General features: G+C 73.1%; 217 protein-coding genes (1 of these 217 only partly in view). 113 read left to right on the top strand and 104 right to left on the bottom strand.

Features of this window, described 5'->3' with window-relative positions; all coding sequences use genetic code 11:
* The 7 genes from ACIBST_RS29630 to ACIBST_RS29600 form a co-directional block, all read left to right on the top strand.
* Nucleotides 1-887 carry the 3' portion of a hypothetical protein gene (locus ACIBST_RS29630; RefSeq protein WP_397176376.1) on the top strand. Its footprint begins 130 nt before the window's first position, so only the last 887 of its 1,017 coding nucleotides appear in the window; the start codon falls outside the window, past its left edge; it ends in the stop codon at nt 885-887.
* A 124-nt stretch (nt 888-1,011) separates the two neighbouring features.
* Complete coding sequence (locus ACIBST_RS29625) at nt 1,012-2,013, top strand: LacI family DNA-binding transcriptional regulator (RefSeq protein WP_397176374.1); 1,002 nt, start codon at nt 1,012-1,014, stop codon at nt 2,011-2,013.
* A gap of 31 nt (nt 2,014-2,044) precedes the next feature.
* A complete protein-coding gene (locus tag ACIBST_RS29620; RefSeq protein WP_397176372.1) occupies nt 2,045-2,818 on the top strand; it encodes a sugar phosphate isomerase/epimerase family protein in 774 nt (257 codons plus the stop codon).
* An 8-nt stretch (nt 2,819-2,826) separates the two neighbouring features.
* Nucleotides 2,827-3,741: an alkaline phosphatase family protein gene (locus ACIBST_RS29615; RefSeq protein ID WP_397176371.1), complete on the top strand. Its 915-nt coding sequence runs from the start codon at nt 2,827-2,829 to the stop codon at nt 3,739-3,741.
* A gap of 37 nt (nt 3,742-3,778) precedes the next feature.
* Nucleotides 3,779-6,349, top strand: coding sequence for a PEP/pyruvate-binding domain-containing protein (locus tag ACIBST_RS29610; RefSeq protein ID WP_397176369.1), 2,571 nt, complete (start codon nt 3,779-3,781; stop codon nt 6,347-6,349).
* A gap of 17 nt (nt 6,350-6,366) precedes the next feature.
* The gene (locus ACIBST_RS29605) at nt 6,367-6,585 is read left to right on the top strand and encodes a hypothetical protein (protein ID WP_397176367.1); all 219 of its coding nucleotides are present in this window, start codon (nt 6,367-6,369) and stop codon (nt 6,583-6,585) included.
* A 57-nt stretch (nt 6,586-6,642) separates the two neighbouring features.
* Complete coding sequence (locus ACIBST_RS29600; protein WP_397176366.1) at nt 6,643-7,686, top strand: glycoside hydrolase family 88 protein; 1,044 nt, start codon at nt 6,643-6,645, stop codon at nt 7,684-7,686.
* Here ACIBST_RS29600 and ACIBST_RS29595 read toward each other — a convergent pair.
* The 5 genes from ACIBST_RS29595 to ACIBST_RS29575 form a co-directional block, all read right to left on the bottom strand.
* Nucleotides 7,683-8,543, bottom strand: coding sequence for a sugar phosphate isomerase/epimerase family protein (locus tag ACIBST_RS29595; RefSeq protein WP_397176364.1), 861 nt, complete (start codon nt 8,541-8,543; stop codon nt 7,683-7,685). The genes ACIBST_RS29600 and ACIBST_RS29595 overlap by 4 nt on opposite strands.
* The gene (locus tag ACIBST_RS29590) at nt 8,540-9,700 is read right to left on the bottom strand and encodes a dihydrodipicolinate synthase family protein (protein WP_397176363.1); all 1,161 of its coding nucleotides are present in this window, start codon (nt 9,698-9,700) and stop codon (nt 8,540-8,542) included. The genes ACIBST_RS29595 and ACIBST_RS29590 overlap by 4 nt, the downstream gene beginning before the upstream one ends.
* A complete protein-coding gene (locus tag ACIBST_RS29585; RefSeq protein ID WP_397176361.1) occupies nt 9,697-10,842 on the bottom strand; it encodes a Gfo/Idh/MocA family protein in 1,146 nt (381 codons plus the stop codon). The genes ACIBST_RS29590 and ACIBST_RS29585 overlap by 4 nt, the downstream gene beginning before the upstream one ends.
* A gap of 131 nt (nt 10,843-10,973) precedes the next feature.
* Nucleotides 10,974-12,188, bottom strand: coding sequence for an HRDC domain-containing protein (locus tag ACIBST_RS29580; RefSeq protein WP_397176360.1), 1,215 nt, complete (start codon nt 12,186-12,188; stop codon nt 10,974-10,976).
* 45 nt (nt 12,189-12,233) lie between these two features.
* A complete protein-coding gene (locus tag ACIBST_RS29575; RefSeq protein ID WP_352365603.1) occupies nt 12,234-12,830 on the bottom strand; it encodes a DUF3000 domain-containing protein in 597 nt (198 codons plus the stop codon).
* Nucleotides 12,831-13,500: 670 nt separating this feature from the next.
* Between ACIBST_RS29575 and hemE the strand changes: the two genes are divergently transcribed.
* On the top strand, nt 13,501-14,451 hold the full coding sequence (hemE, locus tag ACIBST_RS29570) for a uroporphyrinogen decarboxylase (protein ID WP_397176607.1): 951 nt from the start codon (nt 13,501-13,503) through the stop codon (nt 14,449-14,451).
* 3 nt (nt 14,452-14,454) lie between these two features.
* Here the strand turns inward: hemE and ACIBST_RS29565 are convergent, their stop codons facing one another.
* Nucleotides 14,455-15,450, bottom strand: coding sequence for a DUF4349 domain-containing protein (locus tag ACIBST_RS29565; RefSeq protein ID WP_397176358.1), 996 nt, complete (start codon nt 15,448-15,450; stop codon nt 14,455-14,457).
* A 107-nt stretch (nt 15,451-15,557) separates the two neighbouring features.
* Between ACIBST_RS29565 and hemG the strand changes: the two genes are divergently transcribed.
* The 3 genes from hemG (at nt 15,558) to ACIBST_RS29550 (ending at nt 18,917) form a co-directional block, all read left to right on the top strand.
* Nucleotides 15,558-16,961: a protoporphyrinogen oxidase gene (gene hemG, locus ACIBST_RS29560; protein WP_397176356.1), complete on the top strand. Its 1,404-nt coding sequence runs from the start codon at nt 15,558-15,560 to the stop codon at nt 16,959-16,961.
* Nucleotides 16,962-16,966: 5 nt separating this feature from the next.
* Nucleotides 16,967-17,668, top strand: coding sequence for a hydrogen peroxide-dependent heme synthase (gene hemQ, locus ACIBST_RS29555; protein WP_352365611.1), 702 nt, complete (start codon nt 16,967-16,969; stop codon nt 17,666-17,668).
* A 499-nt stretch (nt 17,669-18,167) separates the two neighbouring features.
* Nucleotides 18,168-18,917, top strand: coding sequence for a hypothetical protein (locus tag ACIBST_RS29550; RefSeq protein WP_397176354.1), 750 nt, complete (start codon nt 18,168-18,170; stop codon nt 18,915-18,917).
* Between the two features lie 187 nt (nt 18,918-19,104).
* On the opposite strand, the gene msrB is transcribed toward ACIBST_RS29550, so the two are convergent.
* A complete protein-coding gene (msrB, locus tag ACIBST_RS29545; RefSeq protein WP_352325044.1) occupies nt 19,105-19,506 on the bottom strand; it encodes a peptide-methionine (R)-S-oxide reductase MsrB in 402 nt (133 codons plus the stop codon).
* 382 nt (nt 19,507-19,888) lie between these two features.
* Between msrB and ligD the strand changes: the two genes are divergently transcribed.
* Entirely contained in the window at nt 19,889-20,899 is a 1,011-nt protein-coding gene (gene ligD / locus ACIBST_RS29540) for a non-homologous end-joining DNA ligase (RefSeq protein WP_397176352.1), read from the top strand.
* A gap of 205 nt (nt 20,900-21,104) precedes the next feature.
* On the opposite strand, the gene ACIBST_RS29535 is transcribed toward ligD, so the two are convergent.
* Nucleotides 21,105-21,404 (bottom strand): hypothetical protein, encoded by a 300-nt coding sequence (locus ACIBST_RS29535; protein WP_397176350.1) that lies wholly within the window; start codon nt 21,402-21,404, stop codon nt 21,105-21,107.
* Nucleotides 21,405-21,759: 355 nt separating this feature from the next.
* Here ACIBST_RS29535 and ACIBST_RS29530 point away from each other — a divergent pair, with 355 nt between their 5' ends.
* A complete protein-coding gene (locus tag ACIBST_RS29530) occupies nt 21,760-22,299 on the top strand; it encodes a hypothetical protein (protein ID WP_397176349.1) in 540 nt (179 codons plus the stop codon).
* A gap of 205 nt (nt 22,300-22,504) precedes the next feature.
* Here the strand turns inward: ACIBST_RS29530 and ACIBST_RS29525 are convergent, their stop codons facing one another.
* The 4 genes from ACIBST_RS29525 to ACIBST_RS29510 form a co-directional block, all read right to left on the bottom strand.
* The gene (locus ACIBST_RS29525; protein WP_397176347.1) at nt 22,505-23,317 is read right to left on the bottom strand and encodes an MBL fold metallo-hydrolase; all 813 of its coding nucleotides are present in this window, start codon (nt 23,315-23,317) and stop codon (nt 22,505-22,507) included.
* Nucleotides 23,318-23,322: 5 nt separating this feature from the next.
* Nucleotides 23,323-23,517: a hypothetical protein gene (locus tag ACIBST_RS29520; RefSeq protein WP_352325673.1), complete on the bottom strand. Its 195-nt coding sequence runs from the start codon at nt 23,515-23,517 to the stop codon at nt 23,323-23,325.
* A gap of 142 nt (nt 23,518-23,659) precedes the next feature.
* Nucleotides 23,660-24,307, bottom strand: coding sequence for a response regulator (locus tag ACIBST_RS29515; protein WP_397176345.1), 648 nt, complete (start codon nt 24,305-24,307; stop codon nt 23,660-23,662).
* A complete protein-coding gene (locus tag ACIBST_RS29510; RefSeq protein WP_397176343.1) occupies nt 24,304-25,479 on the bottom strand; it encodes a sensor histidine kinase in 1,176 nt (391 codons plus the stop codon). Before ACIBST_RS29510 ends, ACIBST_RS29515 begins: the two co-directional genes overlap by 4 nt.
* Nucleotides 25,480-25,627: 148 nt before the next feature.
* Between ACIBST_RS29510 and ACIBST_RS29505 the strand changes: the two genes are divergently transcribed.
* Nucleotides 25,628-26,164, top strand: a complete 537-nt coding sequence (locus ACIBST_RS29505) for a YceI family protein (RefSeq protein WP_397176341.1) — start codon at nt 25,628-25,630, stop codon at nt 26,162-26,164.
* Here the strand turns inward: ACIBST_RS29505 and ACIBST_RS29500 are convergent.
* The gene (locus ACIBST_RS29500) at nt 26,124-28,190 is read right to left on the bottom strand and encodes an acyl-CoA dehydrogenase (protein WP_397176339.1); all 2,067 of its coding nucleotides are present in this window, start codon (nt 28,188-28,190) and stop codon (nt 26,124-26,126) included. The genes ACIBST_RS29505 and ACIBST_RS29500 overlap by 41 nt on opposite strands.
* Nucleotides 28,191-28,507: 317 nt before the next feature.
* Between ACIBST_RS29500 and ACIBST_RS29495 the strand changes: the two genes are divergently transcribed.
* The gene (locus ACIBST_RS29495) at nt 28,508-28,876 is read left to right on the top strand and encodes an RNHCP domain-containing protein (RefSeq protein WP_352325680.1); all 369 of its coding nucleotides are present in this window, start codon (nt 28,508-28,510) and stop codon (nt 28,874-28,876) included.
* A 1-nt stretch (nt 28,877) separates the two neighbouring features.
* Entirely contained in the window at nt 28,878-29,279 is a 402-nt protein-coding gene (locus ACIBST_RS29490) for an RNHCP domain-containing protein (protein ID WP_397176337.1), read from the top strand.
* Nucleotides 29,280-29,414: 135 nt separating this feature from the next.
* Here the strand turns inward: ACIBST_RS29490 and ACIBST_RS29485 are convergent, their stop codons facing one another.
* Both ACIBST_RS29485 and ACIBST_RS29480 read right to left on the bottom strand, forming a co-directional pair.
* Nucleotides 29,415-30,302 carry a tetratricopeptide repeat protein gene (locus ACIBST_RS29485; protein WP_397176335.1) on the bottom strand — a complete coding sequence of 296 codons (888 nt, stop codon included), beginning with the start codon at nt 30,300-30,302 and terminating at the stop codon, nt 29,415-29,417.
* A gap of 17 nt (nt 30,303-30,319) precedes the next feature.
* Nucleotides 30,320-31,765 carry an aldehyde dehydrogenase family protein gene (locus ACIBST_RS29480; RefSeq protein ID WP_397176333.1) on the bottom strand — a complete coding sequence of 482 codons (1,446 nt, stop codon included), beginning with the start codon at nt 31,763-31,765 and terminating at the stop codon, nt 30,320-30,322.
* A 57-nt stretch (nt 31,766-31,822) separates the two neighbouring features.
* Between ACIBST_RS29480 and ACIBST_RS29475 the strand changes: the two genes are divergently transcribed.
* Nucleotides 31,823-32,485, top strand: a complete 663-nt coding sequence (locus ACIBST_RS29475; protein ID WP_397176330.1) for a GNAT family N-acetyltransferase — start codon at nt 31,823-31,825, stop codon at nt 32,483-32,485.
* 9 nt (nt 32,486-32,494) lie between these two features.
* Nucleotides 32,495-33,202 (top strand): peptidoglycan editing factor PgeF, encoded by a 708-nt coding sequence (gene pgeF / locus ACIBST_RS29470; RefSeq protein ID WP_397176329.1) that lies wholly within the window; start codon nt 32,495-32,497, stop codon nt 33,200-33,202.
* Nucleotides 33,203-33,226: 24 nt separating this feature from the next.
* Here pgeF and ACIBST_RS29465 read toward each other — a convergent pair whose 3' ends face one another.
* The 3 genes from ACIBST_RS29465 to ACIBST_RS29455 are packed head-to-tail and all read right to left on the bottom strand — an operon-like array spanning nt 33,227 to nt 35,448.
* A complete protein-coding gene (locus tag ACIBST_RS29465; RefSeq protein ID WP_397176327.1) occupies nt 33,227-33,565 on the bottom strand; it encodes a hypothetical protein in 339 nt (112 codons plus the stop codon).
* A gap of 27 nt (nt 33,566-33,592) precedes the next feature.
* Nucleotides 33,593-34,729, bottom strand: coding sequence for an ATP-dependent DNA ligase (locus ACIBST_RS29460; RefSeq protein ID WP_397176325.1), 1,137 nt, complete (start codon nt 34,727-34,729; stop codon nt 33,593-33,595).
* Nucleotides 34,726-35,448, bottom strand: a complete 723-nt coding sequence (locus ACIBST_RS29455) for a pyrimidine reductase family protein (RefSeq protein WP_397176323.1) — start codon at nt 35,446-35,448, stop codon at nt 34,726-34,728. The genes ACIBST_RS29460 and ACIBST_RS29455 overlap by 4 nt, the downstream gene beginning before the upstream one ends.
* Before the next feature lie 132 nt (nt 35,449-35,580).
* Between ACIBST_RS29455 and ACIBST_RS29450 the strand changes: the two genes are divergently transcribed.
* Nucleotides 35,581-35,982: a hypothetical protein gene (locus ACIBST_RS29450; RefSeq protein WP_397176321.1), complete on the top strand. Its 402-nt coding sequence runs from the start codon at nt 35,581-35,583 to the stop codon at nt 35,980-35,982.
* Between the two features lie 38 nt (nt 35,983-36,020).
* Here the strand turns inward: ACIBST_RS29450 and glgX are convergent, their stop codons facing one another.
* A complete protein-coding gene (gene glgX / locus ACIBST_RS29445; protein WP_397176319.1) occupies nt 36,021-38,150 on the bottom strand; it encodes a glycogen debranching protein GlgX in 2,130 nt (709 codons plus the stop codon).
* Nucleotides 38,151-38,183: 33 nt separating this feature from the next.
* Nucleotides 38,184-38,609, bottom strand: a complete 426-nt coding sequence (locus ACIBST_RS29440; RefSeq protein ID WP_397176317.1) for an OsmC family protein — start codon at nt 38,607-38,609, stop codon at nt 38,184-38,186.
* 158 nt (nt 38,610-38,767) lie between these two features.
* Between ACIBST_RS29440 and ACIBST_RS29435 the strand changes: the two genes are divergently transcribed.
* The 3 genes from ACIBST_RS29435 to ACIBST_RS29425 all read left to right on the top strand — a co-directional run bounded on the left by ACIBST_RS29435 (nt 38,768) and on the right by ACIBST_RS29425 (nt 41,154).
* Nucleotides 38,768-39,319, top strand: coding sequence for a sigma-70 family RNA polymerase sigma factor (locus tag ACIBST_RS29435; protein ID WP_397176316.1), 552 nt, complete (start codon nt 38,768-38,770; stop codon nt 39,317-39,319).
* Complete coding sequence (locus tag ACIBST_RS29430; protein WP_397176314.1) at nt 39,319-40,209, top strand: maleylpyruvate isomerase family mycothiol-dependent enzyme; 891 nt, start codon at nt 39,319-39,321, stop codon at nt 40,207-40,209. Before ACIBST_RS29435 ends, ACIBST_RS29430 begins: the two co-directional genes overlap by 1 nt.
* Nucleotides 40,210-40,440: 231 nt before the next feature.
* Complete coding sequence (locus ACIBST_RS29425; RefSeq protein WP_397176313.1) at nt 40,441-41,154, top strand: SigB/SigF/SigG family RNA polymerase sigma factor; 714 nt, start codon at nt 40,441-40,443, stop codon at nt 41,152-41,154.
* 88 nt (nt 41,155-41,242) lie between these two features.
* Here the strand turns inward: ACIBST_RS29425 and ACIBST_RS29420 are convergent, their stop codons facing one another.
* The gene (locus ACIBST_RS29420; protein ID WP_397176311.1) at nt 41,243-42,589 is read right to left on the bottom strand and encodes an ankyrin repeat domain-containing protein; all 1,347 of its coding nucleotides are present in this window, start codon (nt 42,587-42,589) and stop codon (nt 41,243-41,245) included.
* Nucleotides 42,590-42,733: 144 nt separating this feature from the next.
* Here ACIBST_RS29420 and ACIBST_RS29415 point away from each other — a divergent pair, with 144 nt between their 5' ends.
* From ACIBST_RS29415 to ACIBST_RS29405, 3 genes are all read left to right on the top strand, one after another.
* The gene (locus ACIBST_RS29415) at nt 42,734-43,477 is read left to right on the top strand and encodes a DUF1707 domain-containing protein (RefSeq protein ID WP_397176309.1); all 744 of its coding nucleotides are present in this window, start codon (nt 42,734-42,736) and stop codon (nt 43,475-43,477) included.
* A gap of 71 nt (nt 43,478-43,548) precedes the next feature.
* Nucleotides 43,549-44,049: a SigE family RNA polymerase sigma factor gene (locus tag ACIBST_RS29410; protein ID WP_397176307.1), complete on the top strand. Its 501-nt coding sequence runs from the start codon at nt 43,549-43,551 to the stop codon at nt 44,047-44,049.
* Nucleotides 44,050-44,051: 2 nt separating this feature from the next.
* Nucleotides 44,052-44,744 carry a hypothetical protein gene (locus ACIBST_RS29405; protein WP_397176306.1) on the top strand — a complete coding sequence of 231 codons (693 nt, stop codon included), beginning with the start codon at nt 44,052-44,054 and terminating at the stop codon, nt 44,742-44,744.
* A 4-nt stretch (nt 44,745-44,748) separates the two neighbouring features.
* Here ACIBST_RS29405 and ACIBST_RS29400 read toward each other — a convergent pair whose 3' ends face one another.
* The 6 genes from ACIBST_RS29400 to ACIBST_RS29375 all read right to left on the bottom strand — a co-directional run bounded on the left by ACIBST_RS29400 (nt 44,749) and on the right by ACIBST_RS29375 (nt 48,431).
* A complete protein-coding gene (locus ACIBST_RS29400) occupies nt 44,749-45,453 on the bottom strand; it encodes a sirohydrochlorin chelatase (protein WP_397176606.1) in 705 nt (234 codons plus the stop codon).
* 59 nt (nt 45,454-45,512) lie between these two features.
* Entirely contained in the window at nt 45,513-46,241 is a 729-nt protein-coding gene (locus tag ACIBST_RS29395; protein WP_397176304.1) for a phosphoadenylyl-sulfate reductase, read from the bottom strand.
* Entirely contained in the window at nt 46,238-46,381 is a 144-nt protein-coding gene (locus tag ACIBST_RS29390) for an Insertion element protein (protein WP_103955276.1), read from the bottom strand. Before ACIBST_RS29390 ends, ACIBST_RS29395 begins: the two co-directional genes overlap by 4 nt.
* Nucleotides 46,378-48,051 (bottom strand): nitrite/sulfite reductase, encoded by a 1,674-nt coding sequence (locus tag ACIBST_RS29385; RefSeq protein ID WP_397176302.1) that lies wholly within the window; start codon nt 48,049-48,051, stop codon nt 46,378-46,380. The genes ACIBST_RS29390 and ACIBST_RS29385 overlap by 4 nt, the downstream gene beginning before the upstream one ends.
* 103 nt (nt 48,052-48,154) lie before the next feature.
* Nucleotides 48,155-48,238, bottom strand: a complete 84-nt coding sequence (locus ACIBST_RS29380) for a putative leader peptide (RefSeq protein ID WP_311132608.1) — start codon at nt 48,236-48,238, stop codon at nt 48,155-48,157.
* 67 nt (nt 48,239-48,305) lie between these two features.
* Complete coding sequence (locus tag ACIBST_RS29375; protein ID WP_352328175.1) at nt 48,306-48,431, bottom strand: hypothetical protein; 126 nt, start codon at nt 48,429-48,431, stop codon at nt 48,306-48,308.
* A 55-nt stretch (nt 48,432-48,486) separates the two neighbouring features.
* Here ACIBST_RS29375 and ACIBST_RS29370 point away from each other — a divergent pair, with 55 nt between their 5' ends.
* The 4 genes from ACIBST_RS29370 (at nt 48,487) to glyA (ending at nt 52,073) form a co-directional block, all read left to right on the top strand.
* The gene (locus ACIBST_RS29370) at nt 48,487-49,251 is read left to right on the top strand and encodes a TIGR03084 family metal-binding protein (protein WP_397176604.1); all 765 of its coding nucleotides are present in this window, start codon (nt 48,487-48,489) and stop codon (nt 49,249-49,251) included.
* Nucleotides 49,252-49,305: 54 nt separating this feature from the next.
* Complete coding sequence (locus tag ACIBST_RS29365) at nt 49,306-49,680, top strand: YccF domain-containing protein (RefSeq protein WP_397176300.1); 375 nt, start codon at nt 49,306-49,308, stop codon at nt 49,678-49,680.
* 58 nt (nt 49,681-49,738) lie between these two features.
* A complete protein-coding gene (locus tag ACIBST_RS29360; RefSeq protein ID WP_358284824.1) occupies nt 49,739-50,671 on the top strand; it encodes a YihY/virulence factor BrkB family protein in 933 nt (310 codons plus the stop codon).
* Nucleotides 50,672-50,819: 148 nt separating this feature from the next.
* Nucleotides 50,820-52,073 carry a serine hydroxymethyltransferase gene (glyA, locus tag ACIBST_RS29355; protein WP_352328178.1) on the top strand — a complete coding sequence of 418 codons (1,254 nt, stop codon included), beginning with the start codon at nt 50,820-50,822 and terminating at the stop codon, nt 52,071-52,073.
* 55 nt (nt 52,074-52,128) lie between these two features.
* Here the strand turns inward: glyA and ACIBST_RS29350 are convergent, their stop codons facing one another.
* Nucleotides 52,129-53,127, bottom strand: coding sequence for a zinc-dependent alcohol dehydrogenase family protein (locus tag ACIBST_RS29350; RefSeq protein WP_397176298.1), 999 nt, complete (start codon nt 53,125-53,127; stop codon nt 52,129-52,131).
* An 87-nt stretch (nt 53,128-53,214) separates the two neighbouring features.
* Between ACIBST_RS29350 and ACIBST_RS29345 the strand changes: the two genes are divergently transcribed.
* Nucleotides 53,215-53,538 carry an ArsR/SmtB family transcription factor gene (locus ACIBST_RS29345; RefSeq protein WP_397176297.1) on the top strand — a complete coding sequence of 108 codons (324 nt, stop codon included), beginning with the start codon at nt 53,215-53,217 and terminating at the stop codon, nt 53,536-53,538.
* A 54-nt stretch (nt 53,539-53,592) separates the two neighbouring features.
* On the opposite strand, the gene ACIBST_RS29340 is transcribed toward ACIBST_RS29345, so the two are convergent.
* On the bottom strand, nt 53,593-54,312 hold the full coding sequence (locus tag ACIBST_RS29340; protein WP_397176296.1) for an anti-sigma factor family protein: 720 nt from the start codon (nt 54,310-54,312) through the stop codon (nt 53,593-53,595).
* Nucleotides 54,309-54,797: a sigma-70 family RNA polymerase sigma factor gene (locus ACIBST_RS29335; RefSeq protein WP_352363987.1), complete on the bottom strand. Its 489-nt coding sequence runs from the start codon at nt 54,795-54,797 to the stop codon at nt 54,309-54,311. The genes ACIBST_RS29340 and ACIBST_RS29335 overlap by 4 nt, the downstream gene beginning before the upstream one ends.
* Before the next feature lie 344 nt (nt 54,798-55,141).
* On the opposite strand from ACIBST_RS29335, the gene rsgA reads away from it, so the two are divergent.
* Nucleotides 55,142-56,239 carry a ribosome small subunit-dependent GTPase A gene (rsgA, locus tag ACIBST_RS29330; RefSeq protein WP_397176295.1) on the top strand — a complete coding sequence of 366 codons (1,098 nt, stop codon included), beginning with the start codon at nt 55,142-55,144 and terminating at the stop codon, nt 56,237-56,239.
* An 89-nt stretch (nt 56,240-56,328) separates the two neighbouring features.
* Nucleotides 56,329-56,955, top strand: a complete 627-nt coding sequence (locus ACIBST_RS29325) for a phosphoribosyltransferase (protein WP_397176293.1) — start codon at nt 56,329-56,331, stop codon at nt 56,953-56,955.
* Nucleotides 56,956-56,987: 32 nt separating this feature from the next.
* On the opposite strand, the gene ACIBST_RS29320 is transcribed toward ACIBST_RS29325, so the two are convergent.
* Complete coding sequence (locus tag ACIBST_RS29320) at nt 56,988-57,359, bottom strand: ATP-binding protein (protein WP_397176292.1); 372 nt, start codon at nt 57,357-57,359, stop codon at nt 56,988-56,990.
* 231 nt (nt 57,360-57,590) lie between these two features.
* Between ACIBST_RS29320 and ACIBST_RS29315 the strand changes: the two genes are divergently transcribed.
* The gene (locus ACIBST_RS29315; RefSeq protein ID WP_397176290.1) at nt 57,591-58,472 is read left to right on the top strand and encodes a helix-turn-helix domain-containing protein; all 882 of its coding nucleotides are present in this window, start codon (nt 57,591-57,593) and stop codon (nt 58,470-58,472) included.
* Between the two features lie 133 nt (nt 58,473-58,605).
* A complete protein-coding gene (locus tag ACIBST_RS29310) occupies nt 58,606-58,839 on the top strand; it encodes a DUF397 domain-containing protein (RefSeq protein WP_352327185.1) in 234 nt (77 codons plus the stop codon).
* 11 nt (nt 58,840-58,850) lie between these two features.
* On the opposite strand, the gene ACIBST_RS29305 is transcribed toward ACIBST_RS29310, so the two are convergent.
* The gene (locus ACIBST_RS29305; protein WP_397176289.1) at nt 58,851-59,483 is read right to left on the bottom strand and encodes a maleylpyruvate isomerase N-terminal domain-containing protein; all 633 of its coding nucleotides are present in this window, start codon (nt 59,481-59,483) and stop codon (nt 58,851-58,853) included.
* 82 nt (nt 59,484-59,565) lie between these two features.
* On the opposite strand from ACIBST_RS29305, the gene ACIBST_RS29300 reads away from it, so the two are divergent.
* Entirely contained in the window at nt 59,566-59,781 is a 216-nt protein-coding gene (locus ACIBST_RS29300; protein ID WP_397176287.1) for a hypothetical protein, read from the top strand.
* Between the two features lie 36 nt (nt 59,782-59,817).
* Here the strand turns inward: ACIBST_RS29300 and ACIBST_RS29295 are convergent, their stop codons facing one another.
* The 6 genes from ACIBST_RS29295 to ACIBST_RS29270 all read right to left on the bottom strand — a co-directional run bounded on the left by ACIBST_RS29295 (nt 59,818) and on the right by ACIBST_RS29270 (nt 65,612).
* Nucleotides 59,818-60,615, bottom strand: coding sequence for an alpha/beta fold hydrolase (locus tag ACIBST_RS29295; protein ID WP_397176285.1), 798 nt, complete (start codon nt 60,613-60,615; stop codon nt 59,818-59,820).
* Between the two features lie 67 nt (nt 60,616-60,682).
* Complete coding sequence (locus tag ACIBST_RS29290; RefSeq protein ID WP_397176283.1) at nt 60,683-61,903, bottom strand: esterase-like activity of phytase family protein; 1,221 nt, start codon at nt 61,901-61,903, stop codon at nt 60,683-60,685.
* 327 nt (nt 61,904-62,230) lie between these two features.
* Nucleotides 62,231-62,542: a WhiB family transcriptional regulator gene (locus tag ACIBST_RS29285; RefSeq protein WP_125634885.1), complete on the bottom strand. Its 312-nt coding sequence runs from the start codon at nt 62,540-62,542 to the stop codon at nt 62,231-62,233.
* A 100-nt stretch (nt 62,543-62,642) separates the two neighbouring features.
* Nucleotides 62,643-63,512 carry a sucrase ferredoxin gene (locus tag ACIBST_RS29280; RefSeq protein ID WP_397176281.1) on the bottom strand — a complete coding sequence of 290 codons (870 nt, stop codon included), beginning with the start codon at nt 63,510-63,512 and terminating at the stop codon, nt 62,643-62,645.
* Nucleotides 63,513-63,622: 110 nt separating this feature from the next.
* The gene (locus ACIBST_RS29275) at nt 63,623-65,110 is read right to left on the bottom strand and encodes a glycerol-3-phosphate dehydrogenase/oxidase (protein ID WP_397176279.1); all 1,488 of its coding nucleotides are present in this window, start codon (nt 65,108-65,110) and stop codon (nt 63,623-63,625) included.
* Nucleotides 65,103-65,612, bottom strand: coding sequence for a TetR/AcrR family transcriptional regulator (locus ACIBST_RS29270; RefSeq protein WP_397176278.1), 510 nt, complete (start codon nt 65,610-65,612; stop codon nt 65,103-65,105). Before ACIBST_RS29270 ends, ACIBST_RS29275 begins: the two co-directional genes overlap by 8 nt.
* A gap of 31 nt (nt 65,613-65,643) precedes the next feature.
* Here ACIBST_RS29270 and ACIBST_RS29265 point away from each other — a divergent pair, with 31 nt between their 5' ends.
* On the top strand, nt 65,644-67,218 hold the full coding sequence (locus ACIBST_RS29265) for an FAD-binding oxidoreductase (protein ID WP_397176602.1): 1,575 nt from the start codon (nt 65,644-65,646) through the stop codon (nt 67,216-67,218).
* On the opposite strand, the gene ACIBST_RS29260 is transcribed toward ACIBST_RS29265, so the two are convergent.
* Nucleotides 67,197-67,607 (bottom strand): hypothetical protein, encoded by a 411-nt coding sequence (locus ACIBST_RS29260; RefSeq protein WP_397176276.1) that lies wholly within the window; start codon nt 67,605-67,607, stop codon nt 67,197-67,199. The genes ACIBST_RS29265 and ACIBST_RS29260 overlap by 22 nt on opposite strands.
* 129 nt (nt 67,608-67,736) lie before the next feature.
* On the opposite strand from ACIBST_RS29260, the gene ACIBST_RS29255 reads away from it, so the two are divergent.
* Both ACIBST_RS29255 and ACIBST_RS29250 read left to right on the top strand, forming a co-directional pair.
* Nucleotides 67,737-69,224 (top strand): metallophosphoesterase family protein, encoded by a 1,488-nt coding sequence (locus ACIBST_RS29255; protein ID WP_397176274.1) that lies wholly within the window; start codon nt 67,737-67,739, stop codon nt 69,222-69,224.
* Nucleotides 69,225-69,239: 15 nt separating this feature from the next.
* Nucleotides 69,240-70,814, top strand: coding sequence for a bifunctional 3'-5' exonuclease/DNA polymerase (locus ACIBST_RS29250; protein ID WP_397176272.1), 1,575 nt, complete (start codon nt 69,240-69,242; stop codon nt 70,812-70,814).
* A 4-nt stretch (nt 70,815-70,818) separates the two neighbouring features.
* Here ACIBST_RS29250 and ACIBST_RS29245 read toward each other — a convergent pair whose 3' ends face one another.
* From ACIBST_RS29245 to ACIBST_RS29210, 8 genes are all read right to left on the bottom strand, one after another.
* A complete protein-coding gene (locus ACIBST_RS29245) occupies nt 70,819-72,027 on the bottom strand; it encodes an MFS transporter (protein WP_397176271.1) in 1,209 nt (402 codons plus the stop codon).
* Between the two features lie 142 nt (nt 72,028-72,169).
* On the bottom strand, nt 72,170-72,985 hold the full coding sequence (locus ACIBST_RS29240; protein WP_397176269.1) for an MOSC domain-containing protein: 816 nt from the start codon (nt 72,983-72,985) through the stop codon (nt 72,170-72,172).
* 15 nt (nt 72,986-73,000) lie between these two features.
* Nucleotides 73,001-74,191 (bottom strand): Cmx/CmrA family chloramphenicol efflux MFS transporter, encoded by a 1,191-nt coding sequence (locus tag ACIBST_RS29235; RefSeq protein WP_397176267.1) that lies wholly within the window; start codon nt 74,189-74,191, stop codon nt 73,001-73,003.
* A 70-nt stretch (nt 74,192-74,261) separates the two neighbouring features.
* A complete protein-coding gene (locus ACIBST_RS29230) occupies nt 74,262-74,834 on the bottom strand; it encodes a TetR/AcrR family transcriptional regulator (RefSeq protein ID WP_397176266.1) in 573 nt (190 codons plus the stop codon).
* Nucleotides 74,835-74,878: 44 nt separating this feature from the next.
* Nucleotides 74,879-76,981 carry a serine/threonine-protein kinase gene (locus ACIBST_RS29225; protein ID WP_397176264.1) on the bottom strand — a complete coding sequence of 701 codons (2,103 nt, stop codon included), beginning with the start codon at nt 76,979-76,981 and terminating at the stop codon, nt 74,879-74,881.
* A 202-nt stretch (nt 76,982-77,183) separates the two neighbouring features.
* Entirely contained in the window at nt 77,184-78,575 is a 1,392-nt protein-coding gene (locus ACIBST_RS29220) for a DUF1116 domain-containing protein (protein WP_397176262.1), read from the bottom strand.
* Entirely contained in the window at nt 78,572-79,912 is a 1,341-nt protein-coding gene (locus ACIBST_RS29215; protein ID WP_397176260.1) for an FdrA family protein, read from the bottom strand. Before ACIBST_RS29215 ends, ACIBST_RS29220 begins: the two co-directional genes overlap by 4 nt.
* Complete coding sequence (locus ACIBST_RS29210) at nt 79,909-80,757, bottom strand: DUF2877 domain-containing protein (protein WP_397176258.1); 849 nt, start codon at nt 80,755-80,757, stop codon at nt 79,909-79,911. The genes ACIBST_RS29215 and ACIBST_RS29210 overlap by 4 nt, the downstream gene beginning before the upstream one ends.
* Before the next feature lie 130 nt (nt 80,758-80,887).
* On the opposite strand from ACIBST_RS29210, the gene ACIBST_RS29205 reads away from it, so the two are divergent.
* The 9 genes from ACIBST_RS29205 (at nt 80,888) to ACIBST_RS29165 (ending at nt 90,931) form a co-directional block, all read left to right on the top strand.
* Nucleotides 80,888-82,498: a PucR family transcriptional regulator gene (locus ACIBST_RS29205; protein ID WP_397176256.1), complete on the top strand. Its 1,611-nt coding sequence runs from the start codon at nt 80,888-80,890 to the stop codon at nt 82,496-82,498.
* 11 nt (nt 82,499-82,509) lie between these two features.
* A complete protein-coding gene (locus tag ACIBST_RS29200; protein WP_352363868.1) occupies nt 82,510-82,719 on the top strand; it encodes an RNA-binding S4 domain-containing protein in 210 nt (69 codons plus the stop codon).
* 103 nt (nt 82,720-82,822) lie between these two features.
* On the top strand, nt 82,823-84,151 hold the full coding sequence (locus ACIBST_RS29195; protein WP_397176254.1) for a uracil-xanthine permease family protein: 1,329 nt from the start codon (nt 82,823-82,825) through the stop codon (nt 84,149-84,151).
* 151 nt (nt 84,152-84,302) lie between these two features.
* Nucleotides 84,303-85,727 carry a uracil-xanthine permease family protein gene (locus tag ACIBST_RS29190; RefSeq protein ID WP_397176252.1) on the top strand — a complete coding sequence of 475 codons (1,425 nt, stop codon included), beginning with the start codon at nt 84,303-84,305 and terminating at the stop codon, nt 85,725-85,727.
* Nucleotides 85,724-86,596, top strand: a complete 873-nt coding sequence (locus tag ACIBST_RS29185; protein WP_397176250.1) for an FAD binding domain-containing protein — start codon at nt 85,724-85,726, stop codon at nt 86,594-86,596. Before ACIBST_RS29190 ends, ACIBST_RS29185 begins: the two co-directional genes overlap by 4 nt.
* A complete protein-coding gene (locus ACIBST_RS29180; protein WP_397176248.1) occupies nt 86,586-87,062 on the top strand; it encodes a (2Fe-2S)-binding protein in 477 nt (158 codons plus the stop codon). Before ACIBST_RS29185 ends, ACIBST_RS29180 begins: the two co-directional genes overlap by 11 nt.
* Nucleotides 87,063-87,078: 16 nt before the next feature.
* Entirely contained in the window at nt 87,079-89,430 is a 2,352-nt protein-coding gene (gene cutA, locus ACIBST_RS29175) for an aerobic carbon-monoxide dehydrogenase large subunit (RefSeq protein WP_397176246.1), read from the top strand.
* Nucleotides 89,431-89,438: 8 nt separating this feature from the next.
* Nucleotides 89,439-90,449, top strand: coding sequence for a leucine-rich repeat domain-containing protein (locus tag ACIBST_RS29170; RefSeq protein ID WP_397176244.1), 1,011 nt, complete (start codon nt 89,439-89,441; stop codon nt 90,447-90,449).
* 56 nt (nt 90,450-90,505) lie between these two features.
* Nucleotides 90,506-90,931, top strand: coding sequence for a hypothetical protein (locus ACIBST_RS29165; RefSeq protein WP_397176242.1), 426 nt, complete (start codon nt 90,506-90,508; stop codon nt 90,929-90,931).
* Nucleotides 90,932-90,937: 6 nt separating this feature from the next.
* Here ACIBST_RS29165 and cydB read toward each other — a convergent pair whose 3' ends face one another.
* The 3 genes from cydB to ACIBST_RS29150 form a co-directional block, all read right to left on the bottom strand.
* A complete protein-coding gene (gene cydB, locus ACIBST_RS29160; RefSeq protein WP_397176240.1) occupies nt 90,938-91,819 on the bottom strand; it encodes a cytochrome d ubiquinol oxidase subunit II in 882 nt (293 codons plus the stop codon).
* Between the two features lie 12 nt (nt 91,820-91,831).
* Nucleotides 91,832-93,175: a cytochrome ubiquinol oxidase subunit I gene (locus ACIBST_RS29155; protein WP_397176238.1), complete on the bottom strand. Its 1,344-nt coding sequence runs from the start codon at nt 93,173-93,175 to the stop codon at nt 91,832-91,834.
* A gap of 170 nt (nt 93,176-93,345) precedes the next feature.
* Nucleotides 93,346-94,257, bottom strand: coding sequence for a polysaccharide deacetylase family protein (locus ACIBST_RS29150; RefSeq protein WP_397176236.1), 912 nt, complete (start codon nt 94,255-94,257; stop codon nt 93,346-93,348).
* A gap of 96 nt (nt 94,258-94,353) precedes the next feature.
* On the opposite strand from ACIBST_RS29150, the gene ACIBST_RS29145 reads away from it, so the two are divergent.
* Genes ACIBST_RS29145 through ACIBST_RS29130 form a run of 4 tightly spaced genes read left to right on the top strand, consistent with a single transcriptional unit; the run spans nt 94,354 to nt 97,138 of the window.
* Entirely contained in the window at nt 94,354-95,028 is a 675-nt protein-coding gene (locus ACIBST_RS29145) for a carbon monoxide dehydrogenase subunit G (protein ID WP_397176234.1), read from the top strand.
* Nucleotides 95,029-95,083: 55 nt separating this feature from the next.
* Nucleotides 95,084-95,980, top strand: a complete 897-nt coding sequence (locus tag ACIBST_RS29140) for a hypothetical protein (RefSeq protein ID WP_397176232.1) — start codon at nt 95,084-95,086, stop codon at nt 95,978-95,980.
* 47 nt (nt 95,981-96,027) lie between these two features.
* Nucleotides 96,028-96,699: a DsbA family protein gene (locus tag ACIBST_RS29135; protein WP_397176231.1), complete on the top strand. Its 672-nt coding sequence runs from the start codon at nt 96,028-96,030 to the stop codon at nt 96,697-96,699.
* A 34-nt stretch (nt 96,700-96,733) separates the two neighbouring features.
* Nucleotides 96,734-97,138, top strand: coding sequence for a MarR family winged helix-turn-helix transcriptional regulator (locus ACIBST_RS29130; protein ID WP_397176229.1), 405 nt, complete (start codon nt 96,734-96,736; stop codon nt 97,136-97,138).
* Nucleotides 97,139-97,174: 36 nt separating this feature from the next.
* Here the strand turns inward: ACIBST_RS29130 and ACIBST_RS29125 are convergent, their stop codons facing one another.
* Nucleotides 97,175-97,789, bottom strand: a complete 615-nt coding sequence (locus tag ACIBST_RS29125; protein WP_352322400.1) for a thymidine kinase — start codon at nt 97,787-97,789, stop codon at nt 97,175-97,177.
* Between the two features lie 135 nt (nt 97,790-97,924).
* On the opposite strand from ACIBST_RS29125, the gene ACIBST_RS29120 reads away from it, so the two are divergent.
* From ACIBST_RS29120 to ACIBST_RS29110, 3 genes are read left to right on the top strand one after another with little or no spacing between them, the layout of a single operon-like run.
* Complete coding sequence (locus ACIBST_RS29120) at nt 97,925-98,263, top strand: hypothetical protein (RefSeq protein ID WP_397176228.1); 339 nt, start codon at nt 97,925-97,927, stop codon at nt 98,261-98,263.
* Nucleotides 98,264-98,269: 6 nt separating this feature from the next.
* Nucleotides 98,270-100,270: a hydantoinase/oxoprolinase family protein gene (locus tag ACIBST_RS29115; RefSeq protein WP_397176227.1), complete on the top strand. Its 2,001-nt coding sequence runs from the start codon at nt 98,270-98,272 to the stop codon at nt 100,268-100,270.
* Nucleotides 100,263-102,071 (top strand): hydantoinase B/oxoprolinase family protein, encoded by a 1,809-nt coding sequence (locus tag ACIBST_RS29110; protein WP_397176226.1) that lies wholly within the window; start codon nt 100,263-100,265, stop codon nt 102,069-102,071. Before ACIBST_RS29115 ends, ACIBST_RS29110 begins: the two co-directional genes overlap by 8 nt.
* Nucleotides 102,072-102,085: 14 nt before the next feature.
* Here ACIBST_RS29110 and ACIBST_RS29105 read toward each other — a convergent pair whose 3' ends face one another.
* Nucleotides 102,086-102,955 (bottom strand): NAD(P)-dependent oxidoreductase, encoded by an 870-nt coding sequence (locus ACIBST_RS29105; protein ID WP_397176224.1) that lies wholly within the window; start codon nt 102,953-102,955, stop codon nt 102,086-102,088.
* A 72-nt stretch (nt 102,956-103,027) separates the two neighbouring features.
* On the opposite strand from ACIBST_RS29105, the gene ACIBST_RS29100 reads away from it, so the two are divergent.
* Nucleotides 103,028-103,708, top strand: a complete 681-nt coding sequence (locus tag ACIBST_RS29100; RefSeq protein ID WP_397176223.1) for a histidine phosphatase family protein — start codon at nt 103,028-103,030, stop codon at nt 103,706-103,708.
* Here ACIBST_RS29100 and ACIBST_RS29095 read toward each other — a convergent pair.
* The 3 genes from ACIBST_RS29095 to ACIBST_RS29085 are packed head-to-tail and all read right to left on the bottom strand — an operon-like array spanning nt 103,686 to nt 105,225.
* Nucleotides 103,686-104,135: a hypothetical protein gene (locus tag ACIBST_RS29095; protein ID WP_397176222.1), complete on the bottom strand. Its 450-nt coding sequence runs from the start codon at nt 104,133-104,135 to the stop codon at nt 103,686-103,688. The genes ACIBST_RS29100 and ACIBST_RS29095 overlap by 23 nt on opposite strands.
* Nucleotides 104,132-104,647: an RNA polymerase sigma factor gene (locus tag ACIBST_RS29090; protein WP_397176220.1), complete on the bottom strand. Its 516-nt coding sequence runs from the start codon at nt 104,645-104,647 to the stop codon at nt 104,132-104,134. Before ACIBST_RS29090 ends, ACIBST_RS29095 begins: the two co-directional genes overlap by 4 nt.
* Nucleotides 104,648-104,694: 47 nt before the next feature.
* A complete protein-coding gene (locus ACIBST_RS29085) occupies nt 104,695-105,225 on the bottom strand; it encodes a uridine kinase (protein ID WP_387661300.1) in 531 nt (176 codons plus the stop codon).
* A 75-nt stretch (nt 105,226-105,300) separates the two neighbouring features.
* On the opposite strand from ACIBST_RS29085, the gene ACIBST_RS29080 reads away from it, so the two are divergent.
* Nucleotides 105,301-106,458 (top strand): CaiB/BaiF CoA transferase family protein, encoded by a 1,158-nt coding sequence (locus ACIBST_RS29080; RefSeq protein WP_397176218.1) that lies wholly within the window; start codon nt 105,301-105,303, stop codon nt 106,456-106,458.
* Between the two features lie 73 nt (nt 106,459-106,531).
* Nucleotides 106,532-108,016 carry a carboxyl transferase domain-containing protein gene (locus ACIBST_RS29075; protein WP_397176216.1) on the top strand — a complete coding sequence of 495 codons (1,485 nt, stop codon included), beginning with the start codon at nt 106,532-106,534 and terminating at the stop codon, nt 108,014-108,016.
* 4 nt (nt 108,017-108,020) lie between these two features.
* On the opposite strand, the gene ACIBST_RS29070 is transcribed toward ACIBST_RS29075, so the two are convergent.
* From ACIBST_RS29070 to ACIBST_RS29050, 5 genes are read right to left on the bottom strand one after another with little or no spacing between them, the layout of a single operon-like run.
* Entirely contained in the window at nt 108,021-108,416 is a 396-nt protein-coding gene (locus ACIBST_RS29070; protein WP_397176214.1) for a hypothetical protein, read from the bottom strand.
* Nucleotides 108,413-108,859, bottom strand: coding sequence for a hypothetical protein (locus ACIBST_RS29065; protein ID WP_352322420.1), 447 nt, complete (start codon nt 108,857-108,859; stop codon nt 108,413-108,415). Before ACIBST_RS29065 ends, ACIBST_RS29070 begins: the two co-directional genes overlap by 4 nt.
* 4 nt (nt 108,860-108,863) lie before the next feature.
* Complete coding sequence (locus ACIBST_RS29060) at nt 108,864-109,673, bottom strand: carbon-nitrogen hydrolase family protein (protein WP_397176212.1); 810 nt, start codon at nt 109,671-109,673, stop codon at nt 108,864-108,866.
* Complete coding sequence (locus tag ACIBST_RS29055) at nt 109,633-110,574, bottom strand: DUF418 domain-containing protein (protein ID WP_397176211.1); 942 nt, start codon at nt 110,572-110,574, stop codon at nt 109,633-109,635. The genes ACIBST_RS29060 and ACIBST_RS29055 overlap by 41 nt, the downstream gene beginning before the upstream one ends.
* On the bottom strand, nt 110,571-112,292 hold the full coding sequence (locus ACIBST_RS29050) for an alpha/beta fold hydrolase (RefSeq protein ID WP_397176209.1): 1,722 nt from the start codon (nt 112,290-112,292) through the stop codon (nt 110,571-110,573). Before ACIBST_RS29050 ends, ACIBST_RS29055 begins: the two co-directional genes overlap by 4 nt.
* Nucleotides 112,293-112,317: 25 nt before the next feature.
* Here ACIBST_RS29050 and ACIBST_RS29045 point away from each other — a divergent pair, with 25 nt between their 5' ends.
* Nucleotides 112,318-113,487, top strand: a complete 1,170-nt coding sequence (locus tag ACIBST_RS29045) for a pyridoxal phosphate-dependent aminotransferase (protein WP_397176207.1) — start codon at nt 112,318-112,320, stop codon at nt 113,485-113,487.
* Nucleotides 113,488-113,493: 6 nt separating this feature from the next.
* Here the strand turns inward: ACIBST_RS29045 and ACIBST_RS29040 are convergent, their stop codons facing one another.
* On the bottom strand, nt 113,494-114,048 hold the full coding sequence (locus ACIBST_RS29040; protein WP_397176205.1) for a TetR/AcrR family transcriptional regulator: 555 nt from the start codon (nt 114,046-114,048) through the stop codon (nt 113,494-113,496).
* A gap of 147 nt (nt 114,049-114,195) precedes the next feature.
* On the opposite strand from ACIBST_RS29040, the gene ACIBST_RS29035 reads away from it, so the two are divergent.
* The gene (locus ACIBST_RS29035) at nt 114,196-115,197 is read left to right on the top strand and encodes an aldo/keto reductase (protein WP_397176203.1); all 1,002 of its coding nucleotides are present in this window, start codon (nt 114,196-114,198) and stop codon (nt 115,195-115,197) included.
* A gap of 5 nt (nt 115,198-115,202) precedes the next feature.
* On the opposite strand, the gene ACIBST_RS29030 is transcribed toward ACIBST_RS29035, so the two are convergent.
* Nucleotides 115,203-116,126, bottom strand: a complete 924-nt coding sequence (locus ACIBST_RS29030) for a LysR substrate-binding domain-containing protein (protein WP_397176202.1) — start codon at nt 116,124-116,126, stop codon at nt 115,203-115,205.
* A gap of 116 nt (nt 116,127-116,242) precedes the next feature.
* On the opposite strand from ACIBST_RS29030, the gene ACIBST_RS29025 reads away from it, so the two are divergent.
* A complete protein-coding gene (locus ACIBST_RS29025) occupies nt 116,243-116,794 on the top strand; it encodes a peroxiredoxin (RefSeq protein ID WP_352329929.1) in 552 nt (183 codons plus the stop codon).
* Nucleotides 116,791-117,327 (top strand): carboxymuconolactone decarboxylase family protein, encoded by a 537-nt coding sequence (locus ACIBST_RS29020; protein ID WP_352329931.1) that lies wholly within the window; start codon nt 116,791-116,793, stop codon nt 117,325-117,327. Before ACIBST_RS29025 ends, ACIBST_RS29020 begins: the two co-directional genes overlap by 4 nt.
* 122 nt (nt 117,328-117,449) lie before the next feature.
* Here ACIBST_RS29020 and ACIBST_RS29015 read toward each other — a convergent pair whose 3' ends face one another.
* From ACIBST_RS29015 to ACIBST_RS29005, 3 genes are all read right to left on the bottom strand, one after another.
* Entirely contained in the window at nt 117,450-118,481 is a 1,032-nt protein-coding gene (locus tag ACIBST_RS29015; protein ID WP_397176200.1) for an aromatic acid exporter family protein, read from the bottom strand.
* 88 nt (nt 118,482-118,569) lie between these two features.
* Nucleotides 118,570-119,217, bottom strand: a complete 648-nt coding sequence (locus tag ACIBST_RS29010; protein ID WP_397176198.1) for a TMEM175 family protein — start codon at nt 119,215-119,217, stop codon at nt 118,570-118,572.
* Between the two features lie 92 nt (nt 119,218-119,309).
* Nucleotides 119,310-119,978 carry an alpha/beta fold hydrolase gene (locus ACIBST_RS29005; RefSeq protein ID WP_397176196.1) on the bottom strand — a complete coding sequence of 223 codons (669 nt, stop codon included), beginning with the start codon at nt 119,976-119,978 and terminating at the stop codon, nt 119,310-119,312.
* Between the two features lie 180 nt (nt 119,979-120,158).
* Here ACIBST_RS29005 and ACIBST_RS29000 point away from each other — a divergent pair, with 180 nt between their 5' ends.
* Nucleotides 120,159-121,259: a ring-opening amidohydrolase gene (locus tag ACIBST_RS29000; protein WP_397176195.1), complete on the top strand. Its 1,101-nt coding sequence runs from the start codon at nt 120,159-120,161 to the stop codon at nt 121,257-121,259.
* Here ACIBST_RS29000 and ACIBST_RS28995 read toward each other — a convergent pair.
* A complete protein-coding gene (locus ACIBST_RS28995) occupies nt 121,256-121,864 on the bottom strand; it encodes a nucleotidyltransferase family protein (protein ID WP_397176193.1) in 609 nt (202 codons plus the stop codon). The genes ACIBST_RS29000 and ACIBST_RS28995 overlap by 4 nt on opposite strands.
* Before the next feature lie 122 nt (nt 121,865-121,986).
* Here ACIBST_RS28995 and ACIBST_RS28990 point away from each other — a divergent pair, with 122 nt between their 5' ends.
* Complete coding sequence (locus ACIBST_RS28990; protein ID WP_397176192.1) at nt 121,987-122,523, top strand: SseB family protein; 537 nt, start codon at nt 121,987-121,989, stop codon at nt 122,521-122,523.
* A gap of 160 nt (nt 122,524-122,683) precedes the next feature.
* Here ACIBST_RS28990 and ACIBST_RS28985 read toward each other — a convergent pair whose 3' ends face one another.
* Both ACIBST_RS28985 and ACIBST_RS28980 read right to left on the bottom strand, forming a co-directional pair.
* Nucleotides 122,684-123,064: a hypothetical protein gene (locus ACIBST_RS28985; RefSeq protein ID WP_397176191.1), complete on the bottom strand. Its 381-nt coding sequence runs from the start codon at nt 123,062-123,064 to the stop codon at nt 122,684-122,686.
* A 23-nt stretch (nt 123,065-123,087) separates the two neighbouring features.
* Nucleotides 123,088-123,471, bottom strand: a complete 384-nt coding sequence (locus tag ACIBST_RS28980) for a hypothetical protein (protein ID WP_357992478.1) — start codon at nt 123,469-123,471, stop codon at nt 123,088-123,090.
* Nucleotides 123,472-123,737: 266 nt separating this feature from the next.
* Between ACIBST_RS28980 and ACIBST_RS28975 the strand changes: the two genes are divergently transcribed.
* Genes ACIBST_RS28975 through ACIBST_RS28950 form a run of 6 tightly spaced genes read left to right on the top strand, consistent with a single transcriptional unit; the run spans nt 123,738 to nt 128,329 of the window.
* On the top strand, nt 123,738-124,319 hold the full coding sequence (locus ACIBST_RS28975; protein WP_397176189.1) for a prepilin peptidase: 582 nt from the start codon (nt 123,738-123,740) through the stop codon (nt 124,317-124,319).
* A gap of 43 nt (nt 124,320-124,362) precedes the next feature.
* Nucleotides 124,363-125,544: a chorismate synthase gene (gene aroC / locus ACIBST_RS28970; RefSeq protein ID WP_358284964.1), complete on the top strand. Its 1,182-nt coding sequence runs from the start codon at nt 124,363-124,365 to the stop codon at nt 125,542-125,544.
* Nucleotides 125,545-125,581: 37 nt separating this feature from the next.
* Nucleotides 125,582-126,082, top strand: a complete 501-nt coding sequence (locus tag ACIBST_RS28965; protein WP_397176188.1) for a shikimate kinase — start codon at nt 125,582-125,584, stop codon at nt 126,080-126,082.
* Nucleotides 126,079-127,149: a 3-dehydroquinate synthase gene (gene aroB, locus ACIBST_RS28960; RefSeq protein WP_397176186.1), complete on the top strand. Its 1,071-nt coding sequence runs from the start codon at nt 126,079-126,081 to the stop codon at nt 127,147-127,149. Before ACIBST_RS28965 ends, aroB begins: the two co-directional genes overlap by 4 nt.
* Nucleotides 127,146-127,580 (top strand): type II 3-dehydroquinate dehydratase, encoded by a 435-nt coding sequence (gene aroQ, locus ACIBST_RS28955; RefSeq protein WP_352363963.1) that lies wholly within the window; start codon nt 127,146-127,148, stop codon nt 127,578-127,580. Before aroB ends, aroQ begins: the two co-directional genes overlap by 4 nt.
* Nucleotides 127,577-128,329 (top strand): SGNH/GDSL hydrolase family protein, encoded by a 753-nt coding sequence (locus ACIBST_RS28950; RefSeq protein WP_397176185.1) that lies wholly within the window; start codon nt 127,577-127,579, stop codon nt 128,327-128,329. Before aroQ ends, ACIBST_RS28950 begins: the two co-directional genes overlap by 4 nt.
* A gap of 219 nt (nt 128,330-128,548) precedes the next feature.
* Here ACIBST_RS28950 and ACIBST_RS28945 read toward each other — a convergent pair whose 3' ends face one another.
* Nucleotides 128,549-130,522: an ATP-dependent DNA helicase gene (locus ACIBST_RS28945; RefSeq protein ID WP_397176184.1), complete on the bottom strand. Its 1,974-nt coding sequence runs from the start codon at nt 130,520-130,522 to the stop codon at nt 128,549-128,551.
* A 392-nt stretch (nt 130,523-130,914) separates the two neighbouring features.
* On the opposite strand from ACIBST_RS28945, the gene ACIBST_RS28940 reads away from it, so the two are divergent.
* Both ACIBST_RS28940 and ACIBST_RS28935 read left to right on the top strand, forming a co-directional pair.
* Nucleotides 130,915-131,955, top strand: a complete 1,041-nt coding sequence (locus ACIBST_RS28940) for a hypothetical protein (protein ID WP_397176183.1) — start codon at nt 130,915-130,917, stop codon at nt 131,953-131,955.
* A 63-nt stretch (nt 131,956-132,018) separates the two neighbouring features.
* Entirely contained in the window at nt 132,019-133,623 is a 1,605-nt protein-coding gene (locus ACIBST_RS28935) for a Na+/H+ antiporter (protein WP_397176182.1), read from the top strand.
* 70 nt (nt 133,624-133,693) lie between these two features.
* Here the strand turns inward: ACIBST_RS28935 and ACIBST_RS28930 are convergent, their stop codons facing one another.
* Nucleotides 133,694-133,951 (bottom strand): UBP-type zinc finger domain-containing protein, encoded by a 258-nt coding sequence (locus tag ACIBST_RS28930; protein WP_358284978.1) that lies wholly within the window; start codon nt 133,949-133,951, stop codon nt 133,694-133,696.
* A 173-nt stretch (nt 133,952-134,124) separates the two neighbouring features.
* Here ACIBST_RS28930 and ACIBST_RS28925 point away from each other — a divergent pair, with 173 nt between their 5' ends.
* The 6 genes from ACIBST_RS28925 to ACIBST_RS28900 all read left to right on the top strand — a co-directional run bounded on the left by ACIBST_RS28925 (nt 134,125) and on the right by ACIBST_RS28900 (nt 137,432).
* The gene (locus ACIBST_RS28925) at nt 134,125-135,309 is read left to right on the top strand and encodes an aminotransferase class I/II-fold pyridoxal phosphate-dependent enzyme (protein WP_397176181.1); all 1,185 of its coding nucleotides are present in this window, start codon (nt 134,125-134,127) and stop codon (nt 135,307-135,309) included.
* A gap of 45 nt (nt 135,310-135,354) precedes the next feature.
* Entirely contained in the window at nt 135,355-135,741 is a 387-nt protein-coding gene (locus ACIBST_RS28920; RefSeq protein WP_352324105.1) for a hypothetical protein, read from the top strand.
* 47 nt (nt 135,742-135,788) lie between these two features.
* Nucleotides 135,789-136,115: a DUF202 domain-containing protein gene (locus tag ACIBST_RS28915; RefSeq protein WP_352363977.1), complete on the top strand. Its 327-nt coding sequence runs from the start codon at nt 135,789-135,791 to the stop codon at nt 136,113-136,115.
* Nucleotides 136,116-136,445 (top strand): DUF202 domain-containing protein, encoded by a 330-nt coding sequence (locus ACIBST_RS28910; RefSeq protein ID WP_357964720.1) that lies wholly within the window; start codon nt 136,116-136,118, stop codon nt 136,443-136,445.
* A 74-nt stretch (nt 136,446-136,519) separates the two neighbouring features.
* Nucleotides 136,520-136,825, top strand: coding sequence for a hypothetical protein (locus ACIBST_RS28905; protein WP_358284985.1), 306 nt, complete (start codon nt 136,520-136,522; stop codon nt 136,823-136,825).
* A gap of 166 nt (nt 136,826-136,991) precedes the next feature.
* Nucleotides 136,992-137,432, top strand: a complete 441-nt coding sequence (locus ACIBST_RS28900) for a hypothetical protein (RefSeq protein ID WP_397176180.1) — start codon at nt 136,992-136,994, stop codon at nt 137,430-137,432.
* Between the two features lie 19 nt (nt 137,433-137,451).
* Here the strand turns inward: ACIBST_RS28900 and ACIBST_RS28895 are convergent, their stop codons facing one another.
* Both ACIBST_RS28895 and ACIBST_RS28890 read right to left on the bottom strand, forming a co-directional pair.
* Nucleotides 137,452-139,284, bottom strand: a complete 1,833-nt coding sequence (locus tag ACIBST_RS28895; protein ID WP_397176179.1) for an ABC transporter ATP-binding protein — start codon at nt 139,282-139,284, stop codon at nt 137,452-137,454.
* Nucleotides 139,281-141,062 (bottom strand): ABC transporter ATP-binding protein, encoded by a 1,782-nt coding sequence (locus ACIBST_RS28890; RefSeq protein ID WP_397176177.1) that lies wholly within the window; start codon nt 141,060-141,062, stop codon nt 139,281-139,283. Before ACIBST_RS28890 ends, ACIBST_RS28895 begins: the two co-directional genes overlap by 4 nt.
* A gap of 221 nt (nt 141,063-141,283) precedes the next feature.
* Here ACIBST_RS28890 and ACIBST_RS28885 point away from each other — a divergent pair, with 221 nt between their 5' ends.
* Entirely contained in the window at nt 141,284-141,763 is a 480-nt protein-coding gene (locus ACIBST_RS28885; protein WP_397176175.1) for a nucleoside deaminase, read from the top strand.
* A 34-nt stretch (nt 141,764-141,797) separates the two neighbouring features.
* Here ACIBST_RS28885 and ACIBST_RS28880 read toward each other — a convergent pair whose 3' ends face one another.
* Complete coding sequence (locus ACIBST_RS28880; RefSeq protein WP_397176173.1) at nt 141,798-142,916, bottom strand: ferritin-like domain-containing protein; 1,119 nt, start codon at nt 142,914-142,916, stop codon at nt 141,798-141,800.
* An 89-nt stretch (nt 142,917-143,005) separates the two neighbouring features.
* Here ACIBST_RS28880 and ACIBST_RS28875 point away from each other — a divergent pair, with 89 nt between their 5' ends.
* A complete protein-coding gene (locus tag ACIBST_RS28875; protein WP_397176172.1) occupies nt 143,006-143,638 on the top strand; it encodes a TetR/AcrR family transcriptional regulator in 633 nt (210 codons plus the stop codon).
* Between the two features lie 42 nt (nt 143,639-143,680).
* Here the strand turns inward: ACIBST_RS28875 and ACIBST_RS28870 are convergent, their stop codons facing one another.
* Nucleotides 143,681-144,136, bottom strand: a complete 456-nt coding sequence (locus ACIBST_RS28870; RefSeq protein ID WP_397176170.1) for a transglycosylase SLT domain-containing protein — start codon at nt 144,134-144,136, stop codon at nt 143,681-143,683.
* 334 nt (nt 144,137-144,470) lie between these two features.
* Nucleotides 144,471-144,866 carry a transglycosylase SLT domain-containing protein gene (locus ACIBST_RS28865; RefSeq protein ID WP_352324904.1) on the bottom strand — a complete coding sequence of 132 codons (396 nt, stop codon included), beginning with the start codon at nt 144,864-144,866 and terminating at the stop codon, nt 144,471-144,473.
* Between the two features lie 187 nt (nt 144,867-145,053).
* On the opposite strand from ACIBST_RS28865, the gene ACIBST_RS28860 reads away from it, so the two are divergent.
* Complete coding sequence (locus ACIBST_RS28860; RefSeq protein WP_397176168.1) at nt 145,054-145,539, top strand: glutathione peroxidase; 486 nt, start codon at nt 145,054-145,056, stop codon at nt 145,537-145,539.
* Here ACIBST_RS28860 and ACIBST_RS28855 read toward each other — a convergent pair.
* Both ACIBST_RS28855 and ACIBST_RS28850 read right to left on the bottom strand, forming a co-directional pair.
* Complete coding sequence (locus ACIBST_RS28855; RefSeq protein ID WP_397176167.1) at nt 145,536-146,717, bottom strand: acyltransferase; 1,182 nt, start codon at nt 146,715-146,717, stop codon at nt 145,536-145,538. The genes ACIBST_RS28860 and ACIBST_RS28855 overlap by 4 nt on opposite strands.
* 37 nt (nt 146,718-146,754) lie before the next feature.
* Complete coding sequence (locus ACIBST_RS28850) at nt 146,755-147,705, bottom strand: alpha/beta hydrolase (protein WP_397176165.1); 951 nt, start codon at nt 147,703-147,705, stop codon at nt 146,755-146,757.
* A 156-nt stretch (nt 147,706-147,861) separates the two neighbouring features.
* Between ACIBST_RS28850 and ACIBST_RS28845 the strand changes: the two genes are divergently transcribed.
* Nucleotides 147,862-148,188, top strand: a complete 327-nt coding sequence (locus ACIBST_RS28845; RefSeq protein ID WP_397176164.1) for a hypothetical protein — start codon at nt 147,862-147,864, stop codon at nt 148,186-148,188.
* 5 nt (nt 148,189-148,193) lie between these two features.
* Here the strand turns inward: ACIBST_RS28845 and ACIBST_RS28840 are convergent, their stop codons facing one another.
* Complete coding sequence (locus ACIBST_RS28840; protein ID WP_397176162.1) at nt 148,194-149,276, bottom strand: LacI family DNA-binding transcriptional regulator; 1,083 nt, start codon at nt 149,274-149,276, stop codon at nt 148,194-148,196.
* A gap of 174 nt (nt 149,277-149,450) precedes the next feature.
* On the opposite strand from ACIBST_RS28840, the gene ACIBST_RS28835 reads away from it, so the two are divergent.
* Complete coding sequence (locus ACIBST_RS28835; protein WP_397176160.1) at nt 149,451-150,662, top strand: ABC transporter ATP-binding protein; 1,212 nt, start codon at nt 149,451-149,453, stop codon at nt 150,660-150,662.
* A 114-nt stretch (nt 150,663-150,776) separates the two neighbouring features.
* On the opposite strand, the gene ACIBST_RS28830 is transcribed toward ACIBST_RS28835, so the two are convergent.
* A complete protein-coding gene (locus ACIBST_RS28830) occupies nt 150,777-151,529 on the bottom strand; it encodes an SDR family NAD(P)-dependent oxidoreductase (RefSeq protein WP_397176158.1) in 753 nt (250 codons plus the stop codon).
* Between the two features lie 46 nt (nt 151,530-151,575).
* On the opposite strand from ACIBST_RS28830, the gene ACIBST_RS28825 reads away from it, so the two are divergent.
* Entirely contained in the window at nt 151,576-152,730 is a 1,155-nt protein-coding gene (locus ACIBST_RS28825; RefSeq protein WP_397176157.1) for a PQQ-dependent sugar dehydrogenase, read from the top strand.
* Here ACIBST_RS28825 and ACIBST_RS28820 read toward each other — a convergent pair.
* Nucleotides 152,690-153,025 (bottom strand): carboxymuconolactone decarboxylase family protein, encoded by a 336-nt coding sequence (locus tag ACIBST_RS28820; protein ID WP_397176156.1) that lies wholly within the window; start codon nt 153,023-153,025, stop codon nt 152,690-152,692. The two genes, ACIBST_RS28825 and ACIBST_RS28820, sit on opposite strands and share 41 nt — an antisense overlap.
* A gap of 262 nt (nt 153,026-153,287) precedes the next feature.
* On the opposite strand from ACIBST_RS28820, the gene ACIBST_RS28815 reads away from it, so the two are divergent.
* Genes ACIBST_RS28815 through ACIBST_RS28805 form a run of 3 tightly spaced genes read left to right on the top strand, consistent with a single transcriptional unit; the run spans nt 153,288 to nt 158,546 of the window.
* Nucleotides 153,288-153,965: a lipoprotein gene (locus ACIBST_RS28815; protein ID WP_397176154.1), complete on the top strand. Its 678-nt coding sequence runs from the start codon at nt 153,288-153,290 to the stop codon at nt 153,963-153,965.
* Nucleotides 153,966-153,974: 9 nt separating this feature from the next.
* The gene (locus tag ACIBST_RS28810; RefSeq protein WP_397176152.1) at nt 153,975-157,058 is read left to right on the top strand and encodes an AAA family ATPase; all 3,084 of its coding nucleotides are present in this window, start codon (nt 153,975-153,977) and stop codon (nt 157,056-157,058) included.
* A 27-nt stretch (nt 157,059-157,085) separates the two neighbouring features.
* Nucleotides 157,086-158,546 carry an MFS transporter gene (locus tag ACIBST_RS28805; RefSeq protein WP_397176151.1) on the top strand — a complete coding sequence of 487 codons (1,461 nt, stop codon included), beginning with the start codon at nt 157,086-157,088 and terminating at the stop codon, nt 158,544-158,546.
* Here the strand turns inward: ACIBST_RS28805 and ACIBST_RS28800 are convergent.
* On the bottom strand, nt 158,539-159,723 hold the full coding sequence (locus ACIBST_RS28800; protein ID WP_397176149.1) for a TerC family protein: 1,185 nt from the start codon (nt 159,721-159,723) through the stop codon (nt 158,539-158,541). The genes ACIBST_RS28805 and ACIBST_RS28800 overlap by 8 nt on opposite strands.
* Nucleotides 159,724-159,737: 14 nt before the next feature.
* Nucleotides 159,738-161,192: an LLM class flavin-dependent oxidoreductase gene (locus ACIBST_RS28795; protein WP_397176148.1), complete on the bottom strand. Its 1,455-nt coding sequence runs from the start codon at nt 161,190-161,192 to the stop codon at nt 159,738-159,740.
* A gap of 206 nt (nt 161,193-161,398) precedes the next feature.
* Between ACIBST_RS28795 and glnII the strand changes: the two genes are divergently transcribed.
* Entirely contained in the window at nt 161,399-162,418 is a 1,020-nt protein-coding gene (gene glnII / locus ACIBST_RS28790) for a glutamine synthetase (protein WP_397176146.1), read from the top strand.
* Between the two features lie 52 nt (nt 162,419-162,470).
* Here glnII and ACIBST_RS28785 read toward each other — a convergent pair whose 3' ends face one another.
* The 7 genes from ACIBST_RS28785 to ACIBST_RS28755 form a co-directional block, all read right to left on the bottom strand.
* On the bottom strand, nt 162,471-163,982 hold the full coding sequence (locus tag ACIBST_RS28785) for an aldehyde dehydrogenase family protein (RefSeq protein WP_397176144.1): 1,512 nt from the start codon (nt 163,980-163,982) through the stop codon (nt 162,471-162,473).
* Between the two features lie 113 nt (nt 163,983-164,095).
* The gene (locus ACIBST_RS28780; RefSeq protein WP_397176142.1) at nt 164,096-164,326 is read right to left on the bottom strand and encodes a hypothetical protein; all 231 of its coding nucleotides are present in this window, start codon (nt 164,324-164,326) and stop codon (nt 164,096-164,098) included.
* Nucleotides 164,327-164,407: 81 nt separating this feature from the next.
* A complete protein-coding gene (locus ACIBST_RS28775; RefSeq protein ID WP_397176140.1) occupies nt 164,408-164,671 on the bottom strand; it encodes a DUF1876 domain-containing protein in 264 nt (87 codons plus the stop codon).
* A 59-nt stretch (nt 164,672-164,730) separates the two neighbouring features.
* The gene (locus tag ACIBST_RS28770) at nt 164,731-165,330 is read right to left on the bottom strand and encodes a hypothetical protein (protein ID WP_397176139.1); all 600 of its coding nucleotides are present in this window, start codon (nt 165,328-165,330) and stop codon (nt 164,731-164,733) included.
* A 78-nt stretch (nt 165,331-165,408) separates the two neighbouring features.
* Entirely contained in the window at nt 165,409-166,335 is a 927-nt protein-coding gene (locus ACIBST_RS28765) for a hypothetical protein (RefSeq protein ID WP_397176138.1), read from the bottom strand.
* 247 nt (nt 166,336-166,582) lie between these two features.
* Complete coding sequence (locus ACIBST_RS28760; protein WP_397176136.1) at nt 166,583-169,819, bottom strand: NACHT domain-containing protein; 3,237 nt, start codon at nt 169,817-169,819, stop codon at nt 166,583-166,585.
* A 27-nt stretch (nt 169,820-169,846) separates the two neighbouring features.
* Complete coding sequence (locus ACIBST_RS28755; RefSeq protein ID WP_397176134.1) at nt 169,847-170,398, bottom strand: cupin domain-containing protein; 552 nt, start codon at nt 170,396-170,398, stop codon at nt 169,847-169,849.
* 100 nt (nt 170,399-170,498) lie between these two features.
* Between ACIBST_RS28755 and ACIBST_RS28750 the strand changes: the two genes are divergently transcribed.
* From ACIBST_RS28750 to ACIBST_RS28730, 5 genes are read left to right on the top strand one after another with little or no spacing between them, the layout of a single operon-like run.
* The gene (locus tag ACIBST_RS28750; protein ID WP_397176133.1) at nt 170,499-171,854 is read left to right on the top strand and encodes an SWIM zinc finger family protein; all 1,356 of its coding nucleotides are present in this window, start codon (nt 170,499-170,501) and stop codon (nt 171,852-171,854) included.
* Nucleotides 171,851-173,188, top strand: coding sequence for a DUF5691 domain-containing protein (locus ACIBST_RS28745; RefSeq protein ID WP_397176131.1), 1,338 nt, complete (start codon nt 171,851-171,853; stop codon nt 173,186-173,188). The genes ACIBST_RS28750 and ACIBST_RS28745 overlap by 4 nt, the downstream gene beginning before the upstream one ends.
* Nucleotides 173,185-174,249, top strand: coding sequence for an AAA family ATPase (locus ACIBST_RS28740; RefSeq protein ID WP_397176130.1), 1,065 nt, complete (start codon nt 173,185-173,187; stop codon nt 174,247-174,249). Before ACIBST_RS28745 ends, ACIBST_RS28740 begins: the two co-directional genes overlap by 4 nt.
* Nucleotides 174,246-176,576, top strand: coding sequence for a DUF5682 family protein (locus ACIBST_RS28735; RefSeq protein WP_397176128.1), 2,331 nt, complete (start codon nt 174,246-174,248; stop codon nt 176,574-176,576). Before ACIBST_RS28740 ends, ACIBST_RS28735 begins: the two co-directional genes overlap by 4 nt.
* A gap of 4 nt (nt 176,577-176,580) precedes the next feature.
* A complete protein-coding gene (locus ACIBST_RS28730) occupies nt 176,581-177,720 on the top strand; it encodes a VWA domain-containing protein (protein ID WP_397176600.1) in 1,140 nt (379 codons plus the stop codon).
* A gap of 61 nt (nt 177,721-177,781) precedes the next feature.
* Here the strand turns inward: ACIBST_RS28730 and ACIBST_RS28725 are convergent, their stop codons facing one another.
* Nucleotides 177,782-179,224 (bottom strand): DHA2 family efflux MFS transporter permease subunit, encoded by a 1,443-nt coding sequence (locus ACIBST_RS28725; RefSeq protein ID WP_397176598.1) that lies wholly within the window; start codon nt 179,222-179,224, stop codon nt 177,782-177,784.
* Nucleotides 179,225-179,330: 106 nt separating this feature from the next.
* On the opposite strand from ACIBST_RS28725, the gene ACIBST_RS28720 reads away from it, so the two are divergent.
* The 4 genes from ACIBST_RS28720 to ACIBST_RS28705 all read left to right on the top strand — a co-directional run bounded on the left by ACIBST_RS28720 (nt 179,331) and on the right by ACIBST_RS28705 (nt 182,938).
* Nucleotides 179,331-180,059 carry a TetR/AcrR family transcriptional regulator gene (locus ACIBST_RS28720; protein WP_397176126.1) on the top strand — a complete coding sequence of 243 codons (729 nt, stop codon included), beginning with the start codon at nt 179,331-179,333 and terminating at the stop codon, nt 180,057-180,059.
* A gap of 62 nt (nt 180,060-180,121) precedes the next feature.
* Nucleotides 180,122-181,513: an MFS transporter gene (locus ACIBST_RS28715; RefSeq protein ID WP_397176125.1), complete on the top strand. Its 1,392-nt coding sequence runs from the start codon at nt 180,122-180,124 to the stop codon at nt 181,511-181,513.
* A 100-nt stretch (nt 181,514-181,613) separates the two neighbouring features.
* The gene (locus ACIBST_RS28710) at nt 181,614-182,618 is read left to right on the top strand and encodes an enolase C-terminal domain-like protein (protein WP_397176123.1); all 1,005 of its coding nucleotides are present in this window, start codon (nt 181,614-181,616) and stop codon (nt 182,616-182,618) included.
* Nucleotides 182,615-182,938 (top strand): hypothetical protein, encoded by a 324-nt coding sequence (locus ACIBST_RS28705; protein WP_397176122.1) that lies wholly within the window; start codon nt 182,615-182,617, stop codon nt 182,936-182,938. Before ACIBST_RS28710 ends, ACIBST_RS28705 begins: the two co-directional genes overlap by 4 nt.
* 75 nt (nt 182,939-183,013) lie before the next feature.
* Here the strand turns inward: ACIBST_RS28705 and ACIBST_RS28700 are convergent, their stop codons facing one another.
* The gene (locus ACIBST_RS28700; protein WP_397176121.1) at nt 183,014-183,988 is read right to left on the bottom strand and encodes a BtrH N-terminal domain-containing protein; all 975 of its coding nucleotides are present in this window, start codon (nt 183,986-183,988) and stop codon (nt 183,014-183,016) included.
* A gap of 104 nt (nt 183,989-184,092) precedes the next feature.
* Between ACIBST_RS28700 and ACIBST_RS28695 the strand changes: the two genes are divergently transcribed.
* Nucleotides 184,093-184,974 (top strand): alpha/beta fold hydrolase, encoded by an 882-nt coding sequence (locus ACIBST_RS28695; protein ID WP_397176119.1) that lies wholly within the window; start codon nt 184,093-184,095, stop codon nt 184,972-184,974.
* Here the strand turns inward: ACIBST_RS28695 and ACIBST_RS28690 are convergent.
* Nucleotides 184,960-185,232 (bottom strand): hypothetical protein, encoded by a 273-nt coding sequence (locus ACIBST_RS28690; protein ID WP_397176117.1) that lies wholly within the window; start codon nt 185,230-185,232, stop codon nt 184,960-184,962. The genes ACIBST_RS28695 and ACIBST_RS28690 overlap by 15 nt on opposite strands.
* A gap of 70 nt (nt 185,233-185,302) precedes the next feature.
* On the bottom strand, nt 185,303-186,775 hold the full coding sequence (locus ACIBST_RS28685) for an LCP family protein (RefSeq protein WP_397176115.1): 1,473 nt from the start codon (nt 186,773-186,775) through the stop codon (nt 185,303-185,305).
* 125 nt (nt 186,776-186,900) lie between these two features.
* On the opposite strand from ACIBST_RS28685, the gene ACIBST_RS28680 reads away from it, so the two are divergent.
* Nucleotides 186,901-187,761, top strand: coding sequence for an enoyl-CoA hydratase-related protein (locus tag ACIBST_RS28680; protein ID WP_397176113.1), 861 nt, complete (start codon nt 186,901-186,903; stop codon nt 187,759-187,761).
* Nucleotide 187,762: 1 nt separating this feature from the next.
* On the top strand, nt 187,763-188,671 hold the full coding sequence (locus ACIBST_RS28675) for an alpha/beta hydrolase (protein ID WP_397176111.1): 909 nt from the start codon (nt 187,763-187,765) through the stop codon (nt 188,669-188,671).
* A 24-nt stretch (nt 188,672-188,695) separates the two neighbouring features.
* Here ACIBST_RS28675 and ACIBST_RS28670 read toward each other — a convergent pair whose 3' ends face one another.
* The gene (locus ACIBST_RS28670) at nt 188,696-190,189 is read right to left on the bottom strand and encodes an alpha/beta hydrolase family protein (RefSeq protein ID WP_397176110.1); all 1,494 of its coding nucleotides are present in this window, start codon (nt 190,187-190,189) and stop codon (nt 188,696-188,698) included.
* A 107-nt stretch (nt 190,190-190,296) separates the two neighbouring features.
* On the opposite strand from ACIBST_RS28670, the gene ACIBST_RS28665 reads away from it, so the two are divergent.
* Together ACIBST_RS28665 and ACIBST_RS28660 are read left to right on the top strand one after the other, a co-directional pair.
* Nucleotides 190,297-191,406 carry an exonuclease SbcCD subunit D gene (locus tag ACIBST_RS28665; RefSeq protein ID WP_397176108.1) on the top strand — a complete coding sequence of 370 codons (1,110 nt, stop codon included), beginning with the start codon at nt 190,297-190,299 and terminating at the stop codon, nt 191,404-191,406.
* A complete protein-coding gene (locus ACIBST_RS28660) occupies nt 191,407-195,270 on the top strand; it encodes an AAA family ATPase (protein WP_397176107.1) in 3,864 nt (1,287 codons plus the stop codon). It begins immediately after the preceding gene.
* A gap of 47 nt (nt 195,271-195,317) precedes the next feature.
* On the opposite strand, the gene ACIBST_RS28655 is transcribed toward ACIBST_RS28660, so the two are convergent.
* Nucleotides 195,318-196,367: a LacI family DNA-binding transcriptional regulator gene (locus ACIBST_RS28655; protein ID WP_397176106.1), complete on the bottom strand. Its 1,050-nt coding sequence runs from the start codon at nt 196,365-196,367 to the stop codon at nt 195,318-195,320.
* Between the two features lie 75 nt (nt 196,368-196,442).
* Here ACIBST_RS28655 and ACIBST_RS28650 point away from each other — a divergent pair, with 75 nt between their 5' ends.
* Nucleotides 196,443-196,637 (top strand): hypothetical protein, encoded by a 195-nt coding sequence (locus tag ACIBST_RS28650; protein ID WP_397176104.1) that lies wholly within the window; start codon nt 196,443-196,445, stop codon nt 196,635-196,637.
* Between the two features lie 502 nt (nt 196,638-197,139).
* Here ACIBST_RS28650 and ACIBST_RS28645 read toward each other — a convergent pair.
* Nucleotides 197,140-197,766 carry an HAD family hydrolase gene (locus tag ACIBST_RS28645; protein ID WP_397176597.1) on the bottom strand — a complete coding sequence of 209 codons (627 nt, stop codon included), beginning with the start codon at nt 197,764-197,766 and terminating at the stop codon, nt 197,140-197,142.
* A 129-nt stretch (nt 197,767-197,895) separates the two neighbouring features.
* Here ACIBST_RS28645 and ACIBST_RS28640 point away from each other — a divergent pair, with 129 nt between their 5' ends.
* Nucleotides 197,896-199,185, top strand: a complete 1,290-nt coding sequence (locus tag ACIBST_RS28640; RefSeq protein WP_397176103.1) for an MFS transporter — start codon at nt 197,896-197,898, stop codon at nt 199,183-199,185.
* Between the two features lie 76 nt (nt 199,186-199,261).
* Entirely contained in the window at nt 199,262-200,578 is a 1,317-nt protein-coding gene (locus tag ACIBST_RS28635; RefSeq protein ID WP_397176102.1) for an NAD(P)/FAD-dependent oxidoreductase, read from the top strand.
* A 19-nt stretch (nt 200,579-200,597) separates the two neighbouring features.
* Here ACIBST_RS28635 and ACIBST_RS28630 read toward each other — a convergent pair whose 3' ends face one another.
* Genes ACIBST_RS28630 through ACIBST_RS28620 form a run of 3 tightly spaced genes read right to left on the bottom strand, consistent with a single transcriptional unit; the run spans nt 200,598 to nt 206,202 of the window.
* Entirely contained in the window at nt 200,598-203,636 is a 3,039-nt protein-coding gene (locus tag ACIBST_RS28630; protein WP_397176101.1) for a chromosome partitioning protein ParA, read from the bottom strand.
* A gap of 44 nt (nt 203,637-203,680) precedes the next feature.
* Nucleotides 203,681-205,006: a hypothetical protein gene (locus tag ACIBST_RS28625; protein ID WP_397176099.1), complete on the bottom strand. Its 1,326-nt coding sequence runs from the start codon at nt 205,004-205,006 to the stop codon at nt 203,681-203,683.
* The gene (locus tag ACIBST_RS28620; RefSeq protein WP_397176097.1) at nt 205,003-206,202 is read right to left on the bottom strand and encodes a hypothetical protein; all 1,200 of its coding nucleotides are present in this window, start codon (nt 206,200-206,202) and stop codon (nt 205,003-205,005) included. Before ACIBST_RS28620 ends, ACIBST_RS28625 begins: the two co-directional genes overlap by 4 nt.
* Before the next feature lie 151 nt (nt 206,203-206,353).
* Between ACIBST_RS28620 and ACIBST_RS28615 the strand changes: the two genes are divergently transcribed.
* From ACIBST_RS28615 to ACIBST_RS28580, 8 genes are all read left to right on the top strand, one after another.
* Nucleotides 206,354-208,489, top strand: coding sequence for a fibronectin type III domain-containing protein (locus tag ACIBST_RS28615; protein ID WP_397176095.1), 2,136 nt, complete (start codon nt 206,354-206,356; stop codon nt 208,487-208,489).
* Nucleotides 208,490-208,502: 13 nt separating this feature from the next.
* The gene (locus tag ACIBST_RS28610; protein ID WP_397176093.1) at nt 208,503-209,495 is read left to right on the top strand and encodes an AAA family ATPase; all 993 of its coding nucleotides are present in this window, start codon (nt 208,503-208,505) and stop codon (nt 209,493-209,495) included.
* A complete protein-coding gene (locus ACIBST_RS28605; RefSeq protein WP_397176092.1) occupies nt 209,496-210,608 on the top strand; it encodes a DUF58 domain-containing protein in 1,113 nt (370 codons plus the stop codon).
* Nucleotides 210,605-212,791: a DUF3488 and transglutaminase-like domain-containing protein gene (locus ACIBST_RS28600; RefSeq protein WP_397176090.1), complete on the top strand. Its 2,187-nt coding sequence runs from the start codon at nt 210,605-210,607 to the stop codon at nt 212,789-212,791. Before ACIBST_RS28605 ends, ACIBST_RS28600 begins: the two co-directional genes overlap by 4 nt.
* 8 nt (nt 212,792-212,799) lie before the next feature.
* Nucleotides 212,800-213,750 (top strand): winged helix DNA-binding domain-containing protein, encoded by a 951-nt coding sequence (locus tag ACIBST_RS28595; protein ID WP_397176089.1) that lies wholly within the window; start codon nt 212,800-212,802, stop codon nt 213,748-213,750.
* A gap of 300 nt (nt 213,751-214,050) precedes the next feature.
* The gene (locus ACIBST_RS28590) at nt 214,051-214,635 is read left to right on the top strand and encodes an RNA polymerase sigma factor (RefSeq protein WP_397176087.1); all 585 of its coding nucleotides are present in this window, start codon (nt 214,051-214,053) and stop codon (nt 214,633-214,635) included.
* Entirely contained in the window at nt 214,628-215,578 is a 951-nt protein-coding gene (locus ACIBST_RS28585; protein ID WP_397176085.1) for a hypothetical protein, read from the top strand. The genes ACIBST_RS28590 and ACIBST_RS28585 overlap by 8 nt, the downstream gene beginning before the upstream one ends.
* A 145-nt stretch (nt 215,579-215,723) precedes the next feature.
* Nucleotides 215,724-217,238, top strand: a complete 1,515-nt coding sequence (locus ACIBST_RS28580) for a heparinase II/III family protein (protein ID WP_397176084.1) — start codon at nt 215,724-215,726, stop codon at nt 217,236-217,238.
* Between the two features lie 682 nt (nt 217,239-217,920).
* Here ACIBST_RS28580 and ACIBST_RS28575 read toward each other — a convergent pair.
* Nucleotides 217,921-218,742 carry a fumarylacetoacetate hydrolase family protein gene (locus tag ACIBST_RS28575; RefSeq protein WP_397176082.1) on the bottom strand — a complete coding sequence of 274 codons (822 nt, stop codon included), beginning with the start codon at nt 218,740-218,742 and terminating at the stop codon, nt 217,921-217,923.
* A gap of 401 nt (nt 218,743-219,143) precedes the next feature.
* On the opposite strand from ACIBST_RS28575, the gene ACIBST_RS28570 reads away from it, so the two are divergent.
* Entirely contained in the window at nt 219,144-219,893 is a 750-nt protein-coding gene (locus tag ACIBST_RS28570; RefSeq protein WP_397176080.1) for an IclR family transcriptional regulator, read from the top strand.
* Nucleotides 219,894-219,925: 32 nt separating this feature from the next.
* Here the strand turns inward: ACIBST_RS28570 and ACIBST_RS28565 are convergent, their stop codons facing one another.
* From ACIBST_RS28565 to ACIBST_RS28550, 4 genes are all read right to left on the bottom strand, one after another.
* The gene (locus tag ACIBST_RS28565; RefSeq protein WP_397176078.1) at nt 219,926-220,345 is read right to left on the bottom strand and encodes a hypothetical protein; all 420 of its coding nucleotides are present in this window, start codon (nt 220,343-220,345) and stop codon (nt 219,926-219,928) included.
* A 122-nt stretch (nt 220,346-220,467) separates the two neighbouring features.
* Complete coding sequence (locus ACIBST_RS28560; protein WP_397176076.1) at nt 220,468-222,534, bottom strand: hypothetical protein; 2,067 nt, start codon at nt 222,532-222,534, stop codon at nt 220,468-220,470.
* A complete protein-coding gene (locus tag ACIBST_RS28555) occupies nt 222,531-222,767 on the bottom strand; it encodes a hypothetical protein (protein ID WP_397176075.1) in 237 nt (78 codons plus the stop codon). Before ACIBST_RS28555 ends, ACIBST_RS28560 begins: the two co-directional genes overlap by 4 nt.
* A gap of 400 nt (nt 222,768-223,167) precedes the next feature.
* Nucleotides 223,168-223,464 (bottom strand): transposase (locus ACIBST_RS28550; RefSeq protein WP_397176073.1); only part of this gene is annotated, 297 nt, incomplete at its 5' end.

The following is a 223,464-nucleotide window of genomic DNA, read 5'->3' as shown; positions in this document are numbered from 1 at the left end:
CGGCGGCCCCGGCCGACGCGCCGCACGACGTGCTCGACGCCCCGAGCGGCCCGCACGACGTCCTGGACGCCCCGAGCGGGTCCCACGAGGCCCTGAGCGGTCCGCACGAGACGCCGGCCGGGTCGTACGAGAGCCTGAGCGGGCCGCACGCCGTCGTCGAGGCCGACGCGCCCGACGTTCCCGGCGATGACCGGGCGGCCGACGACGACCTGCCCTACCTGCCGCTGGACCAGGGCTACCGGCCCGAACGCGACGACGACGCGGGTGAGACCAGACGCGGCTTCCTCGGCTCCGGCTGGACCGACGACGCCGACGACCGCCGTGGCGGCGCCGGGCGCGACCGCGAGGTGCGCCGGCGTACCCGGGTGCTGGTGCTGGCGGCCGCCGCGGTGGTGCTGGTCGGCGCCGGGGCGGGCTGGCTGCTCACCGGCACCTCCGCCGACGACCCGTGCGGGGTCGGCACCTGCGCCGGTGCGAGCCAGGTCACCGCCCCGCCGCAGACCGCGCTCCCGGAGGAGACCGAGCCGCCCCCCGAGCCCGAGGAAACGGACACCGCCGAGCCGACCGTGTCCGAGACCGTAACCCCCACCCCCGTGGCCCGCCGCCCCCGTCCCACCCGCGAGCCGTCGGCGCGGCCCACCGCCACCGCCCGCGAGAGCCGCCCGACCGCCACGCCCGACGAGAAGGTCACCCACGGCCCGCGGGACCAGATGAACGAGACCTCCGACGGCACCCCCGAGGACCCGGCCGAGGCCCCCGCGACCAAGGAGCCGGAGCGGCAGGAGACCACCGCCCCCACGCAGGCGCCGCCCGCGCAGCAGGAGCAGCCCGCCCCCTCGCCGAGCGAGAAGAAGGGCCTGTTCGACATCCTGTTCCCCTGGGCGTGAGCGGCCCGTCGCCGTCCCGGTGAGCGCGGCCCCGCGAGTTGTGTCGCCGCCCGGGGCGGGCGTGCGAGGATGCGGAGCCAGGTCGTCGTCTGGCAGACTTGGAAACCGCTTTCCGGGAGGTCTCGTGGTCACGCTTGAGGACGTCGCCAAACAGGCGGGCGTCTCCCTCGCCACCGCCTCGCGGGTGCTCAACGGCAGCACCCGCCAGGTGGGCGCGACCCTGCGGGCCCGCGTCGAACGGGCCGCCGACGAGCTCGGCTACCGCGCCAACATCGCCGCCCAGACGCTGGCCCGCGGGGCGAGCAACGTCATCGGCATCGTCGTCCACGACCTGACCGACCCCTACTTCGCCGCGCTGGCCGACGGCGCGATGCGGGCCGCCGCCACCGAGGGCATGCTGGTCATGGTGGGCACCACCCACCGCGACCCCGAGCAGGAGATCGCCTACGTCGCCACCATGAACGCCCAGCGCGTGCGCGCCGTGCTGCTGGTCGGCTCGCGGGTCGCCGACCCCGTCGTGACCGGGCGGCTGCGCGAGGAGCTGGCCCGCTACCAGGAGGGCGGGGGCCGGGCCGCGTGCGTCGGCCAGGACCTGCTCGGCGTGGACACCGTCGCGCCCGCCAACCGGGCCGGCGCCGCGGCCCTGGCCCGCGCGCTGGCCGGGCTGGGGCACACCCGGTTCGCCGTGCTGGCCGGGCCGCCCCACCTGGTGACCGCCGCCGACCGGTGCGAGGGGTTCACGGCGGCGCTGCGGGAGCTGGGCCTGCCCGAGCCCGTCGTGGTCCACGGGCCGTTCGACCGCGACGGCGGCTACCGGGCCGCGACCGAGATCGGCGAGGCGACCTGCGTGTTCGCGGTCAACGACGTGATGGCGGTGGGGGCGCTGGCCGCCTGCCGGGAGCGCGGGATCCGGGTGCCGGAGGACGTCTCGGTGGCCGGGTTCGACGACATCGTCACGCTGCGTGATCACGTGCCCGCGCTGACGACCGTGCGGCTGCCGCTGACGGACATGGGGGCGCGGGCCCTGGAGCTCGCGCTCGGCCGCGAGGACGCCGCCGCTGCCCCCGTGGTCGAGCACGTCGCGGGCGAGGTCGTGCTGCGGGAGAGCGTCAGGAGGATGGCGTGAGCGGGACGGGCGGGGGAGCAGGGGTGACGGTGTGAAGCCGGCGGTCAGCGCGCTGGGGATGCCCGGGGAGGGGCTGGAGCGGGCGGTCGCGATCGCCGTCGCGCACGGCTGTCAGGGCCTTGAGCTGAGGCTGCATCCCGACACCGGCGTCCACGCCGGGCTCACCGCGCAGGAGCGGCGCGGGGTGCGGGAACGGGTGGAGCGGGCGGGGCTGGAGATCGCCGCCCTGGCCGGATATGTCGGCATCTGTGAGCCGGGACCGGACGCGCCGGTCGCCGACGCGCTCCTCGCCGACCTGCGGCTGGCCGCCGACCTGGGCGCGCCGGGCGTGCGGGTGTTCCCGCGCGGCGACGATCCGGCGGTCGGCGCCCGCAGGCTGAGGGCCGTCGCCGGTACGGCCGCCGCCCTCGGCGTACGCGTCCTGGTCGAGACGCACGACCGGATGCCCACCGGCGCGGCCGTGGCCGGGCTGCTGGCCGAGGCGGGCCGTCCCGAGGTCACCGGCGCGCTGTGGGACCTGCTGCACCCCTGGCGGCACGGCGAGTCCCCGGCCGCCACGCTGGCGGCGCTCGGGCCCTGGCTCGCCTACGTCCAGGTCAAGGACGCCGTCTCGGCCGAGGACACCACCCCGGTCCCGATGGGGACGGGCTCGGTCCCGCTGGCGGAGGCCGGCGACCTGCTGCGCGCGGCCGGGTACGCCGGATGGGTCTCGCTGGAGTGGGAGCGCACCTGGTACCCGGACGTGGCGCCGGTCGAGGAGATCCTGCCGGGCGCGGTCGCCTGGGTGCGGCGGTTCACCGCTTAGATAGGGGAATGCCCCTTAACAAGAACAAAGTCCTCGTGGTCGGCATGGACGGCCTGCGCTTCGACCGGCTCGTCGCCCTGGCCCCGCCGGTCCTGTCATCGTTGATGGCCTCCGGCGCGTACGGCACCAGCAGGCTCCCGTACGGCGAGGCGGCGGCCCCCAGGACGGAGTCGCCCGGCGAGGTCGTGCCCAAGGCTCCGGAGCCGCCGGCGGCGGGCCGCGTGATCAGGTCGCGCACGGACTCGGGCCCCGGATGGTCGTCGATCGCCACGGGCGCCTGGCCCGACAAACACGGCGTCGTGGACAACAGCTTCACCAGCCCCCAGTTCACGAAATTTCCGGACTTTTTGAGTCGTGCGAAGAATGCCCGCCCCGACCTCGTGACCGCCGCCTTCCTGTCCTGGGCCGCCCTCGGCGAGCACGGCGCGTTCGGCCCCGCCATCGACCACCGCATGGTCCTGGACGGCTACGCCCTCACCTGGACCGCCGCCGACCGGCAGATCGCCGACGCCGCCGAGCGCCACCTCGCCGAGGCCGGCCCCGACCTCGCCTTCGTCTATCTCGGCGACACCGACGAGGTGGCCCACGCCCTCGGCCCCCACTGCCCCGAGTACGCCGCCGCCCTGCACGCCCAGGACGCCTACCTGGGCCGCCTGCTCGACGCCGTCCGCGCCCGTCCGGGGGAGAGCTGGACCGTGCTGGTCACCACCGACCACGGCCACGTGGACGAGGGCGGCCACGGCGGCACCTCGGCCGAGGAGCGCACGGTGTTCGTGATCGCGAACCGGCTGGACGCGGACCTCGGCGGCCGCCCGCTGGCCGAGCCCCGCCTGGTGGACGTCGGCCCGACCGCGCTGGCCCTGCTCGGCGTGCCGCTCGACCCGGCCTGGGAACTGGACGGGGAACCGCTGTTCAACAGTTGATGAATTTGTGGCAGACTCGGAAGAGGGGGTGCCTTCCATGAGGATCACAAGCGACCTCTCCGAGGTCGACGCCACGATGCTCGCCGAAGTGGGCGGAAAGGCCGCCAACCTCGGCGAGCTGATCCGCGCCGGCCTGCCCGTCCCGCCCGGCTGGGTCCTGACCACCGACGCCTACCGGCAGGCCGCCGCCGGGCTCGACCTCGCCCCGGGCGACGGGCTTGCCGCGCGGGCCAGGCGCCACCTGCTCGGCGCCGAGCTGCCCGCCCCGGTGCGCGAGGCGATCGTGGCGTCCTACGCGCGGCTCGGCGCGGACGTCCCGGTGGCCGTGCGCTCCTCGGCCACGGCCGAGGACCTGCCGTTCGCCAGCTTCGCCGGCCAGCAGGACACCTTCCTCAACGTGGTGGGCGCGCAGGCGGTGCTCGACGCCGTGCGCCGCTGCTGGGCCTCGCTGTGGAGCGACCGGGCCGTGGCCTACCGGGAGTCCAACGGCATCGGCCACGCCGGCGTCCGGCTCGCGGTGGTCGTCCAGGTGATGGTGGACGCGCGGGTGGCCGGGGTGATGTTCACCGCCAACCCGGTGACCGGCAGGCGGCGCGAGACCGTCCTCGACGCCGCCCCCGGGCTCGGCGAGGCGGTCGTCTCCGGAGCCGTCGATCCCGACCGGTTCGTCGTCTCGGGCGGCCAGGTGCTGGAACGGCGGGCGGGCGGCGCGAGGCTCGCCGTCCGGCCCCGGCCCGGCGGCGGCGTCGACCGCGTGGAGACCGCCGCCGCGGGCCTGTGCCTGACCGACGCGCAGGTGCTCGCCCTTGCCGAGCTCGGCGCGCGGGTCGAGGAGCACTACGGCACGCCCCAGGACACCGAGTGGGCCGTCGGCCCCGACGGCACGCTCTGGCTCACCCAGGCCAGGCCGATCACCACCCTCTACCCGCTGCCCCGGCCGGCCGGGCCCGGCCTGCGCGTCCACCTGTCGCTCAACGTCGCCCAGGGCGTGATGGGGCCGTTCACGCCGATGGGGGCCTCGGTGTTCGACCTGGTCGCCTCGGGGGCGGCGGCGGTGTTCGGGCACCCGCCCGCCGACCGGCTCGCCGGCCCGGCGTTCCTGTCCGAGGCGGGGCAGCGGTTGTGGATCGACCTGACCACGCCGCTGCGCAGCCGTACCGGCCGGGCGGTCCTGACGCGCATGATGCCCCTGGGGGAGGCGCGGGCCGCGGCCGTCGTGCGGGAGCTGGCGGGCGACCCGCGGCTGTCGGTCGTCCAGACCTCGCCGCGCCCGTTCCTGCGCGGGCTGCGCCGCTTCGCGCGCCGCGTGCACGCGCCGGCGCGGGTCCGCGACGCGCTGCTGCGGCCGGACAGGGCGCTCGCCCACGCCGCCCGCGTCGGCGCGGAGCTGGACCGCAGGCTCGAACCGCCGCCCGGCGCCACCCCCGCCCAGCGCCTCGACCACGCCGAACGCCTGCTCGGCGGGACGTTCCCGGCCATCGTCTCGATCATGCCGATCGTGATCACCGGCTACGCCCTGCTCGGCCTGGCCGCCCGGCTCTCCGGCACGCGGGTGGGCGACCTGCAGGACGTCCTGCGCGGCGTCCCGCACAACCCGACCACCGAGATGGACCTCGAACTGTGGGACCTGGCCACCCGCGTCGAGCCCGAGGTGTTCCGCGCGGCGCCCGCGGCCGAGCTGGCCCGCCGGTACCGGGCCGGCGAGCTGCCGCCGCGGGCCCAGAAGGAGATCGCCGCCTTCCTCGGCAGGTACGGCCACCGCGGCGTGGCCGAGATCGACGCCGGCCTGCCCCGCTGGTCCGACGACCCCACCCACATCCTCGGCGTACTGGCCAACTACCTGCGCCTGGACGCCGGCTCCGCGCTCGCCCCCGACGCGCTGTTCGCCAGGGGCGCGCGGGCGGCCCTGGACGAGGTCGAGCGGGTCGCCGCGCTGGCCGCCCGCAGGGGCCGGTGGCGGGCGCCCGTGGTGCGCTTCGCGCTCGGCCGCACCCGGGCGTACGCGGGGCTGCGCGAACTGCCCAAGTACCACGCGGTCAGGGCCATCGCCGCCGTCCGGCGGAGCCTGCGCGCGGTCGGGGAGCACCTGGCCGCCACCGGCGTCCTGGACGACGCCGCCGACGTGTACTTCCTGCGCCTGGAGGAGGCCAGGGCCGCCCTGTCCGGCGGCGACCTGCGCGACCTGGTACGCGAGCGGCGGACGGCGTACGAGCGGGAGTCGCGCCGCAGGCACGTGCCCCGGATCCTGCTCTCCGACGGCACCGAGCCCGAGGCCCTGGCCGGGCCCGCGCCCGACGGCGCGCTGACCGGCACGGCGGCCTCGGCCGGCACGGTCACCGGCGTCGCCAGGGTGGTGCTCGACCCCAACGGCGCCCACCTCGAACCCGGCGAGATCCTGGTCTGCCCCTCGACCGACCCCGGCTGGACCCCGCTGTTCCTCACGGCCGGCGGCCTGGTGATGGAGATGGGCGGCGCCATGTCGCACGGCGCGGTGGTGGCCCGCGAGTACGGCATCCCCGCCGTCGTCGGCGTCCGCGACGCCACCGGCCGCATCGCCACGGGGCAGGAGATCACCGTCGACGGAGCGGCGGGCACGGTGACCCTTTAGCGCACTATGGTGATCAGGTGCCCGATCCGTACTGGAATCACAACGTGCACTACCAGCGGCTGGTGCTGAGCCTGATCCCGCCCGGCTCGGCCCGCGCGCTCGACGTCGGCTGCGGCGACGGCCTCATGGCTCCGCCGCGGACCCAAAGGCGGGCCGCCAGGCGGTCGCTGCCCGGGTGCCGGTTCCGCCGGTTGTCGCCGCGGCGCTGCCTGATCGTCTGGGACGCGCCCCGTTAAGCCCGTGCCGCCCCGGGTAACCGGAGGAGGCATCACGTTTCCGGATGAGGCGGTTCCATGCTGGTCACAGAGCTGGTGCGCAGGGTCGGCGGCACCCTCGCGCAGTCTCAAGGACGCTTCCCTCTCTACGCCGACCCCGTGACGGGCGAATGGACCTGGTCCGAGGACGGGGACTGGTGCGGCGGCTTCTGGGGCGGTCTGCTGTCCCTGGCCGGGGTCGTCACCGGCGAGCCTCGCTACGCCCGTGCCGCCGGCCAGGTCGCCGAGCGGCTGGCCGCCCGCACCGACGCCCCCACCCTGCTGCGCGGCATGCTGTTCTGGTACGGCGCCGCGCTCCCGGCCGTGCTCGCCGGCGACGAGGACCCCGGCGCCACCACCGCCGTGGCCGCCGCCCGGTCGCTGAGCATCGGCTTCGACCCGCTGGCCGGCCTGCTGCCGCCCCAGGAGGAGGACGTCGTCAGGTACGGCTGGCCGCGCCCCGGCGCCTGCGTGGACGGCCTGCCCGGCACCGTCCCGCTGCTGGCCTTCGCCTGCGAACGCACCGGCGCCCGCGAGCTGCTGGTGATGGCCGAGTCGCATGCCCGCACCGGCTACGCGATGTGCGTACGGGCCGACGGCTCGGTCGCCCAGACCTCGGCCGGCGCCGTCAACGGGTCCTCGCCGGGCAGCACCTGGGCCCGCGCGCAGGCGTGGGCCATGCTGGGCCTGGCCCAGGCCGCCCACCTGTCGGCCGAGTTCATCGGCCCGGCCACCGAGGTCGCCGACTGGTACCTGGCCCACGTCCCGTCCGACCTGGTCTGCTACTGGGACTTCGACGACCCCGGCATCCCCGCCGCGCCCCGCGACACCTCGGCCACCGCGATCGCCGCCGCCGCCCTGGCCAAGCTCGCGCCGCTGGCCAAGGACGGCTACCGCGAGCAGGCCGCCCGCACCCTGGACGCGCTGGCCCGCGACCACCTCAACGAGCACGGCGGCCTGGTGGACGGCTGCTACGACCGGCGCAAGGGCCTGGCCACCGCCCACGAGCTGGTCTGGGGCGACTACTTCCTGCTCGAAGCGGCCCTCACCCTCGACGGCACGCTCGACCCCGGCCGCGTCTAGACCACCAGCTCGGCGTAGCGGGCCTTCATCGTGGCCAGCACCTCGTCCGGGTCGGCCGCCCAGACGTCGGCGTTGAAGATCTCGACCTCGATGTCGCCCGCGTACCCGGCGGCCAGCACGGCCCGGGTGATCGGCGCGAAGTCGATCACCCCGTCGCCCATCATGCCCCGCCCGAGCAGCACGTCGGCGGGCAGTGGGTGCAGGTAGTCGCACACCTGGTACGACGCGATGCGCCGCCCGGCCCGCGCGACGTCCTCGGCCAGCCTCGGGTCCCACCACACGTGGAAGGTGTCCACCACCACCCCGACCTGATCCTCCGGGTAGGGCAGGCTGAGGTCGAGCGCCTGGCCCAGCGTGGACAGCACCGCCCGGTCGGGGCAGTAGACCGGATGCAGCGGCTCCAGCGCCAGCCTGACGCCGCGCTCCCCGGCGTAGGGCGCCAGCACCGACAGCGCCTCGGCGACCCGCTCCCGCGCCCCGGCGACGTCCTTGGAGAAACCGGGCGGCAGCGGCTCGCCCGGCCGCACCCCCGGCAGCCCGCCGACCACCATCACCAGGCACGCGGCGGCCAGCTCGGCCGCCTCGTCCACGGCCCGCCGGTTGTCGTCGAGCGCCCGCTCGAACGCGCGCCGCCCCTCCTCGCCGGGCAGCCCGCCCGCCGTCAGGAAGCCGCCCCGGCACAGCGAGGACACCCGCAGCCCGGCCTCGCGCACCAGCTTGGCGCTGCGCGCGAGCCCCTCCTCGGCCACCTTCTCGCGCCACAGCCCGATCGCCTCAAGGCCGTGCCGCGCGCAGCCGTCCACGGCCTCGGCGACGGACCAGCGCCTGGTCGTCCACTGGTTCAGCGACAGGCTCACAGGCCGTTCACCGCCAGCAGCGCCGTCATCCTGCGCACGGCCAGCTCGGGGTCGGCCAGCAGCCCGGCCCGGTCGGCCAGCCTGAACACCTCCGCCAGGTGGCGCAGCGAGCGCGCCGACTGGGCGCCGTTCACCATGGCGAACGCGTCCTGGTGGCCGTTGAGCCAGGCCAGGAAGACGATGCCGGTCTTGTAGTGGTACGTCGGCGCCTCGAAGATCTTCCGCGACAGGGCGACCGTGGGGGCCAGGATCTCGTCGTAGCGGGCCAGGTGGCGGGCCGCCTGCTCGCCGGTGGCGGCCTCGGCGGCGTCCAGCTCGCGCAGGGCCGCGGCGGCGGCCGGGGCGATCGCGTCGAAGATGCCGAGCAGCGCGTGCGAGCCCGACCTGATGAGGGACGGGTAGTTGAAGTCGTCTCCGGTGTAGAGCCGGACGCCCTCGGGCAGCGCGGCGCGCAGCCGCACCTCGTGCTCCTCGTCCAGCAGCGACACCTTGACGCCGTCCACCACGGCGGCGTGGGCGTGGACCAGCTCCAGGAACGACTCCGTCGCGGCGTCCACGCCCGGCGCGCCCCAGTAGCCGGCGAGCTGCGGGTCGAACATCTCGCCCAGCCAGTGCAGGATCACCGGGCGGTCGGCCAGGCCGAGGACCTTGCCGTACACCTGGTGGTAGTCGGCGGGCCCGGCCGCCACCCTGGCGAGCTGGCGGGAGGCCATGACGATCACGCCCGCGCCGGCCGCCTGGACGGTCTCCACCTGCTCGGCGTACGCGGCGGTGATCGTGTGCAGGTCGGCGGCGTCGGGCGCGTGGTCGGTGCCCGCGCCGCAGGCCACCAGGGCCGCCGGGTCGCCGAAGGCGCGCGCCTCCTCGGCGCTGAGCCGGATCAGCTCCTTGGTCGCCGCCCAGTCCAGGCCCATGTTGCGCTGGGCGGTGTCCATGGCGTCGGCCACCCGCAGGCCGTGCGACCACAGGTGGCGGCGGAAGCGCAGCGTGGCCGCCCAGTCGACGGCGGCGGGGGAGCCCGGCGTGTTGTCGCCGAGCGGGTCGGCGACGACGTGCGCGGCCGCGTAGACGACCCGGCTCACGGCCGGGGCGGCCGGCGCCGCCCAGGTCACCGGGTCGCGCAGCTCGTACGCGCCGCCCGGCAGGTCGATCCTCACAGCTGCGGCACCTCGATCCTGCGGCCCTCGGCGTTCGAGCGCAGGCCCAGCTCGGCGAGCTGCACGCCGCGCGCCCCCGAGGCGAAGTCGTTGGGGAACGGCGCGTCCTCCAGCACGTGCCGGACGAACGCCGCCCACTGGACCTTGAACCCGTTGTCGAACTCGGCGTTGTCCGGCACCTCCTGCCAGTCCTCGCGGAAGCGGCCCGTGGCGGGCAGGTCGGGGTTCCAGACCGGTTTGGGGGTGGCGGCCCGGTGCTGGAAGCGGCAGTTGCGCAGGCCCGCGACGGCGCTGCCGTGCGTGCCGTCCACCTGGAACTCGACCAGCTCGTCGCGGTTCACGCGGACCGTCCAGGAGGAGTTGATCTGAGCGATCACGTCCCCTTCGAGCTCGAAGATCCCGTACGCGGCGTCGTCCGCGGTGGCCTCGTACGCGCGGCCCTGCTCGTCCACCCGGGACGGCACGTGCGTCACGGCCTTGGCGTAGACCGACCGGACCCGGCCGAAGAGGTTCTCCAGCACGTAGTGCCAGTGCGGGAACATGTCGAGCACGATCCCGCCGCCGTCCTGCGCCCGGTAGTTCCAGGACGGGCGCTGCGCCTCCTGCCAGTCGCCCTCGAACACCCAGTAGCCGAACTCGCCGCGCACCGACAGGATCCGGCCGAAGAACCCGCCGTCGATCAGCCGCTTCAGCTTGAGCAGGCCCGGCAGGAACAGCTTGTCCTGCACGACGCCGTTCTTCACGCCCCTGGCCGCGGCGGCCTCGGCCAGCGCGACGGCCTCCTGCACCGACTCGGCCGTGGGCTTCTCGGCGTAGACGTGCTTGCCCGCCTCGATGGCCTTGAGCACGGCCTTGACGCGGGCGCTGGTGACCTGGGCGTCGAAGTAGATCAGGTTGTCGTCGTCGGCGAGGGCGGCGTCGAGGTCGGTGGTGAAGTCCGGGATCCCGTGCCGGTCGGCCAGGTCGGCGAGCTTGCCGGCGTTCCGGCCGACCAGGACCGGGCGCAGCCTGACCCGCTCGCCGTCCGAGAGCGTGACGCCGCCCTGCTCGTTGATGGCCAGGACGGATCGGACGAGGTGCTGGCGATAGCCCATTCGTCCGGTGACGCCGTTCATCACGACGCCGATGGTGCGCACGCTCATGGGGATCCCTTCAGGCAACGGATGGGGAAAGCGCTTTCCCGAAACGTACGGCCGTCGCCCTCCGAGCGTCAAGTGGGACGGTGACGCCGGCGGGCGGAGGCGGGCCCTCCGCCCGTACGCCGGCGGGGGAGCTAGCCGTCGAGCCGGGCCAGCGCCTTGGCGATGGGATGGGCCGTGAGCGAGAGCTGCCACTCACGCGCCCCGAGCGCGCGCAGCCGCGCGGTCACGCTCTCGTCGGTGATCTCTGCGGGGGGTTCCCAGGTGAGCCTGCGCACGGCGTCGGGCTGGAGCAGGTTCTCCGTGGGCATGCGGTGCTCCTCGGCCAGCGCGGCCACCACGGCCCGCGCCGCCGCGAGGCGCTTGGCCGCCGCCGGGTCGCGGTCGGCCCAGCGGTTGGGCGGGGGCGGCCCGTCGCCGGGCGTGCTCGGCTGGGGCAGCTCGCCGTCGGGCAGCGTGCGCGCCCGGTTGACGGCGGCCAGCCAGTCGTTCATGTACCGGCGGGCGCTGCGGCCGGTGAAGGCCGAGATCTCGGTCAGGGCCTTCTTCGTGCGGGGCCCCTCAAGGGCCGCGGTGACGATCGCGGCGTCGGGCAGCACCCGGCCGGGGGCCAGGTCGTTCTCCCTGGCGATCGTGTCGCGCATGGTCCACAGCTCGCGCACGATGGCCAGCGCGCGCACGTTGCGCACCTTGTGGATGCCCGACGTGCGCCGCCACGGGTCGGAGCGCGGCACCGGCGGCGGGGTGTTGAGCACGGCCGCGAACTCCTCGCGCGCCCACTCCAGCTTCCCCGACCCGGCCAGCTCCTGGTGGAGCATGTCGCGCAGCTCGACCAGCACCTCGACGTCGAGGGCGGCGTAGCGCAGCCAGTCCTCCGGCAGCGGCCTGGTGGACCAGTCGGCGGCCGAGTGGCCCTTCTCCAGCCGCAGCCCGAGCACGGTCTCGACCATCGTGCCGAGCCCGACGCGTTCGTAACCGAGCAGCCGGCCGGCCAGCTCGGTGTCGAAGATCTCGCGCGGCTTGAAGCCGACCTCCATCAGGCACGGCAGGTCCTGGGACGCGGCGTGCAGCACGACCTCGGTGCCGGTGAGCGCGGCGTCGAGGGCCGACAGGTCGGGGCAGCCGACCGGGTCGATCAGCGCGGTGCCGGCGCCGGCCCGGCGGAGCTGGACCAGGTAGGCCCGGTTGCCGTAGCGGTAGCCGGAGGCGCGCTCGGCGTCGACCGCCACGGGGCCGGTGCCCGCGGCGAAGGCGTCGACGACCCGCGCCAGCCCGTGCGCGTCGGCGATCACCGGGGGGATGCCCTCGCGGGGTTCGAGCAGGGGCTCTACGATGCGTTCTTCTGTCATGAGCTCACCGACCTCATGACGCTGGTGCTGTCTTGACTGGTGCCCTCACTTCGTACGGTCACTCTCCGGATCATCACGTCGGCGCGGCAGCGCGGCCACGTCGGGCGGGAGCGGCGGGATCCCCGCCGCCAGGCACATGAGGTCGCACCAGGCGGCGACGTGGCCGGACAGATCCTCCTCGGCGGGCGACCAGGACGCACGCAGCTCGAGCTCGGTCGTGACCGGGTCTTCCGCCTTGTTGCCGAAGCCCTCGGACACGGCTCTAGTCACGGTACCGCCCGCGGCGGAGTAGTCGGCTTCGTGCGCCTCCAGGGCCTCGGTCAGCCAGCTCCACACGACCGGGCCGAGCAGCGGGTCGGAGGTGATCTCCGGCTCCATGTCGGCCCGGACGTAGGCCACCAGCCGGAACGGGCCCTCCCAGCCGCGCTGGCCGTCGGGGTCGTAGAGCAGGATCAGCCGGCCGACCGCGAGCTCGTCGTCGTCGCGGTAGACCGAGGCGCCGATGGCGGCCGAGTAGGGGGCCAGCCGCTGCGGCGCGGGCAGGTCCTCCAGCTCGATCTCCGGCCTGACCTCGGACAGCCGCAGGCTCTGCGCCGCGCGGGTGAACGCGGCGGGCGGCGGTGGCTGGTCACCGAGGGTCATAGCCGAAGCGTAGGTCGAGGACGGACGGAAGGGGACCACGGGGGTGCTCATCCTTGGTGATCAAGCCGCTGCCGTAACCAGCTGGCGGACCGGTCGGGTGGTCTCGGCCGAGCCGAGCAGGATCGCGTGGCCGCATTCGGCGCAGGCCCATTCCGGGCACTCGCCAGGACCGTGCCCGTCGAAGCAGGGCGGCTGCTCGAACAGCCGCTCGCCGGCGCAGGCAGCACAGCGCTCGCTGCGAACCTCCGGGGAACTCCACAACGCGGTCATCGCACCAGTCATCGAACCGGGGCCTTTCTTCGGGTCGTGGCTCCGACGTTGGCACGAGCCGCTGACAATTCCCCGCAACGCGCTCGGCGTGTCCCGAAAGTGGTCGCTGAATCGGTGCCGCGCGGTGGGTTGGTGAACATTTGGTCCAGTCGAGACCGGCTCTCTGGGCGGGCATGGGGTGTGTTCGACCCGTGTGCGACGCCGCTGCCGGGCAGACCGGTAAACCTTCATCTGGCTATCTGATCATGATTTTGGGTATCCAATGCATGTTTTTCCGACACCTCGCGCCGATGTCTCGGCCGATCCGGTGCCATGGCACCCTTGGAGGGTGAATCTCGCCGACTCAGCCTTCCTGCGCGCCTGCCGCAGGCAGCCCGTCCCGCACACCCCGGTCTGGTACATGCGGCAGGCCGGGCGATCGCTGCCCGAATACCTGAAGGTCCGCGAGGGTGTGCCGATGCTCACCGCCTGCGCGACGCCCGACCTGATCGTCGAGATCACCATGCAGCCCGTGCGCCGTTACGGCGTCGACGCGGCCATCTTCTTCAGCGACATCGTCGTCCCGCTCAAGGCCATCGGCGTCGACCTCGACATCAAGCCGGGCGTCGGCCCGGTCGTCGCCGACCCGATCCGCGACGCGCAAGGCGTGGAGACGCTGCGCCCGCTGGAGCCGGGCGACGTGCCGTACGTGACGGAGGCGATCTCGTCCCTGGTCGGCGAGCTGGGCGGCACCCCGCTGATCGGCTTCGCCGGCGCGCCCTTCACCCTCGGCTCCTACCTCATCGAGGGCGGCCCGTCGAAGAACCACGACCGCACCAAGGCCATGATGTACGGCGAGCCCGCCCTGTGGCACTCCCTCATGGAACGCCTGTCCGACATCGTGCTGGAGCACCTGCGCATCCAGATCGCGGCCGGCGCCTCGGCGATCCAGCTCTTCGACTCGTGGGTGGGCGCGGTGGCCCCGGAGGACTACCGGGAGTTCGTCCTGCCCCACACCCGGCGCATCTTCGAGGGCGTCGCGGGCGTGCCCCGCATCCACTTCGGCGTCGGCACCGGCGAGCTGCTCGGCGTGCTCGGCGAGGCCGGGGCCGACGTCGTGGGCGTCGACTGGCGGGTGCCGCTCGACGAGGCGGCCCGGCGCGTCGGGCCGGGCAAGGCGCTGCAGGGCAACCTCGACCCGGCGATCCTGCTCGCGCCGTGGGAGGTCGTGGAGCGCCGGGCCCGCGAGGTGCTGCGGCGCGGCGCGGCGGCCGAGGGGCACGTGTTCAACCTCGGCCACGGCGTGCTCCCCTCGACCGACCCCGACCAGCTCAAGCGCCTGACCGACCTGGTGCACGAAGCGGGCGCCTGACCGTCACGCGGCCGACGGACCGGGCTCGGCGGGCTCGGGGTCGGGCTCGGGCTTGGGCCCGGCCTCGGACGCGGCAGGGGGCGCGGGGCGGCGCGCGCGGTTGCGCCGCACCAGGAACACCGCCACGGCCACCAGCGGCGCCATGACGACCAGCCACGGCAGCAGCGCGCCCACCACGGTCAGCGCCGTCTTGGTGAACGACACCAGCGCCCCCCACCCGGTCTTCAGCCCGCCGAGGAAGCCCGCCGGCTCCTCGGCCGGGTCCTCGACCACGGTCACCGGCCCGACCAGCCGGAGCGTCAGCGTGGCCATCGCGACCTGGGTGGCCAGCTCCTTCTGCTGGGCCTGCAACGCCTCCAGGTCCGCCTCGCGGGAGTTGATCTCCCGCTCCACCTGCAGCACCTGCCCGATGGTCTCGGCCTTCTCCAGCAGCGTGCGCAGCGACTCCAGCGACTTCTGCGCCGACTTCAGCCGGCTCTCGACGTCGGCGACCTGGAGGGTGACGTCCTGGGTGCCCTGGGTCATCGAGAGCTGCTTGCCCAGCTCCTTGCCCAGCCTGGCGGTCACGTCGGCGTACCGGGCGGGCGGGATCTTGAACTCCAGCAGGGCCGTGTCCTCGGTGTCGCCGGCCGACTCGGCCTCCTCCTTCGACAGGTAGCCGCCCGCCGCCGTGACGAGCTGCTTGGCCTGCTGCGCGGCCGAGGTGACCTGCTTGGCGCGGACGGTCATGCTGCCGGTGTAGATCACCTGCCGGTCCGGCTGCCGTTGCTCCGGCTTGACGCCGGAGACGGCGCTGCCGCCGTCCTGCGGCGCTGGCCGCCGCTGCGACGCGGCCTGCTTCTGCGGCGCGGCCAGGTCCCGCGCCTCGGGGGCGGCCATGCCCTGCGAGACCTTCGCGGGCGAGCCGCCCGACGCCATCTCGACGGTGCCGCCGCCGCAGCCCGCGAGCAGCAGAGTGGCGCAGGCCGAGAGCGCGACGCCTAACCGGGTTCTCCTCATGCCTCTATGACGGAAACCGGATCACCCCGGTTTGGCGACATACATCACGGTAGGGTCACGTGCCCCGAACAGCTGGGCGGTCTGCCGAGGCGGTAGCGTCAGGAGACGTGGAAGGGAATCGGGCGCACGTCGTCGTCATCGGCGGTGGGATCTCCGGCCTGGCGGCCGCGTGGTTCCTCCGTCAGGGTACGAGCGAGCAGGTCAAGGTCACCGTGTTGGAGGGCAGCCCCCGCCTCGGCGGCAAGCTGCACGCCTCCGAGGTCGCGGGGGTGAGCCTCGACGCCGGGGCCGAGGCCATGCTGGCCCGCCGGCCGGAGGGCGTCGAGCTGGCCAAGGCCGTCGGGCTGGAGGACGATCTCGTCCTCCCCGGCACCGTGCGGTCGGCCGTCTACTCCAGGGGCACGCTGCGGCAGATGCCGAAGGGGCACGTCATGGGCGTGCCGGCCGACCTGGCGGAGCTGGCCAGGTCCGGCATCATCTCGCCCGGCGGCCTGCTGCGGGTGCCGCTCGACCAGGTCCTGCCGCCCACGCTGGTGCGCACCGACGTGTCCGTGGCCTCCTACATCCGGGCCAGGATGGGCGGCGAGGTCGTCGAGCGCCTGGTCGAGCCGCTGCTCGGCGGGGTCTACGCCGGCCGTTCCGACATGCTGTCGCTGGAGGCGACGATGCCGCAGGTCGCGGCCGTCGCCAGGGCCGAGCGCTCGTTGCTGAGCGCCGCCCGGCACATCGTCGAGGAGGCGCCCAAGAACGGCGGGCCGGTCTTCACGACGCTGCGCCAGGGCCTGGGCGGCCTGCCCGAGGCGGTGGCCAAGGCGTCCGGGGCCGACGTCCGCACCGGCGTGACCGTGCGCGAGCTCCACCGCACCGAGCAGGGCTGGCGGCTGGTCGCCGGGCCGGTGCCGCGGCCCGAGGTGATCGAGGCCGACGCGGTGATCCTGGCCGCGCCCGCGCCCGCCGCCGCCCGCCTGCTCAAGGCCGAGGTGCCCAAGGCCGCCGCCGAGCTGGCCAGGATCGAGTACGCCAGCATGGCCGTCGTCACGCTCGCCTACCCGATCGACGCGCTGCCGAAGCCGCCGACCGGCAGCGGCTACCTGGTGCCGCCGGTGGAGGGCCGGCCGGTCAAGGCCGTGACGTTCAGCTCGGTGAAGTGGCCCCACCTGGCCCAGGACCTGCTGCTCGTACGCTGCTCGGTCGGCCGGATCGGCGAGGAGCACCTGCTCCAGCGCGACGACGCCGAGCTGGTGTCGCTGGCCACGGCCGAGCTGGCCGACGTGGTGGGCGTGCGCGGCCTGCCGGTCGACAGCCGGGTCACCCGCTGGGGCGGCGGGCTGCCGCAGTACAACGTGGGCCACCTCGACCGGGTGGCCAGGGTGCGCGCCGCGGTCTCCGGCGCCGCCGGGCTCGCCGTGTGCGGCGCGGCCTACGACGGCATCGGCGTCCCCGCCTGCATCGCGACCGCCCGCACGGCCGCGGCCCGGATTCTGGACCACCTGTCGCGAGAAGGAGAATGAAGGACATGACAGAGGGCGCGCCGCGGCCGAAGGCCCGCGATCTCAACCAGGTGATCCGTTACACCATGTGGTCGGTCTTCCAGGTGACCGAGCAGGTCCCGGGCAACCGGGAGAACATGGCCGACGAGGTCGAGGAGCTGCTCGCACAGGCGGCCGGGAAGGACGTCGTGACCAGGGGGGTCTACGACGTCGCCGGCTTCCGTGCCGACGCCGACTACATGTTCTGGTGGCACGCTCCCACGCCCGAGGACCTCCAGGACGTCTACTCCCGCTTCCGCCGCACCGGCCTCGGCCGGCACAGCAGGCCGGTCTGGTCGGCCATGGCGCTCCACCGGCCGGCCGAGTTCAACAAGTCCCACATCCCGGCCTTCCTGGCCGAGGAGGAGCCGCGGGCGTACGTCAGCGTCTACCCGTTCGTGCGCTCCTACGAGTGGTACCTGCTGGAGGACTCCGAGCGGCGGGCGATGCTGGCCGAGCACGGCCGGATGGCCCGCGACTACCCCGACGTGCGGGCCAACACCGTGGCCTGCTTCTCGCTCAACGACTACGAGTGGATGCTGGCGTTCGAGGCCGACGAGCTCCACCGCATCGTCGACCTGATGCGCACGCTGCGCGGCGCGCAGGCCCGCCGGCACACCCGCGTGGAGATCCCGTTCTACACGGGCGCTCGCAAGCCGGTGCAGGAGCTCGTCGCGGCGCTGCCGTAGCGGTCGTGGTGGCCCGGCGAGGAACGTCGAGGCCAACTTGACGATCTCCCTGAAGTGATCTATCCCCTTTGTCACAATCGAGGGTGAATTCCCTTTCGGTGGCGTGACGTCGTGGCACGATCCACGCAGGGGCGAGGAGGGCCGGGTGGAACAGTCCGCGGAAGGTCAGGGCCCCGGACGCTGGCGCGCGCCAGGCCGCCACGCAGCGTTACCGGACACGACCCCGGCCGCCCGGCACCCCGCCGACCGGCCGGACACCCGCACCGGCGGCGCACACGAGACCGCCGGCCGGGCTGAGGCCGGTACGCGTCACGCGCGAGCGACCGACGGGCCGGCTGAGGCCGGTAGGCGTCACGCGCGGGCGACCGGCGGCCCGGCTGAGGCGCGTACGGGGCGCGGGGGTGCGACCGGCGGCCCGGCTGAGGCGCGTACGGGGCGCGGGCGGCGTGGGCGGCGGCGGCGCGCGCGTACGGGAACACGGGCTCTGGCCGCGGGCGCGGTGGCGCTGGCCGGGGGAGTGGCCCTGCTGCTCGGCCTGAACGGCGCGCTCGGCGGTACGGTCGCCGCCTCCGGAGCCCCGGCCGGCGCGGACGGCGCCACGGCCAGGCGGGAACCGGCGGCGGAGGGCGGCGTCCCGGCGAACCCGGGACGGGCGCCGGCCAGCGGCAAGGGCGCCGCCGAGGCGCGCGAGCTGCCGAAGGGCCAGGCCCGGCCGAGCACGCCGGCCGCCGCCGACCCCGCCGGGTCGGGGACGCCCGCAAAGACCGGCACCGCCGACCCCGCCGCGAAGCCGGACGCCGTCCAGGGCAAGCCGGACACCGTCACGGGGCGGACCGAGACCGGCGACGCCCAGGTCAGCCTGCCCGAGGCCGACGCCCCGGGCGACGCCAAGGGCGGCGACTCGGCCGGTTACAAGGCCGACGGCCCGTCGCGGCACACCGACCGGGAGGCCGCCGAGTACTTCCGCGCCCGCTGGGGACGGGGCGACAAGGCGATGAAACACCTCAAAGACATCCGCACCATAGGCGGATATTTGCGCATTTACACGAACTTACCGGACAGCGCCGACAACTCCGCGACGGCGATCACGCTGTGCAAACGCGGCCTGGAGTACCTCAGGGCGAACGGCGTGAAGCGGCCGATCGTGTTCGTGCAGGCGGAGTTCGGCGAGAACGGGAACCCCGTCCTCGCCAACATCCTGGGCCCGTCCGATCACAGTTGCCGCGTCACCTACCCCCGGCCGAACTGACGCGCGCCGGGACGCCCGCCGGGGCGGGCTAGCGCACCCGGACCCTCGTCTTGGAGCACACCTCGCACCGCTGAGTCACGACACGCCCGATCGTCTCAATCGTCACCCAGCGGTGGCGAAGATGGACACGGCCCACAAGCAGGCCCCTACCCCTTGTGGACGATCGGTACGCTCTGTCGCTAATCGATCACCCCTTGGGTTCGAGCCTCAGCGAGACCGAGTTGATGCAGTAACGATCGTCGGTCGGCGTCGGATAGCCCTCGCCGTGGAAGACGTGCCCGAGGTGGGAGTCGCAGCGGGCGCAGCGCACCTCCGTGCGCACCATGCCGTGACTGTTGTCCTCGATCAGCCTCACCGCCTCCGACCCCGACGGCTCGAAGAAGCTCGGCCATCCGCAGTGCGACTCGAACTTCGTGTCGGACCGGAACAGCTCGGCGCCGCAGGCGCGGCACGAGTACACGCCCTCGGTCTTGGTGTCGACGTACTCCCCCGTGAACGGGCGCTCGGTGCCGGCCTCCCTGAGCACGTGGAACTCCTCAGGAGAGAGCCTGGCCCGCCATTCGGCCTCGCTCTTGACCACCTTGTCCATGCGTCCAGACTACGAGATCCGGCAAAAAGAGATCTCCGCAGGGTGAAGCATCCTTTCTCGGCCGAATTCGCGTCTTTGTCGGTAAGGGGGTGTCATCGCCTCCTGCCAAGGGGTGAGATCGTCCGCGGCTCGCCGTAGCGGCACAGCCCACGCCCGTGCTGGCGCCGCTGGCGACCCGAGATGGCCGGCCGGGTGGCGCGCCAGCGCCCGGAACGGCGATGGATGATCTTAGGTCCGTCCCGTCGAGCCCCGGTCCCGCCACCGACGCGGCTCCGGGACGGGCCCACCTCTATTGCCAGATGTCGAGCCGGTCGTCGCGCCGGTCGTCGCGCCGCCCGTCGTGTCGGCTGTTCTGTCGGGGCGGGGGAGTAGGTTCGGTGGCATGGCATCGCCGTTCATAGAGCTCAAGGTGGGGGAGCGGACCGTCAAGGTCACCAATCCCGACAAGGTCTACTTCCCGGAGATCGGGGCGACAAAGCGGGAGCTGGTCGAGTACTACGTGAGCGTCGGCGAAGGGGCCCTGCGCGCGCTCAGAGACCGGCCGACCAACATCAAGCGCCATCCCGACGGCGTCCAGACCGAGGCCATCTACCAGAAGCGCATGCCGCCCAGGCATCCCGAGTGGCTGCAGTCGGTCACGGTCACCTTCCCCAGCGGCCGCACCGCCGACTCGCTCCGGGTGACCGAGGTCGCCGCGATCGCCTACTGCGCCAACCTGGGCACGATCGACTTCCACCCCTGGCAGGTGCGCGCCGCCGACGTCGAGCACCCCGACGAGCTGCGCATCGACCTCGACCCGCAGCCCGGCCTGGAGTTCGACGCCGCGCGGCGGGCCGCCGAGCGCACCCGCGAGGTGCTCGACGAGCTGGGCATGGCGGGGTTCGTCAAGACCTCGGGCAACCGCGGCGTGCACATCGCGGTGCGCATCGAGCCCCGCTGGGACTTCGTCCAGGTGCGCCACGCCGGCATCGCGCTGGCCAGGGCGGTCGAGGCGCGCGATCCCGCCCTGGTGACCACCGCGTGGTGGAAGGAGGAGCGCGGCGACCGCGTCTTCATCGACTTCAACCAGAACGCCAGAGACCGCACCGTCGCCAGCGCCTACTCCGTCCGGGCTCGCCCGCACGCCCCCGTCTCGACCCCGCTGACCTGGGACGAGCTGGCCGACGCCGACCCGCGCGACTTCGACATCCGCACCGTCCCGGCCCGCTTCGCCAAGCTGGGCGACGTGCACGCGGCCATCGACGACCGGGCGTACTCGATCGAGCCCCTGCTGGAGATGTACGCCGCCGACGACCGCGGCGACCTGCCCTACCCGCCCAACTACCCGAAGATGCCGGGCGAGCCCAAGCGCGTCCAGCCCAGCAAGGCCAGGAACGCGCCGGAGGACAAGTGACGCCTCCGGAGATCGCTCTCCCGCCGGGCGGAGCGGAAATCTCGGTCGCCGGCGGTTGACTCCCGGAGCGGGAATCTCGGTCGCCGGCGGTTGACTTCCGGAGCGGGAATCTCGGTCACTGGCCCTTGACCCCCGGTGACGGCGACCCCCGAGAGCCGCGAAAGGCCGGCCCCCGTCGTGGGGCCGGCCTTTTCGCGGGAGCCGGTCAGCAGGTGTCGGCTCCGTCGAAGGTGCGCACGCCGCGCGGCACGCGCGAGTAGATGGTCTCGCCGGGGTCCACGGTCTGGCAGGCGCCGTCCGTCCCGCGCGCCCAGATGATCTTCAGTCGGAGCCGGTAGCCGCAGTCGTTGCGGGCGTAGCCGGTTTTGGTGATGGTCCCGGTGGTCTGCCAGACGGTCACGCACGAGGGCGCGTTCCCGGCCGGCGCCGCCCAGGCAGGCAGCGCGCTGAAGGTGCAGCACGCGACGGCGAGGGTGGCGAGGGCTGCTCGGGTGGCTGGGCGCATGTGAGGTGTCCTTCCGTTCCGGCCTCGGCCAGGCGGCTGCCTGGGCAGGGGGCGAGGTGGAGACATGAGTGAACATCTCAGACCGATAACGGCGGTGGCGATCGTGACCTGGTACAGGATGAGAGCCGCAGGTCTGGGCGTGTCGCGCGTAACGCTGCGCCGACGCTTCCGAAAATGTGGTCGAGTCCCCACAAAGCCCTGCACCCCCTTCCGCGTGGCGAAACGCTCCGGAGGGCAGGACGGCCGAACCCTCCCGAGGCATGACGCCGGAACTCACGCGGCCGGGCCGAACTTGTCAGGCGTTTCCCGCATCGAAACGGTCATGAACTCAAGCGCCACGCACAAGAGCAGCCCGATGGCCCGCCGACTCCGCGTCTGGGCGTCGACCGTCGTCCTGTCGACCTCACTGGCGCCGATCCTCGCCACGGGCGCCGCCTTCGCCGCGACCGGCCCGGCGGCGAAGGACCCGTTCCAGGGCATCGACTGGGCGCCCGTCGTGGAGCGGGCGCTGCACTGCCCCAAGCCGGGGCCGAAGGACAGCTGGTACGTCGTCCGCGCCCGCGTCGCCGCCGTCGGCGACCTCACCCGGGACGGGCGTCCCGACACCGTCGTCACCTCGTCCTGCCCGAGCCCCACGGCGGGCAACCCGGTGATCTCCTTCGTCTACGACGGCGCGTCCCGGCGTTCGGCCCCGCGGCTGATCGGCACACTCGGCAAGAACCGGTACTTCAAGACCCAGACGGTCACCGTCCAGCACGGCGAGGCGCGCCTGAGCGGCAAGGTGGTCAGCGACAAGGCTCCCCGGTGCTGCCCCGACCTGCTCGTCCGCCAGACCTACAAGTGGACCGGCAAGGCGTTCCGGCGGACGTCGGAGAAGCTGGCCAAGCTCTCCTGAGCGGGCCGGCGGCTGTGGGCCGCACGGCCGGACCCGGCGCCTGGGACGGGGCCCGACGGCCCGGCCGTGCGGCGGCACAGGAGGTGCGGCCGAGATCGAAGGTAACTCCCGTACCTCCCACCGGGGCGGAAATCGGATAGGAAAGTTTCCGCCCCCGGTAGGAGATTCCTCCTCCGGGTAGAAAAGAGCTCACCCCGGCGGGAGGTCAGCGGCGCACGAGGTGGTGCGGCGCCAGTTCGCGGGTCTCGCCGCGTTCCAGGTAGACCACCCGATCGGCCAGGCCCACCTGCTCGATGTGGTGCCGGAAGTCGTCCAGCGGTGAGCTGAAGACGCCGTAGTCGTCGAAGTGCACCGGCACCACCGTGTGCGGGTTGATCAGGTCGACCCAGGTCGCGCCCTGCTCGCCGTCCATGGTGACCAGCAGGGTGCCGAGCAGGCGGGTGCCGCCCAGGTGCACGAGCGCGAGGTCGACCTCGGGGAAGCGACGCGGGATCGCCTCCAGGCGGCGGTCGAGCAGGGTGTCGCCGCTGATGTGCAGGCGCAGCTCCACCAGGCCCTCGGGGCCGCGGAACTCCAGCATCGTCCCGATCACCGGCGGCAGCAGCGCCTCGGCGGGACCGGGCGCGTGCCGGGCGGGCAGGGCGGTGACGGTCACGCTGCCCTGCGGGCCGTTCAGCTCGTGCTGCTCCCACACCTCCAGGCCCGTGCTGCGGCCGAAGCCGCGGCGGCGCAGCGTGCGCGCCGCCTGCCGGGTGGTGATGATCTGGGTGCCCTTGTCCAGGCCCTTCTCGGTCACCCGGTCCCAGTGGTCCCCGTGCAGGTGCGACAGGACCACCGCGTCGATGGGCGGCAGGTCCGACACGTCGATGGCCGGGTCCTTCAGCCGGCGCGAGCTCAGGCCGTAGCCCAGGTACGCCCGCTGGCCGCGGTGCAGGAAGTTGGGATCCGTCAGCAGCGTGAAGCCGTTGTAGCGGATCAGCGTGGTCGCGTTGCCGATGAACTGCAGGCTGCCCTTCATCCGGCTCACCCCGGATACGGCGGGTGCTGGCCCGGAGGCACGCCGCCGCCCTTGCCGCCGCCCTTGTGCCCCTTGTCGCTGCCGTGCGGCCGGCCGGCCCGCTTGCCGCCGCTCTTCGACTCCGGCACGGCGTCGGTGGATTTCGAGTTCGCTCCAGACTTGCCCGACCGGCGAAGTTCGGGCTGTTGCGGATTGCTCATGGCTTTTGTCCCCCTTTGCGGCTTATCACCTACCTCGCTGCTCCGCCGCCAAACCCGCCGCCAAACCCGCCGCCAAACCCGCCGCCAAACCCGCCGCCAAACCCGCCGCCAAACCCGCCGCCAAACCCGCCGCCCGCGGCGCCTACCGGGTCAGGCCCGCGTCGTGGGCGATGAGGCCCGCCTGGGTGCGGTTGCGGCAGCCCAGCTTGTCCAGCAGGCGCGAGACGTACCCCTTGACGGTGGGTTCGGCCAAGTGGAGGCGGGCGGCGATCCGCGCGTTCGACAGGCCCTCGCCGAGGCAGGCCAGCACCTCGCGCTCGCGTCCGGTCAGCGACTCCAGCAGCTCGCGGGCGCGGGCGCGGGCCGGGTCCGCGGCGGTCGAGGCCGCCACCAGCCGGCGGGCGGCGACCGGCGACAGCACGGTGTGCCCCTCGGCGGCCACCCGGACGAGCCCGATCAGGTCCCCCGGCGGCGTGGACTTGACCAGGAAGCCGGCGGCCCCCGCGCGCAGGGCGCGCAGCACGTACTCGTCGGCGTCGAACGTCGTCAGCACCACGACGACCGGCGGCCGGGGCAGCTCGGCCAGGCGTTCGATCGCGGTGAGCCCGTCCACGCGGGGCATGCGCAGGTCCATCAGCACGACGTCCGGACGGGCGCGCACGACCGCCTCGACGCCGGCCGCGCCGTCGTGGGCCTCGTCCACGACCTCGATGTCGGGCGCCGAGCCGAGGATGGTGCGCAGGAAGCGGCAGACCATCGGCTCGTCGTCCACGACCACGACCCTGATCATGTGGCCACGTACGCCGGGAGGACGGCCTCGACGGTGAAGCCGCCGTCGGGGGCCGGCCCGGCGCGCAGCGTGCCGTGCACGACCTCGACCCGCCGCCGCAGGTCGGCGATGCCGAGGCCGGAGCCGGTGCCGGCCAGGGGGCCGCCGGGCAGGCCGGTCGGCGGCGTGTTGCGCACCGCGAGCCGGACCCGCGCCTGGCCGTACTCGATCCGCACCTGCACCCGCGCGCCCGGCGCGTGCTTGCGCACGTTGGTCAGCGCCTCGCGCACGATCCGGTACGCCGTGCGCCCCACCACCGGCGAGGCCAGCGCCCGGTCGCCCTCCTCGACCAGCTCGACCGGGGTGCCCACGGAGGCGGACTCGGCGACCAGCGCGGCGAAGTCGGCCGCCGACGGCGGCACGTCCGGCTCCGGCGCGGTGCGCAGGACGCCGATCAGGTCCCGCAGCTCGTCGAGCACCTGGCAGCCCGCGGCCCGCAGCTCCTCGGCGGTCTGCCGGGTGTGCTCGTCGGCCGCGGTGACCCGCAGCGCGCCGGCCTGCAGCACCATGAGGCTCACCCGGTGGGTGACGACGTCGTGCATCTCGCCGGCCAGCCGGGCGCGCTCCTCGGCGCGGGCCTGCTCGGCCAGCAGGTGCCGCTCGCGTTCGGCCCGCTCGGCGCGTTCGACCAGCATCCTGAGCACCCGCCGCCGTCCGTCGAGGTAGAGCGCGAGCAGCGGGCCGACGGCGGTGCGCAGCACCCCGTCGACGAGCACCCCGGCCGATGGGTCCCACACCCGCGCGATCACCATCGTGTACGCGGCCAGCGCGGCGACGGCGATCCGCCGGTCCCTGCGGTCGTAGAGCGGCCCGTACGCCGCCGCGATGGTCGCGAACGGCGCCCACACGTTCCCCTGCCCGGCCGGGACCAGCACCCCGCCCGGCGAGATCAGCAACGTCAGCACCAGCGTGTACGTCCCCAGCACCGCCAGGACCGTCAGCGGCGCCCGGCGGCGGGCCACCAGCGACAGGCAGGCGGCCGCCTGGACCGCCAGCAGCGTCCAGGCGAGCGGACCCGGACGCTCCGGCCACCACGACAGGCCGAGCAGCGTCGAGCCGGTGTCCAGCAGCGCGAAGCCGCCCGCGATGACCACGTCCAGGATGAGGGAACGGCGACACGCCCCTGCACACATGCCGCAAACGCTACGACATCCCCGTATGCCGCAAATATCCGGCAAGTGGGAAACCATACGAAAGTCGCATGCGCTCTCGCCGATCGTCGCCCCCACCACCGACGGCCCGCTCTGCCGGGCGGCCACCCCGCCGCCGTGCAATGGACCCATGACGAACCTGCCCCCGCTGGGCCGCCACGAGATCGACACCGAGAACTCCGCGATCCACTTCACCACCCGGCACCTGTACGGCCTCGCCCGCGCCCGCGGCACCTTCGACGTCAGGGGCGGCACCGTGGACGTCGCAGAACCGCTCGCCGACTCCCGCGTGCGCGTGGAGATCGACGCCGCCGGCTTCCACACCGGCAACCACCGCCGCGACGAGACCGTGCGCTCGCCCCGCTTCCTCGACGTCGCCCGCCATCCCGTGATCACCTTCACCGGCGGCCCCAGCGGCGACGGGACGCTGACCGGCACGCTCACCGTCACCGGCGTCGAGCGCCCGCTCACCCTCACCGTCCAGCGCTGCGACGTGACCGCGAACGGCTTCACCGTCGTGGTCGCCGCGCGGGTGGACCGGACCGCCTTCGGGGTGACCGCCATGCCCGGCATCGCCGCCCGGCACCTGGCGATGTCGGCCGAGGTCAGGTGCGTGCGGGCGGGCGTCACGGATCGCGGGGAAGGCCGAGCGCGCGCTCGGCGATGATGTTGAGCTGCACCTCCGTGGTGCCGCCGCCGATGGTGAAGGCCCGGGTGGTCAGGATCATGCGGTTCCAGTGGCGGTCGGACGGCGCCAGCGACCAGCAGAACTCCGAGACCGCCTGCGCGTGCCGCATGCCGAGCAGCTTGCGCACGCTGGAGGCGGGCCCCGGGCCGGCCCCGGCCAGCCTGGACAGCGTCACGCGCAGCCCGAGCGCCGAGATCGCCTGGCCCTCCGCCCACAGGCGGCCCGCCTGCTCGCGTTGCGACTGCCGCAGCGGCTGCAGGCTCGCGACCAGCCGGATCAGGTCGGTGTGCCGGGAGCCCGGCCCCCAGGAGTCGCCGAGCGCGACCCGCTCGTGGGAGAGCGTGTCGCGGGCCACCCGCCAGCCGCCGTCCACCTCGCCCACCACCAGGTCGTCCGGGACGAAGACGTCGTCGAGGAAGACCTCGTTGAAGATCTCGTCCCCGTTGATCTCCTTGAGCGGCCGGACCGTGACGCCCGGGGCCGACATGTCCACCAGGAAGTACGTGATCCCCTCGTGCTTGGGCCTGCCGGGGGAGGTGCGGGCCAGGCAGATGCCCCAGTGGGCGTACTGGGCGAGGGACGTCCAGATCTTCTGGCCGGTCAGCGACCAGCCGCCCTCGACGCGGGTGGCCCTGGTGGACAGAGCGGCCAGGTCGGACCCGGCGCCGGGCTCGCTGAACAGCTGGCACCACACGAGCTCGCCGGTGAACGTCCTGGGCAGGAAGCGCTCCCGCTGCTCGGGGGTGCCGTACGTGACGATGGACGGGACCGCCCAGGCGGCGATCCCCAGGTTGGGACGCTTGAGGTCGCGGAACTCCTGGTGGATGATCACCTGTTCCAGCGGCGTGGCCGCGCGGCCCCACGGCCTGGGCAGGTAGGGCATGATCCAGCCCTCCCGCGCGAACCGGCCCAGCCGGGCGAGCGGCTCCTCGCGCCGCAACGACTCGGCCTCCGCCCTGATCGCCTCCCTGAGCGGGACGGACTCCTCGGGCAGGTCGGGCTCCATCGCCCGGCGGGCGCCCGCCAGGGCCAGCCCGGCGACCTGCTCGGCCCACGGCCCCGGGTCGCCGGCCAGCATGCGGCCGGACAGGGCGCGGCGGTAGTGGCGGTGGGCGTCGTGCTCGAAGGTGTAGCCGATGCCGCCGAGCACCTGGATGGCGTCGGCCGCGCAGCGCACCGCCGCGTCCGGCCCCAGCACGGCCGCCACCCCGGCGGCCAGCCGCACGTCGTCGCCGAGTGCGCCGGGTCCGCCGGGTCCGCCGGGTCCGCCGGGTCCGTCCGTGGGAGGGGTGTCCAAGGCGCGGGCGGCGTCCCAGACGGCGGCGCGGGCCTGCTCCAGGGCCACCAGGGCGGCCGCCACCCGGTGCTTGACGCCCTGGAACTGGCCGATCGGGCGGCCGAACTGCTCGCGTACCTTGGCGTGGGCGGCGGCCGTGCCGACCGCCCAGGCGGCGGTGCCGCACGCGTCCGCGCCGAGCAGCACCGCGGCCAGCTCCCGCACCGGCACCGGCCCCAGCAGGCGCTCCGGCGGGACGTCGCCGTCCGTGACGGCCGTGACCGTGCACAGGTCCCGGTCCGGGTCGACGCCCTCGGCGGGCTCGGCGCGCACGCCGGCCCGGTCGAGCAGCGCCCACCCGTCACCGTGCGGCACGAGGAACAGGTCGGCCCCGGCCGCCCCGAGGGCGAGCGGCCCGAGCGCGACGGCCGCCGTCAGCGACCCGTCGGCCAGCCCGCGCAGCAGGCCGGGCGCGGGACTCGCGGACCGGGCGAGCGCCGCCGAGGCCAGCACGACCGGCAGGTACGGCCCCGCCACCCGCAACTCGCCCAGCACCTCCAGCGCCACGCACGACTCGACCAGCCCGAACCCCTGACCGCCGTGCGCCTCCGGCAGGTGCAGCCCCAGCAGCCCCTGCCCGGCCAGCGCCCGGTGCTCGACGGTACGCCCCGCCAGCCCGCGCACGGAGGCCGCCAGCGCCTGGTGTTCCTCGGTCAGCCCGATCCCCATGGACGCACACTAGAACGATATTCGGTCGATCTCCAGGGGCCGGGAAAATCGTTGGCGCGCGGCCGGCGGGGATGGTTACCCTGACGACTGTCCCGTTCGGTGCGACTTCTGGAGGTGGGTTGATGACCGGCATGGCGCCCAGCGCGCCTCACCGTGTCACGGGCGTGCCCGCCTCTCCTGTGTTCCAGAGCCTGAGGACGAGCATCTAGTCCTGGCCCCAGCGGCCGGACCGCCTGTGGCACCAGCGTGCCCGTGAGGCCCGCTCGGCGCTCCCTTGCTGCCTTTTTTCACGACAAATCCGGCAAGGAGAACCCAGGTTGTCTGCCAACGGCAAACCTCGTTCCATCATCAGCACCGACACCTTCGCCTGCGTCCGCTGCGGCCTGACCGTCGCCGCGTACGCGCCCGGCGGCGTCCGCCGCAACCACTGCCCGAGCTGCCTGCACTCGCTGCACGTGCTCGACCGGGTGGAGGGCGGCCCGTCGGAGTGCCGGTCGCGGATGAACCCGATCTCCATCGCGGTCCTCCGCACCGGCGACTGGATGATCATCCATCGCTGCTCGCGCTGCGGCGAGCTGACGTCCAACCCCATCTGCGGGGACGACAATCAGCTCATCCTCATGCGCATGGCCGTACGCCCGCTCGCGCAGCCGCCGTTCCCGCTCGAAGCGTTCGGCGACCTGTGACATGCCCAGGAGGAACCCTGGCCGGGCCAGGCCGCAACAGCCCAAGGCCGTACAGCGCGGCGAGCGCGGCGACGCGTTCCGCTGCGTCGGCTGCCGGCTGGACGTACCGATGGACGCGCCCGGCACGGCGCACCGCAACCACTGCCCGCACTGCCTGACCAGCCTGCACGTCGACCACCGGATCCCGGGGGACCGGCGGGCGGGCTGCCGGGGCCTGATGGCGGCGCTCAGCGTCACCGTCAGGCCGGACGGGGAGTGGCTGATCATCCACCACTGCCAGGCGTGCGGCGGGCTCAGCGCCAACCGCATCGCCGGCGACGACAACGCGCTGGCCCTGCTGCGCATCGCCGTACGGCCGCTGTCCGACAGCCGCCTGCCGGTGAACGCCCTGCTGGCGCTCTGACAAGGGGCGCGCTCTGACAAGGGGCGCGCTCTGACAAGGGGCGCGCTCTGACAAGAGGTGCTCACAGAAGGCGCTCGGGAAGCGCCTTGACGACGGCGGGCCGCCCTCCGGGGCGGCCCGCTCCCTCGTGACGGCTCAGTCGTCGCCGAACTCCAGGCGCAGGGCCAGCGTGAAGTCGGTCACCGCCTCCTCGTGCCGCTCCATCTCCTGGAAGATCTCGCCGCGCACCCGGTAGGCCCAGATGTACTCGGGGTCCAGCTCGATGGCCCTGTCCAGGTCGCGCAGCGCGGCCTCGTTGTCGCCCATCTCGCTCAGCACCGCGCCCCGGCTGCCGAACGCGCGGTCGTTGTCGGGGTCGAGCTCGACCGCGCGGTTCAGGTCGGCCAGCGCCTCCTGGTAGCGGTCGATCATGCGCAGCGCCTCGCCGCGCCGGCTGAGCGCCCGCACGTGGTCGGGGTCGGCCTCCAGGGCCCTGGTGTAGTCGGCGATGGCCTCGCTGTAGAGGTGCATGCGCTGGTACAGGTCGCCGCGCGCCACCCACGAGTACGCCAGCTCCTCGTTCAACGCGATGATCTTGGCGTGCTCGTCCAGGGCCTCGTCCAGCCGGTCCATGTCCACCAGGGCGTCGGCCTTGGCCTCCAGGATCCACAGGGACTCGGGGGCGAGGGTGAGCGCGTGGTCGAAGTCGTCCATCGCCTCCTCCAGCCGGCCGAGCGCCGCGTACGCCTGCCCGCGCGAGCCCAGCGCGTACGCGCTGTCGGGTTCCAGTCTCAACGACTCGTCGAAGTCGGCCAGGGCGGCCTCGTACCGCTCGATGACCCGATGGCTCTCGCCGCGCAGCCGCCAGGCGCGGGCGTTGTCCGGGACCAGCGTTATCGACTCGGTCAGATCGGCGATAGCGGCCTCGTGCCGCGACAGCGCGATGTACGATTCGGCTCGGCTGCGCAGCACGGACGCGCGCGACTGGGCGGCTGCCTCGGACAGCTCGGTCAGCTCGGACTGGTCGTTGATCCCCTCGCTCATGGAGGGAATCTATCTAACTAAATCTGGATGATGGCCGCCTTTTCCCGGGTGTACTCCAGGACGGAATCGTGGCCGTACCCGCTGTCCTTCACGCCGCCGAACGGCAGGCCCGGAGGCATCTGGCGGTAGGTGTTCACCCACACGGTGCCGCTCTGCAGATCCCGCACGAACCGGTGCGCCCGTCCGAGGTCCCGCGTCCACACCCCGGCCGCCAGCCCGTACGGCGAGTCGTTGGCGATCTCCAGCGCCTGCTCGTCGCTGTCGAACGGGATGGCCACCGCCACCGGCCCGAAGATCTCCTCCTGGCAGATGCGCAGGCCGTTGTCCTCGGTGGTGTAGAGCGTGGGCGCCACCCAGTAGCCGCCCGGCAGGCCGGGCACCACCTCGGCGCCCGACCGTCCGCCGAAGACCAGCTCGGCGCCCTCCTTCTCGGCCGTCTCCAGGTACGAGCGCACCCGCTCGAACTGCCCGGCCGACACGATCGGGCCCATGGTCGTGGCCAGGTCGAGAGGGTCGTCCAGGACCAGCCCGGCGCAGATGTGCCTGATCCGCCCGAGCAGGTCGTCCCAGATCGACCGGTGGACGAGGATGCGCGAGCCGGCCACGCACACCTGCCCGGCGTTGCCGGTGTAGACCGAGTTCACGGTGACGCCCTGCGCGGCGGCGTCCAGGTCGGCGTCGGGGAAGACGATGTTGGGCGACTTGCCGCCCAGCTCGAACGTCAGCGGCTTCAGCGCGTCCGCCGAGGCCCGGGTGATGGCCTGGCCGGTGGCCGTGGAGCCGGTGAGGCTGATCTTGCCGACGTCCCGGTGCCGGACGAGCGCGTCGCCGACCTCCTCGCCGAGCCCGCTGACGATGTTCAGCACGCCGGGCGGGAACACCTCGGCCAGCAATTCGCCCAGCCGCAGCACCGACGCGCTGGCCTGCTCGGCGGGCTTGACGATCACCGTGTTCCCGGCGGCCAGGGCGTAGGCCGCCTTGGCGGAGAAGGTCGAGACAGGGGAGTTCCAGGGGATGATGCAGACCGCCACCCCGTACGGCTCGCGCCGCGTCAGACCGAGCGTGTCGGGCCCGAGCAGGACGGTGTCGCCCTTGACCGCCTCCAGGCACTGCCCGGCGGCGAGCTGCCACAGGTACGCCATGCCCGGCAGGTCCTTCTTGAGCGTGTCGCGCAGGATGCGGCCGTTGTCGCGGGTCTCCAGCCGGGCCAGCTCCTCGGCGTGCCGGGCGAACAGCTCCGACACCTTGCGCAGGAAATGCGCCCGGCCCAGCGCGGGCATGGCCGACCAGGCGGGGAAGGCCGCCCGCGCCGCCGCCACGGCGGCCTCGGCCTCGCGCGCGCCGCTGGCCGGGATCCGGGCCCACGCCTCGCCCGTGGCGGGGTTGACGGTGTCCATCGTCCGGTCCGCGGGGACCAGCTCGCCGCCGATGAGATTGCGGTAGTCAGGCACGTGCCCAAGCATATGCTTGCTTGTCACGGGCAGGCCAGTCCCGGAGGGATCGGGGCATAATGGTCTTCCGTGAAAATCGAGCTGACCTGGCCGGAAACCGCCGACGAGCCCCTGCTCGCCGCCGTCCACCGCGTGCTGCACGCCGTCGTCGAGCTGGGAGGCGCGGTCGGCTACCTCGCGCCGCCCACCAGGGACGAGACCGACCCCTGGGTGGAGGCCACGCTCGCCATGGCGAGGAAGGGCGAGGGGCGGCTCGCCCTGGCCACCGTCGACGGCACGGTGCAGGCCATGGGCCTGTGGCGGCGCGGCCAGGAGGCGGTCTTCCGGCACTCCGCCGAGGTCGGCAAGGTCATGGCCCACCCGCAGGCGCGCGGGCTCGGGCTCGGCCGGGTGGTCGTGGCCGGCCTCGCCGACGACGCCCGCGCCGCCGGCATCGAGACGCTCACGCTGCGGGCGCGCGGCAACAACCACGGCGCGATCGCGCTCTACCAGAGCCTCGGGTTCCGCGAGTGGGGGCGGCTGCCGAACGTGGTCGAGGTGGGCGAATGGCGCTTCGACGAGGTGAACATGTACCTGGAGCTCGGCCGCCCGCCCGGCGCCGTCCTGCACGGCTCCTCCCCGGGCGGCCCCGGCTCCTCCCCGCAACCGGGCTCCTCCCCGCAACCGACGACCTCCCCGCAGCCCGGCCCCTCCCCGCGGCCGCAGCCCGGCTTCTCGCCCGGACCCGGCTAGGATCGGGGCATGCTGCTGGCCCCCGGAGTGCACGCCGTCGTCACCGACCGCCACGGAGGGGTCAGCGCCCCGCCGTACGGCTCGCGCAACCTCGGCGGCATGGTCGGCGACGACCCGGCGGCCGTCCGGGCCAACCGCGAGGGCCTGGCGGCCGAGCTGGGCGTGCGTGCCGTCGTCTACATGCGCCAGGTCCACAGCGCCGACGTCGCCTACGTGAGCGAGCCGTTCGGCGACGACCCGCCGCCGCTCGACGGCGTGTTCACCACCGAGCCGCGCCTGGCGCTGGCCTCGCTGGGCGCCGACTGCCCGGCCGTGCTGGTGGCCGACCCCGAGGCGCGCATGGTCGGCGCCGCCCACTCCGGACGTCCCGGCACGGAGGCGGGCGTGGCCACCGCCCTGGTCGAGGCCATGGCGGCCAAGGGCGCCCGGCCGGGCCGGATGGTCGCGCTGATCGGCCCCGGCGCCTGCGGCCGCTGCTACGAGGTGCCCGAGGACCTGCGCGAGCAGGTGGCCGCGAAGGTGCCGCCCACGTGGTCGACGACGTCGTGGGGGACCCCGGCGCTCGACCTGCGGGCCGGGATCGAGTCCCAGCTCAGGGCGGTGGGCGTCGCCGACGTGCGGCACGACGCGCGCTGCACCATCGAGTCCGCCGAGCTCTACTCCCACCGCCGCGAGCAGCCCGGCGGCCGCTTCGCCGGTCTCATCTGGCTGACCTGACCCGGAAGCCCGCCCCCGGAGGGGCTACTTCTCGCGGGAGCCGTTGAAGACGACGTTCACGATGATGATCCCGACCCAGATCGGGATCAGCGCCATCGCCCGCCCGCCGCCCACGAAGGCGAGCGCGACCGTGGACAGCGTGCCCAGGGAGAGCGAGACGATCGCCAGGGCCAGCCGCTGGCCGTCCGACCCCCTGGCGGGCGCCTTGGCGCGTGGGGCCGCGCCGGCCAGGCGCTCGTCGACCCGCCGGTCGACCTCCTGGCCCACCTTGTCGAGGAACGACTCCACCAGCGCGTCCTCGAAGTCGGGGCCGAGGTCGCGCCGCGCGGACACGGCCGCCTTGAGCTCATCACCGGTGGTCATAAGGGAGAGACTAGACCGCTTTGCCCCCTAACGGGCGAGGATGTCGTCGAGGTCGTAGCTGACGGGCCGTTCCAGCTGCTCGTACGTGCACGACTCGGGCGTGCGGTCGGGCCGCCAGCGCCGGAAGTGCGCCGTGTGCCGGAACCGGTCGCCCTCCATCTGGTCATAGGCCACCTCGATCACCAGCTCGGGCCGGAGCGGGATGAACGACAGGTCCTTCTTGGCGTTCCACCGCGACACCGCGCCCGGCACCCGCTGCCCGCCGGTCGCGGGCCCCGCCGCCGGCTGCCCGGCGTTGGCCGTGGCCTGCTCGGCCCAGTGGCCCCACGGATGCTCGCTCAGCTCCGCCAGGTACGGCTTGAGCTCCTCCACCAGCTCGGCCCTGCGCGCCATGGGGAAGGAGGCCGCCACGCCCACGTGATGCAGCCGGCCGTCGTCGCCGTAGAGGCCGAGCAGCAGCGAGCCGACGATGGGCCCGGTCTTGTGCTCGCGGTAGCCGCAGATCACCACGTCGGCCGTGCGCTCGTGCTTGACCTTGAACATCGTGCGCTTGTCGGGCACGTACGGCTGGTCGCCCGGCTTGACGATGATGCCGTCGAGCCCCGCCCCCTCGAAGGCGTCGAACCATTCGCGCGCCTGCTCGTCGGCGGTGGTGACCGGTGTGAGCCGGACGGACCCGCCCTTGTGCGGGAACAGCTCCTCCAGCCGCCGCCGCCGCTCGGAGAACGGCTCCTCCATCAGCGACTCGTCGCCCACGGCCAGCAGGTCGAAGGCGATGAACTGGGCCGGCGTCTGCTCCGACAGCAGCTTGACCCGCGAGGCGGCCGGATGGATGCGCTGCTGGAGGGCGTCGAAGTCGAGCTGCGCCCCCCGGGGCAGCACGATCTCGCCGTCGATCACCACCTTGCCGGGCAGCTCGGCCTTGACCGCCTCGACCAGCTCGGGGAAGTAGCGGGTGAACGGGCGCTCGTTGCGGCTGCCGAGGTAGACCTCGTCGCCGTCCCTGAACACGATGCAGCGGAAGCCGTCCCACTTGGGCTCGTAGAACAGGGTGCCGTCCTGCTTGGGCATGGCCTTGACCGGCTTGGCCAGCATCGGCGGCACGGGCGGCCGGACCGGGAGGTTGGGCACCGGCTCCGGCTCTTCGACGGGCTGCTCGGTCATGGGCTCTGCTCCCTCGTGTATCTGCAGAAGAGGACCCCCTCCTCTTCCAGGACCTGGCGGAGGTCAAGCGGGACCTGCGCGGCCACGCCGTTCAGTATGCGGGCCGCGCCGCCCGCGACCAGCATGGGACTCACCGACAGGCACAACTCGTCGATCAGGTCGTCGGCCGACAGCTGCGCGTTGATGCGCGGGCCGCCCTCGCACAGGACGCGGGTCAGGCCGCGCTCGTGCAGCTCGCGCACGGCCAGCCGCATGTCGACGCCGTCGTCGCCGGCGATGATCAGATCGGACCGCCGGCCGGCCAGCTTGCGGCGCTCGGCGGGCGCGGACTCGCAGGTGATCACGATCGTCGGGTTGGTCGCGTCGGTGAACAGCTCGCCGTCGAGGTCGAGGTCGAGGCTGCGGGTGATCACCGCGATCGGCGGCACGTCGGGACGCCCGGCCCGGATCGACGACCAGGACGCGCGCGGCTTGACCGGGCCGTAGCCCTCGGTGCGGACGGTCGCCGCCCCCGCGACGATCACGTCGGACAACCCGCGCAGGATGCCGAAGATGCGCTTGTCGCCCCTGCTCGACAGCCCGCCCGAGCGCCCCTGGAGCCACGCCGCGCCGTCGGCGCTGGACACCATGTTGAGCCGCAGCCAGGGCCGCCCCTCGGGGTAGGCGTACGCCTGCGGGATGTCCGGATTGTCTTGAAAGTCGGGATAGATGCGCCGCACTCCTCTACCTTGGCACACCCCACCGACAAACCGTCCCCGGGGGTTTTGCGACTGACAGCACTTTTGAGTAACTGAAGGACGAAAGGCCCGGAGTCTGCATACGGTGACGGCAGGGACTCGCCGGGAGGTGACATGGGCCTGCTCACCGCCGTCACATGGACGATCGCCGCACTGATCGGCGTCTACCTGCTCTACCGCTGGCTCTCGGCCGGCGGCCTGCGCCGGCAGGAGGCCAAGGTCACCCGCTTCCCGGTGACGCTGCTGCTGTCCCATCCGGCGCTCGCGGCCGCGTCGCTGGCCTGCTGGGTGGCCTACCTGCTGACCGGCCGCGCCCCGCTGGCCTGGATCGCCTTGTGCGGGCTCACCGTGGCCGCGCTGCTGGGCTTCACGATGTTCACCCGCTGGCTCGGCGGCGGACGCCACCAGCGCCGGGCCACCGGCTTCCCGGTGCTCGCCGTGGTCCTGCACGGCGTGGCCGGGGTGACCACGTTCGCGCTGCTCCTCGTCACGGCCGGCATCGCCCGCGTCTTCTGACGGCCCGCCGGGTCGATGCCGCCAGGTGGTCGGCGGAGCTAGGGCGTCTGCGGCTCCCTGGGCAGCCGCAGCACCTGGAAGGACCGGCCGGTCACCGCCACCAGGTCGCCCGCCCGCCACCGCTCGTCGCCGAACGCCTCCTCCACCACGTCGTGACAGGTGTCGAGCACCGGCAGCCACTCGGCACCGAACTCCGGCCCCGGCAGTGTGAACGACAGGTTCTCGTGGTGGGCGTTGATGAGCAGGAGGAAGGAGTCGTCCACGATCCGCTCGCCGCGCGGGCCGGGCTCGGTGATGGCCTCGCCGTTGAGGTAGACCATCAGCGACTTGGCGTAGCCGGTGTGCCAGTCGCCGGCCGTCATCTCCTTGCCGCCCGGGGTCAGCCAGACCAGGTCGCGCTTGCCGTTCTCGGGATGGCGGCCGTGGAAGAAGCGGCGGCGCTGGAAGACCGGGTGCTCGCGGCGCAGCTTCGACAACGCCTTGACGAACTCCAGCAGGTCGGACTCGGCGTGCAGCATCGACCAGTCGATCCAGGCCAGCTCGTTGTCCTGGCAGTAGGCGTTGTTGTTGCCCCGCTGGGTGCGGCCGATCTCGTCGCCGTGGGAGAGCATCGGCACGCCCTGCGACAGGAACAGCGTGGTCAGGAAGTTGCGGCGCTGGCGGCGGCGCAGGGCGACGATGTGCGGGTCCTCCACCGGGCCCTCGGCGCCGCAGTTCCAGGAGCGGTTGTCGTTGGTGCCGTCGCGGTTCTCCTCGGCGTTGGCCTCGTTGTGCTTGTGGTCGTAGGAGACCAGGTCGGTGAGGGTGAAGCCGTCGTGGCAGGTGACGAAGTTGATCGAGGCCACCGGGCGGCGGCCGGAGGACTCGTACAGGTCGGCCGAGCCGGTCAGGCGGGAGGCGAACTCGGGCAGCGCGGAGTTGGTGCCCCGCCAGAAGTCGCGCACGGTGTCGCGGTACTTGCCGTTCCACTCCGTCCAGAGCGGCGGGAAGTTGCCGACCTGGTAGCCGCCCGGCCCGACGTCCCAGGGCTCGGCGATCAGCTTCACCTGCGAGATCACCGGGTCCTGCTGGATGAGGTCGAAGAACGCGCTCAGCCGGTCGACGTCGTGCAGCTCCCTGGCCAGGGCCGAGGCCAGGTCGAAGCGGAAGCCGTCGACGTGCATCTCCAGCACCCAGTAGCGCAGCGAGTCCATGATGAGCTGCAGCGCGTGCGGCGAGCGCACGTTGAGCGAGTTGCCGCACCCGGTGTAGTCGAGGTAGTAACGCCGGTCGCCGTCGTGCAGGCGGTAGTAGTTGACGTTGTCGATGCCCCGGAAGCCCAGCGTGGGGCCCATGTGGTCGCCCTCGGCGGTGTGGTTGTAGACCACGTCGAGGATGACCTCGATGCCCGCCTCGTGCAGCGCCCGCACCATCGCCTTGAACTCCAGCACCTGCTGGCCGCGGGTGCCCGAGCCGGAGTAGCGGCCGTGGGGGGCCAGGTAGGCCATCGTGTTGTAGCCCCAGTAGTTGGTCAGCCCCCGGGCCACCAGGAAGTGCTCGGGCACGTAGTGGTGCACCGGCATGAGCTCGACCGCCGTCACCCCGATGGACAGCAGGTGCTCGATGATCGCCGGGTGCCCGACCCCCGCGTACGTGCCGCGCAGGTCCTGGGGCACGCCCGGGTGGCGCATGGTCAGCCCCCGCACGTGCGCCTCGTAGATCACGGTCTCGTGGTACGGGATGTGCGGCGGCCGGTCGTTGCCCCACTCGAAGAACGGGTTGATCACCACGTTCTTCGGCATGTACGGGGCGCTGTCCTCCCTGTTGCGCACCGACGGATCGGTGAAGTAGTAGGGGAACAGCGCCTCGTTCCAGGTCAGCTCGCCGTCGATGGCCTTGGCGTAGGGGTCGAGCAGCAGCTTGGAGGGGTCGCAGCGACGCCCCTGCGACGGCTCGTACGGCCCGTGGACGCGGTAGCCGTACCGCTGGCCCGGCTGGATCCCCGGCAGGTAGCCGTGCCAGACGAAGCCGTCGACCTCCGGGAGCGGCACCCGCTCCTCGCTGCCGTCGTCGTGAAAAAGGCACAGCTCGACCCGCTCGGCGACCTCGGAGAACACGGCAAAGCTGGTGCCGACGCCGTCCCAGGTGCCGCCGAGTGGATAGGGTTCGCCCGGCCAGACCTCGCGCATGTGACCCAATTGTCGCACGCGAAAGCGTTCCTGTTAGAGGAGTTCGGCTTTCAGGGTGATCGTGGTGCCCGCCAACGCCTTGCTGACCGGGCAGTTCGCCTTGGCGGTCGCGGCGGCCTCCTGGAACTGCTCGGCCGAGATGCCCGGAACGCGCCCCTGCACGGTGAGCACGATGCCCGTGATGCCCTCGCCCGGCTGGAACGTCACGTCGGCGCTCGTGCGCAGCGACTCCGGCGGCGTGCCCGCCCCGGCCAGGCCGTGGGACAGGGCCATGGCGAAGCAGGAGGAGTGGGCGGCGGCGATGAGCTCCTCGGGGGAGGTGCGGCCGCCCGCGGCCTCGGCCCTGGAGGGCCAGGAGACTTCGAACGTGCCCACGCCCGAGGTGTCGAGCGAGACGGTGCCCGAGCCGTCGAGCAGGGCGCCCTTCCATTGCGTGGTGGCGGTGCGGGTGGTGGCCATGGCGGGTGATCCCTCCGGTCGTCGTCCGTTCGACACTATCGCGGGGCCGCGGAGCCGGTGGCGGGGGGCGTCCGCCTCAACATTTCCGGCGAATGGTGACATGCTCGGGTCGCGGCGCACCCGGCCGCCTTGGTCCGGACCACGGGAGTGTGGTGCCAGTGGAGGCACCGTACGACGACCGCCTGCTGCACCAGCGGGTGGTCGGCGGCGACGAGTCGGCGCTGGGGGAGGTCTACGATCGGCTGTCCGCGCTGATCTTCGGGCTCTCCTTACGGGTCACCAGGGACCGCGTGATCGCCGAGGACATCACCCAGGAGGTCTTCCTGGTGTTCTGGGAGCGCCCGCTGGCCTACGACCCCGGACGCGGCACCCTGCGCGCCTGGCTGGCCACGATCGCCCACCGCCGCGCGGTCGACCACGTACGCGCCGAGGAGCGCCGCCGGGTCTCCGCGCTCGGGCCGCGGCTGTTCGAGCGCGAGCCCGCCAGGCTGGAGGAGTCCGTGCTGGCCGCCGAGGAGGCCGAGCGCGTGCGGCAGGCGGTGACGTCGTTGCCCGACGGGCTGCGCCGGCCGGTGGAGCTGGCCTACTACGGCGGCCGGACGTACCGGCAGGTGAGCGAGGAGCTGGGCGTGCCCGAGGGCACGGCCAAGTCGCGCATCCGGCTGGCGCTGCGGCGCCTGGCCGACGCGCTGGCGGAGGAAGAAGCGTGATGGATCCTGTCGAGCGCCTGTATCTGGACGCGTTGATGGAGGACCCGGTGGTGCCGGTCCGTTCCCTGCGCCCGCAGCTCCTGGCCGGGGCCAGGGCCCGCCGCCGCCCCGCGGCGCCGACCGCCGGCTGGGCGCTGCCGTACGCCGGCCGCGTCGCCGCCATGGACGCGCTGCTGGCCTCGGCGGTGGACGACGACTGGGCGCGCGTCATCGTCGAGGGCTGGACGCTCCAGGAACTCGTGGCCCACCTGGCCGCCAAGGACGGCCTGCTGGCCGCCTCCGTCGGCGCGCCCGTGCTCGGCCCGCCGCTGGCCGCCCTGGACGCGGCCGGCCGCACGGCGGACGTGCAGGCCTACGAGCGGGCCCGCAGCCCCGAGCAGACCAGGCGCGACTGGCGGGCCCAGGCCGACGCCCTCTGCCGCCACCTGGGCGGCCTCGACCCGGCCACGCCGGCCACGGTGGACGGCATGGAGACGGTCGTGCGCGACCACGTCCTGGCCAGGAGCCTGGAGACGTGGGTGCACGCCGCCGACGCCGCCACGATGGCCGGGGTCCGCCTGCCCGACCCCGTGCCCGAGCACATCCGCCCCACGGCCGACCTGTGCGCCCGCCTGCTGCCCTGGACGATGCTCCTGTCCGGCCTGGACGGCTCCGGCCGCACCCTGCGCCTCACCCTCACCGGCGCGGGCGGCGGCGACTGGCGGATCCCGCTCGGCGTCGCCGACACCGCCCCCGGCACGCCGGACGCCCACCTGACGGCGGACGTGGTCGCGTTCTGCTTCCTGCTGGGCGGCAGGGGCGAGCCGGACGCCTTTCCCGCCGAGCTGACGGGCGACCTCGCGCTGGCCCGCGACGTCCTGACCACGGCTCCTGCGCTTTCGGGCCCGTGAGCGGATAAGCTGTGATCGATCTGTGACCTAATATAGGGTGATAAATCGGGATCCATAGGGAATCCTTTGATCCGAAGTCCAGCAGAGGGCTTCAACTCACGTTCAAACGTGGCGTGCCTCTGCCTGGGCTTTTTCCATGGACGGGGCCGCCTTCGGGCATATGGAGCTACTCAGATGGCCGTCCTGGATATCGCACTCGACGAAATGACCGCCGAACAGCTTCTGGCTGAGATGAACAGGCCAGAAGCCTCGGACGAGCACAAGGCCCGCATCCGTGAGCGCGTCGTCACCATGTACGACTCCCTCGTCACCGAGGTCACCCGTCGCTACCGCCACCAGCGCGAGCCGATGGAGGACCTGCGCCAGGCCGCGTACGTCGGCCTGATGAAGGCCATCAACGGCTTCGACCCCGAGCTCGGCCACGAGTTCCGCGGCTACGCCATGATCACGATGGTCGGCGAGGTCAAGCGGCACTTCCGCGACCGCACCTGGGCCGTCAAGGTGCCGCGCGTCTACCAGGAGCGCCGGCTGGAGCTCAACAAGGCCACGGCCGACCTCACCCAGACGCTCGGCCACTCGCCCACCGTCGCCGAGCTCGCCGCGCACATGAACATCACCGAGGAGGACGTCCTGCTCACCCTGGACGCCTCGACCGCCTACAGCGCCCTGTCGCTGGACGCCCCCGTCGGCGGCGACAACGACGGCGCCGACCTCGGCGACTTCCTGCCCTCGCAGGACGAGTCGCTGGACACGCTGCTCGGTAAGTACTCCGTCAAGCCGCTCATCGACGCCCTGCCCTCGCGCGAGCGCAACATCCTGCTGATGCGCTTCTACGGCAACATGACCCAGTCGGAGATCGCCGCCGAGTTCGGCATCTCGCAGATGCACGTCTCCCGCATCCTGCGCGCCGTGCTGAACCAGCTCCGCACCGCCCTGTCGGACTGACCGGGTGGGCGGGCGGCCCCTGCTCCAGGGCCAGAACCCCGCGCCCCCGGCGGCCCCGCCCAGCGGGCGGCCGCCGGGGGCGACAGGCTCACTCCCCGCCGATCCCCGTGACGAGGTCTCTGGCGTAGTCGTCGTCGCTCTCCTCCAGCACCCGCCGGACGCCCTGCTCGGCCCGCTCGTCGCCGCGCGCCGCGAGCCCCCGCGCCGCCTCGGCTACCGTGCGCAGGTCGGCGTCGCCCAGCCGGTCGGCCAGCGCCTCCCGGATGCGGGGCGTGTCCGCCGACAGCCCGGCCAGCCCGGCCGTGGCCCAGTCGCGGATCTCGGCCTCCTCGTCCCGGGACATCTCGACGAGCAGCGACAGGCCCTCCTCGTGGTCGGCGGGCAGCACGTCGGCCAGCGCGATGGCGTCCGTCATCGTGCGCTTGTGGCCCGGCCGGCCGATGATGTCGAGCACGGCGGGCAGCGCGCGCGGGTCGCCCTGGTGGCCGAGCGCGGCCAGCACCGAGCGCAGCACCTGCGGGTTGCCCTCGGTGGTCACCATCTTCTGCAGCAGCGCCAGCGTGCGGTCGAGGTAGGGCTTCTCGCCGTCGGCGAACCCGAACTGGGCGATCGCGTCGACCCCGAACTCCCGCTCGCGCGCGTCCTCGCTCACGCACAGCCGGGACAGCGCCTCGTAGGTCTCGTCGTCGGCCCGCCGGCCGAGCGAGTCGGCCACGATCCACCAGGTCTCGGCGTCCTCGTCGACGTCGCGGTGGGCGACGGCCCTGGCGACGAGCTGGTCGACCGGCGTGTAGACGCCCGCCGCGTCCTCCAGGAGGGTCGCCACGGCGGCGTGGCCCCGCTGGGCCTGCACCTGCTCGGTCTGTGAGCCGTCGGGGGAGCGGCCGGCCACGGTGACCAGCTCGGTGCCGTCCTTGGCGTACTGGCGGCCGACGACGTACTCCCAGCCCTCCTGGGCGATCTGGTCGAGCAGCGCCGACTCCAGGTGCACGCCCACCCAGTCGGCCGCGATGTCGAGCGGGCTGTCGCCGTCGCCGTCGAACTTCTCGTGGTCGGCGCCCGCCTCCAGCAGCGTCTGGACCACGCCCAGCGCGCCGCGTCTGGCCGCCAGCGTGAGCGGCGTGTCGCCGTCGTCGTTGGCCGCGTCGACCTCGGCCCCGGCCTCGATCAGCACGCCCGCGGTCGCGGCGTGGCCGTTGGCGGCGGCCCACAGCAGCGCCGTCCAGCCGCCGGCCTCGCGGCCGTTGACGTCGGCCCCGGCCGCCAGCAGCGCCTCGGCCACCTCGACGCGGTCCCAGGCGGCGGCCGCGCAGAGCGGCAGCCCGGCCTCCTCGCCCTCGCTGGCCTTGTTGGGGTCGGCGCCGCCGGTGAGCAGCTTGCCCACGGTCTCGGTCTCGCCGTTCAACGCCGCGCGATAGAGCTGTTCCTCATGCATGACAGGACCCTAGCGTCTTCGCAGCCCGAGGTGGCCGGAGCACGCTGAGCGGCGGCCTCGGGCCCCCGGACCCATCCAAGGGTGTACGGATGTTCCTCCCAGGGGAGGAGCCCCAACCGGCCCAAGACGCGATATGTTGCGTCTATGACAGATCCGGGTGAGGTGCGCGCGTCGGACGCCGAGCGCGAGGCCGTCGTGGAACAGCTCCGTGTCGCCTCGGTCGAGGGCAGGCTCACGCTCGCCGAGCTGACCGACCGCACCGAGGCCGCCTACACCGCGACCACGCACGCCGAGCTCGCCCTGCTCACCCAGGACCTGCCCGTGGGCGGCGGCCCCGCGCCCGCGCCCGTCCCGGCCCGCGAGGGCGGCAAGCGGCGCTGGTTCGTCGGCATCATGGGCGACACCAAGCGGCGCGGCACCTGGCGCATCGACCAGGAGCTCGGCGCGGTCGCCGTCATGGGCGACGTGCTGCTCGACCTGCGCGAGGCCGAGGTGCGCACGGACGTGGTCGACGTCACGGCGGTGTCCGTGATGGGCGACGTCAAGATCATCGTGCCCGACGGCGTGAACGTCGACCTCGACGGCGTCGCCGTGATGGGCGACAAGAAGGTCGACGTGCTGGAGGCGGCCCCCGGCATGAACGTGCCGGTGATCCGGGTGCGCGCCTACGCCGTGATGGGCGACGTCAAGGTGCTCGGCGACTCCCGCGCCCAGCCGCTCAAGCGCGGCCTGGCCGCCTGGCGGGAGCACTGGCGGGCGCTGCACGGCGACGACTGGCGCGAGATCGGCCGCCAGATGCGCGACGACGCCCGCGAGGTCGGCCGGCAGATCCGCGACGAGCACCGCGCCCTGGAGCGCGAGCGCCGCCGCGACTACCGGGATTACTGAGGCCGTGCAACGCCGCCGGGGGTCTTCGGCGTAGTCATCGGTGAACATCACCGGACAGTGAGGACCCCTCGATGCGGGATCGTGCCGACTTCGAGCGATACGTCGAGCAGCGCTCGGCCCGCCTGCTCAGGACGGCGTACCTGCTGTGCCGCGACTGGGCCACGGCGGAAGACCTGACGCAGACCGCGCTGGCCAGGGCCTGGCTGGCCTGGCGGCGGGTCGGCGCGAACCCCGACCCGTACGTCTACCGCATCCTGACCAACACGCACGCCTCCTGGTGGCGGCGGCGCTGGCGGGGCGAGGTGGCCACGGGCGAGCTCCCGGACCGCCCCCAGGACCAGGACGACACGGCCGGGCTCGGCGCCCGGGACGCGCTCAGGGCCGCCCTGGCCGCGCTCCCGGCCAAGCAGCGGGCCGTGGTCGTGCTGCGGTACTTCGAGGACCTGCCCGACGAGGCCATAGCCGAGATCGTGGGCTGTTCGGTGTCCACCGTACGCAGCCAGGCCAGCCGCGCGCTGGCCAAGCTGCGGCTCGACCCCGCGGCCAGGGCCGCGGCGGAGACGGGGAGCTGACGATGACACAACAGCGACTGCGCGACCTGCGCGACCTGCTCGACGACGACAGCGCCGGCGCGCCCCCGGGCGGGGTGCGGCTGGCCGACGTGGACGCCCGCGTCCGCCGCATCCGGCGGCGCAGGGGCCGGGCGGCGGCCTCGGTGGCGGCGGCGGCCCTGACGGTCACGGCCGTCACGGTGCTCACCGTGGACGCCCGGCCCGTCCCCGCGCCCGCCGCCGGGGACGTGTGGGCCGGTGCCCTGGCCCAGCCCGCGCCGGCGCGCGCCCAGCCCCGGCCGCCGCTCTTCCACGGCTACACCCAAGGAGGCAGGCGGGAGACGTTCACCTTCGAGTCGAAGGCCCAGAAGCTGTCCCTGGCGCTCACCTGCCCGCCCGGCGGCTACGGGCTGGTCTGGCTCAACGGCGACCTGGTCGCCTCCGGCGCGTGCGGGCCCACGGTCCGGCAGGATCCCGGCTGGTTCGGCGACGCCCAGGCCCGCGACGGCGTGAACGAGGTGAGCGCCGCCGTGGTGAAGGCCACGGCCGCGGGCACCGGCACGATGACCGCCGAGCGCGCCGACGAGCTGCTGGCCTGGACCGCCTCCTACCCCGCCGAGTGGCGGCTGACGCTGGTGGACGCCCGCACCCGGTCATGCCGGCCCGACCTGGTCAGGGTCGATGCGAGGACCGGCGAGATCACGGCCCGGTGCTGAGGGCTCAGCCGGCCACGGGCAGGCGCTCGCGCAGCGCCGTCTCGTACCGCTCCAGCAGCACGTCCACCAGCTCGGGCGCCGGGCCGAGGACGTCGGCGCAGACGGCCGGGGCGGTGGCCCGGCGGATCCGGTCGGCGAAGAAGCCGGGAGCCAGCAGGTAGGGGGCGACGGCCACCCGGGGCGCGCCCGCGGCCCGCAGCCGCGCGACGGCCTCCCCGGGCGTCGGGCCGGCGGCCGAGGCGTAGGCCGCGGTCACCGTCCACCAGCCGGCGCGCCGCCAGGCGCGGGCCATGCCGGCGATCACCTCGTTGGCCCTGGCGTCGCTCGACCCGGCCGAGACCAGCACGACCGCCGTCTCCGGGTCGCCGGCCGGCACGCCCGCCTCCGCCAGCCGCCGCTCCAGCGCCGGCAGCAGCAGCGGGTGCGGCCCGAGCGTCGTGCCGTAGCGGACCCGCAGGCGCGGATCGCGCGCGCGGGCCTCGTTGAGCGCGGCCGGCAGGTCGACCCGGCTGTGGTAGGCCTCGGTGAGCAGCAGCGGCAGCACCACGGCCTCGCCCAGCCCGTCGAGCGCCTGGCCCAGCGTGGGCGCGCAGTGGTCGAGGTAGGCCACCCGCACCGGCACGTCGGGACGCGCCAGGCGCACCCGCTCCAGCAGCGCGGCCACGGTGGCGGCGGCACGCGGGTCGCGCGACCCGTGCGCCACCGCCACCAGTGGCACGCGCCCGGGGGCCGGCCCGCCTGCCAACGGGACGCGGCCCCTGCCGGGGATCACAGGTGAATGCCGCATTCGACCTTCCCCAGCCCCGCCCAGCGGCCGCTGCGCGGGTCCTCGCCCTCGGCGACCTGGCGCGTGCACGGCGCGCAGCCGATCGAGGGGTAGTTGTCGTAGTGCAGGGGGTTGATCAGCACGCCGTTGTCGGCGATGTAGTTGTCGACCTCCTCCTGCGTCCAGGCGGCGATCGGGTTGACCTTCACCATCTGGCGCTTGGCGTCCCACTCGACGACCTTGGTGTCCGTACGGCTGGACGACTCGTCCCGGCGGATGCCGGAGATCCACGCCAGGTACGGCTCCAGCGCCCGGTTGAGCGGCTCGACCTTGCGCAGGTAGCAGCACAGGTCGGGGTTGCGGCCGAACAGGCGCGGCCCGAGGTCGCGATCCTGCTCCTGGACCGTCCTGGACGGCTTGATGTCGATCACGTTGACGTCATAGACCTGCCGCACGGCGTCACGGGTGCCGATCGTCTCGGCGAAGTGGTAGCCGGTGTCGATGAACAGCACGTCCACGCCTGGTTTGACGCGGCTCACCAGGTCGATGAGCAAGGCGTCGCTCATGGAGGACGTCAGGCACAACCGGTCGCCGAACGTCGCCGCGGCCCACCGGATGATCTCCCGGGCCGGGGCGCCCTCAAGGAACGTGGCGGCGGACTCGACGATGTCCTGCAGGTCGAGCGTGCCACGCTGATCTCGCAAACCCACCTCGATGTCGACGAGCGTCATATCTTCACTCCGATCCCGAGAAACTTCAGCTTGAAGGCGCGGGCGCAGGCGCGGCAGTACCAGCCGCCGTCCCCCTCGTAGGGCTCCAGGTCCTCGTCACCGCAGTACGGGCAGTGGAAGGGGACCGCTCGCGTGGTCATTTCAGGTCCGCCTCGTCCGCGCGCTGCACCCAGTCGGCGAAGGACTCGCCCTCCTTCTTCTGGGCGTCGTAGTTGCTCACCACGCGCTCGACGTAGTCGGGCAGGGCCTTGGCGGTGGTCTTCAGGCCGCGCACCTTGCGGCCGAAGCCGGAGTTCACGCCGAGCGAGCCGCCCAGGTGGATCTGGTAGCCCTCGACCTGGTCGCCGTTCTCGTCCACGACGAGCTGGCCCTTCAGGCCGATGTCGGCGACCTGGATGCGGGCGCAGGAGTTGGGGCAGCCGTTGACGTTGATGGTGAGCGGCTGCTCGAAGTCGGGCAGCCGCCGCTCCAGCTCGTCGATCAGGTGCGCGGCGGTGGCCTTGGTCTCGACGATGGCGAGCTTGCAGTACTCGATGCCGGTGCAGGCCATCGTCTGGCGGCGGAACGTGGAGGGGTTGACCTGCAGGTCGTTGGCCTCCAGCTCGGCCACGATGGACTCCACCCGGTCGGGCGCGACGTCGAGGACGACCATCTTCTGCTCGACGGTGGTGCGCACCCGGCCGGAGCCGTGCCGCTCGGCGATGTCGGCGATCAGGTTGAGCTTGTCGCCGTCGAGGCGGCCCACCTTGGGCGCGAAGCCCACGTAGAAGTTGCCGTCCTTCTGCGGGTACACGCCCACGTGGTCGCGGCGGCTGCCGCGCGGCAGGGCGGGCGCCGGGCCGTCGGGCAGGCTCTCCTTGACGTACTCGGTCTCCAGCACCTCGCGGAACTTCTCCACGCCCCAGTCGTTGACCAGGAACTTCAGCCGGGCCCTGTGCCGCAGCCGCCGGTAGCCGTAGTCGCGGAAGATGCCGATCACGCCCGCGTACACGTCGTCGACGCGGTCGGGGCTGACGAAGACGCCGAGGCGCTTGGCCAGCATCGGGTTGGTGGACAGGCCGCCGCCGACCCACAGGTCGTAGCCCGCCTCGCCGTGCTCGTTGACGACGCCGACGAAGGCGACGTCGTTGATCTCGTGCACCGTGCAGTGGGCCGGGCAGCCGCTCAGCGCGCTCTTGAACTTGCGCGGCAGGTTGGAGTACTCGGGGTTGCCGATGAACTGCCGGTTGATCGCCTGGATGTCGTCGGTGGCGTCGAGCACCTCCTCGGCGTCGATGCCGGCCAGCGGGCAGCCCAGGATCACCCGCGGGGTGTCGCCGCACGCCTCGGTGGTGGACAGGCCGACGGCCTCCAGGCGCTCCCAGATGTCGGGCACCGACTCGATCTCGATCCAGTGGAGCTGGATGTTCTGCCGGTCGGTGAGGTCGGCCGTGCCACGCGCGTACTCGTTGGCGATGTCGGCGATCGTGCGGAGCTGGCGCAGGTCGAGCTGGCCGCCGTCGATGCGCACGCGGAGCATGAAGTAGCGGTCGTCGAGCTCCTCCGGCTCCAGGACCGCGGTCTTGCCGCCGTCGATGCCGGGCTTGCGCTGGGTGTAGAGGCCGTACCAGCGCATCCGGCCGCGCAGGTCGGCGGGGTCGATCGAGTCGAAGCCGCGCTTGGCGTAGACGTCGATGATGCGCTGGCGGACGTTGAGGCCGTCGTCGTTCTTCTTGTTCTCTTCGTTCTTGTTCAGCGGTTCCCGGTAACCGAGGGCCCATTGGCCCTCGCCGCGCGGGCGCTTGTGATGCCGGCTGGCAGGGGTGCTCATTGCGCGTCCTTCGTTTTGTGGGCGCGCGCAGCGTTCCTCCTGCCTCGTCGTCGAGTGCAGGGGTTCAGGTGGGTGCGACGCGCTCTGCGGTGGAGAAGATGAGTTAGCGGGCGTCGCAACAGATGGCACTGCGGACACGCTGAAGGTCGACGTGGCGTCGACCGACGAGCATGGGGTCCGCTGGCATACCTTGAAGATACTCCGGAGATCCCGGATGTCCAAGATGGGGTCCAGAGTCTGGACTCCGCCGGCCCCTAACCCTGGCGCGGCCAGTCGAGCGGCGACTCCTGCGGCCGTTCCTCGCTCTGGTGCTGGCAGTCGCACCAGGAGCCGCCGCGGCAGTCGTCGTGACGCTTGTCCTTGCAGCTCTCGCAGATCACGTCTGCATTATTCTCCCAGAACGTTGTTCGGGTTAGGCTGGCGCGCGTGGATCTCATGGCCGCACTGCTGGCCGACCTCCGGGCCGAGAGCGATTCCCTGGAGGCGCTGCTGGCGCCGCTGCGCCCCGCCGACTGGGAGCGGCCCACGCCCGCCGCGGGCTGGGCGGTGCGCGACCAGGTGAGCCATCTGGCCTGGTTCGACGACGCCGCCGTGGTGTCGGTCACCGACCCGGACGGCTTCCGCGCCCTGGCCGCGCGCTCCGGCTCGGTGGACGACCTCGCGCGGGCCGCGCGCGGCCTGCCGCCGGAGGAGCTGCACGCCTGGTTCCGCACGTCCCGCGCCCGGTCGCTGGAGGCGTTCGCGGCGCTCGGCGCGCGCGTGCGGGTGCCGTGGTTCGGGCCGGCGATGTCGGGCGCGTCCTTCGTCACCGCGCGCCTGATGGAGACCTGGGCCCACGGCCAGGACGTGGCCGACGCGCTCGGCGTCGCCCGGGAGCCCACCGAACGGCTGCGGCACGTGGCCCTGCTCGGCGTCCGCGCCCGGCCCTACAGCTTCGCCGTCCGCGGCCTGCCCGAGCCCGACGGGCCGGTACGCGTCGAGCTCACGACCCCCGGCGGCGACCTGTGGACCGCGGGGCCAGCGGACGCGCCCGCCGCCGTGCGCGGCCCGATGCTCGACTTCTGCCTGCTCGTCACCCAGCGCGTGCACCTGTCGGACACCGCCCTGGAGGCCGCCGGCGAGCCCGCCCGCGTCTGGATGGAGATCGCCCAGGCGTTCGCCGGGCCGCCGGGGCGGGGGCGGCCGCCCCGGTCAGGGTAAGTTCAGGGTCGTACCGGATGACGTCGAGGGCACGGCCGGTGACATGCTGTGAGCATGCGGACCATTCTGAACGTCATCTGGCTCGTGTTCGCCGGCATCTGGCTGGCGATCGGCTACGCCGTGGCCGGGATCATCTGCTGCATCCTCATCGTCACCATCCCGTTCGGCATCGCCTCGTTCAGGATCGCCGCCTACGCTCTGTGGCCGTTCGGCCGTACGGTCGTGCGCGATCCGGACGCCGGCGTCCTCTCCCTCATCGGCAACGTCATCTGGTGCGTGGTCGCGGGCATCTGGCTGGCGATCGGGCACGTGGTCACCTCGATCCCGCTGTTCATCTCCATCATCGGCATCCCCATGGGCATCGCCAACCTCAAGCTGATCCCCGTCTCCCTCCTCCCGCTGGGCGCGCGCATCGTGGACAACGACTAGGGCAGGAGCCGGGACGTAAGCTGTCCCGGAGAGTCACTGCGAAATACCGTTGGGTGCCATGACGTCCACCAATGCGCCTTCCCGGTCCAGGAGGCGGCTCGCCTCGAACGCCCGGGCCAGGCTGAACTGGGTGCTCGACACCAAGTCGTGGGCGATCGTGCGCGCGGCCACGAACGCCGGTGTCAACTACCGGGTCACCGGCCTGGCCGGCGAGGCCGCGTTCTTCGCGCTGCTGTCGCTGCCGCCGTTCGTGCTGGGCCTGATCGGCGTGCTGGGCAAGCTCGGCACCTGGCTCGGCGGCGGCGTCGTCACCGAGGTCAAGAGCTGGGTGATCGAGCAGGCCGGGCTGCTGTTCACCGACGACGCCGTCAAGAAGGTGATCAACCCGCTCATCACCGACGTCCTCAGGGACGACGCCAACAAGGTCTCCATCATCTCGCTGGGCTTCCTGCTGTCGCTGTGGTCGGGCTCGCGGGCGCTCTACGTCTACGTCGACCTCATCTCGGTCGCCTACGGGCTGGGGGAGGAGCGCGGCATCATCCGCACCCGGCTGATGTCGTTCGGCCTCTACGTCGTCGGCCTGATCATCGGCATCATCGTCATGCCGATCCTGGTCATCGGCCCCACCCTGCTCAAGGACGCCCTCCCCGGCGAGTACGGCATCCTCATCGACATCCTCTACTGGCCCGTCGTGATCAGCGGCTCGGTGCTGTTCCTCACCGTGCTCTACCACGTCAGCGTGCCGGTGCGGACGAAGTGGTACCGGGAGCTGCCCGGCGCGATCCTGGCCCTGTTCCTGTGGATCGTGTGCGCCGCCGTGCTGCGGGCGGTGCTGGCGGCCTGGTTCTCGCCGGTGTCCGTCTACGGCTCCCTGGCCGCCCCGATCGCGCTGCTGCTGTGGCTGTACATCACCGCCCTGGCCGTGCTCATCGGGGCCATCCTCAACGCCGAGGTCGACCGGCTCTGGCCGGGTGTGAGCCGGACCAAGTAGCGGGAGGAGCGGCCGGTTGCGCATCCGCTATCGTCTAGGGCGACGCGACTGGCGCATTCGGTGGGATCGACCACCAGGGAGCGAATCAACCGGGAGCGGAGGCCGAGCGCCTGGGTCTTCGCCAATTGTCAATGATGACAGGGGAGTCATGAGTTCTCTTGCTAGCGCCGACCCGCAGCTCGCCGAGCTCATCAAGGCGGAGGAGCGCCGCCAGGCCGACACCGTCAAGCTGATCGCGTCCGAGAACTACGTGTCCAAGGCCGTGCTCGAAGCGACCGGCACGGTGCTGACCAACAAGTACTCCGAGGGCTACGCGGGCAAGCGCTACTACGAGGGCCAGCAGGTCATCGACCAGATCGAGACGCTGGCGATCGAGCGGGCCAAGGCCGTGTTCGGCGTCAACCACGCCAACGTCCAGCCGTACTCGGGCTCGCCCGCCAACCTGGCCGTCTACCTGGCCTTCCTGCAGCCCGGCGACACCGTGCTCGGCATGGGCCTGCCGTTCGGCGGCCACCTGACCCACGGCTGGTCGGTCTCGGCCACCGGCAAGTGGTTCAACCCGGTCCGTTACGGCGTGCGCCGCGACACCGGCCGCGTCGACCTCGACGAGGTCCGCGAGCTGGCCCTGGAGCACCGGCCGAAGCTGATCTTCTGCGGCGGCACCGCGATCCCGCGCACGATCGACTTCGAGGGCTTCGCCTCCATCGCCCGCGAGGTCGGCGCCGTGCTCGCGGCCGACATCGCGCACATCGCCGGCCTGGTCGCGGGCGGCGCCCACCCGTCCCCGGTGGGTCACGCCGACGTGATCTCCACGACCACCCACAAGACGCTGCGCGGCCCGCGCGGCGCGATGCTCATGGCCACCAGCGACGAGCACGCCACCGCGCTCAACAAGGCCGTCTTCCCCGGCCTCCAGGGCGGCCCCCACAACCACACCACCGCCGCCATCGCCGTCGCGCTGCACGAGGCCGCCCAGCCGTCCTTCCGCGACTACGCCCACCAGGTCGTCGCCAACGCCAAGGCCCTGGCCGAGGAGCTGTCCAGCCGGGGCTTCGACCTGGTCTCCGGCGGCACCGACAACCACCTGATCCTGCTCGACCTGACGCCCAAGGGCATCGGCGGCAAGCCCGCCGCCCAGGCGCTCGACCGGGCCGGCCTGGAGACCAACTACAACGCGGTGCCGTTCGACACCCGCAAGCCGTTCGACCCCTCGGGCATCCGCATCGGCACCCCGTCGGTCACCTCGCGCGGCATGGGCGAGGCCGAGATGCGGCAGATCGGCGCCTGGATGGACGAGGTCGTCACGGCCCTGGCCAAGGGCGACGCCGAGGACGTCATCACCCGCGTCCACCACGAGGTCAGCGAGCTGACCGCCCAGTTCCCCGCCCCCGGCCTGTCCTGATCCCGCGGCCCGCCCGTCCGGCCCGTCCCGCCCCTCGCGGCGGGCGGCCGGACGGTCAGTGCCGCACGGTCACCACGATCTTGCCGAACTGCGCGTTCGACTCAAGGTGCCGGTGGGCCGGCACGATCTCCTCCAGGTCGAACGTGCGGTCCACCACCGCCCGGAACGCCCCCGAGCGCAGTCCGGAGGACACGAACGCCGCCGCCCGGCGCAGCCGTTCGGGCACCCGCGTGGTCTCGTGCATGGTGTACGTCCGCATGTTCAGCGCCGGCATGCCGAGGTCGATCCCCGGATAGGGCGTCGGCTCGCCGCTCAGCGCGCCGTACACCAGCAGCAGCCCCTCGGGGGCGACCACCCTGGCCAGGTCCGTCACGCCCGGGCCGGCCACGGCGTCGAAGACGAACTCCGCCCCGCGGCCGCCGGTGGCCGCCAGCACCCGCTCGGTCACGTCCTCCTCCTCGGTGACGATCACCTCGGCCGCGCCCTCCTTCAGCAGGGCCTCCTTCTTGGCCGCGGTGCGGGTGAGCGCGATCGGCGTGGCGCCCATGCGGTCGGCGACCCGGATGGCGGCCAGGCCCACGCTGCTGGAGGCGGCGTTCAGCACCACCGTGTCCCCGGGACGCATCCCGCCCACCTCCACCAGCGCGCCGTAGGCCGTCACGTACGGCATCCACACGGCCGCGCCCTCCACCGGGCCCACCCCCTCGGGGCGGGGCAGCACCGCCGCCGCCGGCACGACCGCCCGCTGGGCGTACACGCCGTAGTCGTTCTGCGAGAACGCCGGCACCGTGCTCACCGGCTGGCCGGTCCGCAATCCGGTGACGCCCGGGCCCACCGCCTCGACCACCCCGGCGGCCTCGGTGCCCAGCCGGGCGGGGAAACTCCGGACGGGCTCGATGTAGTGGCCGCTGCGGAACAGCGCCTCGGCCCGGTTGAGGCCGATCGCGTCCACCCGGATCCGCACCTCGCCCGGCCCCGGCTCGCCGGCCGCAACGTCCGCCGGCTCCAGCACCTCGGGCCCGCCGAGCTCGTGGAACAGCACCGTCCTGGTCATCACATCGTCCTTCCGTGTCAGAGGCCGCCATTCAACCGCCGAAGTACGACTGCCGTCAAACTTCGACGGATGTCGTACTATGGGCCCATGGACGCCGACCGCACCCCGAACCATCCCGACCTGCGCGAAGTCACCCTGCAGCGGGTTCTCGAAGCCCTCGTCGACCCGGTCCGGCGCAGCATCGTCACCCAGCTCGCCACCGCCGCCGAGGACATCAGCTGCGGCGGGTTCGACATCTCGGTGAGCAAGTCCACCGCCACCCACCACTTCCGGGTGCTGCGCGAGGCCGGCCTCATCCGGCAGCACTACGCCGGCACCTCCCGCCTGAACACCCTGCGCAGGGCCGAGTTCGACCAGGCGTTCCCCGGCCTGCTCGACGCCGTCGTCACCGCCGACCGCGCCTCCGGGTGAACGCGGCGAGGCCCTCCCGCCGGCGGCGGAAGGGCCTCGCGCGGGCCGGCGGCCTCAGGTCCTGACGGTGAGCAGGGTCGTGCCCGTCCTGGTGACCACCTCGAAGCGGTCGATGTCGGCCAGGGGCGTCGCGCTGCCGCCGTGCATGTAGAGCGGGGCCGGCGAGCCCGGCACGCCGTAGCCCGGCGCCGGCACCGACCACCCGGTCATCACCCGCCGCTCGCCCGACTTGCCCACCGACACCAGCTCGCACTCCAGCGGCCCCTTCACCCCCGACAGCTTGAGCGCCGCGTGCGTGCCCCAGCCCTTCGACTCCACCACCAGCCCGCCCGACACCCCGCCGACGCCCTTGCCCGCGATCGGCGTGCCGTCGGCGTAGAACTGCTCGGCCGGGCCCATGTGGTCGGCGCGCCCGGCCATCGCCTGCGGCGGCTCGCCGCCGGCGAGCTGCGTGCCGACGGTCAGCCCGCCGGTCACCAGGGCGACCGCCGCGGCCATCCCGAGCAGGAACGTCCCCCTGCGGGCCCGCCGGTCGGCCGCCTTCTTGCGGTGGAGCAGGTCGACCACGCCGGCCTGCCCCTCACGGGGAGGAGGGCCGGCGTCCTCCAGCGGGCCGAGGCCGTGCAGCACGCCGGCGACCGGCGCCAGGTCTGACAGCTCGAAGCGGCAGGACGGGCAGGTGCGCAGGTGGGCCTCGAAGGCCAGCCGGTCGTCCTCCTCCAGCAGGCCGAGGGCGTATGCGCCCACGTCGGTGTGCTCGACTTGCGAGGTCACGCCGTCACCCCCCGCTCCTCCAGCGCGACCCGCAGCGCGCGGACCGCGTAGTAGACCCGCGACTTCACGGTGCCCACCGGGATGCCGAGCGCCGCGGCGGCGTCGTTGACCGACCGGTCCCGCAGGATCGTCTCGTTCAGGATCTCTCGGTGCGCCGGCGACAACGCCTTCAGCGCCTCTGACACGACCACCTGGCGCAGCAGCCCCTCCAGCTCGTCCGGCACCGGCACGCTGTCCAGCGCTGCGTCGCCCGATTCGGGCGGGCGCGCCTCCCTGCGCCGCCGGTCGTCGATCACGATGCGTCTGGCCACCGTGGCGAGCCAGGGCATGAGCGAGACCGAGTCGGGGTCCAGCCGCTCCGCGCTGCGCCAGGCCCGGATCATCGTCTCCTGCACCACGTCTTCCGCCCACTGCCGGTCGCCCGCCGTCAGGCGTACCACGAAGGCCAGCAGCGGCCGGTGGTACTCCCGGTAGAGCGCGGACACGACCACCTCGTCGTCCGGTCGCACCCGCCGGATCAGGTGGCGTAAGCGCGGCCTGCCCGCCGGGGCCGTCCCCTCGGCCGAGGGCGGGGGATACGTGCTGATCCGCATCATTCCCCTTTCTCGCGTCCGTCGGGAGGGAGTACGCTCGGCCGCCCTGGCGGGGTTCAACGGATCGCCGAAACATAATGCGATTGCATCCGCCGGGACAGGGTGGTTAGAGTCGCATGCGTAACCGATCGAGGAGGTGAGGGGCTATGCGGGTCGTTCTGTTCCGCCTGTCGTCCGTCTACCTCCGGGGGCTCGTCTGAGCTGCCCGTTCCTTCTCGATCAAAGGTTTCACCGTCTTGTCTTACGATCTTTCCCTGCTCGGCTGGACCGCACTGCGCGCCGCCGAGCTCCCCGCTGACACCGTTCCGGCGCGGGTGGCCCGCGTCGACCGCGGCGCCGCCGAGGTGATCGCCGCCGACGGTCAGCACCACGTCCGCTACGGCGCCCGCGTGCGCCGTTCCTCCGCCGACGACCCGGTGGCCCTGCCGTGCGTCGGCGACTGGGTCGCGCTCAGATGGCTGCCCGAAGGCCGGTACGAGCTCGACCAGGTCCTGTCCAGGACCACCGCGTTCATCCGGGGCGGCGTGAGCCGCCACTCGACCGGCGGCCTGTCCGGCGACGGCCAGGGCCAGGTGCTGGCGGCCAACGTCGACGTCGTCTTCGTGGCCGAGCCGTCCATGCACTCGACCGACTTCGCCGACCTCGGCCGCATCGAGCGCCTGGTGGCGCTGGCCTGGGAGTCCGGCGGCACGCCGGTCGTGCTGGTCACCAAGTCCGACCTGTTCGAGGCGGGCCTCGACGAGCTGATGGCCGACGTGCGCGCCGCCGCGCCGGGCGTCGACGTGCACGCCGTCTCCTCCGTGCTGGGGGAGGGGGTCTCGCTGGCCGCGAGCTACCTGCACGGCTCCCGTACGGCGGTCGTGCTCGGGCCCTCCGGCGCGGGCAAGTCCACCCTGGTCAACGCGCTGGCCGAGACGGGCGTGATGGACACCCAGCAAGTGCGCGCGGCCGACGGGCGCGGGCGGCACACCACCGTCCACCGGGAGCTGATCCCGCTGCCCGGCGGCGGCCTGATCATCGACACCCCGGGCATCCGCCGGATCGGCCTCTACGACATCGGCGAGGGCGTCGATCTCGTCTTCGCCGACATCGAGCTGCTGGCCGAGCGGTGCCGCTTCGCCGACTGCGGGCACGTGAGCGAGCCGGGCTGCGCCGTCCTCGACGCCATGGAGAACGGCGAGCTGCCCGAACGCCGGCTGCAGAGCTGGCGCAAGCTGCAGCGCGAGGCCGCGTGGATGGCCTCCCGCACGGATGCGCGGCTGCGCAAGGAGCAGCAGAACAAGTGGAAGATCATCCACAAGGAGATGCGCCGCTCCAGCCGCAACCGCCCCTGACCGTCCCGGCGGCGCCGGCTCTCCCGCCTTCCTCCTGCCTGGTGCAGGAGGGAGGCGAGTAGCGCCGGTTGTGCGGGTATGCACAGGTCATGCAGGTGTTCGCGGATCGGGCCGAGGCCGGGGCGTTGCTGGCCGAGCGGCTGCCGGAGGTGCCCGACCCCGTCGTGCTGGCGTTGCCGCGCGGCGGGGTCGCCGTGGCCGTGCCGGTCGTCCGCCGGCTCGGCGGCGAGCTGGACGTGCTCGTCACCCGGAAGATCGGCTACCCGCCCGCTCCCGAGCTGGGCGTGGGGGCGATCGCCGAGGGCGGCGAGCCGGTGTTCGACCTGACGATGCTCGACCGGCTGGGCCTGACGCCCGAGGACGTGGCCGACGTGGTCGAGCGGGAGCGGCACGAGCTGGCCAGGCGCGTACGGGCCTACCGGGGTGACCGGCCCCTGCCCTCGCTGGCCGGACGCGAGGTGATCGTCGTGGACGACGGCCTGGCCACGGGCGTGACGGCGCGGGCCGCCCTGCGCGCGGTGGCCGCGGCCGGCCCCGCCAGGGTGACGCTGGCCGTGCCGGTCGGCGCCGCGGAGACCGTCGAGATGATGCGTGCGGAGGCCGACGAGGTGGTGGTGCTGCTGACCCCGGTCGACTTCAGGGCGGTCGGCCAGTGGTACGAGCACTTCGACCAGCTCGACGACGACGACGTGCTCGACCTCCTGGAGCGGAGGTGACCTTCACCGGACGGCGCCGCTCGTACCGGTGTCTATGCGGACAGGACCGCCCAGACCAGCTTCCGCGAGCCGCCGGGGGCGAACCAGCCCCACGCGCTGCACAGCGCGTCGACCAGCCGAAGCCCGCGCCCGAACTCGGCGAACACGTCGGTCGGCGCCGCCACCGGGACGGTCTCGCTGTGGTCGGTCACCACGCAGGCCAGCTCGGGCCGGCGGAAGAGCAGCCGGAGCTGCACGGCTCCGCCGCCGTGCCGCATCGCGTTCGTGACCAGCTCGGAGACCACCAGTTGCACGTCGTAGGCCAGGTCGGCGGCGGCCCACGAGGTGAGCGTCTGGTCCACGAATCGCCGGGCCATCGCCACGCACGCCGGTTCGACCGCGGTGCGTTCGTGGAAGGGGAACACCGCGTCGCACTCTCCGGCGCGCCCATCCACCAGAATGGTGGCGAGCCACCCTGGTGGCCGGGAACCGATGGCGGCTTGCGGCCGAGCGTCGAAAGTCGTCATTCTGGCCCCCGAAGCGCGGTCTGGTGATCCAGTGCCCATCTTTACGGGGTGTGGGTAGTGATGCAAGACTTTTCGTGTTTTACCGATGCGAATACCATCTGCACGTGCAGATGATCTAGGAGCGGTCGAGTGAGCGCACAGAGCGCGGAGGGAAAGCTTCTCAGCTACACGCCGGGAAGCCCGACGGTGCTGCGGATCCTGCTGGGTACGCAACTGCGCAGGCTCCGTACCGAGAAGGGTATCTCCCGAGAGGATGCCGGGTACTCCATTCGCGCATCTCATGCGAAGATCAGCCGACTTGAGCTGGGTCAGGTCAGTTTCAAGCAGCGCGACGTCGCCGACCTGCTCACCCTCTACGGCGTCACCGCCCCCGAGGACCGCGAGCCGCTGCTGGCCCTGGCCCGCCAGGCCAACGCGCCGGGCTGGTGGCACAAGTACGGCGACCTGCTGCCCGGCTGGTTCGAGGTCTACATCGGGCTGGAGGGGGCCGCCTCGGCCATCCGCACGTTCGAGAACCAGTTCGTCCCCGGCCTGCTGCAGACGCCCGCGTACGCCAAGGCCGTGATCCGGCTCGGCAACGAGAAGGCGCTCGACCCCGAGCTCGACCGCCGCGTCACCCTGCGCACCACCCGGCAGCGGCGGCTGGAGAACGGGCTCAAGCTGTGGGCCGTGATCGACGAGGCCGTCCTGCGGCGGGGGCTCGGCGGGGCCGAGGTCATGCGGGAGCAGATCCGCCACCTGCTCGACGCCACCGAGGAGCGCAACGTCACCGTCCAGGTGATGCCGTTCGAGAGCGGCGGGCACGCGGCGGCCGGCGGTTCGTTCAGCATCCTGCGCTTCCCCGAGCGCGAGCTGCCCGACGTGGTCTACATGGAGCAGCTCACCAGCGCCCTCTATCTGGACAAGCCGGCCGACTCCGACCACTACATGGAGGTCATGGACCGGCTGAGCATCCAGGCCCTGGAGCCGAAGCAGACGCGGCGCTTTCTGGAACAGCTCATTTCCGGATGAGCTGCTGAAACTCCTGTGATCCACTCCATAGTCGGATTTTTGGTCATCCGGTATATGGAGTCTGTCGTGCTGTCGTATGGTCAGCGCAAACGCGGATGCACGTGCATCCGTAAGATCGCTAGGAGCTTCCCCCATGCACGAGTTCCGGAACGGAACCCCCGCCGGTCACCTCCCCGTCGTGTGGCGCAAGAGCAGGCGAAGCAATCCCAACGGCAACTGCGTCGAGGTCGCGGGCCTGCCCACGGGTGAGATCGCCATGCGCAACTCCCGCTTCCCCGACGGCCCCGCGCTGGTCTACACGCAGGCCGAGATCAGCGCGTTCGTCCTGGGGGCCAAGGACGGGGAGTTCGACGACCTGATCGTCTGATCCCCGTCTGATCAGCGGGGTTCGTTGTACCAGCGCCACCGGGTCCGGCGCGGCCGTCCGGGCAGCTCGCCGCGGCCGGTCGCCCACAGCAGCGTGGCCCAGGGGGCGGTGTCCACGGGGGCGTCGGGGAACAGGCGGGCCAGCACCCGCGAGCACAGGTCCGCGGGCGGCTCCCAGGCCAGCCCCAGCCCCTCGGCCACGTCGTGCATATGCACGAGCGTTTCCACCAGGCCCATCGCGGCGGTCGCCGAGGCGTCCGCCATGCCGAAGATGTGATGACCGCGCGCCTGCGGCGGCGCGGTGCGGACCATGGCCGACAGCAGCGCGCCGGAGGCCTGGAGCACCTGCAGCAGCCCGGTGGGCCCGGCCGCGCGGTCGGCGTGGATGGTGTTGTTCGGGCCGCCGGGCCTGCGCCGCTCCAGCGCGAAGGGCACGTACGTGTCCAGCGGCGGCACGTTGAGCCCGAGCTGGGCGGCGTAGGCGAACAGGTCGTCGGCGAGGTGCTCGACGGTCTCCCAGCAGGTCCACTCCAGGGTGCCCGCCTTCGCCTCCCACGCCTGCGGCGGCGCGTCCCGCAGCGTGTCGACGGCGAGGGCGACGGCCTGGTCGAGGTCGTCCGCGGTCACGAGCGCTGCATCCGGCATGCAGGGCACCTTACCGCCGTCCGCTTCGTGCGCCCGCGTGTAGGTCGTCACGGTCCGCACGTCCGGACGGGAGCCGTACCGCATGACCGGCCCCGAGGACCTCACCGGGCGCGCCCGCATCAGGCAGGCGGCGCCGCTGCACTTCGGCGAGCACGGCTTCGGCGTGGACGTGTTCAGCCCCGAGGGCGCCCACCCGCTCGCGCTCACCCTGCTCGACCTCTACTCCCACCCCTTGCTGACCCCGGAAGCGGCGGCGGGGCTCCGGGACGCCCTCGCCAAGCCCCCCGGACACGGATGATCCCGCTCAGGATGGGTTCTTTGCGGACGGATCCGCTCAGGACAGGAAGTCCGTCAGCGTCGGAAGCAGCGCCTCAGGCCGGCCGAGCACGCCGTGGTCCTCGCCCGGCAGCACCACGTGCCGCGCGCCCGGCACGGCGTCGGCGACGGCCCGCACGGCGTCCAGCATCCACTTCGGGGACTGGTCGCCGCCGATCGCCAGGGTGGGCACGGTGACGCGGGACAGCCGCTCGACCGGCAGCGACTGCCCCGGGCCGCACACGGCGGCGTCGTAGGCGAGCGTGTGCGCCAGGCTGGTGAACCAGCCCCACACGGGCTCCGAGCGCATGCCGGCCACCACCTCGGCGGGCACGTCGGCGCCCTCGGTCAGGAACAGCGCCACCGCCTCGTCGCGGCGGTCGCCCTCGACCAGGGCGCGCAGGCGCTCGGCGAAGTCGCCGCCGGGCGCGGTGCGCGCGCCGTCCACGACGTACGGCGGCTCGTAGACGGCCAGGCGGGCGATCGGCAGCCCGTACGCGGCGGCCTCCAGCGCGAGGACGGCGCCGGAGGAGTGGCCGAAGACGCTCGCCGAGCCGCCCGCGTGCTCGATCAGCGCGGCGAGGTCCTCGATCTCGCGCTCCACGGCGTAGGCGGGCGCGTCGCCGCTGCCGCCCCGGCCGCGGCGGTCGTGGGCGATCGCGCGGAAGCCGGGGGCGAGCGCGGCGGCCAGGGCGGCGACGGTGGTGCGGTCGTTGAAGGCACCGCCCACCAGGATCACCGGGTGGCCCTCGCCGCTGCTCTCGAACGCGATGCGGGTGCCGTCGGCCGAGGTGACGGTCTGAACCGTGGACTGCATGTCGAACTCCTTCTGCGGGCTCTTGTCAGCAGGAGGTCGGAGCCGTCCCACGCTTCTCTACATGCTTCTACCGGAAAATTCGCGGATCAGCCTGAAGGCCGCGCGAGAGCCGGACGGTGATGAACTCGTTGTCGTCGGGACGGCCTGGCGTGCGGCCGCTGGAGAAGGGGAAGTTGTTGTCGTCCAGGAGGCCCAGGGTGCGGTCGTCGAGGACGACGACGTCCTCGATGGTCTGGAACGGGAACCTGAACGTGCCGGGCGTGCCGCCGAGGCCGCGCGGGTCGGCCAGGTCGAGCAGGTCGGCCACCTGCGTCTTGTCCAGGGCGCCGTCGTGGTCGCGGTCGCGCGTGTCGGCCAGGTAGACGCGCTTGACCTTGGCCGCGTCGCCCTGGAGGTTGTCCCGCTCGATGATCAGGAAGCGGTCGGCGTCCACGGCGACGGCGTCGCCGATGGAGTGCGACGGGTCCTCCAGCCGGTACGTCCACGTGCGCCCGGTGTATGTGCGCTTGCGCAGGTCGAACTCGTTCATCCGCAGAGTGCCCCCGGGGTCGCCGGTCACCGTGCCTTCGAGCAGCGGGTAGAGCCGGCGGCCGTCCACCGACCTGGCCATGCCCTCGAAGCCCTTGGAACTGGCCAGATTGGGCTGGGCGCCGTTCAGCCAGGGGTTCTCGGGGGCCTTGACGCCGGGCAGCTCGATCGGGGCGTCGAGCAGCCGGCCCTTGCGGTCGAAGTGCAGCAGGAACGGGCCGAACTCGTCGCCGATCCAGTACGTGCCGTCCGTCGCGCGCACGATCGACTCGACGTCGAAGTCGGAGCCCGTCAGCGTACGGTCCTGGCGGGTCAGGGCGAACGGGACGAGCCCCCGCGGGTCGGTCAGGTTGAAGCCGCCGAGCACCTCGACCGTCCTGGCGGCGAAGTCCGGCTTGACGCGGTGCACGCGCAGGAGAAAGTCGGCGCTGTTGGCCTTGTTGCCGAAGCCGTTGTCGGACAGCACGTCGAAGGTGCCGTCGTGGCGGCGGGCGATGCCGCTGAAGCCCTGCACGGGCTGGCCGGGGAAGGGCGGGGTGACGCCGTTGACCGGCGCGGCGCCGAGGAGGGAGCCCGACGGCTCGCTGCCGGGCACGTAGGTCTGCGCGGGCAGCGCGGCGAAGCCGGTCAGCGTGGTGCGGCCGAAGGCGGCGGGACCGCGGTCCTGCGGCCGGGCGGGGTCCGCCGTGGCGGCGGTGGCCGGGGCGGCGAGGGCGAGCGCCATGGCCGCCGCGCACGTCAGGGTGGTGATGCGTCTCATGGCGGGCACGCTAGAGGCGGCACATGACGGCATTCCGAACATGAGACGACCTTTAGGGACGCTCACGGAGGAATCGGACAGGCCCGAACCGGGTGACCTGCGCACATTCCCAGACGAAAAGCGTGCACCGCAGGAAACGCGACGGCCACCCCTGCCCTGGATCGGGCGGGGGTGGCCGGGCGATGCTTTGTGCGGGATGACGATCTCGGGCCTGATCAGGCAGTTGCCCCGACCGGGTTCGCCAGAGCCTGGGCATGGAAGGCCAGGCTCCGGTTCATCGGGACAACTGAGTGATCACGCGATGATCGTTGATGCTGCCGAGGTGTGTCAGGCGGCGGAGATGCCGGCGCTGGCGGCGCGGCGCATGCGACGGCGACGCTCGCTGGCGCGCTCGTCCTCGTTGAGACCGCCCCACGTGCCGTACTTCTCCGGCCGGGACAGCGCGTAGTCTAGGCACTCGTTGCGGACAGGGCACCCGGCGCAGATCGCCTTGGCCTTCCGCTCACGTACGTCACGCTCGGGCTGCCGCTCCCCGTCGGGGCCGAAGAAGAGCACGAGATCCTCACCCCGGCACGCGGCATCATCCTGCCAACCCCAGCTGGGGCGCGGGCGGGCGAGCTGCCGACGTACCTGAGACATGAGAAAACCACCTTCGTGAGAGGTATTTCGGTAATTGAGCCGCATTGGACGCTTTTGGCGTCACTGTTCCAACGCAAGGACGGGCCGTGATGTTCCCTAGTCAGGCGAGGGCGGGCGTGGCGTACCGCACAGGCGTGAGCCTGTCCAGCGAAACCAGCCGGTAGGTGGTGATCGTCTCGGCGCAAGCCGTACCACACGGCGCTGTGAACGCCGATGGCTCAACCACAACCTGGAACCGGACGTCTCCGCAGCGCACGACTGCTTCGGTGACGTCGCCGTCCGACCTGGAGGATTCCACGGCCACTGCGCCGACGGAGCACTCTCCCGTATGGGCTCGGGCAAAATGCTCGACGGCTTGCAATGGCTCAGGGATGCCTGCGCGCCCCCGGAGACGGTCGAGAATGACCTCGCCCGACCGGTACGCGTTAGCCGCTGCCAGTGCAGCAGCCTGAGACATGCTGCCGTAGAAAATTCCGTGTGGCAAGCACACGAGGTTGGCGGCGTAGCGATCGCCGCCAACGTGTGACGTTTCCCACACTCTGTCCGGCAAAGATTCGGCCAGCGACCGAGCGAGGGGTAGTCCAATGCGGGCGCAGCACGCATTGCGCTTGGCGTGCGTGCAGACCAGAAATACCGGCTCGTCTTCAAGTATGCAGGACTCCGGGAGCACTCCGGCCACGAAGGCGTCCAGGTCAAGATCGTCCGGACCTGCGACGACGCCACTGGCCAACCAGGGGCGGTCGCCCGCCGCGTAGGCCAATAGCACACGGATGCCCTGGTCCCGCTGGCGGGTTCGCCTGCCCGGACGCCGGATGAGCTGGGGCCTGATACCGCGTTCGAGCGCTCCGCGCACGAGTTCGGAGATTTCTTCAGGAAGTTGCAAGTTTTCCAGGTGGGACGGCCACGGGCCGGCGTACTCGACGAGCAGCCAGAGCCGGGCTCCCACGGTGGCGCTGGCCAGGGTGGGCATGGCTCCCGTGTGGCAGCCCGCCGGATGCTCGCATCCCCTCGCCAACGCCTCCCCCTTCCCGAAGAATTAGGTAAGGATAACCTAACGCATCGGCGGGTTTGGGGCCGGGGTCACCCGATCCCGAGCACGTCGCGTGTCGGGGGCAGCGCCCGGTCGCGGTCGGCGGCGACCAGGCCGATCCTGGTCCTGCGGTCCAGCAGGTCGGCCTCGTCGAGCGCCCCCTCGTGCCGGACCGACCAGAGCAGGTCGCCCTTGGTCAGGCCGAGCCCGACCTCCTCGGGGTGCGCCTTGACCAGCTCGTACGCCGCCGCGGCCTCGCTGCCGTACCGCTCGGCCAGCCGGGGCGGCACGCCGTCCGGCTGGGGGCTCGCGCCGACCAGGGGGATCTGCCCCGTCCGGCTCGGTCCGGCGCTGAGGTCTTTGAGGGAGATCGCCCGGTCGACGGCGTCCTCGGCCATGCGCCGGTACGTCGTGAGCTTGCCCCCGACGACCGTGACCACGCCGCCGTCCGACAGGACCGCGTGCCGGCGCGAGAGGTCGGCCGTGCGGCCGTCGGCGGCCAGGAGCGGCCTCAGGCCCGCGTACGCGCCCGCGACCGCCTCAGGGGTCACTGGAGTCTCCAGAATGCCGTTCAGCACCTCCAGGAGCGCCGTGACGTCCTCGGCGGGCACCTCGGGGACGTCGGGCACCGGCCCGTCCACCGGCTCGTCGGTCAGCCCGACGTAGACGCGGCCGTCGCCCTGGGGGAGTACGAGCGCGAATCGGTTGCTCTCTCCGGGAATGGGCACGTGCATGCCGGCGATCAGCCCCGGCAGCGTCCCGGCGTCCAGCACCAGGTGGCTGCCCCGGGACGGCCGCAGCCGCACCGCCGGGTCGAGCTGCCCCGCCCACACGCCGGTCGCGTTGACCACCGCCCTGGCCCGGATGGTGAACCGCTCGCCGGTCAGCTCGTCGCGCACCTCGGCGCCCTCGTCCGTGAGCCGCAGGGCGCGGCAGCGGGTCAGGACGCGGGCGCCGTGACCGGCGGCGGTCCTGGCCAGCGCCACGACCAGGCGGGCGTCGTCGAGCAGCCGGCCGTCCCACGACAGCAGGCCGCCGCGCAGGCCGTCGCGGGCCAGGACCGGCGCGAGCGTGTGGGCGCGCGCCGCGCCGAGCCGCGTGGGGCCGGGCAGCAGGCGGCGCGGCGTGCGCGCGGCGGTCCGCAGCCCGTCGCCGAGCCGGTAGCCGGTCATCACCAGGGCGGCCTGGCGCGGGGAGACCGCCGGCGTCAGCGGCAGCAGGTACGGATGGGCCTTGACCAGGTGCGGGGCCGTCGTCCTGAGCAGGATGCCGCGCTCGACCGCGCTCTCGTAGGCCACGTCCACCTGGCCCTTGGCCAGGTAGCGCAGCCCGCCGTGGACCATCTTGGAGCTCCACCTCGACGTGCCGAAAGCCAGGTCGTGCGCGTCGATCGCCGCTACGCTCAGCCCGCGGGAGGCGGCGTCGAGGGCCGCGCCGGCTCCCGTCGCGCCGAGCCCCACCACCAGCACGTCCAGCCGCTCGGCGGCGACCACGCCCAGTTCGTACGACCTTCTGCGGGCGTTCAGCGAGCTATCCAAGGTAGGCCTCCAGCAGGGCGGCGAGTTCGGCGTCCAGGTCGTCGAGCGTCACGGGGTCGAGCATCGTGGGGGCCGACAGCAGGAACGACTGGGCGACCAGCAGCACGGCCCGCGCCCTGGCCGGCCCGCCGACGGCCGGCTCCAGCAGGGCCAGCACCGCCTCGTGGCTCGCTCCCCGCCGGTCCAGCAGATAGGGCAGCAGCAGCTCGGGGTCCGCCTCCACGATCTTGCGCCACAGCGGGTGCCCGCGCAGCCCGCGCACGCCCGCCACGATCGCGGGCACCGGATCGGCCAGGTCGAGCCCCGACACGACCGCGACCCACTCCCGCGTCATCAGGTCGGCGACCAGCGAGCGCACGTCCGGCCAGCGGCGGTAGATCGTCATCCGCGACACGCCCGCCCGCCTGGCCACGTCCGTGAGCGTGGTCCTGCGCACGCCGTAGGCCAGCACGCACGCGCGGGCCGCGTCCAGTACACCCTCGTTGTGACGGTTCGACGTCATGTGTCACAGTGTATGCGTGACCGGTGAACCCATGCTGTGGTGTGGCTGGGGCGACCCCGCCAAGGCCCGCGAGCTGCCCGAACAGATCCGCAAGCTGCTGCACGACCTGCTCGGCGTGCGCGCGCCCGACAGTCCGGCCGCCGCCATCGACGAGGTCCGGCTGCCGCCGGTCGCGCTGCCCGAGCCGGTGCTGGCCGCGCTCGCGGCCGTCACCGGGCCCGCCCACGTGCTGACCTCCCACGAGGCCAGGCTGCGGCACACGCGCGGCAAGTCCACGCCCGACCTGCTGCGGATGCGCGCGGGAGACGGCTCCGACGCCCCCGACGCGGTCGTGCTGCCCGGCTCGCACGAGGAGGTGGCGGAGCTGCTGCGGCTGTGCGCGGCCGAGCGGGTCGCGGTCGTGCCGTTCGGCGGCGGCACCTCCGTCGTCGGCGGGCTGGTGGCCGCGCGGGCCGGCTTCACCGGCGTGATCGCGCTCGACCTGGGCAGGCTCGACCGGCTGCGCTCGGTCGACGCCGAGTCGATGGTGGCCGACTTCGAGCCGGGCGTGCGCGCCCCCGAGGCCGAGCGGCTGCTCGCCGAGCACGGCCTCACGCTGGGGCACTTCCCCCAGTCCTTCGAGTACGCCACGCTCGGCGGCTTCGCCGCGGCCCGCTCCAGCGGCCAGGCCTCGGCCGGGTACGGGCGCTTCGACGACATGGTCGTCGGCCTCACCCTGGCCACGCCGTCCGGGACGCTGGAGCTGGGCCGCGCGCCCAAGTCCGCGGCCGGGCCCGACCTGCGCCAGCTCGTCCTGGGCTCGGAGGGGGCCTTCGGCGTCATCACGTCGCTGCGCCTGCGGGTGCGCAGGCGGCCGGCCGAACGCCGCTACGAGGGCTGGCGGTTCGAGTCGTTCGGAGCGGGGACGGCCGCCGTGCGGGCACTCGCCCAGGAAGGCCCGCTTCCCACCGTGCTGCGGCTCTCCGACGAGACCGAGACCATGATCGGCCTGGCCCGGCCGGACGCGATCGGCGGCGGCGGCTCCGGCTGCCTGGTGATCCTCGGCGTCGAGGGCGACTGGATCGGCCACCGGCACGCCGCGGCGGCCGCGGTCCTGGCCCGGCACGGCGGCGAGCCGCTGGGGCCCGAGCCCGGCCAGGCGTGGGAGCACGGCCGCTTCTCCGCGCCCTACCTGCGCGACTCGCTGCTCGGCGCGGGCGCCACCGTGGAGACCCTGGAGACGGCCGGCTTCTGGTCGAACCTGCCGCGCCTGTACGACGCCGTCCGGCTGGCGCTGCTCGGCGCGCTCGGCTCGCCGCTGGTCATGTGCCACGTCTCGCACGTGTACGAGACCGGCGCCTCGCTGTACTTCACCGTCGTGACCCCGCAGCAGGGCGACCCGGTCGAGCAGTGGCAGCGGGCCAAGGAGGCGGTGAACGCGGCGATCGTCGAGGCCGGCGGGACGATCTCGCACCACCACGGGGTGGGCCGCGACCACCGGGACGCCTACGGCGCGGAGCTGGGCCCGCTGGGCGTGGGCGTGCTCCAGGCCGTCAAGGAGCGGCTGGATCCGGCCGGGATCCTCAACCCGGGGGTGCTCGTCCCTCAGTCGCCGCCGGGGATCTGATCGGCCTCCGCCAGCGTCTCGGCGGCGTCGCTGTAGCGGTGGAGGGCCTCGTACGCCTCGGCCAGCCGGTAGAGGGAGACCGCGAGGTGGCCGCCGCCGAGCCCGCGGCTGAGCGCCACCGCCTCCTGCGCCATGGGCAGCGCCTCGGTGGCGCGGGAGCGGTCGAGCAGCAGCCTGGCCGTGGTGCGCAGGCAGTGGGCCAGCAGGCCGGTGTGCTCGGCGGGGGAGCGGGCGGCCAGCGCCCGGCTCTGGGCGACGGCTTCCAGCGCCCGGTCGACGCCCCGGCCGCCCCGCCGGGGGAGGGTGAGGGCGTAGGCGAGTAACGCCTGCACGGCCGCCGCGTCGGGGCTGCCCATCCGGGTCGCGTCGTCCGGGCCGTTCCGGTTCATGGCAGCCCACCTCCGCGTCCCAAGGGCTTGCTTGGGGACGTGAGGTTACACCATGCCGCACCATCTGTGTTTCCGGGAGTACGGAGCGTGGAGTGTGCGCGAATGGTGGATGCCGGTAAAGATGTGGTCATGGTGGAAGTCGCGGCCGAGCGCGGGAAGCAGCATTCGTCACGGGTGTCGGAGGCGGGGGCCGGCTGGTCCTGTGCGCAACCGGGGACGTTCGCCCAGCTCAGACCGGACAAGGGCGGATTCACCTGGCTGAATTTAGGCACGCTCTGGTTGTCCAGGAACGAGATCCTGGCGAGCTTGTTCGGCGACCCTTCGGGGGAGGTGCGGAAACGGTGGATCGCGGCTCAGGAAGCCCGCGGGATAGATCCGGAATTTCGCATCAAGCCCGGCGTCGGGGGAAATTTCAATTTCCTCATTCTGGGCGACACGGGCGAGGGCGACGCCTCCCAGTACGCCGTCGTCCCCGGGATGCTGAGGCTCGGGCAGGACACCTCGTTCGCGGTCATCGCCAGCGACGTCATCTACCCGACGGGGTCGGGCAACGAGTACGGGGACAAGTTCTTCCGCCCGTACAAGGACTACGACGCGCCGATCTACGCGATCCCCGGCAACCACGACTGGTACGACGGGCTCGGCGGCTTCATGCGGGTCTTCTGCGACGCCCCGCCGCTCAAGCCGAAGCCGGACCGCGGGCTGCGCGGGCTGCTTTGGCGCAGGCCGGAGACGATCGACGAGGGCAGGCTGGCCGAGGCGCGCAGGCTCCGGGGGCGGCCGGCCCAGCAGGCCGCGCAGCCGGCGCCGTACTGGGCGATCGAGAGCGACAGCCTGCTGATCGTGGGCGTGGACACCGGCATCAAGAACGTGATCGACAAGGCCCAGACGGCCTGGCTGCGCCGCGTCTCGCTCGACCCGCGGCCGAAGATCCTGGTGACCGGGAAGCCCATCTACACCGGCAACGTCCACAAGCCGTCACCGCTGGAGGAAGGCGGCACGATCGATGACATCGTGCGCGACCCGGCCCACCGGTACGTCGCGGCCATCGGCGGAGACGTGCACAACTACCAGCGCTATCCGGTCAAGGTGGGCGACCGGGTGATCCAGTACATCGTGACCGGCGGCGGCGGCGCCTTCATGCACGCCACCCACATCATCGGCAGGGTGGACGTCGCCGGCGTGGCCGAGGACGACTTCAAGTGCTACCCGCTGCGCGGCGACTCGCTGTCCTTCTACAGCCAGCTCTACGCCCGCCGCCTGCGGATGAAGTGGCTCTGCCTCACCCCCGACGAGGCGGTGTGCATCATGTCCAGCCAGATCGGCAACCGCCCGGCCCGGCCGGTCGAGGGCGCGGTCACGGTCACCCGGCGGATGCGCTGGGCGGCGCGGCTGCTCGGGGCCTGGCCGTGGCCGTTCCGGCTGCCGGTGGACAAGGTGTTCCACCGCTTCCTGTCGGAGCTGTCCGACTGGGACCAGCCGCCGTTCTTCAAGCAGTTCCTGCACGCGTCGGTCACCCCCGGCCGGCTGACCCTGCGCTGCTTCGCCGCCACCGGCTGCCTGGAGCAGGAGCTCCGGCCGCCGCTGGAGGACGAGGTGCACATCGATTTGTCGTAGTCGTTTGGCACCCTTATGTGCGTGTATGTCGTGGTAGCGGGGGAGACGGTGCTCCCCGTCGGAGGAACGGCCCGGCGCGCGGCCGATCCGGCGTCCGCGGTGCGGGAGCTGGAGGCCGGGGGCGGGCCGCGGTGGGTCTGGGCCGACACGCGGGAGACGTACCCGCCGCTGCTGGAGCAGGGCGTGCGCGTCGCGCGCTGCCACGACCTCGCGCTCACCGAGGGGCTGCTGCTCGCCCACGAGGGCCGCTACGGCGAGCCGCGCTCGGCGCGGGCCGCCCACGCCCGGCTGCACGGCCTGCCGGTGCCCGACGACCAGCCGAGCGTGCCCGGCACGCTGTTCGCGCCGGAGCCGCTGGGGGCCGAGGCGGTGGCCGAGGTGCTGGCCGACCAGCTCCGCCGGATCGAGGAGCTGCCCGAGCCGGGCCGCTTCCGGCTGCTGGTCGCCGCCGAGTCCGCGGGCGCGCTGGTCGCGGCCGAGATGTCGCACGAGGGCATGCCCTGGCGCCGGGACGTGCACGACGCGCTGCTCACGGACATGCTCGGCCCGCGGCCCGTGCACGGCATGCGCCCGGTCAAGCTCCAGGCGCTGGCCGACGAGGTGGCGGCGGCCTTCGAGCGCCCGGTCAACCCCGACTCGGTGCAGCAGCTGGTCAAGGCGTTCAAGGGCGCGGGGGTGGCGCTGAAGACGACCCGGTCGTGGGAGCTGAAGAAGATCGACCATCCCGCCGTCGCGCCGCTGCTGGCCTACAAGGAGCTGGCCCGGCTCTACAGCTTCCACGGCTGGGTCTGGGCCGACCAGTGGGTGCGCGGCGGGCGCTTCCGCCCCGAGTACGTCGTCGGCGGCGTGGTGTCCGGCCGGTGGGCGACCAGCGGCGGCGGCGCGCTGCAGATCCCCAAGGTGATGCGCCGGGTCGTGGTGGCCGACGAGGGATGGACGCTGGTCGTCGCCGACGCGGCCCAGCTGGAGCCGCGGGTGCTGGCCGCGATGGCCGGCGACGGCGGGCTGGCCAGGGCGGCGGGGGAGATCGACCTGTACTCGGCGCTGGCGCAGTCGTTCGGCGGCGAGCGCGACAACGCCAAGATCGCGATGCTGTCCGCCATGTACGGCGGCACCAGCGGCGACGCCTCCAAGCTGCTGGCCGTCATGCGTCAGCGCTTCCCCAAGGCGTACCAGTTCGTGGAGGACGCGGCCAAGGCCGGGGAGGAGGGCCGGCTGGTGCGGTCGTGGCTCGGGCGGACCAGCCCGCCGCCGTCCGGGCGGTGGAAGGAGCTGGTGTCCGGCCCGGAGGGCGGCCGGGCGGCCCGCGACCGGGGCAGGTTCACCAGGAACTTCGTGGTGCAGGGCACGGCCGCCGAATGGGCGCTGGCGTTGCTGGCGGTGCTGCGCGGGCTGCTGCCCGAGCCCGCCAGGCTGGTGTTCTTCCAGCACGACGAGGTCATGGTGCACTGCCCGCTGGAGCAGGCGCAGGAGGTCGGCGCGGCGGTGACGGCGGCGGCGGCCGAGGCGAGCAGGCTGCTGTTCGGCTCGACCCCCGTGCGCTTCCCGATGGAGACGGTCGCCGTGGGGTGCTACGCCGACGCGAAGTGAGCGTTCAGGCCGCGACGGCGCGGTCTCGGTACCGGGCCGAGACCAGCCAGAGCCCGGCCAGGGTGACCATGACGCCGACGACCAGGCCGAGCACGCCGTAGGACAGGATGCCGACGATGGCGCCCGCGATGATCGTCCCGGTGGCGCCGCAGACGTTCATCAGCAGGTCCGACAGGCCCTGCACGGCGGGCCGGCGGTCGATCGGCACCGACTCGGTGACCAGCGCCGACCCGGCGACCAGCCCGCACGACCAGCCGAGCCCGAGCACGACCAGGGCCGTCGTCACCTGCCACACCCGGTGCCCCGCCGTGCCCGCCAGGACGGCGGCGGCCAGCAGCAGCGCCGAGCCGAGCACCAGCACCGGCACCTTGCCCGCCCGGTCGGCCAGCCAGCCCACGACCGGCGAGAACATGTACATGCCGGCGATGTGCAGGCTGATCACCAGGCCGATGACGTTCAGGTTCGAGCCGTCGTGGTGGAGCTTGACGGGGGTCATCGACATGATCGAGACCATCGCGGTGTGGGCCACCGCGATCATGACGAGCGCGCGGCGGGCCATGGGGGTCTCGCGCAGCGTGCGCAGGCCCGTCCTGATCGTGCGCTGGCGGCCGGGGCCGGGCTCGGGGGCGCCGTCCAGCTCGCGGGCCAGCTTGAGCGGGTCCGGGCGCAGGCCGCCGATGATGATCACCAGCGCCACGGCGAACGCCAGCGCGGCGAACGCGAACGGCCCCGCCTTGGCCGCCAGCCCGGCCCCGATCCCCATCCGGTCGGCGGGCTCGGCCAGGTTGGGCCCGGCGACCGAGCCGACGGTCGAGGCCCACACCACCAGCGACAGGTGCCGGGCCGAGTGGCCCTGCGGCGACAGGTCGGTGGCCGAGTAGCGGGCCGCCAGGCTGCCCGCGCTGCCGCCGCCGACCAGCACCAGCCCGGCCAGCAGCAGCGGCCAGTTGCCCAGGCTGATCGCGGCCACCGAGATCGCGCAGCCCGCCAGCGCGGCCAGGTAGGCCAGCGACAGGCCCGCCCGGCGGCCTCCCAGGCTCGACAGCCGCGCGGTCGGCAGCGCGAGCAGCGCCGCCCCGAGCACGGTCGCGGTTCCGGCGAACCCGCTGATCACGGTCGAGCCGGACAGCTCGTCCACGACCACCGAGCTGAGCGCCAGCCCGACGGCCACCCCCACGCCGCCCACGATCTGCGCGGCGGACAGGACGAGCAAGGTTCGACGCTGGACGCTGACGAGGTCAGGCAGGGAGACGGGGGTTTTCGTGGGGGCGCTGGTCACCTGTGAAGTCTCGCATAGCCCCCGACATCCCCCCAAAGAGGACAGGCATCCATTTCTATTGGGAAAGGTGCCTTTTTTAGAGGATGGTGACGGAATCCCCCACGGTGATCGTGCCGGGGGCGTCCGGGATCAGGTTGATGCCGAACCAGACCTTGCCGTCCCACTTGCGGTGGCGGGACAGCGTCCTGATGGGCTCCTTGCCCTTGGTGTAGGTCGCGGTGTCGATCGTGGTCAGCACGCAGCGGTCGCAGCCCTTGGTCACCCGGAAGGCGACCCCGCCGATGCGCAGCCGCTTCCACTCGTCCTCGGCGAACGGCCGCTCCACCCCGTCGATCACCACGCTGGGCCGGAAGCGGTGCATGGGCAGCGGCGCGGGGACCTCCTCGCCGCGTTCGGCCGCCGTCTCGGCGATCCAGTCGTTGAGCCGGTCGAGGGAGGCGGTCGTGGTCAGCAGCAGCGGGTAGCCGTCGGCCAGGCTCACCCGGTCGCCGGGCAGGCCGTACTCGGGGTTGACCGGACGGCGGGTCGGGTCGTCGAGCCAGGCCAGCCGCGCCGGGCGGCCGATCAGCTCCGACAGCCAGCGTGCCGCGTCGTCGCCGCAGTCGGTGAGCTCGACCGGCGTGCGCCAGACGTCCACGACGGTCCTGGTGGTGGTGGGGGTGACCCGCAGCGGGGGCGCGTGCGGGCCGGTCAGCGTGAGGACGTCGCCGTCGAGCTGCGCCACGCAGCTCAGCAGCAAGGGGTGCTCGCGGGCGGTCAGCTGGCCGCCCTGGCCGTCGGTCACCAGGTAACGCCGGTCGCCGGCCAGCCCCCACGGCTGCACCTCGGCCTCATGGACGTCATGCCCGGCGGTGGACTTGACGGGATAGAAGTGGATGCTCGCCAGTTCCATGGCCAGGACCGTACCTCACGCCCTCGGGACGGCTTCGGCCCGGTGGGCCGTGGCGACCGGCTCCCGCCCCGGACGGGCGGACAGGGCCACCACGCCCAGGGCCGCCACGCCGAGCACGGCGCCGATCCAGCCGACGGACGGGTATCCGGCGCCCGCCCCGATGGCCAGCCCGCCGAGCCACGGGCCGACGGTGATGCCGACGTTGAAGGCGCAGACGTTCATCGCGGCGGCCATCGTGGGGGCGTTCTTGGCCAGGGTGAAGACGCGGGTGTTCAGCGTCGGGTTGGTGGCGAAGCCGAACCCGCCGAGCAGCAGGACCAGCGGCACGGCCAGCACCGCGACCGGCGCGGCGAGCGCCAGCAGGACCGAGGTCACGACCAGCCCGGCGATGCCCGCGTACAGGGTCGGGAAGGGGCGCGCGTCGGCGGTGCGCCCGCCGATCGTGATGCCGATCACCGCGCCGACCCCGTACAGCGCCAGGACGGCGGGCACCCAGGCGGCCCGCATGCCGGTCGTGTCCACGAGCATCGCGCTCAGGTAGCTGAAGGAGACCAGCAGGGCGCCGGTCGCCAGGGCGGTGGTGGCGAAGGCGAGCCACAGGCGCGGGCTCAGCATCGAGCGGAGCTGCTCGGCGACGCCCGGCGCGGCCTCCCGCTCGGGCCGGCCGCCGGGGATCGTGGCCAGCACGCCCACGGCCGCCAGCGCCGACAGCGCGGCCACGGCCCAGAACGCGGCGCGCCAGCCGAGGTGCTGGCCGATGACCGTGCCGAGGGACAGCCCGACGACGGTGGCCACGGTCAGCCCGCCCGCCACGATGCTCATCGCCTTCCCCCTGGCGTTCGGCGGCACCAGGCCCACCGCCGTGGACGCCGCGACCGCCCAGAACCCGGCGTAGACGAAGGCGCCCGCCACGCGGGTGGCGAACAGCAGGCCGTAGCTGGTGGTCAGGGCCCCGGCGACGTGGGTCAGCGCGAAGACCGCCATGAACGTCAGCAGCGCGGTCCGGCGCGGCCAGCGCATCGTCACGACGGCCAGGACCGGCGCTCCTGCCAGCATCCCGATCGCGAACGCCGAGATCAGCAGCCCCGCGTCGGGGACGGACACGCCCAGGTCGGCGGCCATCTCCGGCAGCAGTCCCGCCAGCATGAGCTCCGAGGTGCCCTGGGCGAAGATCGCCAGCCCCAGGATGAACACGGCCAATGGCATGAGAACTCCTCCAGTTTTAGAACGCTCAGTACAAAATTCGGACACGAAAAAAAAGGGGGGCCGGGAAGGGTCAGAAAGCGGTCAGCGCCGTCGTCGCGATGGATGCGAGCGCCGCCCGGCCCGCCCCGCCCCGGGCCGCGACGCGCAGGCCGCTGACCGTGGCCACGACGAAGTGCGCGAGCGCCAGGGCGTCCTTGTCCGCGCCGATCTCGCCGAGGGCCTGCCCGCGCTCGATCGCGCCCCGCAGCGCCTCCACCCGCCGCTCGCCGTCGCGGCGCAGCAGGACGGCGATCTCCGCATCGTGCGGAGCCAGCTCCACCAGGGCGTTGACCACCAGGCAGCCGGCCGGGTCGCCGGCCTCGGGGTCGACCGCCTGCCACAGCACGGTCCGGATCTTCTCCATGGCGGGCAGGCCGGAGGCCATGAGCTCGATCAGCGCGGACGTGCGCTCCTCCTGGTAGCGGCGCAGGGCCCGCTCGTAGAGGTCGCGCTTGCTCGCGAAGGTGTTGTAGATGCTGCTGCGGCCGAGGCCGGTGGCCTGGCACAGGTCCTGGGTCGAGGTGCCTTCGTAACCCGCGTCCCAGAACGCGCGCATGGCGGCCTCGACGGCGCGGTCCTCCTCGAACGTCCGTGGTCGTGCCATGACGAGCACGCTAGCATGTTTTGGAATGATCAGTGCAATATGGGTCAGGTGGTCTGGCGGAAGGTGTCCAGGAACGTCTTGCGGGCCCCGGCCTGGTCGTCCCACTTCAGCTCGGGCATGTCGAACGAGATCGTGAAGGCGGTCTTGTCGTCGAGCGTGACGTACCGGGTCAGGGCGTGCATCGGGACGCCGTCCTTGGAGGTGTAGGTGTACTCCCAGTCGGCGGCCTTCCAGCCCCGGTAGTCGGTGGCCTGGAGCTGCACCTGGATGTAGCCCTCCACGCCGCCGTCGGCCTCGCGCCGGCTCAGCTCGGCCAGGGCGTCGGCCTGCGGGGCGGCCTGCTCGACGACGATCCGGGTGCCGGAGTCCTTGGGGCCGGTGAAGGTGGCCGCGTCGCCCGAGGCGGCCAGCTTCCAGCCGTCCGGGACCGCCGCCGCGAAGCCGGGCGGGGTGTGCTCCTTGTAGCCGTCGGGCACCGGCGACGGCCCGCTCTTCCGCGGCGCCTGGCTGGTGGCGGCGGCCGACTGCGTGCCGGGCGAGACCTGCGGCGCGCCGCCGGACAGGATGACCACGATCGCGCCGATCACCACGGCCACGCCCGCGACCGCGCCGGCGATCAGCAACGGCGTGGGCCGGCCGCCGCGCATCCAGGGCCCGTCGCCCTCCTGGACCCTGCGGCGGCTCGTGCCCGCCCGCGAGGGGCCGTTGCGGGAGGGGCCGGTCCGGGTGGAGCCGGTGCCGGACGGGCCGGTGCGCGCCCCGGCGCCGGAGCCGGGCAGGGTCGCCAGACGGCTGTGGCTGATGTCGTGCGACAGGTCGCGCGAGTGCTCGCGCAGCTCGTCGGCCGAGGCCAGCGGCCACGGGGCCGGGACGGCGGCCGCCCTGCTGTCCGTGGTCAGCGGCAGGATCGGCTGCGGCGCGGGCGGGGCGGGGGCGCCGAGGTCGTCGAGGTCGTCGAGGTCCGCGGCGGGCGGTTCCATCCGGTGCGGGCCGGACGGGCCGCCGAAGGCGTCGAAGCCGTCGGCCGGGGACGGGAGCCGCTCGGTGCGATGGCTGCCCGACGGGCTCGACAGGCCGTCGTAGGGCGGCATCGCGTACCCGCCTGCCGGGCCGGCCAGCGGGTCGTACGGCACCCGCACCGGCCCGGACGGGGTCTCCACGATGCGCGACGGCATGGGCCCGGACGGGTGCTCCAGCGGCGGCAGCATCCCGAGCGGCGTCTGCTCCGACTCGGCCGGCAGCGTCTCGGGCGGGCGCGGACGGGCCGAGCCGTGCGCGCGCAGCACCGCTTCCAGCAGGTCGGCGACCTGCTCCGCGGTGAGCCGCTCGGCCGGGTTCTTGCGCAGCAGGCCCTCGATCACCGGCAGCAGCGCCCCGGCCCGCTGCGGCCTGATCGGCTCCTGGGTGAGCACCGCGCCCAGCACCGCGATCGCGTCCGGCCCCTCGTACGGCGGCCGCCCCTCCACGGCCGCGTACAGGGTCGCGCCGAAGGACCACAGGTCGGCCGCCTGCCCGATCGGCTGCCCGGACAGCCGCTCCGGCGGCACGTACGCGGGCGAGCCCATGAGCAGCCCGGTCTGCGTGATGGTCACGTCGCCCTCGATGGCGGCGATGCCGAAGTCGGTCAGCACCACGCGGTCGGAGGTCAGCAGGACGTTGCCCGGCTTGATGTCGCGGTGCAGGATGCCGGCGGCGTGCGCGTGCCGGAGCGCGTCGAGCACGCGGATGCCGATCTCGGCGGCCTGGATCACCGGCAGCGGGCCGCTCTGCCGCACGGCCTGCTCCAGCGACCAGGCGCGGACCAGCTCCATCACGATCCACGGCCGGCCGTCCTCCTCGACGACGTCGTGGACGGTGACGATGCCCGGATGCGTCAGCCGGGCCGCCGACCTGGCCTCGCGCAGCATGCGCCGGTGGGCCATCTGCTTGCCCGCCTGATCCAGCCCGTACGGCAGGATCAGCTCCTTGACCGCGACGTCCCGGTCGAGCAGCACGTCGTGGGCGTGCCACACCATCCCCATGCCGCCCCTGCCGACCGGCGACATCAGCCGGTAACGCCTGCCGACCAGACGCCCCTGGCTCTGCGGGTCACCCCCCGGCGCACCCTGGTCCGGGCCGGGCCCGCCGAGCAAGCGGTCGGCTGCCATCTTGCCGCCCCCATTCAGCCTCATCCGTCACATCAGAGCGTGACCACTTCGTGCGGTGGATCGCCGTACGCGTCACCGTGCGCCATGCGCTACTTGCACATTATGAGGTTCGCCACGATATCGGCGGAAAATCGGTAATGGAAGGCGAAGAGCCTTTACAGCCGCTCTGACCTGCAGATATACGGCTTTTCAAACTGATCACTTACTCAGCGGCGAGTGCGATCAAGGCGCTGGTGAACGCCTGCGCGGGCGGCTCCACCAGGCCCGCGCCGACCTGGCCGGTGCCCGCCACGCGCCCCGCGATGCCGGTGTTGACGACCGGCAGAATGCCCGTCCTGGCGACGAGCGTCACGTCGATGCCGACGGGCGTGCCGCGGAATCCGAGCCCGGGAATCTGGTACGCGGGATGCTCGGCGAGCGTGATCTCGTACATCGAGCGGGTGGCCCGGACCGCGTCGGCCACCTCGCCGCCGACGAAGCGCACGATCGCGGGCGCGGCGGCCATCGCGAAGCCGCCAAGCCCGGAGGTCTCGGTGATCGTGGAGTCGCCGATGTCGGGGTTGGCGTCCTGGGGGCCGTACGCGCCGAGGTAGAGGCCGTCCGGCACCCCGGCGGGGCCGGTGAACCAGCGTCCGCCGAGCCCGGAGACCTGCACGCCGAAGTCGGTGCCGTTCCTGGCCATGGCCACGACCAGCGAGGAGCCGGGGACGTCGCGGGCGGCGTCCGCGCTCACCTTGCCCGCGGCCATGCCCGCGTTGAGGAAGAAGTGGTCGTTGCCGTTGACGAAGCGCAGCACCTGCGCCGCCTGCGCGGGCGCGGCCTCCACGAGGGCCGGGGCCAGCTCGCGCAGCAGCAGCGAGGTGGCCGCGCGGTTGCGGTTGTGCAGCTCGTCGCCCATCTGCAGGGCCTGCGCGATCAGCGAGCGCAGGTCGATCGGGCCGGTACGGGCCAGCGTCGCGGCGAGGACCGGGCCGAGCACCTCCTCCATCCAGCGCAGCCGGTCGAGCACCTCGGGGCCGTACGCGCCGTACCTGAGCACCTTGCCCAGGCCCTCGTTGAGCGAGCAGTAGGCGGTGCCGCCGTGCTCCTCGTCGCGTACCTCGAGCAGCCACATCGACGGGCTCACCACGCCCGCCATCGGGCCCACCGTGGCGTGCTCGTGGCAGGGCCGCAGCGCGACCGCGCCCGCGGCCAGCCGGGCCTCGGCCTCCCGCTCGTCGCCCGCCCGGCCCTCCAGCAGCATCGCGCCGATCAGCGCGCCGCGCATCGGACCCGAGGCGCGCTCCCACTCGATCGGCGGCCCGGCGTGCAGGAACGTCCCCGCGGGCAGCACCTCGGCGGCCCGCCGCAGGCCCACCAGGTACGGCCGCGCGCCGGTCAGCCTGCGCACGGCCAGCTCGTTGGCGGCCGTCCTGCGCGGGTCGGCCAGCACCTTGCCCAGGGCGCCGGCGGTGCCGGGCAGCGGCGGACGCCAGGCCACCGGCGTCGTCGGCACGGCCTGGGCCGCCAGCGCCTCGTCGAGCAGCCCCGCGCCGACGGTGATCACCCGCGGCGGCCCCGACAACAGGCTCGACGCCGGGGCGGGCGGGGTCACAGGAGGCTCCGGGCGTGGCGGGCGGCCTCGGCGTTGGAGACGAACACGGCCGCCCCGGCCCCGCGCAGCGCCGCCGCCTGCCGGTGCAGGTCCTGGGGGTCGCCCGCGCTGCCGACCAGCGCCACCACGACGGTGGCCGGCGTACGGGCGAGCGCCGGCGCGAGCCAGGCCGCCGGGTCGGGGTCGGCGGCGTGGCCGAGCACGACGTCCATGAGCACCACCTCGTCGGCCCGGACCCGTGACAGGGCCTCGAGGCGCAGTGTCGGATCGATCATCGGATGCGCCCTGCCCCTGGTGTAGGCGTCGTCCCCGAAGTCGGTGAACTCGCCGGGCCCGGCCAGGACGGCGGCCTCCGCGCAGAGCGTGCCGCCCGCGTACAGGCCCCTGACGCTCCGCGGCTCCCCGCGCAGCGCGCCCGGCCACGACGGCCATCCGGGCACGCCGCGGCCCAGCGCCCGCAGCGCCCGCCCGGCCGCCTCGGTGAGGTCGGTCTCCGGCAGCACCGCCTCCACCACCGGCGTGCGCAGCCCGGCGGCCACCTCCCGGACGGCCTCCGCCACGCCCGGGCCGGGCGGCTTGCCGACCAGCACGATCAGCTCGGTGGCCGGGTCGTCGTCGAGCAGCCGCAGGGCGCGCGCCGTGGCCAGCCCGCCGACCTCGGCCGACAGGTCCCTGCCGCCCACGCCGAGGATGTGGCTGACCCCGGCCTCGGCCCAGTCGAGCAGGCAGGACACCTGCTGGGCGCCCGTGCCGGAGGCGGCGACCAGGCCGACCGGCCCCGGCCGCAGCACGTTGGCGAAGCCGAGCCCGACGCCGGCGATCGAGGCGGTGCCGCAGTCGGGCCCCATGACCAGGACGCCGCGCTCCTCGGCCAGCTCCTTGAGCCACCGCTCCTGGGCCAGGGGCACGCCGTCGCTGAAGATCATCACCGGCAGCCCGGCCTCGACGGCGTCGTACGCCTCGCAGAAGGCGTGCTCGCCGGGCACGGACACCAGGACCAGGTCGGCCGGCGTCCTGGCGGCCGAGCGGGTGGTGAGCGGCGGCTGCTCGCCGGACCCCGCGGCCGCGGCGGTGGCGGCCCGCGCGGTCAGGCGGGCGTCCAGCTCCTCGACGGCCCGCGCGGGGTCGGCGCCGCGCAGGGCGATGACCAGGTCGCCGGGGCCCGCGGGCGGGGGCTCGAAGCCGAGGTCGCGGACGATGGCGAGGTTGAGCTCGGTGGCCATGGCCACCATCGCCACCTCCACGCCCGGCATTTCGGTCAGCGCCCGACTTATTCGCATCAAGGTGACGGAGTCGTGGTACGTCCCTTTTCTGAGCTGGATCAGGTCGTCGCTCACGGGCGCCCGCTCAACGCCCGGACCGAGGCCAGCCCGATCGAGATGCCCTGGGCGAGGTCGGCGCCCGAGGTGTGGCCGAGCCGGTGCAGGCGCCGCAGCGCCGGTTCGAGCGCCTGCCGGCCGGCGATGCCGCGCAGCACGCCGGTCACCTCCGGGCTGGCCTCGCCCCTGGCCGCGCAGTGCAGCAACGTCGCCGAGATCGGCGTCGTACGGGTGCGCGCGTCGTAGGTGACGGTCGCCGCCAGCCAGTCGGCCAGCCAGACCGCCCGCCGCGTGCCGGTCGCCGTGCCGAGGTGTCTCAACGTCACCAGCAGCCCGGCCAGCACGTCGTCGCCGCTCGGCGTGAGCCCGGGGCCGAGCCCCACGAGCCGTTCCGCCGCCGTCACCGCGCCCAGCAGCCGGGCCTGCGCGCAACTGCGCGCCAGCAGCTCGACCGCGTCGTTCCCGGCCAGGCCGGGCCGTCCGGGGCCGTCCAGGACGACGCCGGCCAGGCTCAGCGGGTCGACCGGGCCCAGCGCCGGAGCCGGGTCCCACCAGCGGCGCACGCCGAGGCTCAGCGAGCCCAGCTCGATGCCGCGGTCGCCGACGGAGGCGTCGTCACCCACGGTGACCTGCGGCAGCGGCGTGGCCAGCAGCACCGAGTTGGGCAGCCGGGCCGCCTCGCCGGTGATGAGGGCGATCACCGAAGGCTCGCAGTCGGTCCTGACCTCCAGATATATCCCCGCCGAGAACGCCGCGAGCACCCGGGCGGGGCTGCGCGGGGCCTCCAGCACGGGACGCACGGCGGTGCTCGCCGCGCCCGTCACGCGGACCCGGGCACGCCGCGCATGAGTACTGACGGTCACCGAACCTCCCATCGGACCCTGGTCCTGACCGTAGAACGGCCGGGGAACCCTCCGTACGGAGAAATTTGCCAACAGTCAGCGGGAAGGTTGGCTCTTCCTGACAGACCACCTGGGGAGTCACAATCACCACATGGAGCCCCCCGTGCGTCTGGCCAGCACCGGAACGATCATCCACGGCGTCTCCGTCGGAGAGGTGCTCGGCGTCTCGACGCTGGCCGAGGCCAGGCTGATCGCGGGGGAGAGCGGGCTCGGGCGCATCGTGCAGCGGCTCAACGTGATGGAGGTGCCCGACATCCTGGCCTGGGTCAAGCCGCACGAGCTGCTGCTGACCACCGGCTACCCGCTGCGCAACACGCCGCAGTCGCTCGGCCGGCTGGTCGCCGACCTGGACGAACGCGGCCTGGCCGCCCTGGCGATCAAGCTCGGCCGGTACGTGGACGAGCTGCCCGCCGAGATGACCGAGCAGGCCGACCGGCTCGGCTTCCCGCTCATCCTGCTGCCCAACGACGTCGGCTTCGACGACATCCTCAACCAGGTGCTCACCGACATACTCAACCGCCAGGCCGCCGTGCTGGCCCGCGCCGAGGAGGCGCACCGGGCGCTGGTCCACGTGGTGCTGGCCGGCGGCGGGCTCGACGAGGTCGCCGCCGAGGTGGCCCAGCTCCTCGACGTGGCCGTGGCCGCCGTGGACGGCTCCGGCCAGGTCCTGGCCACCGCGGGGGCGGCCGAGCAGGTCGCCGCGCTGCGCGAGTCGATCTCCCGCGAGGGCCCGCCGCCCGCGCGGACCGCCGAGACGCCGGGCCGCGGCAGGGCGTTCGCCTCGGCCCCCGTGCTGGCCGGCGGCCACCACCACGGCCGGATCGTCGCCTACAGCGCCACCGGCGCGATCCGGGACAGCGACATCGGCATCCTCGAACGCGCCGCCACCGTCGCCGCGCTGGTCGTGACCCGGCAGGAGGCGGTCAACGCGGTCGAGAGCAAGTACCGGGCCGACTTCCTGCGCGACGTGCTCACCGGCCGGGCCGGCACGCCCGAGCGGGTCGACGCCAGGGCCAGGGCGTTCGGCTGGGACCTGGCGCGGCCGGTGATCGTGCTGGTGGCCGAGCTCGACCCCGACGGCGACGAGCGCAGCGCCCAGGACCGGCTGGTGTCCTGCTGGACGGCGGCCGTGCGGCGGCACGACCCGCGCGGCGCGGTGGCCGGGTTCTCGCACGAGGTCGTCGCCGTCGTGGACGCCTCGCTGGACGCCGCCAGGGTGGCCAAGGACGCCGCCTCGGCGTTCGCCGACATGCCGCCCGCGACGTTCTCGACCGGCACCTCGCGGCCGAGCCCCGGGGCCGGGACGCTGCCGGAGGCGTACGCGCAGGCGCTGAAGGCGGCCCGGGTGGGCCGGCAGCTCCACGGGCCGGGCGCGGTCGCCCACTTCGACCAGCTCGGCGTCTACCGGCTGCTGTCGCTGGTGAACGACACCGGCGAGCTGCACGCGTTCGTCCGCGAGACGCTGGGCCCGCTGGCCTGGGACGAGGACGCCGAGAACGCCGACCTGCGGCGCACGCTCCAGGTGCTCCTGGAGACCAACCTCAACGTCGCCGAGACCGCCCGCCGGCTGCACTTCCACTACAACACGCTGCGCTACCGCATCGGGAAGCTGGAACGCCTGCTCGGCAACTTCACCGACGACCCCCACCTGCGGCTCAACCTCACCCTGGCCCTGCACGTGCTGCGCATGCGCGGCATCTAGGCTTGGGGCTCGTGGATCTGGATTTCGAACTGCGTTCCGAGTACATCCCGCTGTGCGACCTGCTGAAGTACTGCGGGGTCACCGAGACCGGCGGCATGGCCAAACACCTCATCGCCGAGGGCCTGGTCCAGGTCGACGGCGAGGTCGAGCTGCGGAAGACGGCGAAGATCCGTACCGGCCAGGTGGTGAGCGGCGACGGGTTCACGATTCACGTGCAATAACGGCCCGCCGTATCCGGATGGTCGCGACACCCCTTATTGTGCTCTCCGACATGGTTCGGAAGACGTCGCCGCTGCTCAGGCGGAAGATTGAGGTGGGTTCGCGGTGTTCGGGTGGAAGCTGCACGGCGACGGCAAGCATCTGACGCCGGGAGAGGTCGTCAAGCCTGACGAGCGGCTCTCCTGGCCCCGGATGGTCGGCATCGGCGCCCAGCACGTCATCGCCATGTTCGGCGCGACGTTCGTGTTCCCGCTGGTCATGGGGCTCGACGCGAACCTGGCCGTGATGATGTCCGGCGTCGCGACGATCCTGTTCCTGCTCATCGTGAAGGGCAAGATCCCCAGCTACGTCGGGTCGAGCGCGTCCTTCGTGGGGGCCGTGGTGGCGATCAGGGCGGCCGGGGGCGGCGACGCGACCGTCACCGGCGCGCTGCTGGCCGTCGGCGTCGTGCTGGCCGGCTGCGGGCTGGCCATCCACCTGCTCGGCGTGCGGATCATCCACCGCGTCTTCCCACCGATCGTCACCGGCGGCGTGGTGATGCTGATCGGCTTCGGCATGGCCTACGTCGCGGCCGACGTCTACTGGCCCAAGGACCCGTGGGTGGCGCTGCTCACGATGGCGGCCACGTTCGTGTTCATCGGGGTCTTCAAGGGCTTCCTCGGCCGGATCGGCGTGCTGCTCGGCCTGGTCTTCGGGTTCGTCCTGTCGTGGGTCTGGGACGTGGTGGGCGGCAGGATCCTGGCCCCCGACGCCACCGGCAAGGTGACCGAGCACTTCCGCGTCGACCTCCAGGGCGTCGCCAAGGCCGACTGGATCGGCCTGCCGTCGCTGCACGGGCCGGTGTTCGAGGTGTCGGCGATCGTGCTGGTGCTGCCGGTCGTGATCGCGCTCATCGCCGAGAACGTCGGCCACGTCAAGGCGGTCGGCGAGATGACCGGCGCGGACGTCGACGGTTACATGGGCCGCGCCATCATGGCCGACGGCGTCGGCACCGTGGTCGCCACCTCGGTCGGCGGCCCGGCCACCACCACGTACGCCGAGAACATCGGCGTCATGGCGGCCACCAAGGTCTACTCCACGGCCGCCTACTACATCGCCGCGGTCATCGCGATCCTGTTCGGCCTGTGCCCCAAGTTCGGCGCGCTCGTGGCCGCGACCCCCGACGGCGTGCTCGGCGGCGTCACGACCATCCTCTACGGCATGATCGGCCTGCTCGGCGCGCGCATCTGGATCGAGAACAAGGTGAACCTGTCCGACCCGGTCAACCTGGTGCCGGTGGGCGCGGGCATCATCATCGCCATCGGGCCGGTCGCGTTCCCGATCACCAGCACGTTCTCCCTCAGCGGCATCGCGCTCGGCACGATCGTGCTGCTCGTCGGCTACCACCTGCTGCGCGCCACGCGCCGCGAACCGGTGCCCGAAACAGGCCGATAACCCCCTCTCTGACCGGCCGGCGACTTCCTCCGTACGGAGGTTCGCTCTGGTGACCGCGGGATATTTGGCAGATCATGCCCGTGTAGCCGCATCCCAGCGGTCCTAATGTGCCCGCAAAGGCACGGTCGCCGGCCCGGAAGAGAGGGCGCAGATGGTTTTCGGATGGACCAGACACGGTGACGGCAGGCATCTGGCGCCCGGCGAGGTGGTCAGGCCCGACGAGCGGCTGAGCTGGCCGCGCATGGTCGGCTTCGGCGCCCAGCACGTGATCGCGATGTTCGGCGCCACGTTCGTGTTCCCGCTGGTGATGGGGCTCGACCCGAACGTCGCCGTGATGATGTCCGGCGTCGCGACGATCATGTTCCTGCTGATTGTGAAGGGCAAGGTGCCCAGCTACCTGGGCACCAGCGCGTCGTTCGTCGGCGGCGTGTTCGCCATCAGGGCCGCCGTCGGCACCGACCAGAGCATCGCCGACGCCATCGTGACCGGCTCGATCCTGGTGGCCGGGCTCGTGCTGGCGCTGGCGGGGCTGGCCGTGCACGTGCTCGGGGTGCAGATCATCCACCGGGTCTTCCCGCCCGTCGTCACCGGCGCGGTGGTGATGCTCATCGGGTTCGGGCTGGCGTACGTGGTCGCCGACGTCTACTGGGGGCAGGACCAGTGGGTGGCGCTGGTCACGATGCTGGTGACGTTCGTGGTGATCGTGGCGTTCAAGGGGTTCGCCGGGCGCGTCGGCGTGCTCATCGGGCTGGTCACCGGGTTCGCGCTGTCCTGGGTGCTGGACCGGGTGGCGGGGCCGGTCACCTCCGTGCTGCCCGGCCAGAACCTGCGCGACGCGGCCGGCGCCGCCTGCCCGGCCGAGGGCACGTACTGCGTGGCCACGGCCTTCCCGCACGACCGGGTGAGCTTCGACGCCGTCGCCAGGGCCGACTGGTTCGGGCTGCCGGACTTCCACGCGCCCGACTTCCGGTTCTCCGCCGTGCTGCTCGTGCTGCCCGCGGTGATCGCGCTCATCGCCGAGAACGTCGGCCACGTCAAGGCCGTCGGCGAGATGACCGGCACCGACGTCGACCCCTACATCGGCCGGGCGATCATCGCCGACGGCGCCGCCACCGTCGTCACCAGCGCCGTCGGCGGCTCGCCCACCACCACCTACGCCGAGAACATCGGCGTCATGGCGGCCACCAAGGTCTACTCCACGGCCGCCTACTACATCGCCGGCCTGATCGCGATCCTGTTCGGCCTGTGCCCGAAGTTCGGGGCGCTGGTCGCCGCCACGCCGGGCGGCGTGCTCGGCGGCGTCACCGTCATCCTGTACGGCATGATCGGACTACTCGGCGCCAAGATCTGGATCGAGAACCGGGTGGATTTCGCCGACCCGGTGAACATGGTCCCGATCGGCGCGGGCATCATCCTGGCGATCGGACCGGTGACGCACATGATCGGCGGAGACTTCTCCCTGGAGGGCATCGCGCTCGGCACCGTCGTGGTGGTGGGCGGCTACCACCTGCTGCGCGTCATAGCCGGGCGCCCTTCGAGACCCGCCCCGAACCCCGCTCCCGGCGAGGCCGGGTGAAGCCGCCGCCGTTCACCCACCACGCCCCCCGCGACCTGGGCGCGGCGCTGCGGACGCTCGCCGAGGTGCACGGCAAGGTGCTGGCCGGCGGCCAGAGCCTGATCCCCATGCTCAACATGCGGCTGGCCGCGCCCGAGCACATCGTCGACATCAACCGCCTGACCGCCCTGGACACGGTCGAGGCGGGCGGCGACGGGGTGCGGGTGGGGGCGCTGGCCCGGCACTCGCGGGTGGCCAGGTCCGGCGCGCACCCGCTGCTGACGAAGGCGCTGCGGCTGGTCGCCCACCCCGTGATCCGCAACCGGGGCACGGTCGTCGGGAGCCTGGTGCACGCCGATCCCGCCGCCGAGCTGCCCGCGGTGCTGGCCGTCCTGGGCGGCTCGGTGCGGCTGGCCCGCTGGACCCCCGCCGGGATCGCCGAGCGGGACGTGCCGGCGGAGGAGTTCTTCGTCGGGCCCCTGGAGTCCGCCGTCCGGCCGGACGAGCTGGCCGTGTCGGCGTACTTCCCCGCGCTCGGCGGACGGGCCGGGACGGCGTTCGAGGAGGTATCCCGGCGGCACGGCGACTACGCCCTGGCCGGCGTCTGCGCCGTGGTCACGCTCGACGACGAACTGCGCGTCGCCGCGGCCAGGGTCGCCTGCGTCGGCGTGGGCCCGGTCCCCGTCCTGACGGACGTGACGGACGCCTGCGGCCACCGGCCGCCCGACGGCGTCGACTGGCCGGCCGTCGCGCGGGCCGTGCGGGAGGGGACCGACCCCGAGGGGGACATCCACGCCACCGCCGCCTACCGGCGGCACCTGGTGGGCGTGCTGGCCGAACGGGCGCTGCGCCAGGCGGCGCGGGAGGGGACGGCGACCGGTGGAACATGAGATCACGCTGACCGTGAACGGCACGGCCAGACGGGTCAGCGTCCCCGGACGCCGCCTGCTGTCCGACTGCCTGCGCCACGACCTCGGCCTGACCGGCACGCACGTCGGCTGCGAGCACGGCGTCTGCGGCTGCTGCACGGTGCTGCTCGACGGCGAGCCGGTCCGGTCGTGCCTGACCTTCGCGGTCACCGTGGACGGGCACGACATCACCACGGTCGAGGGCCTGGCCGGCCCGGACGGGCTCTCACCGGTGCAGCGGGCCTTCGCCGAGTGCCACGGCCTGCAGTGCGGCTTCTGCACCCCGGGCTTCCTGTGCACGGTGACGGCCCTGCTGGCCGACAACCCGGCGCCCACCCACGAGGAGGTGCTCGAAGGCGTGTCCGGCAACCTGTGCCGGTGCACCGGCTACCAGAACATCGTCAAGGCCGTCCACCGCGCCGCCGAGCTGCTGGCGGAGGAGTCGTGAGCTTGCTGGGGGAGTCATGACGACCAGGATGTTCGGCGAGCCGGTGCGGCGGCGGGAGGACCCGCGGCTGCTCACCGGCCAGGGCCGCTTCCTCGACGACCTGGGCCCCGACGCGCTCGCCGCCGCGTTCGTCCGGTCGCCGCACGCCCACGCGCGCATCGGCGACATCGACGTCTCCGCCGCGCTCGACGTGCCGGGCCTGGTCGCGATCTACACCTGGGAGGACCTGCCCGAGCGGGTGGGCCGGCCGCTGCCGCTGCTGATCCCGCACCCGGCGCTCACCCACGGGCGCACGGCGTACCCGCTGGCCAGGGAGGTCGTCCGGCACGTCGGCGAGCCCGTGGTCATGGTCGTGGCCGCCGACAGGTACGCCGCCGAGGACGCCTGCGCGCTCATCGAGGTCGCCTACGAGCCGCTCAAGCCGGTCGTCGGCCTGGCCGAGGCGGTGCAGGGCGTCCGGCTCGTGCACGAGGACGTGCCGGGGAACGTGGGGGCGCACCTCGTCCAGGAGGTGCGGGGGGCCGACGGCAGGGGCGCGCGCGAGGCCGTCGAGAGCGCGCCGCACACGCTGGCCTTCCGGCTCGACATCGAGCGCAGCGCCAGCATGCCGCTGGAGGGACGCGGCGTGCACGCCCGCTGGGACGGCCGCGACCTGCGCGTCCACTCCAGCACCCAGACCTCCACCAGCGTGCGCATGGCCGTCGCCGCCGCGCTCGGGCTGCCGCTGCCGCAGGTCGAGGTGATCGCCCCGGACGTCGGCGGCGGCTTCGGCGTCAAGATCGTGCACCCGTGGCCGGAGGAGATCCTGGTGCCGTGGGCCGCGATGACGCTCGGCCGCGAGATCAAGTGGACAGAGGACCGCAGGGAACACTTCATCTCCTCCGCGCACGAACGCGCCCAGATCCACCACGTACGCGTCGGCTTCGACGACGACGGCCGCGTCCTGGGCCTGGACGTGACGATCCTGCACGACCACGGCGCCTACACGCCGTACGGGATCATCGTGCCCATCGTCACCTCCACGCAGTTGCTGGGGCCGTACAAGCCGGGGGCCTACCGGGTCGAGTTCACCGCGGTCTACACCAACACCGTGCAGGTCACGCCGTACCGCGGGGCCGGCCGGCCGCAGGGCGTGTTCTGCATGGAGCGGACCATGGACAAGATCGCCCGCTACCTGGGCAAGGACCGCACCGAGGTGCGCGCGGCCAACTTCATCCGGCCCGAGGAGTTCCCCTACGACCAGGGGATGACGTTCCAGGACGGCCGCCCGCTCATCTACGACAGCGGGAACTACCCGGAGATGCTCCGCATGATCAAGGAGCTGATCGGCTGGGACTCCTTCGAGCGGCGTCCCGGCCGGGGGATCGGCATCGGCTGCTACGTCGAGGGCACGGGCGTCGGCCCGTACGAGGGCGGGCACGTGCAGATCACCTCCGACGGCCGGGTGCACGTCTCGACCGGCCTGACCTCGCAGGGGCAGGGCCACGAGACCGCCTTCGCCCAGATCGCCGCCGCCGAGCTGGGCGTGCCCATCGAACGCGTCAGCGTGGTCACCGGCGACACCCGCAGGTTCGGGTACGCGGTGGGCACCTTCGCCTCCCGCGCCGCCGTCGTCAGCGGCAACGCCATCGCCCTGGCCTGCCGGAAGGTCAAGCAGAAGGCGCTGCGCATCGCGGCCGAAGCCCTGGAGGCCGACCCGGCCGACCTGGAGATCGACGACGGCATGGTGCACGTCGTGGGCGCGCCGACCGCCGCGATCCCGCTCTCGACGGTGGCGGTGCTGGCCAACCCGCTGCGCTACGCCTTCGACGAGGAGACGGCCAGGGCGACCCAGTTCTCCGGCGCGGCCGACCCGGCCCGCCCGCCGGTGGCCGAGGGCGACGAGCCGGGCCTGGAGGGGCGCGAGTTCTACTCGCCGATCAGGTCCACCTTCGCCTCCGGCATGCACGCGGCCGTCGTGGAGACCGACCCGGACACCGCCGAGATCAAAGTCGTCCGGTACGCCGTCGTGCACGACTGCGGCCGGCTGATCAACCCGATGATCGTGGAGGGTCAGATCCACGGGGGAGTGGCCCAGGGCATCGGCGGCGCCCTGTACGAGCGCATGGAGTACGACGTCCACGGCCAGCTCGTCAACGCCTCGTTCATGGACTTCCTCATGCCGTACGCCACCGAGATCCCCCCGATCGAGACCGCCCACCTGGAGACGCCCTCGCCGCTCAACCCGCTCGGCATCAAGGGCGCGGGCGAGGCCGGCGTGATCCCGGTGTCGGCGGTCATCGCCTCGGCGATCGAGGACGCCGAGGGCATCGAGATCGACCGCATGCCCATCTCGCCGTCGGACCTGTTCGAGCTGCGTATGCGATGATCGGCGCCATGCTCGCTCCCGGCGCCGGCCTGACCCGCTTCCCCGACGTCCCCGACGACGTGCGCACGATCGACCTGGCCTGGAACGAGCTCACGCACGTGCCCGGCAGGGTGGGCGGGCTGGCCGCGCTGGAGGAGCTGCGGCTCGACGGCAACCGGCTGCGCGAGCTGCCCCGCCTGTCCGGCCTGACCGCGCTGCGCGCCCTGCACCTCGACGGCAACGAGCTGAGCGAGGTCCCCGCCTGCCCGCCCGGCCTGGAGACCCTCTTCCTCTACGGCAACCGGATCGAGCGCCTGCCCGGCGACCTCGCCCCTCGCCTGCGCCACCTCGCGCTCGGCGGCAACCGGCTGACCTCCCTGCCCGCCGCGCTGTGGAAGCTGACCGCGCTGGAGTCCCTCAACCTCGCCGAGAACGCCCTCACCGAGATCCCCGCGGCCGTCGGCGGCCTGACCCGGCTGCGCATGCTCGACCTCGGCCACAACCGGCTCGCCTCGATCCCGCCCGAGGTCGGCGACCTGCCGCTCACCGACTACCTCTACCTGAGCGACAACGGCCTCACCGACGTCCCGGCCGCGCTCGGCCGCCTCGACCGGCTGGCCTACCTCAACCTCACCGACAACCGGCTGACCAGGCTTCCGGACGCGTTCGGGTCGATGGCCTCGCTGGTGGAGCTGCGCCTGTACAACAACCGGCTGGAGACGCTGCCCGAGACCGTCGGCGGGCTCGGCCGGCTGCGCGAGCTGCACCTGCAGGGCAACCGGCTGACCCGGCTGCCCGCCCTCGCGGCGCTGACCGAGCTGCGCGTGCTCGACCTGCGCGACAACCACCTGAGCGAGCTGCCCGCGCTGCCGTCCGGCCTGACCCATCTCGACCTGCGCAACAACCGGCTGCGCGAGCTGCCCGCCGCGGTCGCGGAGCTGACCGGCCTGCGCAAGCTCGACCTGCGCTGGAACAAGCTCTACGACGACCCCCCGGTGTTCGATCTCCTGCGCGCCCGGGGCTGCGCCGTCCTGCGCTGAACCGATGTGCCGAACCGGTGCTGAACCGGCGCGGGCGGCCGTGCGTACCTCCGCACATGACGACACTTCCACGTCTGGCCGTCCTCGCGCTGCTGGCCGGGCTGGTCGCCGCCTGCTCCGCCGGCGGCGGCTCCGGAGCCCCGGCGGCGGCCGGCCGGAACGCCGCGCGGGCGGCGGCGCCCCAGACGGTCGAGCAGCTCGCCGCCAAGGTCGGCTGCAAGCCGCGCATGCAGGTCGACGCCGCCGAGATCCGTACGGGCTACTGCCGGACCGCCGACGGCCAGTTCTTCGTCACGACGTTCGCCAGCCAGGCCGGCAAGGACGCCTGGATGGACGCCGCCCCCGAGTACAACCCGCACCTGGTCGGCAACCTGTGGACCGTGCTGTCCAGCCGCAAGGTGCTGGAGCTGCTGAAGGAGCGGCTCGGCGGCGACCTCCACCTGAAGGACCACCGCACGAACCGGATGCGCACGGTCGGCTGAGACGCCCTACGCCGCCGCCAGCATGACCCGCTTGCGGAACACCCAGTACGTCCAGCCCTGGTAGACCAGCACGAACGGCAGCGTGATCAGCCCGATCCAGCTCAGCATCGTCAGCGTGTACGGCCCCGAGGCGGCCTGCGCCAGGGTCAGTCCGGGCAGCGGCGCGAGGCGCAGCTCCATGAAGACCGCCAGCGTGGCCAGCACGATGCCCGCGGCGGTCGCGCCGAACGCCCAGCCCTCCCTGCGCCGCCAGATCAGCGCCGCCGCGGCGGCCAGCGCGGCCATGGCGGCCAGTGCGGGCGGCGAGCCCAGGTTCGACAGGGCCAGCACGGCCACCGGGATGGCCACCGCCGCCGCGGCCATGGCGGCGGTCCTGGCCCGGCGGCGCACCGGGCCGGTGGTGCGCAGCGCGAGGAAGACCGCGCCGTGCAGCACGCAGAGCGTCAGCGTGAACGCGCCGCCGAGCAGGGCCGCCGGGCCGCTGTCGAACAGCACGTCGGCGAAGATCGCGCCCCACAGGAAGGCCGGGAGGCCGCTGCCGACCAGGATGCCGAGGTCGCACCAGATCGGGTTGGCGACCTTGCCGCGCCATTCCAGCCCGACGCCGCGCACGATCAGGCCGACCAGGATGAGCGTGACGGGCAGGTAGAACGCGCTGAACAGGCCGGAGTACCAGGCGGGGAAGGCGGCGAACATGGCGCCGACCGCCGTGATCAGCCACACCTCGTTGCCGTCCCAGACCGGGCCGATGGTCTGCAGGCTCTGGCGCTGCTCGGCGGCGTTCCTGCTCAGGAGCGGCGCCAGCAGGCCGACGCCGAAGTCGAAGCCTTCGAGGACGAAGTACCCGGTCCAGAGGAAGGCGATGATGACGAACCACAGGTTGATCATGGTCTGGTCCCTCTAGTACATCAGCGACGGTTCGAGCGGCTGCGCCTCGGGAGCGGGCTGCCGCTCCTCGACGCCCTTGCGCACGTGCTTGGCCAGCAGGACGACCTCGGCCACGGCCAGGCCGCCGTACAGGAGCGTGAAGACGGTCAGCGAGATGGCGACCTCGGACAGGCTCACGCCGGGCGAGACGCTGGCGGCGGTCAGCAGCTCGCCGGCGACCGTCCAGGGCTGCCGGCCGATCTCGCTCAGCAGCCAGCCCGCGATCACCGCCGCGAACGGCAGCGGCAGGGCCGGCAGCAGCGCCCGCGCCAGCCAGGACGGCACCTCGCGCCTGCGCCGGGTCAGCCAGAGGCCGAGCAGCGCGAGCCCCGCGGTGGCCATGCCGAACACGATCATCACGCGGAACGACCAGAACACGATCGTCTGGTCGGGCCGGTAGTCGCCGGGGCCGAACTGCCGCTCGAAACGCCGCTGCAGGTCCTCGGTGCCCTGGACGGTGGCGTCGAAGTCGTTGGTGGCCAGGAAGCTGAGCACCTTGGGGATCTCGATGCCGGGCGCGAGGGAGAAGGCCGCGCCCGCGGTGTCGCGCTCCAGGCCCTCGGCCGCGGCCAGCTTCATGGGCTGCTGCTCGTACATCAGCTTGGCCGACATGTCGCCGGTGCCCGCGACGACCGCCCCCGCGATCGCCGTCATGACCAGCGCGCCGCGCGCGGCGCTGCGCCACATCGGCGCGCGCGTCCGCAGCAGCCAGTAGCCGCTCACCGCCAGCACGAACCCGCCCGCCACGATGAACGCGGCCCCGATGACGTGCGGCACCTGCGCGACCGCCGTGGAGTTGGTCAGCACGGCCCACAGGTCGGTCATCCTGGCCTTGCCGTCCACGACCTCGTAGCCGACCGGGTGCTTCATCCAGGCGTTGGCCGCGAGGATGAAGTAGGCCGACAGGTTGGAGCCGATGGCTGCGGCCCAGATGCTGGCCAGGTGCGCCTTCTTCGGCAGCCGGTCCCAGCCGAAGATCCACAGGCCGAGGAACGTGGACTCCATGAAGAAGGCCAGCAGCGCCTCCATGGCCAGCGGGGCGCCGAAGACGTCACCGACGAACGTGGAGTACTCACTCCAGTTCATGCCGAACTGGAACTCCTGCACGATGCCGGTGACCACGCCCATGGCGAAGTTGATCAGAAACAGCTTCCCGAAGAACTTCGTGAGCTTGAGGTAGTGCTCCTTGCCCGTGCGGTGCCAGGCCGTCTGGAGGCCCGCGACGAAGATGCCCAGACCGATGGTCAGGGGCACGAACAAGAAGTGGTACACGGTGGTCACCCCGAACTGCCACCGTGCCAGGTCAAGCGCGTCCATCAATCCCCACCCGCTCATAGCTCTACAAGCTGTAGTACTTCTACCTGTAGTAGTACTACAGGCCGTAGAGCAACGCGATGCGACGTTGGTCACATCCCTCGGTTCTGCCTACTTTTCGAGGATCCCGTACGGGTACGTCCCGGCGCGTCACCCGCCGGGCGGATTGCGGGCTACCCCGCCCGGCGGACCCCGCCCGCGGAGTCGAGGTAGGCCCGCAGATTGCCCAGCTCGAAGCCGCGCCGCTTGATCTTGTCGATCAGCACCCGGAAGTCGGCCGCCAAATCGGGCCGGAAGTGCAGGAGCAGGATGTCGCCCGGACGCAGGCGCTTGTCGGGCACCTGGTAGGCGATCTTGCCGCCCGGCTGCACGGTGGCGGTCCACAGCAGCACGGCCTTCACCCCGCACCGCCGGGCGGCCCGCAGCGTGTCGGTGTTGTAGCTGCCGAACGGCGGCCGGAACAAGGTCGGCCGGGTCCCGATCTCCTTGCCGACCACCTGGGCCGCGCCGCAGATCTCCCGGCGCTGCCCGTCGAGCGGCAGGCGGCGCAGGTCGGGATGGGTCAGGGTGTGGTTCTCGACGGGCACGTGGACGTCGCGGAGCTGCCGGAAATATCCCCACTTGCCGGCACCCACATAGCGTCCGGGTCCGCCCGCCGGGTCGGGGCTGCCCTTGGCCTCGACCGCGTCGCGCATGGCGAAGGCGGTGATGGGGACGCGCCGGTCGCGCACCAGTTTGACGAAGCCGGGGTCCTGCTCCCAGCCGTCGTCGATGGTCAGGAAGACGACCTTGCGCTTGGTGGGGATCGAGCTGATCACCGGGGGCAGGCCGTCCTCCCCGCGGATCGGGCCCACCTCGCCGGCGCGCGGCAGCGCCCCCGGCGGGCCCTGCGGCGTGGGCCGGGACGAGGGGACGCCGGTCGCGGACGGCTTCGCCGACGGCCCGGTCACGACCCCGCCGGTGCCGCCGGCGTCGCCGCCCGTGCCGCATCCGGCGGCCAGCGCCACCAGCACCCCGGCGAGCACGGCCGGCCCCAGCCCGCCACGCCCGGCCCCGCCCCTGACCGTTCCACGCCCCCAGCACATGGAGCACCATCTTGCCAGCCCTGATCCGCACGACGCGTCGCCCGACTGGCAGGTCTTGCCCTTAACCAGCCCGTCACCGGTGCCTAGAGTGGCCGCATGAAGGTGGCGGGCAGCGCCGTGATCGGCGTACAACGTGATCGAGTGTGGGCCGCGCTCCAGGACCCGGCGGTGCTCGTGCGCACCATCCCGGGCTGCGAGCGCCTGGAGGAGACGGGGCCGGACACCTACAGGATGACGGTCAACGCGGGCGTGGCGTCCATCAAGGGCGTCTACCAGGGGGAGGTCGCGCTCGCCGAGCCGCGCGCGCCCGAGAGCTTCACGCTGCGGGCGCGCGGCCAGGGCGCGCCGGGCACGGTCGAGGCCACCGTCCTGGTGCGGCTGAGCGAGATCGACGGCGGCACCCGCGTGGACTACGACGCCGACGCGGTGATCGGCGGGATGATCGGCGGCGTCGGGCAGCGCATGCTCGGCTCGGTCGCCAAGCGCACGGCGGGCGAGTTCTTCTCCGCCGTCGAGGGCCACCTCAGCGCCCCGCCCCCGCTCCCGGCGGCGCAGACCGCGCCGGAGGCCGCCCATGAGGCCGCCCGTGAGGCCGCCCGTGAGGCCGCCCCGGCGGTCTACGAACGGCCGCCCGCGCGGCACGCGGAGCCCCGCCCGTGGGCGCTGCTGGCGGCCTTCGGCATGGGCGCGGCCGCCGCGCTGGCCGGCGTCGCCGTGGGCCGGCTGCTCGGCCGCGAGGCGGGCGGCGGTGGGCGCGGCCGGCGCGGCTGAGGGACGCGCCACGACGACTCTCGCGGAAAAGGATCTCCAGGCGTAGCGTGGCGGTATGCGGCAGGCACACGCTGAAGACGCACGGAACGAAGCCAGGCGCATCGTACGCGACCTGCTGGGGGAGGAGCGCCCCACCGCCGAGTCCCTGGTCGCCGAGGTGCGGCCGGTGTTCGGCGACCAGCGGACCGACCGCGCGCTCGGGCTCGCGCTCGGCGCCTCGCTCACCCGCCGATCGGCCGAACTGGCCGCCATCGCCGCGCTCCTGGTCGGCACCCGCGAGCTGGGCCCCGGCTGGTGGACGCGGCCCAGGGGCGGCAAGCTGCCGCCGCCCGACGAGGTGCTGCGCACGGCCGTCGCGATCGAGCCGTGGACCGACCTGACCGCGCTGGAGATGCTGGCCGCCTGGATCGCCGACGACGCCGCCGACCGGCTCTGGGGCCCGCCCGTCGCCGAGGTCGACCTCAACTCCTGGCAGGCCGAGGACCGCTTCGAGCTGCCGCCGGGGGTCACGCCGGGCCGGCGGCTCGTGGTGCACTTCGACGCGGGCGGCCGGCTCGACGCGGTCGTCGCCCGCCGTCCCGACGACGAGCTGGGGTCCAACCTCGACTTCCAGTCGCTGCGTTACTCCAGGCCCGCCGAGGCCCAGTGGAGCTGGGGGGTGGCCGCCGGGCTCGGGCCCCACCGGCTGCCCGGCGAGAAGCCCGACCCGTACGCCCGCGAGATCCCGGCCGCCGCCGCGGGCGTGCTGCGGGCCTGGGCCGTGCGCCACGGCGTCACCCGCGAGGAGCTGGGCGAGCGCTGGGCGACCGTCGGCGACGTGGTGGCCGCCATCGAGCGGGTCGACTGGATGTGGCGCAGCGGCGAGTGGTTCGGCTGGTGGCGCGGCGCGTCCGCCCTGGTGGACGACTCGGCCTACCTGCCGTACCGGCTGGAGGAGCTGGCCGCCGGCTGACCCGCGGCCGGCGGAATCGTCGTGCGGGCCGCGTGGTTGTCGCTGGGGTGAAAGTCGAGATTTTCTCCGATGTCGTGTGCCCCTGGTGTTATATCGGGCACGTCAGGTTCGCCCGCGCCGCCGAGCGTTTCCGTGCCAAGGGCGGCACGATCGAGGTGACCATGCGCCCGTTCCAGCTCAACCCAGACGCCCCCGTCGAGGGCGAGCCGCTGATCCCGGCCCTTGAGCGCAAGTTCGGGCCGGGCGCGCGGCAGATGACCGAGCGCGTCAGGGCCGTCGCCGTCGAAGAGGGCCTGGAGATGGACTACGAGCGGGCCGTCAACGCCAACACCTTCGAGGCCCACCGGCTCATCGAGGCCGCCACCGCCCAGGGGCTCGGCAAGGAGATGGCCGACCGGCTGTTCCGCGCGTACTTCGGCGAGGGCGCGAACGTCGGCGACCCCGGCGTGCTGAGCCGCCTGGCCGGCGAGGTCGGCGTCCATGACACCGGCGAGGGCGCCGGGCAGGTGCGCGAGCAGCTCGCCAGGGCCGGCGCGCTGGGGATCAGCGGGGTGCCGCTGTTCCTGTTCGAGGGCAAGTTCGCGGTGTCGGGCGCGCAGCCAGAGGACGCCTTCGCGGCGGCGATCGACGAGGTCGCCGAGCGCACCGGCCAGACGCCGATCACCCAGCTCGCCCCGCCCGCCGACGGATGCGACGACGACGGCTACTGCGCGGTCTGAACGGCCTCGCCCGCGGCGGTGGGACAATCGGAAGGTGTCGAGCCGCCGCCTTGGTTACCTGCTCAAGCATGCCGCGCTGCGCCTGGCCGAGTTCACCGGCCCGGCCCTCGCGCCCTACGGGATCGACGGGCGGGAGCTCGGGGTGCTGTCGGTGATCGACGCCCCCGAGCCGCTGTCGCAGCAGGAGGCGGCCCAGCGGCTCGGCATCGACCGCACCACGATGGTCGCCATGGTCGACGCGCTGGAGGGCAAGGGGCTGGTGGCGCGGCGGCCGCATCCGGGCGACCGCCGCAAGAACGCGGTGGAGCTGACCGAGCGCGGCCGCGAGACCATGCGCCTCGCGGTGCCGGCCGTGGAGGAGGCCGAGCGCGCCTTCCTGTCCGCCCTGCCGCAGGACGAGCGACGCCTGTTCCACGACGCCCTCGACCGGCTGGTCTGAGCCACCTGGCTCACGCCAGAGCCCCCGGCACGCGGGTCAGGCCGGGGCGCCGCCCTCGCCGAGCTGGCCGGAGCGGTGGTGGCGGCGGCAGAGCACCTGGTAGCGCACCGGCGAGGCGTCGGTGTCGCCGATCACGACCTGCTCGCCCGTCCGCGCCAGCACCCCGCCCACCACGCGCGCGTTGAGCTGCCCGGGGCGTCCGCACCAGCACAACACCTCGACCTGCAGCCGGCACACCTCGTCGGCCAGCTCGAACAGGCGCTGCGCGCCGGGGAACATGACCGACCGGAAGTCGGAGGCCAGGCCGAAGGCGTAGACGTCGATGCCGTGCTCGTCCACCAGGTCGGCGAGCTGCTCGATCTGCTCGACCGTGTAGAAGCAGGCCTCGTCGCAGATCAGGTAGTCGATGCGCTCGTGCGAGGTGACCAGGCCGACGAGGTCGAGGGAGTCCTCCACCTCGATCGCCTCAAGGCCCAGCCCGATCCGGCTGGTGACCTTCGGGCCGCCGGAGCGGTCGTGCTTGGTCAGGACCAGCCCTCGCCGCCCCTGGCGGCCGTGGTTGTAGTTCATCTGGAGCGCCAGAGTGGACTTCCCGCAGTCCATGGGGCCGAAGTAGAACTTCAGCACGGCGTCCCGGGCTCCGGATGGCACGGCTGACAAGGCAGACAGTTCGGTCACAGGAGGCCAGCTTAGCGGCTTGGCTTGTCCCATGACCTCGTGGGACATTTCTCCCCTGGACTCTCAGGAGGAACTGTGGTCACCGACAATCCACCGACGCTCGACGCGATGCTGACACAGGACGACGTGACGGCCGCCCAGGCCGACGCCACCCGCTGGCGGTACGGCTTCCTGGTCGTCGTGGCGGGCATCGTCGCGATCCTGATCGCCTTCGGCGCCGCCGTGTTCGCCACCCGTGAGTTCGCCGCGCTGTTCGCGGGCGTGGCAGGAGTGGTCGGCACGATCATCGGCGCCTATTTCGGCGTGCAGGCCGGCCAGTCGGGGAAGGCCAGAGTCGAGGCCGAGCTGGCGAAATCCCAAGAGCTGGTGGTGCGCCTGGCGGCCTACGTCGGCACCCAGAACGCGCCCCGGGTCATCGACGAAGTTCTCGGCCGGCGCCGAAGCTGAGGAGCCATGCGTAGCGTCCGAATCGGAGTGGACACCGGGGGCACGTTCACCGACGTCGTGGCGGTGGACGAGCAGACCGGTGAGATCGTCACCACCAAGACCCCCTCGACGCCCGCGAACCCGGCCGACGGGTTCGTCGCGGGCATCGGGAAGCTGGGCGAGCTCGACGTCGCCTCCATCGTCCACGGCACCACCGTCGCAACGAACCAGCTGCTCGAAGACCGCATCGGGAACCTCGGGTTCATCACCACCGAGGGCTTCGAGTTCATCCTGGAGATCGCCAGGCAGAGCGTGCCGGACGGCTACGGCAACTCCTACTTCTGGGTCAAACCGCCGCGGATCGTCCCCGTGCACCTCGTCAGGACGGTCGGCGGCCGGCTCGACCACCTCGGGAACGAGGTGCGGCCCTTCTCCGAGGAGCAGGCCGTGGAGGCGGCGCGCTGGTTCAGGTCGAAGGGCATCACCGCGGTCGGCGTGTGCTTCCTGCACTCCTACGCCAACCCCGAGCACGAGCGCCGCATGCGCGAGATCCTCTGGCGCGAGCACCCGGAGGCGGTGATCTCGCTCTCCAGCGACGTGCTGCGCGAGTACCGCGAGTACGAGCGCTCGATCACCACCCTGGTGGACGCCGCGGTCAAGCCCGCCATGCGCGGCTACATCGCCGGCCTGTCCAACCGGCTCGGCATGCCGTTCTCGGTGATGAAGTCCAACGGCGGCGTGCTGTCGGCGCGCGAGGTCGTCAACCAGCCGATCACCACCGTGCTGTCGGGCCCGGCGGCGGGCGCGCTCGGCGCGGCGCTGATCGCCTCCACCGCCGGGCACCCGTCGGTGATCACCCTCGACGGCGGCGGCACCTCGACCGACGTGGCCGTGGTGATCGACGGCGAGCCGTCCCTGACCACCGAGGGCACGGTCGGCCGGTACCCGTGCAAGATCCCGATGATCGACATCGTCACGGTCGGCGCGGGCGGCGGCTCGGTGGCCTGGATCTCGCCCGAGGGCACGCTGAAGGTCGGCCCCCGCTCCGCCGGCGCCGATCCGGGGCCCCTGTGCTACGGCAAGGGCGGCTCGGAGGTCACGGTCACCGACGCGCACGTGTTCCTCGGCCGCATCCCGCCCCACCTGCTGGGCGGCGAGATCCCGCTCGACGCCGACGCCGCCCGCCAGGGCATCGAGGCGCTGGCCGACAAGCTCGGGCTCACCCCCGAGCGCACCGCGACCGGCATCCTGGAGATCAGCGCGTTCAACCAGAGCAACGCGATCCGGCAGCTCACCGTCAAGCGCGGCCTCGACGTCCGGGACTTCCCGCTGGTGACGTTCGGCGGGTCGGGGCCGCTGCTGGCCTGCCGCCTGATCGACATCCTGGGCCTGCCCGCCGTCGTCGTGCCGCGCGACCCGGGCAACGTCTCGGCGTTCGGGCTGCTCACCGTCGACGTCAAGAACGACTACGTGCGCACGTACGTCACCCGCGACCTCGCGCTGAAGACCGCCGCGCAGATCTTCCAGGAGCTGGAGGGCCAGGCCGCCGAGGCGCTCGACCGCGAGGGCTTCGACGACCCGGTGTACGTGCGCAGCGCCGACCTGCGCTACTACGGGCAGGCGTTCGAGGTGCGCGTCGCGGCCCCGGCGGGCCCGCTCGACGACGACTGGAAGCGCACGGTGATCGACGCCTTCCACGACGCCCACGAGAAGCTCTACGGGTACGCCTACCGCGACGACCCGCGCCACGGCGTCGAGTGGGTTAACCTGCGCGTCTCGGGCATCGGTCCCATCACCCGTCCGGCGATCCGGCGGCTCGACAAGCCGGGGGAGGGGGCCACCGCGGTCCGTTCGGTGCACTTCGAGGAGACCCGCGACACCCCGATCCACCAGCGGGCCGCGCTCGGGCCGGGGGCCACCGTCCAGGGGCCGGCGGTCATCGAGGAGTACGGATCGACGATCCCCGTGCACCCGGGCTTCACCGCGAAGGTGGACGAATACGGAAATGTGGAGATCCGACGTGATTGATCCGATCCTGGTGGAGATCGTCGAGGGCACGCTGGCCTCCGTCGAGCGGGAGGTCGAGACGGCCATCGCCCGTACGGCCCGCTCCCCGATGATCCGCGACGCGCACGACTTCCGCGCCGGCATCCACGACGCCCGGCTGCGCAAGCTCACCGGCCGCTCCTACAGCGCGCTCGTCCAGCCGATCGTGCGCGACTTCCCGATCGAGACGATGAAGCCCGGCGACGTCTACTTCCACAACGACGTCTACCTGTCCGAGGGCGGCATCGGCCACCTGCCCGACCTGTGCGTCACCGTGCCGGTCTTCCACGACGGGGCCGTGGTGGCGTTCGTGCAGGCGTTCGGCCACCACGACGACATCGGCGGCGCGGTGCCCGGCTCGATGCCCTCGCACGCCCGCTCGGTGTACGAGGAGGGCCTGATGATCCCGCCGATCAAGCTGTGGGACCAGGGCGTGCCGAACGAGACCGCGCTGCGCATCATGACCCGCAACTCCCGCATGCCCGACTCGCTGGCCGGCGACCTCGACGCCGAGTGCGCGGCCTGCCTCATGGGCGCCCGCCGCCTCGGCGAGCTGTTCGACCGGTACGGCAGGCAGGCCGTGGAGGAGTGCTTCGACGCGATCGTCTCCAAGACCACCGAGACCTTCCGCAGGGAACTGCTCGCCAAGATCCCCGAAGGCACGTACGTCTGGGAGGACTACGCCGAGCACGACGGCGTCGACGAGCCCCGCCTGCACGCCCAGCGCATCACGCTCACCGTCGACCACGCCGCCGACGCGCCGCTCACGATCGACTTCACCGGCACCTCACCCCAGGCCAAGGGCCCGATCAACCACGCGGGCGACTACGCCGACGGCGTCTTCCTGAAGAAGTGGCTGGCGCCGGTGCTGCGCAACCTCGCCGACACGCCCGAGCGCATGGCCGAGCTCGACGTCAACGAGGGCGTCGTGCCGCTGATCGACATGGTCTTCCCGGAGAAGGGCACGCTGCTCACCCCGGTCTTCCCGGCGCCCACCAACGCCCGCACGTTCGTCATCCTGCGCCTGCTCGGCGTGCTGGCCGGGGTGCTGGCCAAGGCCACCGGCGGACGCATGCCCGCCGACCAGGAGACCATCCGCTACACCGGCGTGTACGGCAGCGACGCGGACGGCACGCCGTACCTGATGCGCGAGGTCCTGGGCGGCGGCTCGGGCGGCCGCTGGTACGCCGACGGCGAGGACACCATCCACGTCGTCCCGGACTCGCGCAACATCCCGGTCGAGTTCGCCGAGGCGCGGTGGCCGTTCCGGGTGGAGCGGCTGGGGCTGGCCTGCGACTCGGGCGGCCCCGGCATGTTCCGCGGCGGCCTGGGCTACGACAAGCACATCAGGATGCTGCGGGACGCGTCGTACATGTCGATCGCCGACCGGTCGATCCTGTCGTGCTGGGGCGTCAACGGCGGCCTGGCCGGACGCCCGTTCCGGGTGGAGATCGCCGGCAAGGAGATGGACGGCCTGGTGGACGACCACCCCGTCCAGGCCGGCGACCTGATCCGCATCCGCACCACGGGCGGCGGCGGCTGGGGATCCCCCTACGACCGCGACCCGCGGGCCGTGGCGGCCGACGTGCGCGACGGCAAGGTCTCGATCGCCGGCGCCCTGGGCGACTACGGCGTGGTCCTGGACGGCGACCGCATCGACGAGCGCGGCACCGCCGAGCTGCGCGCCCGCCTCCGCCCGCCCGCGGACCGCTTCTTCGACCGCGGCCCCGGCTACCCGAGGCTGTCCGGCGGCAGGACGTTCGCGGAGGTGGACGAACTCTAGCGAACCGGCGAGGGCTACTCCCTGTCGAAGCTGGCGAAGTAGGTGGCCACCATGTCCTGGTCGCCGTGCCCCTGCGCCTCGGCGCGGCGCAGGCGCTCGCCGGCCGCCGCCACCATGTCCAGCCGTACCCCGGCCGACTCGCCGGCCTGGGTGATCAGCCGGGTGTCCTTCTCGGCGTTGTGCACGGTGAAGGACGGCTCGAACTCGCCCTCCAGGATGGCCTTCGACTTGGCCTGGAAGTAGACGTTGTCCAGCGGGCCGCCGGTGATCACCTCGCGGACCTGGCCGGGGTCGAGGCCGAGCCCCTTGGCCAGGGCCAGGGCCTCGGCCACGATGCCGGTCATCGAGATCGCGTAGCTGACGGCGGCCATCTTGAGCTTGGTGCCGGTGCCCTGGGCGCCGTCCTCGCCGAGCCACAGGGTGCGCGAGCCGACGGCGTCGAACACCGGGGCGAGCGCCTGCCTGGCCGGCTCGGGGGCGGCCGCCAGGATGAGCAGCGTGCCCTGCTCGGCCGGCTGCTTGGTGCCCTGGACGGGCGCGTCGGCGAAGGTCAGCCCGTGCTCGGCGGCCAGGGCGGCCAGGCGGCCGACCGCCGCCACGCCGACCGTGCTCATCTGCGCCCACACCTGGCCAGGGCGCAGCGCGGGCGCGGCGGCGGTCATCGCGTCGTGCACCGCGTCGCCGTCGCTGAGCATCGTGACGATCACGTCGGCGCCCTCGACCGCCTCGGCGGGGGAGCCGGCGACGACGGCGCCGTCGGCCGCCAGCGGCTCGGCCTTGTCCCGCGTGCGGTTCCACACCCTGACCGGCAGACCGGCCTTGAGCAGGTTGCGGGCCATGGGAGCGCCCATGAGCCCGGTTCCCAGAAGTGCGACTTCAGTCATGAGGATCACCCTACGACGGCCCGGTCCGGCGGCTCCGGCGAGGTACGGCGTCCGGATGCGAGGATGGCGGGCATGGGACCTTCGCGGATCGTCGCCGTACGCCACGGGGAGAGCCAGGCGAACCTGGCGCACGCGCAGGCCGGCGACCGGCCACTGGTCTACGAGCGGGGCGACCACGAGGTGACGCTGACCGACCTCGGCCTGCTCCAGGCGCGGGCGCTCGGCCGGAGGCTGGCCGGGCTGCCCGCCGGCGAGGCGCCCGAGGAGGTGTGGTGCTCCCCCTACCTGCGGGCCCTGGACACCTGGAAGGCCGCCCAGGAGACCTGGGGCGCCGGCGCGCTGCCGGTCACCGTGGACGAGCGGCTCAGAGACCAGGAGTCGGGCGACTTCGCGCGGTTCAACCTGGCCGCCATCGGCGAGCGGTTCCCCGGCGAGGTGCGGCGGATGCGGGCCGAGGGCCCCTACGCCTACCGTCCGCCCGGCGGCGAGTCGCTGGCCGACGTGGTCGTCCGGCTGAAGGACTTCCTGCACGGGCTGCGCGCGGCGGCCGACGGGCGGCGGGTGCTGATCGTCGCCCACGACTCGGTGGTGCTGGGCCTGCGGCACGTCATGGCCGGGCGGGACGACGCCGACCTGGCCGACGTCCTGCGGTTCGCGCCGGTGCTGAACGCGTCGGTGTCGGTCTGGCGGGCCGCGGGCGCGGGGTTCGAGGTGGTGGCGTTCAACGACGTCACCCACCTAGATCCCGCCTGAGCCGCAGCAGCCGCGCCCGCCGCGCGTGGGCCTGCCCGGTCAGCGCGGCGCTCACCGCCACGAACGCCAGCCCCAGCGTCAGCGCGCCCGGGGCCACGGCGGCGACGAGCGCGGTGGTGAGCAGGGCGGCGGCCAGGGCGATCCAGCCGGCGATCACCCGGTCGCGGGCGAACAGCGGCGTCCTGCGGGTGCTCAGCCAGCCGCCGTAGCAGGCCCAGGCCAGGCAGAACGCGGTGAGGGCGGCGAAGGCCAGGTGGGTGCGGCCGGGCAGCGGGCCGGGTTCGGTCCACCACAGGGCGCAGACGAAGACCGTCCCGGCGGCCCCGGCCAGCAGGGCGGTCAGCGCGCGCACGCGCCGCCACGGCGACAGCGACGGTTCGAGACGCTCGATGATCTGGTCGGCGGTCAGGCGCGGCTCATCGGTCATTGGTCGATCTCCTTCAGGTGGTCGCGCAGGAGGCGGCGGGCGCGGCTGAGCCGGGACTTGACGGTCCCCGCCGGGATGCCGCAGATCTGGGCGCACTCCTCGACCGGCAGGTCCTCCAGGTAGTGCAGGACGAGGATCTCCCGCTCGGGAAGGGGCAGGGCGGACAGGGCGGCGACCAGGCCGGCCCGGTCCACGACGGCTTCGGCCGGGTCGCCGATGACCGGCTCCGGCTCGGCCGCGCTCACGGCCCGCGCGTACTCCTCGCGCAGGCGGTCGGTGACCGCCCGGCGGGCGATGGTGAACAACCAGGGCGTGAACCGTCCCGGGGCGCGCAGCCGGGGCAGGCCGCGCACGACGGCCGCCCAGATCTCCTGGGCGACGTCGTCGGCCCGCTCGGCGTCCAGCATGCGCCGGACGTAGGTCCAGACCGGGGTGTGCCAGCGGCGTACGAGTTCGGCGATCGCCGCGCGCTCGCCAAGCTGGGCGCGTACGACGAGCAGCTCATCTGTCATGTCGTCCTTCCGTCACCCTGTCCAGTCGGGCGGCAGGACGACCCGGTTCACGTCTCTACGACGAGATCGGCGCGCTCGCGGGTGCGGTCGGCGGCGAACCAGGCCCGCTCGGCGGCGAACCACTGCCGCCAGCGGGGTTCGAGCTCGGGGCCGTCGCGGTCGAGGACGCGCCGCAGCCGCACCGCCTCGGGGGCCTCCACCCAGACGGTGAAGGCCAGCAGGCGGGCGGCCGACCGGCGGGCGGTGCCGACGCCCTCGACGACCAGCACGGGCGCGGCCGGCACGGCGACCTGGTCGGCGTAGCGCTCGCGCACCCAGTCGTAGCGGCGGAAACCGGCCGGGCGGCCGTGCCGCAGCGGTTGCAGGACCTGCTCGTCCAGCAGACGGAACCAGGCGCCGGGGCCGTCGTCCCAGTGGACGGGGAAGTCGTCGCTGTGGATCACCTGGCAGCCGAGCGCCGCGCCGAGCCGGCCGGCGAACGTGGTCTTGCCCGAGCCCGCCGGGCCGTCGACGGCCACCAGGCGGACGGGCCCGCAGGAGGGCGGCAGGGCCTGGATGCGGCGGGCCAGGGAATTCACCGGACCAGGGTAGGCGATGGTGGACGGCCGCCTGAGAGAATATTCTTCCGGCCCAACGCAAGCTGGAGGTTGACCTTGCCCGGACCCCTCGGCGACGTCGTCGTGCTCGATCTGTCCAGGGCCCTCGCGGGGCCGCACGCCGCGCAGATGCTCGGCGACCTGGGCGCCCGGGTGATCAAGGTGGAGCATCCGGACGGAGGTGACGACTCGCGCGGATGGGGGCCGCCCTTCGTCGGGCCCGATCACGACATCTCGACCTACTTCCTGGCGGCCAACCGCAACAAGCAGTCCATCGCGGTCGATCTCAAGTCCGCCGAGGGCAAGGAGCTCGTCGAGCGGCTCGTCCGCCAGAGCGACGTGCTGATCGAGAACTTCCGCACCGGCGTGCTCGACCGGCTCGGCTTCCCCGTCGAGCGCCTGCACGAGCTCAACCCGCGCCTGGTCGTCCTGTCGATCACCGGGTTCGGCCACGACGGGCCCGAGGGCGGCCGGCCGGGCTACGACGTGATCGCCCAGGGCGAGGCGGGGCTGATGTCGCTGACCGGGCCCTCGCGCGAGGAGCCGTACCGGGTGGGCGCCTCGATCGCCGACCTGCTGGCCGGCATCCACGGCGCGTACGGCGTGGCGGCGGCCCTGTACGAGCGCGAGCGCACCGGCCGGGGCCGGGTGGTGCGCACGTCCCTGCTGGCCGCGGTCACCGGCGTCCACTCCTACCACGGCACGGCCTGGACGGTCGGCGGCCAGGTCCCCGGCGCCAACGGCAACCACCACGCCTCCATCGCCCCCTACGGCGCCTTCCGCTGCGCCGACGGCATGCTGCAGATCGCCGTGGCGAACGACGGCCAGTGGAAGAAGGTGGCCAAACTACTCGACATCGACCCTGATGTGGCGAAATATGCGACCAACAGGCAGAGATTCGCACACCGGGACGAGCTGATCGCCGACATGGAGAAGGCCCTGGCCGACCACGACCGCGCCCACTGGCTGGCCAGGCTGGGCGAGGCCGGCGTGCCCGCGGGCGCGATCAGGTCGATCGACGAGGTCTACGCCTGGGAGCAGACCCGCTCCCAGGGGCTCCTGGTCCAGGTGGACCACCCCGTGCTGGGCCCGATCGAGCTTCCCGGGCCGCCGCTGCGCTTCGACGGCCTGCCCCCGGCCGAGCACACCGCGCCCCCCGCGCTCGGCCAGGACGGCGAGGCCGTGCTCGCCTGGCTCGAAGAGCGGGAGGGATGATCGGCAATTCCCGGCTCCGGCATGTACCCTCGTGCGTCACCATGGCATCATCGGTTGATCGTTAGGAGCGATAGTGAGCCGTCCGGACGCGCGCACACTGATCGAAGCGGTCCTCGACAGGGGGTCGTGGAAGTCGTGGGACGCGCCGCCCGCCGATCCGGCGGAGCCCGGCTCCTCCTATGCCGAGGAGCTGGCCGCGGCCCGCGTGAAGTCCGGCTACGACGAGTCGGTGATCACCGGCGAGGGGCTGCTCGACGGCCGCAGGGTCGCCGTCGTCGTCTGCGAGTTCTCCTTCATGGCGGGGTCGGTCGGGGTCGCCGCGGCCACCCGCATCGCGGCCGCGGTCGAGCGCGCCACGCGTGAGCGGCTGCCGCTGCTGGCCGCCCCGGCCTCGGGCGGCACCCGGATGCAGGAGGGCGCGCTGGCGTTCGTCCAGATGGTCCGGATCACCGTCGCGGTGCAGGAGCACCGCGCGGCCGGGCTGCCGTACGTCGTCTACCTGCGCCACCCGACGACGGGCGGCGTGCTGGCCTCCTGGGGCTCGCTCGGGCACGTCACGGCGGCCGAGCCGGGGGCGCTGATCGGGTTCCTCGGGCCGCGGGTGTTCGAGGCGCTGCACGGCTACCCCTTTCCCGAGGGCGTCCAGGTGGCCGAGAACTTCTACGAGCACGGCCTGGTCGACGCCGTCGTGTCGGCCGACGACGCCCGCCGGGTCGCGATCAGGGCCCTGTCCGTGCTGTGCGCCGGGCCGGCCGGCGTCGTGGCGGGCGAGCCGCCCGCCGAAGACCTGCGGCCGGTGGAGGCGTGGGAGGCGATCACCCGCTCCCGCCGCGACGACCGTCCGGGCGTGCGCACGCTGCTCAAGCTGGCCGCCACCGACGTGACGCCGCTCAGCGGCAGCGGCGCCGGCGAGAACGAGCCGGGGCTCGTGCTGGCGCTGGCCAGGTTCGGGTCGGCGCCCGCCGTGGTGCTCGGCCAGGACCGGCGAAGACAGCGCCGGCGCTCGCCGCTCGGCCCGGCCGGGCTCAGGGTGGCCAGGCGCGGCATGCGCCTGGCGGCCGAGCTGGGGCTGCCGCTGGTCACCGTGGTCGACACGGCGGGGGCCGACCTGTCGAAGTCGGCCGAGGAGGGCGGGCTGGCCGCCGAGATCGCCCGCTGCCTGGCCGAGCTGGTCACCCTCGACGCGCCGACGGTGTGCCTGCTGCTCGGCGAGGGCGCGGGCGGCGCGGCCCTGGCGCTGCTGCCGGCCGACCGGGTGCTGTGCGCGCAGCACGCCTGGCTGTCGCCGCTGCCGCCGGAGGGCGCCTCGGCCATCCTCTACCGGTCGGTCGACTTCGCCCCCGAGATCGCCCAGGCCCAGCACATCCGGGCCACCGACCTGCGGCGCGACGGCATCGTCGACCGGGTGATCCCCGAGTTGCCGGACGCCGCCTACGAGCCCAGGCAGTTCTGTGAGCGCGTCGGGCGGGCGCTGGAGCACGAGATCGCCAAGCTGCTGGCGGTGCCCCCGGCCGACCGCCTGGCGGCCCGCCTGGCCCGCTACCGGGCCCTGGGGTGACCGCCTACGGCACGGGGATGCGTTCGACCCGGATCGAGAAGACCTCCTCGCGCGGCACGACCACCTCGTACGCGCCGTGGTCGACCATCCAGTAGCCGAGCGCCTCGGCCTTCATGCCGCTGTGGCCGGTGTAGGCGATGTGCAGGCCGTCGTCGTCCTCGTCGAGGACGATGCACGGCTCGCCGCCGAAGGCGCCGACGGTGCGGACGAGCACCAGCCACTCCAGCCGCGACCTGGCCACCACCCGCCGCCAGTAGCCCGAGGCGGGCTCGAAGCCGTCGAGCTCCACCTCGCTGAACAGCACGACCTGGTCGCTGTCGGGGCCGAGCGCGGCCGGCAGCGTACGCTCGCCGAAGCGGGCCACGAAGCCGGAGGCGACCGGCGTGATCTCCTCGCTCATGCGGCGGGCCGCCAGGTCAGGCCGTCGTAGCCGGCGAAGGGCCGCTCGCCCTCGCCGGTGACGTGGACGATCTCCGCCCCCGCCGGGATCGGCATCGGCACGGTGTGGAACTGCGGCACCACGTGGTCGGGCGAGGTGGTGAACCCGTTGCCGGCGAACGGCGGCACGTCGCTCCAGTCTCCTCCCATGTGCGGGCCGTAGGGCACCGCGTAGGTGTCGACGTCGCGGGCGTGCCAGCGCATCAGGTAGAGCTCGGGCACCTCGGGGAACAGCTCCGAGCCGTCGAAGGACAGGTCGAGGCCGTAGTAGAGGGCCGCCGGCGTGGTCAGCCTGACGCAGTCCTGGACCCGGTAGACGTAGCCGGAGATCACCGTGCGCTTGCCCGACAGGTACGGCACGAGCAGACGCGGCGGCACGACCTTCTGCATCTGCGTTCCGCTCATGGCTCTACTTTACGGTCGGTTGACCCTTGAGCACCCGGTGATCCAGACACGGGAGCATGGCCCTGGCGGTGGCCGTCCATTCGGTGTCGAGGCGGACGAGCTGGACCCCAGGACCGGTGCCGAGGTCGGCCCGGACCACTCCGAGCGGGTCGACCAGCATGCTGCGGCCCACGCCGAACCCGTCCTTCGACTCCTCCGGGTTGGGCGCCTGGCCGACGGCGGCCGTCCACATCGTGTTCTCCAGGGCCCGTGCGCGGACCAGCGTGACCCAATGGTCCTCCTTCAGCGGGCCCGACCCCCAGGCGGCGATCACCGCGAACAGGTCGGCGCCCTTGTCGACCAGCGCCCTGGTCAGCTCGGGGAAGCGGATGTCGTAGCAGGTGACCAGCCCGACGCGCAGCCCGGCCAGCTCGACCACGGTCGGCTCGGCACCGGGCGCCACCAGGTCGGACTCCTTGGAGCCGAAGGAGTCGAACAGGTGGATCTTCCGGTAGGCGGCCCTGATCTCGCCGTCGGGGCCGATCGCCACGGCCGTGTTGTGCACCTTGGCGCCGGCCGGGCCCTCGCCCGGCTCGAACACGCCGGCGATCACCGCCAGGCCGTGGGTGCGGGCCGCCTCGGCCAGCCCCGACACGAACGGGCCGTCGAGCGGCTCGGCCAGCTCGGTGACGCGCCTGCCGTAGCGGGTGAGCGTGGCCTCGGGGAAGATCGCCAGGTCGGCCCCCTCGGCGCGGGCGAGCGCCTCCCTGGCCCTCTTGAGGTTGGTGGCCGGGTCAGGAGAGACCGGAATCTGGCAGAGGGCGATTGTGGTCACGGCCCGACTCTAACCGGTTGGGCACCAGTCGAAACCAGGTCAGGCACCGCCAGATCCACTCAAGTGGGCCGTACCGAAATCTGGTGAGCCACCAGCCGCTGAACAACGTCTGCGCCACCACGGTCGTCAGCGCCACCGCGAGGACCGGCCAGCGGGTCGCGCCGGTCTTCAGCGGGACCGTGCACAGCGCGATCACCGCCGTGCCGGTGACGTAGTTCGTCAGCGCCATCCGGCCCAGCGGCTCCAGCAGGGCCGACGACCACGGCCGCAGCGCCAGCAGCAGCCCGGTGGCGTACGCCGCCGCCCCCGACAGCGCGGCCACGCTGTAGACGGTCCAGTCGCCCGCCCCCGGCGTCTCCGCGACGCCCGCCCAGGTGACCGTCAGCACCAGGGAGGTCAGCGCCGAGGCCGCGAACACGGGGGCCAGCAGGCTCCGCGGCGGGCGCAGCCGCATCAGCCCCATGCCGACCAGGAACAGCCCGGGGATGAGCGAGGGGCCCGCGCCGTGCCAGGCGGCCCAGACGGTCGCCACGACGCCGAGCGCCAGCACCGGCAGGCCGCCCGGCAGGAACGAGGCCGGCAGCAGCACCGCCAGGCCGTAGAGGGCGTAGTCGGTCAGCACCTCGCCCTCGTAGAAGGTGTGCTGGAGCAGGCCGAAGCAGGCCAGCCAGGCCAGCCGGCGGGCCAGCGCCCAGCGGCTCCCCGAACGGTCGAGGAACAGCACGAAGCTGATGCCGAACAGCAGCGAGAAGATCGGGTAGAAGCGGCTCTGGAACAGCGCCTCGATCGCGCGGTCGATGCCGGTGTAGGGCACGTGGCTCGCGTGCTGCCAGGTGTTGACCAGCATGATGCCGCCCACCGCGAAGCCGCGGAGGGCGTCCAGCTCGCGGATGCGCCTCACAGGAACCAGGTGAACCACCATACGAGGAATCCGGCGCCGGCGACCGCCGCCACGAGGTGCGGCCACCGCCGCGCGTGGACCAGGGCCGCGACGCTCAGCACGGCCGAGGCCACCGCGATCCACGTGTACAGGCCGGCGACCGCGCCCGGGACGCCGACGGCGAGGGCCGTCTCGTTCCTGCTCGCCATCCCGTAGAGGGCCTGGCCGGTCAGCCCGGCGAACGCCACCCCGGCCAGCCCCGCGAAGGCGGTCACCGCCCTGCCGCGCAGCGCGCCGGCCCCGAGCTGGACCAGCGCGACGAGCGCGAACAGCGCGAACGGCGCGGCCAACCAGGGCGCCTGCGAGATCCGGTAAGGCGCGCCGGTGACGTGCGTGTCGGCGAGCCGGAGCGTGGGCGGCTGGGCCGGGTCGGGCTCGCACGCCCCCGGCGGCACGCCGACGGGGGCCTCGACGAACTCGGCGATGTGCTTCCTGGCGCACGCGCTGGTGAGGAAGACGGCGTGGCTGCCGCGGAACGTCTCGAACCGGGCGCCGGGGATGGCCCTGGCGGCGGGCCCGGCCGTCCTGGCGGGGGTGGTGGGGTCCTGGTCGCCGCCGACGACGTAGACGGGGACCTTGGGGACGGCGTTCACGGGGACGGATTTGGGAAGTTGCCACGCATCACACACCGCCTTGTCCGCATTTACCGTGAAAAGTCGGGACTTGGTGGTGAAGGTGTTGAACGGCACCTCGTCCTGGCACTGCACCGCGTGGTACAGCCCGAACTCGTGCGACACCAGCCCCTCGCCCACCGCGTCGGCCAGCGGGCGCAGCAGCTCGTCGTGCCCCTCGGCCAGCCCGCCGACCAGCGCGGGGGCCACGGCCGACACGTCCGCCTCGTGCAGCGCCTCGGCGAGCACGGTGGCCACGTCGTCGCCGGACATCGTCGCCGTGAACGGCCGGCCGAGCAGCGGATCGGTGGTCGGCACCCGGGCGGGCGAGCGGTTGAGCCGGGCCACCAGCCGGTCGAAGGCGTCGCCCGCGCCGAGCGCGGCCACGGTGTCGCGCAGGTTGCGGTCGGCGTCGTCGTACCAGGCCACGGACTCGGGCAGGAACGAGTCCAGCACGACCGACCGCACGCCCTGCGGGTCGGCCGCGGCGACGTCGGCCATGACGCGGGTGGAGTAGCTGACGCCGAACAGGTTCCAGGAGGGGTGGCCGAGCGCCTGGCGCAGGGCGACCACGTCGGCGGCGATCTCCTTGGTGTTGTAGCCGCGCAGGTCCACGCCCTGCTCCTGGAGGCGGGCGCGGCAGCGCCGGGCCGCCGCGCCCACGTCGGCGGGCGGCCTGCGCAGCCGTCCGAGCAGCGCCTCGGCCGTCTCGGGGCAGCCCAGCACCGGACGGGAGTACTTCCCGCCGCGCTGCTCGATCGTCACCACGTCTCGGTCGGGGAACATCTGGCTCAGGAAGCCGGTGAGCTGTAATGACGACGACGCCGGCCCGCCGCCCATGTAGACGATCGGGTCGGGTCTGCGGCCCGGGGCCGTCGAGGTGTGCACGGCGTACCCGACCTTGACGGTCCGGCCCGGCGTGTCGCGGCGCTCGGGGACCAGCAGGAACCCGCAGACGGTGTGCTCCGGCACGACGACCGGGCAGGGCGCGGCCTCCAGGGGAGGGGGCGTGTCAGGCGTGACGAGGGGAACGCTCAGGGCGAGGGCTAGCACGACCCGGATGATCACGAGACGAGACTAATAGTGTGGGGGCGTGACCGAACCACTTGTTTCCAGGATGCGCGCCTTCGGCACGACGATTTTCGCCGAGATGAGCGCGCTCGCCGTGCAGACCGGGTCCATCAACCTCGGACAGGGCTTCCCTGACACCGACGGCCCGGCCGCCATGCTCGACCGCGCCGTGCAGGCGATCACCTCGGGCGCCAACCAGTACCCGCCGGGGCCCGGGGTGCTGGAGCTCCGGCAGGCGGTCTCGGAGCACCGGATGGCCCACTACCGGCTCGACTACGACCCGGCGGGCGAGGTGCTGGTCACCGTGGGCGCCACCGAGGCCATCGCGGCGAGCGTGCTGGCGCTGTGCGAGCCGGGCGACGAGGTGATCGCGTTCGAGCCGTACTACGACTCCTACGCGGCCTCCATCGCGCTGGCGCAGGCCAGGCTCGCGGCGGTGACGCTGCGTCCGGTGGACGGCCGCTTCACCTTCGACCCCGGCGAGCTGCGCGCCGCCGTCACGCCGCGCACCCGGGCGATCCTGGTCAACTCACCGCACAACCCGACAGGGACGGTCTTCACCAGGGACGAGCTGACGGTCATCGCCGAGCTGTGCCAGGGGCACGGCCTGATCGCGATCACCGACGAGGTCTACGAGCACCTCACCTTCGACGGCGTCGAGCACGTCCCGCTGGCCACGCTGCCCGGCATGCGCGAGCGCACGGTCATGATCTCCTCGGCGGGCAAGACGTTCTCGGTCACGGGCTGGAAGACCGGCTGGGTGTGCGCGCCGCCCGAGCTGGTGCGGGCGGTCTCCACGGTCAAGCAGTTCCTCACCTTCACCGCGAGCGCGCCCTGGCAGCTCGCGGTGGCGTACGGGCTGCGCACCGAGCTGGAGTGGGTGGCCGCGCTGCGCGCCGGGCTCCAGGACAAGCGCGACCGGCTGATGGACGGGCTGGCGGCGGCGGGCTTCGAGGTGTTCGGGCCGGCGGGCACGTACTTCGTGCAGACCGACATCCGGCCGCTGGGCTTCACCGACGGCCTGGAGCTCACCCGCCGCCTGCCCGAGCTGGCCGGGGTGGTGGCCATCCCCACGCAGGTCTTCTACGAGCACCCCGAACGCGGCCGGCACTTCGTCCGCTTCGCCTTCTGCAAGAAGGACGAGGTCATCGACGAGGCGGTGACCCGGCTCAAGCGCCTGTCGCAGGGGTAGCCGGGCTCAGCCGCCTGTCGCAGAAGCGGGCCCGCGCAGGCCGTCGAACAGCACGGCCAGGGCCCTGGCCCGCAGGTCGTCGCTCCAGTTGTGGTGCTGCGCCGCCAGGCAGGCGGCGCTGAGCAGGGCGAGCAGCTCCGCCATGCCCACGTCCGCGCGCACCGCCCCCGCCCGCTGCGCCCGTTCCAGCAGCGCGCCGATCGCGCCCCTGATGTCCGGCGCGCCCGCCTTGGCGTCGATGCCCGCGCTGGCCAGGGCGTCCACCAGGATCTTCTTGACGGTCGAGTAGGCCACGATGCGGTCGAAGAACTCGAAGAAGGCCGCTCCGGCGTCGGCGGCGCCGGCCAGCTCCTCGGCCATCTCGGCCAGCCGTTCCTGCCGGTCGGTCACGATCGCCGCGTACAGGGCCTCCTTGGTGGGGAACTGGCGGTAGATCGTCCCCACGCCCACGCCGGCCAGCGCGGCGATCTCGCGCATCGAGGCGTCGAGCCCGTCGCGGGCCAGCACGACCTCGGCCGCCTCCAGCACGCGGGCGCGGTTGCGCCGGGCGTCGGCACGCATGGGCCCTCCTCACGTCGACATCCTTCGTGGACATCCTTCGCGCGGACATCCTTCGCGTTGACATCCGGAACCGTTGTTCCGTATCGTTCCCGGCATCCAAGCGGAACAGTCATTCCGATTCTAGGGGCATTCGTGCACTTCCACGCCATGGGACGTTCCGGGCTGCGCGTCTCCCGCGCCTGCCTCGGCACCATGAACTTCGGCACCGAGCACGGCCTGGCCGCGGGCGACGCGACCGAGGCGGGCCGCGTCATCGACGCCTATCTCGACGCGGGCGGCAACTTCATCGACACCGCCGACCTCTACCACCGGGGCGAGACCGAGGAGATCGTCGGCCGGGCGCTGCGCGGCAGGCGCGAGTGGGTCGTGCTGGCCACCAAGGGCGCCATGCCGGTCGGCCCGGAGGGGCGGGGCCTGTCCAGACGGCACCTCACCCGCGCCCTGGAGGCCAGCCTGCGCCGCCTCGGCACCGACTACATCGACCTCTACCAGTGCCACCAGTGGGACCCGGGCACGCCGATCGAGGAGACGATGGCCACCCTCGACGGCTTCGTCCGCTCGGGCAAGGTGCGCTACCTCGGCTGCTCCAACTTCACCGCCGCGCAGATCGTCGAGGCGCAGTGGGCCGCGGAGCGGGTGGGCGGCACGCCGTTCGTGAGCCTGCAACCGCAGTACTCGCTGCTCCAGCGGCTCGTCGAGGACGAGATCCTGCCCGCCTGCGCCCGCTTCGGCCTCGGCACGGTGGTGTACGGCGCGCTCGGCGGCGGCGTCCTGACCGGCCGCTACCGGCGCGGCGAGATCCCCGACCCGGACAGCCGCATGGGCCGCCTGCTCGGCGCCGCGATGCCCGGCGCGGCCCGCTGGGCGCAGTCGCTGCTCAACGACCGCAACCTGGCCGTCGCCGAGGGGCTGGCCGAGGTCGCGGCCGGCCTGGGCGCCGACCCGGCCGCGGTCGCCCTGGCCTGGGTCGCGGGACGTCCCGGCGTCACGTCGGTGCTGCTCGGGCCACGCTCGGTACGGCAGCTACGGGAGAACCTGGCCGCCTTCGACCTCACCCTCCCCCCGGAGGCGACCACCCGCCTGGACGACCTCTCCGACCCCACCCCCACCCCCGCCGACGCCTCCTTCTTCCACCTCGTCCCCCGCTGACGCGGTCACGAGGTGAGCTTGACGGGGAGGCGGCGTTGGCGGATGGCGGTGCGGACGGCCTTGGCGAGCTGGTCGTACTCGGCCACGCGGGCCGAGGAGGCGCGGTAGGCCAGGCCGATCGTGCGGCCGGGGGCGGGGGCGGCGAAGCGGCGCAGCGCCAGGCGTACCCGCTTGCCGGTCTCCACCGGCACGGCCGACTCCGGCAGCAGCGTCACGCCGAGGCCGCCCGCCACGAGCTGCACCAACGTCGGCAGGCTGGTCGCGTACGTGGTCGCGGTGGCCCGCGCGCCCACCTCGCGGCACACGTCGATGGCCTGTTCGCGCAGGCAGTGGCCCTGGTTGAGGAGCACGATGTCCAGGCCCTTGAGCGCGTCGCGGTCGAGCGGCGCGGAGTCGGCGGCCAGGGGGTGGTCGTGGGGGAGGGCCAGCAGGAACTCCTCGTCGTAGAGCGGCGCCTCCACCAGGCCGCCCACGTCCGTCGGCAGGGCGAGCAGGACCAGGTCGAGCCGCCCCTCGCGGACCTCCTCCAGGATCGTGTCCGTCTTGGCCTCGTGGACGGTCAGCTTGAGCTGCGGGAAGCGCTGGGCGAACATGGGCAGCAGCGCGGGCAGCACGTACGGCGCCACGGTGGGGATCACGCCGAGGTGGGCCGGTCCGCTGAAGGGCTCGCGGTTCTGGGCGGCCTCGCCCATCAGGTCCTCCACGGCGGCCAGCACCCGCCAGGCGTGCTCGGCCACGCGCTCGCCGGCGGAGGTGAGCAGCACCTTCCGGGTGGTCCGTTCCAGCAACTGTGTGTCCAATATCTCCTCCAATGAGGAGATATTTCCGGACAGGGTGGGTTGGCTCATCTTCAGTGCCGTCGCCGCCTCCCTGAAGTGGAGATGCTCGGCCACGGCGAGGAAGGAGCGCAGCTGAGCGAGGGTGGGCATGGGCTCACTGATAGGAATCACCTCTCAGATTGGTCCAACTACTCGATTTCTCGAATCAATGGTAGGTGCGGCAACGTAGGTGCCCTGACCCGCACTTCCTCCGAAGGAGTAGGAACTTGCTCACCGTCGGTGACCGCTTCCCCGAGTACGAACTCACCGCCTGCGTCGACCTCGACCCCGACAAGGCGTTCGCTGAGATCAACCACAAGACCTACGAGGGCAAGTGGCGCGTGGTGTTCTTCTGGCCGAAGGACTTCACGTTCGTCTGCCCGACCGAGATCGCCGAGTTCGGCCGTCTCAACGGCGAGTTCGCCGACCGTGACGCGCAGGTGCTCGGCGTCTCGGTCGACTCCGAGTTCGTGCACCACGCCTGGCGCAAGAACCACGAGGACCTGCGCGACCTGCCCTTCCCGATGCTGAGCGACATCAAGCGCGAGCTGTCGCAGGCCTGCGGCGTGCTCGGCCAGGACGGCGTCGCCCAGCGCGCCACGTTCATCGTCGACCAGAACAACGAGATCCAGTTCTCGATGGTGACCGCCGGTTCCGTGGGCCGCAACGTCAAGGAGGTCCTGCGGGTCCTCGACGCGCTGCAGTCCGACGAGCTGTGCCCGTGCAACTGGAACAAGGGCGAGGCCGGCCTCGACGCCCAGAAGCTGCTGGCCCAGTGAGCGTCGACACCCTGAAGTCGCTCCTGCCCGACTACGCCAAGGACACCAGGCTCAACCTGGGCTCGGTCACGACCACCTCGTCGCTGACCGACCAGCAGCTCTGGGGCACCGTCCTGGCGTGCGCCCTGGCCACCAGGTCGGCGCGGGTCATCGCCGAGCTCTCGCAGGACGCCGCCGACCACCTGTCGGCCGAGGCGTTCACCGCCGCCAAGGCGGCCGCGTCGATCATGGCGATGAACAACGTCTACTACCGCGCCACCCACCTGATCGGCGACGAGACGTACGCGACGCTGCCGGCCAGGCTCCGGATGACCGTGATCGGCAACCCGGGCGTGGACAAGACGGACTTCGAGCTGTGGTGCCTGGCGGTCTCCGCGATCAACGGCTGCGGCCGCTGCCTGGAGTCGCACGAGCAGGTGCTGCGGGGCGCGGGGATGCCGCGTGAGCAGGTCCAGGAGGCGCTGCGGGTGGCCGCCGTGATCAACGCCACCGCCGCGACCCTGGAGGCCGAGGCCGCGCTCCAGACGGTCTGACCTCCCCGCGGAACCGCGAAGACGCGAACCGCAGAACCGCGTGACCGCAAGAACCGCGTGACCGCAAGAACCGCGAAGGCGGGCGCCCGTACGGGCGCCCGCCTTCGGCGTGCGCGGGGGTGCTAGCTGCTTCGGGGTTCGTCGAGCGGCGTGAGCGCCTGGCTGGCCTGCTCGTGCTCCAGGCCCGTGGCCTGCAACAGGTCCACCGCGATCGACCGCAGCTGCGCGATGATGACGTGCGCCGAGAAGCCCAGCCGCTCGGGCCGTTCGCGACCGGCCACCGCGAGCAGCGCCTGCCGCGCCAGCAGGGGATCGCGCCCGGCGGCCAGCTCCAGTTGCAGCAGCAGCGCCGCCTCCGAGACCTCCCGCATCGCCTCGGCCAGCGCCGTGGGCGGCGGGCTCGCCTCGCCCAGCGCCGCCAGCGTGCGGCGGACCATCACCCGGGCGTTGCGCAGGGCCAGGTCGACGGGGACGGCGGCGGTCTCGTACCGGGCCAGGGCGGCCCGGCGATGCCAGTGCAGCGGCGAGATCATGGTGATCTCCTTGCTGGTCTCCAGCGCCATCGCGAACTCCTCGACGGCGGCCTGCGTCGTCCGCGCCTCGTCCAGCGCCTCGGCGGCCAGGTCGACGTCCCGCTTCTCGATCGCCTCCGCCGCCTGCTCCAGGACGGTGGACAGCGCGTCCAGCACCCCCGACAGGTGTTTGGCGGCGATCGTGAACGGGCTGGCGGGCATCAGCGCGACCGCCGCGACGCCGATGACGCCCCCCGTGAGCGCGTCGGCCATGCGGTCGAGGCCGCCGGCGTTCTCGCCGGGCAGCAGCGTGGCCACCAGCACCGCCGACGAGCCCGCCTGCGCGACGAACAGCGCCCCGCCGTTGAGCAGCAGCGCGACGGCCATGGCAAGCCCGACGACCAGCGCGAGCTGCCAGGGGCCCGAGCCGATCCAGGACACCAGCAGGTCGCCGACGCCGACGCCGAGGCTCACGCCCACCACCAGCTCGGCGACGCGCCGCAGCCGCTGCCCGAGCCCCACGCCGACGCAGATCAGCACGGAGATCGGGGCGAAGAACGGCCGGGCGTGCCCGAGCAGGTCGACGGCGACGATCCAGGCCAGCGCCGCGCCCACCGCGCACTGCACGATCGAGGGCGCCATGAGACCGAACGTGCCCAGTCGTTCCCTTACGTGATCGCTGAGCCTCGTTCGCACCTTTTCACCTTGGCGGATCTTTGTGACATTGAGGTCACGTTTGCCCCGTGACATCCGGCTGAACCGCGCCGGGCGCGAGCCGCCTGCGGACGAGCACGATGACCGCGACCACGACCGGCGTGGCCATCCACAGGAACGTGGAGTTCTCCCCGACGCCGAAGGCCAGGACCGCGCTGACCGCCCACAGCACGCCGCAGCCCCAGTACACCCAGGCCGAGGTGGCCATGCGCCGCCTGCTCGCGCCGGCGTTGAGCAGCCCCTGCGTCAGGGCCAGCGTGAACAGCGCGCCCTGGCAGAACATCAGGACGGCCTCCGTCCCGGCGAACAGCGCCAGCGCCAGCCCCTTGGACGCCTGCACGTCGATGTCGGCCGCCGACATCTCGCTCCACAGGTTCATCGTGTACGGCAGGAACGCCGAGCACAGCAGCAGCGGCACGTGCAGCAGCAGGACCGGCTGGGAGACCCGGTGGAGCTGGTCGAAGAGCGTGTGGTGGGCCCGCCAGCTGAACCACAGCATGAGGAAGGCCAGCGCGAACGCCGCGAACGAGCCCTGGTGATGGCTCAGGAAGCCCGCGAGGTCACGGAAGTCGCCCTCCGCCGGACGGGGGATCTCCAGGACGAGCAGCGTGATAGCAATCGCGAAGACCGCGTCGCTGAACATCCCGACCCGCTCCGGGGTCATGCCGGGACGGGGGGCCGGTGGGGGGCTGGACACAGCGGGTCTCCGTGACTCGTGGGGGGACGACCAGCATAGAGGTCCGGACCTGCCCGGGCTCACCGGTCCAGGAAGGCGTCCACCGCGGCCAGGAAGGCGGCCCGTTCCGTGGCGTGGACGAGGTGCCCGGCCTCGATCGTGACCAGCTCGGCGCCGGGGATCAGGCGGGCCAGCCCGGGGGCGTCGAACGGGCTCAGCCGTCCGCCCGAGACCACCAGCGTGGGCGCCGTGATCTTCCCCAGCTCGGCGGCCAGCGCCGGGTCGGGGTCGGCGATGTACGGCTCGGTCTGGTGCATCATCCGCCAGTCGAAGCCGGTGGAGTCGTCCTCCACGAGCGGCTGGCGTCCCTCGATCGGGTACGGCGCCGGCACGTCCTCCAGCACCAGCCGCTCGACCCGCCCGGGGTGGCGCATGGCCACGTGGTAGGAGACCATGCCGCCGAGCGAGTGCCCGATCAGCCGGACGCGGTCGAGGCCGAGGTGGTCGAGGAGCGCCACGACGTCCTCGGCCATCGTGCTCACCGCGTACTCGCCCGGACGGTCGCTGGCCCCGTGGCCGCGCAGGTCGGGGGCCAGGACGTGGTGACGGGCGGCGAAGTGCCGGGTGATGCCGTTCCAGTCGTTGTGGTTCGCGGTCCTGCCGTGGACGAGGACCAGCGGCGGGGCGGCGGGGTCGCCCTCCTCGCGGTAGACGAGCTTGATGCCGTTGACGTGGGCTTCGCGAATCACATCCAGGAACACTACCTTCGGCCCTTTTGTCTGCCTCAAGGTTCCGCCGAGAGCTTCACCGGCCAGCGCACCTTGACATCGCCGCGGCCGTTCATGGGCAGACATTGCCCATGAACCCCGCCGGGCCGCTCGGCTAGCGTCGCGACGGTGGGGAAGCCGGTACTGGAGAAGGGGCAACGCATGCCGGACCCGATTGAAGTGCGAAAGGTGCCGATCGAGAGCGTGACCGACGCCTCCGGGCTGTCCCGGCTCATCGAGGACGGGGTGATCGAGGCGCGGCGGGTGCTCGCGGTGATCGGCAAGACCGAGGGCAACGGCGGCGTCAACGACTACACGCGCATCCTGGCCGACCGGGCCTTCCGCGAGGTGCTGGCCGAGCACGGGCACCCGTCCCCCGAGAGCGTGCCGCTGGTGTGGTCGGGCGGCACCGACGGCGTCCTCAGCCCGCACGCCACCGTCTTCGCCACCACGGCGGACGCGCCGCCCAGCGACGAGCCGCGCCTGTCGGTGGGCGTGGCGATGAGCGAGGTGATCCTGCCCGAGGACATCGGCCGTCCGGCGATGGTGGAGAAGGTGGCCGCCGGGGTGCGGGAGGCCATGAAGATCGCCGGCATCGACGACCCCCGCGACGTGCACTACGTGCAGACCAAGACGCCGCTGCTCACCCTGGCCACCATCACCGAGGCCAGGAGCCGCGGCCAGGACACCGCCATCGAGGAGACCGGCCCGTCGATGGACCTGTCCAACTCCACCACCGCGCTCGGCATCGCCGTCGCGCTCGGCGAGATCGACATGCCCAGGGCCGACCAGATCCACAAGGACCTGTCGCTGTACTCGTCGGTGGCCTCGTGCTCGTCGGGGGTGGAGCTGGACCGGGCGCAGATCGTGCTGGTGGGCAACGTGCGCGGCATCGGCGGGCGCTACCGCATCGGGCACAGCGTCATGAAGGACGCGCTCGACGCCGACGGCATCTGGGCGGCCATCAGGGACTCCGGGCTGCCGCTGCCGGACCGCCCCCGCCCGGCCGACCTCGGCGGGCGGCTGGTCAACGTGTTCATGAAGTGCGAGGCCGACCCGTCGGGACGGGTGCGCGGGCGGCGCAACATCATGCTGGACGACTCCGACGTGCACTGGCACCGGCAGATCAAGGCGGCCGTCGGCGGGGTGGCGGCCTCGGTCACCGGCGACCCCGCGGTGTTCGTCTCGGTGGCCGCCGTGCACCAGGGACCGTCGGGCGGCGGGCCGGTCGCGGCCATCGCCGACCTCGCCGACCTCGGCTAGCTGGACGGCCCCGGCGGGCACCAGGGGAGCACGGTGAGCTCGGGCCAGGCTTCGGCGCAGCGTGCCGCCTTGGCCTCGTAGACCTCGCGCGGCGCCTGCCGGGGGTTGGGACGCAGCACGAGGTTGAAGGCGTCGGCCACGCCGTAGGGGGCGTAGACCCGCCACGCCCCCGACGCGGTGAGCCGGACGCCGATCGCGCTCGTGGTGCTGGGGAAGGAGTCGATCGCGGCCTCGGAGCTGTCGTAGGGCGGGCACGGCACGCCGAAGCGGCGCTCGTACCACAGGTGGACGCGGGCCTCGTTGCGGATCTCCACCGGCACGTCGCCGAACAGCTCGCGCCCGGCCCTGATCGCGCGGTCCTCCGCCTCCCACGACAGGTCGGACGGATCGTGATAGATGAGGTCATAGTCTTTGACGCCGTAGCCCGCCGGACGTCCGGTCACGTGGTTCCAGATCGCCTGGACGACCGCGCCCGCCGCCAGCCACCAGCCGGGCAGGCCGAGCGCGCGGGCCCCGCCGAGCACCCGGACCAGCACCGGGTCGGTCTCCAGCACGGCCCGCACGGCCGCGGTCTGCTCGTCGAGGGGAAGCCGGGAGATCCGCACCCCACCTGTCTAACAGCCCGCCCCGACAGAACACCGCCGGAACGCCGGCGAGCACCGCCGGAACGTCTCCAGGGCGCCTCCCGGAGCGGGGGCGGTGGCGCCCGCGGGTAGTCTCGTTCGTTGTGCCGACCATCCCACAGCCACTCGACCCCGACGACGACGGCAGCGCCGCCCCCGCCGTGGCCGCCGCCCTGGCCGCCTACGAGGCGGGCGCGTGCGGCCCCGCCGACGTGCTGGCCGCGCTGAGCGGCGCGCGGCTGCTGGTCCCGGTGGTCGCCCTGCTGACCGAGTCGGAGGTCGGTGAGCACGGGCTGCGCCAGGAGAAGGAGAGCGAGATGGCGCTGCCCAAGCTCGTCGGCCACGACGGCAGGCACGCGGTGCTCGCCTTCACCGGAACCGACGCGCTGACCAGATGGCGCAAGGACGCCCGCCCGATCCAGACCGGCACGCTCCAGGTCTGCCGGGCGGCCGTGCACGAGGAGGCCGCGGCGGTCGTGGTCGACGTGGCCGGGCCGGTGCAGTTCGTGATCGAGGGCGAGGTGCTGAGGGCGCTGGCCGCGGTCGAGTCCGGCACCGTCGACCAGCTCGGCGGCGTCACCGTCGCCAGGATGGAGCCCGCCCCGCCCCGCCGCCGCTGGTTCTCCCGCCGAACCGGCTGAGCGCCGCTTCCCGAGCCGAACCGGCTGAGCGCCGCTTCTCCCGCGGGAAGGCTGAGCGCCGCTTCTCCCCACGAGCCGGACGCGCCGACGCCCCCGGCCGGTGTCGGTCACCGGCCGGGGGCGTTCGCCGGACGTCGTCAGGAGACGGCGAGGCAGGTCGTCAGGAGACGGTCAGGTAGAACCCGGTGTCGGCCGCCACGCCGTCGGCGAGCTGGCTGTAGACCGCGATCGCCCGGTAGTGGCCGCCGCAGATCGCCGCCCCGCGCTGCACCGACAGCGAGCGCGGGTAGGTGGACCGGCCGATCGGCGTCACGTGGATCGCCAGGTCGCCGTCGTAGTCGACGTCCTCGCCGAGGATCACGCAGTACGTCCCGCGGAACATGCGCTTGGCCTCCTCGACGTTCTTGCTGTCGGTCACCACGCCGTCCGCCCGGACGGTGGCCGAGGCCTGGGCGTACGGCGTGTCCGCGTACGCCGCCGCGGGCGTCAGGACGGCCGCCGCGACGAGCGCGACGCCGGCGGCGCGCCGGATGATGTTCATATGGGTGCTCCCTCGGTTCTCGGTCAGGAGATGGTCAGGTCGAAGCCGCCGTCGGCGAGCCGGCCGGTGCTGGTGTCGTAGACGCCGACGGTGATGGTGTTGGACTCGTGGCAGGTCGCCGACGAGTTCCGGTAGGCGATGAACGGCAGGCGGCGGGGCGCCCGCGGGGTGATCTGGATCACCGCGGTGGACGTGGTGACGTGCCTGTCGACCATCACGCAGTAGCGGCCGGTCGAGGCCCGCCACGTCTTGAGGATGTTCTTGCCGTTGTTCAGCTCGCCGTCCGCGTCGACGATCGCCGCGGCCCGCGCGTAAGGGGCCTGCAGGTCGGCGTACGCGGCGGGGCCGGTCATGATGAGGCTTGCGGCGCTCAGCGCGAGGCCGCCGGCCAGGATGCCACGGAACATGGGTCTTCCTCTCGGTCACTCTTCCGGGGGGCCACGACAGAAAGTAAGTTCCTGACCACCCCCGCAGCCGCGTGCCACCCCGTCCCGGACGATCAAAGTTCCTTGGGGGATCGCCCCCGAACCCATGACCGCCGGCGTGCGTCGCGGCCCTCCGTCCGGGGCGCCGGGGCCCGCCGGGACGCGGGTTCGCTCTTGGCGCACGCCATACCCGGGCCGCCCGCCGCGATCGCGGGACGGCCGCCCGGCCGCCGGATTAGGGTCTGGTCGTGGTCGCACTCATGGCGCTGCTCGGTCTGGTCGCCGGACGACAGGTCAGGGCGCTGGCCGACGCCTACGACGACCTCGCGTCCCCGCCGTCCTGGCCGCCCGGCGTGGAACTGCTGACCGCCGCCGTGACGGCGCTGACCGCCTGGCTCGCCGGGCCGCCGTACGCGGGGCTCGCGCTGGCCGGCACGGCGCTGGCGGTCATCGACTGGCGCACCACCCTGCTGCCCGACGCGATCACGCTGCCCGCGTACCCGATCATCGCACTGACCCTGCTCCCCACCGGGGAGCTGCCGCGCGCGCTGCTCGGCGCGGCGGCGCTGGCGGCCGTCTACGGCCTGTTGTGGTTCGCCAGGCCGGCCGCGATGGGCCTCGGCGACGTCAAGCTGGCCGGGCTCATCGGCATGGCGGCGGCGGCGATGAGCTGGCAGACGTGGGTCGCCGCGGCGTTCGCCGGCCAGGTGCTCGGCGCGCTGTACGCGGTCGCGCTGCTGCTCACCGGGCGGGGCGACCGGCACACCCAGTTCCCCTTCGGGCCGTTCATGCTGCTCGGTGCTTTCGTGGCGCTCTGTCTCGGCTGGTGAACGACGGACATCCCACCCGGCCGCACGTGGAAGACTTGGAGTCATGTTGCGCTGGTTGACGGCCGGAGAGTCCCACGGCCCCGAACTCGTTGCCATCCTCGAAGGACTGCCCGCCGGGGTCGAGGTGACCACGGCCGCGATCGACGAGGCCCTGCGCCGCCGCAGGCTCGGCTACGGCCGCGGCGCGCGGATGAAGTTCGAGCAGGACCAGGTGACGATCGTCGGCGGCGTGCGCCACGGCCGCACCATGGGCAGCCCGGTCGCCGTCCGCGTCGGCAACACCGAGTGGCCCAAGTGGGAGAAGGTCATGTCGGCCGACCCGGTCGACCCGGCCGAGCTGGAGGGCCTGGCCCGCAACGCGCCGCGGTCCCGTCCCCGCCCCGGCCACGCCGACCTGGCCGGCATGCAGAAGTACGGCTTCGACGACGCCCGCCAGGTGCTCGACCGGGCCAGCGCCCGCGAGACCGCGGCCCGCGTCGCGCTCGGCGAGGTCGCCAGGCGCTTCCTGAAGCAGGCGCTCGGCGTCGACATCGTCAGCCACGTCACCTCCATCGGCGGCGCGCAGACGCCCACCGAGGTGCTGCCCGGCCCCGGCGACCTGGCCAGGATCGACGAAGACCCGGTCCGCTGCTCCGACCCCGAGGGCAGCGCCGCCATGGTCGCCGTCATCGACCAGGCCCACAAGGAAGGCGACACGCTCGGCGGCGTCGTCGAGGTGCTCGCCTACGGCCTGCCGCCCGGCCTGGGCAGCTACACCCACTGGGACCGCAGGCTCGACTCCCGGCTCGCCGCGGCCCTCATGGGCATCCAGGCGATCAAGGGCGTCGCGGTCGGCGACGGCTTCGAGACCGCCCGCCGGCCCGGCTCGCGCGCCCACGACGAGATCGAGTACACCGCCGAGAACGGCGTCAAGCGCGTCACCAACCGCGCGGGCGGCGTCGAGGGCGGCATGACCAACGGCGAGGTCCTGCGGGTCAGCGCCGCCATGAAGCCCATCTCCACCGTGCCGAGGGCCCTGGCCACGATCGACGTCAAGACCGGCGAGGCGGCCAAGGCCCACCACGAGCGCTCCGACGTGTGCGCCGTCCCGGCCGCGGGCATCGTGGCCGAGGCCATGGTCGCGCTGGTGCTGGCCGACGCGGCCCTGGAGAAGTTCGGCGGCGACTCGGTGGAGGAGGTCGCCCGCAACCTGTCCGGCTACCTCTCCTCGATGGTGATCAAGTGACGGCCGCGCCGAGCGCACGAGAAGGGGTGAGCGACCAGTGACCAGAGCCGTGCTCATCGGCCCGCCCGGATCCGGCAAGACCACGATCGGGCGGCTGCTGGCCGAACGGCTCGGCGTCGCCTTCCGCGACACCGACGCCGACGTCGAGGCCGAGGCCGGCAAGCCGGTCGCCGACATCTTCGTCGAGGACGGCGAGGCCCGCTTCCGCGAGCTGGAGCACCAGGCCGTGCGCCGCGCCCTGGCCGAGCACGACGGCGTCCTGTCGCTCGGCGGCGGCGCCGTGCTCAACGAGGAGACCCAGGCGCTGCTCGCCGGTCACCACGTGGTCTACCTGCAGGTGGGCCTGGCCGACGCGGTCCAGCGGGTCGGGCTCGGCTCGGCCAGGCCGCTGCTCGTGCTCAACCCGCGCAGCCAGCTCAAGAAGCTGATGGAGGAGCGGCGGCCGGTCTACGAGCGCCTGGCCGTGGTCACGCTCGCCACCGACAAGCGCGACCCCGGCGAGCTCGCCGACGAGATCCTGGAGGGCCTGCCCGCATGACCGCGACGCGGATCCCCGTCCCCGGCGACAGCCCCTACGACGTCGTGGTGGGCAGCGGCGTGCAGGCCGAGCTGCCCGGCCTGCTCCGGCCGGGCGTGCGCACGGTCGCCGTCGTCCGGCCGCAGGGCCTGCCCGAGCTGTCCCGCCCGGTCCTCGCGGCGCTGGCCGAGGCCGGCTACGAGGTGGCCGACCTGCCCGTCCCCGACGGCGAGGCGTGCAAGACGCCCGAGGTGGCCGCCGGCCTGTGGTCCGCGCTCGGCCGCCACGGCCTGACCCGCTCCGACGCCGTCGTGGGCGTGGGCGGCGGCGCGACGACCGACCTGGCCGGGTTCGTGGCCGGCACCTGGCTGCGCGGCGTGCAGGTCGTGCTCGTGCCGACGACGCTGCTGGCCATGGTCGACGCCGCCGTCGGCGGCAAGAACGGCATCGACACCCCCGAGGGCAAGAACCTGGTGGGCACGTTCCTGCCGCCCGCCGGGGTGCTCTGCGACCTGGCCGTGCTGCCCGGCATGCCGAAGGCCGACTACGTGGCGGGGCTGGCCGAGATCATCAAGGGCGGCTTCATCGCCGACCCGCAGATCCTCACGCTGGTCGAGTCCGACCCCGAGGGGGCCACCAGGCCCGACGGCCCCCACACCCGCGAGCTGATCGAGCGCAAGATCCGCGTCAAGGCCGGCGTCGTGGGCGCCGACCTGCGCGAGCAGGGCCTGCGCGAGATCCTCAACTACGGCCACACGCTGGCCCACGCCATCGAGCGCGACGAGCACTACACGATCCGCCACGGCGAGGCGGTCGCCATCGGCATGGTCTACGCCGCCGAGCTGTCCCGGCTGTCCGGCCGCGCCGACCTGGCCGCCCGCACCCGCGCGATCCTCACCTCCGTGGGCCTGCCGGTCTCCTACCACGCCGGCGCCTGGCCGCGGCTGCGCGACCACATGCGGCTGGACAAGAAGAACCGGGGCGCCAAGCAGCGTTTCGTCGTCCTCGACGACCTGGCCAGGCCGGGGCGCCTCGAAGACCCCGCCGAAGAGCTGCTCGAAGCCGCCTACAAGGAGATCGCACGATGATCCTCGTGCTCAACGGCCCCAACCTGAGCCGGCTCGGCACCCGCGAGCCCGACGTCTACGGGGCCGAGACGCTGGAGGACCTCGCCGAGCTGTGCCGCGAGACCGGCCGCAAGCTCGGCGAGCAGGTCGAGGTGCGCCAGACCGACGACGAGGCCGAGCTGATCGGCTGGCTGCACGAGGCCGCCGACGGCCGCATCCCCGTCGTGCTCAACCCGGCCGCCTTCACCCACTACTCCTACGCCGTGCGCGACGCCATCGCCCAGCGCACCGCGCCGCTCGTCGAGGTGCACATCAGCAACCCCGCGGCGAGGGAAGAGTTTCGCCACACCTCGGTCGTCGCCGGGGTGGCGACGGGCACGATCGCCGGATTCGGACTACAGTCCTACGTCCTGGCGCTACACGCTATCGCGGAGATGAACAGCAGCTCATGAGGCAATACAAGTCCTTCGTCGCACTCGGGGACAGTTTCACCGAAGGACTGAACGATCCAGGCCCCGACGGGCACTACCGCGGCTGGGCCGACCGCGTCGCCGAACGGCTCGCCGCCGACGACCCGGCGTTCCGGTACGCGAACCTGGCCGTCCGCGGCAAGCTGCTCGACCAGATCATCGCCGAGCAGGTGCCGCGGGCCATCGAGATGAGCCCCGACCTGGTCAGCTTCTGCGCGGGCGGCAACGACCTGCTGCGGCCGGGCAGCGACCCCGACGTGATGGCCAAGCGCCTGGCCCGCGCGGTGCGCGACCTGCGGGCCGGGGGCGCCGACGTGCTGCTGTTCACCGGGGTCGATCCGCGCGACACGCCGCTGATGCGGCGGCTGCGCGGCCGTTTCGCCATCTTCTACCTGCACATCCGCTCCATCGCCGACCTCTACGGCTGCCGGCTGGTCGACCAGTGGTCGATGCAGGGGCTGCGCGACTGGCGGGCCTGGAGCACCGACCGCCTGCACATGAACGAGGACGGCCACCGCCTGGTAGCGGCCCGCGTGCTCGACGTGCTGGGGGTGCCGTTCGACGACTGGCGCAAGGAGTGGCCGGAGCGGCTGGTCGACCCGCGGGCGCGGCGCCGCGAGGACGCCCAGTGGATCCGCGAGCACCTGGTGCCGTGGATGTCCCGCCGCCTGCGCGGCACCTCCTCCGGCGACGGCCTCACCCCGAAGCGCCCCGACCTCACCCCGTTCTAGCCGGTCCGGCCCCGGGCCGTTCCCAGATCGGGCCCGCCCAGGGGCCGTTCCCGCGGCCGATGGGGCCACGGAGTGGGGCAAGGCGGGCTCGCGTGACGGCGGCCCGCCGGTGAAGGGTCAGCGGGCGTTTCCTGGAAGGCCGCCCGCCCCGTATGGCGGGTGGCCTGACCAGGCGAAGCCGTAAGGAAGAGGACTGTCGCCTGAGGGGGCCCGCGGCGGTCAGGACTCGGTGGACAGGCGCTTGAGCGCGGCGCGCGGGACGGCCGGGTCGGTGGTGCGCCAGAACGGCGGCAACGACCCCAGCAGGAAACCGCTGTACCGGGCCGTGGCCAGGCGCGGGTCGAGGACCGCGATGACGCCCTTGTCGTCCTGCGCGCGCAGCAGCCGGCCGGCGCCCTGGGCCAGCAGCAGGGCCGCGTGGTTGGCCGCCACCGCCATGAACCCGTTGCCGCCGCGCGCCGCGACGTGCCGCTGCCGGGCCGAGGTGAGCGGATCGTCGGGGCGCGGGAACGGCACCCGGTCGATGATGACCAGCCGCAGCGACGGCCCGGGGACGTCGACCCCCTGCCACAGCGACAACGTGCCGAACAGGCAGGTCGGCTCGTCCTCGGCGAACTGCTTGACCAGCAGCATGGTCGAGTCGTCGCCCTGGCACAGCAGCGGCACGTCGAGCCGTTCGCGCAGCGCCTCCGTGGCGGCCTTGGCGGCGCGCATCGAGGAGAACAGCCCCAGCGTGCGCCCGCCGGCCGCCTCGATGAGCTCGGTGATCTCGTCGAGATACTGCTGCGGCAGCCCGTCGCGGCCCGGCTGGGGCAGGTGTTTGGCGACGTAGAGGATGCCGGCGCGCGGGTGGTCGAACGGCGAGCCGACGTCGATGCCCTGCCAGCGCTTGCTGTCGCCCAGCCCCCACTGCGCGGCCAGCCCGTCGAACGTGCCGCCGAGGGCGAGCGTGGCGGAGGTGAGCACCACCGTGCGCTCGCCGAACAGCCGCTCGCGCAGCATGCCGCTCACGCTCAGCGGCGCGACCCGCAACATGGGCGGACGGCGGTCGGTGGCGCCGTCGAGCCAGACCACCTCGGCGCGGTCGGCCTCGGAGGCGTGGCCGTAGGCGTCGAGCATGCGCACGGCGGTGTCGTGCACCTCGTCGAGCGCGGTGAAGGCGGCCTTGCGCTGGCCCGCCTTGTCGGGATCGTCCTTGTCGGCGTTGCGCGAGCCCATGGCGGTGATGCAGCGCCAGGCCGTGTCGCGGATGAGCTGCAGCGTCAGGCCGAGCACCTGCGGCAGCTCGTCGATGCGGCCGGGCGGCGCGGCGGCCAGCAGCGCCTTGAGGTCTTCGCCGGCCTCCATGAGCTGGTCGGCGAGCGGCTGCTCGATCAGCCGGCCGACACGGCGCACGGCCAGCATCACCGACGCCTCCGACAGCTCGGCGGTGACCACCGAGGTCACCCGGTCGACCAGCTCGTGGGCCTCGTCGACGACCACGACCTCGTGCTCGGGCAGCACCGGCAGGTCGCCCATGGCGTCGATGGCCAGCAGCGCGTGGTTGGTCACCACGACGTCGACCTCGCCCGCGCGCGCCCTGGCCAGCTCGGCGAAGCACTCGGGGCCGCTCGGGCAGCGGGTGGCGCCCAGGCATTCCTGCGCGCTCACCGAGAACTGCCGCCAGGCCTGCTCGCTCACGCCGGGCACCAGCTCGTCGCGGTCGCCCGTCTCGGTCTCCTCGGCCCACTCCTGGATGCGCTGGACCATGCGGCCGGTCGCGCTCACCTCGCGCGGGTCGAAGAGCTGGTCCTGCTCGTCCTCCTCGGGCCAGCCCGCCGTCGCCTTGTAGCGGCACAGGTAGTTGCGCCGGCCCTTGAGCATGGCGAACGTCGGCTCGTGCGGCAGCTCCTTGCCCAGCGCCTCGGCCAGCCGGGGCAGGTCGCGGTCGACGAGCTGGCGTTGCAGCGCGATGGTGGCCGTGGAGATCACGACGGGGGAGTCGCTGTCCATGGCGTGCCGGATCGAGGGCACCAGGTAGGCCAGCGACTTGCCGGTGCCCGTGCCCGCCTGGACGGCCAGGTGCTCCTCGTCGTCGATGGCCTTCTGGACGGCCTTGACCATGGTGATCTGGCCCTGCCGTTCGCTCCCTCCGAGAGCGCCGACCGCGATGTTGAGCAGTTCGTCCACTGACGGGAGATGGGAGTCCGGCACGGTCGTCAACGGTACCCGCAATCCCGGGCCGACGCGCCGGGACGCCCTGTGTCCGGTCATGCGCATCCCGGCGTTCCCGGGCTCCTCGCCGGACTCGCGTGGCACACTGTCGAGCGGAACTCCGACTGGTCAGGACGATCTTGCTGGTGTGATCGACGGGGTTCACGGTCTCGATGGTGAGAGCGGTTAGGTAGGGTTTTCCGGGGTTGAGTGGACGAATAAAGGCTGGTTAAAGCAGTATGTCTGCCATGTCGGAAGTTGTCCCGTTGCCGTCGTTCGGCGAAGTCTTCTTCGATGCACGAGGTCAGGAGCGGTGCCTCCGGGTCACGTGGCATGAGGGCACACTCGTCCTCAGCCTGTGGCGAGGGGAGATGTGCACAGCGAGCTTCCGCATGCCGATGGAGGACGTCGGCAGGCTGCTCGACACGCTCGACGACGGCTACGCCGAGGCCACGGGCGAGCAGCCCGCGGTGCCCGCGGACGATCCGGGCACCGAGGTCATGCCGGGCACCGGGACGTACCACCGGCCGCCCCAGCACGCCCAGCAGCCGCCTCCGCCCGCGCTCGACGAGCGGCCCACCGCGTCGCTGTCGCCCAACGACGTGCTGGTCGCGCGCGGCCCGGCGCCGCAGGACAAACTGGTGGCCTCCTACAGCGAGACCACCGGCCCCCGGGAGACGCCGTCGTTCGGCGAGCGCACCCCCTTCACCGGCCCCCAGTACGTCGAGCAGCCCGCCGCCCAGTACCCCGGCGACCCGCACAGCGGCCCCCACTACCCCGGCGACCCGTTCAGCGGCCCGCAGTACACGGGCGACCCGCTGAGCGGCCCGCAGTACACGGGGGACGCCTTCAGCGGCCCGCAGTACACCGGCGACCCGCTGAGCGGCCCCCAGTACGCCGGCGACCCCTTCACCGGCCCCCAGTACGTCGACAGCGGCGAGCCCGTCTACCAGCTCCCCGCCGACCAGCGCCGCCCGGCGCCGCTGAGCACCGACCCGCTCGGCTTCCCGTCGCAGGCCGCCGACCCCTTCCCGCCGGCCCAGCAGTACGCGCCGGACTCCTACGGCTCCTACCAGCAGCCGCCGTCCCAGCCCCAGCCCCAGAGCCAGCCGCAGCCTCAGGCCCAGCCGCCGAGCACGGCCGGGCTCGGCACGCCCATGCACGGCATCCCCGGCGCCGGCCGCAGGCACCACCCCGCGCCCGCCCAGGACCCCTACCGCCCGGCCGACGCCTACCAGGGCTACCAGCAGCCCGCGCCGCCCAACCCGGTGGACCCGCTGCTGGCGCTCGGCCGCCAGGAGTACCCGCCGCAGTCGTCCGACCCGAACATGGGCCGTCCGTACGTGACGGACCCCCTGTTCTCGACCGGCGAACGCCTGCGCCCCGACCAGCAGCAGGACTACGGCGACGGGCACGACCGCCGGGAGTGGTGACACCCTCCTCCGGCCCGCCGGGTACGCTCTCGGCATCCACCCGGGCGAGCTGGAGGAGCGTCGTTGAACCCGACCATGGGCCTGCAACTGCTGCTGATGGCCGGCGGCGCGGTCGGGGTCGCGGCGGTGGCGCGCCGGCGGGGCTGGCCGGCGCCGCTGTTGCTGGTCGCGGCCGGCCTGCTGGTCTCGCCGCTGGTGCCGGCGGTGCCGTTGCAGCCGGAGCTGGTGCTGTTCGTGTTCCTGCCGCCGCTGCTCTACTCGGCCGCGCTCGACAGCTCCTACCTGCGCCTGCGTGACGTCAAGCGGGCCGTGGCGCTGCTGTCGATCGGCCTGGTGCTGTTCACCACGGCCGTGGTGGGGCTGGTCGTCCACCTGCTGCTGCCGCAGCTCCCGCTGGCCGCCGCCTTCGCGCTCGGCGCGATCATCGCACCGCCCGACGCCGTGGCGGCCGTCGCCGTGGGCCGGCGGCTCGGGCTGCCGCGCAAGTCGCTGACGATCCTCATCGGCGAGAGCCTGTTCAACGACGCCACGGCGCTGACGGCCTACCGGGTGGCCATCGGGGCGGCCGTGGGCGGCAGCATCGACCTGTTCCAGGGCGTGGCGCAGTTCCTGTTCGCGGCGCTCGGCGGGGTGGCGATCGGGCTGGCGCTGGCGTTCGTGTTCGCCTGGGTGTTCCAGCACACGCGTGACTCGCTGGTCGAGAACACGCTGATGCTGCTGATCCCGTTCGCGGCCTATCTCGCGGCCGAGTCCGTGCACGTCTCCGGGCTCGGGCCCGAGCCGGTGCACGCCTCGGGCGTGATCTCCGTCGTGGTCGTCGGCCTCTACCTGGGCAACCGCATGCACCAGCGGGGGTTCGGCACCCGGCTGGTGTCAGACGCGGTGTGGAAGGTCACCGACTTCTTCCTGGAGTCGATCGTCTTCGCGCTCATCGGGCTGCAGCTCGTGACCGTGGTCAAGGGCATCACCGGTTACGGCCCCTGGCAGGTCGCCGGCTACGCGCTGGCGGTGCTCGCGGTGACGATCGTGTCCAGGTTCGTGTGGGTGTTCGCCTTCACCCCGCTGGTCAAGCTCGTCCGGCGGGGCCCGGCGCCCAGCCCGCAGCAGACGGTGATCCTGGGCTGGGCCGGCATGCGGGGCGTGGTGTCGCTCGCGGCGGCGTTCTCCATCCCGCCGGAGATCCCGGCCCGCGACCGGGCCATGCTGCTGTTCCTGACGTTCACCACGGTGATCGGCACCCTGCTGATCCAGGGCATGACGTTCCCCGCGCTGATCAGGAAGCTGCGCGTGTCGAGCGAGCAGGAGCGCTACGAGGACACGCTGGCCGAGGCGGCCGCCCAGCAGGCCGCGCTGGAGGCGGGCCTGGCCGAGCTCGAACGGCTGGTCGAGCAGGAGGGCGAGCCCGACGAGATCAAGAAGCAGGTCATCGACCAGCTCAGGGAGAAGTCGTGGCGGCGGTCGCTGACCGCGTGGGAACGCCTGGGCGGCGGCACCGCGCAGGGCGGCGCCGAGACGCCCAGCAGCATCTACCGGCGGCTGCGCCGTGACATGCTCACGGCCGAGCGCGAGGTGTTCGTCCGCCTGCGCGACGAGCGCCGCCTCGACGACGAGGTGCTGCGGGAGGTGATGGCCCAGCTCGACTTCGAGGAGGCCATCCTCGAACGCTGACCCCGCCCGCCGGGCGCCGTCCGCGAGGGCGCCGTCCGCGTGGGCGCCGTCCGCGTGGGCGCCCGCCGGGTCAGCCCATCTGGTTGTCCACGAAGCACCAGCGCCAGCTCTCGCCCGGTTCGAACGACTGGATCACCGGGTGCGTGGTCGCGTGGAAGTGCTTGGTCGCGTGCTTGTTGGGCGAGGAGTCGCAGCAGCCGATGTGGCCGCACTCCAGGCAGCGCCGCAGGTGCACCCACCGGCTGCCGCTGGCCAGGCACTCCTCGCAGCCCTCTGGGGTCTTCGCCGCCGGGTCGTCGGCCTGGGAAAGATGCTCGCACATTGCCATGGATCAGATCCTAGGACCCGGCCGCCGGCGCCTTCCGCCCAGACCTCCTGTCCGGGCACTGACCTGCGAGAACGCTGTGCGGGCCGGGCCTTCGGCGAGGCAGTTCCGCGCGGCCGGCCGGGTGGTCGGCCAGACTCTTCCGGGGGGGTCCGCGCTCAGGGGAGTGAGAAGGCATGGCCGATGTGTTCGCGAAGTGTCGTCTGCCCGGGTACCAGCCGGTCAAGGAGCTGGGCGTCTATCCCTACTACCACCCGATCCAGGAGCGGCCTGGCGACGGGGAGGTGGTGGTCGGCGGGCGGGTGCTGGTGCAGGCCGGGTCCAACGACTATCTCGGGCTCTCGGGGGATCCCCGCGTCAAGGAGGCCGCCGTCGCGGCGATCCGGCGGCTCGGCGCGGGCAGCGGCGGTTCGCGGCTGACGAACGGCTCCCTCGCGCTGCACGAGGAGCTGGAGGCGCGGCTCGCGGAGTTCCTCGGGCGTCCGGCGGTCATGGTGACCAGCGCCGGCTACCTGGCCAACCTCGCGCTGGGCGCGCTGCTGGGGCCCGGCGACGTGGTGATCGGCGACCGGCTGGTGCACGCGTGCCTCATCGACGCCGTACGCCTGGGCGGAGCGCGCTTACGCCGCTACCGGCACAACGACATGGACCACCTGGAACGCCTGCTGGCCGCGGGCGACCCGGACACCGGCCGGATGATCGTGACCGAGGGCATGTTCTCCACCTCCGGGGACGTGTGCGACCTGCCGGGCATCGCCAAGCTCGCCCGCGCGTACGGAGCCCGCGTCGTGATGGACAGCGCCCACGACGCCGGCCTGCTCGGGGAGGCCGGTCGCGGCGCCGCCGAGGCGCACGGCCTGGAGGAGGCCGTGGACGTGCAGACCGTCACCTTCTCCAAGTCGTTCGGCACGGTCGGCGGCGCGGTCGCCGGGCCGGAGGAGATCATCCTCTACCTGCGCCACCACGCGCGGTCCATGGTGTTCACCGCCGCGCTGGCACCGGCCTGCGCCGCCGCCGCGCTGGCCGCCCTGGAGATCGTCGTCGCCGAGCCCGAGCGGCGGCGCCGGTTGCGGGCGGCGGCCGGGCGGCTCAGCGGCGAGCTGGCCGGGCTGGGGTACGCCGTCGTGCCGTCGGACCGTCCGGTCATCGCCGTGCCGGTGGGGGAGGACCTGCTGTGCTTCCGGCTGTGGCGGGAGCTGTTCGACGAAGGGGTGTTCACCACGGCCATGATCTCGCCGGGGGTGCCGCCGGGGCAGGCGCTCATCCGGGTCAGCCTCACCGCCACCCACACCGACGCCCAGCTCGACCGGATCGCGGCCGCCTTCGCCGCCGCCGGGCGCCGATCGGGGCTGCTTCACTGATCGCGCGCGCCGCCGCGGGCGCGGGGCGCTGGGTAAGGTCGAGGTATGCGACTCATCAAGAGCCGGTTCGTGCCCCTGGCGCTCTTCGCCGTATGCGTCCTGGCCGCCGGGTGCGGCGAGGTCAACGACACGATCGACAAGGCCCAGGCGTGCCTGGAGGCGCCGAAGATCGTCACCGACCTGGCCGCCAAGGTCAAGGACCTCACCGACGACCCCAAGGCCATGGAGAAGGCGCTCGACGACGCCGCGGGCAAGCTCAACGACGTGGCCGACAAGGCCGCCAACACCACGCTCAAGCAGGCCAGCGAAGACCTTGCCAAGACTTTGGGCGGGATCGACGTGCAGAACGTCAACGACGCCGTCGACGCGGCCCAGAAGGTGGGCAGCGAGGCGGTCGACTACGCCCAGCAGGTCGCCAAGGCGTGCAGCTGAAATCCCGGCTTCTCTAGGGGAAAAGGGGACGAATTACCATATAAGGCATGGAGCCCGACCCGCGTTTCACCTTGGCCAACGAACGCACCTTTCTCACGTGGCTGAGCACGGCGCTGGCGCTCAGCGCGGGCGGGGTGGCCATGGCGGCGGTGCCCTCCGACGTGTTCGTGCCGTGGGTCCGCACGGTGCTGGCGGTCATGCTGGTGTCGTTGTCCGCGCTGGCGGCGGGCATGGCCTATCCGCGCTGGCGCAACATCCAGCGCGCCCTGCGCAACCAGGCGCCGCTCCCGCCGCCCGCCCTCGCGGCGGTCTTCGGGTACGGCGTCGCCACCGTGGCCGTCGTCGCCCTCGTGCTCATCATCCTGTCGGTGTAGATGTCACAGGAGATCTGGGACGAGGGCCTGCAGAGCGAGCGCACCCGGCTCGCCTGGGTGCGCACCGCCGTGGCGCTGGCCACGGGCGGGCTCGGCGCCGCCGGGCTCGCGGTGCGCCACGGCCTGCCCGCCGTGGCCGTCGCGGGGTTCGCGCTGGCCGCGCTGTGCGGCGCGGTCCTGCTGATCAGGACGGGGGTGCGCTTCCGCCGGGTCCAGGAGGCCCTGCACGGCGGACGGCCCATCGACGCGGGCCTCGACGCGCTGTTCGCCTGGCTCGGCACCCTCAGCGTCGTGCTCGGCGCGGTCACCTTCGTGCTCACGGTCCGGTGACGCCCGGTCCGGCGACCCCCGGCTTGCGATGTTCCGGAGGGGAGGCGGACACTCGTAGTGAGGGGGTGACCTCAGTGGAGGAAGAACGCAGGACCCTGCCCTTCGAGTGCCGCGGCTGCTGGCACGTCTGGGAAGAGGACTACCTCGTCCGGCACGTCGACGACGAGCACGGGAACGCCGCCGAGATCTGGCTCAGGGACGGGCTCGTGGTGCCGCCGCCGTCGTACGGGGTGATCTGCCCGCACTGCGGTTGTCAGCAGACCACCACGTTCCCGGCCGGTTATCTCGCCCGCCATCCGGAGCTGTTCCGGTCGGACGAGCCCGTCGTGCCGGACGCGACGCCGCTGCTCAGCCCGGTTCCGCCGCGGCGTCCGTACTGACGGGGGACGCCACCGCGGGCGGGTAAGTGCCGAAATTTGGCGCTAAACCATGACACTTGGTAAGCGTTTCGTAGCTTGAAGTGTCATAAGGTGCGTCTTGCGTACGCGCGGAGTCAGGCGCAGACTGCAGGTCTAGACCACCGAATCCCAGCCGGGGGTGATCCTCGTGCGCGACGGGTTCGAGACCCGCGAGACCTGGCCCTTCGAGTGCCTGCGCTGTCTGCGTGTCTGGGAGGAGGAATTCGTCGTCCGGCATTTCGCCGACGACTACGGCAATGAGGTCGAGATCTGGCTCAGCTCCGGCATCGCCGTGCAACCCCCCTGGTCGGGCACCTGCTGCCCGGGATGCGGCGCCTACCACGTGACGTCGTTCCCCAGCGGTTACCTGGCCAGGCACCCCGAGCTGCGGCCGGCCCCGGAGGTGCTGCCGGAGCTCGTGCCCGAGCTCGGCGCCGTGTCGGGTCCGGTGCTGGAGGAGCCGAAGGCGCCCCTGGCGGGGGCGCCTTTGGCCGGCCGGCTGCTCGTCGCGGTCGGGGTGCCCGTCGCCCTGTTCGTCGGGTACGAGCTGTACCGCAGCCTCGTGGCCGTCGCGCCCGCCCACCACTAGCGGGCGGGCGGGGTCGCGGTCACTGGCTCAGGCTCTCCAGCCAGGCCCGGTGCAGCCCGGCGAAGCGGCCCGAGGCGGCGATGAGCCGGTCGGGCGGCCCGTCCTCGACGACCTGGCCGGCCTCCATCACCAGCACCCGGTCGGCGATCTCCACGGTCGAGAGCCGGTGGGCGATGATCAGCGCCGTGCGGTCGGCCAGGATCGTGCGCAGCGCCCGCTGCACCAGCCGCTCGCTCGGCACGTCGAGGCTGGAGGTGGCCTCGTCGAGGATGAGCACCGCCGGGTCGGCGAGGAAAGCCCTGGCGAACGCGATGAGCTGCCGCTGGCCCGCCGACATGCGCCCGCCGCGCTTGCCGACCTCGGTGTCGTAGCCGTCGGGCAGCCCGGCGACGAACTCGTGCGCGCCGATCGCCTTGGCCGCTTCGCGGACCTGCCGGTCGGTGGCCTCCGGCCGGCCGAACCTGATGTTGTCCGCGACCGTGCCGCTGAACAGGAAGTTCTCCTGCGTCACCATGACGACGGCCTGGCGCAGCGTCGTCTCGTCCAGGTCGCGCAGATCGACCCCGTCGAGCAGCACGCGGCCCGCGGTCGGGTCGTAGAAGCGGGAGATCAGCTTGGCCAGCGTCGTCTTGCCCGCGCCGGTCGCGCCGACCAGCGCCACGCTCTGCCCGCCGGGGATCGTCAGGTCGAGGCCGGGCAGGATCGGCATCTCCTCGACGTAGGTGAAGCGCACGTCCTCGAAGCGGACCATGCCGCGGGCCTGCTGGGGCAGCGGCTCGGGCCGGCGCGGCTCCGGCACGCCCGGCTCCTCCTCCAGCACGCCCGACAGCTTCTCCAGGGCCGCGCCCGCCGACTGCAGCGTGTTGTAGAACTGGCTGAGCTCCTGCATCGGCTCGTAGAACTGCCGCAGGTACAGCAGGAACGCGGCCAGCACGCCGACCGTGACCTCGCCCTCGATCGCCAGGTAGCCGCCGTAGAGCAGCACGCCGCCCACGGTCAGGTTGCCGATCAGCTTGATGCCGAACATGAACTCCGCGCCCAGGACCATGCTGCGCGCGTTGGCGTCCCGGTAGTCGTCGTTGAGCTGGGCGAAGATCTCCTGGTTGCGCGGCTCCCTGCGGAAGGCCTGGACCGCGCGGATGCCGGTCATCGACTCCACGAAGTGCACGATCACCAGGGCGACCGTCTCCCGCGTCCGCCGGTAGACGATCACCGACTGCCGCCGGAACCACCGCGTGAACAGCAGCAGCAGCGGCAGCGGGACCAGCGCCACCAGGCCGAGGTGCACGTCGAGGACGAGCAGCAGCGCGGCCGTGCCGAACATCGTCAGCACCGCCTTGACCAGCCCGTCGAAGCCCGACTGGAGCAGCTCGGAGATGGCCTCGATGTCGGAGGTGAGCCGGGAGATGACCCGGCCCGAGGTGTACTTCTCGTGGAAGCTCAGCGACAGCCGCTGGAAGTGGTCGAACACCCGCCTGCGCAGCTCCAGCAGCACGCTCTGGCCGATCTTCCCCGACAGGCGCAGGAACGCCTGCCGGGTGAGGGCCTGCGTGACCGCCGCGACCAGGATCACGCCGACCACGATCAGCAGGACCGACGGCCCCGACCCACGGGCCATCGGCGGGATGCCGTCGTCGATCCCCACCTTGACCAGGTACGGGATCGCCAGCGCCGCGGCGTTCGAGACGACGATGATCGCGGTGAGCAGTGCGATGGCCTTGCGGTAGGGACGCAGCAGGTCGCCGAGCAGCCTGCGGGAGCGCTCCCGCAGCAGCACCGACACCTTCTCCGGCAGTTCGTCCTGCTCCTCGGAGGCGACGCCGCGCCAGGAGGAGACGGGGGCGGCGGTCATCGCAGGGCTCCTTCCGAGGGGTCGAAGTCGGCGTCCTGGGCCAGCAGCTCGCGGTACTCGGGCACGTCGGCCAGCAGCTCGTGGTGGCGGCCGACGTGGCTGATGGTGCCGTCGCGCAGCAGCGCCACCTTGTCGGCCAGCAGCACGGTCGAGGCGCGGTGGGCGACCACGATGCCGGTCGCCTCGCGCAGGACGTGCCGCAGCGCCTCCTCCACCAGCGCCTCGGTCTCCACGTCGAGCGCGGACAGGGTGTCGTCGAGGACGAGCACCCGCGGCCTGCTCAGCACCGCCCGCGCCAGGGCGAGCCGCTGCCGCTGCCCGCCGGACAGCGACAGGCCCTGCTCGCCGATGCGGGTGTCCAGGCCCCAGGGCAGGTCGTACACGAAGTCGGCCTGGGCGGTGGCGATCGCGTCGGCCAGCTCCTCCTCGGTGGCGTCGAGCCGGCCGAGCATCAGGTTCTCGCGCACGCTCATCGAGAACAGCGTCGGCTCCTCGAACGCGGTGGCCACCAGCGAGCGCAGCGTGGTCAGGTCGAGGTCGCGCACGTCCTCGCCGTCGATGGTCACGCGGCCCGTGGTGGCGTCGAGCAGCCGGGGCACCAGCGCGGTCAGCGTGGTCTTGCCCGCGCCGGTCGCGCCCACGATCGCGACCGTCTCGCCGGGGCGCACGTCCAGCCAGACGTCGCGCAGCACCGGCTCGGCCGCGCCGGGGAAGGCGAACCCGACGCCCTCGAAGCGCAGATGGCCCCGGGGCAGCTCGATCGTGCGGCTGCCGCTCTCGATCGCCGGGACGGTGTCCATGACCTCCATGACCCGGTCGGCGGAGGTCATCGCCTCCTGGGCCATGGCCAGGATGTAGCCGAGGCTGGCGATCGGCCAGACGAGCTGGAGCATCAGGGTGGTGAAGGCGACCAGCGTGCCCAGCGTCATCGAGCCGGAGCCCACCGCGAGGGCGCCGAGCAGCAGCACCAGGGCGAGGGTGACGTTGGGGATCACTTCGAGGAAGGCGAAGAACCGGGCCGACAGGGTGGCCTTGTCGACCGAGCTGCCGTACACCTTGCGGGCCGCCTCGTCGTAGCGGTCGTAGACGTGGTGGCGGCGGCCGAACGCCTTGATCGTACGGATGCCGATGGCCGACTCCTCGACGAGCGTGGCGAGGTCGCCCTGCTCGTCCTGGACCTGGCGGGAGATCTTGATGTACCGCTTCTCGAACCGCAGGGACGTCCACACGATCGGCACGGCCGAGGCCAGCACCAGCAGCCCGAGCGGCCAGTACTTGTTCAGCAGGAGCACGGTCACGGTGATGAGCTGGAGGATGTTCATCACCAGGAAGAGCATGCCGAAGCCGAGGAAGCGGCGGATGGTGGACAGGTCCGTCGTGGCCCGCGACAGCAACTGGCCCGACTGCCAGTCGCCGTGGAAGCCCATCGGCAGGCGCTGGAGGTGCTCGTAGAGGTCGTCGCGGATCGCGGTCTCCAGCCCGAGGACGGGTTTGACCTGGGTCCAGCGCCGCAGGAAGATCAGCCCGGCCTCCACGACGCCCACGCCCAGGGCGATGAGACCGAGCGGGAGCAGCCCGTCGGAGTCGCCCCGGGTCACGGGACCGTCGATGACCTTCTCGCTGATCAGGGGGAGCGCGATGCTCGCGGCGATGCTGAGGATCGCGGCCAGCCAGATGAGCACCAGTCTGGCGGCGTACGGGCGGAGGTAGGACTTCATCCGCCACAGGGAGTTGGAGGAGAGCAGGGGACGGCGAGGTGTGTCAGTATCGGGAGGCATCCCATCCAGGTTAATACGTGGGATCAACCCATTTTTTGCGGTAAATGTGGGGGTTTCTGCAGGTTACAGGCAGAAACGAGACCCTCACGGCGCGTCCGGCGACCCCGCGCCCGCCGTCGTCCGGGCGGCCGGGCACACTTCCACCTGCGGCTCGGGCGCGGCCCGGGTCAAGGCGGAGCTGTCCTTTCCGCTCACGTTTTCTCACCGGACAGGAAGTCGCGATGATCGACGAGAGTGAACTGCCGTACCTGCGGCGCTGTGTCGAGCTGGCCGCCGAGGCGCTGGAGTCGGGCGACGAGCCCTTCGGGTCGGTGCTGGTCGCCGCGGACGGCGCCGTGCTGGCCGAGGACCACAACCGGGTGGCCGGGGGCGACCGCACCCGGCACCCGGAGTTCGAGCTGGCACGGTGGGCGGCGGCCAACCTGACCCCGCAGGAGCGGGCGGCGGCCACCGTCTACACCTCCGGCGAGCACTGCCCGATGTGCGCGGCGGCCCACGCCTGGGTGGGCCTCGGGCGCATCGTCTACGTGGCGTCGTCGGAGCAGCTCGGCGGCTGGCTGGCGGAGCTGGGCGTGCCGGCGCCGCCGGTGAGCACGCTGCCGGTCAACGCGGTCGCGCCGGGCGTCCGGGTGGACGGGCCCGTCCCGGAGCTGGCCGGGCAGGTGCACGAACTGCACCGCCGCTTCCACGGCGGACGCTGACACCGCCGCCCGGTGGAGCGGGCGGGCCGGCCGGTCAGGAGGCGGACGTGCCGAGGGCGATCGTGTCGGCGACCTCGGCGTGCCGCTCGGTCTCCTCGGCGGCGAAGCGGGCCTCGTCCAGCTTGGCGGCGATGTCCTCGTCCTGCTTCATGAGGGCGTCGAGCGACTGGCCGGCCATCTCCAGCACGCCCATGTCGGCGTACGCCTGCTGCAGCCGGGGGCTCCACAGCCCGATGTCCTTGACGCACGGCACGATCCTGCTGAACAGCAGCGAGCGGAACAGCCGCAGGTACTCCGACTGGTCGGTGGCCCGCATGACCTCGTCGGTCTCGGCCCTGGACAGGCCCAGGTGCTCCCAGGACTCCGCGCCGCGCAGCCGGTCGCGCATCAGGTAGCAGCCCTCGATGACGAAGTCCTCGCGCTCGCGCAGCTCGGACTCCGACAGGTTCTTGTAGTAGTCGCGCAGCGCCATCCGGCCGAAGGCGACGTGCCGGGCCTCGTCCTGCATCACGTACGCGAGGATCTGCTTGGGCAGCGGCTTGGTGGTGATGTCGCGCATGACGCCGAACGCGGCCAGGGCCAGGCCCTCGATGAGCACCTGCATGCCGAGGTAGGGCATGTCCCAGCGGGAGTCGCTGAGCGTGCTCTCCAGCAGCGCCTTGAGGTGCTCGTTGATCGGGTACGCCAGGCCTACCTTCTCCTGGAGGAATCGGGCGTAGGTCTCGGCGTGGCGGGCCTCGTCCATGGTCTGGGTGGCGGCGTAGAACTTGGAGTCCAGGTCGGGAACCGACTCGACGATCCGGGCCGAGCAGATCATCGCGCCCTGCTCGCCGTGCAGGAACTGGGAGAACTGCCAGGCCGCGCCGTGCAGCCGCACGTCCTGGCGCTGCTGGGGGCCGAGCCGGTGCCACAGCGGGGTGTCGTGGATGGCGATCGTGTTGTCGGGGATCCCGAGCACGTTGTACGGGTCCACCTCCAGGTCCCAGTCGATGCGCTTGGCCGAGTCCCACTGCTTGTCCTTGCCCTTCTGGTACAGGGCCAGCATGCGGTCGCGGCCCTCGTCGTACTCCCAGGTGAACCGGCTGGCGCCGGCCATGCCGACGTCCCAGGTGGAGAGCTCGGCGGGGAGGGTGTAGAGATCGTGCGTCGACATGGGGGACCTCCGCGAGGGGGATTACGTACGGTGTACGTCCACGGCTCGACCCTTGCACGTACGGTGTACGTCCGTCAATAGAATGAGCTATGACCACCGAGCCCCTGTCCAGGCCCCGCATCGTGGCCGCGGCCATCGACCTCATCGAGCGCGAGGGCGCCGACGCGGTCTCCATGCGCCGCATCGCGGCCGAGCTCGGCGTCGGCGTGATGTCCCTCTACAACCACGTGCCGAACAAGGACGCCCTGCTCAACGGCGTGGCCGAGAGCGTGCTGAGCGGCATCGAGTTCACCGACGACCCCGACGCCCACTGGACCGACCGGGTGCGGGCGCAGGCGCGGGCCTTCCGGCAGATCGCCCATCATCATCCGCGCTCGACCATGGTGGTGGTCAGCCGCCAGCTCCACTCCCACGCCGGGCTGCTGCCGGTCGAGCGGGCGCTGGCCACGCTGCGCGGCGCGGGCTTCGACGGGCCCGACGCCGTCCGGATGTTGCGCATGTTCATCGCCTTCATCGTGGGCTCGCTGCTGCGCGAGGTCGGCGTGACGCCCACGTTCGCGCCCGTCCACAGCCGCACGGTCGAGGCCGCCGAGGTCGATCCGGCGCTGTTCCCCGAGGTGAGCGCGCTGGCGCCGCTGCTGGCCGAGTGCGACCACGAGGAGGAGTTCGAGTTCGGGGTCGAGCTGCTCATCCAGGCCATCGCGGTGCACGCGGGGCAGTAGGAGGGCATCCGGGCGGGCCCGGATGCCCTCCCGGGCGGGAGATCAGTACCAGTTGTGCGATCTCCAGTGCCCCCAGGCGCCGCAGGGCTTGCCGTACCTTCCCTTGATGTAGGCCAGGCCCCAGCGGATCTGCGTCTCGGGGTTGGACCGCCAGTCCTTGCCCGCGCCGCTCATCTTGACCGCGGGCAGCGCCTGCGGGATCCCGTAGGCGCCCGACGACCGGTTGAGCGCGTGGTGGTTCCAATTGCTCTCTCTGGTCCACAGGTTGTCCAGGCAGCGGAACTCCCGGTAGTTCCACGCGCGCTGGACGACCTGTCCCAGAGCGATCTTCTTGTTTCTTCCGGCGGGCCGTACGGCCGCGATCTTCGGTTGCGCTGACGTTGTCCAGGTCCGCATCTTGATCACCGGAGGCCGGGACTCCGCCCAGGCCGGGCCGGTGCTGACGCCGAACGCGCTGATAGTGAGAAGAGTGCCGCTGAGCACGCGTTTGCTGTCCAAGGCGATCCTTGCTTTCGGGTCGCGTGCGGACGGGCGCCCCCTCGGGGGCGCCCTGCCGGTCCGGCGTCCGTGGCTCGGACGCGGAGGGTCCGCGCGGCCTTCCGGGATCCTGTACCGCCCGATCGTGCTGGACGGCCCGGAAGGCGCCACGACGTGTCCTCAAGCACGATTCCTATTACGGGCCGTGACCGCGGGCCGCGATCTCGACACGCGAAGGACAGGTGTTTGCGCGCTCAATTCGGATAAAGGGCGATCTCGCTGGACCAGGATTGCCCGGCCCGCCGCCCATATGGCATGTCCTTGAGTAAAAACGCGGACGTACCTGGGGTTTGGCTCAGTACCAACTGTGGGATTGGAAGTGCGCCCACGCGCGACACGGCGAGCCGTACCGCTGCTTGATGTAGCCCAGACCCCACCGGATCTGGGTGCGCGGGTTGGTGCGCCAGTCGGCGCCCGAGGAGGCCATCTTGTGGCCCGGAAGCGCCTGCGGGATGCCGTAGGCGCCCGACCGGTTGCCGGCCCTGTGGTTCCAGCCGCTCTCTCTGGCCCAGAGCCTGACCAGGCAGCCGTAGCTCGCGGCGCCCCAGCCGCGCTGGGCGACCAGGGACTTGGCGATGGCTTTGTTCCTGCCACTGCTCTGGGAGCTCTGCGCCTGTGCGGCCGTGGTGCCGGTCACCGTCGCGAGCGTGGCGGCGAGGACCAGGACACCGGTACGGCGGAGCATGGGCATGCGGATTCCCTTTCGAAGGGGACGGGGACCGCGTCACCCTGCCTGACAAACGCCCTTCTTTCCTAATTGACCATGAAAAATCAGACGAAATTCCAAGATCACGACATATTGATATTCAGGGGTTTTGCGGGAAAAATGAGGAATAGGTCACAATCTGCGGCGGGCGGCGTTCTGTAAGCTTCAGATCATGAGCCTTCGCGACATCCCGCTCCGCACTCTCGCCGACGACCCCACCACGCTCGGCGACCTCGCCGGCGACAAGGCCGTGCTTTTGGTCAACGTGGCCTCCCGCTGCGGCCTGACCCCGCAGTACGCCGGCCTGGTCAAGCTCCAGCAGGACTTCGGCCCGCGCGGCTTCAGCGTGGTCGGCATGCCCTGCAACCAGTTCGCCGGCCAGGAGCCCGGCACGGCGGAGGAGATCCAGGAGTTCTGCTCGGCGACCTACGGCGTCGACTTCCCGCTGCTGGCCAAGGCCGACGTCAACGGCCCCGGCCGCCACCCGCTCTACGCGCGGCTCACCGAGACGGCCGACGAGGAGGGCGCGGCGGGCGACGTCCAGTGGAACTTCGAGAAGTTCCTGCTCGACCGCGAGGGCAACGTCGTGGCCCGCTTCCGTCCCCGCACCGCCCCCGACGACCCGGCCGTCGTCGCGGCCATCGAGAAGCTGCTCTAGCGGGGCCGCCGGCGTTCGTGGGCGTGGAAGGCGGCGCAGCACACCAGCAGCGCCGCCGCGAACACCGGCAGCCAGGCCAGCCGGGCCGCCACCCACCCGAGCTCCTCGGGCGGGGTGTGCAGGCCGGGCAGCGCCCGGCTCGCCAGCAGGCCGAGCTCGGTCACCGCGATCAGCGCGGTCTGGTGCCACAGGAAGATCGTCATCGCGGCCAGGTTCGCCACGGCCACGGGCGCCCAGACGGCGGGGCGGCGCAGCACCCGGCGCAGCGGGCCGAGCAGCAGCAGCGCCGCGCCGCACTGGGCCAGCCCGAAGGCGACGGCCGCGAGCGAGGGCGGGTCCAGGTTGGAGACCGGGGCGCCCGGCACCCCGACCATGGTCGCCGGGTAGCCGCCCCACAGCACCAGCGCCAGGGCCGTGGCCGCGCCGCCGGCCAGCAGCGTCCAGCCGGTGGCCCGGCTCCGCAGCCGCCCGCGGGCCCAGGCCGCGCCCAGGCAGTACGGCGCCAGCCAGCCGGCCGCCAGGTTCACCCACCACAACCACTCCGGTCCGCCGGGCCCGAACCGCACCGCGTCGGAGACCGCCACCGCCGCGAGCGGCCAGGCCGGGTGCAGCCGGGCGGCCAGCGGCGTGGCCGCCGTCAGCGCGGCGAACACCAGCAGGAACCACATCGGCCCCGTCACCGTCTTGACCAGCACCCGAACGTCCTCCAGCGGCACCCCGGAGGCGAGCATCGCGACCGCGGCGACGGCCCACACCGCCACGACGACCGCCACCGGGCGGAACAGCCGTCCCAGCCGGCCGCGCAGCCACGGGAGGTAGCCGATGCCGGCCGCCCGCGCCGACCGGTGGCCCTTCGCCCCGACCAGGCCGCCGACCAGGAAGAAGATCGCCAGCATCTGGAACGCCCACGACATCGGGGCGAGCTGCGGCAGGTACTTGAGCGGGCTGGTGACGCGCAGGCTGCCGCTGTCGCTGACCACGGCGGTGACCAGCCAGTGTCCGGCCACCACCCCGAGGATGGCCAGGGCGCGCAGGGCGTCCAGGGCCCGGTCGCGCTCCGGCGGCGTCCCGGCCTCGATGCGGGCGGTCAGCCCCCGCGGGCCGGAGCGGGTGCGGAGGGAGGAGCCGGGCGCCGCGGTCGGCCTCTGCGGAGACGATGTGGGGGAGGGGTCAGGCATCGCGGTCGGCCTCTGCGGAGACGATGTGGGGGAGGGGTCAGGCATCGCGGTCGGCCTCTCCGGAGACGATGCGGGCGACGGCCGTGAGGGCGGGGGAGCCGGGCCGCAGGTAGTCGCTGTGGCCGCCGTCGCCCGCCGCGAAGACGCGGGCGCCGAACCCGGGCGAGACCGGGTCGGCACCCAGCCCGACCGTGACGAACGGCAGCTCGACCAGCGCGTGGGGCACGCCGGCGATCCAGTCGGCGCCGCCGCGCCCGGCCCACACGGCCGCGCGGGTGCGCATGGCGGCGACGTCGGGGACGCCCGCGCCGGGGCTGCCCATCAGGACGACGGCGGCCACGTCCAGGCCGGGCGCGGCCCGTCCGCACACCACCGAGCCGTAGGAGTGGCACACGAGCGACAGCCGGGCTTCGGGCCTGAGCGCGCGCACCTCCCGGACGAACGCCCGCAAGCCGGGCACGGCCTCGTCGGCCCGCGCGGGCGTCAGCACCTCCAGGCTGAGCGTGCCGGGCGTGCGGTACCCGGCCCAGGCGATGACCGCCGAGCCGTCGCCGAGCGCCTCGCGCAGCCGTGTCGCGCCGGCGCGCAGCAGGCCGTACCGGTCGAGGTTCGTGTCGGAGCCGGGCACCAGGACGGCGATCCGCCGGGCCGTCGCCAGGTCGCCGAAGACCTCCACGGTCCGGCCGCCGTCGCGCCCGTCGAAGGACAGGAACGTGCGCGACGGGTCCGCCATGGCCCGCAGCGCCGCCGCCCGCAGGCGGTGCCCCCGCGCGGCGGCGGCGCGCCCTGCGGCCAGGACGGCGGCGCGCCCGGCGGCGTACCGCTCGGCCAGCGCGGCGGCCAGCGCGGCGGGGGTTCCCGCGCGCAGCGGCGCGACGGCGGCGGGGACGGGCGCGGGCACCCCCGCGGACCCGCCGGCGCCGGACGCGGGCACCGCCACCGAAGCGGTGACGAGCGCGGCGAGCAGGCGCTTCCTGAGCGATGCCATGGCGGGTGGTCCCCTTCCGTGCCGGTTCTTCCTTCCGGCACCGAAGGTAGGGATCACGCGTTGTAGTCGGCTTCCCCCTGGAGGATGCACCTTTCGCGTAGCTCTGAGGTACTACCGGGCTCAGGAGTCGTACAGTGGCCGCGCTGAGGAGGCGCCATGCTCACGGTGACATCCGCCGACGGGACCGACGTCCAGGTGGTCGAGGAGGGGCGGGGCCCGGCCGTCCTCGTCCTGCACGCGGGGCTCGACGACGGCACCCGGTGGGGCAAGGTCGCCGGACTGCGCGCGCCGCGGCAGATCGACGACCTGCCGGCGATCGACGCCCTGGGCGACCGGCGGGCGGCGTACGCGGCGATCCGCGCGCCGGTAGTGCTGCTCGGCGGCGACCGCAGCCCCGCCCATCTCGGCGCGCACCTGAGAGCGCCCCGGGAGGTGGCCCAGGTGATCGAGGCGCACGCGCGGCACGTCCTCGGCCAGAGCTGAGAGGGTCACCGGCGGGGGCCGCAGCTCCCGCGGATGATCAGCTCGGTGGGCAGCACCACCGTGCGCGCCCGCCGGGTGCCCTCGCGCAGCACCAGCTCGCACGCCCGGTAGCCCATGTCCCGGCCCGGCTGGGCGATCACGGTCAGCGGCGGGGCGCACAGCTCGGCCCAGGGCACGTCGTCGTACATCACCAGCGACACGTCCTTCGGCACCCGCAGGTCGAGCTCGCGGGCGGCCAGCACGGCCGCCTCGCCCAGGACGTTCCCGCCCGCGACGACGGCCGACAGGTCGGGACGGCTCTGGAACAGGCCGGAGGCGGCGGCGTACGCCGAGTCGCGGCTGCCGGTGCCGAACACCACCAGCTCCTCGTCCACCGGCGCGCCCACGGCCTCGCGGAAGGCGTCGGCCCGCCGGTCGTGGCCGGGGCCGCCGAGGAAGGCGATGCGCCGGTGGCCGAGGCCGCGCAGGTAGCGCACGGCCGTACGGATGCCGGCGCGGTCGTCGGCCAGGACGGCGGGCACGTCGAGCGGACGCGCGGCGCCCTCGGGGACGCGCCCGCGCGGCGTCACGCCGTCGAGGAGCATGAGGTCGTCGAGGGCGCTCTCGGCGGGGTCGCGGTCGCCGTCGCGCCCGGCCTCGGGCGGCAGGCGGTCGGCGAAGACCACCGTCATGCCCGCCCTGAGCGCGGGGGCCCACGTCTCGGCGTCGCCGGAGGGCACCGCGATGACCCGGTCGACGCTCTGCTCCAGCAGCATGCCGATCAGCTCGGCCTCCTGCTCGGGGTCGCCGGCCGTCGAGCCCAGCACCACCGGCTCGCCCGCCGACCGGGCGCAGGCGAGCACGCCTTCGCAGAGCTGCCCGTAGAAGGTGTCGGTGAGGTCGGGCACCAGCAGGCCCAGGCCGCCGGTGCGGCGCTGGCGCAGGTTGCGGCCGAGCGCGCTGGGCCGGTAGTCGAGCTGGGCGGCGACGGCCAGCACCCGTTCCCTGGTGCTGGGGCTGGCCGAGCCGCCCGACAGCACCCGGGACACGGTCGCGACGCCGACGCCCGCCGCCTCGGCCACATCCTTGATCGTCGCGCGCTTCTCCATGGAAACGATTCCATCATGGATTCCACGCCACCGGAAGGGCGCCGCTCCTACAAAGGCTGGTCACGCGGTACCCCTTGACACCGATGTCCGTTTCGGGTGAGATACGTGAAAACGTATCCACGGGAACCGAGAACCAACGTCCGGGCCGATCGCCCTGGAGCGCGAAGGAATGTCATGGCATCCATCGTTCTGACGAACGTCGACAAGATCTACGCCGGTGGCGTGAAGGCCGTGAACGGGCTGAACCTTGAGATCAAGGACGGCGAGTTCATGGTGCTGGTTGGCCCATCGGGTTGCGGCAAGTCGACCGCGCTCCGGATGATCGCCGGCCTTGAGGACATCAGCGGCGGCGAGATCGCCATCGGCGACAAGGTGGTCAACCACCTGCCGCCCAAGGACCGCGACATCGCGATGGTCTTCCAGAACTACGCGCTCTACCCGCACATGACGGTCGAGGAGAACCTCGCCTTCGGCCTCAAGCTCCGCAAGATGCCCAAGCCGGAGATCCAGAAGCGGGTCAACGAGGCCGCCAAGATGCTCGGCCTGGAGACCTACCTCAAGCGCAAGCCGGCCGCTCTGTCCGGTGGTCAGCGCCAGCGTGTCGCCATGGGCCGCGCCATCGTCCGCGAGCCGCAGGCCTTCCTCATGGACGAGCCGCTGTCGAACCTCGACGCCAAGCTCCGCGTCTCCATGCGCGCCTCGCTCAACACCCTGCACGAGCGCCTCGGCGTCACCACCGTGTACGTCACCCACGACCAGGTCGAGGCCATGACCCTCGGCGACCGCGTCTGCGTCCTGCGCGACGGCCTGCTCCAGCAGGTGGACACCCCGCAGAACCTGTTCGACAAGCCGGTCAACCTGTTCGTCGCCGGCTTCATGGGCTCGCCCTCGATGAACTTCGTCACCGCCGAGCTGGTCCGCGACAACGGCGCGGCCGTGCGCTTCGCCGACATCAGCCTGCCGATCCCCGACTCGGCGTTCGCCGAGAAGCCGGGCCTCGACCAGTACATCGGCAAGAAGGTCATCCTCGGCATCCGCCCGTCGGACTTCGAGGACGCCAACTCGGCCGGCAACCACGCCAACGGCTGGGCCACCCTGCCCGTCAAGGCGGAGGTCACCGAGGAGCTGGGCTCCGAGATCAACGTGCTGTTCCTGATCGACGCCCCGCCGGTCGAGCACAAGGACACCGTCGCCGCCGCCGACACGGGCGACGACGAGGAGGCGGCGCTGCCGCTCGTGGGCGACAAGTCCCTGTGGACCGCCCGCGTCAACGCCCGCAGCCACGTGCGCCCCGGCCAGCGCATCGACCTGGTCCTGGACACGCACAACATGCACTTCTTCGACCCGACCAGCGGCCTGGCCATCGGCCACGAGGCCAACCGCTAGCAGGTCCAGCCGGATCTGCCGGTTCCCGGCCGTGAGTTCCTCACGGCCGTCCCGGGCCCCCACCGCGACCCCCTCCCGCGGCGGGGGCCCACCTTGTTGTGGTACGCCCCGAGGTCAGCGGCGGCCGAGCCTGGCCGAGACGCGCCCGGCCAGGTTGTGCGGCACCAGCCTGCCGATCGCCACGATGGCCTTGTAGCGCAGGTCGGGCACCGAGACCCGCTTGCCGAGCGCGAGGTCGCGCATGGCCTCCCTGACCACGTTGTCGGCCTTCAGCCACAGGAAGCCCGGGATGCCCGAGGTGTCCATGGACGCCCGCTGGTGGAACTCGGTGCGCACGAAACCCGGGCACAGCGCCATGATCCTGATCCGCGGGTTGCGCACGTCGTTGGCCGCGGACTCGCTGAAGTTGACCACCCACGCCTTCGAGGCGCTGTAGGTGCCGCGGGAGAAGAACGCCGCGACCGACGCCACGTTGATCACCGCGCCCCGGTCGCGCTTGCGCATCGCGGGCAGCGCCGCCAGGGTGAGCCGCAGCACGGCCTCGCAGTGGACCTTCAGCATGCGCAGCTCGTCCTCGACCGGCACCTTGAGGAAGTCGCCGGGGTGGCCGAAGCCGGCGTTGTTCACCAGCAGGTCGACTCCGTCGCGAAGTCTCGACTCGACCCTGGCCAGGCCCTCCTCGGTGGCCAGGTCGGCGGGCAGCACCTCGACGTCCACGCCGTACCTGAGCCTGAGCTGGTCGGCGACCTGGACGAGCCGCTGCTCGTCGCGCGCGACCAGGACGAGCGAGCAGGCGTCGGCGGCCAGGCGGCGGGCGAACGCGGCGCCGATGCCGGCGGTGGCGCCCGTGATCAATGCGGTAGGCATGTCCTGAACCTTAACGTCCCCGGTCGGGCGTGCGAGTATGGACGGCGTGCGCCCCCTCGCGGCCGTGCTCCTCCTGGCCCTCACCGCCTGCTCGGCCGCCTCGCCCCCGCCCGGCCCGGCCCCCGCGACCCCCGTCCCCGGGTCCTCAGCTCCGGCCTCCACGCCGGCGAGCGCCGGGCCGGAGCGCACGTCCGGGCGCGGCCAGGTGCGTTTCCGGGAGCTCGGCCGGTTCGAACGGCCGGTCGCCCTGGCCGTGCGCAAGGGCGACGACCGGCTCTACGTCGCCGAGCAGGGCGGCCGGCTGCGCGCCACGGACGGCGACGTCCTCGTCGACCTGTCGGGCGAGGTGAGCGGCGGCAACGAGCAGGGCCTGCTCGGCGTGGCCTTCCATCCCTCCGGCCGGTGGCTCTACCTCGACTGGACCGACACGCGCGGCGCCACCCACGTCACCGAATGGGCCTTCGACGGCCGGCGCGCGACCGGCCGGCGCGACGTGCTCACCCAGGACCAGCCGTACGCCAACCACAACGGCGGCCAGCTCGCCTTCGGCCCCGACGGCCACCTCTACGTCGGGCTCGGCGACGGCGGCAGCGCGGGCGACCCGCAGGGCAACGGCCAGGACCTCGGCACGCTGCTGGGCAAGATCCTGCGCATCGACCCGCGCGGCAGGCCGTACAAGGTGCCGCGGGACAACCCGTTCGCCGGGAAGGACGGCGCGCGTCCGGAGATCTGGGCCTACGGCCTGCGCAACCCCTGGCGGTTCGGCTTCGACCGGCACAGCGGCGACCTGTGGATCGGCGACGTCGGCCAGGACGAGGCGGAGGAGGTCGACCGCCAGCCGGCCGCCTCCAAGGGCGGCGAGAACTACGGCTGGAACCTGCGCGAGGGCGGGCGGCCCTTCCGCGGCGGCACGGGCCGCGGCCTGACCGAGCCGGTCATCACCTACCCCCTGCACAAGGACGGCAACTGCTCGGTGATCGCCGGGTACGTCTACCGCGGCGCCGCGCTGCCCTGGCTGCGCGGCAGCTTCCTGTACGGGGACTTCTGCGCCGGCTGGGTCAGGGCCGCGCCCGCGGCCGAGCCGTCGAAGGCGGCCGAGATCGGCCGGGTCGAGCAGCTCTCCTCCTTCGGGGAGGGGCTCGACGGCGAGCTCTACGCGCTCAGCCTGCGGGGTCCGCTCTACCGGATCGAGCCTGCCTGACGCGCTCGATCAGCTCCTCGACCTGGTCGTTGAGCCGTGATCCGCGGGTCCAGCCGGCGTAGTGGGTCAGGAAGACCACCACCTCGCGCAGCTCGCTCTCGCTCAGGTCGCCCGCCCGCAGCGCGACGTCGAGCTGTACGGCGGTCAGGTCGTCGAGCCCCTGTCCGACGAGCAGCCCGAGCAGGAGCAGCCGGCGCTCCTTGACCGACAGGGCGGTCCTCGACCACAGGTCGGCGAACTGCCGCTCAGCCGTCATGCCGAAGGAGTCGACGGTCTCCATCGCGGGTTCTTTCATGGTGCGCTCCGGGGCTCGGGATGGGCGTCCTCATATCCTTTGCTACTTCCTGTGGTCTACCAATGGGGGTTGCACGAACGTTGTATCCCGGGCGACCGTAGAGTGTGGCGACCTGGCCCATACCATCATTTGGTGATCTGTAACAAGTAAAGCCAATCAATGGCCAAGATTTGGTCAAGATTTCTCACCGTGCATCCGGCCTCATTCCGCATGAAAGCGGGCACAACAACTGCGTTGGTCCGTAAAGCGGAGGTAAGCCCTGGTGAAAAGGACACGGGCTTGGATCGCGCTCATGGTCGCGGTCTTCCTGCTGCAGGCGTGCGGGCAGCCGGAGTTCACCTACGTACGGGACAGGGAAGGCACCACCTATTTCAAGGTGCCCGCCTCGTTCAAGCAGCTCAACGCCACTCCGATCGAACTGTATCTGACGGGTGACCGGCCCGGTTCGCTGGCCGCGGCGACACGCGCGCAGCGGGTCTGGTCCACGGCCTTCGACCAGTCGGCCGAGCCGTCGGTCAACCATCTGCTGAGCTCGTCCGACCCGTTCGTGTACGCCACCGTGCACAAGCTCACCGAGCAGCAGCGCGACGCGATCTCGCTCAACCGGCTGCGCGACTTCGTGCTGCCCGTGACGGACCCGATGCGCGAGCTGTACGAGCAGCAGACCATGACCACCGGCCGGCCGCCCATGTTCGCCAAGTTCGAGCTCCTCAGCGACGACGTCCTCGCCCTGGAGAACGGCGCCAGAGGCGTACGGGTGCGCTTCAACTACCAGATCGGCGCCGACGTCCAGACATTCGACCAGACCGCGATCCTCGACGAGAAGGGCGCGACGGTCTCGGTCATGCTCATCGGCTGCCGGGCGACCTGCTACCGCGAGCGCGGCGCCGAGTTCGACAAGATCGCGGGTTCGTTCAAGCTGCTCCGGCTGCCCGGATAGGGAGCGCCAGTGACCACCCCAGACAAGAGCACCGTTCAGCACGAAGGGCTGCGCGCCCCCGGCAGCGGGCCCTCCGACCCGGACTCCGTGACCAGGAAGAAGATGCAGTTCTGGGACCGGAGCAAGTTCCTCATCGCGCTGGTCCTGGCCTACCTGATCCTCACCTGGAAGGTGATGGCCGACTGGACGGGCGTCGTGACCTTCCCCGAGGCGGCCTGGAAGATCGGCTACGAGTACCAGTGGATCTTCTGGCTGCTCGGCGCCGAGGTCCTGCGGCAACTGCACTTCCTCGTCAGCGAGCACTGGTCGGGCTACCACCGGTTCTGGAGCCGGAAGGTCTTCGGCGGGTTCGAGCGGTGGACGCACCGGCGCTTCGACGACTGGACCAGGTACCGCATCTCCAGGGCCCTGAAGATCGCCTTCCTCGTCACGCTGACCGCGCTCGTGGCGGGGGCGGTGCTGGACGTCAGCCCGTTCGTCGCCCTGTTGCAGGCGCCGACGCTGATCTGGCAGGCGCTGCCGTTCCTGCTCCAGATCGTCTTCCTGTTCTTCTTCGTCATCATCCAGTTCGTCGGCCTGTTCTGGTTCCTGTCCAGGGGCGGCGTGGAGACGTACTTCCCCGACGACATCAAGACCCGCTTCGCCGACGTCTGGGGCCAGGACCACGTGGTCGAGCGGGTCCAGGAGAACATCGTCTTCCTGGAGCGGCCCGACGAGATCGAGCGGCGCGGCGGGTACGTGCCCAGCGGCCTGCTGCTGTGGGGGCCGCCCGGCACCGGCAAGACCCTGATGGCCGAGGCCGTGGCCGGGGAGACCGGCAAGCCGTACGTGTTCGTGGATCCGGGAGCCTTCACGAACATGTTCATGGGCGTCGGCATCCTGAAGGTCAAGGGCCTGTTCAGGAAGCTGCGCAAGCTGGCGCTGCGGTACGGCGGCGTGATCGTCTTCTTCGACGAGGCCGACTCGCTCGGCAAGCGCGGCAAGCTGGCCCAGCAGGGGCCGCCGGGGCAGGGCGGCTTCTCGGCGCACTCCGGCTGCCACGGGATGACGTACCTGTCGGAGGAGAGCCGCTCGGTGCTGGCCTTCAAGGGCCGGCGCGCGGCCGCCGACGCCGACGGCCCGCCGGGCACCTGGCGCGAGCGCTTCTTCGCCGGCGGCGGCATGATGAACAGCGGCGACCCCGGCACCCTCCAGGCGCTGCTCACCGAGCTGTCCGGGCTCAAGAAGCCGCGCGGCTTCTTCAACCGGCTGGTCAGGCGGCTGCTCGGGATGCGGCCCAAGCCGCCGCCCAAATACCGCATCCTCGTCATGATGGCCACCAACCGTCCCGACGCGCTGGACGAGGCGCTGCTGCGGCCGGGCCGCATCGACCGCATCTACAAGGTCGGCTACCCGTCCAAGGCCGGGCGGGTGCGGACGTACCAGGGCTATTTCGACAAGGTCGAACACGAGCTCACCGGGGAGCAGATCGACAAGCTGGCCACGATCACGCCGTACGCCACCGGGGCCACGATCAAGGACCTGGTCAACGAGTCGCTGATCACCGCCATCCGCGACGGCCGGGAGGTCATCACCTGGTCGGACGTGCTGCGCGCCAAGCGGCTCAAGCAGCTCGGCCCGCCCGAGGACGTCGAGTACATCGAGCGCGAGCGGCACGCCGTGGCCGTGCACGAGGCGTGCCACGCCGTGGTGGCGTACGTGACCCGGTTCCATCTGGAGATCGACATCGCCACCATCGAGAAGGGCGCCGACTACCTGGGCATGGTCGCCTCGATCAAGCCCGAGGACCAGTTCACCCGCTGGAAGTCCGAGTACGAGGCCGACATCATGGTCTCCCTGGCCTCGCTGGCCGGAGAGCGGATGTTCTTCGGCGAGGACAACTCCTCCGGCGTCTCCGGCGACCTGCACGCGGCCACGTTCCTCACCGCGCTCATGGAGTCGTACTGGGGGATGGGCTCCGGCGTCACGTCGCTGCCCGCGCTCCAGGAGCTGGAGATCCACGGCGGCAAGGCCATGCGCGGTCGCGGCGGCGGGGGAGGCGGCATCGGCATCACCGAGCGCGATCCGGTGCGCGCCGCGCCCGACCTGACCCCCGACGTGCTGGGCGAGCGCATCGAGTTCAACCTGGTGCGGCTGCTGGAGCAGACCGAGCGGCTGCTGGCGGAGCACCGCAGGCAGGTGCTGTGCCTGGCGCACGCCCTGGAGACGCACAAGACGCTCAACGGCGACGACGTGGTGGCCGTCATCCGCGGCGAGCGCGGACCGCTTGTGGACGGCACGATCTACGCTTCCGACGAGCTCTACGAGCAGTTGGAGGACTACCACCACGACGCGGCCAGGGCGCACAAGGAGCACAGCCGCATCGAGCGCGAGCTGCCCGGCCCGGTGGAGGAGGAGGCCGCGCCGCGGGCGGTCGCCTTCGCCGCCCCGGGCGCGGGCGCCGCCGCCGCGGCGCAGGTGATCACGGCCGAGGTCACCCGGATCGACCAGGGCGTCGCGCAGAGCCTCGAACAGGGCGTCGGGCAGGGCGTCGGGCAGGGCGTTGACCAGGGCGGTGACCGGCCCGAGTTCGTGCCGTGGGCGCCCGGCCCGAGGCCCGCTCCCGTGCCGGTCCCCGTGGCGGCGGCGGTTCCGGCCGCCGTCCCGCACGCGGGCTTCGGGCCGGTCGGCGGGCCGGTCGGCGGGCCGGTCGGCGGCCCGGTCGGTGAGGCCCGGCCGCGCCGGCGCGCCGGACGGGCCTGGCTGGTCGTGGCCAGCCTGCTCGGGCTGATCGCGCTGGCCCTGATCGCGGCGCTGGCGGTGACGGGCGCGGTGCCCGGCGCGGGGGCCGACGTCGCGGCGGCTCCCGCGCTCGCCTCACCGGCCCTGCTGCTCCTGCTGTTCGTCGTGGTCGTCGGGGTGATCGTGGGCGCCGGGCTCGCGTTCGTGGCGGTCAGGGGCGTACGGACGGCGCAGGCCAAGGCGGAACGCGAGCGCGACGAGGCTCACCGGCGGGCCCAGCTGCTGGCCGCGGCCATGGACCCGGACACGGCCATGCGGCTGCTCGGCTACGACGGCACGGGCAACGGCAACGGCACCCGAGCCGATGGGTGATCATATGATCACTTAGAGTAAGGACGCATGAACGAGGACGGCGTCGTACGCAGCCTGGTCCCCGCCCGCATGGACCGCCTGCCGTGGGCGCCGTTCCACACCCGGCTGGTGATCGCGCTCGGCGTGGCCTGGGTGCTCGACGGGCTGGAGATCACCATCGCCAGCAACGTCGGGGCGTTCCTGCAGCGCCCCGACACGCTCGGCTTCACCTCCGCCGAGGTGGGCCTGTCGGCCACCGTCTACCTGATCGGCCAGGTGGCCGGCGCGCTCTACTTCGGCTGGCTGTCCGACCGGCTCGGCCGCAGGAAGCTGTTCATCCTCACGCTCGGCATCTACCTGGTCGCCAGCGGCCTGACCGCCCTGTCGTGGGACCTGTGGAGCTTCCTGGTGCTGCGTCTCGTGGCGGGGGCGGGCATCGGCGGCGAGTACGCGGCCGTCAACTCCGCCATCGACGAGATGATCCCCTCCCACTACCGGGGCCACGTCGACCTGGCCATCAACGGCACCTACTGGCTGGGGTCGCTGCTGGCCACCTCGGCCACGTTCCTGCTGCTGCACCCCGGCGGGCCGCTGGACCCCGACTGGGCCTGGCGGCTCGGGTTCGCGGTCGGGCCGGTGATCGGCCTGGCCATCTGGGGGCTGCGCCGGCACCTGCCGGAGAGCCCGCGCTGGCTGATGACGCACGGCCGCGAGGAGGAGGCCGAGCGGGTCGTCGCCCGCATCGAGCGGGAGGTCGAACGGGAGGACCGGGTCAGGCTGGAGCCGGTGCCGCAGGAGCAGGCGCTGGAGATCGTCCCCGAGCACCACGCGCCGCTGTCGCAGGTCGCCAGGACGTTGTTCCGCACCTACCCGGAGCGCTCGGTGCTGGGGGCGACGCTGATGATCTGCCAGTCGTTCCTCTACAACGCGGTGTTCTTCACCTACTCGCTGGTGCTGACGCACTTCTACGGCGTCCCGGCGGGCTCGGTGCCGCAGTACATGTTCGCCTTCGCGGCCGGGAACCTGCTCGGGCCGCTGCTGCTGGGCAGGCTGTTCGACACGGTCGGGCGCAGGCAGATGATCTCGGCCACGTACATCGCCTCGGGGCTGCTGCTGGCGGTGACCGGGTGGCTGTTCAAGGAGGGCATGCTGACGGCGGTCACGCAGACCGTGCTCTGGTCGGTGATCTTCTTCATCGCCTCGGCGGCGGCCAGCTCGGCGTACCTGACCGTGAGCGAGATCTTCCCGATCGAGCTGCGGGCCCAGGCCATCGCGATCTTCTTCGCGCTCGGGCAGGTCGCGGGGGCGTTCGGGCCGACGGTCTTCGCCTCGCTCATCGGCGACCAGCGCGACCCCGACCCGACCCGGCTGTTCTGGGGCTACTGCTTCGGCGCCGGGATGATGGTGGCGGCCGGGGTGGTGGAGATCGTCTTCGGGGTGAAGGCCGAGCGCACGCCGCTGGAGCACATCGCGGCCCCGCTGACCTCCCGCCAGGCCACCTCTACCTAGCCGGGCCGGGCCCGCTCGCGTGCTCGGCGTGCGCCCGCGCCACCAGGGCCGCCAGCCGCTCGTCCCGGGCGACGCCGGCCCGCTGCCGCTCCGGCAGCTCGCCCAGCCGCGCCTCGGCCGCGAGCAGGTCGCGGTAGACCTCCTCGCGCCGCGCCGGGTCCTTCTCGACGTCCAGGTAGTCCTGGGCGTGCCGGCGGACGGCCGAGACCACGTTCTGCGCCCGGCCGCGAGGGCTGGCCAGCGAGGCGGCCACGGTGACCAGCAGCACGCCGACGATCACCGACAGCGACAGCCCGGTGCTGATCTCGGTGACGTTCACCGGCTCGCCGTCGTTGACGAACGGCACGTTGTTCTCGTGCAGCGCGTGCAGCCCGAGCTTGACGCCGATGAAGGCCAGGATGACCGCCAGCCCGTAGGCGAGGTAGATGAGCCGGTCGAGCAGGCCGTCGATGAGGAAGTAGAGCTGCCGCAGCCCCAGCAGGGAGAAGGCGGTGGCGGTGAAGACGAGGTAGACGTTCTGGGTGAGGCCGAAGATGGCCGGGATGGAGTCGAGCGCGAACAGCACGTCGGTGCCGGCCAGGGCGATCATGACCAGCAACATCGGCGTCATCACCCGGCGGCCGTCCACCACCGTGAACAGCCGGTCGCCGTCGTAGGTTTCCGTGGCGCGGAACAGCCTGCGGGCCAGGCGGACCATGATGTTGTCGGTGTGGCCCTCGCCGCCCTCCGGGCGCAGCAGGTTGCCCGCCGTGAGCAGCAGGATCAGGCTGAAGACGTAGAACACCCAGGCGAACGTCTCGATCATCGCGGCGCCGAGGAGGATGAACCCGGTCCTGGCGATCAGCGAGAAGACGATGCCGAACAGCAGGGCCTTCTGCTGGTCGGCGCGCGGCACCCGGAAGCTGGCCATGATGACGAGGAAGACGAACAGGTTGTCGACCGACAGCGCCTTCTCGGTCACGTACCCGGCGAAGTACTCCGCGCCCGGCTCGGCGCCGCCGAACGCCCACACGCCCACGCCGAACAGCAGGGCGATCCCGACGTACAGGGCCGACCAGACGGCCGCCTCGCGCAGCGCGGGGACGTGCGCCTGCCGCACGTGGAAGAAGAAGTCGAACAGCAGCAGGCCGGCGATCCCCAGGATCGTCAGCCACCACACGGGCGCGGGCACGTCCACGAACGCTCCTCGGGCTAGAGGCGGATCTCCAGGCGGCCGACAGGCTCGGCCAGTTCCTCCTCCTCGTAGGCGAAGTGCGAGGCCAGGGCCTGCGAGAGCCGTTCGACGCCGGCCCGGACCCGGTCGATCCTGGCCGGGTCGGCGATCATCTCCGCGCACGCCCGGTCCAGGCGGGCCAGCAGCTCGGCGATGACCTCGTGCTCCTGCTCCAGCTTCTTGACCACCGGCTCCAGGGCGGGGTCGCGCTCGGTGAGGGCGGGGAAGGTGGTGCCGTGCTCGACGTCGTGGTGCACGGTCAGCAGGCGGCGGAAGGTCGCGCAGAACGCGCCGAGCGTCCAGTGGTTCTGGCGCACCGCCAGCCGGTCGCCGTCCGGGCGCCGGGCCGCGGTCTCGGCGGCCACCTGCTCGACCGCGTCCCTGACCTGGCGGAGCTGGGCGCGGTAGCCGTCGTGCACGTCCACCAGGCGGCGGCCCGGCCGGGCCTGGCCGGGGACCAGGGGCGCGGGGTCGCCGGCCGCCGCCCTGGGCCGGCCGGCCTCGTCCAGGTCGGGGATCGTCACCGGCCGGCGGGGCGGCTCGGGCGCGGGCCGGCCGCGCTCCCTCGCCACGGCCGCCCGTACGGCGGGCGCGACCTCCTCGGCGAACACCCGCAGGTCCCGCTCGGCCTCCACCCCCGGGGCCAGCACGAACCCGCTCAGGCCCGCCGCGAACACCAGCTCCGTGAGCTGCTCGGCCCACAGGGCGGCGGGACCGTCGAGGAAGCCCGCGCCGGGCAGCGGCGACAGGCTGCCGCCGAGGTTGTAGACCTTGCGGATCGCCGCCGGGTCGCGCCCGGCCTCCGCGGCGGCCGCGTCGAGGATCCTGGCCTGCGCGGTCACGGCCTCGGGCGGGCTGTGGAAGGACGAGGTCAGCCAGCCGTCGCCCGTCCGGCCGGTCAGCTCCAGCATCCGCCGCCCGGTCGCGCCGATCCAGATCCCGATCGGGTGCGGCGGGAACGGGCCGGGGCGCGCGCCCGCCAGCCGGTGGTGGCCGCCGGAGAAGGTCACCGGGTCGCCCGGGGTCCACAGCGCCCGGATGACGGTGATCGCCTCGGCCAGCGCCTCGACCGACTCGCCGGGGGAGAGCCGGGGGCCGCCCATGGCGGCGATGGCGTCCCACAGCGCGCCCGCGCCGAGCCCCAGCTCCACCCGGCCGCCGCTGAGGATGTCCAGCGAGGCGGCGGCCCTGGCCAGCACGGCGGGCGGGCGCAGCGGCAGGTTGGCCACGTCGGGCACCAGCCGGACGCGCTCGGTGCGCTGCGCGATGGTGGCCAGCAGGGTCCAGGAGTCGAGGAAACCCGCCTGGTAGGGGTGGTCCTGGACGCCGACCAGGTCCAGGCCGAGCCGGTCGGCGAGCTCGGCGTGCCGCAGGACCCGGTCGCCGTCCGCCGCCTCGGGCGCGAGCAGCGCGCCGAACCAGACATCCTCCATGATCATCATCCCCCGGCCTCGATCGTCGTACGGCCGCCGTCCCCCGGACGGCCGACCTGCCCCAGCTAACCTTCTTTATTGGATTTACCCCCTAATAGCGGGACGGGTGGCAGCACGATTAACACGGCGTTCACATTCGGGCAAAAACCGGGAAATGGCCGTCCACAAGACTCGGCGTGGCTGAGAGAAATCCCGAAAGGACCACCGTGAGCTACAAGGCTGAGTACATCTGGATCGACGGCACCGAGCCCACGGCTCTGCTGCGCTCGAAGACGAAGATCCTGGCCGACGGTGCCGAGCCTCCGGTCTGGGGCTTCGACGGCTCCAGCACCAACCAGGCCAAGGGCCACGCCTCCGACCGCGTGCTCCGCCCGGTGTTCACCTGCCCCGACCCGATCCGCGGCGGCGACAACGTGCTCGTGCTGTGCGAGGTCGAGGAGATCGACGGGACGCCCCACTCCAGCAACACCCGCGCCCTGCTGCGCCCGATCGCCGAGCGGTACGCGGAGCAGGAGTCCTGGTTCGGCATCGAGCAGGAGTACACCTTCTTCAAGGGCAGCCGCCCGCTCGGCTTCCCCGAGGGCGGCTTCCCCGCCCCGCAGGGCCACTACTACTGCGGCGTGGGCGCCGAGGCCGTGTTCGGCCGCGACATCGTCGAGCTGCACCTCGACCGCTGCCTGGCGGCGGGCCTGGCCGTCTCCGGCATCAACGCCGAGGTCATGCCCGGCCAGTGGGAGTTCCAGATCGGCCCGGCCGGCCCCCTTGAGGTCTCCGACCACATGTGGGTCGCCCGCTACCTGCTCTACCGGACGGCCGAGGAGTTCGGCGTCGAGGCCACCCTCGACGCCAAGCCCGCCCGCGGCGACTGGAACGGCGCCGGCGCGCACACCAACTTCTCCACCAAGGCGATGCGTGAGAGCTACGACGCCATCATCACCGCCTGCGAGGCGCTCGGCGAGGGCGACAAGCCCATGGAGCACGTCTCCCAGTACGGCGCCGACATCGAGCTGCGCCTGACCGGCCACCACGAGACCGCCCCGTGGAACAAGTACACCTACGGCGTGTCCAACCGCGGCGCGTCCGTGCGCATCCCGTGGCAGGTCGAGGTGGACAAGAAGGGCTACATCGAGGACCGTCGCCCGAACGCCAACGTCGACCCGTACGTGGTCACCCGCCTGCTGGTGAACACCTGCTGCGAGGCCCTGGAGAAGGCCGGCCAGGTCTGATCCGCCCGCGCACAGGAGAAGCCGCCCCCGGCCGGGGGCGGCTTCCCGCGTGTCAGATCCGGAACTCCAGGTCCGGGACGATCTCCGCCACGTCCATCTGGGCCTTCTGCAGCCGGCCCGAGAAGTCCCAGTTCATCGCCTGCCAGCGGGTGAACTGGTCGAGCACCCACATGCCCGACTGGCGGCTGCCGTTGCCCGACTTGCCGTTGCCGCCGAAGGGCAGGTGGGCCTCGGCGCCGGAGGTGGAGTTGTTGACGCTGACCATGCCGGCCGAGATGCCCTCGCGGAAGCGGAAGGCGTGCTTGGGGTCGGTGGTGTAGATCGAGCTCGACAGGCCGTAACCGGGGCGGTTGGCCAGCTCGACGGCCTCGTCCAGGGTGGCGAAGGTGGTCACGCCGACGATCGGGCCGAACGTCTCCTCCAGGAACAGCCGGTCGCCGGGCCGCACGCCGTCGACGATGACCGGGTGGTAGTAGAGGCCGCCGTCGCCGTCGAAGTCGCCGCGCGGGTTGTCCTTGGTGATCCTGCCCGTGCTGCCCGAGACGACCTCGTGGTGGGGCTGGATCCAGGTCAGGTACTCCTCGTACCGGTCGGCGAACTTCTGGTCGAGCAGCGGGCCGGCCAGCACGTCCTGCTCGGGGTCGCCGATCCTGGCCTCGCCGGCCGCCCGCGCGAACCGCTCGACGAACTCGTCGTGCACGCTCTCGTGCACGATGACCGTGCCCAGGCTGGTGCAGCGCTGCCCGGCGGTGCCGAAGCCGGAGAACAGCGCGCCCTCGACGGCCAGGTCGAGGTCGGCGTCCGGCATGATCACCATCGGGTTCTTGCCGCCCAGCTCCAGGCACGCCGACTGCAGGTGGCGACCGGCCAGCTCGCCGACCTTCCTGCCGACCTCGCTCGACCCGGTGAAGCCGACCTTGTGCACGCTGCCCTCCTCCAGGGCCAGCTCCAGCCCCGCGAAGGTCTGCGCGCCGTCGGCGAAGACCACGTTGAGCACCCCGTCGGGCAGCCCCGAGGCGGCGAACAGCCGGTACATGGCCTCGGCGGAGGCGGCGGCGTACTCGGCGGGCTTCCACACCACGGCGTTGCCGCACAGCAGCGCGGGCACGAGGTACCAGGACGGCACGGCCACGGGGAAGTTGCCCGCCGTGATCACCGCGGCCACCCCGACCGGGTTGCGGAACGTGAACAGGTTCTTGTCCGGCATCTCCGACGGAACGGTCTGCCCGTAGAGCCGGCGGCCCTCGCCCAGGAAGAAGTCGCAGGTGTCGACGATCTCCCGCACCTCGCCCAGCGCCTCGGCGTACGGCTTGCCGATCTCGCGGGTGACCAGGCGGGCCAGGCTCTCGGCGTTGGCCTCGACCAGCCGCCCGATGGAGGCGATCACCCGGCCGCGCACCGGCGGCGGCACCTTGGCCCACTCGCGCTGGGCCTCCCTGGCGGTGCGGCAGGCGGCGGCGAACGCGGCGGCGTCGGCCAGGCCGACCCGGGCCACGACCTCGCCGGGGCGGGCGGGGTTGGTCGACTCGTACACGCTCTCGCCGGTGGTGTCCTTCCCACCCACGATTGACACGATCTGACGGCTCACCGGTGGCCTCCTCGTAGTTCCTCCGGACAGACAATCATCTCGCCGGAAAAAACCCAAGAATCCCGTCAGCGTGCGGTCCGGTGTGCGGTTCAGTGCGCTGGGCTGCCGAGGACCTCACGGATCACGTGCCGGGCGTCGGCCGCCATGGCCGGGTCGGTGTCCTTGTGGTCGTCGCCGAGCCGGAAGACCACGTTGACCGTGCCGGAGGAGGGGGAACGGCGCAGCGGGAGACCGGCCCACCGCGGGAACTGGGCGGCCAGCAGCCGCCGTACGAGGGCCTCGTCGATGTCGGCCTCGTCCGCGTGCATTCTGCCGCCCATGCGCTCCCCCTCGGTCCGTACGATCCGCGGGGGCCATGTCAGCGGACCGGGGACGGGCGCGTCAAGCCGGGGCCTGCGCCCTCACCACGACCGGGTCGGCACCGGGCCGCCGTCGCCGAGCTCGTGCCGGGCGTCGCTGGACAGCCGGCCGGCCAGGTCGGCCAGCGCCCGCGCGACGGCCAGCTCGTCCCCGACCTCGGGCATGGACGGGTCGGCGGGGTTGCGGCGGGCGTGGCCGGCGCCCTCGACCCGCGTGCCGTCCGGGATGGTCAGGACCGCCCGCGCCGAGGTGTCGTCGCCGTCCTCGGCCAGACTGATCCGGACCGTCCACTCCTTGGCTTCCATGGCTCGCCTCCTCCCGCGTACGGCTGCCCGGACACACGGCGGTAAACCGGGCAGCCCGGCTACGGGCGGCGCGGGCGGCGCCACCGGTCGTTGGCCCGGATCCAGGCCGCGTCCCAGTCGGCGTACCTGCGCCGGTCCAGCAGCCGGCGCAGCGCCGCGACGGCCCCCAGCACCAGCAGGAAGGCCAGCACCTGGACGAACGCCGCCATGCCCACGCCGCGCAGGACGACGTCCGTGCGGCTCGGCGGCGGCGTCGTGGGGTCGCCCTCACGGTCGATCCACAGGGGGACGGCCTGGCCCGCCCGCGTGCCGGCCGGGACCTGGACCTGCCCGGTCCTGGCCACCCCCGCCGGGGTGGTCCAGCTCGCCGGGACCATGCTGGTCGCCGCCTCGCCGAACGACGGCCGCACGGGCCGCGGCTCCCGCAGCGTCGTCGCGGTCACCTGCTGACGGAAGCCGGGGCCCACGCGGGCCTCGCGCAGGCCGCCCTCGTAGGTGATCCGGCCGGCCAGCACGGCCGGCCAGAGGCTCAGCAGGACGAGGAGCACCGCCACCGCCAGCCCGGCGCTCTCCAGCCGGTCGGAGCGGCGGCGCAACGGGTTGCGGTCCGGCCGGTGCCTGCGGATCCGCAACATCGCGGCGTTCATGACGGCCCTCATCGCGCACCTCCCACGGTCACCCTTCCTCCTTCCCGCAGAAGCGGCCGGTAGCCCGCCCGCGGGCAGCCGCCGCGCCGGTCAGCTCCAGGGCGCCGTCGGGTACCAGATGAGGTCGCGGCGGGCCAGGATGCGGACGTCCCAGTACAGAAGGGTGAAGACGCCGGCCACGACGAGCGCCGCGCCGGTGATGAGGGCCAGGCGGGTCGGGGTGGCGGTCAGCCAGCGGTGCGCGCGGCCCCCGGTGGCCAGGGCGAGCAGCACGAACAGGACCGACATGACGACGATGTTGCCGGCCGACTGCAGCATGAACGCCAGCGCGCCGTACAGGGGGTTGTGGCTCTCGGCGGCGTCCCTGAAGAGCTGGCGGAACAGCGGGAACGGGCGGCCGATCAGGAAGCCGCCGATCAGCGCGCCCATGACGGCCATGCGGGCCCTCGGGTGGCGGGCCAGCGGGTCGGGCAGGTAGCCGAGCGCGGCCAGGCCCAGGTAGAGGAAGGCCAGCCCGATCAGGCCGAACGTGACCATCGCCTGGATCAGGCCGGGGGACAGGGTGCCCGGCGCGGGCCCGGCCGTGGCGAACTGCGGCATGGCGGTGCCCACGATCCCCACCACGACGCCGTACGCGCCGGAGACGGCCAGCGCGCCGGCCGCCAGCCAGCCGAGCGGGCGCAGCGTGCCGCGGATCCGGGCGCCGACCGAGGGCCTGGCCCCGACCAGGGGCGCGACCGCGCCGAGCGCGGCGATGTTGCAGGCGGTGAACGAGCCCGCCAGGCCGGAGGCGAAGGCGAACACGATGCCGGAGAGCGTCCCGGCGATGGGGGTGGCGTCGGCGTCGCGGCCGAGCATCGTGTCGGCGACCGTCGAGCCGATCGTCTGGTCCACGAACTCGGCCGACCACACCACGGTCAGCAGGAATCCCGCCAGGGCGCTGAGCAGGAGCACGAGTCCGCGGCGGCGGGCGGGGGCGGAGTCGACGGCGGGGGTCGCGGCGAGGGGCAGGGTCATGGTGGTTCCCCTTCTCGTCCAGCGGGAGGCGGCGACCGCGCACGGGCGGACGCCGGGCGTCCCGGGGGGGTGAACGTGTACACGCCGTGCAAGTTCTGTGACGACTTCTGTGACGACGGCCTGGACGGTCATCAGGGCAGCGCGCCAGGCCGGACATGGCCGGTTGATGGGAACTCCGAACGGGATATTGCCACGTTTAGCACGAAATTCCGGGTTGTAAAAGGCGCCGCCCACCCCTGCCGGGACGTCACATCTTCTTGATCCGCATCCCGGTCCCGCCGACGACCCGCTGCGCGCGCCCGAGCCGGACGGTGAGCCCCGGCATTCCGGCCAGCGGGCTCACGTCGAGGTCGTGCCCCATGTTGATCAGGCTCAGGGTGCGCAGCCGGGGGAGGGCGGCCAGGGGCGACAGGTCGGTCACGCCGGGGCAGCCGGCCAGCGTCAGCCCGCTGAGCCGGTCCTGGCCGCGCAGCGGGGCGAGATCCGTCAGGGCGCCGAGGCCGCGCAGGTGGAGGCTGGTCAGGGGGAAGCGGTCGAGTGCCGCGAGGTCGATGTCTTCGAGGTCGTTGAGGTACAGGTCGGCGACGGAGGGACAGGACCGGGCGGCGACGTCGAGGCAGGCGGCCGCCCCGGCGACGCCGTCCAGCCACAGCGTCTTGAGCCGCCGCATCCCGGCGAACAGCGTCCCGGGAACCGGCAGGCGGTCTCCCATGAGGTACAGGAACTCCAGCTCGCTCTGCCGGGACAGCGGCTCCTGCCAGGAGTCCTCACTGTCGTCCGGCAGGTCGATGCCGAGTTCGCGCAGGCGAGGCAGGCGGTCGAGGATGCCCGGATCGAACGGGACTCCCTGGAGCCACAGGTCGTCGAGCGCCGGCAGCCGCTCCATGGCGCCGAGGTCGAGCGCGGGCGCGGTGAGCCAGCGCAACTGCACGGTTCGCAGGTGGGGCAGCAGCTCGACGCCGTCCAGGGAGCTGAGCGGGGCGTCCTGCACGCTCAACACCCGCACATGCGGCATGGCGCGGAGGAATCGCAGGTCGGTGAGGGGGTCGGTCACGGTGACGGTCACGTTGGCCGCCTTCAGGCGGGCGGCGGCGCGGAGATGGCGGGTGCCGAAGAAGGTGATCTCCTCCATGTCGGCCAGGACGCGGCGGGCGTAGACGTCGGCGTCGAAGTACTGCCAACCCTGGCGAAGCTGGTCCTGCACGCCGTAGCGCTGGTCGGAGGCGTAACCGGCCAGGCGGTCCAGGGCCTCCGGGCCGTTGGTCAGGTACGTGGCGCGGACCGTCAGCGCCGCCCGCCGCTCCGGCAGGCCCGACAGGTCGAGGGGCAGGCGGCGCAGGATCTCCTCGCCCGCCGCCGCCAGCAGGGTCGCCTCCTCCTCCGTACGCGGCGGGATCACCTGCGCCAGGCACGCCTCCACCCGGTCACGCAGCCCCGCCGGGATCTCCTGGACGGTCTCCAGGCACGCGGCCACCAGCAGCCGCAGCCGGCGGGCGTGCTTGCCGCCCTGGTCGGCCCGGTCCAGCAGGCCGCCCAGCAGCTCACCGCGCAGCCGGCCGTTCGCGTGCCCGGCGGCCATCACCACGACCTCGCGCCACTGGTCCAGGTGGGCCCGTTCGACCGCGGCCTCGACGTCCTCGTCCTCCACGAGCTGCCCGGCGGCCAGGTACTCCTGCACGGTCCGGTGCGCGAAGTCGATCCGGCCGGGCACCGGCTCGCGCAGCACGCCGCTCCTGCGCAGCAGGTGTTCCAGCACGTCGGAGGCGGTGTGCGAGACGCGGGTCATCGAGGCGAGCTTCTGCTCGACCCGGCGCAGCGCGGTCGCCTTCGACAGCTCCGAACGGCCCATCGACACCAGCCGCCAGGCCAGGTCGCGCAGGATCCACACCTTCTGGCCGGGGTCGAGGGACACGTCGTCGTCGATCCGCCGTTCGGCGTCGCGGCGTTCCAGCAGCAGGCTGAGCACGGCGTCGTAGAAGCCCATCCGGCTGCGCGGGAGCTGGGTGCGGCGGTCGAGGTTGAGCGCGCACAGCATGGCGGCCAGCAGCGGGGTCGAGGCGACCACGCCGAGATGCGGGTTGGACTCCATGCGGGCCAGCAGGGCGACCTCGTAGCCCTCCAGCTCGCCGGGCTCGCACGGCAGGCTCGGGCAGTCGCGCATCGCGACGTGCCACTGGCGGATCAGCTCACGCTGGTCGTCGGGCGTCATGGGCTCCAGCGTGGACGCCGCGAACCCCTCGTCGGCCAGCCAGCGGGCGTCGGCGGCGGTCGGGCGTGAGGTCACCACGACCCGCAGCCCCGGATACGCCGCCAGCAGCCGCGACAGCCACTCCCGCACGGCCGGCCGGTGCCGGACGAGCAGCTCGTCCACCCCGTCGACCAGCAGCAGGCCGCGGCCGGAGTCCAGCACGCGCTCCACCCAGCCGCGCGGCATGCGGCCGGCGACCTCCCGCGCGACGTCGTCGAGGAAGGCGGCGGGCGCGGGCAGCCGTCCCGACGAATGGCTCCTCAGCTTGATCATCAACGGCACGCAGCCGTTCCAGGCGGCCAGGTCGCCGGAGAAGCCGCCGCGCGCGGCGGTCACCGCGAGCCAGCGCAGCAACGTGCTCTTGCCCGACCCCGCGTCGCCGCGCAGCAGCGTGAGCCGGGCGCGGCCGAGCGCCGACTCGATGCGCTCGGTGCCGCGCTCGGCGGGATGCCCGCCGGTGAGCGCGGCGATCGACAGCCGCTCCGGCGCGCGCGGCGCGCGCTCGCCGGAGGAGACGTTGAGGCTGATGTAGGCCGTGCTCAGCGACGTGCGCGGGCGGTAGGTCTCCACCCGGACGCCGAACAGCTCGACCTCGTCGAGGGTGCGGCTGGCGAAGGCGAGATAGAGGCGTTCGAAGGCGGCGTCGTCCTGGGTGCCCTCCGGGGCCTCCAGCGTGCGCTGCGGCAGCCTGGCGAGCAGCCGCTCCACGCCCTCGGCCAGGCCGCTGAGCCTGCCCAGCGTCTCGGTGGCGGCGCGCGGCACGTACTGGGGGAGCTGCCGCATCAGGCCGACCAGGCAGTCGACGGACTCGGCGAGCAGGACGGCGTACAGGCGGTCCTCGGCCTCCCCGAGGCGCGGTTCCGGGAGGGCGGCCAGGATGCGCTCGGCGAGCCTGGCCGGGTCGGCGTCGGACTCGAACAGCGCCTCGTCCGACAGGTCGGCGGCGCGCAGCGCGGCCACGGTCTCCAGCAGGACGGCGGCCCGCGCGGACTCGTCCAGCCCGCGGAACTCCTGCTCGATGAGGCGCGACAGCCGGCCCTCGACGGCCAGCGCGATGCCCTGGAGCTGGTTGTCGATCTTCCGGGGCGCCAGCCGGTCGCGAAAGCCGCTCTGGACCAGGTCCTTCAGCTCACTCGTCCGGTCTTTGCGCGCGGCCCGGACGGCCAGCCATTCGCGCATGGCGCGCTCCGCGACGCTCTTCCCAGCGGCGGTCAGGGCCGCCTCGATGCCCGGCATGCCTTCTATATAAGACGATCTTTACGATCACGCGGTGAAATCGGCGAAGTCGAACCCCGGCGACACGACGCAGCTCACCAGCACCGCCTCGTCCCCGGCCGGGCGCGCGGACTGCCACACGCCGCCGGGCACGACCGCCTGCGGCACCTGCCCCCGCTCCACCAGCGGGCCCAGGACGACGTCGCGGTCTCCCACGGTCAGGGTCAGCGGCCCGCCCCGGTGCCACAACCACACCTCGTCCGACCTGACGACGTGCGGGACGGACTCCTCGCCCGGCTGGAGCAGGAAGTAGATGCCGGTGGCGCTCGCGCGCGGCCCCGGGTAGCCGTCGGGCCGGACCGTGACGGGCGAGCGCCAGGTCTCGCGGTACCAGCCGCCCTCCGGATGGGGGAGCAGGTCGAGCGCGGCGGCCACGGGCGGCCGCTCGTCGAAGGCGACGGGCGCGCCGGTGACGTCGCGCCGCAGGAAACGGGTGCCGTCGAGGACGGCCTGGCCGTCGAGCGCGGCGGCCAGCGCCAGGGCGGCGGCCTCGTCGGCGACCTCGGTGGGCGCGCCGTCGGGATAGATCCTCAGCTCCACAGAGCCGATCTTACGAGGGCCGGGGGCGCGCGGGGGCCGCGTCCGGCGGACGGGCCGCCCGCCGCGCGAACTGTCGGTCGGCCTGGCTAGTCTGCGGCAGGTGATCGAACGGTGGAGCCTTGATCAGGTGCTCGCCCTCGCCCCCGACGCGTCGTCCAGGAAGGCGGCTCAGGGGGTGGCCGCGGCGGGCAAGTGGTCCTCGCGCGGCACGACGGGCAGCGTCCTCTACGGCGAGTGCGCGGGCAGCGGGTCCAAGCCCTACCTGGCGTGCGTCGACCTGACCGAGCCCGCCTACCGGTGCAGCTGCCCCAGCCGCAAGTTCCCCTGCAAACACGCGCTGGGCCTGCTGCTGCTGTGGTCGGCCGACGGCGTGCCCGCCGCGGAGGCCGCGCCGCAGTGGGTCACCGAGTGGCTCGACGGCCGCGCCGAGCGCGCCGCCAGGTCCGCGGCCCGCGCCGAGTCCGCTCGCGACGCCGCCGCCACGACCGGGACCGGAACCGCGGCTGAGGCCGGGACCGCGGCCGGGGGCGCGACCGGGGCTGGGACCGGCGGCGCCGGGGCGGGGAAGGCGGAGTCGGTGCGGCAGGCGCGGGTGGGGGCCGGGCTGGCGGAGCTGGAGCGCTGGCTGGCCGACCAGATCCGCCAGGGCCTCGCGTCCGCCGCCGAGCACGACTGGGACGGCCTGGCCAAGCGCCTCATCGACGCCCAGGCCCCCGGCGTCGCGGGCCTGGTGTCCCGGCTGACCCAGGTGCGGGCGGAGGACGACTGGCCCGGCCGGCTCCTGGAGGAGTACGCGCTGATCAACCTGCTCGCCGTCGCCCACCGCCGCCGCGCCGAGCTGCCCGGCCCCCTGGCCGAGACCGTCCGCATCCGCACCGGGTTCCCGGTCACCAGGGAAGAGGTGCTGGCCGGGCCGGCGGTGCGCGACCACTGGCACGTGCTCGGCCGCCGCGACGACGAGCACGACCGGCTGACCGCCCGCCGCGTCTGGCTCAAGGGCCGCGCCACCGGCCGGGCGGCGCTCATCCTCTCCTTCGCCCCGCCCGGCCAGGCCCTCGACGCCTCGCTGGTCACGGGCACCACGGTCGACGCCGACCTCGCCTTCTACCCGGGCGCCGCCCCCCTCCGCGCCCTCGTCGCCGCCCGCCACCCCGCCGACCCCCTTCCCGGCGGCAGCGCTCCGCCGGCCGGGGTGCCGGCCGGCGAGGCGCTGGAGGAGGTGGCGCGGGTGCTGGCCGACGACCCCTGGACCGAGTCCTGGCCGCTCGTGCTGGCCGGCGTCGTCCCCGGCCGCACGGCGGTCGGCGGGCTGCCGCTGCACCCCCGGGCCCGCGACCCCTGGCGGCTGATCGCCGTCTCGGGCGGCCGTCCCGTCACGCTGGCAGCCGAATGGACCCCCCAGGGCCTGCGCCCGCTGACCACCTACGACGACGACGGAACGGCGGTGCTCCTGTGACCTGGGACGACCTGGCCTCCACGGCCCTGGTGGGCACCGGCCGCCGGCCGTACCGGGGAGACCTGCTGGCCGCCGCCGCCGTCGAGACGGCCCGGCGGCGCGCGGGCCGCGGCCCGGTCGAGGCCGCGCCGCCGCCCCCCGCCCCCGCCGAGGAGCTGCCCGCGGTGGGCAGGGGCGCGGCCGAGCGGCTGGTCCGGATCATGGGCGGCGACTACGACCGCCTGCTGCCCGAATGGCTGGCCGCGGCCGCCGCGACCGGCCGCAGGGTGCCCTCCGACGTGCTGCCCGACCTGCTCGAACGGGGCCGGCGCGACCGCTCGATCCGCGCCCATCTGGGTGTCCTGGCCGGGCAGCGCGGCCGCTGGCTGGCCGGCCTCAACCCGGCGTGGGGCTACCTGCTGGAGGAGCCGACCGGCGAGACCTGGGAGCTCGGCGGCCCCGCCGACCGCCGCGCCCACCTGCGCGCCCTGCGCGCCGCCGACCCCGCCGCGGCCAGGGAGCTGCTGGAGAGCACCTGGGAGCGGGAGACGCCCGACGACCGGGCCGAGTTCGTCGAGCTGCTGGCCGACGGGCTCGCCATGGGCGACGAGCCGTTCCTGGAGGCCGCGCTCGACGACCGGCGCCGGGAGGTCCGCCAGGCCGCCGCCAACCTGCTGACCCGGCTGCCCGGCTCCCGCCTGTCCAGGCGCATGGCCGAGCGGGCGCGGGCGTGCGTGTCGATCACCGGCTCGGCCATCGCCGTCGAGGCGCCCCTGGAGTGCGACCGGGCGATGGAGCGCGACGGCGTGCGTCCCAAGCCGCCGCGCGGCATCGGCGAGCGGGCCTGGTGGCTGCAGCAGATCCTGGCCCGCGCGCCGCTGGGCTTCTGGGGCCGGCCGCCGTCCGCGCTGCTGAAGATGCGCATCCCCGACTGGGACGCCGAGGTGAAGGCCGCCTGGGTCCGGGCCGCGGTGCTGCAGAAGGACCCAGAGTGGGCCCGCGCGATGTTCGGCTGGGACCCGATCGCCGACCTGCTCGAAGCGCTCCCGCCCGCCGAGCAGCAGGAGCTCGCCGCGGGCTTCGTCAAGAAGCACGACCTCGACAGCCAGTTGATCATGGTGCTCGGCGGCGTCTCGTCCCATTGGCGGGAGGGCCTGGCCACGGCCGTCCTGCACAAGATCGTCAAGGTGGCGGCCGTCCAGCCGTGGAACCTCGGCGAGCTGGTCAAGCTGGCGGGCGAGCACATCGACCCCGCGCTGTTCCCGCTGGCCGAGAGCTACTCGCCGGTGGCGCCGATCCAGCAGGTCGCCGCCCTCCTGCGTTTCCGTGCCGACATGTACAAGGAGCTCGCATGACCGTCCTGCGTCCCCACGCCGAAGACCAGTACGCCGAGGAACTGGCCTACCTGGCCAAGGACGACGACCGCCCCCGGCCCCCCGGCTGGAAGCTGTCGCCGTGGGCGGTGACCCGCTACATCCTGGGCGACGACGACCGCGTCACCCCCAAGTACGTCGGCGCCCGCCGCATCGTCGAGGTCGCCGTGGCCACGCTCGCGACCGACCGCGCGCTGCTGCTGCTCGGCGTGCCCGGCACGGCCAAGACGTGGCTGTCGGAGCACCTGGCCGCCGCCGTCAGCGGCGACTCGACGCTGCTCGTCCAGGGCACCGCGGGCACCGCCGAGGAGGCCGTCCGGTACGGCTGGAACTACGCCAGGCTGCTGGCCGAGGGCCCCTCGTTCGAGGCGCTGACCCCCTCGCCGGTCATGCGGGCCATGGCCGAGGGGCGGGTCGCCCGCGTCGAGGAGCTGACCCGCATGCCCTCCGACGTCCAGGACGCGCTGATCACCGTCCTGTCGGAGAAGACGCTGCCGATCCCCGAGCTCAACCGCGAGGTCCAGGCCGAGCGCGGCTTCAACGTCATCGCCACCGCCAACGACCGCGACCGGGGCGTCAACGAGCTGTCCAGCGCCCTGCGCCGCCGGTTCAACACCGTCGTGCTGCCCGTCCCCGCCAGCGCCGAGGAGGAGGTGCACATCGTCGCCCGCCGCGTCACCCAGCTCGGCCGCTCGCTGGAGCTGCCGGAGACCTCCACCGGCCTGGCCGAGATCAGGCGCGTGGTGACCGTCTTCCGCGAGCTGCGCGCCGGCGTCACCGAGGACGGCCGCACCAAGGTCAAGTCGCCGAGCGGCCCCCTGTCCACGGCCGAGGCGATCTCGGTGCTCACCAGCGGCATCGCGCTGGCCGCCCACTTCGGCGACGGCGTGCTGCGGCCCGCCGACGTCGCGGCCGGGATCGTGGGCGCGGTGGTGCAGGAGCCGGTCTCCGACCGGGTGGTGTGGCGCGAGTACCTGGAGACCGTGGTGCGCGAGCGTCCCGACTGGCGCGACTTCTACCGCGCCTGCCGCGAGGTGTCATGAGCGCCGTCCGCGTGCTGGGCGTGCGCCACCACGGCCCCGGCTCGGCCCGCGCGCTGCGGCGCGAGCTCGACCGCCTGCGCCCCGACGCGATCCTCGTCGAGGGGCCGCCGGAGGCCGACGCGCTGGTGGCGCTCGCCCCCGACCTGGAGCCGCCGGTCGCGCTGCTCGCGCACGTGCCCGGCGCTCCGGCCAGGGCCACGTTCTGGCCGTTCGCGCGGTTCTCGCCCGAATGGCAGGCGATCCTGTACGGCGTCGCGGCCGGCGTCCCGGTGCGCTTCTGCGACCTGCCCGCCGCCCACTCCCTGGCCGACGACGAGGAGGCCGGCGAGGAGACCGGCGAGGGGACCGGGGAGGGGCTGCGTACCGACCCGATCGGCGCGCTGGCCGCCGCGGCCGGGCACGACGACCCAGAACGCTGGTGGGAGGACGTCGTCGAGCACCGCGGCGACACCCCCTTCGAGGTGATCGCCGAGGCCATGGCCGCCGTGCGCGAGGGCCATGTCCCGGCCGGCCGGGAGGCCAGGCGCGAGGCGTACATGCGCAAGGTGCTGCGGGCCGCGATCAAGGAGGGGTTCGGCACGATCGCGGTGGTCTGCGGCGCCTGGCACGTGCCCGCGCTCGCCGGGCCGCTGCCCCCGGCCGCGGCCGACAACGCGCTGCTGCGCGGTCTGCCGAAGGTGAAGGCCGAGCTGACGTGGGTGCCCTGGACGTACGGGCGGCTGGCCTCCTGGAGCGGCTACGGCGCGGGCATCACCTCGCCGGGCTGGTACCACCACCTGTTCACCGCCCCCGACCGGCCGGTCGAGCGCTGGCTCACCGAGGCCGCCGCCGTGCTGCGCGAGGAGGGGCTGCCGGTCTCCTCCGCGCACGTCATCGAGTCCGTCCGCCTGGCCGCCACCCTGGCCGGGCTGCGCGGCCGGCCGCTGGCCGGGCTGGGCGAGGTGACCGAGGCGGCCAGGGCGGTGCTGTGCGAAGGCGACGACCTGGCCGTCGAGCTGATCCAGCGGCGGATGGTCGTCGCCGACCGGCTGGGCCACGTCACCGACGGCACCCCGATGGTCCCGCTCCAGCGCGACCTGCGCGAGCAGCGGCGGCGGCTGAAGCTGCGGCCCGAGGCCCTCGACCGGGAGCTCGACCTCGACCTGCGCAAGCCGCTCGACCTGGAGCGCAGCCACCTGCTGCACCGGCTGCGGCTGCTGGAGGTGGGCTGGGGCACGCCGGGGCAGGCGCGCGGCAAGGGCACCTTCCGCGAGTCCTGGACGTTGCAGTGGCGGCCCGAGCACGACCTCGCCCTCATCGAGCACGCCGCCCTCGGCACCACCGTCGCCGCCGCGGCCGCGCGGCGCGCCCGCGACCTGGCCGGGGCCGCCTCGGCGGCGCTCGCCGACCTGACCGCGCTGGTGGAGCAGTGCCTGCTGGCCGACCTGCCGCAGGCGCTGCCCGGCGTGCTCGCCGCGCTGTCGGCCAAGGCGGCGCTGGACACCGACGTCACCCAGCTGATGGCGGCGCTGCCCGCGATGGTCCGCGCCCACCGGTACGGCGACGTGCGCGGCACCTCGGCCGAGGGGCTGGCGGTGATCGTGCGCTCGATGCTCGACCGGATCTGCGTCGGGCTGCCGGTCGCGGTCACCGCGCTCGACGACGACGCGGCGGCCGGGCTGCTCAAACACGTCGACGCCGTGCACGCCGCCGTCGCCCTGCTCGCCGAACCGCCCACCGGCCCGCCGCCCCCCACAGCCCCCGAACCGGAGGCCGACGCCGACGACGGGCCCGCCGCGAAGGCCGACGCCGACGACGGGGACGACTCGGGGGAGGCGGCCGATGAGGGCGGGGCGGGTGGGTCGCCGCGGGCCCGGTGGCTGGGCACGTTGCGCGGCATCGCCGACCGGCAGGACCTGCACGGGCTCATCGAGGGCCGGCTCACCCGCCTCCTGCTCGACTGCGGCGAGCTGGCCGACGCGGGCGACCGCATGTCCAGGGCCATGTCCCGGGGGCAGACCCCGGTCAGGGCGGCGGCCTGGGTCGAGGGGTTCCTGTCCGGCGGCGGCCTGCTCCTGGTGCACGACCCGCGCCTGCTGGGCCTGGTCGACGCCTGGCTGACCGCACTGCCCGCCGACCAGTTCACCGACGTGCTGCCGCTGCTGCGCCGCACGTTCGGCGGCTTCGCCGTGCCGGAGCGGCGGGCCGTCGGCGAGCGGGTGAGCGCCGCGGGCCGCGCGAGCGGCACCGGCGGCACCGGGAGCACCGGCGAGCCGCACATCGACGAGCGGCGCGCGGCGGGAGCCGTGGCGACCGTGCTGGCGATCATCGGGAGAGACCGTGGCTGAGCGCATGCGCAGGTGGCGGCTGGTGCTCGGGGGCGGCGACGCCGACGGCACCGGCTGCGCCCTGCAGGGTGCCGACGCGCAGATGGACGCGGCCCTGGCCGCCGTCTACGACCACGACGGCCGCGAGGGGCAGAGCCGGCGCGAGGGCGGCCTCGGGGCGTCCGCGCCGCGGGTGGCCCGCTGGCTGGGCGACATCCGCACGTACTTCCCCTCCACGGTCGTCCAGGTCATGCAGAAGGACGCGATCGAGCGGCTGAACCTCACCAGGCTGCTGCTCGAACCGGAGATGCTGGAGGCCGTGGAGCCCGACGTGCACCTGGTCGGCACGCTGCTGGCGCTCAACCGGGTGATGCCCGCGCAGGCCCGCGAGTCGGCCAGGGCGGTGGTGCGCAAGGTCGTCGAAGAGCTCGAACGCCGGCTGGCCGACCGCACCCGGGCGGCGGTGACGGGCGCGCTCGACCGTTCGGCGCGCACCCACCGGCCCAGGCGGGTGGCCGACATCGACTGGGACCGGACGATCCGGGCGAACCTCAAGAACTACCTGCCCGACCGGAACACGGTCGTCCCGTCGCGGCTCGTCGGCTACGCGCGCCGGCAGCGGTCGGTGCAGCGCGAGGTGGTGCTCTGCATCGACCAGAGCGGGTCGATGGCGGCCTCGGTGGTGTATTCGAGCGTGTTCGGGGCGGTCCTGGCCTCGATGCGGTCGCTGAAGACGTCGCTGGTCGTGTTCGACACGGCGGTGGTCGACCTGACCGAGCAGTTGCACGACCCGGTCGAGCTGCTGTTCGGCACCCAGCTCGGCGGCGGCACCGACATCAACCGGGCGATCGCCTACTGCCAGGGGCTCCTCACCCGCCCGGCCGACTCCGTCTTCGTCCTGGTCAGCGACCTGTACGAGGGCGGCGTGCGCGAGGAGATGCTGCGCCGGGTGGCGGCGATGACCCAGGCCGGCGTGCAGGTGATCGTGCTGCTCGCGCTCTCCGACGAGGGCGCGCCCTTCTACGACCACGACAACGCCGCCGCGCTGGCCGCGATGGGCGTGCCCGCGTTCGCCTGCACCCCCGACGCCTTCCCCGACCTGATGGCCGCCGCCATCGAACGCCGCGACATCGCGCGCTGGGCCGAACGCCACGTCAGCACATAGCCGGGGCACGCGAACGGCCGCGGCTCCACCCCCGGCAGGGGAGCCGCGGCCGGGTCAGCGCTCAGTGGCCGGCCTGTTCGGGACGGGCCTTGCGCGGCATCAGGAACGACAGGGCGAAGGTCACGGCCAGCAGCCCGATCTCGACCCAGACGGTCACCTGCATCGCCGAGCCGAAGCTCCACTCGTGCCTGAGCAGGTTGAAGAAGAGCGTGCCGAGCACGGCGGTGCCGAGCGCGCCGCCGAGCTGCTGGACGGCGGTCATCGTGCCCGAGGCCGACCCCGACTCGTGCGGCTCGACGCCGGCCAGCACGATGTCGAAGAACGGCGCCATGGTCAGGCCCATGCCGATGCCGACCAGCGCCAGCCCGGGAGCGAGCTGCCAGACGCCGACGTCGGTGCCGGCCAGGTGGATGGTCACCCCGAGCACGGCCGCGCCGGCGGCCATGACGACCACGCCGATCTGCAGCAGCCCGCGGCCCAGCTTCTCCTGGAGCCCGGACATGGCCAGGCCGAAGCCGAGCACGCCGCCGACCGCCTGGGGAAGGCTGGCCAGGCCCGCCTTGAGCGGGCTGAAGTGCAGGCCGGCCTGCATGTAGATGCTGAAGACCAGGCTGAGGCCGATCATGCCGGAGAAGAACGCCAGACCGGCCACCAGGCCGCCGGAGAAGGCCCGCTTGCGGAACAGGCTGGGCGTGACCAGCGGGTCCTTGCCGGACGCGGCGCGGCGCGACTCGTACCTGCCGAACAGGGCGAAGACGACCAGCGAGGCGGCCATCGAGACGAACGTCCAGGCGGGCCAGTCGAGCTCGCGGCCCTGGATCAGCGGGTAGATCAGCAGGAACCCGGCGGCCGAGACCAGGCCGACGCCGACCAGGTCGAGCCTGGTGGCGTTGGAGAGCCGGAACTCGGGTAGGTAGCGGATGCCGGCCACCGCGGCGGCCAGGCCGATCGGCAGGTTGATCAGGAAGATCATGCGCCAGCCGGTGCCGAAGAAGTCGGCGTCGACCAGCCAGCCGGCCAGCACGGGGCCGCCGACCGACGAGATCGTCATGACGGGCCCGAACATGCCGAACGCCTTGCCGATCTCCTGCGGCGGGAACATCTCCTTGATCAGCCCCAGCCCCTGCGGCAACATCACGGCGCCGAACAGGCCCTGCAGCACGCGGCTGGCGATGAGCATCTCGGGGCTGCCCGCCACTCCGCACAGCAGCGAGGCGGCGGTGAAGCCGAAGGCGCCGATGAGGAACATGCGCTTGCGGCCGAACAGGTCGCCGAGCCGCCCGCCGGTGACCAGGCCGACGGCCATGGCCAGCGTGTAGCCGGCGCCGAGCCACTGCACGAGGCTGTCGCTGCCGCCCAGGTCGGCGCGGATGGTGGGAGCGGCGATCGTGGTGATCAGCGCGTCGAGCAGGTCCATCACCTCGGCGGCCAGGATCACGAAGAGGGCGGCCCAGCGCCACCGGTAGGGCGCGACGGCCTCCGTGGCCTGCCCCGCATTGGTCATTGTCACAAGGAACTCCTTCAGAACGCTGTTCTTATGGACGAACACTGTTCGTTTACGAACACCGTTTTAGTGGCGAACAGCGTTCGTGTCAAGTACAGTGTTCGCCATGGGGAGCAAGGAAGAAGTCGTGCCGGTGCCGCCGTGGCGCAAGTCCCGCAAGCAACCGCAGATCAGGCGGCAGCTCAGCCAGGACCTCATCGTCGAGACCGGGCTGCGCGTCCTCGACGCCGAAGGGCTCGACGCGCTCAGCATGAGACGCGTCGCCCAGGAGCTCGACACCGGCCCCGCCTCGCTGTACGCGCACGTGGCCAACAAGGAGGAGCTGCTCGAACTGGTCTACGACCGGGTGCTCGGCGAGATCCGGCTGCCCGAGCCCGACGCCGGCCAGTGGAAGGACCAGCTCAGGTCGTACGCGCTGGAGGTCTACCGAGTGCTGAACAGGCACGCCGACGTCGCCAGGGCGGCCCTGGCGAACATCCCCACGGGCGGCAACTCCCTGCGCGCCGGCGAGTTCGTCTACGGGCTGCTGCTGGAGGCCGGCATGCCGCCGCGCGAGGCCGCCCTGTGCCTCGACCGCCTGTCCCTCTACCTCATCGGCGACGCCTACGAGGGCTCGGTGCACATCAGCCGCATGCGCGCCGCGGGCGTGTCCTCGCCGGAGGAGTACTTCGCCTCCTTCACCGGCCAGATCGCCGACTACTACCGCGCCCTGCCGGCGGACCGGTTCCCTTACCTGGTCGAGCACATCGACGACCTGGTCGCCGCCGACGGCGAGGAACGGTTCCGCTACGGCCTGGAACTGCTGCTCGACGGCATCGAGTCGCGCATGCCTTAGGCCCAATTGCCTAGGCCCCGCGCCCGATGTGCCGGGCCGGGCTTCCTCGTAGCTTTACCGTCATGACTACGACTGTTGATCCGATCGAGGACGTCGCCCCGGCCCCCGCCGGGGTGTTGTCCGCGCAGTACCGGGCGCTCAGCGTCGGCCTGGTCGCGCTCGTCATGCTGGTGGCCTTCGAGGCGATGGCGGTGGCGACCGCGATGCCGATCGTGGCCCGCGACCTGGACGGCATGCCCCTGTACAACCTGGCCTTCAGCGCCACCCTCGCGGCCAGCGTGATCGCGACCGTGCTCGGCGGCAGGTGGAGCGACGTGCGGGGGCCGGTGCAGCCGATCGCCGTCGGCGTGGTCGCCTTCGTGGCCGGGCTGCTGGTCGCCGGGTTCGCGCCCACGATGGAGGTGCTGGTCGCCGGGCGGTTCATCCAGGGGCTCGGCGCCGGACTGATCCAGGTGTCCCTGTACGTGCTGGTCGCCCGGGTCTTCCCGGGGGCCATGCATCCCAAGGTGTTCGCGTTGTTCTCGGCCGCCTGGGTGGTGCCCTCCATGATCGGCCCGGCCATCGCCGGGTTCGTCGTGGAGAACGTGAGCTGGCGTTGGATCTTCCTCGGCGTCTCGGCGCTGGTCATCCCGGCGGCGCTGCTGCTGTGGCGCGGCACCGCGGGCCGCTCGGCCGAGCGCGGCTCGGCCGAACCGGCTCCCGGCATCGGCCGCAAGCTCGTCTGGGCCACGCTGACCGCCGTCGCCGCCGCCCTCATCCAGTACGGCAGCGCCGCGAAGCTGGACGGCCTGCCGCTGCTCGTGGCCGGCGTCGTCCTGCTGGCCGTGGCCCTGCCCAGGCTGCTGCTGCCCGGCTCGCTGCGCGCCGCCCGCGGCCTGCCGACCGCCCCCGTGCTGCGCGGCCTGGCCTACGGCTCGCTCATGGCCGCCGAGGTGCTCATCCCGCTCATGCTGATGAAGGAGCGCGGCCTGACCGCCACCGGCGCGGGCGTCGTCCTCACGGTGGGGGCGCTCGGCTGGTCCACCGGCTCCTGGATCAAGGGCCGCGGCGCGATCAGCCACATGGCCGCCATCCGCGGCGGCGCGGCGATGATCGCCGTCGGCATCGCGCTGGTGTCGCTCGTGCTCGTCGACTCCCTGCCCATCGCGATCGCCTACGTCGCCATGGCCGTCTCCGGCCTCGGCATCGGCGCGCTGCACCCCACGGTGTCCGTGCTGGTGCTGGAGATGTCCAAGGAGGGCGAGGAAGGGCAGAACAGCGCGGCCGTGGGCGTCGGCGAGTCGGTGTTCACCGTCGTGGCCGTCGCCGTCAGCGGCGCCCTGTTCACCGCCACGGGCGAGAACTACGCCGTGGGGCTCGGATTCACCGTCGTGCTCGCCGTCCTGGCCGTCGTGCTGGCCCCCCGTTTTGTGCAGTCCGCCAAGGCAGGCACTATGGAAGGGACCGCGTCATAGTGATGAGAACGTCATAGTGCTGAGAACGCTGCCAAACGCATCGGCGTGGATGGCCTTCACCAGGCGCGACGACTCTCTCGTCATGGCTTAAGGGGGGTTCATGCCGCGAGTGCGGGAGCTGGAGGTCTTCCGGCTGGTCCTGCCGTACGGCGCGAGGTCGGAGAGCCTGCTCGTCAAGCTCACCGACCACGGCGGCATGACCGGCTGGGGCGAGGCCGTCTCGCCGGAGCCCAAGGCCTGGTCGCGGCTGGAGGAGTCGCTGGCCGCGCTGCTGATCGGCGTCGACTGGGAGCACCCCGACGCCGTGCCGAGCGGCGATCCGGCCGTCGACATGGCCTGCTGGGACCTGTGGACCAGGATGCGCGGCGTGCCGCTCGCGCACGCGATCGGCGGCACCCGCACCTCGGTGATGGCCACCGTGCGCCTGGCGCCCGACCCGTCCGTCGAGAGCCTGGTCGCCCGCGTCAACCAGCAGGTCTGCGCCGGTTACGGGCACGTCACCCTCGACATCAGGCCCGGCTGGGACGTCGAGCCCGTCCGCGCGGTGCGGCGCGCCTACCCCGCCCTGACCCTGGCCGTCGACGGCGGCAACGCCTACACCGACCGCGGCCAGCTCGTCGCCCTCGACTCCTACGGCCTGGAGGTCATCGAGCGGCCCTTCCCGCTCGGCGACGTGCACGCGCACGCCGCGCTCCAGGACGACGTGGCCGCCTCGGTCGCCGTCGAGGTGCGCTCGACCGCCGAGCTGGACGACTACCTGACCCTGCGCGCCGCCAGGGTGCTCCTGCTGCGCCCCACCGCCTTCCCGTCGTTGTCGGAGGCCCGGCGGGCGCACGACCGGGCCGCCGCCGCCGGCTGGGACATCCAGTGCGCGGGCGGCCAGGGGGCCGGCCTGGCCAGGGCGGCCACGGTGGCGGTCGCGAGCCTGCCCGGCTGCACGCTGCCGTGCGACGTCACCCAGCCGCCGAAGCAGAACCAGATCGTCACGCCGCTGGTGGGCGCGAACGCGGGCGTCATCGCCGTCCCGCTCACCCAGCCCGGCCTGGGCCACACGATCGACGAGACCCGCCTCGGCCGCCTGGCCAAGGAGTCCTTCCACGCATGACCGGCCCGCATGACTGCCCCGGAGATGCGATGACCGAGCGCGACCCCGACCCCGACGCCGACGTCAGGCGGCTGGCCGCCCGTCACGAGACGGTCGCCTTCGACGTGAGCGCGTCGGCCGTGCGCCTGGCCCGCGAGCGGTTCCCGGACAGCCCCGTCGACTATGTCACCGCCGACCTGCTCGACCCGCCCGCCGCCTGGCGGCACGCCTTCGAGCTGGTGGTGGAGATCATGACCGTGCAGGCACTCCCGGAGGAGCTGCACGCCCGCGCCACGAGAGCGTGGCCGGGTTCGTCCGGCCAGGGGGCACGCTGCTGGTGATCGCGTCCGGCCGCGAGGACGGCGGCCCGGTCGGCGCCCCGCCGCCCCCGCTGACCCCGCTGGGCCCGGCTCCCGCTACGCCGCCTCGTACAGCGTCTCCATGGCCAGCCGCTCGCGCACGGCCAGGTCGTACAGCAGCGCCCCCGCCTGGTCCAGCGGCTGCTGCCGTCCGGTCTCGCCGGCCTGGGCCAGCAGGTCGGCCACCTCGCTCCACTTGGGCGCCAGCGCCATGTACGCCTGGCAGGCCGTCTCCAGGGCCTTGCCAGGCGCGATCATCTGGGCCTCGGCCAGGAACTCGGTGTAGAGGTTGCGGAAGAACGCGCCGCCCGTGCCGCCCCGCTCCATGAGGTTGGCCGTACGCGTGAGCTGCGCGGTCGGCCCGCGCTCCAGCCAGGTGGGGATGAGCGCGGCGGCCTGCTCGATGCCCCGGTAGCCGACGTTCCTCATCGCCGGGTTGAGGAAGGCGGCGGCGGTGGACCGGACGGCCGTCCTGACGGCCTGCGGCAGGTCGGGCTCGGCGCACGGCCCCAGCGTGTACGACAGGTTGTGCGCCGTCATCGGCCCGGTCGCCGCGCGGGCCCGTTCGAGCGAGTCGAGCGGGACCCGGTTGCGGGTGCCGTGCTGGGCGGTGTCCACGAGGTGGGCGTGGCCCTCGTCGTAGCCGATCATCGCCACGTAGTGGCCGCCGAAGTGGTACGGCGTCCTGACGTAGTCGAGGTGGAAGCAGTCGAGCCGGATCCCGACGGGGGTGCCCTCGTCGAGATGCCGGCGGACGTTCGACCAGGCCGTGATGGGGGAGGAGGTCTCCTGCGTGTCCAGCGTGCACCCGAGCGCGGCGGCCAGCTTCTCGGTGAGCGCGTGCGGCTTGACCCGTCCGCCGATCAGCGGGACGTCCAGCGAGCCGCTGTCCCAGTAGATGAAGCTCAGCCCCTCACCCAGCCCGAACAGCATCGACTCCGACAGCTCCACGCCGGCGTGCCGCAGCAGCGCGCCGGCGGTGGTCGTCTCACAGTGACGCCCTTCGAAGGGCGGGGCCAGATCGATGAGCACAAGCCCAGTGTGCAGGATGACCTGCGGATTCACCCGCCGGGCGACCCGGCGTGCCACGGAAAACCGGTGGAAACACCCCGAGGTGCGCGCGGGATGATGGGCGCATGGACACCTTGGTCGCACCTCCTGCCCGCACGGGCGCCGAACGGCTGCCCGGCGGCCGCCTCCTGGGCTGGGCCGAGTGGGGGCCGGCGGACGGCAGGCCGGTGCTGCTCTCCCCGGGGGCCGCCACCAGCCGCCGGCTCGGCATGGGCGCGGCGGCCCCCGACGACCTCGGCGTGCGCCTGATCTCCCTGGACCGGCCCGGCCTGGGCGCCTCCACCCCCGCGCCGGGCCGCACGTTCGCCGCCTTCGCCGCCGACGTCGAGGTCTTCGCCGGGCTGCGCGGCCTCGGGCGTCCGGCGATGGTGGGCAACTCGCAGGGCGCGCCGTTCGCGCTCGCCTGCGCCGCCGCCGGAGTGACCGGCGCGCTGGCCCTGGTCTCGGCCGCCGACGAGGTGGCCGACCCGCGCTTCGCCGGCGCGCTGCCCGCCGAGCTGCGGCAGTTGACGGAGCTGTCCACGCACGACCCGCAGGCCGCCGAGCGGATCTTCGCGGGCTTCACCCCGCAGGCGATGTGGGACCTGGTGATGGGCGGCAGCCCGGCCTGCGACCTGGCCGTCTACCAGCGGCCCGAGTTCGCCGCCGGATACCGCGAGGCGCTGGGGGAGGCGTTCGCGCAGGGGCCGGCCGGTTACGCCCGCGACACCGTCCTGGCGATGGGCCGCTGGGACCTCGATCTGTCGTCGATCACGGCGCCGGTCGACGTCTGGTACGGCGAGCTCGACGCCACCCACTCGCCCGACCTGGGGGAGGGGCTGACCGCCCGCATCCCGGGAGCCGTGCGGCACGTCGTGCCCGGCGCCGGCGGCGCGCTGCTGTGGACGCACCCCCACCGGATCCTGCGCGCCCTCCTGGACCGCAGTCCCGCCTCAGCCGGCCGGTGAGTCCTGAGCGAAGGCGATCACCATGTACCGGCCGTTGGAGTAGCTGACCACCGGCCGGCCGAGCAGCTCGCCCACCTTGCGGGCGACCCCCTGGAACACCTCCACCAGCTCGGGGCTGTCGGCGCTCACCCTGAACCGCCCGTTCTCGGCGAGCTGCTGGGCCACGAGGGGGACGAAACCCGCCTCCGCCCGCACTCTCTCGTCGGCGTCGAGAGGGGTGCGCCGGACGGCGGGTGAGCTGCCGAGGGGGTGGGACATCGCGAATCTCCTCCAGATCTGCCGGTGCCCCCAGCATGCCACCCGTGGCCGGGTCACCGGGGCGTCCGGCTCAACCCGCTCCGCATCCCTCGGTGAGCCCCTTGGTCGGCGGCGCGGAGGGCTTGGCGGACTTCCCGGATGCGGGGCCGTCCGTGTCCGACGCGCTCGCCGACGCGCTTGCCGACGGGGCCGCCGACGGGGTCGCCGAGGCGGCGACGGCGGACGTGGCCGCGGCCGAGTCGCGCACGGCCTTGGCGGTCAGCCGGCGGATCTTGTCCCAGTCGGGGTAGCCGGTGCGGATCAGCGGCGGCACGAACTGCAGGCTCGTCACCTTCGCGTTCTTGACCTTGAGCGCGAGCGGCACCAGGTTCGTCAGCATCGAGCGCGGGATGTCGGTCCTGATCAGCTCCTTGGTGGCCAGCGCGATCCGGTTGAACCGGGCCAGCACGGTCGCCGGGTCGGCCTGGTCCAGCAGCGCGCCCAGCACGCAGCGCTGCCGCCGCATCCTGGTGTAGTCGTCGCTGAAGGTGCGCGAGCGGGCGTACCACATGGCGTCGGCGCCCTTGAGCTTCCTGGTGCCGGCCTTGACCAGACCCTCGTTGTACTTGCCGAACACCACGTCCTGCTCGACGGTGAGCGTGATGCCGCCGATGGCGTCGATGAGCCGGGCGAAGCCCCACATGTTGACCAGGGCGTACCAGTCGATCTGCAGGCCGAGGGTGTAGCCGATGGTGTCCATGAGCACCTGCGGGCCCTGCTGGCGGCGGCCGCCGAAGATCTCCGGGTGGGCGTCGGCGTACTCCCAGACGCTGTTGAGCAGGTCGCTGCGACCGCCGCCGGGGTCGGGCGGCAGGCGGAAACCGTCCGGGAACCGCTGGGCCATGGGCGTGCCGGGACGGAAGCGCACGTTCTCCAGGTTGCGCGGCAGGCTGACCAGCACGGTGTTGCCGGACTTCACGTCGATGCTGGCCACGTTCATGCTGTCGGTGCGCACGCCGGTGCGGTTGTCGTCGGCGTCGCCCCCGAGGAGCAGGATGTTGACCCGGTCCCGGCCGGCCCACGGGTCCTGCGGCGGCTCCTGCCCGGCCGGGACGGCGGGTTCGACCGGCTCGGGGCCGGTGAAGATGTCGCCGAGGGTCTGCTGGTACGTCCACACGTTCTGCGCGACCAGCCCGAACGGCACCACCACGGCGACGGCGAGCAGCCCCGCGAGGGTGCCGGCCAGGATCTGCCCGTTCTGCGGCAGCCGCCCTGGACGCAGCACCACGAAGGAGTGCACGATCACCGCGAACCAGGCGACGCCCAGCGCCGCGGCGCCGACGACGATCCCGGTCAGCCACGAGTCCTGGGTCAGCGAGCCCAGCAGGTTGTCGGACGTCAGCACCAGCGCCAGCAGCGCCAGCAGGCCGGCGAAGTAGCACGACAGCAGGATCAGGCCGGCCGTGCGCCGGCCGGCGCGCAGATGCGCGGCCCCGGGCGCCAGCGCCGACAGCGCCAGCCAGCCGAGGACCGCTCCCGCGCTCACCGGTTCCTTACCCTGCACGGCATCCCCGTTCCCCGAACTCCACCGTAACCCCCAGGCACGGACAGCGCGGGCAGCCTACGCATTGGATGCGAAATATGTCTTTATCGGAGGGTGAACATCGGTAACCGAATAAGATTCGGGTCATGGCCTTCTCCGAGATCGAGTACCACGTGGCCGATCGCGTCGCCACCATCACGCTGTCTCGCCCCGAGCGGCTCAACGCGTTCACGCTGACCATGCGCGCCGAGCTGATCAGCGCTTTCGACCTCGCCGACGCCGACGACGACGTGCGCGCGGTGGTGGTCACGGGGGCCGGGCGGGCCTTCTGCGCCGGGGCCGACCTGGGCGGCGGCGGGGGCACGTTCGGCCACCGGGCGGAGGCCGAGCTGGTCGAGGGCGCGCCGCGCGACGGCGGGGGCACGGTCGCGCTGCGGATCGCCGCCTCGCTCAAGCCCGTCATCGCCGCGATCAACGGCCCGGCGGTGGGCGTGGGCGTCACGATGACGCTGCCCATGGACGTCCGGCTGGCCGCCGAGAGCGCCAGGTTCGGGTTCGTGTTCGCCCGGCGCGGCATCGTCACGGAGGCGGCGTCGAGCTGGTTCCTGCCCCGGGTGGTCGGCATCTCCCGGGCCATGGAGTGGGCGGTGACCGGCCGCATCTTCCCCGCCGCCGAGGCGCTGGAGGGCCGCCTGGTCTCGCGGGTGCTGCCGGACGAGGAGCTGCTGCCCGCCGCGTACGCGCTGGGCCGCGAGATCGCCGACAACACCTCGGCCGTCTCCGTCGCCGCCGTGCGCAGGCTGATGTGGTCGGGCCTGTCGGCCGCCTCGCCGTGGGAGGCGCACGCCGCCGACTCCAGGCTCATGGCCGAACTCGGGGGCGCGGCCGACACGGTGGAGGGGGTGACGGCGTTCCTGGAGAAGCGTCCGGCCGACTTCCCGATGAAGGTGAGCACCGACCTTCCGCCTGGCGTCCCCACATGGCCGGACAATCCATATTCTGTCTGATATGTACGAGATCACCGTTCTCCCTATGCAGCCCGACTTCGAGGGCGAGGTCGTCGCGACCCTGATCTCCAGGAAGACCGGTTCGCGCAGGGCGGTGCTCTACGTCCACGGGTTCACCGACTACTTCTTCCAGGACCATCTGGCCGACCACTACGTCCAGCGCGGCATCGACTTCTACGCCCTCGACCTGCGCAAGTACGGCCGCTCACTGCTCCCGCACCAGACCAGGGGGCTGATCAGGAGCGTCACCGACCACTTCCCCGAGATCGACGAGGCAGTCCGCCTCATCCGCCGCGACCACGACGAGCTGACCGTCAACGCCCACTCCACCGGCGGCCTGATCGCCGCGCTGTGGGCCGACCGGGTCCGCGGCCGGGGCCTGGTGCAGGGGCTCGTGCTCAACAGCCCGTTCCTCGACCTCAACGTGCCGGCCCCGCTCCGGCTGGCCGCCGACCTGCTCAAGACCCCGATGTCCTACGTCCGGCGCCCGCTGCCCCTCGGCATCAGCACCGCCTACGGCCAGAGCCTGCACCGCACCGAACAGGGCGAATGGGACTACGACCTGGAGCTCAAGCCGCTGGTCGGGTTCTCCGTGCACGCCATGTGGCTGGCCGCCATCCGGCGGGCCCAGCGGCGGCTGCACCGCGGGCTGGGGGTGGACGTGCCGGTGCTCGTCCTCGCCTCCTCCACGGGCCTGCGGGTACGCGACTTCGTGCCCGAGGCCCGCTCGGCCGACATCGTGCTCGACCCCGAGCACATGGCCCGCTGGGCCACCTCCATCGGCCCCCACGTCACCTGCGTGCGGATCCAGGACGGCGTGCACGACCTGGTGCTGTCGGCCGAGCCCGCGCGCAAGCAGGTCTTCGCCGAGCTCGACCGCTGGATGAACGCCTACCAGGGCACTTCCTGACAGGCACTTCCTACCAGGCACTTCCTACCAGGGGAACGAGAACAGGCCGTAGTAGGCCGCCGCCACCAGCAGCAGCCCGGTGCCGCCGAGCACGCCGCCGATCGCCACGTACTGCCACCGGGTGGGCTGCATGCCCTCGCGCAGCGCCGACACGTACGCCGCCACCGCCGTGACCTCCTGGACCAGCATGAGCACGGCCAGCACGCGGACCACCAGCCAGCCCGCCAGCACGGCCGGCCAGGCGCCCGCCTGGTTCACCGAGAACAGCACCAGCAGCATGATGAACGCCACGACCGAGGCCAGCAGGCCGAGGCCCGTCCAGGCCATCCTGCGCAGCCTGCGCCTGATCGGCGGCCACAGCCGGGCGTTGGTCTCGACCGGCTGCCTGCCGTGGCCGCGCAGCCGCACGACCATCGCCGCCACCGGGCCGGCCACGTACCCGACGGCGGCCAGGCAGATGGTCAGCCCGAGCATCGTGCCGCCCGCGTACCAGGGGGCCGCGGGCACGTCGCTGGCCTCGAACCGCTGCACCGGCGTGCTGCCCGCCATGTGCGCCGACGGCCTGGCGGTGGCCGGCAGGCCGGTGATCCAGTTGGCCAGCGTCTCCAGGTAGCCCTTGGTGAACGGGCCGCCGTTGACCCGCATCGCGTGGTCGCCCTTGTCCATGAAGCGGATCGTGTACCGGTCGTTGCCCGCCTCGGTGAGCGCCGTGACCAGCGCCTTGGTGGACTCCACGAAGGGGATCGAGGGGTCGGTCGTGCCGTAGAACGCCAGGACCGGCTGCTTGACCTGACGTAAGGCCGGCATCGCGTCGTAACGCAGGAAGGTGAAGCCGACGCCGCCCATCGCCCTGGTCAGCAGGTCGCGGGCGCCGATGGGGGCGTGCAGCCGCAGCAGCTGCTCGTTCAGCGCCCAGGCGACCTGCCGCAGCGGCGAGACGTTCGGCGAGGAGACCAGCACCGCGAAGCCCACCGCCGCGCTCTTGGCCGCCGCGATCGGCACTACCCAGCCGCCCTCGCTGACCCCCCACAGCCCGACGCGCGAGGCGTCCACCTCCGGCCGGGTGCGCAGGTACTCCACCATGCGCAGGGCGTCGTCGGCCAGCAGCCCGAAGTCGCGGTCGCGGAAGTCGTAGCCGACCGTCCGCTTGTCGAAGGCGATCGTCGCCACGCCCGCCCTGGCCAGGAACTCCGCCTGCGGCGTGAACTCCGTCCGCGACCCGTTGCCCGACCCCGACACGAACACCATCGCCGGGTGCGGGCCGGGCGAGAGCGGCACGCGTAAGGTGCCCTCCAGGCGCTGGCCCTCGGCCGGCAGCGAGATCTCCTCCCGCCGCACGGCGGTGGCCGCCACCACCGGGCGCAGCTCGTCGGCCGGTTGCGGGGGAATCGCGGCGAACGCCGGATCCGCCTTCAGCGGCGGCGGGTCGAACGCGGGCGGCAACACGTAGCCGACCGACGCGAGAGCCACCAGCACCAGGCCGGCGGCGACGCTCAAGGTGCCACGGCCAGTGCGCATCGGCCTCCCCATGTGCGTTGGTTTGCCCGCTGATCATCCAGCCTACTCCCGGCTTCTGTGACAGGAGGGGCCGCATTTGTCGGTGAGAGATGTTAGCTTCCTGCGACATGCGGATCCTGCACACCTCCGACTGGCACCTCGGGCGCTCCTTCCATCGGGAGAGCCTGCTAGGGGCGCAGGCCGCGTTCGTCGACCACCTGGTCGAGACGGTGCGCGCCGAGCGGGTCGACGTCGTGGCCGTCTCCGGCGACGTCTACGACCGCGCCCTGCCGCCGGTCGACGCGGTGGCCCTGCTCTCCGACGCGCTGGCCCGCCTGCGCGCCGCCGGGGCGCGGGTGGTGCTGATCAGCGGCAACCACGACTCGGCGCTGCGCCTCGGGTTCGGGTCGGCGCTGTTCGAGTCCTCGGGGGTGCACGTCCGCACCGAGCCCGCGCAGTCGTGGGAGCCGGTGCTGGTCGGCGACGTCGCCTTCTACGGCATCCCCTACCTGGAGCCCGAGCTGGTGCGCACCCCCTGGCAGCTGCCCGACCGCGGCCACACCGCCGCCATCTCCCACGCGATGAGCCGCGTGCGCGCCGACGCCGTCCGCCACCGGGCCGCCGTCGTGCTGGCCCACTGCTTCGTGACCGGCGGGCAGGCCAGCGACAGCGAGCGCGACATCAGCGTGGGCGGCGTGTCCCACGTCCCCCTGTCGGCCTTCGACGGCGTCGACTACGTCGCGCTCGGCCACCTGCACGGGCGGCAGCGCATGTCCGAGACCGTGCGCTACTCCGGCTCCCCGCTGGCCTACTCCTTCTCCGAGACCGGCCACGTCAAGGGCTGCTGGCTGGTCACGCTCGGCTCGGGCGCGGAGTTCGTGCCCGCGCCCGTGCCCCGGCCGGTCGGGCGGCTCCGCGGCGACCTCGACGACCTGCTGACCCTGCCCGCCTTCGCCGCCTACGAAGACCACTGGCTGCAGATCACCCTGACCGACGCCGTCCGTCCCAAGCAGGCCATGGACCGGCTGCGGGCCCGCTTCCCGCACGCCCTGGCCCTGTCGTTCGAGCCGGTGGGCGCGGCGCCCGCCGCCGGGCCGGTGCGGGTCAGCGGGCGGCCCGAGACCGAGGTCGCCCTCGACTTCGTCCGCGAGGTGCGCGGTGAGCCCGCCGCGCCCGAGGAGGAGGACCTGCTGAGACAGGCGGTCGAGGCGTCGCGCGTGAAGGAGACGATGGCGTAGATGCGGCCTCACCGGCTCTCCCTCACGGCCTTCGGATCCTTCCCCGGCACCGAGACGGTCGACTTCGACGCCCTCACCGAGGCGGGCCTGTTCCTCATCCACGGGCCCACCGGGGCGGGCAAGACCACGATCCTCGACGCGCTCTGCTTCGCCCTCTACGGCGTCGTGCCCGGCCAGCGCAACAGCGCCCGGAGCCTGCGCTGCGACCACGCGCCCGCCGGCGCCGGCCCTTCGGTGACGCTGGAGGTCACGATCCGGGGCCGCTCGCTGCGCATCCGGCGCTCGCCTTCGTGGCAGCGTCCCAAGTTGCGCGGCACCGGGTTCACCGAGGAGAAGGCCAAGGTCGTCGTCGAGGAGCGCCGCGGGGAGGCCTGGCAGGGGCTCACGACCCGGCTCGACGAGGCGGGCGACCTGGTGGGCGGGCTGCTCGGGATGAACGCCGAGCAGTTCTGCCAGGTGGTGATGCTGCCGCAGGGCGACTTCGCCAAGTTCCTGCGCGCCGACGGCGACGACCGCGCCCGGCTGCTGGAGCGGCTGTTCACCGTCAAGGTGTTCACCCAGGCCGAGGCGTGGCTGGCCGAGCGGCGGCGGGTCACGGGGCGGGAGGAGCAGGAGCTGGGGCGCGAGGTCGCCTTCGCCGTCGAACGCCTCCAGGAAGCCGCCGGCCCTCTCCTCCCCTCGACGCCCCACCCCGCCGATTCCGCTCTCGCTTCCGGGCCGCAGCCTGCCGGGCCCGCCATCTCTTCCGCGCCGGAATCTGCCGGGCCCGTCCTCTCTGCCGCGCTGCCCCCCTCTGATCCCGCCCTTGCCGCCGCGTCGTCGCATCCGTCTGCGCTGGACGACGGGGGGCCGCCGTCGGCGGCGGAGGATCCGCTGGGATGGGCCGGTGCGTTGCTGGACGCGGCGCGGGCCGTCGTCCACCGGTGCGAGGAGCAGCACGCCGCCGCGGGCGACGCCGTACGCGCGGCGCGGTCGCGGTTCGAGCAGGCCGCCGCCCTCGCCGAACGCCGCCGCCGCCACGCCGAGGCCCTGACCCTGCGCCGCACCCTCGACGAGCGCGCCGACGAACGCGCCGACCTCCAGGCCGTCATCGACGACGCCGCCCGCGCCGACCGCGTGCTCCCGCTCATCACGGCCGCCGTGCAGCGCGCCGAGGCCGCCGCCAAGGCCCGCGCCATGGTCGCCGACGCCCTGGCCCGCGCCCGCCCCCTCCTTCCCCGCCGCCCCACGCCGAGTGCCGGGAGGCCGCCGGGCGTCGAAGGGGCGCCGGGCAGCGAAGGGGCGCCGGGCGTCGCTGGGCTGGCGGGCGTCGGATGGGCGTCGGGCGGCGGAGAGTCGCCGAGCGTCGGGAGGCCGCCGGGTATCGGAAGGGCGCCGGGCGGCGGAGGGGCGCCGGGGGGCGGGGAGCCGTCGGTGGAGGAGTTGGAGGGGCTGGAGCGGGAGCGTCGGGCCGAGTTGGCGCGGCTGTCCGAGCTGCTCACCGAGGAGGCCCGGCTGTCGGTCGTCCGGCGTGACCTGTCGCGGGTGGAGCAGGAGCTGGCCGAGCTGGTCAGCGCCGACGAGACCGTCGCCGCGCGGCTCGCCGTCCTGCCCGGCCTGGTCGCCGACGCCGAGAGCCGGCTCGCCGGCGCGCGGGTGGCCGCGGCGCGCATTCCGGCGGCCCAGGCCGTGCGCGACGCTGCCGCCGACCTGATCGACGTCGACCGGGAGCTCGCCATGCTGGCCGGTGAGCTGGAGGCGCTGGCGCAGCGCGAGGCCGAGGTGGCGGCGGCCGAGGCCGAGCTGCCCGCCCGGCTGGCCGCGGCGGGCGCCGCCCTGGCCGAGGTGCGCACCGAGGCGGCGGCCGTGCCCGCCGCCTCAGCGCGGCTCGACGCCGCCCGTTCTGTCCTGGAGGCCGCTCACCGCCGCGACGCCCTCGCCGCCGAGCTGGAGTCTGCCGCCGTCGCTCACCAGGTCCTGGTGGACCGCGCCCAGGAGACCCGCGAACGCTGGCTCGACCTGCGTCAGGCCAGGATCGACGGCATGGCGGCCGAGCTGGCCCGCGACCTGACCGACGGGCGTCCGTGCGCGGTGTGCGGCTCGGAGCACCACCCCGTGCCCGCCGCCCCGGCCCCCAGCGCGCCCTCGCCCGACGACGAGCACGCCGCCGAGACCGCCCACGAGGCGGCCGCCGCCGACCGGGAGGCCGCCGAACGTGCTCTGGCCTCGATCGAGTCCCGGCTCGCCGACGCCTCGGCGGCCACCGAGGGGCTGTCCGCCGACACCGCGGCCGATCGCGTGCTCGCGGCCGAGGAGGAACTGGACCGGCTGCGGTCGGCCGCCGAACGGGAGCCCGCTCTCGCCGACGCGCTCGACCGCCTCGAAGGCGAGCGCGACCACGTCCGCGACCGGGCCAGGGAGATCGCCGAGGCGCTCGCCGCCCACCACGCCCACCGAACCCGGCTCACCGCCGAACGCACCCGCCTCCACACCCGCCTCGCCCAGACCCTGCACCCCGAGGCCCTCCACTCCGAGACGCTGCACCCCGAGACCCTGGGCACCGAAACCGTGCACCCCGAGCGCGCTCTCGCGGGAGATTCCCTTCCGGGGACCGCGGGTGGCGCGGGCGGGGTCGACGGTGGGCGGGTGCTGGCCGCGGCCGAGGAGGAGTTGCGGCGGCTCGCCGCGGTGGCGGCCAAGGAAGCCGGGCTGGCGGCCGAGGTGGCCGCGCTCGGCCGCGAGCGGGCCGAGCTGGAGGAGCGCGGACGCCGCATCGCGGCGCGGGTGGCGGCCGGACGTACCAGACATGAGGAGCTGAGCGCGGACGCCGGGCGATTGGGCGCCCGGCTCGACGCGGCCCGGGGCGGCGACCCGACCCTGACGGCCCGCCTGTCCAGGCTCCACGACGAGGCCGAGCTGCTGCGCGAGGCGCTGGAGGCCACCCGGGCGGCGGTCGCGGCGGCCGCCGAGCTCGACGCCGCGGCCGAGGCGGCCCGGCGGGCGGCGGCCGAGGCAGGGTTCGCCGACGTGCGGGAGGCCGAGGATGCGTACCGGAGCCCGGCGGAGCGGGAGGGCAAGGCGGAGCTGCTGCGGCGGCTGGACGACCAGCACGCCGCCGTCACCGCCCTGCTCGCCGACCCCGAGCTGATCGCCGCGGCCGCCGAGCCGGCGCCGGACCTGGCGGCCGCCGAGGCCGGCAGGGACGCGGCGGAGGAGGCGCACACGCGGCTGGCGAGCGAGCGCGACCGCGCCGTGGCCAGAGCCGCCCGCCTCGCCGAGCTGCGCGAGGAGCTGGCCGCGCGCATCGAGCGGTGGCGTCCCGCGGCCGAGCGGCACCGGCTGGCCGAACGCATGGCGGCGCTGGCCTCGGGCACGTCCGGCGACAACCAGTGGAACATGAGCCTGACGTCGTTCGTGCTGGGGGAGCGGCTCCGGCAGGTGGTCGACGCCGCCAACGAGCGCCTCGACCACATGTCGTCCGGCCGCTACCTGCTCCGGCACGACCTGCGCAAGACCGCCGGATCCCGGGCGCGTTCCGGCGGCGGCCTGGGCCTGAAGGTGGCCGACGCCTGGACCGGGGTCGACCGCGACCCGGCGACCCTGTCGGGCGGCGAGAGCTTCATCACCTCGCTCGCGCTCGCGCTCGGCCTGGCCGACGTGGTCACGGCGGAGGCGGGCGGCGCGGAGGTCGGCACGCTGTTCGTGGACGAGGGCTTCGGCACCCTCGACGAGGACACCCTCGACGACGTCCTCGACATCCTCGACGGGCTGCGCGACGGCGGACGCGCGGTCGGCATCGTCAGCCACGTCGGCGAGCTGCGTACCCGCATCCCCGTGCAGCTCAAGGTGGGCAAGACCCGCAGGGGGTCCACCTTGGTCAGCTAGGCGACGGCGGGGTCGGGGTCCGCACGATCAGCTCGTACGGACCTTGGTCAGCTAGGCGGCGGCGCGGTCGAGGTCCGCACGATCAGCTCGTGGGGGAACAGCCGCCGCTCCGGCCGGGCCGCGGCCCCCGACAGCAGCAGCCGCCCGGCCGCTTCCCCGATCTCCTGCTTGGCCTGCCGGATGGTGGTGAGCCCCGCCTCCTGCGCCGCGCTGTCGGAGAACCCGACGACCGACAGCTCGCCCGGCACGTCGAGACCCAGGTCGGCGGCGGCGTCGAGGACGCCGAGGGCGAGCACGTCGGTGTTGGTCAGGATCGCCGTGGGCCGGGGGTCCAGCCGCAGCAGCGCGTGGCCGGCCTTCCTGCCCGCCTCCCGCGAGTTCCTGGCGACCTCGTAGAAGGGCACGTCGTCCCAGTCGAGGCCGGCGCGCTCGCAGGCCGCCTGGTAGCCGCCGCGCCGGGCGCGCATCGCCGCGAACACCGCGCTCTCCTGGCGGGCGCGGTCGGCCCAGCCGGTGTGGCCGTCGTCGTGCAGGCCGACCATGGCCACCGCGACCCGGCGGTGCCCGAGGCCGAGGACGTGCGCGGCGGCGGCGGCCCCGGCGGCGGGCTCGTCGATGCCGACGAAGGGGTGGCCGGGCACGTACGGCTCGTCGACCACCACGACGGGCAGCTTCCTGGCCAGCACCTCGGCCAGCGCCGGATGTCCGTCGGGCAGCGAGACCACGCAGAACGCGTCGACCACCGCGTCGCGCACGGTGTCGCTGCGCCGGTCGCCGTGCGGCAGCGGCAGGATGAGCAGGCCCACTCCCGCCTCCTCGGCCGCGGTGGCGAGCCCCTGGAAGAACCCGAGCGCGTACGGGTCGGCGAAGGCGTAGGCCAGCGTCTCGCTGAACAGCAGGCCGAGCGCGCCGGCGCGGCCGAGCCGGAGCGAGCGCGCCGTCGGGTTGGGGCCCGCGTAGCCGAGCTCGTCGGCCACCTCCAGGATGCGCCGCCGCAGCCCGTCGCTGAGCTGGTCGGGACGGGAGAAGGCGTACGACACGGTGGCGCGGGACACGCCGAGCCTGTCGGCGATCGTCTGCAGGGTGACCCTTGCCATCGTCCAACCGTATCGAACGGGCTTGCCGGTGCGTTCTTAATTGATTAAGGTCTTAATTGATTAAGGAGGAGAGAGATGGATGCCATGCAGGTTCTCGCGCACCGGACGGCGATGGGGTTCCGCGGCTCGCTCGACGCGGCCCTGCCGGGGGCGCCGCGCAGGCGGGATCCGGAGCGGGTCGCCGTACGGGCGCGCCTGGCCCACTCACTGCGCCGCACCGCCGACCGCCTCGACCCCACCTGCCCGCCCGCCCGGTACGGCGAGATCTGACCGGTCCCTTCTCGCGTGCCTGAGGGCAGCCCCGATGGCGGCACCCTGCCGGCCGCCCGGCCTGGACGCGCCCCGGCCGTTCAGGTGCGATCGTCGGCCGGGTGCGGCGAGGGGTGACCGGCCCTCGTGAGACCCGGCAGCGCCCGTTTCCTCGCCCCACCCCCATCGCCTGGCACCGGCTGCCCGCCGCCTGCCTCCGCCGGGGAGGGGGGCGGCAGGTTGGGCGGGTCGGGAGGCGGGGCGGCAGGTTGGTTGGGTCGGCTGATGGGGGCGGTTCCCTCTGGGCCGGCGGAGGCAGGAGCCGGTCAGGACGGCGTGAGGGGCGGGGCCGGTCCAGGTGTCACGTGCAGGGCCAGGTGGCAGGGGCACGGGAGCAGAGGCGGGTGGCAGGGGCACCGGGGCGGGGCATCGGGGCGGGGCAGGGGTACGGGGCAGGGGTACGGGGCAGGGATGGGTGGCAGAGGCGCACGGGCACGGGCGGGTGGCAGGGGAAAAGGTGGGGTCAGGGGAGGGTGGCTATCAGGTCGGGGATCGTGGTGGGGTCGTGGAAGAGGGTGGCGCCGAGGCCGGACAGGCGGGCGGGGGGCGTCAGGCCGCCCGCGAACGCCAGGCAGCGCATCCCCGCGCTCATCGCCGCCCGCACCCCGAACGGGCTGTCCTCGACCACCACGCACCCCTCCGGCGCGGCCCCCATCGTCGTCGCGGCGTGCAGGAACAGGTCGGGGGCCGGCTTGCCGCGGGCGACGTCCTCGGCGCTGAAGACGCGGCCGTCGAAACGCCGGGCGAGACCGGTCAGCTCCAGGCTGTTGCGGACGTTGGCGTGCCGGCCGTTGGAGGCCACGCAGTAGGGGATGTCCAGGCGGTCGAGGGCGGACTCGATGCCCTCGATGGCACGCAGTTCGGCCTCCATCGCGGCCAGGTACTCCCGGGTGATCTGGTCGTGCCAGCCCGGGGGCGTCTCGCCGACCTGCTCGTCCCAGTACTCGTTGCTGCAGCCGACGAAGCGCTCGGCGTACTCGCTCTCGTCGATCGTCCAGCCCAGGCGGCGCAGGGCGGCGGTGCCCACGCGTACCGAGATGCGCTCGCTGTCGACGAGCACCCCGTCACAGTCGAAGATGACCAGTTCCACGGCCAAGGTGCGGTCCTCCCAAAAGGCGACGTTTGCGGTCGAATCTATCGGGCGGCTGTGTGACATTGCGCAGGTGGTAGCGTCGTTGTATCGCTTGACAAGATGACAGTCCGGATTGTGAGACATGGAGTGAAGACCTCCCCCCGGGTCTCGGCACCCAGCACGACCAGGATCGCGGTGGCGAGCCTCATGGGCACCGCGATCGAGTTCTACGACTTCTACATCTACGGGACCGCCGCCGCGCTGGTGCTCAACACCGCGTTCTTCCCCGGCATGGACCCGGTGGCCGGCCGGCTGGCCGCGTTCTCGACGTTCGCGGTGGCGTTCGTGTCGCGCCCGCTCGGGTCGGCGGTGTTCGGTCACTGGGGCGACCGCGTCGGGCGCAAGTCGATGCTGGTCGTCTCGCTGCTGGTGATGGGCCTGTCCACGGTGGCGATCGGCCTGCTGCCGGGCTACGCGGCCATCGGCGTGGCCGCGCCCGTGCTGCTGGTGCTGCTCCGGTTCACCCAGGGCATCGGCCTCGGCGGCGAGTGGGGCGGCGCGGCGCTGCTGGCCACCGAGCACGCCCCGCCCGGCAGGCGCGGCCTGTACGCGATGTTCCCCCAGCTCGGCCCCGCGGCCGGGTTCATCGTGGCCAACGGGCTGTTCCTGATCCTCGGCGAGACGCTGACCGACGAGCAGTTCGGCGGCTGGGGCTGGCGGCTGCCGTTCGTGGCCAGCCTGCTCCTCGTGGTCGTCGGCCTGTACGTGCGGCTGCGGATCTCCGAGACGCCGGTCTTCCGGGCCGCCCTCGACCAGCGCCGCATCGCCAAGGTGCCGTTCGCCGGGCTGATGCGCCACCAGTGGCGGCGGGTGCTGCTCGCCGCCGGGGCGATGACCGTCGCCTACACGCTCTTCTACACCGCCACCACCTACTGCCTGTCCTACGGCACCGCCACCCTCGGCATCCCGAAGACCACCATGCTGATCCTCACCATGGTCGGCGTGCTGTTCATGGCGGCGGGCACGGTCGTCTCGGCGGTGGCCGGCGACCGGCTGGGCCGCCGCCGCACCCTGCTCGCCGGCACGGCCGTCGCCGTCGCGTGGGGGCTGGTGATGTTCCCGCTGATGGAGACCGGGTCGGTGGTCCTGGCCGGGGTGGCGCTGGCCGGCGCGCTCGGGCTGATGGGGCTGATCTTCGGGCCGATGGGGGCGTACCTGCCCGAGTTGTTCAGGACGGAGTTCCGCTACAGCGGCGCCTCGGTCGCCTACAGCCTCGGCGGCGTGCTGGGCGGGGCGGTGCCGCCGCTGGTCGCCACCAGCCTCCAGACCAGCGGCCTCGGCGTCATGGGCGTCGGCCTCTACGTCTCGGCGATGGCCCTGCTGAGCCTGCTCTGCCTGCTCGCCCTGCCGGAGACCGGCGACAGCTCACTCCGCTGATCCCGGGTTTCCGCTGTCACATCCGCGGGGGCTGTCCCGTCCTCCTGGTGAAGAACCTGATGAGGAGGAGCGGACGATGAGCAAGCACATTCTGATCGTCGGCGGTGGATATGTCGGGATGTACACGGCCCGCGGGCTGCGGCGGCTGATCCGGTCGGGCGAGGTGACGGTCACCGTGGTCGACCCGCGGGGGTACATGACGTACCAGCCGTTCCTGGCCGAGGCGGTCGGCGGGACGATCGAGCCCCGCCACGTCGTCGCCCCGCTCAACCGGGTGCTCAAGGGCGCGCGCGTGCTCACCGGCCACGTCACCCGCGTCGACCACGAGGCCCGCACCGCGCGGTTCCAGCCGGTCCAGGGTCCGGCCAGGACGCTCACGTACGACATCCTCGTGATGGCGGCCGGGTCGATCACCCGCGCGCTGCCCGTCCCGGGGCTGGCCGAGCACGCGGTCGGGTTCAAGAGCCTCGGCGAGGCCGTGCACCTGCGCAACCACGTCCTGGCCCAGCTCGCCGCCGCGGCCTCGACCGACGACCCGCTGGTGCGGCGCAGGGCGCTGACCTTCGTGGTGGTCGGCGGCGGGTTCTCGGGCGTCGAGGCGCTGGCCGAGATGCAGGGCCTGGCGGACGAGGCCCTGCGCTACCACGACGGGATCGAGCCCGCCGACCTGAGCTGGACCCTGGTCGAGGCGACCGGCGGCATCCTGCCCGAGCTCCACCCCGGCCTCGGCCGCTGGACCGTGGACGCGCTGCGCGCCCGCGGCGTGGACGTGCGGCTGGAGACCCGGCTGAGCTCGGCCGAGGACGGTGTGGCCCGGCTGTCGGACGGCACGTCGCTGGCGGCCGGGACGCTGGTGTGGGCGGCGGGCGGCCGGCCCAGCCCGCTCGCCGCCGACAGCGGGCTGCCCGTGGACGAGGCCGGACGGCTGCGCGCCACCGAACACCTGACGGTGGCCGGGCTGGAGGACGCGTTCACGGCCGGCGACGGCGCGGCGGTGCCCGACCTGACCCGTCCGGGCACGTTCACCGCGCCCAACGCGCAGCACGCGGTGCGCCAGGCCAAGCTGCTGGCCCGCAACCTGGCGGCGCACGTCAGGGGAGGCAGGCTGAAGGCGTACCGGCACGCGTACCTGGGGTCGGTGGCCGGGCTCGGCCATCACCAGGGCGTGGCCCAGGTGCACGCGATCCGGCTGACCGGGTTCCTGGGGTGGCTGGCGCACCGGGCGTACCACCTGGCGTGGGTGCCGACGTTCAACCACAAGGCGCGGGTGCTGGCGGACTGGGGGCTGTCGATGGTGTTCCGGCGGGAGGCGGTGCAGCTCACGGCCATCGAGCACGCGGGGGAGGACTTCCGCCGGGCCCTGGTGGCCGATGACCTCGGCCGCGCCGCCTGACCCGCCCTCCCCACGCCCGCTACACCGGCTGCCCGACCGGCGGGCCGACCGGCTGGCCACGGTCGACGTACGCGGCCAGCGCGCGCACCCGCTCGGCGTGCTGGTCGTGGCCGACGATCACCGGCGGCTCGTTGTACGGCATCGCGTCCGACGACCGCCGCAGCTTGACGTACTGGCCGCAGGCGTCGATCGCGTACGGCTCCATGTCGTCCTGGAGCGCGCCGATCACCGTGATGCCGTACGTCTCGCCGATCCGCCGGAACAGCGCGACCGCCTCCCTGCGGTGCTCCTTGCCCAGGTTGCGGCCGAGCTCGTCGAGCACCAGGCACAGGTGGCCGCCGCCGGAGGAGGCGATGGCCGCCGCGCACACCAGCTTGACGGCCTTCTCGTCCATGAGCGCGGTGTTGGCCCGCCGGTTGTACGGCACGAACCCCTGCCCCTCGCCCCGCCGCCACTTCGGCGTCACCCGCCACTGCCAGCGCTGCTCGGGGTCGGCGGGCGCGGGCGGCACCGGGAACTCCAGCGTCGCGCCGTAGCCGCCGTAGGAGGTGTCGAGCTTCTCGAATTCCTCGGCCACCCGCGTCAGCCTCGCCTTGATCGCCGCCGTCAGCGCCGCCCGGTGGACGGCCGTGGACTGCGCCGCCTCCTCCGCGCCCCGGGCAGCCGCCGCCAGGTCGCGCTGCCGGGAGACGACCTGCGCCTCGATCTGCCGCCGCTGGTGCTTCTCGTACTCCTCCTGGCCGCGCAGGTAGGAGGCCAGCGCCCCGCACACCGCCGCGAACGTCGCCTGCTCGCGCGCCGTGCTGCCGCCCCGCTCCGACAGCAGGAACGCCAGCTCCTCGGGGATCTCGGCGTCCTCCTCGGGGAAGGTGTCGCGCAGCGCCTGGTCGAAGTGGCGTTCGGCGATGCGCCACCACTCCTCGGCCGCGCGCGGACGCTCCTCCTCCGGCAGCGCCGCGATCCACTCGCGGGCGGTCTCCACCGTGCCGCCCCAGTCGGCGGCCAGCGCGTCGAGCCGCAGCGCCTCGCGCTCGGCGGTGACCTTGGCCTCCTGATCGCGGGCCTGCGCCCGCTCGCTCTCGTGCCGCTGCCGCCGCCCGTCGAGCCGCTCGATCTCCATGTCACGGGTACGGGCCCGGAAGTCGAGCGCGCCCGCCTGCCGCTCGGCCTCGGCGACCTTCGGCGCCAGCTCCTCGATCGCCGCGTTGAGCCCGACGAGCCGGTCGCGGCGCTCGGCCAGCCTGGCCTCCAGCTCCGCCAGCCGCACCCCGGCCCGCGCGCCCTCCAGCCGCCGCTGCGCCTCGGCGACGGCCTCCTCGGCCTCGCGCACCACCTCCGCGGCGCTCTCCTGGGCGTCTTCGGCCCGGTTGAGCCGCTGGCCGGCGGCCTTGATGCGGGCCTCCCGCCCGGTGGCCACCCCGTCGAACGCCCCCACCACGCTCACCCCGGCCGCGCTGACCAGCACGGATCCGGGCAGCTCGGCCAGGGCCGCGGCCGCCTCGCCGAGCCGCGCGGCGTCGACGATGACGGCGTGCTCGTGCGGCCAGCCGCGCAGGCCGGCGCCGGGAAGGGCGGCGTCACGGGCCTGCTCGGCCACGTCGAGGGCGTCGAGCAGGCCGGTCGCCCCGACACCCGCCGCCGACAGCGCGTCGAGCTGGGCCGCGGCCGGGCCGCCCTCGGCGTCGTCGAGCGCCGCCCGCGCCGAGGACACCTCCTGGTCGGCCACGCCGAGCGCCTTGAGCGCCTCGTTGAGCCGGAGCCCGGCCTGCCGCAGCTCGCCCTCGGCGGCGGGCACGTCACGCCCGTCGGCGAACCTGCGCGTCTCCTCCAGCGCCGGGATCGCGGCGCGCAGCTCGTCGGCGGAGTTCTCGGCCACCGCGCGGTCGGCGTCGAGCTTGGTGGTACGGGCCTGCAGGGCGGCCAGCTCCTTGCGCGCCTGGGACACCTGGCGGTCGAGGGTGTCCTCGCGCAGCGTGGCGATCTCGGCCTTGACCAGCGCGATCTCCTCGGCCGCCGACTCGCCCGCGGCGCGGTGGCGGCCGAGGTCGGCGGCCAGCAGCTCGTCCTTGGCGGCGGCGTCGGCGAGCTTGCGCGCCTGCCTGCCGCGCCAGCAGCGCAACGCCTCGGCCAGGCGCACCCGGGCCTGGTCGCGGCGGTCGAACGTGCCGAGCAGCGCCTTGGACTCCACCTCGAACTCGGCCAGCCGGTCGGCCGCCTGCGCCGCCCGCACCCGCTTGGCGTGCTCGTCGCGCCGGGCCTCGCGCTCCTGCTCCAGCTCGGCGTCGAGGCCGGTGAGCGCCGCGATGGCCTCGAAGACGCGCTCGGGGGAGATCTCGTTGAGCGGCTGGGAGAGCAGGTTGGTGGCGACCTTGCTGCGCACGGACGTGGACAGGAACGACACGCACCTGACCCGGTCGCCGTAGAGCACCTTGGTCAGGTCGCGGGCCACGACGTCGCGCTTGCCCGCCGACCTCGGCAGCGACGCCCAGATCTCGTCGGCCCGCGCCACCCGCTCGGCCTCGGACGGCGAGGCGGCCAGATGGACGCCCTCCCGCCAGCGGATCTCCAGGTGCGGGGCCTCCTGGTTGACCTTGAGCCACACGGTGATCGCGCCGCCCGAGGTGTCGGGCACCTCGAACAGCTCCCCGCTGTCCTCCCCGCCTTCCTCCTCGCCCGCCTCGGTCAGGGCGGGGCCGGGGGCGGTGATCGGCTCCGGCGGGGCGAAGGAGTCCATGCCGGGCGGGCCGAAGACGCCCACGATGTAGCCGTGGTCGGCGCTCGCCCACTGGCGGGCGCCCGCGCCGCTGGCCAGCTCGGCGTTGAACAGCAGCTCGGAGACCGCCTTGGCGCCCGAGGCGAAGCGCCACTGCTCGTCGCCGAGCAGCGCCGTGATCGAGGCGATGAACGACGACTTGCCCGCGCCGTTGGAGTCTTTGGGGCCCGCGCCCGCGACGACGATGAGCGTGCCGGGGACCGTGGGCACCGGATGGGTCGACAGCCGTGAGATGTTGACCGCCTGCACGGCGATCAGCACCCGGTCTCCGACGACGTTCTCCATCTGCGACACCCGAACCCCCGTAACCCTTCCATCTGTCATGACGTTCACTGCGCCGACCTGCGGGCGCGTACGGCCGCCGCGAGCGGCGTGTGCGGGCCGGCGGCCAGGATCAGCTCCTCCTGCAGCCGCCGCCGGGCCGCCGGCGTGAGCCGGTGGAACTGCGGGCCCGGGACGTAGCCGCCCGCCTCCTCGCCGGCCTTCACCTGGGCCAGCAGGCCGGCGTGCCGCAGCGTGCGCAGCGCCGACTCCAGCTCGCCGATCGGGACCTGGGTGTGGCGGCGTAGCTCCTCGACCGGGGTGGGGTGCGGCGACAGCCAGGAGTCCTCCGGCAGCAGGCCCTCGGCCCTGGGGATGGCGACCGAGTGCACCAGCACCAGCGTCAGCACCGCCCGCTCGCTCACGCCGAGCCCCGCGCCCGCCGCCGGACGAGCCGCCACCTCCACGCCGGCCATCTCGACGCCTGCCGCCTCCTCGCCGGGAGAGGCGGCCGGGGGCTGGGCCAGGGCGGCCGTGTGGGTGTCGTCGTAGCCCGACGTCCAGCGCTCGCGGAGCTGGATGAGGGACCGGCCGCGGCGGGCCAGCATCTCGCCCAGTGTGTGGCGCAGCGCCGGATCGCGCAGCGCGGCGAAGCGGCCCTCGGAAACCGGCTCGGCGGCGTGCTCGACCACCATGTACGCGGCCACCAGCTCGGCCCGCCGCCGCTCGTCGTAGGCGCCCAGCAGGTCGTCGAACTCGGCCACGCCGAGCTCGGCCCGCCCTCCCGCGCCGGGCAGGGGCAGCACCGCCGCGGCCACGATGTCGGCGTCGCCCACCACCGTGAGCTCCGGCCGCTCCGGCTCGGGCAGGCGGCGCACCAGCTCCTGCAACTGGGCGTGCGACTCCACCGGCCACAGCACGCAGCGCGGCCCGAGCGTCACCACCCCGTCGTCGAGGACGATCCACGCCGAGTCGTGCAGCCGCCGCAGCGCGCCCCGCGCCCAGTTGCGCATCAGGTCGTCGGTACGCCCGATGAGCGCCCGGTAGGTGTCGAGCACCAGCTCGACGGGCGCCGGGTCGCCGGGCCACGGATCGACGGACAGATCGTTCCAGCAGCACTTGAGCGTGGCCGCCAGCACCCGCCGCGTCTCGCCGGCCCGCTCCACCGGGACGGCGGCGACCTGGTACTCCTCCAGCAGCGACGGGGTCACCCCGTCGGGCCACACCGGCAGCGCGTGCCCGGTGGAGTCGGGCCGGGTCAGGCGGGTCATCCCGGCGGGCGCCGGCACGCCCGCCCCCAGCGGCAGCGGCCCGCCGGAGCGCGCCCGCGCGTGGGCGAGCGCCTGACCGGCGGACCGGCCGCGCTCGGAGGCCGGAGAACCGGTGGACGTCATGAGGTGCGCTCCAGGTAGCCGTGGGACAGCCAGGCGGGCTCGCCGTCGGGATCGACGGTCAGGCCGTCGGACCAGGTGAGCCGGTAGGGGAGCTCGGGGCGCAGGTCGGCGGTGGTCAGGTCGGCGAGCAGGCGGCGGGCGGCGGGCCAGTCGGAGCCGATCACGTCGGCCAGCGCGACCCGCGAGGCGGCGCCGAGCAGCGACTCGGCCACCTGCGTGAGCCGCTCGACGGCGGCCCCCGGCGAGGAGTCGAGCGAGCCCTCCGGCCCGGGGTCGGGCAGCGCGGAACGCGGGGGAGTGGGCTGGACGGGTGCCGGCCGCGGCGCCTCGTCGACCGCCCGCGCGACGGCGGCCGGATCGTGCCACGGCGCGGGTGCGTCGAAGACGAACCCGTCGAGCACCGAGGCCAGCCGCTCCTTGGAGGCGGTCTGGGCGAACGTGCGCCACGTCTCGGTGGGCAGCAGCGTCAGGTTGCGGGTCGTGCCCGCCGAGTCGGCCAGGCGGCCGGCGGCGCGGCGCGAGGCGTCGCTGTAGGAGTAGATGGACGCGCGCAGGTCGGTGCAGACCCGGTCGAGCTCGGGCCAGCGGGTCAGGATCGTGCCGTGCAGGCCCTGGGCGCGCCGGGCGATCTCCTCGGTGCCCCAGAGCTTGGGGGCCTGCTCGCGCAGCTCCTCGATGGTGCCCGTGGTGAGCGTGATCAGCTCCAGGGCCCAGAGCCGGAACGCGCGCGCCAGGTTGACCGCGCTCTGCCGGGCCTCCTCCATCGTGGTGCGGGGGTCGGCGACGTTGAGGTCTTCCAGGGCGAGCAGGCGGTGCATCTCGGACTGGCCGCCGTCGTCCATCATGCGGCGGATGAACATCAGGCCGACGACGCTGGTGAACGAGGCGCGGTAGCGGAGCTGGTTGGGCTTGGGGAAGACCTCGCGGATCGCGCCGAGCCCCTTGAGCACCCGCAGCCGGTTGTCGAACTGGTCGCTGGGGTAGGCCCGGCAGGCGAAGCGCATCTGCTCGTGCGTCAGCCACTCCTCGCCCGCCTCGGCGAACGCCGCGAACAGCGTCTCGGCGATGTCGACCAGGGCGGGGTCGTCGACCACCGCGCCGCTGTCACGGGCCAGCGCGGCGAACATGCGGCGGTAGGTCGACAGCACCGCCTCCTCGGAGAGGGCGGCGTCGAGGGTCAGGGGCTGTTCGGACACGCGCACTAAGGTACGGCTTCACACCGACAGACACGGAACTCGGCGCGGGCTACCAGCCGGTACGGACGCGGATGGGACTCCTGCCCGCTAGGGTGATCCCGGTTAAAGAGGGGCAAACTCTCTGTGATCGCACATACGGGGTGAGTGACGGGTGTCCATCCGCGTGCTCGGCGGGGACCGGGCGACGGCCCTGACGGCCGGTGGGGCGGCCGTGCTCCTGGTGGCCGCGGCGGCGTGGTTCGGCGTGGGCGTCTCCAGCGCCAATCCGGAGCTGGCCGACGTCGGCGCGTGGCTGTGGACCAAGGCGAAGGGCCGGGTCGTGCACGTCAACGGCCTGTCGGGCGAGGTGGACGGCTACCTCGACGACAAGGCCGGCAAGCAGTTGCGCGTCGTCCAGGACGGCGCGAACGTGCTGCTCGTCGACGACCGCACCGGCTTCGTCAGCCGCGTCGAGCCCAGCCAGCTCACCGTCACCCAGACCCGCGACCTCGGCGCGGCCGGGACGCAGCTCGCCGTCTCCGGCGGCACGGCCTACGCCGTCGATCCGGCGGCGGGCCGCGTCCAGCGCATCGACCCGGTCACGCTGAACGCCGTGGGCGCGCCGGTCACCCTGCCGGGGCCGCTCGGCGCGGCCAGGATCGACGGCGGCGGCCGGTTATGGGTGCCGGTGACCGCCAGGGGCGAGGTCGTGCCGGTGTCCGGCGGCGTCGCCGCGACCCCCGTCAAGGTGGGCGAACCGGGCGAGGAACTGGCCGTGACCATCGCCGGCGGGCTGCCCGTCGTGGTCAACACGCGGGCCGCCACCGCCGTCACCGTCGGCGCGGACGGCGGCGTCGGCGAGATCGCCCTGCCCAAGGAGGTCGCGCGGGCGGCCAAGGGCGGCGTGCTCACCCCGGCCTCGACCGAGGGCCCGCTCGTCCCGGTGCTGACGCCGGGCGGCTCGGGGCTGCTCGTCGTGCTCGACACCTCCTCCAACGCCGTGCTCAGCACCAGGTTCGCGATCGACGACCCCGCCGGGCTCGGGGTGCCGCAGGTGCTCGGGTCGAAGGTGTACGTACCGGACAAGAGCCGGGGCGCGCTGATCGTCTGGGACAGCGCCGCCGGCGGGCGGCCCACCACCCTCCAGGTGGCGGACGGACCCGGCCCGGTGGACGTGTTCGTCAAGGACGGCCTGCTCTGGGCCAACGACGAGAACGGCGACAAGGCCCTGGTCATCGACCCCGAGGGCCGCAAGCACGACGTGGACAAGGACGACTCCGACGTACCGGGGCCGACCAGCACCCCCAAGCCCAAGCAGACCCCGCGCCCCGACCCCACGATCAGCGACCCGCCGCCGGACGATCCGCCCGAGACCAGCGAACCCGACCCGACCAGGACGAAGCAGGCAGAGCGGCCCCGCCACCCGGCCAGGACGGCCACGCCGACCCCCACGACCACCCCGACCTCGACCCCCACCCCGACGCCCACCACCGCCCCCGGCGCGCCCGGCGCGGTGACCGCGCGGTCCGGCCCCGGCCGGGTGACCGTCACCTTCAGCCCGTCCACCGGCGGCAAGGTCGAGCGCTACACGCTCAAGGCGTCCGGCGAGGGACGGCCGGAGCCGCAGTCGGTGGAGGCCGAGGGGCCCTTCCAGTTCGAGTTCACGGGTGGCGACTGCGCCCGGGAGTACACCTTCGTCGTCGTCGCCCACTGGGCGGGCGGCGAGGTGGAGTCGGAGCGGAGCGCGGGGGCCAGGCCCTGCGTGGCGCCCGGGGCGCCGTCGAACTTCGCCGCCCGGCCCAGGAACCGCGGCGCCACGCTGACCTGGAGCGCCCCCGAGAACGGCGACCCCGGCGTGACCTACCAGCTCAGCGGCGCGGCCGCGAACGACGCGATCAAGGGGACGTCGTTCACCGTGGACGGGCTGAAGAACAACGCGAAGTACTCCTTCAAGCTCAAGGCCGCGAACGCGGCGGGGGAGAGCCCGGATGTCGCCACCGCCGAGGTGGACCTGACCTACCCGAGGCAGCAGTACAAGAACGCCAACAACAACGTGGTGGACACGCTGGTCCGCCCCGCCGCGACGAAGACCGGCGAGGCGGGCCGCATCCCGAAGGGGCAGTACCTCTCGATCACCGTCATCTGCCAGGTCAAGGGCCAGAGCGTCACGGAGGACGAGAGCAAGGAGACCAGCGACGTCTGGAACAGGATCGAGTGGAACGGCGGCGTGGCCTACCTGAGCGAGACGCTCATGACCACGCCCCGCGGCTCGTTCCCGGCGCCGCCGCTCTTCGAGTGCACCGACTGAGGAGGGGGACCGGTTGACCCAGTACACCTACCCGGACCAGATGGCCCAGCAGCCCGCCGCCCTGGCCGGCCAGTTCGCGCAGCGGTTCCAGCTCCTGGCCGGCAACATCGAACGCGTCGTCCGCGGCAAGCGCGAGGCCGTCGAGCTGGCCCTGATCTGCCTGTTCGCCGAGGGCCACCTGCTCGTCGAGGACGTCCCGGGCACCGGCAAGACCACCCTCGCCCGCTCGGTCGCGGCCAGCGTGGACGCCGAGTGGCGGCGCATCCAGTTCACCCCCGACCTGCTGCCGAGCGACATCACCGGCGTGTCCATCTTCAACCAGGCGCACCAGAAGTTCGAGTTCCACCAGGGCCCGGTGTTCGCCAACATCGTGCTCGCCGACGAGATCAACCGGGCCTCCCCCAAGACCCAGTCGGCCCTGCTGGAGGTCATGGAGGAGCGCCGGGTCACGGTGGACGCCGAACCGCACCCGGTCCCGCGGCCGTTCCTGGTGGTGGCCACGCAGAACCCGGTGGATATGGACGGCACGTACCCGCTGCCGGAGGCCCAGCTCGACCGGTTCCTGATGAAGATCTCCGTCGGCTACCCCGACCACGTCTCGGAGGTCGAGGTGCTCAAGGGCGGGCCGACCGGGCCGCAGGTCGAGCGGCTCCCGGTGGTGGCGCGGGCGACGGACGTGGCCGGGATGATCGACTTCGCCTCCCGGATCCACGTGGCAGACCCGGTCTACGACTACATCGTCGGGCTGTGCGCGGCCACCCGTACCAGCCCGCACCTGCGGCTGGGCGCGAGCCCCCGGGGGAGCCTGGCGCTGCTGCGCGCCGCCCGCGTCAGGGCCGCCGCCGCCGGACGGCACTACGTGGTGCCCGAGGACGTCAAGGCGCTGGCCGTCCCGGTGCTGGCGCACCGGCTGATCCTCACGCCGGAGGCCGAGCTGCGCGAGATCGGCGCGGCGTCCGCGCTCGGCGAGATCCTCGCCGGGATGCCGGTGCCGCAGGCGGCCTAGATGCGGCTCACGGCCCTGTTCACCCCGCTCGGGTGGGCCACGCTCGCGGGCTCGGCGGCGCTCTACGCGGCGGGGTTCGCGCTCGGCTACCCCGAGCCCGTCGTGCTGGCCACCGGCGGCGTGCTCGCCCTGGCCGCCGCCCTCGCCTGGACGGCCCCCGCGCCCGACCTGGCGGTGCGGCGCGAGGTGACGCCGCTCAAGGTGCCGAGGGGCGAGGCGGCGGTCGCGGTGCTGCACGTGGTCAACCGGGGGCGGCGCGGCCTGTCTGGGCTGCGCGTCCAGGACCGCGTCGGGACGTCGGAGCACCTGATCGCCCTGCCGCGGCTGCCCGGCAACGGCGCGCGCACCGTCTCCTACCCGCTGCCCACCGGCGTGCGCGGCGAGATCCCGGTCGGGCCGCTGCTGCTGGTCCGGGCCGACCCGTTCGGCCTCACGCGCCGGGTGCGGCGGTACGGCGACGCCGTCACCCTCCTGGTCCGCCCGCGCACCGTCGCGCTGTCCGTGCCGCCGTCCGGCCGGGCCCATCACCTGGAGGGGCCCACCAGCGACAACGCCCCCAGCGGCACCGTCACCTTCCACACCCTGCGCGAGTACGTCGTGGGCGACGACCTGCGGCACGTCCACTGGCGCTCCAGCGCCAGGACCGGCACGCTCATGGTCCGCCAGCTCATCGACGCCAGCCTGCCCACCACGACCGTCGTCCTGGACACGCGGGAGCTGACGGAACTGGCGGTGGACGCGGCGGCGTCCGTGGCGGTGGCGGCCGCCCGCGCGGGGTTCCCGGTGCGGGTGCTGGCCGGTGAGCGGGCGGCGGCCGACGCCAAGGCCGACGTCAGGGCCGACGCCGACCCCGACGCGATCCTCGACCGGCTCGCCCTGGCGCGGCCCGGCTCGGCGGGGGTGGGGGAGATCGTGCGGATGGCGCGCGGCGGCGGGTCGCTGGTGCTGGTCACCGGTGACGCGGCCGAGGCGGGACGGGCGGCGGGCGTCCGGCGGCGCTTCGACCGGGTGATCTGCGTGCTCACGGGGCCGGGGCCGGTGAGCGTGCCCGGCGTCACGGTCATCCCCCTCACCGACCTGGCCGCCCTCCCCTTCGCCTGGACCCCCCGATGACACCCCCGGCCCCCGCCCCCGCGCCCGTCCCCTCCGCGCCCGTCCCCTCCGCGCCCGCGCCCGTGCCTCCCGCGCCCGCGCCCGCGCCCGCGCCCGCGTCCGCGTCCGCGTTCGCGGGCGGGGTGTGGTGGCGGGGTGGGGTCGGGCTGGTGGTGGTGGCGGCGGTGGCCGGGGTCGCCGGGTGGGGGTTCCACCGGGTCTTCCCCGGCACGGAGCTCCTGCTCGCGATCGTGCCCGCCGCCGTCGCCCCCGTCCTGGTGGCGGCGCTCACCGCGCGGCGGCCCCTGTGGCTCGCGCTCGCGCTCGACCTCCTCGCCTGGCTCGCCGGGACGGTCCCGCTCTACCACGGCCTGGCCCCCGGCGTGCTCGCCGACGTGGCCGACGCCTGGCACGCGCTGCTCACCACGCTGCTCCCCGCGCAACCCGAGCCGCGCCTGCTCGTCCTCGTGCACACGCTCGTCTGGGCCGCGGCCGTGATCGGCGCCGAGACCCTCACCCGGACCCGCACCAGGATCGCCGCCGCCGTCCCCGCCCTGGCCGTGTTCGCCGCCGCGCTGCTGCTCGGCGTGGACGGCGAGGGCTCGAACCTGCCGGTCGCCGCCGCCCTGTTCGTACTCGTCGCCGCCCTCGCCCTGGTCCGCGACGACCGATCGCCGCTCTGGCTGCTCGGCGGCCTGCCCGCCGCCGCCGTCCTGGCCGCACTGGCGCTGGCGGTGGGACCGCTGCTGCCCGTGGCGGCGCAGCCGTACGACCCGAGGCAGGACGCCGAACTGCCGCCGCCCAGGCGGGTGGACAGCGTGAGCCCGCTCGACCGCGTGTCGGGCTGGCTGCAGATCCCCGACAGGGAGCTGTTCACCGTCAAGGCGGACAAGCCGCTCAACTGGCGGCTGGCCGTGCTCGACCGCTACGACGGCGTGCGCTGGACGTCCGGGGCCCGCTTCCGTCCCACGGGCGGCCGGATCCCCCAGGGGGAGTGGACGGGGGCCGCGCGGGTCGTCCGGCAGCGGGTGACCTTCACCGGGCTGCCGGGCACGTGGCTGCCCGCTGCCGAACGGCCGGTCGAGGTCGACGGCGTCCCCGGGCTGGCCGCCGACCCGCAGAGCGGCGCCCTGCTGGCCGACCCCGCCGCGGGCGCGGGCAGGCGTCCCGGCAGGGGCTTCGCCTACGAGGTGACGTCCAGGGTGCCGGAGCCGTCCAAGGAGGACCTGCTGGCGGCCACCCCCGCGCACGACGACGCGGCGCTGACCGCGTTCCCGCCGGGGCCGCAGGAGAAGCTGTTCCGCGAGCTCGCGCAGGAGGCGACCAAGGGCGCGGACGCGCCGATCAAGCAGGCGTACCGGCTGCAGAGCCACCTGCGCACCAGCGCCTCCTACGACGTCACCGCGCCGCCCGGCCACTCGCTCAAGGGCCTGGAGTTCTTCCTGCGGACCACCCACCGGGGCACGTCGGAGCAGTTCGCGGCGACGTTCGCGCTCATGGCCAGGACGCTCGGGCTGCCGTCGCGGGTGGTGGTGGGCTTCCGGCCGGGACAGGCGTCCGGGGGCGTCTACCACGTCAGGTCGGGGCACGTCATGGCGTGGGCGGAGATCAAGTTCGAGCGGCTGGGCTGGCGGCCGTTCTACCCCACGCCCGGCCGCAGCGGCGCCAAGGACGACCACGACGTCGTCTCCTCGGCGATCGAGGAGAGCGAGCAGCTGGAGGGCGAGTTCGCGCGCGGCGGCGGCGACCGCTCCGGCACGGCCCGCCCGAAGGCCGCGGACCAGGGCGCGCGGCCCGGCGGCGGGCCGTCGCCCTGGGTGCTCGCCGCCGTTGCGGGCGGGGGCCTGCTGGCGGCGTACGCGGTGACGGCCGCCGTGCTGCCCTGGTGGCGCAGGCGGTCCAGGAGACGCGGCGGGGGGCCCGGCGACCGGGTGCTCGGCGCCTGGCGGCAGACCTGCGACGACCTGCGGCTGGGCGGCAGGCGGACGCTGACCGCCGAGGACGTCCTGACCGGCCAGCCACCCGACATCACCACCCATCTCAGGCCGTTGGCCGAAATTTCGAACTTCGTCCGGTACGCCCCCGACGACGTCACCGACGCCGACGCCGCCCGCGCCTGGGACAGCAGCGACGCCGTCCGCCGCGCCGCCCGCTCGCGCACCCCCCTCCCCACCCGCCTGCGCGACCGCCTCCTCCTGCGATGATCCCGTCCATGAGAAGCGTCGAGGCCCAGCTCCTGCACCGCCCGCCCGGCCTCACCGCGGCCGACGTCGTCCGGCACCTGACCGCGATGCAGGCCCAGGACGTGCCCTCCGCCCTGCTAGCCTTCCGCGCCCGCTCGGCCACCCTCACGCCGTCCGGCATCGAGGCCGCCTGGCAGGCCCGCGAGATCGTCAGGACGTGGGGCCCGCGCGGCACGCTGCACTTCGTGCACGCCGACGACCTCCCCTGGATCCACGCCCTCACCAGCAGCGACACCGCGGCCCTGCGCCGCCTGCGGCAGGAGGGCGTCACGGGCGACGACCTGCTCCCGCTCGCCGTGAACGCCCTCGCCGGCCAGGGCCCGCTGACCAAGGCCGAGCTGACGGAACGCCTCGCCGGACGGGCCCGCGGCCAGGGCGTCGTGCACCTGATGGCGCTGGCCGCCCATCACGGCCTGGCGGTGCTCGGCCCGTCCAGGGCGGGCAAGCCGACGTACGTGCACGCGGGCGACTGGCTCGGCGCGCCCGTCGTGCCCGAGCCCGACCGCGGGAAGGCGCTGAGGGAACTGGCCGTGCGCTACCGCCGCGCCCACCACCCGGCCACCCCCGAGGACCTGGCCGCCTGGTCCGGCCTGCCGCTCGGCGAGGCCCGCGCCGCCTGGCGGGCGAGCGCCGCCCAGGACCCGCCCGAGCCCGGCGAGCCCGTGCTGCGCCTCGTGCCCGCCTTCGACGAGTACCTGATGGGCTGGCGCGGCCGGGACGGCGTCCTGGCCGCCGAGCACGCCGCCGAGGTGTTCCCCGGCGGCGGCGTCCTGCGCCCGGTGGTGGTGTCGGCGGGGACGGTCGCGGGCGTGTGGTCCAGGAAGGGCGCGCAGGTCAGCGTGCGGCCGTTCGGCGAGCTGCCCGAGGAGCCGGTCCGGGCCGAGATCGAGGACGTCCGCCGCTTCCTCACCGGTCGCTGACCGGCCCGTCCCGGCACCCAGGCGGCCGGCGATCCGAACCGCTCCTCGGGCAGGAGGCCGTCGGGCGAGCGCACCGTGCTCTCGCCCGCCGTCGTGTTGGCCCCGAACGTCGTGTTGGCCCCGAACCACGCGGGCCGGCCGGCCCGCCAGTCCCACCCCGACCAGGGCGATGACCGGCTCCCCCATGCCCATCCGCCTACCCGGGAAGAGGGCGTGTGACCGTTGAGAGCGACTTGTCGTGAACGTAAACCGGCGCGTCGGGTGATAAGAGAAGAACCATTTGACGCACGGAGGCTGGACATGACGGGGGAGACCATCGCGACGGCGGTGCCGTGGGCCGCCCGCGCGCCCGGCGAGCGCACGCTCGACGAGCGCTTCGAGGAGGTGTTCGACCGGTACTTCGGCGAGATCCACGCCTACGTCGCCCAGCGGCTCGGCCCCGACCACGCCGAGGACATCGTCGCCGAGACCTTCCTGACCGCCTTCCGCAAGCGCGCGCACTACGACCCGTCGCGGGCGGGCGTGCGCGCCTGGCTCTACGGCATCGCCACGAACCTCATCGGCAAGCAGCGCCGGCTGGAGGCCCGCACGCTGCGGGCGCTCGGCCGCTGCGGCCCCGACGGCGACGCGCCCGGCCACGAGGAGGCCGTCGCCCTGCGGGTCAGCGCCCAGAGCCTGCGCCCCAACCTGGCCGCCGCCCTGGCCGGGCTCGACCGGCGCGACCGCGACGTGCTGCTGCTCGTCGCCCTCGCCGGGCTGAGCCACGACGAGATCGCCACCGTCCTCGGCATCCCGTACGGGACCGTCGGGTCGCGGCTCAACCGGGCCCGCAGGAAGCTGCGCGCCCTGCTCGGCCCGCACGTCCTGGAGACCACCCATGGCTGACCTCCGCCCTCCCGCCTCCGACGAGCCCGCTCCCGACCCTCGCCCGTTCCCCGGGGGCGCCGGTGACGACCTGCGGGCCGTCCGCGACCTGTACGGGCATCCGGCGCCCGCCCCCTACGCCCAGGCCAGGGTGTGGCGGCGGGTGGCGGCCGCGCGCCGCCGCCGGCGCCTGGCGCGGCTGTCGGCGCTCTCCCTGGCCACGGCCGCCGCGCTCGCCGTGGCGCTCATGCTGGTCAGAGGGACGCCGTCCGCGGTGCCGGGCCGTTCGATCCTGCTCGCCGCGGCCAGTACGGCGGCCTCCGGGCAGCAGGCGGCCTACTGGCACATCAGCCGGCTGCACGACGGCGACCGCCTCACCGAGCTCTGGGCCACCAGAGACGGCCGAGCCTGGACCTGCACCTCCACCCCGGCTCCCGACTCCGCCCTCACCATCACCTCCACCCTCGCTCCCACCTCTTCCTCCTCGTGGCCGGCCTCCGAGAAGAGCTGTGCGGGACGTGGGCGGGTCGTCCCGGTGACGGGCCGGGCGCCGTTCACCATGGCGGGCCGCGACCTGACGTTCCGCCAGATCCACGAGCTGCCCGCCGACCCCGCGGCGCTCAAGGAACGGGTGGCCGCCATGTTGCCCGCCGGTTCGGCCGGCCTGCTCGCCGACGCGCTCAGCGGCCTGCTGTGGAGCAAGCCGTCACCCCCCGCCGTACGCGCCGCCGCCTACCGGGCGCTGGCCGACCTGCCCGACGTCCGCTACCTGGGCGGTCGCGCCGACCCGCTGGGCCGTCCCGGGGAGGCGTTCAGCTATCCGCTCCCCACCGGCGTCCGGCGGACGTTGATCATCGATCCGGCCACCTCCCAGGTCCTCGCCGGCGCCGACGCGGGCGGGACCGGCGGCTCGCAGATCGTCCTCACGGCAGGCTGGACCGACCAGCCCCCGGACCTGCGCTGACCCTCCGACCTGCACTGCCTCCCCGCCTGCAGTGACCCCCTGCCCGACCCGCACTTCCCCCACCCCGACCCGCACTGACCCCGCCCCGGCAGGCGCTTGACCGCCGCGCGGTGAGTTCAGCGCGCCCCGAAACAGGAGCCGCGACGTGTTCTGGCGTGCCCGCACGACCACCGGCAGGGCCATCTGCCTGAGCGACCAGTTCCCCGCCGCCGACGTCGCGGAGGTGATGGACGGACGGGTCAGGTTCGCCGGCCTGCCGCCCGCCGACCTCGGCACGGAGATCGACTGGACCGCCGACCCGTACGGCAACCGCTCCTGGGCGCTGAACCTGCACACGCTGCGCTGGGCGGGACGCCTGGTCGGCGCGTACGAGCGCACGGGCGAGCGGGCCTGCCTGGAGCGCGCCGCCGACGTGACCGCGCAGTGGATCGGCCGCAACCCGCGCGGCGGGCACGGGCTGAGCCCGTGGGCGTGGGCCGAGCACGCCGTCGCCCTGCGCGCGCCCGTGCTGGTCTGCCTGAGCGAGCACGTGCGCACCCCGCTGCTGTGGCAGAGCCTGGCCGAGCACGGCGAGGTCCTGGCCGACCCCGCGCTCTACCGCGCGGGCCACAACCACGGCCTGGACCAGGACATCGGGCTGCTGCTCATCGGCTGCCGCCTCGGCCGCGCCAAGTGGCGCGACCTGGCCGTACGCAGGATGACCGGGTCCGCCGAACTGGCCGTCGACGCCCAGGGCGTGCTGCACGAACAGGCCCCCCGCTACGGCCTGTACGTGCACCGCCGCCTCGGCGTAGCCCTGCGCGCGATCACCGAGAGCGGCGCCGAGCCCCCGGCCCGGCTCGCCGCCCGCCGGACCGCCCTGGAGGGCTACATCGCGCACGCCACCCAGCCCGACGGCTGCCTGACCCCCATCGGCGACAGCCCGGCCGACACCCGCGCCCCCGGCTTCCCCCACGAGGGCCCCCTCGTACGCGTCTTCGACGCCGGATACGTCTTCGGCCGGACCGCCTGGGACGACGCGCGCTCGGCCCACTACTCGATCAGGTTCGGCCCCGGCCGCCGCCTGCACGGCCACGAGGACCACCTCGGCGTCACCTACAGCGCCCAGGGCCGCCGCATCCTGGTCGAGGCCGGGTTCCACTCCTACGAACGGACCGAGTACGCGGCCTGGACCCGTACCCCGCAGGCCCACAACGTGCCCGTCCCGGACGGTGAGTTCCGTCCCGGTACGGCCACCCGCCTGGTGCACGCCGACCTCGGCTCAGGACGCCAGGAGTTCGAGCTGGCCGACGACGCCTACGGGGTCACCAGGACCCGCCGCGTCCTGGTCGGGCACGGCGCGGACGTGATGGCCGTACGCGACTCGGTGTCGTCCGGGACGCTGCGCAGCCTGTGGCACTTCGACCCGGCGTTACGGCTGGTCGAGCGGCGGGCGGACGCCGTGGTGCTCGGCGACGGCGACTGGCGGGTCACGCTGCTCCAGCGGCCCGCGTCGGGCATGGAGGTGGGAACCATCAAGGTCTCCACCGGCTACCTCCGCACGCAGGAGGCGGTGACGGTCACCTCCGGAAGCGCACCCGAAGTCCTGACCATGATCCTCCCCGGCACCGACACCCCCGACCCCGCCCACCTACCCCTGCCATGGCCCCCTTCACTCTGACCACAACCCCGGCACCCCGTCAGCCAACCCACACCGCGCCCCCATCACCGCGGTCGCTGTCACCGCGGTCGCTGTCACCGCGGTCGCTGTCATCACGGCCGCCATCACCAACGCCGCCATCACGACCGCCCCCACAGCCGACTCGCACGCCCCCTCGCGGTCCGTCAGACACCGCAGCCGTCGTAGCACCCGGCGAAACCAGGTCGGGCCGAGGAACCTGCATCGGCCGCGCCATGCCGCCCCACCAGACACCGCATCACCGGCGGCTCGCCAACCTCGTTTGCCGAGACCGTCACCGGACCTTGCCCGTCACCATCTCCCCGTTCGGCGGGACCGCCTCTGCGCCTTGCCCTGCCGGGACCATGACCACCGCCCCCAGCGCGCCCGCCGAGACCGCCACCACGCCCTGCCCGTCGCCACCCCACGTCCACCGGGACCGCCACCGTACCCCGTCCGCTGAGACCGGCCCTGCACCCCGTCTCCCCGGCCGCTGCCGAACCCTCGTGCAGTTCGGCAGCCACCCACCACAGCGACTCGCACTCCCACGTAGCCCGCCAACCCAAGGGACGATCGAGATCCGGCTGCCCACTTGCAACCGACGATGTAGATCGTCCCAGCGAAAACCAGGTCGGACCCGAGGCGGTCCGGGACGTACATCGGCCCGGTGGTCAGCGAGGCCGGGTCAGGCCAGGCGGCGAGCCGTGTTCACCAGCTCGCCGACCCCCGCGATCCGGGTGACGACCTTGCTCCCGTCCATCAGGTACCGGGGCGGCCTCCGGGCATGCCCCACACCCCCGGGCGTGCCGGTCGCGATGACGTCGCCCGGCCGCAACGTGAGAATCCGCGACAGGTACGCGATCAGCTCGCCCGGCGGGAACACCAGGCCGGCCGTGTCCGCCTGCTGCACGACCTCCCCGTCCACTTCGCACTCCAGGGTCATCGCCCCGCTGATCTCGTCCGGCGTGACGAGGAAGGGCCCGAACGGCGTCGTCCCCTCGAACGTCTTGCCCTGCAGCCACTGCGCCGTACGGTTCTGGTAGTCCCTGGCCGTCACGTCGTTGAGCACCGAGTACCCGGCGATGGCCGCCTCGGCCTCCTCCCGCGAGGCATTGCGCACCTCCGCCCCGACGATCACGGCCAGCTCGCCCTCCCAGTCCATGGAATCCGAGACCGCCGGCAACTCGATGTCGTCGTACGGCCCGATCAGCGCCTCGGCGAACTTCGCGAACACCGTCGGATAGCGCGGCAACTCCCGTCCCATCTCCAGGATGTGATCGCGGTAGTTGAGCCCGACACAGATGATCTTCCCCGGCACCGGCACCACGGGCGCCAGATCGGCCGTGGACAGCGGATGCCGCGCCCCGTCCGCCGCGGCGGCCACCTCCCGCCAGCGCGGATCGGCCAGCAACATCCCGACGTCGGGCGCCCCGACCTCAACGGCGTGCTCCCCGTCGATCCGGACGGCGGCCGTACGGCGCGGCAGTCGCAGCGTCGCGAGCTTCACTCGAGCTCCTCTCGATACCGGTGCAGGCCCTCAGGAGGGCGTCTCGACGAACCAGAACAATTCGACCCGGGCGCGCCTGAAACAACCGCCTTCCAGATGCAACTGAGCTCAGGCGACGGCAGCCGCTGGAGGCCCGTCAAGAGACCCGGGGTGACACCCGGCGGACCGTCCGAACCAGGGCGGGCCGGCACGACAGCCCGCCGCTCGCCACCCCACCCCACCGAACCCAACACGCCCCCACGCAGCCGCGCCCTATCCCAAGGACGTACGGGCATCAAGCCGCCTACCTGCACCCAGAACAGGACAGATGCGCGAAAGTGACGTCCACGTACAACCTCTCGTCGGGAGTCATGCTGCCCAACGCTAGGGAGTAATTCCGCGTACTGCACTAGCGTTCTGCTGTGAAGAACAAGCCCGCGTACCCCCTGGGCTCGGTCGACAACGCGCTGCTTCTCCTCCACATGCTGCGTGACCAAGGACGGCTCAAGGTCACCGACGTCGCCAAGGAGCTCGGCATCGCCCGCTCGACCGCGCACCGCCTGCTGGCGATGCTGGTCTATCGCGACTTCGCCGTCCAGGACGAGCACCACACCTACCTGCCGGGACCCTTCCTCGGCCCGGCGGCGGGCGACGGCGGCTCGTCCCTGCGCGAGCTGCGCGCGCACGTCCGGCCCGCCATGGAGGCCCTGTGCGCCCGCGTCCGGGAGACCGTGAACCTCATGGTCAGAATGGGCACCGAAGTCCGCTTCCTGGACAGCATCGAGTCCCCGCAGATCCTGTACGTCGGCGACCGCCGCGGCACGATCCTGCCCGCCCACCGCGCCTCCGGCGGCAAGGTCCTGCTGTCCTCGCTGCCCCCCGACCAGCTCACCGAGCTCTACCAGGACCTGCCCGAGCAGGAACGCGCGTCCCTGCTCCGCGAACTCGACGAGATCCGCCCCCGCGGCTACGCCCTCAACCTCGACGGCACGGAACAGGGCGTCTCGGCGGTCGGAGCGGCCCTACGCAACGGCCGCGGCACCCCCGTGGGAGCCCTGTCCATCTCGATCCCCTCGGCCCGCTACACCCCCGACCGCCTCCCGTCCCTCCTGACCGACCTCCGCCGATCCATAACCGAGGCCGAACCCCACCTCACCGACTTCCCCGCCTGACCCACCCGCCCCGACCACCCCAAGGCAATGAACTATCGAGACGACGTGAGCAACAGCGGCTTGAGCTGCCGAAAAAACTCCACCGCATCCGCCAACGAATCCCTCCCCGGCGCCCCCTCGATGATGCTCACGGTGAGCAGCCGCTTGTAGTCAGACGTCCACCCGTAGACAAACGCAATGCTCTGATCCTGACCATTCCTCCGCCGAGCAGCGAAACCCGGCCCGAGACCACCAGGAAGATCGGTTCCATCGGTGGATCGTTTGGTGTTCTCCAGATCTTCCGCATCATCCGGCGACGGATCGAACACTTCGATGACAAGGCCCAGCTTGCCTTCCGCTGTCAGATCCGTGGCCACGGAGCATGACGCGAAACGGCCCTGGTCCATCTTCGTCCCGACCGCACTGTAGTTCTTCAAGCCTGTGGCGATCTTGATGGCGTCCGCCGAGATCATGTCGCATTCCTGGGGGGCCGCGGTCACGTTGCCCAGGGGCCGGTTGTCCGACGGCAGAGCAGGGGAGCCTGAACACCCTGAGACCACTAGAGCGCTGAGAAAGGCCATCAAGCACGAGATTCTCACGAGTCTCGCTCCTGATAGTTGGCCTCGGACTCCTTGAACCCGAGCACGATGGCCGCGTCCGGGCGGTCGAACACGCGGCCGGTCTCGTTGAGATGTAGCCACTCGTCGTAGGACTCCCGCTGATCCGCGTTCATCTCGTCCCAGGGTTTGATCTGCCCGTTGACCAGGAAGTGCCCGGCAGCCCCCGGTGCAAAGTCCTGGTGGCGGTACGGGTGCGTCCTGGCCGGTACGGAACCGTCCCCGAACAAGCCGTGGCGCATCATGGTGGCGGCGGTCAGGTCAGAGAACATGTGCTTGGCGGCCCCCAGCGCATCGTCGGCGCTCATGCGGGCCTGTTCCTCCCGGTTGGGCTTGATCTTGCCGAAGAGTTCTCCCTTGGCCGTGTCGACCAGCAGTCCGATGAACTTGCCGGGAGGGCCGGGGGCAAGCCCGACGACCGCCTCCGTCATCTCCTTGAACGCGGAGAAACGGGCGTCTTCCGCCTTCGCCTGCTCGATGCCGGAGATGCCGGCCGCGTCGGTGATCATCCAGGTCGTCACGCTGAGGCCGCGTGCCGCTCGGGCGAACTCCGCGCCTCCGCTCCGGCTCATCCGCTCCTCGAGGATGTCCTGTCGTGCGGCGTCCAGTTGTTGCCGCGTGGCGCCGGGGTGTGACCGGCGCCAGGCCGTGACATCGGCCTCGACCTCCGCTTCGATCTTGGCTGCCAGTTCGTCCAGCATCCGGGCGGCGTACAGGCCGTGCGCGGCGGTCACCTTCCGGAAGGCGTCGTCGTCCTCGAAAGCCCAGGCCATGGCCCGCTTCATGTCCTTGGCGTTGAACTTGGCGCCGTAGGGGTCGCCGCCGAGGAGGTTCTTGTCCGCATCGGCGCTCGTCTCCACTCCGGGCCTCTTGTCGGTGAACGACTGGGCGTCGCGGTGCACGTCGCCGATGTACTGGCTGAGGACAGTGCTGAGGTGGGGGCGGGTGGAGGGGAGGTTGGTCTGGACCTTGGGGTCGCTCCAGAAGCGGACCGCCCAGGAGGCGATCAGGGCGGACTTGTAGCCGCGTGAGCCGCCCGGTGGCAGGTCGTGGTCGCGGAACTCCGTGGTCGCCGCCTGGATGGCCCAGCCGAGGTCGGCGTCGGCGTCGCCGAGCCAGGGGTGGGTGCGCATCAGGTACGCGAGGGGTTTGCGGGCGGGGTCGGTGAAGAAGTCCTGGGCCACGGCGGGGTGGTGGGCCAGGGCGATCAGGGCGGCGCCCATGGGGCTGAGGTCGCCGGGGGAGACGTCTCTGGGGCCGGGGAGCGTCCAGGGGTCTCGGGGGAGGGAGAGGTCGGGGGGATGGGCCAGGTCCTGGTCGTGCAGCTTGCGGACGAGGGTGAGCAGGAAGGTGTGGTCGAAGTCGCCGTCCTGGAGGAGTCTCTTCACGGCGAACGCATTCTGGGGGTGGTCGATGCCCTCGATGAGGCGGTCGGCGTAGTCGGCGGCCAGGCGCATCCGGCCGACGCCGTGGGAGGCGGTGCCGAGCAGGGTGCTGAGCATGGTGAGGAACCTGTCCTGGATGGCCGTGTCATAGAGAAGGGGACGGTCGCCGGGCGGGAGGTCGCACGAATAGGCGCGGGCGATGAGCGATTTGAGTTCACGCGGCGGCATCAGGGTGAGAAAGGGCACGGCGAAGAACGGGTCGTTCTTGTGGCGTTCGAGTTCGGCCACGGATTCCGCGTCGAGTGAATGGGATGCGATTTGTGTTCGGAGTCGCGCGGCCAGTGCGGTGGCCGCGGCCGCGCCTTCGGAGGGGGATTTCGACAGCCATGGGGATTCGTCGGCCCACAGGACGCCGTCTTGGCCGGGGCGTCGGTCGGGGGTGGCGAGGATGAGGTCGAGACGGCCCTGAAGCGTGGGGATCTGGTCGTGCAGTCGGCGGCCGATGGTCGAGAGCTGGGCCGGGCCCCACAAGGACAGGCCGAGGGTGGTGAGGGCTCGTTCGACTTGGAGGCCGATGTCGGGAAGTGTGCTGCTTGCTCGCTTCATGCCGTTGATGAGCTGGGTCATCAGGGCGGGGTCGATGCCCAGGGGAGGGGTCATGGGGCGGGCTCGGACGGGGGCAGCGTGTCGAGCAGCCGCAGTGCCCGGGTGAAGAGGTCCTTGAGGCCGTGGTCCCAGGTGCGCAGGTCGGCGGCGAGGCTGTCGCCGGCGGGGCCCCTGAGGGCGCCGCCGTCCACCAGGCGGATCAGCGCGGTCAGGTCGTTGGCGTGTTCGTCGCGCAGTCGCTCGATGTGACGCCGGGCGGCGGTTATTTCGTGCTGCGTCGCCATCATCACCCGATTTCGTTGCGCTTTGGGGAGGGAGGGGGAGGGGTGGTCGATGGCATATTAGCCCGCTGCGTCGGCGTCGGTGAAATGAAAAAGGGGCCCGCCGGTAATTCGGCTTTGGGCTGATGAATTGGGCGAGGGTTTGTGGTGATAAGTAGGCTAAAACGCGCTATTTCGGTGGAGGGGTAAGCCTGGGGGCGGTGTCAGGCGAGGGGAGGTGAGCGCGGGCGGCGAGGCGGGTGCCGTGCGGCCCGTCGGACAGCGTGATCGCGGGCACCGCGTCGCGGACCGCCGTGGTGTGCCAGGCGTCGCTCCCGGACGTGAGCGACGCCTTCTCTGCCGTGGTGAGGTCGGGGGAAGAGCTGTGGAACACCTCGTCATCGGGGACGCAGTCCTAGGCCGTGTCTCAAAGGATCGTGAGCCAGTCGTTGATGGCGGCGATGTGGACGGTGGCTTCGTAGCGGACGGCGAGTTTGTCGTACCGGGTGGCGATGCTGCGGTGGCGTTTGAGCCGGTTGATGCCGCACTCGACGGCTGAGCGGGCGCGGTAGTCGGCCGCGTTGAAGGACGGCGGGCGGCCACCGCGGCTGCCACGCCGCTGTCGGGCAGCGATGCGGTCGGCCGGCTCGGGGATGGTGCACCGGATCTTGCGTGCGCGTAGGTGCTGCCGGATGGCGCGGGAAGAATACGCCTTGTCGGCGCG

Source organism: Nonomuraea sp. NPDC049684 (assembly GCF_044465345.1).
In the GTDB taxonomy this organism is placed as follows: domain Bacteria; phylum Actinomycetota; class Actinomycetes; order Streptosporangiales; family Streptosporangiaceae; genus Nonomuraea.
This window is presented reverse-complemented; position numbering and strand designations above follow the sequence as displayed.

Excerpts from the sequence above, each read along its gene's own strand:
- ACIBST_RS28950 (WP_397176185.1), top strand. The coding sequence starts at position 127,577 with ATGAGGCAATACAAGTCCTTCGTCGCACTCGGGGACAGTTTCACCGAA.
- ACIBST_RS29120 (WP_397176228.1), top strand. The coding sequence starts at position 97,925 with ATGCTGACACAGGACGACGTGACGGCCGCCCAGGCCGACGCCACCCGC.
- hemE (WP_397176607.1), top strand. The coding sequence starts at position 13,501 with ATGCGGCAGGCCGGGCGATCGCTGCCCGAATACCTGAAGGTCCGCGAG.
- ACIBST_RS29010 (WP_397176198.1), bottom strand. The coding sequence starts at position 119,217 with ATGACCCCGGAGCGGGTCGGGATGTTCAGCGACGCGGTCTTCGCGATT.
- ACIBST_RS29580 (WP_397176360.1), bottom strand. The coding sequence starts at position 12,188 with ATGACAGAAGAACGCATCGTAGAGCCCCTGCTCGAACCCCGCGAGGGC.
- ACIBST_RS28775 (WP_397176140.1), bottom strand. The coding sequence starts at position 164,671 with ATGGAAGCCAAGGAGTGGACGGTCCGGATCAGTCTGGCCGAGGACGGC.
- ACIBST_RS29415 (WP_397176309.1), top strand. The coding sequence starts at position 42,734 with ATGACAGATCCGGGTGAGGTGCGCGCGTCGGACGCCGAGCGCGAGGCC.
- ACIBST_RS28605 (WP_397176092.1), top strand. The coding sequence starts at position 209,496 with ATGCGGCTCACGGCCCTGTTCACCCCGCTCGGGTGGGCCACGCTCGCG.
- ACIBST_RS29565 (WP_397176358.1), bottom strand. The coding sequence starts at position 15,450 with ATGAGGAGAACCCGGTTAGGCGTCGCGCTCTCGGCCTGCGCCACTCTG.
- ACIBST_RS29100 (WP_397176223.1), top strand. The coding sequence starts at position 103,028 with ATGGGACCTTCGCGGATCGTCGCCGTACGCCACGGGGAGAGCCAGGCG.
- ACIBST_RS29440 (WP_397176317.1), bottom strand. The coding sequence starts at position 38,609 with ATGGCCACCACCCGCACCGCCACCACGCAATGGAAGGGCGCCCTGCTC.
- aroC (WP_358284964.1), top strand. The coding sequence starts at position 124,363 with ATGTTGCGCTGGTTGACGGCCGGAGAGTCCCACGGCCCCGAACTCGTT.
- ACIBST_RS29290 (WP_397176283.1), bottom strand. The coding sequence starts at position 61,903 with ATGAGACGCATCACCACCCTGACGTGCGCGGCGGCCATGGCGCTCGCC.
- ACIBST_RS29405 (WP_397176306.1), top strand. The coding sequence starts at position 44,052 with ATGACACAACAGCGACTGCGCGACCTGCGCGACCTGCTCGACGACGAC.
- ACIBST_RS28630 (WP_397176101.1), bottom strand. The coding sequence starts at position 203,636 with ATGGAGAACGTCGTCGGAGACCGGGTGCTGATCGCCGTGCAGGCGGTC.
- ACIBST_RS28635 (WP_397176102.1), top strand. The coding sequence starts at position 199,262 with ATGAGCAAGCACATTCTGATCGTCGGCGGTGGATATGTCGGGATGTAC.
- ACIBST_RS29480 (WP_397176333.1), bottom strand. The coding sequence starts at position 31,765 with ATGCTTGGGCACGTGCCTGACTACCGCAATCTCATCGGCGGCGAGCTG.
- hemQ (WP_352365611.1), top strand. The coding sequence starts at position 16,967 with ATGACAGAGGGCGCGCCGCGGCCGAAGGCCCGCGATCTCAACCAGGTG.
- ACIBST_RS29350 (WP_397176298.1), bottom strand. The coding sequence starts at position 53,127 with ATGACCAGGACGGTGCTGTTCCACGAGCTCGGCGGGCCCGAGGTGCTG.
- cydB (WP_397176240.1), bottom strand. The coding sequence starts at position 91,819 with ATGATCAACCTGTGGTTCGTCATCATCGCCTTCCTCTGGACCGGGTAC.
- ACIBST_RS28650 (WP_397176104.1), top strand. The coding sequence starts at position 196,443 with ATGGATGCCATGCAGGTTCTCGCGCACCGGACGGCGATGGGGTTCCGC.
- ACIBST_RS29485 (WP_397176335.1), bottom strand. The coding sequence starts at position 30,302 with ATGAGCGAGGGGATCAACGACCAGTCCGAGCTGACCGAGCTGTCCGAG.
- ACIBST_RS29090 (WP_397176220.1), bottom strand. The coding sequence starts at position 104,647 with ATGACAGATGAGCTGCTCGTCGTACGCGCCCAGCTTGGCGAGCGCGCG.
- ACIBST_RS29105 (WP_397176224.1), bottom strand. The coding sequence starts at position 102,955 with ATGACTGAAGTCGCACTTCTGGGAACCGGGCTCATGGGCGCTCCCATG.
- ACIBST_RS28860 (WP_397176168.1), top strand. The coding sequence starts at position 145,054 with ATGAGCCTTCGCGACATCCCGCTCCGCACTCTCGCCGACGACCCCACC.
- ACIBST_RS29615 (WP_397176371.1), top strand. The coding sequence starts at position 2,827 with ATGCCCCTTAACAAGAACAAAGTCCTCGTGGTCGGCATGGACGGCCTG.
- ACIBST_RS29430 (WP_397176314.1), top strand. The coding sequence starts at position 39,319 with ATGGATCCTGTCGAGCGCCTGTATCTGGACGCGTTGATGGAGGACCCG.
- ACIBST_RS29520 (WP_352325673.1), bottom strand. The coding sequence starts at position 23,517 with ATGAGCAATCCGCAACAGCCCGAACTTCGCCGGTCGGGCAAGTCTGGA.
- ACIBST_RS28765 (WP_397176138.1), bottom strand. The coding sequence starts at position 166,335 with ATGACCCTGCCCCTCGCCGCGACCCCCGCCGTCGACTCCGCCCCCGCC.
- ACIBST_RS29450 (WP_397176321.1), top strand. The coding sequence starts at position 35,581 with ATGGGCCTGCTCACCGCCGTCACATGGACGATCGCCGCACTGATCGGC.
- ACIBST_RS29030 (WP_397176202.1), bottom strand. The coding sequence starts at position 116,126 with ATGCCCACCCTCGCTCAGCTGCGCTCCTTCCTCGCCGTGGCCGAGCAT.
- glgX (WP_397176319.1), bottom strand. The coding sequence starts at position 38,150 with ATGCGCGAGGTCTGGCCGGGCGAACCCTATCCACTCGGCGGCACCTGG.
- ACIBST_RS29390 (WP_103955276.1), bottom strand. The coding sequence starts at position 46,381 with ATGACCACGCGAGCGGTCCCCTTCCACTGCCCGTACTGCGGTGACGAG.
- ACIBST_RS29155 (WP_397176238.1), bottom strand. The coding sequence starts at position 93,175 with ATGGACGCGCTTGACCTGGCACGGTGGCAGTTCGGGGTGACCACCGTG.
- ACIBST_RS28930 (WP_358284978.1), bottom strand. The coding sequence starts at position 133,951 with ATGGCAATGTGCGAGCATCTTTCCCAGGCCGACGACCCGGCGGCGAAG.
- ACIBST_RS28760 (WP_397176136.1), bottom strand. The coding sequence starts at position 169,819 with ATGCCGGGCATCGAGGCGGCCCTGACCGCCGCTGGGAAGAGCGTCGCG.
- ACIBST_RS29365 (WP_397176300.1), top strand. The coding sequence starts at position 49,306 with ATGCGGACCATTCTGAACGTCATCTGGCTCGTGTTCGCCGGCATCTGG.
- ACIBST_RS29035 (WP_397176203.1), top strand. The coding sequence starts at position 114,196 with ATGGGACGTTCCGGGCTGCGCGTCTCCCGCGCCTGCCTCGGCACCATG.
- ACIBST_RS28985 (WP_397176191.1), bottom strand. The coding sequence starts at position 123,064 with ATGAACATCATCCGGCGCGCCGCCGGCGTCGCGCTCGTCGCGGCGGCC.
- ACIBST_RS29500 (WP_397176339.1), bottom strand. The coding sequence starts at position 28,190 with ATGGGGATCGGGCTGACCGAGGAACACCAGGCGCTGGCGGCCTCCGTG.
- ACIBST_RS29260 (WP_397176276.1), bottom strand. The coding sequence starts at position 67,607 with ATGAACCGGAACGGCCCGGACGACGCGACCCGGATGGGCAGCCCCGAC.
- ACIBST_RS28885 (WP_397176175.1), top strand. The coding sequence starts at position 141,284 with ATGATCGACGAGAGTGAACTGCCGTACCTGCGGCGCTGTGTCGAGCTG.
- ACIBST_RS29285 (WP_125634885.1), bottom strand. The coding sequence starts at position 62,542 with ATGTCTCAGGTACGTCGGCAGCTCGCCCGCCCGCGCCCCAGCTGGGGT.
- ACIBST_RS28865 (WP_352324904.1), bottom strand. The coding sequence starts at position 144,866 with ATGCCCATGCTCCGCCGTACCGGTGTCCTGGTCCTCGCCGCCACGCTC.
- ACIBST_RS29225 (WP_397176264.1), bottom strand. The coding sequence starts at position 76,981 with ATGGCAGCCGACCGCTTGCTCGGCGGGCCCGGCCCGGACCAGGGTGCG.
- ACIBST_RS29535 (WP_397176350.1), bottom strand. The coding sequence starts at position 21,404 with ATGCGCCCAGCCACCCGAGCAGCCCTCGCCACCCTCGCCGTCGCGTGC.
- ACIBST_RS29490 (WP_397176337.1), top strand. The coding sequence starts at position 28,878 with ATGCCCAGGAGGAACCCTGGCCGGGCCAGGCCGCAACAGCCCAAGGCC.
- ACIBST_RS29190 (WP_397176252.1), top strand. The coding sequence starts at position 84,303 with ATGGTTTTCGGATGGACCAGACACGGTGACGGCAGGCATCTGGCGCCC.
- ACIBST_RS28600 (WP_397176090.1), top strand. The coding sequence starts at position 210,605 with ATGACACCCCCGGCCCCCGCCCCCGCGCCCGTCCCCTCCGCGCCCGTC.
- ACIBST_RS29505 (WP_397176341.1), top strand. The coding sequence starts at position 25,628 with ATGACGAACCTGCCCCCGCTGGGCCGCCACGAGATCGACACCGAGAAC.
- ACIBST_RS29525 (WP_397176347.1), bottom strand. The coding sequence starts at position 23,317 with ATGAAGGGCAGCCTGCAGTTCATCGGCAACGCGACCACGCTGATCCGC.
- ACIBST_RS29280 (WP_397176281.1), bottom strand. The coding sequence starts at position 63,512 with ATGCCCACCCTGGCCAGCGCCACCGTGGGAGCCCGGCTCTGGCTGCTC.
- ACIBST_RS28980 (WP_357992478.1), bottom strand. The coding sequence starts at position 123,471 with ATGTTCCGTGGCATCCTGGCCGGCGGCCTCGCGCTGAGCGCCGCAAGC.
- ACIBST_RS28845 (WP_397176164.1), top strand. The coding sequence starts at position 147,862 with ATGCTCACGGTGACATCCGCCGACGGGACCGACGTCCAGGTGGTCGAG.
- ACIBST_RS28875 (WP_397176172.1), top strand. The coding sequence starts at position 143,006 with ATGACCACCGAGCCCCTGTCCAGGCCCCGCATCGTGGCCGCGGCCATC.
- ACIBST_RS29015 (WP_397176200.1), bottom strand. The coding sequence starts at position 118,481 with ATGGCGCCCTCGATCGTGCAGTGCGCGGTGGGCGCGGCGCTGGCCTGG.
- ACIBST_RS29145 (WP_397176234.1), top strand. The coding sequence starts at position 94,354 with ATGAAGGTGGCGGGCAGCGCCGTGATCGGCGTACAACGTGATCGAGTG.
- ACIBST_RS29530 (WP_397176349.1), top strand. The coding sequence starts at position 21,760 with ATGGCCCGCCGACTCCGCGTCTGGGCGTCGACCGTCGTCCTGTCGACC.
- ACIBST_RS28920 (WP_352324105.1), top strand. The coding sequence starts at position 135,355 with ATGCGACTCATCAAGAGCCGGTTCGTGCCCCTGGCGCTCTTCGCCGTA.
- msrB (WP_352325044.1), bottom strand. The coding sequence starts at position 19,506 with ATGGACAAGGTGGTCAAGAGCGAGGCCGAATGGCGGGCCAGGCTCTCT.
- ACIBST_RS29515 (WP_397176345.1), bottom strand. The coding sequence starts at position 24,307 with ATGATCAGGGTCGTGGTCGTGGACGACGAGCCGATGGTCTGCCGCTTC.
- ACIBST_RS28555 (WP_397176075.1), bottom strand. The coding sequence starts at position 222,767 with ATGATGGCGACGCAGCACGAAATAACCGCCGCCCGGCGTCACATCGAG.
- ACIBST_RS29600 (WP_397176366.1), top strand. The coding sequence starts at position 6,643 with ATGCTGGTCACAGAGCTGGTGCGCAGGGTCGGCGGCACCCTCGCGCAG.
- ACIBST_RS29510 (WP_397176343.1), bottom strand. The coding sequence starts at position 25,479 with ATGTGTGCAGGGGCGTGTCGCCGTTCCCTCATCCTGGACGTGGTCATC.
- ACIBST_RS29150 (WP_397176236.1), bottom strand. The coding sequence starts at position 94,257 with ATGTGCTGGGGGCGTGGAACGGTCAGGGGCGGGGCCGGGCGTGGCGGG.
- ACIBST_RS29460 (WP_397176325.1), bottom strand. The coding sequence starts at position 34,729 with ATGACCGAGCAGCCCGTCGAAGAGCCGGAGCCGGTGCCCAACCTCCCG.
- ligD (WP_397176352.1), top strand. The coding sequence starts at position 19,889 with ATGGCATCGCCGTTCATAGAGCTCAAGGTGGGGGAGCGGACCGTCAAG.
- ACIBST_RS28595 (WP_397176089.1), top strand. The coding sequence starts at position 212,800 with ATGAGAAGCGTCGAGGCCCAGCTCCTGCACCGCCCGCCCGGCCTCACC.
- ACIBST_RS28625 (WP_397176099.1), bottom strand. The coding sequence starts at position 205,006 with ATGACGTCCACCGGTTCTCCGGCCTCCGAGCGCGGCCGGTCCGCCGGT.
- ACIBST_RS28735 (WP_397176128.1), top strand. The coding sequence starts at position 174,246 with ATGAGCGCCGTCCGCGTGCTGGGCGTGCGCCACCACGGCCCCGGCTCG.
- pgeF (WP_397176329.1), top strand. The coding sequence starts at position 32,495 with ATGCTGCTGGCCCCCGGAGTGCACGCCGTCGTCACCGACCGCCACGGA.
- ACIBST_RS29240 (WP_397176269.1), bottom strand. The coding sequence starts at position 72,985 with ATGGAACTGGCGAGCATCCACTTCTATCCCGTCAAGTCCACCGCCGGG.
- ACIBST_RS28665 (WP_397176108.1), top strand. The coding sequence starts at position 190,297 with ATGCGGATCCTGCACACCTCCGACTGGCACCTCGGGCGCTCCTTCCAT.
- ACIBST_RS29310 (WP_352327185.1), top strand. The coding sequence starts at position 58,606 with ATGCACGAGTTCCGGAACGGAACCCCCGCCGGTCACCTCCCCGTCGTG.
- ACIBST_RS29385 (WP_397176302.1), bottom strand. The coding sequence starts at position 48,051 with ATGAGCACCCCTGCCAGCCGGCATCACAAGCGCCCGCGCGGCGAGGGC.
- ACIBST_RS29000 (WP_397176195.1), top strand. The coding sequence starts at position 120,159 with ATGCCGGACCCGATTGAAGTGCGAAAGGTGCCGATCGAGAGCGTGACC.
- ACIBST_RS29205 (WP_397176256.1), top strand. The coding sequence starts at position 80,888 with ATGGAGCCCCCCGTGCGTCTGGCCAGCACCGGAACGATCATCCACGGC.
- ACIBST_RS29255 (WP_397176274.1), top strand. The coding sequence starts at position 67,737 with ATGGTGGAAGTCGCGGCCGAGCGCGGGAAGCAGCATTCGTCACGGGTG.
- ACIBST_RS29575 (WP_352365603.1), bottom strand. The coding sequence starts at position 12,830 with ATGACCCTCGGTGACCAGCCACCGCCGCCCGCCGCGTTCACCCGCGCG.
- ACIBST_RS29300 (WP_397176287.1), top strand. The coding sequence starts at position 59,566 with ATGACCGGCCCCGAGGACCTCACCGGGCGCGCCCGCATCAGGCAGGCG.
- ACIBST_RS28680 (WP_397176113.1), top strand. The coding sequence starts at position 186,901 with ATGGCCTTCTCCGAGATCGAGTACCACGTGGCCGATCGCGTCGCCACC.
- ACIBST_RS28585 (WP_397176085.1), top strand. The coding sequence starts at position 214,628 with ATGGCTGACCTCCGCCCTCCCGCCTCCGACGAGCCCGCTCCCGACCCT.
- ACIBST_RS28805 (WP_397176151.1), top strand. The coding sequence starts at position 157,086 with ATGAACGAGGACGGCGTCGTACGCAGCCTGGTCCCCGCCCGCATGGAC.
- aroB (WP_397176186.1), top strand. The coding sequence starts at position 126,079 with ATGACCGCGACGCGGATCCCCGTCCCCGGCGACAGCCCCTACGACGTC.
- ACIBST_RS28705 (WP_397176122.1), top strand. The coding sequence starts at position 182,615 with ATGACCGGCCCGCATGACTGCCCCGGAGATGCGATGACCGAGCGCGAC.
- ACIBST_RS29235 (WP_397176267.1), bottom strand. The coding sequence starts at position 74,191 with ATGCCATTGGCCGTGTTCATCCTGGGGCTGGCGATCTTCGCCCAGGGC.
- ACIBST_RS28890 (WP_397176177.1), bottom strand. The coding sequence starts at position 141,062 with ATGCCTCCCGATACTGACACACCTCGCCGTCCCCTGCTCTCCTCCAAC.
- ACIBST_RS28910 (WP_357964720.1), top strand. The coding sequence starts at position 136,116 with ATGTCACAGGAGATCTGGGACGAGGGCCTGCAGAGCGAGCGCACCCGG.
- ACIBST_RS28720 (WP_397176126.1), top strand. The coding sequence starts at position 179,331 with ATGGGGAGCAAGGAAGAAGTCGTGCCGGTGCCGCCGTGGCGCAAGTCC.
- ACIBST_RS28560 (WP_397176076.1), bottom strand. The coding sequence starts at position 222,534 with ATGACCCCTCCCCTGGGCATCGACCCCGCCCTGATGACCCAGCTCATC.
- ACIBST_RS29065 (WP_352322420.1), bottom strand. The coding sequence starts at position 108,859 with ATGAGCGGAACGCAGATGCAGAAGGTCGTGCCGCCGCGTCTGCTCGTG.
- ACIBST_RS28670 (WP_397176110.1), bottom strand. The coding sequence starts at position 190,189 with ATGCGCACTGGCCGTGGCACCTTGAGCGTCGCCGCCGGCCTGGTGCTG.
- ACIBST_RS28820 (WP_397176156.1), bottom strand. The coding sequence starts at position 153,025 with ATGAAAGAACCCGCGATGGAGACCGTCGACTCCTTCGGCATGACGGCT.
- ACIBST_RS28795 (WP_397176148.1), bottom strand. The coding sequence starts at position 161,192 with ATGGAGGATGTCTGGTTCGGCGCGCTGCTCGCGCCCGAGGCGGCGGAC.
- ACIBST_RS29270 (WP_397176278.1), bottom strand. The coding sequence starts at position 65,612 with ATGACGTCGAACCGTCACAACGAGGGTGTACTGGACGCGGCCCGCGCG.
- ACIBST_RS29095 (WP_397176222.1), bottom strand. The coding sequence starts at position 104,135 with ATGACCGATGAGCCGCGCCTGACCGCCGACCAGATCATCGAGCGTCTC.
- ACIBST_RS28740 (WP_397176130.1), top strand. The coding sequence starts at position 173,185 with ATGACCGTCCTGCGTCCCCACGCCGAAGACCAGTACGCCGAGGAACTG.
- ACIBST_RS29380 (WP_311132608.1), bottom strand. The coding sequence starts at position 48,238 with ATGCCAGCGGACCCCATGCTCGTCGGTCGACGCCACGTCGACCTTCAG.
- ACIBST_RS28895 (WP_397176179.1), bottom strand. The coding sequence starts at position 139,284 with ATGACCGCCGCCCCCGTCTCCTCCTGGCGCGGCGTCGCCTCCGAGGAG.
- ACIBST_RS28830 (WP_397176158.1), bottom strand. The coding sequence starts at position 151,529 with ATGCCTACCGCATTGATCACGGGCGCCACCGCCGGCATCGGCGCCGCG.
- ACIBST_RS29115 (WP_397176227.1), top strand. The coding sequence starts at position 98,270 with ATGCGTAGCGTCCGAATCGGAGTGGACACCGGGGGCACGTTCACCGAC.
- ACIBST_RS28770 (WP_397176139.1), bottom strand. The coding sequence starts at position 165,330 with ATGAGGGCCGTCATGAACGCCGCGATGTTGCGGATCCGCAGGCACCGG.
- ACIBST_RS28565 (WP_397176078.1), bottom strand. The coding sequence starts at position 220,345 with ATGATCTCGGCGGACGCCATCAAGATCGCCACAGGCTTGAAGAACTAC.
- ACIBST_RS29410 (WP_397176307.1), top strand. The coding sequence starts at position 43,549 with ATGCGGGATCGTGCCGACTTCGAGCGATACGTCGAGCAGCGCTCGGCC.
- ACIBST_RS28915 (WP_352363977.1), top strand. The coding sequence starts at position 135,789 with ATGGAGCCCGACCCGCGTTTCACCTTGGCCAACGAACGCACCTTTCTC.
- ACIBST_RS29165 (WP_397176242.1), top strand. The coding sequence starts at position 90,506 with ATGACGACACTTCCACGTCTGGCCGTCCTCGCGCTGCTGGCCGGGCTG.
- ACIBST_RS28850 (WP_397176165.1), bottom strand. The coding sequence starts at position 147,705 with ATGGCATCGCTCAGGAAGCGCCTGCTCGCCGCGCTCGTCACCGCTTCG.
- ACIBST_RS28590 (WP_397176087.1), top strand. The coding sequence starts at position 214,051 with ATGACGGGGGAGACCATCGCGACGGCGGTGCCGTGGGCCGCCCGCGCG.
- ACIBST_RS29250 (WP_397176272.1), top strand. The coding sequence starts at position 69,240 with ATGTGCGTGTATGTCGTGGTAGCGGGGGAGACGGTGCTCCCCGTCGGA.
- ACIBST_RS28660 (WP_397176107.1), top strand. The coding sequence starts at position 191,407 with ATGCGGCCTCACCGGCTCTCCCTCACGGCCTTCGGATCCTTCCCCGGC.
- ACIBST_RS29345 (WP_397176297.1), top strand. The coding sequence starts at position 53,215 with ATGGACGCCGACCGCACCCCGAACCATCCCGACCTGCGCGAAGTCACC.
- ACIBST_RS29040 (WP_397176205.1), bottom strand. The coding sequence starts at position 114,048 with ATGCGTGCCGACGCCCGGCGCAACCGCGCCCGCGTGCTGGAGGCGGCC.
- ACIBST_RS28880 (WP_397176173.1), bottom strand. The coding sequence starts at position 142,916 with ATGTCGACGCACGATCTCTACACCCTCCCCGCCGAGCTCTCCACCTGG.
- ACIBST_RS29465 (WP_397176327.1), bottom strand. The coding sequence starts at position 33,565 with ATGACCACCGGTGATGAGCTCAAGGCGGCCGTGTCCGCGCGGCGCGAC.
- aroQ (WP_352363963.1), top strand. The coding sequence starts at position 127,146 with ATGATCCTCGTGCTCAACGGCCCCAACCTGAGCCGGCTCGGCACCCGC.
- ACIBST_RS28725 (WP_397176598.1), bottom strand. The coding sequence starts at position 179,224 with ATGACCAATGCGGGGCAGGCCACGGAGGCCGTCGCGCCCTACCGGTGG.
- cutA (WP_397176246.1), top strand. The coding sequence starts at position 87,079 with ATGACGACCAGGATGTTCGGCGAGCCGGTGCGGCGGCGGGAGGACCCG.
- glyA (WP_352328178.1), top strand. The coding sequence starts at position 50,820 with ATGAGTTCTCTTGCTAGCGCCGACCCGCAGCTCGCCGAGCTCATCAAG.
- ACIBST_RS28780 (WP_397176142.1), bottom strand. The coding sequence starts at position 164,326 with ATGGGCGGCAGAATGCACGCGGACGAGGCCGACATCGACGAGGCCCTC.
- ACIBST_RS28675 (WP_397176111.1), top strand. The coding sequence starts at position 187,763 with ATGTACGAGATCACCGTTCTCCCTATGCAGCCCGACTTCGAGGGCGAG.
- ACIBST_RS29585 (WP_397176361.1), bottom strand. The coding sequence starts at position 10,842 with ATGAGCGTGCGCACCATCGGCGTCGTGATGAACGGCGTCACCGGACGA.
- ACIBST_RS29425 (WP_397176313.1), top strand. The coding sequence starts at position 40,441 with ATGAACAGGCCAGAAGCCTCGGACGAGCACAAGGCCCGCATCCGTGAG.
- ACIBST_RS28840 (WP_397176162.1), bottom strand. The coding sequence starts at position 149,276 with ATGGAGAAGCGCGCGACGATCAAGGATGTGGCCGAGGCGGCGGGCGTC.
- ACIBST_RS29360 (WP_358284824.1), top strand. The coding sequence starts at position 49,739 with ATGACGTCCACCAATGCGCCTTCCCGGTCCAGGAGGCGGCTCGCCTCG.
- ACIBST_RS28855 (WP_397176167.1), bottom strand. The coding sequence starts at position 146,717 with ATGCCTGACCCCTCCCCCACATCGTCTCCGCAGAGGCCGACCGCGGCG.
- ACIBST_RS29325 (WP_397176293.1), top strand. The coding sequence starts at position 56,329 with ATGCAGGTGTTCGCGGATCGGGCCGAGGCCGGGGCGTTGCTGGCCGAG.
- ACIBST_RS29070 (WP_397176214.1), bottom strand. The coding sequence starts at position 108,416 with ATGAGCGAGGAGATCACGCCGGTCGCCTCCGGCTTCGTGGCCCGCTTC.
- ACIBST_RS29295 (WP_397176285.1), bottom strand. The coding sequence starts at position 60,615 with ATGCAGTCCACGGTTCAGACCGTCACCTCGGCCGACGGCACCCGCATC.
- ACIBST_RS28925 (WP_397176181.1), top strand. The coding sequence starts at position 134,125 with ATGGCCGATGTGTTCGCGAAGTGTCGTCTGCCCGGGTACCAGCCGGTC.
- ACIBST_RS28940 (WP_397176183.1), top strand. The coding sequence starts at position 130,915 with ATGCCGATGGAGGACGTCGGCAGGCTGCTCGACACGCTCGACGACGGC.
- ACIBST_RS29610 (WP_397176369.1), top strand. The coding sequence starts at position 3,779 with ATGAGGATCACAAGCGACCTCTCCGAGGTCGACGCCACGATGCTCGCC.
- ACIBST_RS29305 (WP_397176289.1), bottom strand. The coding sequence starts at position 59,483 with ATGCCGGATGCAGCGCTCGTGACCGCGGACGACCTCGACCAGGCCGTC.
- ACIBST_RS28655 (WP_397176106.1), bottom strand. The coding sequence starts at position 196,367 with ATGGCAAGGGTCACCCTGCAGACGATCGCCGACAGGCTCGGCGTGTCC.
- ACIBST_RS28710 (WP_397176123.1), top strand. The coding sequence starts at position 181,614 with ATGCCGCGAGTGCGGGAGCTGGAGGTCTTCCGGCTGGTCCTGCCGTAC.
- ACIBST_RS28730 (WP_397176600.1), top strand. The coding sequence starts at position 176,581 with ATGCGCAGGTGGCGGCTGGTGCTCGGGGGCGGCGACGCCGACGGCACC.
- ACIBST_RS29395 (WP_397176304.1), bottom strand. The coding sequence starts at position 46,241 with ATGACGCTCGTCGACATCGAGGTGGGTTTGCGAGATCAGCGTGGCACG.
- ACIBST_RS29170 (WP_397176244.1), top strand. The coding sequence starts at position 89,439 with ATGCTCGCTCCCGGCGCCGGCCTGACCCGCTTCCCCGACGTCCCCGAC.
- ACIBST_RS28835 (WP_397176160.1), top strand. The coding sequence starts at position 149,451 with ATGGCATCCATCGTTCTGACGAACGTCGACAAGATCTACGCCGGTGGC.
- ACIBST_RS28695 (WP_397176119.1), top strand. The coding sequence starts at position 184,093 with ATGGACACCTTGGTCGCACCTCCTGCCCGCACGGGCGCCGAACGGCTG.
- ACIBST_RS29140 (WP_397176232.1), top strand. The coding sequence starts at position 95,084 with ATGCGGCAGGCACACGCTGAAGACGCACGGAACGAAGCCAGGCGCATC.
- ACIBST_RS29370 (WP_397176604.1), top strand. The coding sequence starts at position 48,487 with ATGGCCGCACTGCTGGCCGACCTCCGGGCCGAGAGCGATTCCCTGGAG.
- ACIBST_RS29420 (WP_397176311.1), bottom strand. The coding sequence starts at position 42,589 with ATGCATGAGGAACAGCTCTATCGCGCGGCGTTGAACGGCGAGACCGAG.
- ACIBST_RS28690 (WP_397176117.1), bottom strand. The coding sequence starts at position 185,232 with ATGTCCCACCCCCTCGGCAGCTCACCCGCCGTCCGGCGCACCCCTCTC.
- ACIBST_RS28715 (WP_397176125.1), top strand. The coding sequence starts at position 180,122 with ATGACTACGACTGTTGATCCGATCGAGGACGTCGCCCCGGCCCCCGCC.
- ACIBST_RS29230 (WP_397176266.1), bottom strand. The coding sequence starts at position 74,834 with ATGGCACGACCACGGACGTTCGAGGAGGACCGCGCCGTCGAGGCCGCC.
- ACIBST_RS29265 (WP_397176602.1), top strand. The coding sequence starts at position 65,644 with ATGCTGTGGTGTGGCTGGGGCGACCCCGCCAAGGCCCGCGAGCTGCCC.